Source organism: Flavobacterium psychroterrae (genome assembly GCF_018380615.1).
In the GTDB taxonomy this organism is placed as follows: Bacteria; Bacteroidota; Bacteroidia; order Flavobacteriales; family Flavobacteriaceae; genus Flavobacterium; species Flavobacterium psychroterrae.
The window spans coordinates 324,409-531,268 of the sequence record NZ_JAGYVZ010000001.1 but is presented as its reverse complement, the minus strand read 5'-3'; the positions used below and the strand labels follow the sequence as shown (position 1 = coordinate 531,268).

The 206,860-nt window shown below is 34.6% G+C and carries 135 protein-coding genes (1 of these 135 cut by a window edge); 81 read left to right on the top strand and 54 right to left on the bottom strand.

All coding sequences use genetic code 11. The features are described from left to right. Positions 1 to 315: 315 nt before the first annotated feature. The 5 genes from KHA90_RS01830 to KHA90_RS01810 form a co-directional block, all read right to left on the bottom strand. A complete protein-coding gene (locus tag KHA90_RS01830) occupies positions 316 to 1,734 on the bottom strand; it encodes a TolC family protein (protein WP_213294326.1) in 1,419 nt (472 codons plus the stop codon). Positions 1,735 to 1,864: 130 nt separating this feature from the next. After that, on the bottom strand, positions 1,865 to 5,029 hold the full coding sequence (locus KHA90_RS01825; RefSeq protein WP_213294324.1) for an efflux RND transporter permease subunit: 3,165 nt from the start codon (positions 5,027 to 5,029) through the stop codon (positions 1,865 to 1,867). 11 nt (positions 5,030 to 5,040) lie between these two features. After that, on the bottom strand, positions 5,041 to 6,261 hold the full coding sequence (locus tag KHA90_RS01820) for an efflux RND transporter periplasmic adaptor subunit (protein ID WP_213294322.1): 1,221 nt from the start codon (positions 6,259 to 6,261) through the stop codon (positions 5,041 to 5,043). Positions 6,262 to 6,508: 247 nt separating this feature from the next. Then, complete coding sequence (locus KHA90_RS01815; protein ID WP_213294320.1) at positions 6,509 to 7,102, bottom strand: TetR/AcrR family transcriptional regulator; 594 nt, start codon at positions 7,100 to 7,102, stop codon at positions 6,509 to 6,511. A gap of 346 nt (positions 7,103 to 7,448) precedes the next feature. Further along, positions 7,449 to 8,378 carry a ketopantoate reductase family protein gene (locus tag KHA90_RS01810; protein ID WP_213294317.1) on the bottom strand — a complete coding sequence of 310 codons (930 nt, stop codon included), beginning with the start codon at positions 8,376 to 8,378 and terminating at the stop codon, positions 7,449 to 7,451. A gap of 101 nt (positions 8,379 to 8,479) precedes the next feature. Between KHA90_RS01810 and KHA90_RS01805 the strand changes: the two genes are divergently transcribed. Then, a complete protein-coding gene (locus tag KHA90_RS01805) occupies positions 8,480 to 9,310 on the top strand; it encodes an AraC family transcriptional regulator (RefSeq protein WP_213294315.1) in 831 nt (276 codons plus the stop codon). Positions 9,311 to 9,482: 172 nt separating this feature from the next. On the opposite strand, the gene KHA90_RS01800 is transcribed toward KHA90_RS01805, so the two are convergent. Then, entirely contained in the window at positions 9,483 to 9,935 is a 453-nt protein-coding gene (locus tag KHA90_RS01800; protein WP_213294312.1) for a GNAT family N-acetyltransferase, read from the bottom strand. Between the two features lie 184 nt (positions 9,936 to 10,119). Between KHA90_RS01800 and KHA90_RS01795 the strand changes: the two genes are divergently transcribed. Next, positions 10,120 to 10,560 carry a cupin domain-containing protein gene (locus KHA90_RS01795; protein WP_213294302.1) on the top strand — a complete coding sequence of 147 codons (441 nt, stop codon included), beginning with the start codon at positions 10,120 to 10,122 and terminating at the stop codon, positions 10,558 to 10,560. A gap of 59 nt (positions 10,561 to 10,619) precedes the next feature. Here KHA90_RS01795 and KHA90_RS01790 read toward each other — a convergent pair whose 3' ends face one another. From KHA90_RS01790 to KHA90_RS01765, 6 genes are all read right to left on the bottom strand, one after another. After that, positions 10,620 to 13,724, bottom strand: a complete 3,105-nt coding sequence (locus KHA90_RS01790) for an efflux RND transporter permease subunit (RefSeq protein ID WP_213294299.1) — start codon at positions 13,722 to 13,724, stop codon at positions 10,620 to 10,622. A gap of 31 nt (positions 13,725 to 13,755) precedes the next feature. Then, positions 13,756 to 14,844, bottom strand: a complete 1,089-nt coding sequence (locus KHA90_RS01785; RefSeq protein WP_213294296.1) for an efflux RND transporter periplasmic adaptor subunit — start codon at positions 14,842 to 14,844, stop codon at positions 13,756 to 13,758. Between the two features lie 43 nt (positions 14,845 to 14,887). Continuing rightward, complete coding sequence (locus KHA90_RS01780) at positions 14,888 to 16,174, bottom strand: TolC family protein (protein ID WP_213294294.1); 1,287 nt, start codon at positions 16,172 to 16,174, stop codon at positions 14,888 to 14,890. A 108-nt stretch (positions 16,175 to 16,282) separates the two neighbouring features. Beyond that, positions 16,283 to 17,641 carry a sensor histidine kinase gene (locus KHA90_RS01775; RefSeq protein ID WP_213294291.1) on the bottom strand — a complete coding sequence of 453 codons (1,359 nt, stop codon included), beginning with the start codon at positions 17,639 to 17,641 and terminating at the stop codon, positions 16,283 to 16,285. 2 nt (positions 17,642 to 17,643) lie between these two features. After that, positions 17,644 to 18,315 (bottom strand): response regulator transcription factor, encoded by a 672-nt coding sequence (locus tag KHA90_RS01770; protein WP_213294289.1) that lies wholly within the window; start codon positions 18,313 to 18,315, stop codon positions 17,644 to 17,646. Positions 18,316 to 18,419: 104 nt separating this feature from the next. Beyond that, positions 18,420 to 18,575, bottom strand: coding sequence for a hypothetical protein (locus KHA90_RS01765; RefSeq protein WP_213294287.1), 156 nt, complete (start codon positions 18,573 to 18,575; stop codon positions 18,420 to 18,422). A gap of 418 nt (positions 18,576 to 18,993) precedes the next feature. On the opposite strand from KHA90_RS01765, the gene KHA90_RS01760 reads away from it, so the two are divergent. Continuing rightward, positions 18,994 to 19,542 (top strand): type 1 glutamine amidotransferase domain-containing protein, encoded by a 549-nt coding sequence (locus KHA90_RS01760; RefSeq protein ID WP_213294279.1) that lies wholly within the window; start codon positions 18,994 to 18,996, stop codon positions 19,540 to 19,542. Between the two features lie 394 nt (positions 19,543 to 19,936). Next, positions 19,937 to 20,170, top strand: a complete 234-nt coding sequence (locus tag KHA90_RS01755; RefSeq protein ID WP_213294277.1) for a hypothetical protein — start codon at positions 19,937 to 19,939, stop codon at positions 20,168 to 20,170. 55 nt (positions 20,171 to 20,225) lie between these two features. Here KHA90_RS01755 and KHA90_RS01750 read toward each other — a convergent pair whose 3' ends face one another. The 7 genes from KHA90_RS01750 to KHA90_RS01720 all read right to left on the bottom strand — a co-directional run bounded on the left by KHA90_RS01750 (position 20,226) and on the right by KHA90_RS01720 (position 32,621). Further along, complete coding sequence (locus KHA90_RS01750; protein ID WP_213294275.1) at positions 20,226 to 21,341, bottom strand: response regulator; 1,116 nt, start codon at positions 21,339 to 21,341, stop codon at positions 20,226 to 20,228. Continuing rightward, positions 21,338 to 21,784 carry a response regulator gene (locus KHA90_RS01745; protein WP_213294258.1) on the bottom strand — a complete coding sequence of 149 codons (447 nt, stop codon included), beginning with the start codon at positions 21,782 to 21,784 and terminating at the stop codon, positions 21,338 to 21,340. Before KHA90_RS01745 ends, KHA90_RS01750 begins: the two co-directional genes overlap by 4 nt. A 2-nt stretch (positions 21,785 to 21,786) precedes the next feature. Next, positions 21,787 to 25,188: a hypothetical protein gene (locus KHA90_RS01740; protein ID WP_213294255.1), complete on the bottom strand. Its 3,402-nt coding sequence runs from the start codon at positions 25,186 to 25,188 to the stop codon at positions 21,787 to 21,789. A 439-nt stretch (positions 25,189 to 25,627) separates the two neighbouring features. Further along, positions 25,628 to 26,182 (bottom strand): REP-associated tyrosine transposase, encoded by a 555-nt coding sequence (locus tag KHA90_RS01735; protein WP_213294251.1) that lies wholly within the window; start codon positions 26,180 to 26,182, stop codon positions 25,628 to 25,630. Between the two features lie 566 nt (positions 26,183 to 26,748). Beyond that, a complete protein-coding gene (locus KHA90_RS01730) occupies positions 26,749 to 27,837 on the bottom strand; it encodes an efflux RND transporter periplasmic adaptor subunit (protein WP_213294248.1) in 1,089 nt (362 codons plus the stop codon). A gap of 106 nt (positions 27,838 to 27,943) precedes the next feature. Further along, on the bottom strand, positions 27,944 to 31,225 hold the full coding sequence (locus KHA90_RS01725) for an efflux RND transporter permease subunit (protein ID WP_213294245.1): 3,282 nt from the start codon (positions 31,223 to 31,225) through the stop codon (positions 27,944 to 27,946). Between the two features lie 10 nt (positions 31,226 to 31,235). Further along, a complete protein-coding gene (locus KHA90_RS01720; protein WP_213294242.1) occupies positions 31,236 to 32,621 on the bottom strand; it encodes a TolC family protein in 1,386 nt (461 codons plus the stop codon). A 164-nt stretch (positions 32,622 to 32,785) separates the two neighbouring features. On the opposite strand from KHA90_RS01720, the gene KHA90_RS01715 reads away from it, so the two are divergent. Both KHA90_RS01715 and KHA90_RS01710 read left to right on the top strand, forming a co-directional pair. Continuing rightward, positions 32,786 to 33,826: a sensor histidine kinase gene (locus KHA90_RS01715; RefSeq protein ID WP_213294240.1), complete on the top strand. Its 1,041-nt coding sequence runs from the start codon at positions 32,786 to 32,788 to the stop codon at positions 33,824 to 33,826. Further along, complete coding sequence (locus KHA90_RS01710) at positions 33,823 to 34,524, top strand: LytR/AlgR family response regulator transcription factor (RefSeq protein WP_213294237.1); 702 nt, start codon at positions 33,823 to 33,825, stop codon at positions 34,522 to 34,524. Before KHA90_RS01715 ends, KHA90_RS01710 begins: the two co-directional genes overlap by 4 nt. A 93-nt stretch (positions 34,525 to 34,617) precedes the next feature. Here KHA90_RS01710 and KHA90_RS01705 read toward each other — a convergent pair whose 3' ends face one another. Continuing rightward, positions 34,618 to 35,349: a DUF4386 domain-containing protein gene (locus tag KHA90_RS01705; RefSeq protein ID WP_213294235.1), complete on the bottom strand. Its 732-nt coding sequence runs from the start codon at positions 35,347 to 35,349 to the stop codon at positions 34,618 to 34,620. Positions 35,350 to 35,481: 132 nt separating this feature from the next. Here KHA90_RS01705 and KHA90_RS01700 point away from each other — a divergent pair, with 132 nt between their 5' ends. Next, positions 35,482 to 35,949: a hypothetical protein gene (locus KHA90_RS01700; RefSeq protein ID WP_213294233.1), complete on the top strand. Its 468-nt coding sequence runs from the start codon at positions 35,482 to 35,484 to the stop codon at positions 35,947 to 35,949. A 155-nt stretch (positions 35,950 to 36,104) separates the two neighbouring features. Here KHA90_RS01700 and KHA90_RS01695 read toward each other — a convergent pair whose 3' ends face one another. From KHA90_RS01695 to KHA90_RS01655, 9 genes are all read right to left on the bottom strand, one after another. Beyond that, positions 36,105 to 36,869: an SDR family oxidoreductase gene (locus tag KHA90_RS01695; protein ID WP_213294231.1), complete on the bottom strand. Its 765-nt coding sequence runs from the start codon at positions 36,867 to 36,869 to the stop codon at positions 36,105 to 36,107. Between the two features lie 240 nt (positions 36,870 to 37,109). After that, the gene (locus KHA90_RS01690) at positions 37,110 to 37,835 is read right to left on the bottom strand and encodes an SDR family oxidoreductase (RefSeq protein WP_213294229.1); all 726 of its coding nucleotides are present in this window, start codon (positions 37,833 to 37,835) and stop codon (positions 37,110 to 37,112) included. A gap of 359 nt (positions 37,836 to 38,194) precedes the next feature. Further along, positions 38,195 to 39,118 (bottom strand): helix-turn-helix domain-containing protein, encoded by a 924-nt coding sequence (locus tag KHA90_RS01685; protein ID WP_213294227.1) that lies wholly within the window; start codon positions 39,116 to 39,118, stop codon positions 38,195 to 38,197. 252 nt (positions 39,119 to 39,370) lie between these two features. Continuing rightward, a complete protein-coding gene (locus KHA90_RS01680; RefSeq protein ID WP_213294225.1) occupies positions 39,371 to 39,931 on the bottom strand; it encodes a 2'-5' RNA ligase family protein in 561 nt (186 codons plus the stop codon). Positions 39,932 to 40,375: 444 nt separating this feature from the next. After that, positions 40,376 to 41,743 (bottom strand): alginate export family protein, encoded by a 1,368-nt coding sequence (locus KHA90_RS01675; RefSeq protein ID WP_213294223.1) that lies wholly within the window; start codon positions 41,741 to 41,743, stop codon positions 40,376 to 40,378. A 4-nt stretch (positions 41,744 to 41,747) separates the two neighbouring features. Continuing rightward, positions 41,748 to 43,532: an amidohydrolase gene (locus KHA90_RS01670; protein WP_213294221.1), complete on the bottom strand. Its 1,785-nt coding sequence runs from the start codon at positions 43,530 to 43,532 to the stop codon at positions 41,748 to 41,750. Positions 43,533 to 43,617: 85 nt separating this feature from the next. After that, positions 43,618 to 44,307: a hydrolase gene (locus KHA90_RS01665; protein ID WP_213294219.1), complete on the bottom strand. Its 690-nt coding sequence runs from the start codon at positions 44,305 to 44,307 to the stop codon at positions 43,618 to 43,620. 228 nt (positions 44,308 to 44,535) lie between these two features. Next, positions 44,536 to 44,850, bottom strand: coding sequence for a response regulator (locus tag KHA90_RS01660; protein WP_213294217.1), 315 nt, complete (start codon positions 44,848 to 44,850; stop codon positions 44,536 to 44,538). Positions 44,851 to 46,093: 1,243 nt separating this feature from the next. Next, positions 46,094 to 47,125: a helix-turn-helix domain-containing protein gene (locus tag KHA90_RS01655; protein WP_213294215.1), complete on the bottom strand. Its 1,032-nt coding sequence runs from the start codon at positions 47,123 to 47,125 to the stop codon at positions 46,094 to 46,096. A 107-nt stretch (positions 47,126 to 47,232) separates the two neighbouring features. Here KHA90_RS01655 and KHA90_RS01650 point away from each other — a divergent pair, with 107 nt between their 5' ends. The 3 genes from KHA90_RS01650 to KHA90_RS01640 all read left to right on the top strand — a co-directional run bounded on the left by KHA90_RS01650 (position 47,233) and on the right by KHA90_RS01640 (position 52,402). Next, positions 47,233 to 49,629, top strand: coding sequence for a TonB-dependent receptor (locus tag KHA90_RS01650; RefSeq protein WP_213294213.1), 2,397 nt, complete (start codon positions 47,233 to 47,235; stop codon positions 49,627 to 49,629). A gap of 23 nt (positions 49,630 to 49,652) precedes the next feature. Next, a complete protein-coding gene (locus KHA90_RS01645) occupies positions 49,653 to 50,885 on the top strand; it encodes a DUF4374 domain-containing protein (protein WP_213294211.1) in 1,233 nt (410 codons plus the stop codon). Positions 50,886 to 50,959: 74 nt separating this feature from the next. Next, a complete protein-coding gene (locus KHA90_RS01640) occupies positions 50,960 to 52,402 on the top strand; it encodes a PepSY-associated TM helix domain-containing protein (RefSeq protein ID WP_213294209.1) in 1,443 nt (480 codons plus the stop codon). A 275-nt stretch (positions 52,403 to 52,677) separates the two neighbouring features. Here KHA90_RS01640 and KHA90_RS01635 read toward each other — a convergent pair whose 3' ends face one another. After that, the gene (locus tag KHA90_RS01635) at positions 52,678 to 53,622 is read right to left on the bottom strand and encodes an alpha/beta hydrolase (protein WP_213294206.1); all 945 of its coding nucleotides are present in this window, start codon (positions 53,620 to 53,622) and stop codon (positions 52,678 to 52,680) included. Positions 53,623 to 54,070: 448 nt separating this feature from the next. On the opposite strand from KHA90_RS01635, the gene KHA90_RS01630 reads away from it, so the two are divergent. The 9 genes from KHA90_RS01630 (at position 54,071) to KHA90_RS01590 (ending at position 65,254) form a co-directional block, all read left to right on the top strand. Then, on the top strand, positions 54,071 to 55,540 hold the full coding sequence (locus KHA90_RS01630) for an MFS transporter (RefSeq protein ID WP_213294204.1): 1,470 nt from the start codon (positions 54,071 to 54,073) through the stop codon (positions 55,538 to 55,540). A 59-nt stretch (positions 55,541 to 55,599) separates the two neighbouring features. After that, a complete protein-coding gene (locus tag KHA90_RS01625; RefSeq protein ID WP_213294202.1) occupies positions 55,600 to 56,916 on the top strand; it encodes an MFS transporter in 1,317 nt (438 codons plus the stop codon). Positions 56,917 to 57,014: 98 nt separating this feature from the next. Further along, complete coding sequence (gene kduI, locus KHA90_RS01620; protein ID WP_213294200.1) at positions 57,015 to 57,854, top strand: 5-dehydro-4-deoxy-D-glucuronate isomerase; 840 nt, start codon at positions 57,015 to 57,017, stop codon at positions 57,852 to 57,854. Positions 57,855 to 57,856: 2 nt separating this feature from the next. Then, positions 57,857 to 58,648, top strand: coding sequence for a gluconate 5-dehydrogenase (locus tag KHA90_RS01615; protein WP_213294198.1), 792 nt, complete (start codon positions 57,857 to 57,859; stop codon positions 58,646 to 58,648). A gap of 22 nt (positions 58,649 to 58,670) precedes the next feature. Further along, positions 58,671 to 60,077 (top strand): glucuronate isomerase, encoded by a 1,407-nt coding sequence (gene uxaC / locus KHA90_RS01610; protein ID WP_213294196.1) that lies wholly within the window; start codon positions 58,671 to 58,673, stop codon positions 60,075 to 60,077. A 101-nt stretch (positions 60,078 to 60,178) separates the two neighbouring features. After that, positions 60,179 to 61,201 carry a sugar kinase gene (locus tag KHA90_RS01605; RefSeq protein WP_213294194.1) on the top strand — a complete coding sequence of 341 codons (1,023 nt, stop codon included), beginning with the start codon at positions 60,179 to 60,181 and terminating at the stop codon, positions 61,199 to 61,201. A gap of 10 nt (positions 61,202 to 61,211) precedes the next feature. Continuing rightward, positions 61,212 to 61,880 carry a bifunctional 4-hydroxy-2-oxoglutarate aldolase/2-dehydro-3-deoxy-phosphogluconate aldolase gene (locus KHA90_RS01600; protein WP_213294192.1) on the top strand — a complete coding sequence of 223 codons (669 nt, stop codon included), beginning with the start codon at positions 61,212 to 61,214 and terminating at the stop codon, positions 61,878 to 61,880. A 211-nt stretch (positions 61,881 to 62,091) separates the two neighbouring features. Continuing rightward, positions 62,092 to 63,534 (top strand): tagaturonate reductase, encoded by a 1,443-nt coding sequence (locus KHA90_RS01595; protein ID WP_213294190.1) that lies wholly within the window; start codon positions 62,092 to 62,094, stop codon positions 63,532 to 63,534. Between the two features lie 103 nt (positions 63,535 to 63,637). Then, on the top strand, positions 63,638 to 65,254 hold the full coding sequence (locus KHA90_RS01590) for a UxaA family hydrolase (RefSeq protein WP_213294188.1): 1,617 nt from the start codon (positions 63,638 to 63,640) through the stop codon (positions 65,252 to 65,254). 524 nt (positions 65,255 to 65,778) lie between these two features. On the opposite strand, the gene KHA90_RS01585 is transcribed toward KHA90_RS01590, so the two are convergent. Continuing rightward, positions 65,779 to 66,807 (bottom strand): LacI family DNA-binding transcriptional regulator, encoded by a 1,029-nt coding sequence (locus KHA90_RS01585; protein WP_213294186.1) that lies wholly within the window; start codon positions 66,805 to 66,807, stop codon positions 65,779 to 65,781. A 284-nt stretch (positions 66,808 to 67,091) separates the two neighbouring features. Here KHA90_RS01585 and KHA90_RS01580 point away from each other — a divergent pair, with 284 nt between their 5' ends. The 14 genes from KHA90_RS01580 (at position 67,092) to KHA90_RS01515 (ending at position 89,323) form a co-directional block, all read left to right on the top strand. Continuing rightward, positions 67,092 to 68,525 carry a glycoside hydrolase family 28 protein gene (locus KHA90_RS01580; protein WP_213294184.1) on the top strand — a complete coding sequence of 478 codons (1,434 nt, stop codon included), beginning with the start codon at positions 67,092 to 67,094 and terminating at the stop codon, positions 68,523 to 68,525. A gap of 40 nt (positions 68,526 to 68,565) precedes the next feature. After that, positions 68,566 to 71,685: a SusC/RagA family TonB-linked outer membrane protein gene (locus KHA90_RS01575; RefSeq protein WP_213294181.1), complete on the top strand. Its 3,120-nt coding sequence runs from the start codon at positions 68,566 to 68,568 to the stop codon at positions 71,683 to 71,685. Between the two features lie 11 nt (positions 71,686 to 71,696). After that, on the top strand, positions 71,697 to 73,346 hold the full coding sequence (locus KHA90_RS01570; protein ID WP_213294178.1) for a RagB/SusD family nutrient uptake outer membrane protein: 1,650 nt from the start codon (positions 71,697 to 71,699) through the stop codon (positions 73,344 to 73,346). Between the two features lie 100 nt (positions 73,347 to 73,446). Beyond that, positions 73,447 to 74,382 carry an alpha/beta hydrolase gene (locus tag KHA90_RS01565; RefSeq protein ID WP_213294175.1) on the top strand — a complete coding sequence of 312 codons (936 nt, stop codon included), beginning with the start codon at positions 73,447 to 73,449 and terminating at the stop codon, positions 74,380 to 74,382. 11 nt (positions 74,383 to 74,393) lie between these two features. After that, positions 74,394 to 75,359, top strand: coding sequence for a DUF4861 family protein (locus tag KHA90_RS01560; protein WP_213294172.1), 966 nt, complete (start codon positions 74,394 to 74,396; stop codon positions 75,357 to 75,359). A gap of 230 nt (positions 75,360 to 75,589) precedes the next feature. Next, positions 75,590 to 76,792, top strand: a complete 1,203-nt coding sequence (locus tag KHA90_RS01555; protein WP_213294169.1) for a glycoside hydrolase family 88/105 protein — start codon at positions 75,590 to 75,592, stop codon at positions 76,790 to 76,792. An 18-nt stretch (positions 76,793 to 76,810) separates the two neighbouring features. Beyond that, positions 76,811 to 78,028 carry a glycoside hydrolase family 88/105 protein gene (locus KHA90_RS01550; protein ID WP_213294166.1) on the top strand — a complete coding sequence of 406 codons (1,218 nt, stop codon included), beginning with the start codon at positions 76,811 to 76,813 and terminating at the stop codon, positions 78,026 to 78,028. A gap of 22 nt (positions 78,029 to 78,050) precedes the next feature. Further along, the gene (locus KHA90_RS01545; RefSeq protein WP_213294163.1) at positions 78,051 to 79,274 is read left to right on the top strand and encodes a glycoside hydrolase family 88/105 protein; all 1,224 of its coding nucleotides are present in this window, start codon (positions 78,051 to 78,053) and stop codon (positions 79,272 to 79,274) included. Positions 79,275 to 79,504: 230 nt separating this feature from the next. Further along, positions 79,505 to 81,106, top strand: a complete 1,602-nt coding sequence (locus tag KHA90_RS01540) for a glycoside hydrolase family 43 protein (RefSeq protein WP_213294160.1) — start codon at positions 79,505 to 79,507, stop codon at positions 81,104 to 81,106. 341 nt (positions 81,107 to 81,447) lie between these two features. Then, positions 81,448 to 83,457 (top strand): pectate lyase, encoded by a 2,010-nt coding sequence (pelA, locus tag KHA90_RS01535; RefSeq protein ID WP_213294157.1) that lies wholly within the window; start codon positions 81,448 to 81,450, stop codon positions 83,455 to 83,457. A 403-nt stretch (positions 83,458 to 83,860) separates the two neighbouring features. Next, positions 83,861 to 85,210: a glycoside hydrolase family 28 protein gene (locus tag KHA90_RS01530; protein WP_213294154.1), complete on the top strand. Its 1,350-nt coding sequence runs from the start codon at positions 83,861 to 83,863 to the stop codon at positions 85,208 to 85,210. A gap of 772 nt (positions 85,211 to 85,982) precedes the next feature. Beyond that, positions 85,983 to 86,726 carry a rhamnogalacturonan acetylesterase gene (locus KHA90_RS01525; RefSeq protein ID WP_213294152.1) on the top strand — a complete coding sequence of 248 codons (744 nt, stop codon included), beginning with the start codon at positions 85,983 to 85,985 and terminating at the stop codon, positions 86,724 to 86,726. 1,647 nt (positions 86,727 to 88,373) lie between these two features. After that, the gene (locus KHA90_RS01520) at positions 88,374 to 88,925 is read left to right on the top strand and encodes a hypothetical protein (protein ID WP_213294150.1); all 552 of its coding nucleotides are present in this window, start codon (positions 88,374 to 88,376) and stop codon (positions 88,923 to 88,925) included. A gap of 2 nt (positions 88,926 to 88,927) precedes the next feature. Next, entirely contained in the window at positions 88,928 to 89,323 is a 396-nt protein-coding gene (locus tag KHA90_RS01515; protein WP_213294148.1) for a hypothetical protein, read from the top strand. A 93-nt stretch (positions 89,324 to 89,416) separates the two neighbouring features. On the opposite strand, the gene KHA90_RS01510 is transcribed toward KHA90_RS01515, so the two are convergent. Together KHA90_RS01510 and KHA90_RS01505 are read right to left on the bottom strand one after the other, a co-directional pair. Further along, positions 89,417 to 90,541: a glycoside hydrolase family 88/105 protein gene (locus KHA90_RS01510; RefSeq protein WP_213294146.1), complete on the bottom strand. Its 1,125-nt coding sequence runs from the start codon at positions 90,539 to 90,541 to the stop codon at positions 89,417 to 89,419. Between the two features lie 23 nt (positions 90,542 to 90,564). Then, on the bottom strand, positions 90,565 to 93,360 hold the full coding sequence (locus tag KHA90_RS01505; protein WP_213294144.1) for a glycosyl hydrolase: 2,796 nt from the start codon (positions 93,358 to 93,360) through the stop codon (positions 90,565 to 90,567). A 605-nt stretch (positions 93,361 to 93,965) separates the two neighbouring features. Between KHA90_RS01505 and KHA90_RS01500 the strand changes: the two genes are divergently transcribed. From KHA90_RS01500 to KHA90_RS01470, 7 genes are all read left to right on the top strand, one after another. Next, entirely contained in the window at positions 93,966 to 97,109 is a 3,144-nt protein-coding gene (locus tag KHA90_RS01500; RefSeq protein ID WP_213294142.1) for a SusC/RagA family TonB-linked outer membrane protein, read from the top strand. Positions 97,110 to 97,115: 6 nt separating this feature from the next. Beyond that, positions 97,116 to 98,642, top strand: a complete 1,527-nt coding sequence (locus KHA90_RS01495; protein ID WP_213294139.1) for a RagB/SusD family nutrient uptake outer membrane protein — start codon at positions 97,116 to 97,118, stop codon at positions 98,640 to 98,642. A gap of 360 nt (positions 98,643 to 99,002) precedes the next feature. Beyond that, the gene (locus KHA90_RS01490) at positions 99,003 to 100,535 is read left to right on the top strand and encodes a sialate O-acetylesterase (RefSeq protein ID WP_213294136.1); all 1,533 of its coding nucleotides are present in this window, start codon (positions 99,003 to 99,005) and stop codon (positions 100,533 to 100,535) included. Positions 100,536 to 100,760: 225 nt separating this feature from the next. Continuing rightward, a complete protein-coding gene (locus tag KHA90_RS01485; protein WP_213294134.1) occupies positions 100,761 to 101,831 on the top strand; it encodes a glycoside hydrolase family protein in 1,071 nt (356 codons plus the stop codon). Between the two features lie 165 nt (positions 101,832 to 101,996). Then, positions 101,997 to 102,326, top strand: a complete 330-nt coding sequence (gene rhaM / locus KHA90_RS01480) for an L-rhamnose mutarotase (RefSeq protein WP_244860225.1) — start codon at positions 101,997 to 101,999, stop codon at positions 102,324 to 102,326. A 164-nt stretch (positions 102,327 to 102,490) separates the two neighbouring features. Next, complete coding sequence (locus KHA90_RS01475; protein WP_213294131.1) at positions 102,491 to 103,819, top strand: rhamnogalacturonidase; 1,329 nt, start codon at positions 102,491 to 102,493, stop codon at positions 103,817 to 103,819. Between the two features lie 317 nt (positions 103,820 to 104,136). Then, positions 104,137 to 104,313, top strand: coding sequence for a histone H1 (locus KHA90_RS01470; protein WP_213294129.1), 177 nt, complete (start codon positions 104,137 to 104,139; stop codon positions 104,311 to 104,313). A gap of 360 nt (positions 104,314 to 104,673) precedes the next feature. Here the strand turns inward: KHA90_RS01470 and KHA90_RS01465 are convergent, their stop codons facing one another. Together KHA90_RS01465 and KHA90_RS01460 are read right to left on the bottom strand one after the other, a co-directional pair. Continuing rightward, positions 104,674 to 106,170, bottom strand: a complete 1,497-nt coding sequence (locus tag KHA90_RS01465) for a rhamnogalacturonan acetylesterase (protein ID WP_213294127.1) — start codon at positions 106,168 to 106,170, stop codon at positions 104,674 to 104,676. Between the two features lie 114 nt (positions 106,171 to 106,284). Then, entirely contained in the window at positions 106,285 to 109,143 is a 2,859-nt protein-coding gene (locus KHA90_RS01460) for a glycoside hydrolase family 2 protein (RefSeq protein WP_213294125.1), read from the bottom strand. A 428-nt stretch (positions 109,144 to 109,571) separates the two neighbouring features. Between KHA90_RS01460 and KHA90_RS01455 the strand changes: the two genes are divergently transcribed. The 6 genes from KHA90_RS01455 (at position 109,572) to KHA90_RS01430 (ending at position 119,984) form a co-directional block, all read left to right on the top strand. Further along, a complete protein-coding gene (locus KHA90_RS01455) occupies positions 109,572 to 112,937 on the top strand; it encodes a DUF4450 domain-containing protein (RefSeq protein WP_244860224.1) in 3,366 nt (1,121 codons plus the stop codon). A 458-nt stretch (positions 112,938 to 113,395) separates the two neighbouring features. Beyond that, positions 113,396 to 115,525 carry a hypothetical protein gene (locus KHA90_RS01450; protein ID WP_213294121.1) on the top strand — a complete coding sequence of 710 codons (2,130 nt, stop codon included), beginning with the start codon at positions 113,396 to 113,398 and terminating at the stop codon, positions 115,523 to 115,525. 432 nt (positions 115,526 to 115,957) lie between these two features. Beyond that, on the top strand, positions 115,958 to 117,811 hold the full coding sequence (locus KHA90_RS01445) for a rhamnogalacturonan lyase (RefSeq protein ID WP_213294119.1): 1,854 nt from the start codon (positions 115,958 to 115,960) through the stop codon (positions 117,809 to 117,811). Between the two features lie 279 nt (positions 117,812 to 118,090). Further along, positions 118,091 to 118,552 (top strand): hypothetical protein, encoded by a 462-nt coding sequence (locus tag KHA90_RS01440; protein WP_213294116.1) that lies wholly within the window; start codon positions 118,091 to 118,093, stop codon positions 118,550 to 118,552. Positions 118,553 to 118,566: 14 nt separating this feature from the next. Further along, on the top strand, positions 118,567 to 119,265 hold the full coding sequence (locus KHA90_RS01435) for a hypothetical protein (RefSeq protein ID WP_213294114.1): 699 nt from the start codon (positions 118,567 to 118,569) through the stop codon (positions 119,263 to 119,265). 5 nt (positions 119,266 to 119,270) lie between these two features. Further along, a complete protein-coding gene (locus tag KHA90_RS01430) occupies positions 119,271 to 119,984 on the top strand; it encodes a DUF1266 domain-containing protein (RefSeq protein WP_213294111.1) in 714 nt (237 codons plus the stop codon). A gap of 232 nt (positions 119,985 to 120,216) precedes the next feature. Here KHA90_RS01430 and KHA90_RS01425 read toward each other — a convergent pair whose 3' ends face one another. Further along, positions 120,217 to 121,257, bottom strand: a complete 1,041-nt coding sequence (locus KHA90_RS01425) for a GntR family transcriptional regulator (RefSeq protein ID WP_213294109.1) — start codon at positions 121,255 to 121,257, stop codon at positions 120,217 to 120,219. A 387-nt stretch (positions 121,258 to 121,644) separates the two neighbouring features. Between KHA90_RS01425 and rhaT the strand changes: the two genes are divergently transcribed. From rhaT to KHA90_RS01375, 10 genes are all read left to right on the top strand, one after another. Beyond that, positions 121,645 to 122,694 carry an L-rhamnose/proton symporter RhaT gene (rhaT, locus tag KHA90_RS01420; protein WP_213294107.1) on the top strand — a complete coding sequence of 350 codons (1,050 nt, stop codon included), beginning with the start codon at positions 121,645 to 121,647 and terminating at the stop codon, positions 122,692 to 122,694. A gap of 24 nt (positions 122,695 to 122,718) precedes the next feature. Then, complete coding sequence (locus KHA90_RS01415; RefSeq protein ID WP_213294105.1) at positions 122,719 to 124,860, top strand: bifunctional aldolase/short-chain dehydrogenase; 2,142 nt, start codon at positions 122,719 to 122,721, stop codon at positions 124,858 to 124,860. Positions 124,861 to 125,056: 196 nt separating this feature from the next. Then, positions 125,057 to 126,331 (top strand): TIM barrel protein, encoded by a 1,275-nt coding sequence (locus KHA90_RS01410; RefSeq protein ID WP_213294103.1) that lies wholly within the window; start codon positions 125,057 to 125,059, stop codon positions 126,329 to 126,331. 138 nt (positions 126,332 to 126,469) lie between these two features. Further along, positions 126,470 to 127,831, top strand: coding sequence for an FGGY-family carbohydrate kinase (locus KHA90_RS01405; RefSeq protein ID WP_213294101.1), 1,362 nt, complete (start codon positions 126,470 to 126,472; stop codon positions 127,829 to 127,831). Positions 127,832 to 128,065: 234 nt separating this feature from the next. Next, on the top strand, positions 128,066 to 128,806 hold the full coding sequence (locus KHA90_RS01400; RefSeq protein ID WP_213294099.1) for a (Fe-S)-binding protein: 741 nt from the start codon (positions 128,066 to 128,068) through the stop codon (positions 128,804 to 128,806). Between the two features lie 109 nt (positions 128,807 to 128,915). Next, positions 128,916 to 130,316, top strand: a complete 1,401-nt coding sequence (locus tag KHA90_RS01395) for a lactate utilization protein B (protein ID WP_213294096.1) — start codon at positions 128,916 to 128,918, stop codon at positions 130,314 to 130,316. Next, positions 130,309 to 130,896 carry a LutC/YkgG family protein gene (locus KHA90_RS01390; protein ID WP_213294094.1) on the top strand — a complete coding sequence of 196 codons (588 nt, stop codon included), beginning with the start codon at positions 130,309 to 130,311 and terminating at the stop codon, positions 130,894 to 130,896. Before KHA90_RS01395 ends, KHA90_RS01390 begins: the two co-directional genes overlap by 8 nt. Positions 130,897 to 131,237: 341 nt before the next feature. Next, the gene (locus KHA90_RS01385; RefSeq protein WP_317197360.1) at positions 131,238 to 132,017 is read left to right on the top strand and encodes a carbohydrate kinase family protein; all 780 of its coding nucleotides are present in this window, start codon (positions 131,238 to 131,240) and stop codon (positions 132,015 to 132,017) included. A gap of 440 nt (positions 132,018 to 132,457) precedes the next feature. Then, positions 132,458 to 132,910 carry a hypothetical protein gene (locus KHA90_RS01380; protein WP_213294092.1) on the top strand — a complete coding sequence of 151 codons (453 nt, stop codon included), beginning with the start codon at positions 132,458 to 132,460 and terminating at the stop codon, positions 132,908 to 132,910. A 179-nt stretch (positions 132,911 to 133,089) separates the two neighbouring features. After that, positions 133,090 to 133,476, top strand: a complete 387-nt coding sequence (locus KHA90_RS01375) for a helix-turn-helix transcriptional regulator (protein ID WP_213294089.1) — start codon at positions 133,090 to 133,092, stop codon at positions 133,474 to 133,476. 64 nt (positions 133,477 to 133,540) lie between these two features. On the opposite strand, the gene KHA90_RS01370 is transcribed toward KHA90_RS01375, so the two are convergent. Further along, a complete protein-coding gene (locus KHA90_RS01370) occupies positions 133,541 to 133,873 on the bottom strand; it encodes a YegP family protein (RefSeq protein ID WP_213294086.1) in 333 nt (110 codons plus the stop codon). A 219-nt stretch (positions 133,874 to 134,092) separates the two neighbouring features. Here KHA90_RS01370 and KHA90_RS01365 point away from each other — a divergent pair, with 219 nt between their 5' ends. After that, positions 134,093 to 134,572: a copper resistance protein NlpE N-terminal domain-containing protein gene (locus KHA90_RS01365; protein ID WP_213294083.1), complete on the top strand. Its 480-nt coding sequence runs from the start codon at positions 134,093 to 134,095 to the stop codon at positions 134,570 to 134,572. A gap of 11 nt (positions 134,573 to 134,583) precedes the next feature. Here KHA90_RS01365 and KHA90_RS01360 read toward each other — a convergent pair whose 3' ends face one another. Further along, positions 134,584 to 135,462 (bottom strand): AraC family transcriptional regulator, encoded by an 879-nt coding sequence (locus KHA90_RS01360; RefSeq protein WP_213294080.1) that lies wholly within the window; start codon positions 135,460 to 135,462, stop codon positions 134,584 to 134,586. 182 nt (positions 135,463 to 135,644) lie between these two features. Between KHA90_RS01360 and KHA90_RS01355 the strand changes: the two genes are divergently transcribed. The 7 genes from KHA90_RS01355 to KHA90_RS01325 all read left to right on the top strand — a co-directional run bounded on the left by KHA90_RS01355 (position 135,645) and on the right by KHA90_RS01325 (position 143,354). Beyond that, positions 135,645 to 136,337: an RraA family protein gene (locus KHA90_RS01355; RefSeq protein ID WP_213294077.1), complete on the top strand. Its 693-nt coding sequence runs from the start codon at positions 135,645 to 135,647 to the stop codon at positions 136,335 to 136,337. Between the two features lie 75 nt (positions 136,338 to 136,412). Beyond that, complete coding sequence (locus KHA90_RS01350; protein WP_213294073.1) at positions 136,413 to 137,579, top strand: mandelate racemase/muconate lactonizing enzyme family protein; 1,167 nt, start codon at positions 136,413 to 136,415, stop codon at positions 137,577 to 137,579. Positions 137,580 to 137,685: 106 nt separating this feature from the next. After that, positions 137,686 to 138,459 (top strand): SDR family oxidoreductase, encoded by a 774-nt coding sequence (locus KHA90_RS01345; protein ID WP_213294070.1) that lies wholly within the window; start codon positions 137,686 to 137,688, stop codon positions 138,457 to 138,459. Further along, positions 138,460 to 139,350, top strand: coding sequence for an SMP-30/gluconolactonase/LRE family protein (locus tag KHA90_RS01340; protein WP_213294067.1), 891 nt, complete (start codon positions 138,460 to 138,462; stop codon positions 139,348 to 139,350). A gap of 181 nt (positions 139,351 to 139,531) precedes the next feature. Further along, positions 139,532 to 141,184, top strand: a complete 1,653-nt coding sequence (locus KHA90_RS01335) for a sodium:solute symporter family protein (RefSeq protein WP_213294064.1) — start codon at positions 139,532 to 139,534, stop codon at positions 141,182 to 141,184. 456 nt (positions 141,185 to 141,640) lie between these two features. After that, positions 141,641 to 142,762 carry an XdhC family protein gene (locus tag KHA90_RS01330; protein WP_213294061.1) on the top strand — a complete coding sequence of 374 codons (1,122 nt, stop codon included), beginning with the start codon at positions 141,641 to 141,643 and terminating at the stop codon, positions 142,760 to 142,762. Position 142,763: 1 nt separating this feature from the next. Next, positions 142,764 to 143,354 (top strand): nucleotidyltransferase family protein, encoded by a 591-nt coding sequence (locus tag KHA90_RS01325; protein ID WP_213294058.1) that lies wholly within the window; start codon positions 142,764 to 142,766, stop codon positions 143,352 to 143,354. Positions 143,355 to 143,850: 496 nt separating this feature from the next. Here KHA90_RS01325 and KHA90_RS01320 read toward each other — a convergent pair whose 3' ends face one another. Next, entirely contained in the window at positions 143,851 to 145,047 is a 1,197-nt protein-coding gene (locus KHA90_RS01320) for a cysteine desulfurase family protein (protein ID WP_244860223.1), read from the bottom strand. 112 nt (positions 145,048 to 145,159) lie between these two features. Here KHA90_RS01320 and KHA90_RS01315 point away from each other — a divergent pair, with 112 nt between their 5' ends. The 3 genes from KHA90_RS01315 to KHA90_RS01305 are packed head-to-tail and all read left to right on the top strand — an operon-like array spanning position 145,160 to position 148,997. Continuing rightward, complete coding sequence (locus tag KHA90_RS01315) at positions 145,160 to 145,801, top strand: (2Fe-2S)-binding protein (protein WP_213294055.1); 642 nt, start codon at positions 145,160 to 145,162, stop codon at positions 145,799 to 145,801. Further along, positions 145,798 to 146,778 (top strand): FAD binding domain-containing protein, encoded by a 981-nt coding sequence (locus KHA90_RS01310; protein WP_213294052.1) that lies wholly within the window; start codon positions 145,798 to 145,800, stop codon positions 146,776 to 146,778. The genes KHA90_RS01315 and KHA90_RS01310 overlap by 4 nt, the downstream gene beginning before the upstream one ends. Before the next feature lie 8 nt (positions 146,779 to 146,786). Continuing rightward, positions 146,787 to 148,997: a xanthine dehydrogenase family protein molybdopterin-binding subunit gene (locus KHA90_RS01305; protein ID WP_213294050.1), complete on the top strand. Its 2,211-nt coding sequence runs from the start codon at positions 146,787 to 146,789 to the stop codon at positions 148,995 to 148,997. A gap of 541 nt (positions 148,998 to 149,538) precedes the next feature. Here KHA90_RS01305 and KHA90_RS01300 read toward each other — a convergent pair. The 13 genes from KHA90_RS01300 to KHA90_RS01240 all read right to left on the bottom strand — a co-directional run bounded on the left by KHA90_RS01300 (position 149,539) and on the right by KHA90_RS01240 (position 173,401). Further along, the gene (locus KHA90_RS01300) at positions 149,539 to 150,102 is read right to left on the bottom strand and encodes a DUF2911 domain-containing protein (protein WP_213294048.1); all 564 of its coding nucleotides are present in this window, start codon (positions 150,100 to 150,102) and stop codon (positions 149,539 to 149,541) included. Positions 150,103 to 150,537: 435 nt separating this feature from the next. Beyond that, on the bottom strand, positions 150,538 to 152,355 hold the full coding sequence (locus KHA90_RS01295) for a glycoside hydrolase family 2 protein (protein WP_213294046.1): 1,818 nt from the start codon (positions 152,353 to 152,355) through the stop codon (positions 150,538 to 150,540). A gap of 24 nt (positions 152,356 to 152,379) precedes the next feature. Further along, positions 152,380 to 153,264 carry a fibronectin type III gene (locus KHA90_RS01290; protein ID WP_213294044.1) on the bottom strand — a complete coding sequence of 295 codons (885 nt, stop codon included), beginning with the start codon at positions 153,262 to 153,264 and terminating at the stop codon, positions 152,380 to 152,382. 552 nt (positions 153,265 to 153,816) lie between these two features. After that, complete coding sequence (locus tag KHA90_RS01285) at positions 153,817 to 156,231, bottom strand: glycoside hydrolase family 2 protein (RefSeq protein ID WP_213294042.1); 2,415 nt, start codon at positions 156,229 to 156,231, stop codon at positions 153,817 to 153,819. A gap of 131 nt (positions 156,232 to 156,362) precedes the next feature. Next, on the bottom strand, positions 156,363 to 157,556 hold the full coding sequence (locus KHA90_RS01280) for a glycoside hydrolase family 88 protein (protein WP_213294040.1): 1,194 nt from the start codon (positions 157,554 to 157,556) through the stop codon (positions 156,363 to 156,365). 959 nt (positions 157,557 to 158,515) lie between these two features. After that, positions 158,516 to 160,030, bottom strand: coding sequence for a RagB/SusD family nutrient uptake outer membrane protein (locus tag KHA90_RS01275; RefSeq protein ID WP_213294038.1), 1,515 nt, complete (start codon positions 160,028 to 160,030; stop codon positions 158,516 to 158,518). A 182-nt stretch (positions 160,031 to 160,212) separates the two neighbouring features. Continuing rightward, positions 160,213 to 163,215 carry a SusC/RagA family TonB-linked outer membrane protein gene (locus tag KHA90_RS01270; RefSeq protein WP_213294035.1) on the bottom strand — a complete coding sequence of 1,001 codons (3,003 nt, stop codon included), beginning with the start codon at positions 163,213 to 163,215 and terminating at the stop codon, positions 160,213 to 160,215. Between the two features lie 213 nt (positions 163,216 to 163,428). After that, complete coding sequence (locus KHA90_RS01265; protein WP_213294032.1) at positions 163,429 to 167,520, bottom strand: two-component regulator propeller domain-containing protein; 4,092 nt, start codon at positions 167,518 to 167,520, stop codon at positions 163,429 to 163,431. A gap of 330 nt (positions 167,521 to 167,850) precedes the next feature. Continuing rightward, positions 167,851 to 169,431 (bottom strand): DUF4955 domain-containing protein, encoded by a 1,581-nt coding sequence (locus KHA90_RS01260; RefSeq protein ID WP_244860222.1) that lies wholly within the window; start codon positions 169,429 to 169,431, stop codon positions 167,851 to 167,853. 280 nt (positions 169,432 to 169,711) lie between these two features. After that, a complete protein-coding gene (uxuA, locus tag KHA90_RS01255; RefSeq protein ID WP_213294028.1) occupies positions 169,712 to 170,896 on the bottom strand; it encodes a mannonate dehydratase in 1,185 nt (394 codons plus the stop codon). A gap of 393 nt (positions 170,897 to 171,289) precedes the next feature. Then, positions 171,290 to 172,102 (bottom strand): SDR family oxidoreductase, encoded by an 813-nt coding sequence (locus tag KHA90_RS01250; protein ID WP_213294026.1) that lies wholly within the window; start codon positions 172,100 to 172,102, stop codon positions 171,290 to 171,292. A 182-nt stretch (positions 172,103 to 172,284) separates the two neighbouring features. Further along, positions 172,285 to 172,947, bottom strand: a complete 663-nt coding sequence (locus KHA90_RS01245) for a bifunctional 4-hydroxy-2-oxoglutarate aldolase/2-dehydro-3-deoxy-phosphogluconate aldolase (RefSeq protein ID WP_213294024.1) — start codon at positions 172,945 to 172,947, stop codon at positions 172,285 to 172,287. Between the two features lie 4 nt (positions 172,948 to 172,951). Then, a complete protein-coding gene (locus tag KHA90_RS01240; protein WP_213294022.1) occupies positions 172,952 to 173,401 on the bottom strand; it encodes a YhcH/YjgK/YiaL family protein in 450 nt (149 codons plus the stop codon). A 362-nt stretch (positions 173,402 to 173,763) separates the two neighbouring features. Here KHA90_RS01240 and KHA90_RS01235 point away from each other — a divergent pair, with 362 nt between their 5' ends. Continuing rightward, a complete protein-coding gene (locus KHA90_RS01235; protein WP_317197365.1) occupies positions 173,764 to 174,801 on the top strand; it encodes a LacI family DNA-binding transcriptional regulator in 1,038 nt (345 codons plus the stop codon). A 214-nt stretch (positions 174,802 to 175,015) separates the two neighbouring features. Here the strand turns inward: KHA90_RS01235 and KHA90_RS01230 are convergent, their stop codons facing one another. Further along, positions 175,016 to 176,209 (bottom strand): DUF4861 family protein, encoded by a 1,194-nt coding sequence (locus tag KHA90_RS01230; RefSeq protein WP_244860221.1) that lies wholly within the window; start codon positions 176,207 to 176,209, stop codon positions 175,016 to 175,018. 176 nt (positions 176,210 to 176,385) lie between these two features. On the opposite strand from KHA90_RS01230, the gene KHA90_RS01225 reads away from it, so the two are divergent. From KHA90_RS01225 to KHA90_RS01185, 9 genes are all read left to right on the top strand, one after another. Further along, positions 176,386 to 176,862: an NUDIX domain-containing protein gene (locus tag KHA90_RS01225; RefSeq protein WP_213294020.1), complete on the top strand. Its 477-nt coding sequence runs from the start codon at positions 176,386 to 176,388 to the stop codon at positions 176,860 to 176,862. A 79-nt stretch (positions 176,863 to 176,941) separates the two neighbouring features. Next, positions 176,942 to 177,574, top strand: a complete 633-nt coding sequence (locus KHA90_RS01220) for an HAD family hydrolase (RefSeq protein WP_213294018.1) — start codon at positions 176,942 to 176,944, stop codon at positions 177,572 to 177,574. Between the two features lie 503 nt (positions 177,575 to 178,077). Beyond that, entirely contained in the window at positions 178,078 to 181,008 is a 2,931-nt protein-coding gene (locus KHA90_RS01215) for a triple tyrosine motif-containing protein (RefSeq protein WP_213294015.1), read from the top strand. A 1,104-nt stretch (positions 181,009 to 182,112) separates the two neighbouring features. Next, positions 182,113 to 186,078, top strand: a complete 3,966-nt coding sequence (locus KHA90_RS01210) for a family 16 glycosylhydrolase (protein ID WP_213294012.1) — start codon at positions 182,113 to 182,115, stop codon at positions 186,076 to 186,078. Positions 186,079 to 186,204: 126 nt separating this feature from the next. Next, complete coding sequence (locus KHA90_RS01205; protein ID WP_213294010.1) at positions 186,205 to 188,877, top strand: beta-1,3-glucanase family protein; 2,673 nt, start codon at positions 186,205 to 186,207, stop codon at positions 188,875 to 188,877. Between the two features lie 204 nt (positions 188,878 to 189,081). Continuing rightward, entirely contained in the window at positions 189,082 to 190,707 is a 1,626-nt protein-coding gene (locus KHA90_RS01200) for a glycosyl hydrolase family 18 protein (RefSeq protein WP_213294006.1), read from the top strand. A gap of 401 nt (positions 190,708 to 191,108) precedes the next feature. After that, positions 191,109 to 192,977, top strand: a complete 1,869-nt coding sequence (locus KHA90_RS01195) for a carbohydrate-binding protein (RefSeq protein WP_213294003.1) — start codon at positions 191,109 to 191,111, stop codon at positions 192,975 to 192,977. A gap of 277 nt (positions 192,978 to 193,254) precedes the next feature. Continuing rightward, positions 193,255 to 196,128, top strand: coding sequence for an RICIN domain-containing protein (locus tag KHA90_RS01190; RefSeq protein WP_244860220.1), 2,874 nt, complete (start codon positions 193,255 to 193,257; stop codon positions 196,126 to 196,128). 1,003 nt (positions 196,129 to 197,131) lie between these two features. Beyond that, complete coding sequence (locus KHA90_RS01185) at positions 197,132 to 199,075, top strand: metallophosphoesterase family protein (RefSeq protein WP_213294000.1); 1,944 nt, start codon at positions 197,132 to 197,134, stop codon at positions 199,073 to 199,075. A gap of 292 nt (positions 199,076 to 199,367) precedes the next feature. Here KHA90_RS01185 and KHA90_RS01180 read toward each other — a convergent pair whose 3' ends face one another. Continuing rightward, positions 199,368 to 200,429 carry a phosphatidylinositol-specific phospholipase C1-like protein gene (locus KHA90_RS01180; RefSeq protein ID WP_213293997.1) on the bottom strand — a complete coding sequence of 354 codons (1,062 nt, stop codon included), beginning with the start codon at positions 200,427 to 200,429 and terminating at the stop codon, positions 199,368 to 199,370. Positions 200,430 to 200,861: 432 nt separating this feature from the next. On the opposite strand from KHA90_RS01180, the gene KHA90_RS01175 reads away from it, so the two are divergent. From KHA90_RS01175 to KHA90_RS01160, 4 genes are all read left to right on the top strand, one after another. Next, positions 200,862 to 201,386 (top strand): RNA polymerase sigma-70 factor, encoded by a 525-nt coding sequence (locus tag KHA90_RS01175; protein ID WP_213293994.1) that lies wholly within the window; start codon positions 200,862 to 200,864, stop codon positions 201,384 to 201,386. Positions 201,387 to 201,667: 281 nt separating this feature from the next. Beyond that, positions 201,668 to 202,591, top strand: coding sequence for a FecR family protein (locus KHA90_RS01170; RefSeq protein WP_213293991.1), 924 nt, complete (start codon positions 201,668 to 201,670; stop codon positions 202,589 to 202,591). Between the two features lie 77 nt (positions 202,592 to 202,668). Continuing rightward, the gene (locus KHA90_RS01165; RefSeq protein WP_213293988.1) at positions 202,669 to 205,971 is read left to right on the top strand and encodes a SusC/RagA family TonB-linked outer membrane protein; all 3,303 of its coding nucleotides are present in this window, start codon (positions 202,669 to 202,671) and stop codon (positions 205,969 to 205,971) included. A 5-nt stretch (positions 205,972 to 205,976) separates the two neighbouring features. Further along, positions 205,977 to 206,860, top strand: partial view of a RagB/SusD family nutrient uptake outer membrane protein gene (locus tag KHA90_RS01160; protein ID WP_213293985.1) — the beginning only. The gene runs 886 nt beyond the window's last position; only the first 884 of its 1,770 coding nucleotides appear in the window; the start codon lies at positions 205,977 to 205,979; its stop codon lies off the right edge, out of view.

Here is a 206,860-nt window from a genome sequence, read left to right as displayed (position 1 = left end):
AAATTTCTAGAAAATCCAGAAAAAGATTGGATAATTGACAAGGCTGAATCAGAACAACTATCATTTATTTTATAACCTGTTTTTAAAAAAATACAATAATAAAAAATTAAAACACTGACAATGAGACATATAAGAAATAAATTCTTTTGGTTTTATTTTTTATCGGACATTAATGATTATAAATATAAAAAGATGCAAAAAAGTTATCTTACTTTTTACCAGGCGTAGTAAATTGCTCCAATTAAAAAACGCTGTAAAACCGAAGTCTTACAGCGTTTTCGCCTCAAAAAATAAATAATTAACGGGTAATAGGTATTATTTCCAACCGCCGCCCAATGCGCGATATAACTCGACATTGGCAGAAAGTTGCTCTCTTTTTATGTTAGCAAGTTCTAATTCACTTTGCAATAAATTAGCTTGTGCTGATAAAACTTCTAAATATTCAGCCATACCATTTTTGAATAATAAATTGGCATTTTTAATGGCTTGTTGCAAGGTTTTTACTCTTTCTTTAAGAAAAGATTCTTGCTGTTGTAATTTCTCTACTTTGACCAAAGCATCAGAAACTTCACTTACAGCAACCAAAACGGATTGCCTGAAAACTAAGACTGCTTTTTCTCTTTCGACAACAGCAATATTGTATTGTGTTCTTACTTTTTTGTTGTTCAGTAAAGGTTGAGTCAAGCCTCCGGCAACAGTTCCAAACAATGAAGCCGGAATGTTGAACCAATTGCTGGTTTCAAATGAGTTTACTCCGCCTTGAGCGGTAATTTTAAGAGACGGATACAAATCTGCTTTTGTGATTCCTACGTTGGCATTGGCAACTTTAAGTGCTAATTCGGCACTTTTTACATCTGGTCTGCGAGCTACTAATGAAGACGGAATTCCGATTGCGTTATTGTTTTTCACTTCAAGTGCACTCAAACGCGTAGTTCTGGTTTTTGAATTAGGAAATGATCCTGTCAAAACACTTAAAGCATTTTCCTGAATGGCAATGTTTTGTTCTAATTGCGGAATCAATTGTGCAGCAACTAATTTCTGCGCTTCTGATTGCTGAATCGCTAATGTAGTTACTTGTCCTGCGTCGTATTTTAATTTAATGATGGTTGTTGTGCTATCATTTAATTTAAAATTTTGTTTCGCGATTTCTAATTGTGCATCTAACATCAAAAGATTGTAATATCCTTTAGATACATTGGCTACAATATTTGTCTGCAATGCTTTTTTAACTTCTTCTGACTGAAGATATCCTGCATAGGCACCTTTTTTCTGATTACGGATTTTACCCCAAATATCAGCTTCCCATGAAAGTGAAGCTCCGGCAGAATAATCATCAATGTGATTTTGGCCTAAAGCCTGACTTAAATTCTTTCCTGTAAAACTATTATCAGATGGATTACTGGTACTTGCACTTACATTCAAATTAACCTGAGGAACATTTCCCCATTTTGATTGTGTGAATCTGTATTGTGCAATTTCAATGTTTTTTATAGCGATTTGCAAGTCATTATTTTTTGCAACTGCGCTGTCAATTAACTGAACAATATCTTTTTCTGTAAAGAAATTTTTCCACTCCACATCTGCAATACTCGTTGTATCTTTTGAAACCGATGCATTCCTGAAATTTTCAGGAAATGCATCTTTTGGAGTTTCAATATCCTTCGAAACTTTACAGGATATTATAGTCGTGATCAAAATGGCGATTATCACGATTTTGGTTATATAATTTTTCATTTTATATGATGTCATTAAATTTCTGTACAAGTATCTTTTCTGGTTTCAAGATCTCTTGAGATTTTATAGGATATGTATCCAATGCCAATTATGATGGCTACAAGGATTGTCGTTATATAATTTTCCATTTTTATTTTTCTTCGTTATGAATTACGGCTACTGGTTTTCCAGAAACCTTTTCTTGTAAATATTGGAATATGATGAATAATACAGGGATGATAAACAACCCTAATACTACTCCTGAAATCATACCTCCGGCGGCACCAATACTAATAGAGTGGTTACCTTGTGCTGACGGTCCTGTGGCGCTCATCATCGGGATCAATCCCACAATAAAGGCTAGTGATGTCATGATAATTGGTCGCAAACGTAGTTTCGCTGCATCAATCGCTGCTTTGACTAATGCCTGACCTGATTTTCTTTTCTGGACGGCGAATTCTATAATCAGAATCGCATTCTTGGCGAGCAGTCCAATTAACATTACTAATGCAACTTGTACATAAATGTTGTTTTCAATTCCTGTTAATCCAATGGCAACAAATACTCCAAAAATACCTGCAGGGATTGATAAGATTACGGCCAATGGCAAAATGTAACTCTCATACTGTGCAGCAAGTAAGAAATAGATGAATATCAAACACAGTAAGAAAATCGTTGCTGACTGACCTCCGGACGAAATCTCTTCACGAGTTTGTCCTGAAAATTCAAAACCATAACCTGCAGGCAATTGTTGTGCTGCTACTTCCTGAATTGCTTTAATGGCATCTCCGGAACTAAATCCTGGTTTTGGGATTGCATTAATCGAAATCGAATTAAACAAGTTGTATCTCGAAGCCGTTTCTGAACCATAAATACGGGTTAGTTTTACTAATGTATTTATTGGCACCATTTCGCCTGTTTTGTTTTTTACAAAAACTCGGTCAATTGATGACGGATCAGCTCTGTCAGCAATATCTGCCTGAACAACAACTCGGTAATATTTACCAAATCTATTAAAGTCAGATGCTTGTGCACTACCAAAATAGGTTTGCATGGTTTGTAAAATGTCTTTTACGTTCACACCCAATTGGTTTGCTTTTTCATCGTTGATATCCAATTGCAATTGAGGATAATCGGCTTTGAAAGAAGTAAAGGCAACGGCAATCTCAGGACGTTTCATCAATTCTCCAATGAAGTTTTGAGAGATTCCACTAAACTTATCCAGTTTTCCTCCGGTTTTATCCTGAAGTACTAAATCTAAAGCTTCGACATTACTAAATCCGGGAACAGTTGGGAAACTGAATACGAAGAAACTTCCGCCTGAAATGGCACCTAGTTTTCCACGAACCTGATTCATGATTTCGTCGATGTTTTTGATATCTCCACGATCTTCATTTGGTTTAAGCAATACAAATACAACCGCCGAAGATGGACTGGTAGAATTTGTCAATAAGTTAAAACCTGAAATTGCTGTAACATCTCTTGAAGCATCTAATTTGCTAAGAATGTTCTCGGCTTCGGTCATTAGTTTTTGAGTTCCGTCAAGAGATGTTCCTGAAGGCGTATTTACTGCAATCGCAATAAATCCTTGATCTTCCGTTGGGATAAATCCTGCAGGAGTAGTTTTTACCATTATTACTGTTGCAATAGTAATTAAAGCCAAACCTCCTAAACTCAACCATTTTCTTCTGATTAAAAATTTCAAACCTCCAACGTAACGGTTGGTTAATGAGTCAAAACTTTTGTTGAATCCGTTAAAGAATTTCTCTTTAAATCCTTTTTTCTCGTATGGAGTATCTCCGTGTTCCCCTGCGTGATTGTCTTTTAAGAATAATGCAGCAAGTGCAGGACTTAAAGTTAAAGCGTTTACTGCCGAAATTACAATTGCAATTGCCATCGTAAAGGCAAACTGACGATAGAAAACTCCTGTTGAGCCTTCCATAAAACCAACCGGCAGGAATACAGCAGCCATTACCAGCGTAATCGAGATAATAGCACCCGTTATTTCGTGCATTGCTTCATGTGTGGCTACTTTTGGAGACAAATGTTTGTGCTCCATTTTGGCATGCACGGCTTCGACGACGACAATCGCATCATCTACCACAATACCAATCGCCAGAATTAAAGCGAATAATGTCAATAAGTTAATCGAAAATCCGAATAACTGCATGAAGAAGAACGTTCCTAAAATTGCTACAGGTACAGCAATAGCCGGGATTAATGTTGATCTAAAATCCTGTAAGAATATAAATACTACAATAAATACCAGAATAAAAGCTTCTAATAAAGTATGCTCAACTTGTTCGATCGATTGATCTAGAGCCACTTTTGTACTATAGAAAATATTGTGTTTAATTCCTTTAGGGAAATCTTTAGCTGATTTTACCATCAACTTATTGATCGCAACCTGAATATCATTTGAGTTAGAACCTGCTAACTGAATAATACCAATTACAACTCCTTTTTTACCGTTTAAACGAGTTAAACTGTTGTATGAATATGCACCAAGTTCAACTCTGGCTACATCTTTAAGATGAAGTACTGAACCATCAGCATTAGAACGTATAGCAATATTTTCATATTCTTCGGGTTTGGTTAATTTACCTTTGTATTTAATAACGTATTCAAAAACTTCTTTACTTCTTTCTCCAAATTTACCCGGAGCAGCTTCCAAACTTTTATCCTGAATCGCACTCATGATTTCGTTTGGAGTCACTTTGTAAGTAGACATTTGCGTTGGATTCAACCAAACACGCATTGAGTAATCTTTAACACCTCCAAAAATACTTGCAGAACCAACTCCCGGAATACGTTTAATCTCCGGTATAATATTGATCTGTGCATAATTGGCAACAAAAGTCTGATCGTATTTTGTTTCGTCATCGGTATACATACCAATCGCCATGATAAAACTGTTTTGTTGTTTCGCAGTGGTTACACCTTGTTGAACAACCTCTGCAGGTAATTGACTTGTTGCCTGAGCAACTCTGTTTTGAACGTTTACCGCAGCCTGATCTGCATTAGTCCCTAATTTAAAGAAAACTGTAATCGCAAGAGATCCGTCATTACTGGCTGTAGAACTCATGTAAGTCATGTTTTCAACACCATTGATAGACTCTTCAAGTGATGGTGCCACAGAACGTAAAACCGTTTCTGCATTCGCTCCCGGATAAACCGCCGTTACTAAAACCGATGGTGGCGCAATATCAGGAAACTGTTGTAAGGGCAACTTCGTAAGACCAAGTATACCTAATATGACCAATAAAATGGAAATAACGGTTGCCAGTACAGGTCTTTGTATAAATATTTTGAACATTTTCGTAAAAATTATTTTTTATTAATTATTTGGGCAACTTTAGCAGGAGATGATTTCTCAGGCTGAATTGCCTGACCGTCCTGAAGTTTATCGATTCCGCTTAATACGATTTGGTCACCGGATTTTACACCATCCTTGATAATGTAATTCGTTCCGCTTTTACCAGAAACCGTTATAGGCATTTTAGTAACCTTGTTTTCTTTATTTACAGTGAAAACAAACACTTTATCCTGCATTTCTACCGTAGCCGATTGTGGTACTAAAACTGCATCATCATGTTGAAGACCTAAACGAATTCTTCCTGTATTTCCAGAACGTAAAGTTCCGCCAGCATTAGGGAAAGTAGCTCTTAAAGTAATCGCACCTGTAGTTTTATCAAACTGACCGTCAACCATATCGATTTTTCCGGTTTGAGGATAAGAATTATTATCTGCTAAGATTAAAGTAACAGGAGGTAATTTTTTTAATTTATCGCCAAGGCTGTTTCCAGCGTATTGCGCTTTGAAGTTGATGAAATCTGTTTCACCTAATGAGAAATAAGCAAACACTTCGTGGACATCAGATAAGTTAGTTAAAGGCTCAACATCAGTTGCAGAAACTAAACTTCCTTGTTTTTTAGGTAATCTTCCAATGTAACCACTTACTGGGGCTGTCACATTAGTATAGCCTAAATTAATTCTGGCAGATCCTACCATTGCTTTTGCTTGTTCGATATTTGCAGCAGCAATTTTTTGAGAAGCTTTAGCCGTTTTCAACTGATAATCAGAAACTACTTTATTTTGAACTAAAGGAGTTAATTTATCAACTTCTAACTGAGCGTTTATTAAAGCGGCTTCATATGCGTGAAGACTTGCCAAAGCATTGTTTAATTGCTCACGAAACGGACGTTCGTTTATTTTGAATAAAGTTTGACCTTTATTTACATAAGCACCTTCGTCTACAAAAACTCTTTCAAGGTTTCCGCTAACCTGAGGGCGAATTTCTACATCAACTGTTCCCTGAATCGAAGCAGGATATTCAGCATCTGTAGTCGTGTTCTCGCTTGTGATCGCTAAAACGGGCAATAATGGTGGAGCAGGAGCTGCCGGAGCCTGCGACTTATCAGCACAACTGCTTAGCACTAGTGCCAGAATAAAACTGGTTATAATTACATTTTTCATTTTCGTATTGGTTTTAATTTGTTGGACATTCTTGTTGTTTAATTGTGGTATTACGGCATTCTGGGAATTCATATCTAATTATATTAAATTATCTAACGTTGTTAAGTAAATTGGTACAGAAATCCATATAATGATGCCTCCCAATTGTATTTCATAATCGGTATTAAATTATTTATCACTGTTAAGTAAAAAGAGAAAAAAAAGCTCAGTATTACTTAATTAAATTTTCTAACGGTGTTAAGTGAAGTAGTAAAAAAATAGTTTTGCTAAATTACTCTATTAAATCATTTATCACTGTTAAGTTAAGATAAAATTTTTTTTATTGAATTGATTTTATAATGCCGCCAATCGCATCTTTTAAGATCTGATTGTTGATAGTTTCCATTATTTCACTTCTGTTAATAATATTAATGGCTATTAAACCATGAATTACCGAAAAGAAAGTAAAATACTTTTGTTTGATTACTTCGTCACTAGGATTACTGTTTTTCATTATCTCAGCAATTACCGAAGTGAATAATTTATAAGGTCTTTCCTGAGCTGAACATTGTTGAGAACAACAGTTCATTTGAACTCCAAACATTACCTGATACATTTCGGTATCTGTAAATGCAAAATCCCAATATGCCATCCACATGGCTTCTAATTGTTCTTCCGGTTTTGGAAACTTAGCTTTTGCTTTTTCAAGTTCTTTTGCCAGTTTAATGAAACCTTTACCGGTTAATTCCTGTAAAATCGCATCTTTATTAGAAAAGTATTCGTAAATTATAGGAGCCGTATATTCAATTTTGTCAGCAATCTTTCTCATACTCAGACCTTGCCATCCTTCTTCTTTGACGATAGCATAAGCAGCATCAAGAATGTTAGTTCTTGTTTCTTCTTTTTGTCTTAAAATTCGATCTTTACTTGCCATTTTGATTGAGTATTAAATTGTTTAACACCGTTAGGCAAATGTATGGCGGTTTTTCTGATTATGAAATAATATTGTCATAATATTTTCTTATTGTTGTATAGACAAGTATTAAAAACGATGAAAGCCCTTAAAAATAAGGACTTTTTAATCTCCTTTTTTAAGGAAGCAGTTCGTTTTTCTTGTTTTAATACCATATTTTCCGCTGGACTTAAGTCCAGCTCTACAAAATAAGCTGAGCTGATGACTCTTTTTTAAATCATTTTAAATGATTATTCGCCTAGATTTTAAAATTCCGGAGGAATGATTCATATTGTAGGGCTGGACTTTAGTCCAGTTTAAAATGAGATTAAGAAACATTATAAGACGTTTTTATTTTTTCATTTACATCATTATAATAAGGAGTTCCAATTCCGTATTTTTTAGCATTTTCAATCACGTAATCTACTAAGAAACGTTTCTCGGTTTGATTATTGTTTTCAAAATCCAATTGCAATGATGATTTCGATTCAAACGGAAATTTAGTCAATAAATCTTTAGAAGTTTCGATGTCTTCTTTTGTAAGCATGATATTATTTTTACTGGCAAGCGATTGAATTTCGATCATCATATTGTCCAGAATGTGCATTAGATTTTCATCTTCTAAAAGTTGACCAAACGTAACTTTATAGGCAGAAGTGATTCCTGCAACGGGAGCAACAAATAAATACTTCTTCCATAATATCTCATTGATATTGGGAACATAGGTAATGTCTAAACCTCCAGATACTAGTAAATCAATTAATTGTTTATTCTCTTTTCCTCCAACGAAAATTTTTCCAGGTCCGCCAATATGCTGAACATGTCCCGGTTGCTTTACGTTTGAAGCGACATAAATACAACCTTCCATAATCTGACCAGCTTCGGGTAAAGTCTCACGAATTATTTCATTGGCATTGACCACATTTTGCAAAGTGATTATGATTGTTTGAGGACTTATACAATCTTTGTAAGTTGATAATATATCTTTTATGGAATAAGATTTAGAAGTAAGGATCAAAACATCCAGAATTCCTATTTCTGTTGGATTATCAGATACTACATCTGGAAATATAGTTTCTTTAATTCCTTTCGATTCGAATTGTAAACCTTTGTTTTGTATGGCATTTTTGGTTTCGCCTCTGCAAATAAATATAATTTTGGTAGCACTGTTTTTATATTTTTTGGCCAGGGGAGCACCTACAAATCCACCGATGCCTCCAATGCCAAGAATTCCTATTTTTATTGTATTTGAGTTCATATCGTAGTATTTAGGTTTTAAAATTATCAATGCAAAGTAAATAGGTTTGCCATGATTGATTGATGTAAAAATATCGGTTATATTTGTAAAAATTAAGGATTATGAAAGACACGTTTTTTATATACAAAGATTTCGAAATTTATTCTGTCGAAGAACTCACCTGGAAGAAGGAAGTACACCGACATAATTTTTTCGAGCTATTATATATAGAGTACGGAACAGGAAATCATATCTTAAATTCGATTCCACATCTTTATAAACAGCATGATATTTATTTGCTTACACCAAAGGATTATCATTCCTTTAAAACATTGGAGCCTACGAAATTTCATTGTCTGCGTTTCCTGCCTAATTTTTTTTCAAATAAAAAAGAAATTGAAGAGATAGAGAAGTTGTTTTATTATCACAATCAAACGAATGGAAATTTAATTTTCCTTGAAGATGACAAAGCCTTTTGTGAAATGGTTATTTTAAAAATATTGAATGAAGTAGCAAAACCAAAAGGACAAAACGAAATCATCATCAAAAGTTTGATGATGTCATTAATTCAAATAATCCGAAGAAACGCCACTGTAGACGAAAGCAATTTAAATTTCCAAACCAATGAAGTTTTAAAAATTGATACTATTTTAAGTTATATCCGCTCGAATATTGCCAACCCGCATTTATTGAAGAAAAAAGAAATGGCGAATCATTTTAATGTTTCGATCCATTATATCGGGGAGTATTTTAAAACCCATCTCAATATTACTTTAAGAGATTACATCGAGCAGACAAAACTGAAAGTTGTCACAGAAAAATTGAGCAAAAGCAATCTGACTTTCTCAGAAATCAGTAATGACTTGGGGTTTATCGATAGCAGTCATTTTAATAAATTCATCATGCGTAGTACTGGAATCTCTCCATCAGAATTTAAAAAATCATTGAGTTAAGAGGAAATCTATAAAATTGCTTAACAATTTAATTAGTAAAGTAATTAGAAAATCCGTTTTTATCAGCGTTTTCGCTTTAGCGAATCAGGAAAATCAGCGTTTAATTTTGACGCGGATAAAACAGATTTACTTTGTAAAAACGCGGATAAAAACGGATTGATTTGGAATCATTTTATTTTATAAAATCCATTTCAACGTGTTCAATTCCGGCATCCAGGAAATAATTATCCGTTTGTCTGAAACCGTTTTTAATATAGAATTGTGTTGCATTTACCTGAGCATAAAGATAAATTTTCTCTTCTTCTTTTAAATCTTCTAATATTTTTAGTAGAATTGCTTCACCAATTCGCTGTCCTCTGAAAATATTTAAAACAGCAATTCGTTCAATTTTTGCTCCTTTTTCCATTTTTCTATATCGCGCTGCTCCGGCTGGTACACCATTTACAGTTGCCAGATAATGTACTGCATCTTGATCATCCATCGATTCGCGTTCCGGCGATACATTCTGTTCTTCTACAAATACTTTTTTTCTAATCAAGAATGCGGTTTCTATTAATTTTTGATCTTCAACTTTTTCTACTACAATTGTATTTTCTGTATAAGTCTGAGTTTTATTATTGCTCATTTGTTTTAGTGTTTGATTAAATTCGTTTAGAATAAAATATTTTTTTACAAAGATATGTAGTTAACTACATATATTCAAAATGAAATTTATAATTTAAGTTTTATTTTTAATCAACACTGGACTTTAAAGGATTATTATAATTTAAATAAGAATTATATTTTTTTGTATTATTACAAAAAAAAGAATGAAAACATCCGCTGTCAAAATTGTAATTGTTACGTTAATGATGCAACAATCTATACAATCTCAGGAAACAAAAAAAGAAACTGTTTCTGCCGAAAATAAATACACTATTGAAAATTGTGTCAATCATTTTGAATTACAAAAAGCTACAAAAACAAAAGTAGGGTACCAATATTGGTTTGCTGATAAAGACTTCACTCAGGAAAACACTCTTAAAATGAGTATTGTAGAACCTGGGAAATCAACCCATGCGCCACATCATCATATAGAAGAAGAACTTTTTTATATACTGGAAGGAAAGGCACAATTTTACCTTGACGGAAAAACCGTAATCGCCGGACCCAATACCAGTTTTTATTGTCCATCAAATGTAGAACACGGCATTAGTAATGTGGGGGATACAAATTTGAAGTATTTAGTTATTAAGAAGGATTTGAAATAAAAAAACACCTCTAAACATAACGTCTAGAGGTGCTTTCAAATTTAATTTATAGTAGGATATTATAAATCTGTGTTACTGGTATCTTTTTTACGATAAACCAGATAAAAAACTTGTGGTAATACCGTTAAGGATAAAAACATACAGGTTATCAATCCGCCAACGATCATAATGGCTAATGGTTTTTGAACCTCAGAACCCATTCCGGTTGACAATGCTGCGGGCAATAATCCCAGAGATCCCATAAGAGCAATCATCACAATAGGACGAATTCTGCTGTAGATTCCGTTTGAGATAGCATCTTTGAGATGCATTCCAGCTCGCATATTTTCCCGAATCATACCTATGAGGACAATACTGTCAATCGCGCTGACTCCAAACAGAATAATAAATCCAATTCCTGCCGAGATCCCGAATACGGTTCCTGTTACCCAAAGCGATAAGAATCCACCAATAAAGGCGTAAGGCATCGCGCTCACAGCAACTAATGTATCTTTGAAATTACCAAAATTGAAATACAACAAACATAAAATCAGAATCAAAACAACCGGAACAATCATTGCTAATTGTTTAGAAGCTCTTTCTTTACTTTCAAATTCTCCTGCCCATTTCATTATATTTTCTTTAGGTAGTTTTACTTCTGCAGCTACTTTTTTCTGAGCTTCGTCGATTGTGCTTCCTAAATCTCGTCCTTCGATACTAAATCCTACAGCAATATATCGACTGTTTCCTTCACGATAGATAAAAGTGGGTCCTGTTTTGTATTCTACAGTTGCAATCTCTTTTAATGGAACTTTTTTACCATTCATTGTTGGAATAAGAATATCTTCGATTTTTTCTTTCGAATCACGGTATTCTTTTTCAAAACGTAAAGTGATATCAAATACCTTTTCGTCATCATAGAACTTGGTTGCGGCCTGACCTCCAATTGTCATTCGGATAACGGCTTGTGCATCGGCAGTTGTAACTGCATAACGTGCCATTTTTTCATCGTCAAGCTGAATTCTTAATTCCGGTAAACCAATGTTTTTATAGACATTGATGTCTTCAATTCCTTTTACATCTTTTATGGATTTGGCTACTTTTTTAGCCATTTCTTCCAATTGAAAAAGGTCATTCCCGAAAATCTTAATTACCAAAGGACTTTTTACTCCGGCAACATATTCTTCAACATTATCCTGAATTGGCTGGCTAAAACCAAATCCGATTCCGGGATAAACATCGAGTTCTTTTTTGATTTTGGCAATCAGTTCTTCTTTACTTATATCGCGTTTCCATTCGTCCTGATGTTTTAATTCGATATGCAATTCGATATTAAAAAATCCGGTTGGATCTGTTCCGTCATTTGGTCTTCCGGTTTGGGTAAGAACAAATTTTACTTCTTCGAATTTCCTTATTTTACCTTTCATTTCTTTGGTAAGCCTTACCGCTTCATCCAGGTTGATACTGTTAGGCAAGGTTGCTCTTACATAAATTGCTCCTTCATTTAGTTTCGGAATAAATTCTGAACCATAAAACGCAAACTTGGCACAACAAACTGCAAGTAAAGCAAGGAATGCATATATTGTCGCTTTACGATGTCTGGTACTCCATTGAAAAAGCTTGAAAAGGTTTTCTCTAAAGAAACGCGAAATCATATTTTCTTTCTCGACAATATTTTTCGTCAACATTACTTTACACATTGCAGGAACATAAGTAAGCGATAAAATCAGAGATCCTAAAAGTGCATAACTTAATGTAAAGGCTAGGGGAGAGAACATTTTTCCTTCCACTTTAGTGAAAGAGAAAATTGGCATTAATGCAACAATCAAAATAATCAGGGCAAAGAAAATATAAGTAGCCACACTACCAACACTTTTCTTGATAAGCCCCATTTTGCTCATGCTATTAAAGCGTTCCATTCCCACTTTATGGGCTTTCTTTTCAAGGGATACAAAAACCTGTTCCACGATAACCAAAGTTCCTTCAAGTAATAATCCGAAATCAAGCGCTCCCATCGAAATCAAATTCACAGGCAATCCCTGGATTCTCAACATTATAATGGCAAACAAAAACGAAAGCGGAATTACTGAAGCCACAATCAATGATGTTCTCCAGTTATAAAGGAAAATAAACACAATTAACGATACCAATAAAATCCCTTCAACAAGGTTTTTGGTAACCGTTTTTACGGTTGTATCTACCAATTTGGTACGGTCGATAAAGGGAACAATTTTTACATTATCCGGAAGCACTCTTTCATTAAGTTCGGTCAGACGATCTTTAAGTCTCTTAATCACTTCGCCCGGATTTTCGCCACGAAGCATCACTACAATACCTTCTACAACATCATCGTCACCATCTAAACCTACTTGTCCTAATCTTGGTTTGGCAGATATTGAAACTTCGGCAACGTGTTTTACTAATATGGGTGATGAACCTTTGGTTTCGATTAGAATATTACCAATATCTTCGACTTTATTAATCAAACCAACACCTCTTACTACATACGCCTGATCGCCACGCTGAATAACATCCCCACCAACATTGACATTACTTTTCGAAACTGCTTCGTAAACATCTAAGGCAGATAAATTGTAATTCTCCAATTGTGTTGGATTGATCTTGATTTCGAAGTTCTTTTCTTCTCCACCAAAACTCACTACATCGGCAACACCAGGAACCGAAATTAATTCTCTTTCGATTACCCAATCCTGAATGGCTTTGATTTCCTTAATAGGTAAATCACTTTTGATTATATATCTGAAAATTTCGCCTGTTGCTCCGGATGGCGGTTCAATTTCTACATCGGCACCTTCGGGAAGATCTAATCCGTTAAGGCGATTTGAGGCATATTGCTGGGCATAGAAATCCTCGACATCGTCATCCAATAATACGGTTACAACCGATAATCCGAAAAGCGAAATAGAACGTACTTCGACTTTTTTCGGGATTGTGTTCATTTGTTTTGAAATAGGAAGTGTGATAAATTTCTCTACTTCTTCGGCACTTCTTCCCGGCCATTGTGTAATAATTCTTGCCCTTGTATTGGTTACATCGGGAAAAGCTTCGATGGGGGTATGAATATAGCTCACTATACCCGCGACTAGTAATACGGCTGTCAGGAAAAAAACAATTAGGGAGTTTTTTAGCGAGAAAGCCACCAGACCTTGTACAAATTTTTTCATGTCTTGTATGGTGTTTATCCGTTACAGATAATTAATTTTTTAATCGTTCGTGAATCAAAAGCTGATTTTTGGTAATCACCATTTCGCCTTCATTAACTCCTTTATCAAAATAAATCCAGTTGTTGTTTTTTATAATCGGATTAACTTCTCTGGTTTCAATCGTGCAATCATCTTTATAAATTAAGATATGATCGCGATTGTTATCAAAAATGACTGCTTTTGCCGGAACAGCAACTAATATTTCGCCGCCTTTGCTTTTATCGATTACGATATCTGCCGTCATTCCCGGTTTAAGTTTTAAGTTTTTGTTTTCCATCACGATTCTGGCTTTCAAAACATGTTCATCGGCATCAAAAACTTTTGCAAGCGATGTGATTTTTCCTTTAAAAACTTCACCCGGATACGCTGGTGTTGTAACATCAACCAACATATTCTCGGTTACGTTTTTTAAGTTACTCGTGTAAACATTGACCAAAACCCAAATTTCTTTTAAGTCCGAAATGGTGAAAAGAGGTTCACTTCCTTCGGTAATCTGCATTCCCGGACTAATGTTTTTGGCTACGATATAACCTTCTGTTGGTGCTTTTATCTGAAAAACCGATCTTTCGCTGCTCGCGCTAAACATGGCAAGATTGGCACGTACATTCTCAAGAGAAGATTTCAAAACATCGAGTTCACTTTGTGCCTGCATTAAATCTTTTTGAGACGAAATTCCATCTTCAAACATTGATTTAGTCGATTGTAAATTACGTTGTGCAACCGCTATTTGCGATTGAAACGATTTACTTTCAGATTGCATGCTGTTCAGTTCTGTACTTTTAATTTCTGCCAGAACTTGTCCTTTTTTTACATAATCACCTAACGAGAAAGTAGTTTTAGTAATAATCCCTTCAACAAGACTATTAAACTGAACTACGTGATCAGCATTATAAGTAATATTTCCGGTAAGATTGATAGATTCTGTAACCGCACGTTTTTGTACCGGTTCAATTGTTATTTTTTCTTTTAAGTCTTTATCGATACAAAATTTTTCTTCTTTTTTTTCTTTGATTTCTTCTTTTTTGCCACATCCGTAAACAAGCATTAACCCAAGAATTGGGAGTAAAATATATTTTTTCATTATTTTTATTTTTAGATATTATTGCAGTTTCTTTTTTCGGGAATTAATTAATTTCCTCACCAGAGATATAGCGCAGTTCTTCCAGGTTTTTATTCAGGTCTTTTTTAGAATTCAGCAGGATTGATTTGTTGTCTAAATAAGCGTCAACAAAATCCAGGTATTCTAACATACTTGTGTTTCGCTGCAGGAAGTTTTTGCGGTAGCTTTCCAGAAGTTTATCTAAATCTGCTTCATAATTTGCATCAATACTTTCATACAATTTTTTAGTCACAAGTAAATCTTCATAAGCTTGTAAAACTTCTGCTTGTATAGTTATTGTTTTTTCATCGGTCAGTAATTTACCCTGGTCGATAGCTATTTTTGCAGCTTTTATATTTCCTTGATTTCTACTAAAAAAAGGAAGATCCAGAGAAAAACCGATCCCAACAAAATCGTTCATCAAACTGGCGCCACGGTCATAGCTAACCCCAAGAGTAACGTCAGGCGTTCGCATTGCCTTTTCGTATTTATACTTATTATCGTTGTAATCATTGCCAAGTTTAATGACTTTCATATCAGGTCTGTTCTCTACAGCCGAAGCCATCAGATTACCTAAATTAAGATTTTCGATATTTTTATTATTGGGAACAAAACCTTCACCGGTAAGTTTGATAAAGCTTGTTGCAGGAAGATTCATCAGGACTTTTAATTCCTTTTGTAATGAATTATTTTCTTTTCGTAAATCAGCAATTTCTTTTAAGAATTGAAGCTCAGATGCTTTTAGTCTGATATATTCGCCTTTGCCAATATTTCCTTGTGCAACTTGATTACCGTAACCTTTTAGCATGATCTGCATTGACGAAAGCTGTTTTTTGTAGATTGCTTCCTGCTCCTGAGTATATTGCAGCTCGGTCAGATTACCGCGAAACTCAATTTTCAGGTTACGTAAAAAAGTTTTAAAATATTCCCTTGCAATATCAACGCTCACTTTTTCCATGGCGATCATCTTTTTTCGTTTTCCGGCAGTCTGAATCAATTGTTCCAGTTCTGCGGTAACTTGAGAAGTCTTTCCGAAATTTCCCCATAAAGGAGGCAATTCCTGAGCGGTGGCATTGTTCCAAAGATTGATCTCGCCAATGGTAAGCGTAGGATTGGGCCATAATTTTGCCTGAATAACCTGCGCATCGGCAATGTCGATGTTTAGTTTTTCAGAAATAAGAGAAATATTCTTATCCAGAAACAAAGCCTCAGCCTGAGTTCTGGAAAGAACAATTGTATCGTTTATTGCAGCAGATTGTGCCACACTTTTATGCGATACAATAACGAGAAGGGTTAAGATTATACGTTTCAAATTAAGTTGTTTTAATATGTTGCAAAGCTAAAGCCGACATATTAAGCAGTAATTTGAGGTATGTTATAAAGCGGTTAGAGCAACATTAGAAAACGATTAGAAAACATATTAAAGCGGCGGAAATAATAACGTTACCGTTGTGCCTTCGCCCTTTTTTGAAGTAATATTAAAATCGATATTATTTTGTTTAAAAATAATATTGGCAAGCGAAAGTCCAACGCCGCTTCCTTTTATATCATTGACATTTTTGCCGCGGTAAAAGGTTTGTTTGATAAATTTTAAATCTTCTTCGCTAATTCCGGTTCCGTGATCTTCGATAACAATTTTAAGCTGATTGTCCTGTTGCAACAGACTTATTTTGATAGGATTTCCGTTCGAATATTTCACGGCATTTTCTATAATATTGTATAAGGCGATTTTAATTTCGTTACTGTTTCCTTTTATCGAAAGCAGTTTATCATTGACAATTTCGAGCGCAATTTGTATTTGCGCGTCCTTTAATTGGTGAACATTTGGCAATTGATCGTTAATATCCCAAACCAGTTCATCAACTCTGAAAATTTCGTTGAGTTCTGTATTATCGCGCAATCCCGAAAGCATCATCAAAGTATTCATTGTATCTTCGATCTGATAGACATTTTCTAATACTTTTTCAGACATTTCTTTGTATTCAGCACTTGATCTGTCTTTTTGCGCGAATACTTCAAGGTTTCCTGATATGGCGGTTAAAGGCGTTTTGAATTCATGCGAAACGTAATTGATAAAATTCTTCTGGATAATAAAAGTATCCGAAAGCCGCTTGAACAAATTATTATACGTTTCAATCAATTCCTGAATATCATCTTTTGTATTTGGAGAGGTAATATGACGATCCAGCGACGAAGCTTCGATTTCATTCACCTGATTGATAATATTTTTTATCGGACTATATGCCAAATTCGAAAGCAAACGGCTCACAATATATATGATGATCAATCCGCTAATTAAAACCAGAATCATAATGATCAATAAACGATTCGTAATAGTTTTGAATTCCTGATCATTTTTCTTGACAAAAACCACAAAATCTCCCTGATTGTCGTGATAAAAACTTCCGAAATAAAAATGATGATTCGATTTAAAATTCAGCTTTCTGTTTTTCCTTATGTAATCAAGTTTTTCACGATTTATATTTTCATCAGCCGTTTTGTCGCCATAAACAATCTGATTTTTAGCGTTGTAAACACGCGTAATAATTTCAAGCGAATTTTCCCTGAATTGCTGACCAATAATTAAATGCTGATTCTCCGGCAATTCATCTTTTTCAAGATAGAAAATCCCAGTCAGCAAACACGTTTTTTGAAGTTCGTTGTAAATGATTTTTTCCGAATAACTATAAAACGAAAAATACGTAATAACCGAAGCAATGACAAAGACAATGCTAAAAGTAAACGACGATATTAAGGTAAACCTGTTGCGTATTTTCATAACTATTCCTTCAGCATATATCCCGTTCCTTTTATGGTATGGATAAATTTATGGTTTTGCTCAATTTTGTTTCTCAAATACGAAATATAAACATCGACAACATTCGTATTATTGTCATAATTAATGCCCCAAACTGCGTTTAAAATCTGCGTTCTTGACATTACTTTATTTCGGTTTTCTAATAAAAATAATAGCAATTTATATTCTCTTGGCGATAAATCGATCAAAGCATCATTTTCTGTAACCTTATGTTCTTCAGGATTTATGGTTAAACTTCCTAATGTGTATAAGGTTTCTTCATTGTCATAATTAAATTTAGTTCTTCGGGTCAAGGCATTTACTCTCGAAATCAATTCCTTAAAATGAAACGGTTTAACCAAATAATCATCGGCACCGGAATCCAGCGCATTTACTTTATCATCAGTATCGCTAAGAGCGCTTAACATTAAAATAGGCGTATGAATTTTCTTGAAACGCATTAATTTCGTAAGCTGAATCCCATCAATTCCCGGAAGCATAATATCCATCAGGATAATATCCCAAGTATCATTTTGCACAAGATCCCGGGCAATTTCGCCGGTTTCAGCCAGATGCACCGTAAAGTTATTTTCTTCTAAACCTTTTATAATAAATTCGCTAATGCGTTTATCATCCTCAATGAGTAGAACATTCATACTTTAAAATCTAATATTATAATAGTTGTTTTTTGCATTTGCTAGAAAGTGATAATAACTTAAAGCGAAATTACCTGATGAATCGTTTTTATAAAGTATTTATTTTATAAATTATATTTCTTTATTAAATAAGTATAAAGCAATTCAGCATCTGTATATAGATTTTTATCCAGCTGAACTTGGCTATCTAAAATCTCTTGTTCTCTATTAGACAATTCATAAGGTTTGACTTTATATATTGTGATGTTTATCTCTTGCATGATATTAATTTAGAAAAGCGAATTATCAAAAATAACATTTAATTCTCGCAATCGCTGTTAAAATTGAATCTTGTAGGAAAAGAAGATGTTTAGGAATTTAATTATTGGGATTTTTAGAAGCTATTCCGGCAGTTGGTGTCATCAGATGGATTTTATTTTTTCAAACAAAAAGACTCGCTTTTCTTTTTATTTCTTAATAACTAATTTATAGAACATTCTTTTAGTTTTCATCCTATAAAATAGTAAACTAAATTGACATGAATTTTATATAATTTCAATTTTATTTTTAATAAAATGTTGATATATAATTAATTAACTTTTATTAAAGAAAGGTTTAACATCGTCTGTTTTACCTCGTTGTCTGAAATTACTAATTTTAATAAAAATCAATATTAATAACGTTTTAATACTTAAAATTATGAAAAAGAATATAGCCATATTAGCCACAGACGGTTTCGAAGAATTAGAATTATCCTCGCCTAAAGCCTATCTTGAAGAGCAAGGTTGGAATGCAGATATTATCAGTTTGAAATCAGGAACTATTAAAGCTTGGAAAGACGGTAATTGGAGCAAGGAATATAATGTTGATGTAGTATTAGATCAGGCAAATGAAGCAGATTACGACGCTTTGGTTCTTCCGGGAGGAGTGATAAATCCTGATTTATTGAGAAGAGAAGAGGTTGCAGTAAATTTTGTACGTTCCTTTTTTGAAAGTAAAAAACCAGTAGCGGCTATTTGTCATGGTCCTCAGATTCTGGTAGATGCAGATGTTCTAAAAGGTCGAAAAGTAACTTCGTTCTTCTCGGTTAAAAACGATTTAAAAAATGCCGGAGCACAATGGGAAGACTCAGAAGTAGTCGTAGACAATGGATTAGTAACCAGCCGAAACCCGAATGATTTGCCCGCTTTTAATAAAAAAATGGTGGAAGAAATTAAAGAAGGAAAACACGAGCGCCAAACTGTGTAAAAAGATATTTTAATTTAGATTTATCAAGTTGCAAAAAATGCAAGATCAATTTTGGTCTTGCATTTTTTTTTAGTTGAATTTAATTTTTAATTAGGAGCTATTTCCCGCTGTACGTTCCAATCTTTTGTGCCGAACCCCGGCACAAAAGGATTTCCGCTTCCATCGGGGCTAGGGGAGTTGGTTTCATAATAAATTTATTTAATTGAAAGAAAAATATTATATTTTGTAGTGTGTTTTTACTATATTTGCTTTTCCTAAAATTACGGACATGAAGTATAACTATTTTAAAACTTATCTTGCATTATGTGAGCGGTATCGGAAACGACCGTAAATGCCCTTATTGGCATTAAAATCACTAAAATACAGGATTACAAATTCTTTAATTTTAGAGATTATGAGTACAAAAACTCTTTCAACAGAAGCCGAAACTAGGCTTATGAATTTTTTCAACAACACAATCGACCCAAAAGGTATGGCAAAAGCAATCAGGCAAGTAAATTATGTTCTTGCTTTAGGAGCTTTAAGGCAACATGAAACCCTTCAAAACGAAATCGACAATTTGCAAAACAGCTTTTATTGGCTCAATGAATTAGCTGAGGTTTTGAATCCTTATTTGAGTAAGGAGTAAGGTTTATAAAATGGAAAAACCTCGATTTTTTAAAGGATCGAGGTTCTCGGTACTTTTAAGTAATTAGATCTATTTTTAATTTTTTAAAAGCATCTTCTAGTAGATACTTTATTGATAGAAGGTTTTCTTTGTCAAGTGTACATACCATATTTGAAAATTGTTTCTTGTAATCATCATTTACCTTATTTATGGTAAGTAAAATTTCATCTTCAGTAAAATTGCTTTCTCTTAACGTTTTTTCAGATATTTCTAAATTTTTTAATTTTAGTATTGAAGAATCAATCTTAGTTTTTTTTAAATCTCTTGATATTAACCAGCCATTTGCATTTGCTGCTTTCCAACAATCAATTGATATTAAATCTTCAATAGTGGTTTGAAAAGTAATACCTTTTGATTTAATTGATTTAAGTAAAACGGAATATTTATAACTGTTCTTTAAAATGGAAAAGGTCTTTTTTTCAGCAGAATTTGGCTCAATTTGGCTAATCAAATTATCAATTGCTATCTTTCCAGCTTCATCATCATCAAAGATTCCAACTGCTTTTAAATATTTTTCCTCTTTTGTTTTTATGGTTAATGACTTTGCCCAAATAAAAAGTTGCCTTTGTACCCATGAGGCACCTCCACCATAATTTATCGTTTCTAAATAAACTTTATCTATTTCGTTTTCAAAAAAATGTTTTAAACATGATTCGATAATATTCTTATCTGTTGGACCCTCTAAAAAAATTGTTTCAATTTTATTTGCTTTGACACGTGATTTAACTAAACTAATATGAAATATTAGATCCCTTAAATTATTTTTCCAGATTTCGGAACTAGGTTCAAAGTGCCAAATTTTCCAAATACCTTCAAAGTTATTCTTTAGCTCTTCAAATTGTGTAAGACCAACGATATACATAGGAACATTTACTTTGCTTTTATTTCTATACAATTGTTTAATAAGTACTTGACCGCCATTGTCATTTGGCTGGTCATCATATTTTAGAGGCATTTGTAAATCAGTAATCAATAAGTGATATTCCTTATTTTGTAGATTTTCAATAGCTTCTTGTACACATGAAGCTTGATTTATAGATAAAGTCTCGTCGAAAACTTCTTTAATTGTTCGTATTATAGATGAAATTTTATTAAAATCATCGTCAACTAGAAGAATACTAATATGATTCATGTTTTTAATTCTGATATTAAAGTAGACATATCTATTTGCCAGTTATCTTCATTAGCATTATAAAAGACTGCTCCAATATAAAAACTATCAAATTGGTTTTTAAAGATTGTATTTATTTCGTCGAAAGTTAAATTTCCTTCTTTGGTTGGAAAGACATCAAACATCGTAAATAAGATTGTTGGCAATAATATTTTCCTGCGGTTCATCTCTCTTAGAATTTTTTCTCCACCGAATTGTTCATAATTTCCTCCTAAATCATTCAAACCTTTCTCCCATAGTGGAATTGTCATATCCAGAATTAATAGATCATAAACTTGATAATTACTTTTTAATTCTAACATCCCACTTTGAAAAGATTCTTTGATTACAATTTTTTGAGATTCTAAAAAACTACTTAGCCTTTCAATTTTTATTTTATCATCTTCTATTATTAAAATTTTCATAATTAAGCGATTGGTTTTTTGTAAGGAAAATAAAGAGTAATTGAAATTGAGTTTTTATTTAACTCGTAATCAAATCTGTGTGTTTTGGCTAATGCTTCGTATAAAAGTATTCTTTTTATTTTATCATAACCACTTTCTCCCTCTTTATTAGATCGTTCTATATTTTCATGGTTATTCCAATTTTCTTTTATTGCCTCTAGTTTAATTCTATTAGCAGAATAATCGAAATTAGGGTTCAGATTATTTGTGAATTTTATTAATACAAATTCATCCTTCTCAATTGATGAATCTATTCGTAATTTAATTTTATTTGTGTCTAATTTTGAATGTTCTATAACATTTTTGAACATAATATTGAAAACAAAAATTAAATTACTATATCCTGCAAAAATATTTTTTACATTTATTTCTGGCTTTAAATTAAAAAGAGGATTTATTCTGTTCGTTAAATTTAAACTAGCATCAATAATTGTTTCAATGTTTAATAACGAGGAAGAACTAGTTGTATTTAAATAGAACCATTCTGATAAATATTGTAATTCGTTTTGTATTTCTGTACTAGATTTAGTGAGATTAGATATTAGTTCGCACTCATTTGGTAAATTAAGATTTCTTAACTCCCCAATAGTATTTTCTATTATTAATTGAAATTTCTTTGGAATTGTTGATGAAAATGCGTGAACAATATCCTCTTGAAGATTTATCAAAGTGTAATTGACAAAATTTGTTAATATCATTTCAATTGTTGATTCGACAGAATCGAAGTACTCTTTAGCCTCATTATAAAAAGAATATAAAAGTTCATCATTTGTGTAGTATTGAAATAATCCTTCAGCCTTATCCGAATTTTTTTCTGTTTGTATCTGAATTAATTTTTCTACAATAAAGGTAGTGTTATCATCTATTTCTTTAGAGAAATTTTTTAAGATAAGTTGAACTGGAATATTTAATTCTGGAGTACTCACTAATTGTGCTCTCCAAATATTATTGTCTTTATATTGATTATTTATTTTTGAAGTTATAAGATTTAATTTTTCAAATACGCTTCTAATATGATTTTTCAAAGCACCATGTCTGATTCTTGTGCTCAGACAGCTATCTAGTCCATATTCTTTACTAAAAAGAAAATTTTCGCGGGATTCTAAATAAATACTTTTAAAAGCTAGGTAGTTAGCACTGTTATATTCTTCAATGTTATCGTTTTTCTCAGTCAATGCTTTTTCCCAGTTTTTGGTATTTGAAGTATTAAAACCAATTAAATTTTGAGTTGAAGATGAAGCTTCAATTTCTTTAAATCTTTGAAATTGATCGCTAAAATTTTTAATTTGAATTTCTTTCAAACTGCTGACGTCAATGTATAATCTTCCTTCATCAACTTCTTTTAAGACTTTTCTTACTGAGTTTATTTTATAAATTTCATTTATTTCTTTTTCATAAATTAATTTATTTGATAAATCTACGGAAATTAATATTTCTAATATTTTTACCCTGTCTTCTTCCACATCACTAATGGAGTTATATTCTGTGGAATATTTTAATGTATCTATTGTAATAACATTACTTAAAAAATATACAACTTTTTCTAAAGTGTATTTTTCAATAAAAGAATAGACATCTATTTCTTCGATACTGAAGATATTAATTGAACACATAAAATCATCATAAGCTTCATATAAGTCATATTCTTTAACAATTAACGAATAAAGAATAGGATATTCTATTGAATCGATAATAAAATCTTTATTTCGTGTTTCTTTAATTTCTTCATATAAATCAATGTAGCTAAGTTTTCTTGTGAGAGTAGTTTTATTGAAAAATATTTCTCCAAATAAATTTAATGCCTCTTTCAATAATCCTAGATTTAGAAATGAATAAAAAAGTAAGCTTACTTTTCTTTCATAATAGTATGGTAAATTATCTAAATCAGATGCTTCTGCTAATATTTCAATAACCTTGTTAAAGTCTTCTTTTTGATAACTTCTAATTGCTTCAAATGTACTTTCTTGTAATTTTGATTTTGAAATAGAATTAAGGAATTTCACATCATTTCCTTGCTTAAAATATTGTACTTTAAAACTATGATTCGAAAAAAGGTCTTTAAAATTTTCGACAATTAAGTTTCTGTTACCTATTAGTGCTAAATTTTTATGCGAATTAAAAGATGATGATAAAAATCCTATAATATGATTTTTTTCAATTTTCCCTTCAATTTCTGCCATTAACCCAGTTATTTGTTTTCCAAAATTTGTATTCATTAAAAACAAAGTAGATTTAAGTAAATCTTTCCAGCTTTTTTCTTTATCATTTTTAAAGGTTAATAAATCGTAAGTATTTTTTAATATTTCATCAATTGTTTTACTTAAGCCTGTTTGAACAAAATCAATTTCTAGGTTTATAAGAGATTTACAATATGTTTTGTAGTATTCATATTCTAGAGGATGTGTCTTTATTCCTATACGTGATATTTCTAATGCTCCTTCAAAATCTCCGGAGTAATATAAGTTTAAGCATTGCAGAATGTCATTGTTGTTTTCAAAAATTAGTAATTCTTTTTTTTCATTAATTACATTGTAAATGTTCCAAATTCTATAATCATTGGGAACATTGTCTTTTAATAAATTTATAAAAGGGAAAAATAATTTATCATTTTCAACCGATGTGGCTAAATTGTAAAGAATAACATCAATAAGTATTAGATATTGATCTATTATTGAAAATATATTTGAAACATAAATTACACTTTCAAGATTTTTATATTTGTAATCATAATTAACAATGTTAAAATTTTTGAATACTAAAAAATCTTTAATCAAACCCTCTGCATTAATTGTATCAATTTCATTTTGAAACTGATTTAGAAATGTTTCAAATGAAAATTTAGATTCAATCCTTTTACTACTTGAATTTATTGTAAATTCATAAATTGGTTTTTTTATTTCCTTTAAATAGTAAGAGAGTTTATTCCAATTCGATTCAGAATTATTAACCCTTTCCTCTATTATTAAATTTGCTTCAATACTCCATAAGCTAATTCCAAATAAATTTTCTATATCTTTTAATATATCACTGGCATTTTCAAAATTATCTAGAATTATACATTCTTCAAATTTGTTTTTTAAAACTATAAAAGAATCTATTTCATTTAAGTAGTTTTCAAGAATATTTGTTATCCATTTGAATTCTTTTTTAAAATTTTCTGTGAATGAATAAGGCTCTTTTAAAAAAATATTTTCTATTGATTTAAAAAAAGGATCTTTATTTAAACTTTTATTAAAAATTGGGTGTGATTTTAATGCCTGTTTGTATTCACCAGCATTGATCAATATTTTTATTTGGTTAATCTGATTAACAACGGTTAATTTTCTATTACCTAAAATTAATCGGATTGTCTTTTTATATTCCATTTTTAGTTGTAATGATTATATTTTGTAATAAGAGTTACAGGATTTCTCCTTTATAGTTTTGGAAATAAATCTAGTAATTACCAAATGTATTTATTTTTTCTTATTAAAACTACCTGATAAATAAGATGTCAAATACTTTAATATAAAAATATGTTGGAAAATTATTTATCTATAGGAATGTACTAGCAAAATGCAGAAAGTAAAAAAAAGTCATTTTTGGAAATTATTTAAAGGTGGTTAATATTTTAAACAAAAAAACAGCCCTCCAAATAAATAAAGAGCTGTTTATAGGCAAATTTTTAAATTTGCAACCCGATCGCGCAGATTTACTTTCAATCGTTAGCGCGGATTTGCAATCCGTGCCCGCAAAGATTGGACGCAATGCAAATCAAAAAATTTCAATTGTCGCTGATCTTTTCTGGAACGCAATAGATTTTTTTCAAAACAGATCTAACAAAACAACATCTAAATCATTTTCTAAGCCTGAATAATTCCTTGCCGAACTAAAATAATAATCTTCAACCGAACTGACAGTTTTATCTTTTACGGGATTTTTATGGATGTAATCAATTTTTTGCTTAATAAATTTATTGCTGTAAATATGTTCTGCATGATAGCCATTTTGCCATACTTTATAAGTCTGGTTCCTTTTTAAATGTTCACATGACTTTTGAAAATATTCCGACATCCATTCTCTTCTGCTTTCAGGTTCATCTATTATAGTTTGTATTATTTTTTTTGATGTAAATTTTTTAAAATCTCTAATAATATCATATAATACAAAACCATTAGTTCCTTTGAAGAGCAAATGAATATGGCTGCTCATTATACAATAGGCATAAATTTCTAAACCTTTATTTTCCTGACAATACTTTAAAGCATTTATTAAGATGTTTTTCTGATTTAGTCTTGTAAATATATCTATCCATCCAACAGCAGTTATAGTTATAAAATATGCTTCCTCAGTTGTTGTTGCTTTGTATTTTGTTGACACGTTCTTTTTTCTTATAAAAATAAAAAGTATAGCGGGAATTTTAATCTTTTATTTATGTTTTGAAGAAATTACTTTGTGGGCACGGATTGCAAATCCGCGCTATCGTTGCGGAGCTAAATCTGCGCGATCGCATGCAAAATCGCCAATCTTTGTCGAGCTACTTGTGAGGATTTCTCCTGCGTCGAAATGACAAAATTGGGGTTACTTTGCGATTCAAGGGATTAAAATCGCTTGTTACAAAATGAATCATTAGTACGGAATTTTATAGAGAGTTCCGGAGGAACGTATTATATTGTAGGGATGGATTTTAATCCATTCTACGCATGCAAAATCGTCAATCTTTGTCGAGCTTCTCACGGAGATTTCTCCCTTTGCTCGAAATGACAAAAGAGAATAAAAACTTTGTGTCTTAGCGCCTTCGTGGCAAGAAAACAAAAAAGGACGATATTATATCAAGTATCGCCCTTTAAGGTAAATTGTAATCTACATTCTAAAATTAGATTTTAAAATGCTGCATTGAAGCGTACAGTTTTTGGTAATCACTAAAAATGAAGACTAAACGCAGGTTATTCGTTTATGATATCGCCTTCTTTAGTTTCTTCGCTGGCAATTTTTACCAGTTTATCTTTGAGGTTTAAATCTCCGAAGATTTCAATTTTATCGTCGATTTCCCTACCTTTTTTCACGGTAACTCTAGTTGCTTTTTTATTAACTACTTTAATCACATACAAACCTTCAGCAGAACTTACCAATGCCGATTTAGGAATTACAAATGTGCTGTCTTTTGCATTAAGCGGTAATAAAACTTCGGCAACCATTCCTGGTAATAAGTTGTTTTTTGTATTGTGAACGTCCATTTCTACACGTTCAGAACGTAATTTTAAATCTAAAGCTCCGGACATTCTTGTAATTGTTGCTTTAAAATTTTCCGGTAACGATTTTACATTAAAACTCATTTCATCGCCGTTGTGTAAATATCCTGTGTACAATTCTGGAACCGAAACCGCCAAACGCAATTTATCTTGTTGCTGAATGGTCAATAAAGGCAAATCAGACCCTTTTCCTGCCGGACCTACAAATGTTCCTAAATTCACGTTTCTTGCCGCGACAACTCCGTCAAAAGGAGCACGGATTTCAAGATATCCTCTCATAATCGACACTTCTTTGTGGGCTGCAACTGCGGCTTGATATTGTGCGTAATCAGAGTTTTTCTTTCCGTTTGCCATTTCTAAATCATTTTTAGAAATAGTTCCTTCGACTTTACTTGTTTCATATAAACGGTTGTACGTGCTTTTTGTAGTGGCATAAATCGCTTCCATTGATTTCAGTCTTGATTCGGCAGCAGCTAGTTGAGAACTGATTTCCGGTGCTTCAAGAACTATTAAAAGTTGCCCTTTTTTTACTTTGGTACCAATATCAACTTTTAGCAATTTTACAAAACTGCTTACTTTTGCGTACAAATCTACTTGTTGAAAACCGGTTAATTCGGCTGGTAAACGCAATTCTGTCGTTAGTTTTTCTTTTTCTAAAGAAATAGTTTCTGTTTTAGGTTCAATTTCTGCAACAGGCGCTTCTTCTTTTTTAGAATTACAACTGCTAAGGAAAAATAGTGCTATAAAAAATAGCGCGGTCGATTGTAGTATTTTATTTTTCATTTTCTGATTTTAATGATAGAATATAATGTCTTGTTTACTAAAGAAGCGAAAGAATAAAAGTGTATCAAAGTATTTTCACCACGTGGGACTTTCAGCTTTATGACTTTCAAACTTTAGACTTATTTAATGATGAGATATAATGGATGCTTTCTTCGTCCTCAGGATCTAAAGAAACAGATTGTGTTGTTGTTTTTTCTTGTGCCCAGGCAAAAATTAACGGCAAGATAAGCAATACTGCAAAAGTGGAGAATAATAATCCACCAATTACGGCTCTACCTAACGGAGAAACCTGATCGCCACCTTCGCCATGACCAATTGCCATTGGCAACATTCCCGCAATCATTGCAACAGATGTCATGATAATAGGACGAAGACGCAACGCCGCAGCTTCACGAGCCGATTCTAATGCATTACCATTCTTTTTACGCAATTGTTCAGCATTTGTAACCAGTAAAACGGCATTCGCGATCGAAACCCCAACCGACATAATGATTCCCATATACGATTGTAAGTTTAACGTAGAACCAGTAATAGTAAGCATTAATAAAGCTCCTAAAACTACTGCTGGAACGGTCGTTAAAATTACCAATGAAACCTTGAATGACTGGAAATTAGCGGCTAACATTAAGAAGATCACAAATATGGCAACCAATAATCCTACTTGTAAACTGCTTAATGTTTCTACCAATACTTTACTCATTCCGATTGGAGTGATGAATAACCCCCTAGGTAATTCTCCCAACGAACTGATGGTTGCATCCACATCTTTTACTGCCGTACCTAAATCAGTCTGGCTAATGTTTGCTGTAACGGTAATGTATGGCATAGCCCCTAAATTGTCATTTTCACCACTTACAAATCCGGGTGTAATTTTAGCAACGTCACTTAAAACAGGACGAAGCGAATTTTTTAATACCGGAATTTCTCCCATATCAGTTTTGCTTTTCATCTTATTCAGTGGTACCTGAACCTGAACATTGTATGATAATCCGGCTCTTTCATCAACCCATATATTTTTCTCTGTATATCTTGATGATGAGGTTGATGCTATAAGTGATCGTGATATATCGTTCATGTCAACGCCTAGTTCAGCTGCACGGGTTCTGTCAATATCAATATTCATGGCCGGATAATGAATTGGCTGACCAATTTGAACGTCTCTGAAATAAGAGAATTTCTTTAATTTCTCTACAATTTGGTTAGCGTATAATTCATTTCGTTTTTTATCTTTTCCGGCAATACGAACTTCGATAGGAGTAGGAGAACCCTGACTCAAAACTTTATCGGTCAATTCGATTGGTTCAAAAGAAAGTTTTACATCCGGAAGTACTTTTTTGATTCGGGCTCTAAAGTCGTCCTTAAAGTTGTCCATATCCGTATGATATTCCTTTAAACTCACCTGAAATACTGCTTCATGCGAACCTGCCATGAACAAGTAAATTGGGTTAATCGAGAATAGCGACGGGTGTTGTCCCACATATACAGACGATATTCCGATATGTTCTTTACCCACCATTTTTTGCAATTCTTTCAATACAATGATTGCTTTTTCTTCGGTACGTTCTAAACGGGTTCCATCAGGAGCGCGCATTCTTAACTGGAACTGACTTGAATTTACTTTCGGGAAAACATCTTTTCCAATGAAATTAAGAAAAGTAATTGCTAAAAGTGTAATTACAACCAGATATATTAATGCAGCTGCTCTTTTGTAAGGAAATAAACGATCTAAAGTTTTCATAAAACGGATTCTGAAACGCTCAAAAGCACCAATTTTCCCGTTATTATCGATATCTTCTTTTTCGACCATCGCTTTTTTCTGAGTAATCAGATCTTTTTCAGATTCAGGTGTTAACCCGCAGTCGTTAAACTCTGCTTCATCATCAGTAATATTAGGACCGTGATCATGTTTAGGATGTGCTTTCATCAACCAGTTTGCCATTACAGGCACAAATGTCTGAGATAATAAAAATGAAATTACCATCGAGAAACCAATTGCCAATGCCAATGGTAAAAACAACGCTCCCGGAATACCAACCATTGTAAATGCCGGCGCAAAAACTGCCAGAATACAAAGTAAAATTAATAATTTAGGCAACGCAATTTCCTGACACGCATCCCAAATGGCGAGCGCCTTAGGTTTTCCCATATCAAGATGCTGGTGAATATTTTCGATAGTTACGGTACTTTCATCCACTAAAATTCCAATTGCCAATGCCAATCCGCTTAATGACATTAAATTGATGGTTTGCCCGAATAATTTAAGGAACAAAACCCCGGATATAATCGAAATTGGGATCGTTAAGATTACAATCAAAGCCGCACGTTTATCGCCAAGGAAAAGTAAAACCATTAATCCGGTTAAAACTGCTCCAATAATTCCTTCTGTAATTAAACTTTTTACGGAGTTAATTACATAAACTGACTGGTCAAATTCATACGATAATTTTACATCTTCAGGAAGTGTACTTTGAATTTTAGGTAATTCTGATTTTAATTTCTGAACTACATCCCATGTCGAAGCATCTCCGGCTTTTGCAATACTAATATAAACCGAACGTTTTCCGTTTACCAAAGCATAACCAGCCGTAATATCTGCACCATCTTTTACAGTTGCCACATCGCCAAGAGTTAAGTTTTGAACGCTTCCTTTAAACAACGGAATTTTCTCGAAATCCTTAACTTCTTTAATGGTATTATTAGTTGGTGTAATATAATTGATATCACCCATTCTCACGTTTCCTGATGGAGCTGTCTGGTTGTTTACACGAATCGCTTCAACGATCTGATCCGGTGTCATATTGTGCGAACGCAATAAATCCGGATCAACGTTAACCTCAATAGTTCTTGGGCTTCCGCCAAAGGGTGCCGGAGATAATAAACCCGGAATCGAAGTAAACGAAGCACGCACATAAACGTTTGCCAAATCCTGTAATTCATTATTTGAGCGTATTTTACTGCTCAAAACCAATTGCCCAATTGGCAATGACGAAGCATCAAAACGAATGATAAACGGCGGTTGCGTTCCCGGAGGAAAAGCGGCCTGTATTCTGTTCGAAAGTGAACTCAATTCGGCAGCCGCCTGAGCCATATTCGTATTTTCATAATAGGTTAATTTCATGATCATTAACCCCTGAATATTTTTGGTTTCTACCGATTTTACACCATTGGCAAACGGTAAAATGTTGACATAAGTCTTAGCAAAATAAGCTTCCATCTGGTCTGGAGTATACCCTCCAAAAGGATGCGCAATATAAATAACCGGCAAGTTCATTTTTGGCAGGATATCTACCTTAATGTCCTTGATGGCACCAATTCCGAAGAAAAATAGACCCGCAACCAATACTAATATGGAGATGGGTTTGCGGAGTGCAAAACGTATTAAATTCATTAGGATCTAATTAAAATTCATTTATAAATAAGTCAAAATTGCCAGTTGCGGCTACTTTAAGCAAAAACGATTGCCATACATTATTGTTGACGATATCTCGGTCGATTTCGGCACGGTTCAGCGTATATAATGTTTGGGTTATATCTGTCAAATCGGTTAAGCCGTTTTTGTATAAAGTCGATTTTTGCAAATACGCTCTTTTTGCTGCATCAACCTGAATTGGCGCTTCGGCAAAATTGTCAATCGTGATTTGTATTTTGTCGTCGGCTAATTTTAATTGCGACTTTAATTCCCTGTCTGCCTGATTGTATTCTTCTTGTAAACCTTGCGAAACATATTTTTGAGCACTTACTTGTTTGCTCATTCTAAACGGAGTAGTCAAATTCCAGCTAATGCCAATTCCAACCAAATAATTAGTACGATCCGGATTTACGCCGTCCCAGTAATTTCTGCTAAACGCACTCTGATCTGTCGCGTACGCCGAATCAAATCCGGAAGCTCTGGTTTGTAAAACACCAAAAGCCGTCATCGTAGGGTAGTAAAAGCGTTTGTACAACTTAACTTGTTGATTGCTGTAATCGATTTTCGTTTTGTAGAATTGTAATAAAGGATGCAAACTGTCTGAAGTTGCAGTTCCTCTTAAAAGTTCTTTCGGGATTTCGTTTACAAATAAAGTATCGGTTACAAAATCCTGAGGGGCAACACCCATCAAATCAACCAATTTGCTGTTTTGTTCCTTGACGAAATTTTTAGCAAGATTCAAAGATATTTTAGCTTTCGAAACTTCGGCTGTAGCCAATGTAGAATCGACTCCTGCCAATAATCCGTTTTTAACTCTTGCAACGGCAGTTTTCTTGAAAACTTCGGCACGGCTTAAATTCTTTTGTTGCGAAATCAATAACCTTTGGCTTGCCAGTAAATTTAAGTAAGCAGCAGAAATTTTAATTTCCTGTTGGAATTCTTCCTGCTTTAAATCCTTCTCTTTTGCCTGAACATCAATTTTAGACAAGTTGATTTTTTCCTTTGTTTTTCCAAAAGTGAAAAAATCCCAGTTCATGTTGACCAAATAAAGTGCACCAAAAGCCGAATTCCAGTTTTGTTGTGGCAATGGTAATCCTGATGAAGCAACTCCTAAACCTCCAAAACCATAAAGAGGTCCGTTTTGTCCGTTTACGGTTCCGTAATCTTGTTGTGCCGATAAGTTAAGATTGGGCAAATAATCACGCTTGGATTGTTTTAGAGTCTCGCGTGACGCATTCGTGTAATTGCTTTTTGCTTTGATCGAACCGTAGTTTTCTAAACCTGTTTTTATAGCTTCTTTTAAAGACAAGGTTTGTGCATAACTACCACAGGCAAAAATCAAGAAAACTAATAAAGTAATTTTTCTGAAGTACATAAAATTAGTGGTATGAAATTATCTAACAAAATTATTTGTCTTCAGCTGATATTTGTCATCTTAAATGATGTACTGCGATAATAAATGACCAATTCAATTCGTCATTTTTTAAAAATATAAATTAAATTTTTGTTCGTACTTTGTAAACTATTTAAATTTTAAAAATGAATAAAAAATTCGATAACATATTGGATAACAAATGGTGGCAGGAAATTGCTGTTGTTATCTTTTCATTTACGATTTATACGTTAAAAAATGACTGGATGTTATTTAGTTCTTTCACTTCCATATTAATGGGCGTGTTTTTCTATTTTATTTTATACATGCACGCCCAATTCAATCGTTTTTTTCTTTTGCCAATCCTATTTAAAACACAACGTCCTTTAACTTATATATTTTTAACGCTTTTTGGAGTATTTGTCTTTTCTGTGATTTTATACGAAATTACAATGCTGGAGATGTTTGGTAATTGCCGTTTATATCAAAACTCACATCAAAGGAGTTATATGTATCAGTTAGCGAGTGTTTTAGGGACTTTGGTTTGTATTTTGAGCCCCATAATTGTATTTAAATTCTACAGAATTCATAGAAAGCAAACCGATGAAACTTTGTTGTTTAATGAGATGCAATTAAATTCATTAAAAGGACAGTTAAATCCTCATTTTTTATTCAATACCTTTAATACGCTTTACGGTATTAGTCTGGAATTTCCGGACAGAACGCCTGATTTGATTATGAAAGTGTCGCAATTAATGCGTTATCAGCTGGAAAGCAACAACAAAAAATGTGTTTCTCTTGAAGATGAACTAGAATTTATAAACAGTTACGTTCAGCTCGAAAAAGAAAGAGTAGGATACCGCTGTGAAATAACTTACGATTCTAAAATCGACAATGAAAACGCCTATAAAGTATCGCCAATGCTGTTGATTGCTTTTATCGAAAATGCCTTTAAACACGGAACTTGCGCGATAGAAAAATGCTTTGTAAGGATCATTATTACCGTAGAAAACGGATTGTTGCATTTGCATGTTGTAAACTCAATACCAACGAAAAAAACAGATGTAATTTCGACTAAAATCGGGTTAAAAAATACAATTGAACGTTTGAATTTGATTTACGGAAAAGACTATAAACTGAATATTCAGGACGATAAGAACACGTATATCGTAGATTTGAAATTGCAATTGAAAAAGTTTGTAGAATGAGAGAACCCAAAAAATGTATAATTGTAGATGATGAACCGGCGGCGCATTATGTTTTGGCGAATTATATCAAACAAAATCCGCAATTAGAGTTGGTTTTTCAAGGTTATAATGGCATCGAAGCAATGGATTATCTTCGTGAAAATCCTGTTGATTTGATGTTTCTGGATATCAATATGCCGGAGATTTCAGGAATGGAATTATTAAAGATTATCCCAACGCATCCTAAAACTATTTTAACCACAGCTTATTCTGAATATGCTCTTGAAAGTTACGATTATGGGGTTATAGATTATCTCTTAAAGCCTATTTATTTTCCGAGGTTTTTAAAAGCGATTGATCGTTTTTTTGCTGTCGAAACGGCAAAAGTAAAAACAGAAGAAGCAGCAATTGTAAATTCTGTGAGTGTAAAAGTCGATGGTTATTTTATGGATATCGAATTAGATCAGCTTTTGTTTGCCCAGAGTTTTGGTAATTATGTGAAGTTGCACACTATAAAAAGAACCTATCTGGCATCGATTACAACAACTGAATTTGAGAAATGTTTACCTGAGAAAAATTTCATGCGTATTCATAAATCATACATTGTAGCGCTGGATAAAATAGAAACAACAGATAAGGATTTTGTGGTCATTAAAAATGAAAAATTACCGGTCGGGATCACTTACAAAAGAGAATTATCCGACCGGATAAAAAAATAAAACTCGAAATAAGATTGCTTACTAATTCAAATTATTTCAAACTAAAGCCTGTAATAATATTTTATTGCAGGTTTTTTTAGATTCAGGGGAGTTTTATTTTTGGGCAATACTATATAAATTTTTTTTCCACTCGGGAAGATTTACTCCTTTGAAAATCAGCCATAAACTAAGTGATAATTCTGCTATTAAACAAGGTATTAATAAAATAATACTCGAAAGCTCCGGAATAAGAATTAAGGAAAAACTATTAAACAAATAACAAACTCCTGCAATAGCCATCAAAACCCCAATTGTTTTAGGAAAATATCCGGATTTAAAAATCAAATATCCTTCAATAAGACATACAAATCCGAAGAAGATTAATCCTACTCCAAAACCAAAGTCATGTAGTTTGATTGATAAATAAGATAAAGTATGCAATTGTTCCGGACTAAAAGATTTTAGATATTCAGCATCTCCAAGGAAAAATAACGCTGCTAAAAGATTTAATTTATTCGTTGCTAAAACTGCAGTTTGTATCAAATTGAAAGACAAATTTAATAATGCAAGTTTCCTGCTGACAGGTTTTAAAAGGTAGTACAGAATAATCATTACGGGAAGATCGCAAATTTGCATAATCAGATCTGCCGTGATTCCAATCTTCCATAAAAATTCTGAATGCAGAATGTTGTTTGCAGTTGCGTTTGCATCTCCGGAAACAAATAATTTATTCCTGACAAATGTCTCTGCAAAAAAGCCGGCAATTATAATAATAAGATATAATAATCCGGCAATACGTGCAGAAAGTTGTGGGGAAGTTTCAAAATTTTTAAAGCTGAATTTCATTGCCTTTTGGTTTGGTTAAAAATAAGACGTGTGAGATTAAAAAATGTTACGGCTATTTTAACATTTTTTTATAATTTGATAAATGGTTTAAAATAAAGTAGTACTTTTAATACGTTATTTAAAATTGGAATTATGAAAAACCTTTTCTTTTATATTGCTTTTTTATACAGTAGTTTTTTGATGGCACAGATTATGCCGACAGGGATAATAACTCCGCCTGAAAAGGTAGTCTACACTTTTCAAAAAGAATATCCTGGCAAAGTTCCTGAATGGACGATTAAATATGTTGGTGATGACGATGATGAAATTCGCTACGAAGCAAAATTCAAAGCGAATCCAAACAGTGAAGCATTAGCAGTTTATGATAATTTGGGAGTTTTAAAAGCTTTTGAATCTCAGATTCCGTTAAGTAAGCTTCCGCCGAAAGCGCAGTCCTATTTAAAGAAAAATTATTCTGCAAAAGCAATTAAAGAAATCGCAGTTGTTATCGATGATAAAAATAAAACAACCTATGAAGTAGGAATACAAAAAGACTCGAAATTTTATGATGTTGTTTTCGATAAAAACGGAGGTTTTGATGTAATCGTCGAAAAAGATTAAAAAGAATACTTACTAAATTCAATATATTTCAAATGAAAACCCGATAGATCCAAAATCTACCGGGTTTAGTTTTTTAGAATATTAAGCACTATGAAAAAGCCCACAGGTTTACTCTATGATTAATCAACAATTAATAATTAACAATCAACAATTAATTAAAGCATCATTCCGCCTGAAACTTCAATGCGTTGTGCATTTACCCAACGCGCTTCTTCGGTACATAAAAAAGCAACAACTCCGCCAATATCGTCAGGTAAACCAACTCTTCCTAAAGCTGTTACTGAGGCAATTTGTTGATTCATTTGTTCATTGTCACGAACTACTCCGCCACCAAAATCAGTTTCTATCGCACCCGGGGCAACTACATTTACTCTGATTTTTCTTGTTCCTAATTCTTTTGCCTCATATTTAGTCAAAGTTTCAATCGCACCTTTCATAGCCGCATATGCTGCATAACCAGGAAATGAAAAACGAGCCAAACCTGTAGAAATATTTACAATTCCACCACCATCATTCATTACGTTTAACCCTTTTTGAGTTAGAAAAAACGGACCTTTAAATTGAATATTAGTCAATTGATCAAATTCAGCTTCAGTTGTTCCAATGAATGAATTATGAATTCCGATTCCCGCATTGTTTACTAAAAAATCAAATTTATCAGCATGAAAAGTACTTTTTAAAACTTCAGAAACATTACTGAAAAACCCGTCAAAAGTACTAGAATCTGCAACGTTCAATTGTAGTGAAACTGCTTTTTGTCCTAAGCCTTCTATTTCTTTTACAACTGCATCAGCTTCGTCTTTTTTGCTCTTATAAGTAACGATTACGTCGATTCCTTTTTTTGCAATTGCAATTGCCATATTTTTTCCTAAACCTCTGCTACCACCTGTAACAAGAGCTATTTTTGTATTTACTGCCATTTTATGTTTGTTTATTAAATTAAAAATTAAAAATCTGCTAGATCTGCTAAATCTGCGAGAAAAAAATTAACACATAGTCCCGATAGCCATCGGGACATAGATTATAACGCTTGAAAAAAGAATATAAAAAGAAAACACATTTCTTACACATAGCTATGTGTGTTTAAACAAATGAAATGCCTTTTTTGAGTTTTCTAAAAGCTATGTTCCTATGTGTTTAATTAATTATGTTCAATGAAATTAATTAGAATGTAAAGCATTAAACGATGCTTTTAATTCCGGAATACTTGCATTTATTCTCGTTGCGCTGGTTCCAAAAGTAAGCTCGTCTTTTCCTTCTTTTAATTGTTCAAAAATTGATAGAATGAAATCACTTACACTTGGGTGTATATCATGTAAACCAACACCGCCAAGATCTGTGTTTAATGCCGGTGGAATAATTTCAATTACTTCAATATTTTTTGATTTTAATATATGACGAAGCGAAATTGTAAACGAGCGGAAAAATGCTTTTGTAGCCGAATAGACCGGAACTTTTGCAAAAGGAGAAAGTGCCAATCCAGAAGTTACATTCATTACAGTTGTCAATGATTTTAACTGAATAAAAAGAGAAGTTAAATGTAACGGAGCTTCGATATTAGTGGCAAGTTCGGTTTTAGCACTTTCAAAAAAGTCAGCATCTGTAGGCGAAACCCATTTTTGAATTCCTGCATTATTCACTAAAACATTCAAATCGCTGTGATTTTCTGTAATCCATTTGTAAAGCGCTACTCGTTCAGCTTCAAGTGCTAAGTCGCAAACTTTAGTAATTACGTTTGGAAATTTTTCTTTTACTTCATTTAAAACAGATTCACGTCGACCGCAGATAATTACGGTGTTGTTTTCCTGAATAAATCTTTCGGTTAAGCCAAGTCCAATTCCGCTTGCGCCACCTGTTATTAGAATTTTGTTGTTTGATAAGTTCATCTTTTCGATCTTTTAAATTGATAGGACAAAGGTAGGAGCGAAGTAGGGTTGGGGTATTGTAAATATCAAATCGATGTTTGCGAAATTCAAATCAGGAAGGTTTTAAATTACAATTTTTTAAAATTCCAAATTCCAAAATCTGCAATGCAAAATTTTAATTTTATGTATTCCTGGGCGAAGTCGAAGGATTTGCTAAAGTTTACGGGCGTGTAATTGAACGCGGATGACGCTGATTCGCTTTGCGAAGACACGGATTATCGCGGATTTTTTACGAACGAATCTATATAATGTAATTTTCAATTTTCAAAATCTATAATCTAAAATCTATAATCTATAATCTAAAATCTGCAATCTACAATCTACATTCTAAAAGCTAAGGGCGTGTAAGTTGTTTGTTTTTTAAAGAAGTTTGAGAAATGCGCTAACTCTTCAAAACCCAATGAAAATGCGATTTCAGAGATGTTCCAATCCGTTTGTTTTAAAAGGATTTTAGCTTCATTAGTTAATCTGTTTGTGATTAATTCTGTTGTGGTTTTTCCTGTGTTTTCTTTTAAAACTTTGTTTAAATGATTCACATGAACTGATAATCGTTCCGCGAAATCTTTGGCTGTTCTGAGTTCTAATCTTTGGTTTGGGGATTCAATTGGGAATTGTCTTTCCAGTAATTCGGCAAATAATGATGAAACTCTCGCAGCCGAATTATGCTTTGAATATAAAGCGGTTATAGGTTGTAATTTTTGTCCAAAGTGAATTAGCTCCGCAACATAATTTCTGATTAAATCATATTTATAGATATAATCAGAATTGATTTCTTTTTGTATTTTATTGAAAATCAATTCTACTTCACTAACTTCTTCATCTGTAAGCTGAAAAATAGGATATCCGTCTGAAGCAAAAATAGGAAGTTCGTCCAAGTCAATTCCGCTTTTGTTTTTCGATAAAAATTCACTTGTAAATACACAAAATTGCCCGGATTGATTCGTGTCTTGCGGAAGATAATTGTATGGAATTTTTGGCGTAGCAAATAAAAGTCCTTGTTTGTCAATTTCGATTATTTTATCAGCATATTCGGCGCGGTTTTTCCCTTTAATCAAACTTATTTTGTAATAAGCTCTTCTGTCATAAGGCATACCGGGTTTTCCCTGCATTCTTTCCAGAAGTTCTTTAATGTCAAAAACATTAAAATGTCCAATTTCTTTTTTAATGTCGTTTGGTAGTAAGGAACTTGGTTCGACAGTAGAACCTTTAGTTATATCCTGGTAAAATGAATCTAGTGATTTCATGAGAGTGAATTGTAAAATTCAAATATACGAAAATTAGAAGGATTGTTTTTTTGTTTCAGGTTTTCTTTGTTTCAGGTTGTTAGACTTTATGTTAATTTTACCGCAAAGAGCGCAAGGTTTTACGCAAAGTTCACTATGCTTATTTCTTATCTCTCGCAAAGACGCAAGGGCGCAAAGAATATAAACTTTGCGCCTTTGCGCCTTTGCGTGAAAAAACTAGTATTATACTTTTGCGAACTATGCTGTTAAACTTTAAAACAAACTCCCCTGAATTAATTCCGGTTGAGGATTACTGCCAAAAGGAAATGTTTCTAACACAAAAAACTGTTTTTTAATTGGATCTAATTCTCTTAATATAATAGTGTCGCATAAAAAATGCATATCGATTGTAGTAAATAAATCGTTAGCAATTTTGATACTTTCGGGAGATAATTTACGCCCAATAGAAATATGGGGATCGCTGCTCTTTGTCAAGTTTGAAAGTTGCATTGAATTCTGAGTTTTTTTCATAATTGGTTTCAGATTTGCTTTTGAATCTTCATCAGGACCAATGAAAAAGGCACCGCTATCATAAGCACCGAAATGATTTAAATGTACATTAAAAGGTGTAAACGTATCAGTGATTTTAAATAGTTTTTGTTTGAATTTACCTATTTGGGATTCATCAATTTTGAATTCACAAATTGTAATATGCGCAACTGAATTTTTGCTGTTAAACCAACCAATTTTGGAAGCCAAATCTTCTTTCATTGTTTTGATCGAATCAATTATTTCTTTTGAAGGATGAATGACAACTGAATATTTCTTTTCCATTTTAGATTTGGTTTTATGCAAATTTAAAATTTAAATCGTAAAGTTTAGTTTTGAATTGCCTCCAGCTTTAGTTGGAGTTTATATAAAAATGAATCTTAATGGCTTTAGCTCAATGTCATTAAGTTAAGCTTTTTTGATAATTATGAAAGAGTTGAAACGTGCCGTTAGGCACTAAATATTGGTAGTTAATATAGATTAGAAATGCCATGGCGTGCCGTAGGTACGCAACAAAATGATAAATATTGCGTACCTACGGCACACTATATTTATTCCAATTCATATTAACTACCAATATTTAGTGCCTAACGGCACAAATTGTTTGAGGCTAGTCAATAAATGAATACTTATAAACTTGACGATTCTTGCGCGATTTTTTAAAATAAGCTTAATTTATTGACATCGAACTTAGGGATTTCAATTTGTTGAATATTTTAATATTGTTTTTTAAAATTTAAATTGTGCTGTTAAAGCTGCATAAAAATAATCTTTTCCTGTACCAACTTCTTTTAAGAATGCACCAGAATTAAACCAGCCGGTTTCTAATGTAAAGGATAGGAAATCATTTGCTGCATAATCTAAATTTGTAATTAACTGGGAACCTATAAAACGTTCTGTTATATCTTTTCCTGAATATAATAATTGCATATTTGGAGCGTATATTCCGTCACTTAAAGTTTGTCTCCAGAAAATATCGTAATCAAATCCCAGAGCTAATTTTTGGGTTAAAGTAAAATTAATCGAAGGGTGTATATCAATTAAATTGGATGGACCAATTAAGGCTACTAATCCAAAATAAGCGCCTCTAGGATATAACGGATTAAAGGTTTCCAAATGATTATCGCCTGAGCTTTTATCACCCGAAATGATCTCTGTTTTTAAACCAATTTCAGGTCTAAATTTTATGTTTTCAAATGTATAACAGGCAAAAGAGGAAAGTGTCCATGCAGAAACTGATTTTTGATTCAGGTTTCCGAATTGATAAAGTCCTTCGAAATCATATTTCCAGTTTCCTTTGTTTTTCCAGATTCGGGTTCCAACAGACTGACGGTTTTCTTCTCCGACTGCATCATCAAAAACGGCTCTTTTTTTCCATAATCCTAAATAATAAAAATCAATATTCTGAATAAAAGGTACTTTATGAATAACGGTGTAACTTCCCCAGAATCTTGCATTTTCATTAAAAGCATCATTAAAAGTTCCCGGCTGATTGGCGATGGGATGCGTGTAAAAGGCATCGGTTTGCCAATTATCTTTTTTATAAAATAATTTTACTGCATCAAAAGCAAGTCGGCTGTTTGGACCTTCGCGAACTGCGACTAAACGTTGTGATCCATATGATAATTCCTGTCTTCCGGTTCGCAATGTTAGCTGCTCGTTTTCATTTTGAATAAAATCGATATCTAAAAATGCCTGATGAAAATCCAGCTTATTTTCGTCAACCGGACTAGGATCAGTTTTGCTGTTGGCAAGACTGCTTTGCAATTCTACAAAAGTTCTGAAAATTCCCAAATGAACATCCGCATGAAGCAGATAACGGGAAAGCAAATAACTGTCGCCTTTATCAGAATCATCACCCCATTTATCATTTAAGGTATATGTATATTGCCATCTTGCCTCACCGCCAATGGTTGCGTAATATTTGCCGTTTTGACTTAGCGGAATGTATTTGATTTTTTCATACCAATTTCTGGCAGAATCTTTTAGATAAGTTAAATCATCGTCATATCGCAACTTTTGAAAAACTGGTCTTTGTTGCGCATTTGCAGTATAAATGAATCCCAAAAGCAACAATAATCGGAATATATTTTTCATGGGTTTAGTTTTTTTGGTAACCTCCAAAATAGTTTACAGGACTCCAATCCGGAATTGCTTTTAGGGTTGGTTGGGCAAATGTTCTAAAATCATTATCGGCATAAACCACTTTTCCGTTTACAACAGTAAGTTTCGATTCTATGTTTAAAATTTTTTCTTCGGTCGTGTTGAAATAATCATCAGAAAGTATGGCGAAATCAGCCAGATTGTTTGCTGTTAAAGTTCCGCGATCTTTTTCTAAATTGATTAATTGTGCGCTTCCGTAAGTGAATAATTTTAAAGCCGCAGTTCTGTCCTGAATATTTTCGTCAAGCATATATTTGGTTCCGCCTAAAGTTTTTCCGGTTGTCAGCCAATATAAACCTACCCATGGATTGTAGCTGGCAACACGGGTTCCATCGGTCCCCATTCCGACTTTGATTCCCATTTCGAGTATCTTTTTAAGCGGAACCGTGTTTGCAGCAGCTGTTTTTCCGTATCTTTTTATAAAACTTTCTCCCTGATACGCCATTCTGTGCTGAATTGCCAATCCTCCGTTTAGAGCTTTAATGCGTTTTAAATTTTCTACCGAAACTGTTTCTCCGTGATCAAAAAACCATAAAAGTCCGTTTAGTGGCGTTTCTTTATTAACGTCTTCAATAACATTTAAAAATCTTGTAATGCTTTCGTTGTAAGTAGCATGAATTCTAAAAGGCCACCTTTTTTTAACTAATAATGCTATGACTTCTTTTAATTGTGATTCCATTGCAGGGCTTAATTCCGGTCTAGGTTTGTCGAAATTTTCAAAATCTCCGGCACTCATTACCAGATTTTCTCCTGCACCTTGCGCATGATATTCTACTTTATTATCATCGTGATCGTCACAACCTTCGCCAATTTCTACCGTACTTACCCATCTAGTATAATCGTTAAGTTCGCTTCCCGCTTTTTGGGCAAATAAATAATAAGGCATTCTAATCGTTAAATCGCTGTCTTTACACAAACCATTTGTTACACCATAATCATCAGGAAAGTTTTGAAATCCTCCTCCGGCATCTATAATCGCGGTAACTCCAAGACGATTCATTTCGGTCATGAATTGTTTTGTTGAGTTTACTTTTTCTTCAGGTGATAATTCCGGAAGTTTAGAAAGTGTTGAATATAAAATAAAGGCATTTGGTTCTGCAACTAATAAACCCGTTGGGTTTCCGCTGGCATCTTTTTCTACAAGTCCGCCATTTGGGTTTGGAGTGTTAGCATCAATTTTTAAAGCTGTAATTCCGGCTTTATTTAAATAGGCGTGACCATATAAATGAAGTACAAATGCCGGAACATCGCCTGTAGCTTCGTTAATTTCTTCTAAAGTTGGTAATCTTTTTTCTTCAAATTGATACGCATTCCAACCGCCTACAACGCGAACCCATTGTCCTTTTGGTGTTCTTTGTGCTTGTTCCTTGAGCATTGCCAGAGCTTTTTTAAGAGAACGAACGCCATCCCAGCGTAATTCGGTATTAAAGAATCTTCCTCCGCGGATAATGTGCATGTGTGAATCGAATATTCCGGGAATAATTACTTTTCCTTTGGCATCAATTACGGTTGTTTTTTTGTTTTTTAATTTTAAAATCTCACTGTTTTTTCCCGTTTTCAGGATTTTTCCATCGGCAACAGCCATCGCTTCCACAATTGTATTTTTATCGTCTAGTGTGTGAATTATTGCATGATGAACGATAAGTGTGGCACTTTTGCCTTGAGCGAAAATAGGTAAGTAAAGAATTAAAAGTAAAGCTGATAGTATGTTTTTAAGTTTCATAATAGTGGTTTTATTTGGGTTTTGGAGAAAAAAAAGACTGTGCGGTAACACAGCCTTTTTGGGGTAGATTTAAATTTAAAAAGAATTAATGTTTCAACATTTCGTGAGCATATTGAACACCAACACCGTAAGCACCACCATATTTTTTAACTAAATCTGTAACGGCTACATAAGTTCCCTGACGCGCCCAGTCACGTTGTAATTCTAATAAATATTGTAATGAAGTTATTGGGTGAGCGCCTGCCTGAACCATACGTGTGATGGCCATTTCGTGTGCTTCTTTAGATACATCTGCGCTTGCATCTGTAATTATATAAACATCGTAACCTTCGCTAATAGCTGATAATGTTGGTCCTACGATACAAACGCTTGTCCATAATCCTCCAAAAACTAATTTCTTTTTCCCTTTTTCTGTAATTGCTTTATGAGCAGGAACATCTTCCCAGGTATTCATTGAAGTACGATCAATATAATTGGATGTTTTTTGAGGGTAGAATTCTTCGATTTCACGAAAAACAGGTCCGCTAAATGATTTTTCGGCAACTGTTGTTACAATTGTTGGTACTTTGAAGATTTTTGATGCTCCGGCAACCAAAGCTGTATTGTTTCGAAGCTGATCAATTGGTGTGCTTCCTACTGCAAATGCCATTTGACTTTCATAATCAATAAGGACTAAAGTATGGTTTGTAGGATCTAATAAACCCGGACTTGGTTTTTGTGCAAAGCCAATAAAAGTTACGAATAATAGTGCTGCTGTTAAGATTAATTTTTTCATGATAATTTAAATTTGTTGTGAATAAAAGGGTTTTTTAATATTTGTATTTGTTTTGATATTCAATCTATTGCATTCAAAATGAGTGCCTTGTTGCTAAGGCGTTGATTTTAAAAGGTTTTTCGGAAAAGGCAATAAGGGTTCTAACGATATATCGTCAATTTATCATTGGATATTCGTGAAATGAAATGTTTATAAGACTTAATGTGATTTTAAAAGGGGAGATTTGACCTAATTTTTTCCTTTTAAATATAATCGGTGTTCTATTTCTGATTTTAATAATCCGCTTCCTCCGCCAAAATGTTCTATGACTTCAACGTCGGGCTGGTTTTTTAAACAGAAAGAGGTAAACTCTTTTTCGATATGATCTTCGATTCCGGAACTCAAGAGAACAATATCTATTTTGTGATTTTGAAAATATTTCTGAGCTTCATTTTCGTCGTTGAAACCAACTGCATTCCAGTTTTCGTAAGCATTAACCAGTCTTAATAAAATGGTTAAGATCGCTTCGTTTTTTCCGAGTATTAAGAATTCAAATGTTTTCATTTTTTTAAGGTTCTAAGGTTCTAAGGTTCTGAGTTACTAAGTTTCTAAGTTTTTTTAGGTTCTTATAATTTTTATTAATTCAGTTGTTGGTTGAACTTGTAATTTGTTTTACAAATGTATTTGTTAAATCATTGTTTTTAACTTAATCTAGGATAAGAAAGGTTCTTAGTTTCTAAGCTGCTAAGTCGCTAAGTTTTTCTCTTTAGATTTAAATTTTCAGCTTTGACAGAACTTGTAATTTGTTTTACAAATGTATTTGTTAAATCATTGTTTTTAACTTAATCTAGGATAAGAAAGGTTCTAAGTTTCTAAGCTGCTAAGTCGCTAAGTTTTTCTCTTTAGATTTAAATTTTCAGCTTTTGACAGAACTTGTAATTTGTTTTACAAATGTATTTGTTAAATCATTGTTTTTAACTTAATCTAGGATAAGAAAGGTTCTTAGTTTCTAAGCTGCTAAGTTTCTAAGTCTTCTTTAGATTCAATTTCAGTTTTTGACAGAACTTGTAATTTGTTTGACAAAAGTAGGATAGTAATTTAAGGTGATTGCTTAATCTAGGACAAGAAGTTTTTTGATTAAAAATATCCTATTCCAAAACTTCGATAGTACCTTTATTTTTAAGAAAAAACTTAGTAACTAAAAAACTTAGCAACTTAGTGCCTTTATGAAAAAATCGCTAAGTTGATTAAATACAATAAATTAAAGTAGAATGATTGTAAATAATTGAAAAAATCTTGTCGTAATGAGGAAACCCGTAATGTTTTCTGTAAAGTAGAGTGTAGTTTTGTCTTTAGAAATCGATGTAGGTGATGTTATTTACCTTTTAATCATCATTTTTTGATTTCTATTAAAATTACTGTTTTTGGAGAAACAATTTTTTTTTTACAATGAAAATTTGACATTTTCACTTTAGTGGATAATTTGTAAAGTTTGCAAGACATACAATTAGTCTGATTTTTTTAGGGTTTTTAGATTCGGTTATTTTTGACTGATTCTAAAAGCCCTTTTTTATTTAATGGATATTGCTGTTTATTTTTAACGCAAAGTGCGCAAAGTTTTTTTATAGTGGAGTGTGTTGAAAAACACAAAGTTCACAAAGCTTTGTATTGATTTAGCTTTGTGAACTTTGTGTTTATATCCATTCTGCTTAATAAAAATCTTTGTGTGATCTGCGGTAATTTTTTTCTCCACAGGTTTTGAGATTGAACTTAATATATTTTCCTATTTTTTTAAAGAATTCAATGGTTAGCTAAAAAATAAAAGTCCGGTGATCCAAACCTGAATAATGTCCCAATTGATTTTAAATTTTTGAGGTGAAAAACCATAGAAACTTTTAAAAGCTGCCGAAAAATGCGATACATCTTTATAGCCACATTTGTACGCTGCTTCACTTACTGTTATGGCTTTGTTTTGAAACAATTCTTTTGCACGTTCCATTCTAAGTTTAATAATATAGCTTTTTACAGTTGTTCCAAAACAAGATTTGAAACCCTTTTTCAGTTTAAATTCATTTAATGAAATCAGTCTTGAAAGTTCTGCTAATGAGGGTGCATGAACAAAGTCATTGTCGAGAATTTGTTTTGCTTCTTGTAATTTATTGTAATCTTCCTGATCTATTTGCTCCGTTTGCGATGGAATACTAATAATTGTTTCCAACTGATGTATCAATAATTCCTTGATTTTTGCTTCGAGATACATTTTTTTTAAAGCTCCTTTGCGATTACAATTTTTAATTTCATGCAATACCCATTGAATCGCCGGCGTAAACGGAAGATACTTTGAAGTTAAATAGCTCGGTTTTTTTAGCAGAATATTATTGGAGAATTTTTTATGAAGTTCCCAATCTTCATTAATAATCTTATAATAAAATGCTTTTGAAAGAATTATCGAAAAATAATTAAGATGTTCAAATGCGGGAATTTTAAATGTTGCCTTAAAATTATTGGTATAGAAAATATTGTGTGTATTTTCTTTTGAATATTTTGCGGATTCCAGTTGATCGATCTGAGTTTCAACGTTATTGCAGCAAATGAAATTCATAACAACAGATTCTTCATCAATTTCAAATTCAACAGTTTGCGGAGTAGAAAAGTGCATTTGTGTATCTAACAAAACCATTCCTTCGGTAATTAAATGATGGCTTTTAATTTCTTCCAGGTCAGCATTTTTTATATTCACATTTTCTTCCGTCAGATGATTTTTCGGGTAATGCGTATCGCCAATTTCAATTTTAATAATTGAGTTTTCGTGTCCTAAAATTTTCGATTTAATTTTCAAAATATAATCCGTTTTTACAAAATAATAATCCGTTTTTCCCTATCTTTTTTGGAGTTGTTGATGGTACTTTTGCGGCAAAGTTATTTATAATTAGTCTAATTAAAGATATGACAACTCACAAATTTTTATTTTTTAGTATATTTTTTCTCTTTTCATTCTTGTCATTTTCCCAGCAAAATCAAGGAGTTTCAGTTTCTGGACAAGTCACTGAAAATTCTGGTCAAACAATTCCATACGCAACAATTCACATAGAAAAAACTGACTTAAGTATTATTTCAGATGAAAACGGAAAGTTTATTTTTAACAATGTTAAGCCTGGAAAACATATTTTAAAAATCTCTGCCATTGGTTTTTCAACTCAAAAAAAACATATCGAAGTTTCGGGAAATAATGATGTAAATTTTTCGATTCAGTTAGAAAGTGAATTGAACGAATTAGAATCTGTAACCGTATTAGGTCGTTCACAAACCGATAAGATAAATAAGCAGGCGTACAGCGTTACGGCAATCGATGCTAAAAAATTGCATAATTCTACTCTTGATCTGGCACATGCTTTAGACAGAGTTTCCGGAGTTCGTGTACGTGAAGCGGGCGGAGTAGGTTCAAGATCAGAACTTTCGATCAATGGTTTTCAGGGAAATCAGGTAAAGGTTTTTATTGATGGAGTTCCTATGGATAATTTTGGTTCTTCTTTTCAAATGAATAATATTCCCATAAATCTTGCTGATCGTGTAGAAGTCTATAAAGGTGTTGTACCCATTTGGCTGGGCGGAGACGCTTTAGGAGGAGCAGTAAATATTGTTACCAATAGCAAACCGAGAACATATCTGGATGCTTCTTATTCCTTTGGTTCTTTCAATACACATCGGTCGAGCTTAAATGCTGGTTATACATCAAAAAGTGGTTTTACTGCAGAAATTAATGCTTTTCAGAATTATTCAGATAATAATTATTGGGTAAATGTTGATGTAGCTGATTTGAATACGGGTGCTTATTTTCCTAATCAGCGCGTGAGAAGATTTCACGATAAATACCGTAACGAAACTGTGATTTTGAATGTCGGTTTAACCGGAAAAAAATATGCAGATAAATTATTATTTGGTTTTACGGCGGGAGAAAATAAAGCAGATATTCAAACCGGAGCCAGAATGGTTAGTGTATTTGGGCAGGTTTACAGAAAAGGAAATATTTTGATGCCTACTTTAAAATATCAGGTGAAGGATTTATTTACGAAAGGACTTAATTTCAATTTGACCGGAAATTACAATTTTGGAGAAGAGCAAAATGTCGATACGGTTTTCAGACGATACAACTGGTTTGGAGAATATAGAGAATATGCAGGTTTGGGCGGGGAAAGAAGCCGAACGCTGCGAAAGTTTAAAAACAATAATGGTGTGGCAACGGCAAATGCAACTTATGCTTTGGGAGAACGACACTCTTTTATGCTGAACAATACTTTTACCACTTTTGACCGTAAGGAAAGTGATGAATTAGTTCCGGAATCGTTGGTTTATAAACAGCCTAAAAAAACGCAGAAGAATGTTTTAGGGTTGGGATATAAATTTGATTTTAATGAAAAATGGAGTACATCGGTATTTTTAAAAGATTATTCACTCAAAACTACGTATTCCAGAAGTTACAATCCGTCAGGGAATGCGGGCGATATTGCGTATCAACAATATGTAGACAATACTTCGACAACAGGATATGGCGGTGCAACAAGTTATTATTTAAAACCGAATTTGCAATTAAAGGCTTCGTTTGAAAAAAGTTACCGATTACCAACTCCTGAGGAAATTTTTGGAAATGTGAATGATAATCTGGAAGGAAATCTGGCTTTAAAACCAGAAACCAGTAACAACTTTAACGTTGGGGCAAGTTATCAAACGAGCTTTAATAAAGTAAATGCGTTGTCATTTGATGTGAATCTTTTACATAGAAATGCGACTGATTTTATTCGCCCAACGCTGAATAACAATCAAACCATGACTACAAATGTCAATCAGGGCAAAGTGACGAATTATGGTATTGATGGTGAGATTCGATATTCATACCGCAGCCGATTTACGGCGGGTGTAAATGCAACGTATCAAAATATTCGTAATAAGACGGAATATGAACCGAATCAGAATTATGTTTCTCCTTTTTATGAAGACAGAATTCCAAATATGCCGTTCCTTTTTGGAAATGCAGATGCAACGATATTCTTTAATGATCTTATCAAAAAAGGAAATAATTTATCTGTAGGATATAATCTATTATTTGTACACACGTACTATTTGTCGTGGCCAAGTATGGGAAGCAAGGATAGTAAACTGGAAATTCCGCAACAATTCAGCCATGATTTAAATGCTGTTTACACACTCGCAAACGGAAAATATAATATCGCTTTAGAATGTAAAAATCTACTGGATAATAAGCTTTATGATAATTTTTCATTGCAAAAACCAAGCAGGGCTTTCTACATCAAATTCAGATATTTTTTCACAAAATCAAGTAAATAATTTTTAATAAAAACCATAATAAAATGAAAAATACTAGCAAATTAGCTTTATTGGCGCTTTTGGCATTTACAACTTTCTCTTGCAGCAGTGACTCTGATAAGTCTGGCGAAGAAGTGATTGGCGGTGATACCGGAAAAACAAAATATATTATTACTGCTACAACAGGAGCACAAGGAATTGCCGATTATTTGTTAACCACGGATGATATTTCGACAGGATCGATTACTACAACGGGTAACGGAATAGAACAAGACGGTTCATACCGATATTATATTACAGCTCAAAATAACTTTTTCAGTCTGCTTTACGGACAAGGAAATCCGGGTGCTGTAACTACTTATAATTTGAATACTGAAGGAAAATTGGTTAAAAAATCTAATTTTCAGGCAGAAACTGTACACGTTTTTGCAGCCATTAACAAAGATATTTTAACCATTAAAGTACCAAGAAGCGGTGCTGCTTCAATAGCTTCAATGTATAAAATTGATGCCGAAAAATCACTTATTATTGGTGAAGCACAACAAGACACTAAAAAGTTAGCCGGAAACGGAGAAAGAGCCTTTTTTACCTGGGCAACGCAAGTTGGCGATAAAGTATTCATGCCTTATATGAGTATAAAAGGGGATGGGCTTGATAATTTTGGAACTGTAAATCCTGACAGTACTTGGGTTGCAGTTTATAATTATCCTGAACTTAAATTAGAAAAAGTAATCAAAGATAACCGTACAAGTTATTTAGGTGCTTATTACACAAACGGATTGTATCAGGATGAAAATGGTGATGCTTATGGGTTTTCTAGTGCAGCGGCAACAAGTAATGCAGTTGTAACTTCGACTAAACCATCTGCGGTTGTAAAAATTAAAAAAGGAACTACAGAATTTGATAAAACGTATTTCTTTAATGTACAGGAAAAATCAGGAGGATATAAAATTGCTTCTTCAAGTTATATCTCTAAAGGTAAAGTTTTATTAGAAATGTATGGTACTCCCGGAACAAATAAAGGTGCTGTAAAACTAGCTGTTGTAGATGTATATACGCAATCATTTACATGGGTTACGAATGCCCCGGCGGTAATTAGTTTTAGTACTGTAAACAGATATAATATTGTAAGCCAAGATGGTAACTCTGCGGTTGTAGGGATTAATACACCTGAAGGAAACTGGATTTACACCATAAACGGTTCAACTGGTGTTGCTACAAAAGGTATCAAAGTTGAAGGTGGAGAAATTACTGCAATTGCAAAATTGAAATATTAAGAATTGGTTTCTTTTGAGCCGTAGGCCTTTCGGGGCTTGCGGTTTTTTTATTTATCTTATATACTCTTTTAAATATGTTTTCTTTTTCAAAATCAAAATCAAATCCAAATAAGAAAAAAAGTAAAAAATCGCTTTTCAAGCGCGTTATGGCGTGGCTGCATTTATGGCTGGGATTAGCGTCTGGAATAATTGTAGTTATTGTAAGTTTAACAGGTTGTATTTATGTTTTTGAAAATGAAATTAAAGATTTTATTGAAGACTGGCGTTTTGTAGAACCTCAGGAAAAAGCCTTTTTATTGCCTTCGCAATTAGTTACAATTGCAGACAAAACCATGAAAGGCAAACATGCAACAAGCGTTACTTTTGGCGCAAAAGATGATGCCGCTATTGTGGGTTACTTTACTCAGAAAAAAGAAGGTGGCAAAGATAAAGAAGGCAAAAATGCCGGTAAAAGAAGCGAAGGAAATAGAAGAAATCAAGATCTTGCCAAAACCGATATTGAGAAAGGAAAATCTCAACTAAAAGCGCAAGGTAAAGGTAAGGAAAAAGGAAAAGACGAGAAACCAAAAAGAAGAAGAGGAGGGATTTTTACCAGCGTTTACATGAACCCTTATACAGGCGAAGTGTTAAATGTAAAATCGGTTTCAAGAAGTGACTCTCCGGATTTTTTCAGGTTTATTTTAAACGGGCACCGTGCTTTATGGCTTCCGTATGACATTGGGCGACCAATTGTGGGTATTGCTGTTTTAATTTTTGTTTTTCTATTAATTTCAGGTATAGTGCTTTGGTGGCCAACCAAATGGATTAAGTCAATTATTAATAAAAGTTTTAAAATAAAAACAGATGCCAGTTTTAAACGTGTTAATTATGATTTGCATAATGTACTTGGTTTTTACAGTTGTATTTTTCTGTTCTTTATTTCTGCAACAGGTTTAGTGTGGAGTTTTGGATGGTGGAGTAAATCATTATATTGGGTAACTTCTGGCGGAAAACCTTTAGTTGAAAGCAGGGAATCTCCAAAATCTGATACAACTCATGTTAAAACATTTCAATTGGCAACAGTTGATAAAGTTTTGCTTAATATTTCAAAACAAAATCCTCAGGCATCTGGAATTTTAGTTACAATTCCTGAAAAACCTGCGGATATTATTGGTGCATTTGTTTACAAACAAAAAAATACATTCTATAATATGGATCGTTATAGTTTTGATCAGCAAACGCTGAAAGAAATTTCGATACAATCCCCTTTTTCAGGTAAATATATAGAAGCTAATATTCCGGATAAAATCCGAAGGATGAATTATGATATTCATGTTGGTGCCGTACTTGGACTTACGGGAAAAATTTTAGCTTTTTTAGCCAGTTTAATTTCCGCAAGTTTGCCTATTACCGGATTTATAATTTGGTGGGGAAAACAAAAGTTTGGCAAAAAACCGGCTTCATCTCGAAAGGTTTCGGCAAAGGGAATTCCTGTTGTAAAACCTAAAGTAATTCCTCAAAAGGAATTATCTGTTTAAGTATCGTTATCACATACCATTTTAATTTTTTGTTGCTACTAGTTAAAAAGGCGAAACCTGATCCGTTTCGCCTTTTGTTGTTTTAATGATTTTATGTGGATATTTTTTAAACACATATAAACATAGATCTTGTAGTTATAAATTAAAGAAAATAGAATAAAAAGAAACTAGTTTCCCACATATAGCTATGTGCTTTTATGCAAAGTGAAACGACTTTTTAAGCTATGAATACTATGTCTCTATGTGTTAAAGTATTTAATCACAAAAACTTAATTTTAATTGCTGTATCCATTTACTTTAAGCCATTCTTCACAATCTCTAGTCCAAAATTTACTTGTATCCTGAACGCCTAAACCAAAACCGTGTCCGCCTTTTTCATAAATATGTAACTCAGCTTTAACAGCATTTTTCTTCAATGCTAAATAATAATTAATGCTGTTTTCCGGCAATACAACAGTATCATCTGTAGCATGCACTAAATAAGTTGGCGGAGTTTGTGGTGTAATTCTTTTTTCGTTTGAAAACGAATCAATCAAAGTTTGTGATGCATCCTTACCTAATAAACTTTCTTGAGATCCTTTATGCGTAATATCATTTTGCATGGATATTACAGGATAAATCAAAAGCGCAAAATCTGGTCTGGCGCTTATTTTAGAGGTTGGTTCATATGTTTTTTCGTCATAATGAGTTGCAAGGGTTGAAGCCAAATGTCCTCCGGCAGAAAATCCCATGATTCCAATTTTATTTGGATCAATATTATATTTTGCAACATTTTCTCTAATAAAACGCATCGCTTCCTGAGCATCTTGTAAAGGTCCAATATTTTTGTTTTTCATTATTTTATCGTTCGGTAAACGATATTTTACAACAATACCCACAATTCCTAAACTGTTGAACCATTGCGCAACTTTTGTTCCTTCCTTATCAATTGCCAGATGCTGATATCCTCCGCCCGGAAAAATCAAAACTGCGGCTTGATTGGGTTTGCTTTCCTTTGGTAAAAAAATGCTCAAAGTAGGAACTGTAACTAAACTTGTGCTTTGTACTTTTCCGTCAGTAATACTTTCATTTTCCTTATAATCCGGAGCTTTAATTTCGTCAGGTATTTTTTTCCAAAGTGGAATTATTTCATTTTTAGTTTGCGCCTGATTGGTAATTCCTGTAAATAAAGTCAGGATTAATACAGCTTTTTTCCAGTAATGTATTTTTGAATTTTTCAATTTATAAAAGTGATTTAGTTGAATATTAATTTATAGACCAGAATTTCAAAAATAGAACTTTTCCAGTCATTTCTTTGTTTAAGGAAGGTTAAAAAAGTTTTTTTCTCTCCAAATAAGATACTTCGTAAGAAAAGTTTCGAAAGTGTTGTTTTTAGTACAATTTTACCCCTTAAAAAGGACAAATTTCACATGCTGGCTTTTAACAAATATATTGTTTAATGTGTAATTTTGGATGTGAATTTTTATTCTATATGTTTATTTAACCACATAAAATAATTTTTTATACAATTTATTTGGAATATAAAGATTTAAAACTATATTTGTGCAATCGATTACATTAATTTGTTTTATTAGATTTAATGTATTGGTTTTGCTGTCTTTGTGTTGGCTTTGAGAAGCGAATTAAATTACCCCAAAAAAAATATCAATTTATAATAAACCCATTACCATGAATCAAAAAGAGGAAGTTATTATCAGCCAAACCAAAAAAACTACAGGCAGCTACCGCTGGAGTATCTGCGCATTATTATTTTTTGCCACAACAATAAATTATCTTGACAGACAAGTACTTTCTTTGACATGGAGCGATTTTATTGCGCCAGAATTTCATTGGACAAATAATGATTACGGAAACATTACGGCTCTATTCTCTATATTTTACGCTGTTTCTTTATTATTTGCCGGAAGATTTGTGGATTGGTTAGATACTAAAAAAGGCTTTCTTTGGGCAATCGGGATTTGGTCTTTTGGAGCTTGTCTTCACGCATTTTGTGGTATTGCAACGGCAGGAATTATTACAGGAAACTGGTTTGTAGGTTTTGAAGGCGCGAAACAAGCCATTGATTTAGTACAAGATACAGGATTAGTAATTAATGTAAGTGTTACATTATTCATTTTTGCGCGTTTTGTTTTAGCAGTTGGTGAAGCGGGAAATTTCCCTGCAGCGATTAAAACCACAGCCGAATATTTTCCTAAAAAAGACAGAGCATTTTCTACCAGTATATTTAACGCAGGTGCGACGGTTGGGGCATTAGCGGCTCCGATATCGATTCCGTTCATTGCGAAATCTTTTGGTTGGGAAATGGCTTTTATCATCATTGGAGCTTTAGGCTTTGTATGGATGGGATTCTGGGTGTTTATGTACGACAAACCGGAAAGACATAAAAGAGTTACTGCCGAAGAATTAGAATATATTCAGCAAGATGATATTGCCGATGCTAAGATTGCAGGTTATATACCTGAAACTACAACGAAAGTATCTTTTGTTGAGTGCTTTAAATACAGACAAACCTGGGCTTTTGCCTTTGGAAAATTCATGACAGATGGTGTTTGGTGGTTCTTTTTATTCTGGACTCCTGCGTACTTAAGTTCGGTTTACGGAATGGATTCTACACAAGCAGCCTTGCCATTGTTTGTATTATACATGATTACATTACTTTCAATTATTGGAGGTTGGCTGCCAACTTATTTTGTCGAGAAAAAAGGAATGAACCCTTATGAAGGTAGAATGAGAGCGATGTTAATTTTTGCATTCTTTCCATTATTAGCTCTAATTGCTCAGCCTTTAGGATATATAAGTTATTGGATTCCGGTAATTATCATCGGTATTGCAGGAGCGGCTCACCAATCCTGGTCGGCTAATATTTTTACAACAGTTGGAGACATGTTTCCTAAAAAAGCAATCGCAACCATTACAGGAATTGGCGGTTTAGCGGGAGGAGTTGGTTCAACTATAATCAACAAAGGTTCAGGATTATTGTTCGATCACGCTAAAGAAACTAACATGGCATTTATGGGCTTTAAGGGTATTGAAGCCGGATATTTTATCATTTTTTCAATATGTGCCGTTTGTTATTTAACAGGATGGATCGTGATGAAAACATTAGTGCCAAAATACAGTCCTATTACTAATCTTTAATACTATAATCCTATTATAATTATCAGCTAACTAACCACTCAACCAAACCAACCACTATTATGAATCAAGCTAATGTAGCAATAGGTAGATACCGCTGGACTATTTGTAGTTTAGTTTTTTTTGCAACGACTGTGAATTATCTGGATAGAAATGTAATAAGTTACCTGCGTCCTTTTTTAGCAGAAGCTTTTCACTGGACACCGGAACAGGAAGTAATAGATTATTCGAATATTGAGTTGGCGTTTAAAATTGCATACGCAATGGGAATGCTGGTTGCAGGTGGAATCATCGATAAATTAGGAACAAAAATAGGCTATGCAATTGCAACCGGATTGTGGAGTTTAGCCGCAATTGGGCATGCATTTGCCACAGGAACAGGAGGTTTTTTAATTGCACGTGTGTTTTTAGGAATTACCGAAGCAGGAAATTTTCCTGCTGCAATAAAAGCAACAGCCGAATGGTTTCCGCAAAAAGAAAGAGCTTTAGCAACCGGAATTTTTAATTCGGGAAGTAATATCGGAGCTATCATAGTGCCATTGTCAGTTCCTTTTATAGCAGAGAATTTCGGCTGGCAATGGGCGTTTATTTTAACCGGAATTGTTGGTTTTATCTGGTTAGGATTATGGTTTCTTTTTTATGAAGTACCACAAAAACAAAAACGTTTGTCTCAGGCAGAATTTGAATATATAACTTCTGATAAGGCAGAAACTGTTGAGGTTGAAGATACTGAAAAAGTTTCGTGGTTAAAATTGCTTTCTTTTCGTCAGACCTGGGCTTTTGCAATAGGTAAATTGTTGACAGATCCCGTTTGGTGGTTTTATTTATTTTGGCTGCCGGATTTCCTGATGAAACAATATAAACTAACGGCTACAGAAATTATCTGGCCCTGCGCTTTGGTGTATGTAATTGGAAGCATAGGAAGTATTGGCGGCGGATGGTTGCCGTTAAAATTAATCAATAACAATTGGCCGGCTTATAAAGCACGTAAAACCAGTATGCTGATTTATGCATTTGCAGTTTTACCGGTATTGTTTTCTCAATATTTAGGATCTATAAATATGTGGTGGGCAATTTTGGTTATTGGTTGTGCGGTTTCTGCGCATCAGGCATGGAGCGCAAATATCTTTACCACGGTTTCTGATATGTTTCCTAAAAAAGCAACCGCTTCCGTAACTGGAATAGGTGGAATGTTTGGAGCATTTGGAGGGATTTTATTGACACTTGTAGTTCAAAAAAATATGTTTGTTTATTATACCAGACTCGGAAAAATTGAAACGGGATATTTTATCATGTTTTGCATTTGCGGAGCCGCTTATTTACTGGCATGGTTGATAATGCATATTTTAGTTCCAAGAATGAAAAAGGTAGAATTGTAAATTTTATATCTTAAAAATAAAATAAATTTTGGTTTCAATTATGGTTTTTAAAGATAAAAATCTAATTTTGTGCAATCGATTACATTAAATTAAAAATTATGACAAAATATAGTTCAAGATACGCGTCAAGCCCGGAAGCAGTTAAAAAATATGATACTCAGGAATTACGAAATGAGTTCCTGATTGATGACTTAATGCAGGAAGATGAGATCGTATTAACGTATTCTCATTATGACAGATACATTGCAGGTTCTGCAGTTCCTGTAAAAGGAGATTTGAAATTAGAAAGTATCGATCCGCTTAAGGCAAGTTATTTTTTAGAAAGAAGAGAAATTGGGATTATAAATGTTGGAGGATGTGGTTCTGTTCTCGTTGAAGGCAAATCGTATGAATTAGGTTTTAAGGATGCTTTGTATATCGGAAGCGGTAATAAAGAAGTGATCTTTAAAAGTAACGACAGCGATAATCCGGCTAAATATTATATCAATTCGGCTCCGGCACATACTACTTACCCAACAGTAAAAGTAAGTCTGGCAGAAGCAAATAAATTAGAATTGGGTACAGTAGAAACTGCAAATCACCGTACGGTTAACCAAATGATTATTGGCAGCGTTGTAACAACTTGCCAGTTACAAATGGGAATGACAGAATTAAAAACAGGAAGTGTCTGGAATACAATGCCGGCACATGTACACGATCGCAGAATGGAAGTTTATTTCTACTTAGATATTCCGGAAAATCAGGCGGTTTGCCATTTTATGGGGCAGCCACAGGAAACAAGACACATCTGGATGAACAATCATCAGGCAGTTATTTCTCCGCCGTGGTCAATTCACTCAGGATCAGGAACCAGTAATTATACTTTTATTTGGGGAATGGCGGGTGAAAACTTAGATTACGGAGATATGGATGTTTGTAAAATAACTGAATTAAGATAATTATGACAGATTTATTTGATATAAAAGGAAAAATTGCCCTTATCACAGGAAGTACACACGGACTGGGAATGGCAATGGCAAAAGGATTAGGACTAGCCGGAGCAACGATTGTTGTAAACGGAAATTCTTCTCAACAAAAAATTGATGATGCTGTTAAGGAGCTTAAAAGCGAAGGAATAAATGCCGTAGGTTATAAATTTAATGTAACCGATGAAAAGGAAGTTATTGAAGCAGTTAAGAAAATTGAAAGTGAAGTTGGACCAATTGCTATTTTGATTAATAATGCCGGAATCATTAAAAGAATCCCGTTAATCGAAATGGAAGTTGCTGATTTTAAAGAAGTAATTGATATTGATTTAGTTTCTCCTTTTATCGTTTCTAAGCACGTTGCAAGAGGAATGATCGAAAGAAGACAAGGAAAAATAATCAACATTTGCTCGATGATGAGCGAATTAGGCCGTAATACGGTTGGTGCTTATGCTGCTGCAAAAGGTGGATTGAAAATGCTGACTAAAAATATGGCTACAGAATGGGCAAAATACAATGTTCAAATCAACGGAATTGGACCGGGTTATTTTGCTACTGAACAAACAAAACCTATCAGAGTTGACGGACATCCGTTTAACGATTTTATCATAAGCCGTACTCCGGCTGCAAAATGGGGAGATCCGGGAGATCTTGCCGGTGCAGCAATATTTTTATCTTCAAAAGCGAGCGATTTTGTAAACGGTCATATTTTATATGTCGATGGCGGAATCCTGGCTACAATTGGTAAACCATCAAACGAAGATTAATTCTCTATTACATTAAAAAGACATGAGCGCAAATCAGACATTCATAAACGATAACTTTTTACTTGAAAATAAATTCGCGGAAGAGTTATATCACAATTACTCAAAAAATCAACCTATAATTGATTATCACAATCATTTGAATCCTCAGTTTATTGCAGAGGATAAAATTTTTGACAACATAACACAGGTTTGGATTAGCGGAGATCATTACAAATGGCGTGCAATGCGTACATTAGGGATCAACGAGCAATTTGTAACGGGAAACGGTTCAGATAAAGATAAGTTTATCAACTGGGCAAAAACAGTTCCGTACACCATGCGTAATCCTTTGTACCACTGGACGCATTTAGAATTAGCCCGTTATTTTGATATTTATGATTTGCTGAATGAAAAATCAGCAGAGAAAATCTATCTTGAAACTACAGAGAAAATTAATTCTCAGGCGTACAGTACACAAAACCTGCTTAAAAAAGTAAACGCTGAATTGGTTTGTACTACCGAAGATCCGATTGATAATTTAGAGTTTCACCAGAAACTGACAAAAAATCCTATTGGAACTAAAATGAGTACAGCTTTCAGACCTGATAAAGCCATCCTGATTTCTAACGATGGTTATAATGCATATCTGGACACATTAGGGGATGTGTCCGGAGTTGCAATTACAACTTACTCGGATTTATGCAGCGCACTAAAAAACAGAATTGAATTTTTTAATGCAAACGGCTGTAAACTTAGTGATCACGGTTTAGATCAGATCTATTTTGAAGAATTTACTGAAAGTGAAGTAAATGCAATCTTCAAAAAGAAAAGAGAAAACAGAATTATTACTCCTGAAGAAGGATTGAAATTTCAAAGTGCAATACTATTGTTCTTGTCTGAAACGTATCATCAATTTGGTTGGGTACAGCAATTTCATTTAGGTGCTTTAAGAAATAATAATGCGCGTATGCACAGAATTTTAGGACCTGATACAGGTTGGGATTCTATTGGAGATTATCCGCAGGCGCAAAAATTATCAAGCTTTTTAAATGCTTTGGACAGTAAAGATAAATTGACTAAAACAATCATTTATAACTTAAATCCTGCTGATAACGAAGTGATGGCAACCATGATTGGAAATTTCAATGACGGAAGCGTTCGTGGTAAAGTTCAGTTTGGTTCCGGGTGGTGGTTTTTAGATCAAAAAGACGGAATGACCAAACAATTAAATGCCCTTTCAAACATGGGATTAATTAGTTGTTTCGTAGGAATGCTGACAGATTCAAGAAGCTTTTTATCTTTCCCGAGACACGAATATTTCAGACGTATTTTATGTAATCTTTTAGGAGACGAAATCAAACGCGGAGAATTGCCAAACGATATGGAATGGATAGGGAAGTTGGTGGCTGATATTTCATACAACAACGCAAAAGAATATTTTAAGTTTTAATTAAAATAGCTTAAACAGTGAGGTATTATGTTAAGCTAAGTTTAGCTTTTTAATCCCTTAATGGTAAAAGAAAATTTTTACTGGTAAAACAATACAACAATATGAGTAAAGTAGTTGCATTTGGAGAAATTATGTTGCGTCTTTCGACAGAGAGGCATTTGCGTTTTTCGCAGGCAAAAGAATTTGGCGCTTCTTACGGCGGCGGCGAATTTAATGTTTGCGTTTCGTTAGCAAATTATGGTGTAAATGCAGAATTTGTAACAAGATTGCCTGAAAATGAAATTGGAGGTTCCGCATTAAAGGAAATGCGAAAAATGAACGTCGAATCTAAAAATATCATTTATGGAGGAGAACGTTTAGGGATTTATTTTCTTGAAACCGGAGCAGGAACACGTGGCAGTAATGTAGTTTATGATCGTGCGCACAGTTCAATGGCAACTATCCAGAAAGGCTTAATTGACTGGGAAAAAGTATTAGAAGGTGCAAACTGGTTTCATTGGAGCGGAATTACTCCGGCAATTTCACAAAGTGCTGCCGAAGCTTGTTTAGAAGCTATTAAAGTAGCGCATAAACTGGGAATTACGATTTCATGCGATTTAAATTACAGATCAAAATTGTGGCAATACGGCAAAACGCCAAGTGATGTTATGCCCGAAATGTTAAAGTATAGCAACGTTATTTTAGGAGATATTGATACGGCATATTTCATGTTGGGAATCCCAAAAGCAAACCCTAATTATCAGGATGAAAAATCACTTCCTGCTTTATACACAAAGTTGTTTGATTTGATTCCGAATTTAAAAACTTTTGCGACAACTTTACGTTATTCTGTAAGTGCTTCACATCAGAGAATTGGCGGGATTTTATTCGACGGAAAAGCAATTTATCAGGCAGCCGTAAAAGAGGTTACTCCGGTGGTTGACAGAGTAGGTAGCGGAGACGCTTTTATGGGAGGATTGATCTACGGATTACAAAAATATCAAAATAATAATCAGAGAGCTTTAGATTTTGCAGTAGCAGCTTGTTGTTTGAAACACACAATTGCAGGAGATTATAATTTGGTTACTTTAAAAGAAGTTGAAAATATGATTGATGGTGATGGTTCTGCATTAGTATCAAGATAATTAATATAAAATGGCAAAATATTCAAGAATTGAAGTCGCTTTAACAATGAAGGAAAACGGAATGGTTCCGTTGTTTTTTCATTCAGATTTAGAAATTAGTAAAAAGGTATTAAAAGCCTGTTACGATGGTGGTTCCAGATTAATGGAATTCACGAGCAGAGGAGATTTTGCCCATGAAGTTTTTGGAGCATTAAACAAATATGCTTTAGCAGAATTACCGGGAATGATGTTGGGCGTAGGTTCGATTACAGATGCTGCTGCGGCTTCATTATACATGAGTTTGGGTGCTAATTTTATTGTAACTCCGGTTTTTAGAGAAGATATCGCAATTGCCTGTAACCGACGTAAAGTGTTATGGTCGCCAGGTTGCGGAACTTTAACGGAAATTGCCAGAGCAGAAGAACTAGGCTGTGAAATCGTAAAATTATTCCCTGCGGATATTTACGGACCGGAATTTATAAAAGCCATAAAAGGACCTTGCCCGTGGACGAACATTATGCCAACAGGAGGAGTTTATCCAACCGTAGAGAGCTTGTCTTCATGGTTAAATGCAGGTGCAACCTGTGTTGGTTTAGGATCACAATTGATTTCAAAAGAAATACTTGATAATAAAGATTATGACGGACTAAAAACAAAAGTAAGTCAGGTGCTGGATATCATCAAAAATATTAGAAAATAATAAGGAGTAATCACGCCAATCCTTATTTAACATGCGTTTTTTTTAGATTTTAGAGATTGTAATAGAGCATTACGCTTGGTAAAATAAATTTTGTCATTCCTCACTTCAAAATTTGTTTTTCTCACACAAGTGTAATGTTTCTTTTACAGTTTAATAAAGAAAAAAAACAGTAAGGATTTAGTGGTTATTTGTAACACTTTAATGATTTAAAATGAAACAGTTAAACAGAAAAAATACAGGATTAGAAAAATTACAGCCAATTAAAGTAGTTCAGTTTGGAGAAGGGAATTTCTTGAGAGCTTTTGTTGATTACGCTTTTCACAAACTAAATAAAGAGGTTGACTTTAATGCCGGTATTGCAGTGGTTCAACCTTTGAAAGACGGTATGGTAAGCATGATTAATGATCAGGACGGTCTTTATACGTTGTTTATGAACGGGATTAAAAAAGGTGAAAAAATACAAGATATTGAATTAATCACTAATATTGTAAAAGCAATAAATCCATATACTGAATTTGCGGATTATTTAGCTTTAGCTAAAGAAGAAGAGCTTCAATTTATTGTTTCAAATACTACTGAAGCCGGAATTGAATTCATTGAAAGTGATACTCCGGATATGCAGCCGCCAGTTTCATTTCCAGCAAAGTTGACTGTTTTATTATATGAAAGATTCAAACATTTCAATGGAGATCCTTCTAAAGCAGTTACTATCATTCCTTGTGAATTGATTGATTATAATTCAGAGACGCTGAAAAAATATATTTTGCAATATTGCGATACATGGAAGTTAGAGGAAGCATTTAAAAACTGGGTATCTGATGCTTGTACGTATCACAGTACTTTGGTTGATAGAATTGTTCCGGGATATCCAAGAGCTGAAATTGAAGAATACAATAATAAATTAGATTATCAGGACAATTTAATTGTTGCTGCTGAACCATTCTTCCTTTGGGCAATTGAAGGCGGCGATGATTTAAAAGCAAAATTACCTTTTCATAAAACAGATTTGAATGTAAAAATCGTTGATGATATTCGTCCTTTTAAAATGATTAAAGTTCGTATTCTAAACGGTGCACATACGGCAATGGTTCCTTTTTCACTTTTATACGGTAACAAATTAGTAATGGAAACGGTTGACGGAGATTTTACCGGAAAATTCGTAAACAGTGTTATCGGCGAAATTAGCGAAACTCTTGATATGGATAAAAATGAAATTACAGCCTATTCTGAAGAGGTAATGGACCGATTTAAAAATCCATTTATCAAACATGCACTTGCTGATATCGCATTAAATTCTATTTCAAAATTCAAAGTAAGAGTTTTGCCTAGTTTATTAGGATATTATAATGCTAACAAAAAATTGCCTGTTAATTTGACTTTTTCATTAGCTAGTTTAATCCAATTCTACAAAGGAACCTGGAATAACGAAGCATTACCTGTAAAAGATTCTCCAGAAATAGTTGAAGCATTTAAAAACGCCTGGGAATTAGGATCTGCAGATTTAGTTGTAGCTAAGATATTAGCAAACACAGAATTCTGGGGTGAAGATTTAACTAAAATCAATGGTTTATCTGAAGCTTTAGTATTGGCCTTGAATGAAATTGAAGAAAACGGAATAGAAAAAGGATTTGCTAATTTCAGCAAACAATATTAATTGAAATAGTTCTAAGATTCTAAGTTCCTAAGTTCCTAAGTTTTTGGAACAGATCTTAGCAACTTAGTATCTTAGAGACTTAGCAACTTAAAAAAAAACAATCATGCAAAAAAAATTAATAAAAGTAAACCCTTCAGATAATGTTGCAGTAGCATTAGTGAATCTTACCGCCGGCGAAGTGATTAACTTTGAAGGACAAGATGTTATTGTTGAGTCTGATGTGAAGATGAAACATAAAATCGCAATGGTTCCTTTTAATGTAGGAGACAGGATTATTATGTATGGTGTTTTAGTGGGGAAAGCGAGTGCCAGAATCGAAAGAGGAGGATTGCTTTCTACATCAAACGTAAAACATGAAAGTGATAAAGTGACCGGTAAAACGGAAACTATTGGCTGGAATGCGCCAAATATTGACAAATGGAAAGACAGAACGTGGCAGGGATATCACAGAGAAGACGGACAAGTTGGAACTGAGAATGTTTGGTTATTTTTTCCATTGGTATTCTGTGAAAACAGAAATATCGAAATCTTAAAAGATATTTTTGAGAAGGAATTAATGAAGCCAAAAGAAAATGATTATCAATTATTACTTCGTTCTTTAGTTAAAACCGAAACTGGCGGTGCAGGAAATGAAGCGGCTTCAAATGATGCTAATTTATTCAATAATATCGAAGTAAAATTCATCACGCATCAGGGTGGTTGTGGCGGAATTCGTCAGGATTCACATAGTCTTGCTAAGTTATTGGCTGGTTATGTAAACAATCCTAATGTCGCTGGAGCAACGGTTTTGAGTTTAGGTTGTCAGAACTTACAGATTCAGATTTTCAAAGATGCAATGGATGCAATCAATCCAAACAGTAAAAAACCTGTTTTGATTTACGATCAGCAACAAATAGGAACAATCGAATCAATGCTTAGCAGTGTTGTAAAAGATACTTTTGAAGCGATTAAAATAGCAAACGACATAAAAAGAGAACCTGCACCTTTATCTAAATTAAGAATTGGTTTAGAATGTGGCGGATCAGATGGATTTTCAGGAATTTCTGCTAACCCGACTTTAGGTGTACTATCTGATCATTTAGTTGCCTTAGGAGGAACTACAATTCTTTCTGAATTCCCTGAATTATGTGGAGTAGAACAGGAATTGGTAAACCGTTGTGTAGATGATAAGGACGGAAAACGTTTCTTGGATTTAATGCAATGGTATGAAAAAACAGTTGTAGATGCAGGTTCTGGATTTGATATGAATCCGTCTCCGGGTAATATCAAAGATGGTTTAATTACAGATGCAATGAAATCGGCTGGTGCTGCTAAAAAAGGAGGGACTTCACCAATTGTAGGGGTTTACGATTATGGAGAATATATTAATGAAGCAGGCTTTACATTGTTATGTACGCCAGGAAATGATGTTGAATGTACGACTGCAATGGTAGGTTCAGGAGCAAATATGGTATTATTTACAACAGGTTTGGGAACGCCAACAGGAAACCCGATTGCGCCTGTAGTTAAGATTTCATCAAACACTCAGTTAGCAAACAAAATGTCCGATATTATCGATATCGATACTGGTGGAATTATCACGGGAGAAAAATCGATTGATGAAATGGCAGATGAAATGTTAGAATTTATAATAGAAGTTGCAAGTGGTACAATTAAAACCAAAGCAGCAATCTTAAACCAAAACGATTTTATTCCTTGGAAAAGAGGAGTTTCGCTTTAAGATTTTTAACATGATATACTTGTAGAGACGCACAGCAGTGCGTCTTTTTTTATGTCATATAAGTGATATAAGAAAATATAAGTTGTATGTTTTTTTTGCCACAGATTATTTTGATTAAAATGATTAAGAAAAAGTTTGCCTCGAATTTCTCAAATTCCCACTAATTATGATATGGAAAATTGAATAAAAAAATTCGTGAAAATTCGTGTAATTCGTGGCAAAAAATCTGTTTTAATCTGTGGTAAAAAAAGACGTACAACAGTAATGAGTCAATTTTTATGTTTGTTTTAACCATATAAGTGATATAAGAAAATATAAGCCACAGATTATTTTGATTAAAATGATTAAGAAAAAGTTTGCCACGAATTCCTCGAATTCCCACTAATTATGACATGGAAAATTGAATAAAAAAATTCGTGAAAATTCGTGTAATTCGTGGCGAAAAACTGTTTTAATCTTTTAAATCTGCGGCAAAAAAAAGACGCACAACTGTGCGTCCCTATGTATATGGATTGAAGGAAAGATTAAATAGTACTTCTTGAAGATGATTTACGAATATGTAATTCAGGAGCGAGAACTACCTTTTTTTCTATTTTGATTGTATCGGTTTTGTCAACTTGTTCAAGGAAAACACGTGCAGCCATTTTTCCCATTTCAAGCGGAGACTGATCTACAGAAGTAATTGATAATTCCATAAATTTAGTAAAAGGTTCATTACTGAAACCCGCTACACAAAACTCTTTTGGAATACTGATATTTCGTTCTTTTAGTTCCTGAATGGCACCTAAAGCAGCGAAGTCACTCGAAGAAAATATAGCGTCTGGCGGAGTCTCTAATTGTAACAAAATATCAACTGCTTCTTTTCCTGCGTCAACGCTACTTTTTACAGGAATAACATATTCCTCTTTAAAAATCATTCCGTTATCCAGTAAAGCTTGTTTGTAACCTAAAAACCTGTTCTTGAAAATCTCAAGAGATTGATCTCCTGATAAATGCGCAATACATCTGCAGCCTTCGTTAATTAAATGTTTGGTAGTTAGATATCCGCCTTTGAAATCATTGATGGTTACTGAGCTTACACCATCAATATGTTTACTTCTGTCAAAAAATATAAGCGGAACATTTTTTTCTAATACATTACGGAAAGCGCCGTCATTTTCGGTAGTTACATCGGTTACCGACATTAAAATTCCGTCGACCTGAGCATCTATTAAGGTATATAAATTTTCGTTTTCTCTTTTTGGGCTTTCATGAGTCTGGCAAATAATTACCTGATAACCATGAGGATGCAATTCTTCTTCGATTCCTCTAATGACAGAGGCAAAAAAGTTACTGTCGATACGAGGAACAATAACTCCTATATTATTACTGCGTCCGCTTTTTAAAGCTAAGGCAAGTTTGTTTTGCTTGTAGTTCATTGCAGCAGCCGTTTTAATAACCAACTCGCGCGTACTTTCTTTAATCTTCGGATTGTTGTTTAACGCCCGTGAAACCGTTGCAGCGGTGATATTCAATTTCTCAGCAATATCGTAAATGGTTATTTTTTCGCTCATTAATGTGGTTTTTTCAAATTAGTTACAGACAAAAATACATTTTTTTTTATAACGTTACACAAATTGTTATCGATTACCATAAATTATAATTACATCGTTTTCGATTCTACAATGATAATAAATTATATGTTTTTTTACATTAAGTGTAATTATAATTAGTAATAAAAATTAAATATATAATTTATTTCCAAATAAATTTGGTGCAATGGAACTTATTTTATATTTTCGTGTAATCGATTACATATTTACTTTGTTTTGATTCTGAAACAATAAATACTACACAAATGATTGTAAATAAGTTTATAGCACTTAAGTCAGTTTTAATTTTCAGTGTAATTGCTGTATTAGTATTGTCATGCGCGAAACAGACTTCAAAAATTTCCGATTCTGATCCGTGGAAAAAAATGGAATTAATCGTTAAAAGTATTCCTGTAACTCAATTTCCTGATAAAACATTCAATATAAATGATTTTGGTGCTGTAGCCGATGGAAAAACATCCAATACCATCGCTTTTGAAAAAGCAATTAAGGCATGTGTTCAAAATGGTGGCGGAAAAGTGCTTGTTCCTAACGGAAAATATTTAACCGGTCCAATACATTTAGAAAGTAATGTGAATTTACATTTAGAAGATAATGCAGAAATTCTTTTCAGCATAGATCCTAAAGATTATCCAATTGTTCATACTTCCTGGGAAGGAACAGAGTTGATGAATTATTCTCCTCTTATATATGCTAAAAATAAAACGAATGTTGCCATAACAGGAAAAGGAACTCTTAATGGTCAGGCCAATGCTACAAACTGGTGGATTTGGTCCGGTGGTAAAGATTATGGCTGGAAAAAAGGAATTGCTTCTCAAAATGATCCTAAAAACCGTGAAGTTTTGGTTGATATGGCAGAGAGAAATGTTCCGGTATCTGAAAGAGTTTTTGGTGAAGGACGTTATTTGCGCCCCAATTTCGTCGAGTTTTTTGAGTGTAATACAGTTTTAGTAAAAGATATCACGGTTATAAATGCTCCGTTTTGGATTTTACATCCTATAAAAACAAATAATATCATAATTGATGGTGTTACGGTAAACAGCCACGGACCTAATAATGACGGTTGTGATCCTGAATATTCACAAAATGTAATCATTAAAAACTGCACATTTAATACAGGCGATGATTGTATTGCCATAAAAGCAGGCCGTGATGCTGATGGTAGAAATGTAGCGATTCCGAGTAAAAATATTATTGTTCAAAACTGTAAAATGATCGATGGTCATGGCGGAGTTGTAATTGGCAGTGAAATATCGGCTGGAGTAAATAATGTTTTTGTTGAGAATTGTGTCATGGATAGTCCAAACCTTGATCGCGCTATTCGAATCAAAACAAATTCAAAAAGAGGCGGCGTTATTGAAGATGTCTTTGTTCGCAATCTTGAAGTAGGAACCGTTAAGGAATGTGTATTGCTTGTAACAATGTTCTATAATGTTTACGGTTCGCAAACCGGAAATTTTATACCAACAGTAAGAAACATAAGTCTTGAAAATGTTACGGTAAAAAACGGAGGAAAATATGCCGTTTGGGCAGAAGGTTATGAGCAATCTCCAGTAGAAAATATTATCCTAAAGGATGTTGTTATACATAAAGTAGACAAAGTGTCTTTGTTGAAAAATGTAAAAAATATCAATTTTATAAATACAATTGTAAATGAAAAAAAAGTAGAAAACCACTAAAAATTAAGAACTATCAATTAACCAAACTTTAAAACAAACTATGAACATTAAACAATTATCAAAGAAAAAAATAAAATACAATCTTGTATTTTTATTTTTCCTGAATTTTCTGTTGAGCTCCACAATTTACGCTCAATCGACTACAATTGAAGGAAAAATCACTGATGCTGCGGGATTATCACTACCAGGTGTAAATGTCCAGGAAAAAGGAACTAAAAATGGTACCTCTACAGATTTTGAGGGAAGTTTTAAAATGAATGTAACAAATAATAAAGCAATCTTAATCATTAGTTATTTAGGATTTCAGACACAAGAAGTTAGTATTGCAGGAAAATCTAAAGTAAATGTTAGTCTTGCTGAGCAATCAAACTCTTTAAATGAAGTTGTTGTGGTGGGATACGGATCTGTTAAAAAAACAGATTTAACAGGATCTGTAAGTACTATTAGTGCTGCAACTATTACTGAAAGAAATACAACAAGTGCATTAGAAGCTATTCAGGGAAGTACTCCGGGAGTTCAGATTACGTCAAGTACAGGACGAGCTTCTGATGGATTTAATGTTGTAATTAGAGGTAACAATTCCTTAATTGCGGGTTCAACTCCTTTATATGTTGTGGATGGCGTTCCAACTGACGGAATTGACTTTTTAAATCCTCAGGATATTGCCAGAATGGATGTCTTGAAAGATGCCTCTTCTGCGGCTATCTATGGTTCAAGAGGAGCTTCGGGGGTTATCATCGTTACTACAAAAAGCGGTTTAAGTGCTAAATCCGGAATCACGGTTACTTTTGATTCTTCATACGGTACAAAAACGGCTGCAAGATTACCTCAAATGATGAATGGTGAAGAATGGTGGAAATTTCACCAAACAGCTTATATGAGCGCAACGCCAACTACACAAACTCCGGCACAACTTGCTGCATTAGCAGGAAATCAAAGTCCGTTGTTAGTTTCAAGAGCAAATAGTGGTTACAATTTTGACTGGTACGATGCAGTATTGAAATCAGGAATGACCGAAAATAATTATGTGAATATTTCAGGACGTTCTGATTCTGGCTTAAGCTATAACTTAGGTTTTGGAGTTCAGGGCGACAGAGGTTTAATTGATAAAGATTCAATGGATAAATACTCGTTTAAATTAGGATTAAATCACAAAATAAACGATAAATTTTCTACAGGTGCAAATGTAACAATCGCAAATGTTGACTCACAATTAGGGAGCGATTTAGCGATGCAGGAAGCGTTTAGATTAAGCCCGTTGATGTCTCCTTATGCAGTTGATGCAGCAGGAAACGAAAAAGTAGGTGAGTTGTTTTTCTTACCTGGAAAATTGACTTATCCTGATGGTTCATGGGCAATTAACAAAACGAGTTCTGTGAATCCTTTAGTAGAAATTGCGAATTCATCTCAAACAGAAAAAACATGGCAAACTGTTGGAAATATTTATTTTCAATACCAACCTATAAAATGGCTGTCTTTCAAAACCACTTTTTCAGCAGGAATATTGAGTGCTAAAAATGGTAAAGCTTATGGCGCTCAAACAAATGCAGGTGTACTTTTGAACAACAAAAACTCTTCATCTCTTGAAAATGTAAACAACTTTAATTATACATGGGATAATCAAATTGATTTGAAACATACTTTTAATGAAGTTCATGATTTTAGCGTTTTATTGCTTCAAAGTATCTATTCTAATAAAGACGAAAGTTCATTTTTATCATCCAATACACAACCTTTTGATACTGGTGTAGATAATATTGGCTCAGGAGTTCAATCGAGCTATGTTGTAAAATCATCTTATGCAAAAAATACTTTGAACTCTTATGCGGTACGTTTAAACTACGCATTTAGAGACAAATATTTATTGACAGCCTCTAACAGATGGGATGGTTCATCTGTATTGGCAGAAGGCGTAAAATGGGAAAGTTTCCCATCATTAGCTTTGGGTTGGAAAATTAGTAAAGAAGAATTTTTAGCTGGAAATAATACGGTTTCTGACTTAAAATTAAGAGCAAGTGTTGGTTATACAGGTAATGATAATGTCGCACCATATACTTCACAAGCCTTATTGAACCAACAAACATTTTATGCAAACGGTTCAAATGTGGTTTCCGGATGGCAATCAGAAAACTTAGCAAACCCGCAATTAACGTGGGAAAAAACGAGAGAATTTAACTTTGGTCTTGATTTTGGTTTCTTAAAAAACAGAATTACAGGTAGCGTTGATGTCTATGACAGATTATCTGATGATTTGATTTACAAACAAAAATTACCATTAGAGTCAGGGTATAATAATACTTTTTCTAATGTAGGATCTGTTAGTAATAAAGGTGTTGAGGTTTTATTGACGACTAAAAATATCAAATCAAGACTGGTTACCTGGGAAACTACTTTTACATTCACTAAAAACGTAAATAAATTAGAGTCTATATACAATCAGGATAAAGTAAGTGATGTTGGTAATGCTTTGATACTTGGTTCTCCACTTCCTAATCCGGCTTTTAACTCTTATAATTATGTTTATGATGGTGTTTGGCAGGAAAGTGAAGCAGCTCAGGCAGCTTCTTATGGACAAGCTCCGGGTCAGGCAAGACCTAAGGATTTAAATGGTGACGGTAAATTCAATCAGGATGACAGAACGGTAATTGGTAATCCAAATCCGGAATGGCAGGGAAGTTTTTATTCTAAATTAAATGTAGGTCAGTTTGACTTTAGTTTTTCTGTAATCACAAGTCAGGGACAAACTGTTTTGAGCAGCTTTCATCAAAACTTTACAGATGTAAGTGACAGAGGTCGCCAAAAATTAGCGATGGATTATTTTATCCCTACAAATGGTACAGGTATTCCTGCTAATGCAAATAACGAAAATCCAAGACCGGGACCTGTAGCAACAGGTGCAGGAGCATATTGGTCATCAGGTTTTGCTTATTACAGAGATGCATCATACACAAAAATTAAAAATATATCTCTAGGATATACATTTGAGCCAGATTTACTTAAAAAACTGAAAATGAGTAATTTTAGAATTTATGTAAATGTTTTAGATCCGTTTGTTTTTACAAATTTCGATGGATACGATCCGGAATGGGCAGGTTCAGCTTTTGGAGTTAACCGTCCGGCATCTGTTACAACGCAATTGGGTTTAAGTGTTAAATTTTAATAAGATACAAAATGAAAAAGATAATATTAATTTTAGGAATAATCGTAACTACTTTCACTTCATGCAGTGATTATATCGAAGAAGAATCACTTTCAAATGTTCCGGCAGATGCAACATATAAAACAGCATCAGGATTTCAGTTGTTAGTAAACTCAGACTATGCAAGGCTAAAAGCAATTTATGGAGGTGATCCGTGGTTGTTTGAAGCAGGGACAGATATGTATGCCGAAGGCAGAACGGCAGAACCGGCCGGATTAAGCCAATATACATTATTGATTCCGTCCTCAACAGGAGTAGAGCAATTGTATAATACCTGTTATTTAGCAATACAGTCTGTTAATAAAACGGTGTATTACTCTACTGTTACAGAACAAAATCCAAATGTGAGTGTTCTTGTTGGTGAAGCAAAATTTATCAGAGCACAAGCTTACTTTTTATTGGTGCAAACCTACGGAGGAGTTGCAATTGTAGATGAAAACATTGTCAATCCGGTTTTATCCTTTACAAGAAATTCTGCTGAAGAAGTGTATGCGCACATTATAGCAGACTTAGACAGCGCACTTGCAACTGTGGGTACAGGAGCTTATGCTGCATCTGGAAAAGTAAACAAAAGAGCCGTAAATGATTTATTGGCAAAAGTGTACTTAACAAGAGGTTACGAAGCTTTTGGTAAAGCAGATGACTTTACAAAAGCAGCTGCTTATGCTGATGCAGCAATTGCAGGACAAGCTTTAAACATCCCTTATAATCAATTGTTTACTGCTACTGCGACTACTAATAATGATTTGAATACAGAAACAATTTTCTCTGTTCAATATGATAAAACTTCAACTAGTACAGATCCTACTAAATTAGGAAACAATCAGTTTTACTACTTTAGTTCTTATTTAGGAGGAAGTGAAACTAAAGGCGGTGCGCCATTAAGAAGCTATAATTTACTTCCAACAGGTTATACGTTAGGATTGTTTACTAAAGATGATAAAAGATGGACAGGTACTTTCATGAATGAAGTATATGAAAACTATTACGACTTTTTTAGAGTTGCGGATAAAACAACTTTGAAAGTGAAACATTTTTATGCTCCTAAATGGTTTACACCAGCGGATAAAACGGCTTATTTAGCAACAGCAAAATTAGCAACAGGATTTGTTTATCATTCATGGGGAGAATATTCTGCGGAATATACATTGACTAAAAATATCGATTACCAAACTATTCCGGTAAAGAAATTTGATGATCCGGATCCAACAACACCTGCAAGTACAGGAGGTGTAAGTACCAGAGATATTATCGTGGCAAGACTTGGAGAAACGTATTTAGTGGCTGCCGAAGCGTATTTAAAAGCTGGAAATCCTGCAACTGGTTTAGACCGTTTAAACGAAGTGAGAAGAAGAGCGGGAGTTGCAAATGCGACTGCACCTGAATTCAATATAGATTATATCTTAGATGAAAGAGCGAGAGAATTGGTAGGTGAGTACAAACGCTGGTTCGATTTAAAACGTACAGGAACTTTAGTTGCAAGAGCGTCTGCATATAATTACAGAATCAAAGCAGCTAATTTTGTTGGAGTTGACGGACAGCTTAAAATTTTAAGACCAATACCACAAACAGCATTGGATTTAAATCAAAATAAGGATTTCCCTCAGAATCCTGGATATTAGTAATTTTAAAATTTTTGAGGTTTAGTTTTTTTGAAGAAGTTAAAAAGGAGTTCGGTCCTGAATCGGGCTCCTTTCTTAACTAAAAATTAGTTCGCTGGAAATGAAAAGAATACTATTTATTTTATTACTTGTTTCTCAAATTAGTATAGCGCAAAGTCACTATACTATTGACACGTCATATACCGTAAAAAGTACGTATGCGAAACTAATTAAGAAATATCCTTTTATAAAAATTGCCGAAGCGAATAAAGGAATAAATGATACTCAGATTGAAAATGTGATGTATTATAAAGATCAAAACCGAGCGTTACATTTAGACGCTTACTTTAATAAAAAACAAAAAAGAAATCCGGGTGTAATCATGATTCATGGCGGCGGATGGAGATCAGGAAATAAAAATCAAATGCAGGTTATGGCGCAGGAAATCACCTCAAAAGGGTATTCTTGTTTTGCAATTGAATACAGATTATCGCTTGAAGCGAAATATCCTCAGGCAATTTATGATGTAAAAAATGCGATTAAGTTTATAAAAGATAATGCAAAAAAATTCAATGTTGATCCAGACAAAATTGCGGTTTTAGGATGCTCTTCAGGAGGCCAAATGGCAGCTTTGATTGGTACAACAAATGAAAATTTAGCTTTTGAAGACAAAGAATACAAAAGTAAATCCTCTTCAAAGGTTCAGGCAATTATCGATGTAGACGGAGTATTGGCTTTTAAACATCCTGAATCTAGCGAAGGAGAAATGGCATCGTTTTGGCTTGGAGGTTCTTATGAAGAAAGTTCGGAAAACTGGAAACAGGCATCGGCTTTAAGCCATACAAATAAAAATACACCGCCAACACTGTTTATAAACAGCAGTTTTGACCGGTTTCATGCAGGAAGAGACGATATGATTGCAATTTTAAATCAGAATAAGATTTATAATGAAGTAAAAACAATTCAGGATTCGCCTCATTCCTTTTGGTTTTTTCAGCCTTGGTTTGACGAAACAATACCTTATGCCACAAAATTTTTAGACAGAATATTTAAATAATTACAATAAAAATGAAAACAAAAATCACATTCGCAACCTTACTTTTAGTTGGTATTACGGCAGTTAACGCTCAGAAATACGATATAAAAACAGCTAAAACGTATGCCGAAATATCTGCAAAAACAGACGGAAAATGGGAAGGTCGTAAATACAAAGGCGGAACTGTTTTTAAAAATGTTGACAGATTAAAATTAGCTCCGGAACATACAGATCATTCCTTTGATATTCGTTACGAAGGTCCGGGATGGGAAAGCAACCGAATAGGATATCGTTTGTATTTAGACTGGAGAAATGCGATTGATATTTTCGGAAAGAAAACTTCGGCGAATATTTTGCCACTAGTAGGACAGGATAATTTTGATTCTTACCACGAAATGAGCGATTGGGGAGCGGATATCCTGAAAGCTGGAAAAGGAATCGGGATTGGTTCTATTGACCGTTATTTAAACAATGAAAAATTACACTTTCGTGAAGTTGATTCAACAATTGCAACTGTAGTAAATAAAACGAATGAATCTGGCGTAAAAGTAAATTATTACGGATGGAAAACAGCAGGTGATAAAATCAATTTTACATCTGAGTTAACCATCAAGCCGGATCAGCTTTATACACAACATACGATTCAGGCATCTAAAGAAATCAAAGGAATTTGCACCGGAATTGTAAAGCAAAAAAATACAGAACTGCTTAAAAAAGAAAGCAAAAATAAAAAATGGGCTTATTTAGCGACTTACGGTGACCAATCGCTTGTTCCGGACAAATTAGGAATGGCTATTTTTTATGAAGTTAAATCAATTGAAAATATTGCTGATACTGATTTAGATTATCTCTTAGTTTTTAAACCAACTACAAAAGCAACTTCTTTTTACTTTTTAGGCGCTTGGGAACAAGAACCAAACGGTATTAAAACAAAAGATGAATTTGTAAAATATTTAGATGAAAAACTTGAAGTCCTGAACAAAAAAGGAAAAATCTAAAAATAAATTAAAAATCTGCTTAATCTGCCAAATCTGCGGGAGAAATTATTTTTAACAAGAAACATATATTTTGCTCACAATTTTAAAAAAATAGCCACAGATTAAATGATTAAAAAGATTAAAAAATCTACTCACCAGAGCGATAGTGAACAGGCGAAGCAATCTGCCAAATATCAATCTTTTTAATCATTTAATCTGTGGCAAAAAAGCAACATACAATTTTAAAACATATGTCCATACAGGCTTTTAAAAATATAAGTTTATTCGTTTTGCTACTAATTTTTAGCAGTAAAACAATCGCGCAGACAAGAGAAAATACCGTTCTTCCTGATAACTTAAAATGGTCAGAAAGGACAGCGATTACCATTTTGAACAAATACCCAAAAGCATATCAAATCGACGGCAGCGAAAAACCGAAATGGGATTATAAAATGGGATTGGTATTATCTGCTTTTGAAAAATTATATCAAAAAACAAACGATAAAAAGTATTTGAATTACATCAGGGAATATGCTGATGAAATGATTGATACTGATGGAAATATCAAAAAGTACGATATAAACGAATACAATATCGATTGTGCAAATCCAGGGAAATTGCTTTTTAATTTATACGATGAGACGAAAGATAACAGGTATTTAAAAGTGATTCAGCAATTGAGAACCCAGCTTGAAAGTCAGCCCAGAACGGCAAGCGGAGGTTTTTGGCACAAGCAAATTTATCCCAACCAAATGTGGATTGACGGCTTGTATATGGCAGAACCTTTTTATACGGAATACACCGTAAAATATGAAAAAGGAAAAGCTTTAGATGATATTGCCAAACAGTTTGAATTGGTTCAAAATCATTTAGTGGATAAAAAAACAGGATTGGTGTATCAGGCTTGGGATGAAAGCAAGGAAATTGCGTGGGCGAATCCGGAAACGGGAACATCTCCAACAATCTGGGGTCGAGGAAATGGCTGGTACATGATGGCTTTAGTAGAAACATTGGAATATTATCCTAAAACGCATCCAAAATATAAAACACTTATAGAATATCTAAATCAAATTGCAAAAAGTGTTGTTGAACATAAAAGTGCATCAGGTTTATGGTATCAGGTAGCAGATAAGCCGGATTTAAAAGGGAATTATTTAGAATCTTCTGCTTCGGGAATGATTATTTATTCTTTGGCGAAAGCTGCAGATAAAGGATATTTAAGTGCTAGTTATAAAAAAGTAGCTCAAAAATCATTTGATTCCTATTTGAAAGAATTTGTAAAAGAAGACGAAAAAGGACAGATAATAATCTCAAATGTTTCATCGAATGTTGGTCTTGGAGGAAAGCCTTTCCGTGACGGAACAAATGATTATTACATCAACAGTAAAACAAAAGACAATAGTTCGCCGGCTTTAGCAGCGTTTTTGTTAAGCGCAATCGAATTAAATAAATAACTTTTAAGCGTGAAAAAAATGATACATACAAAGAAAGTTTGTTCTGCTTGGATTATGCTAATGGGTTTGATTGTGTTTTCCGCTGGTAATATGACGGCTCAGGAATCTGTAAAGAAAGAAATTGTAATTTCTCCATCTTTAAAATGGTCAGAACGAATGGCACTTTCTATTATCAAACGCGATCCAAAATTGTGGCAAGTTGATAATAACGAAAAACCAAAATGGGATTATAAACTAGGTTTAGTCGCGATGTCTTTTAAACAATTGTATAAAAAGACCAATAATTCTGTTTATGAAAATTACGTAAAAGAATACGGCGAAACGGTTATCAATAGTTCAGGAGAAATTATGAACTACAAACTGGAAGATTATAATATTGATTATGTAAACGCCGGAAAAATACTTTTTGACCTTTATAAAAACACAAAAGACAATCGTTATCTGGTTGCAATGCAAACGCTGAGAAAGCAATTAGAAACGCATCCAAGAACAAATTCTGGCGGATTTTGGCATAAAAAAATATATCCAAATCAAATGTGGCTTGACGGCTTGTATATGGGAACACCATTTTACGCCCGTTATACCGCAGAATTTGATAAAGGAAAAGATTTCGATGATATCGCAAAACAATTCGAACAAATTCATTTGCATACAATTGACAAAAAAACAGGTTTGCTTTTTCATGCCTGGGATGAAAGTAAACAAATGCCGTGGGCGAATAGAGAAACAGGAACTTCGCCCAATTTCTGGTCGCGTTCTATAGGCTGGTACATGATGGCGTTAGTCGATGTTCTGGATTATATGCCAAAAGATCATCCGAAGAGAAAAGAATTAGTTCAGTATTTAAGTGAGATTTCTACCGCGGTTGCAAAATATCAGGATATTTCAGGATTATGGTTTCAGGTCACAGATTCAGCAACAAAAGAAGGGAATTATCTGGAAGCATCAGGATCTGAAATGTTTATTTATGCTTTTGCAAAAGGAGCAAAAAAAGGATATTTACCTTCAAGTTATAAAAAGCTTGCAGAAAAGGGTTTTGACGGTTTAATTAATAAATTAGTAACGGTTGATCCTGACGGAGAAATTCATATCACACAAGTTTGTGCCAGTGCAGGATTAGGAGGAAATCCTTATCGTGATGGATCTTATGAATATTACATTAAAGAAAAAATAAAAATTGATAACTCGCACGGGTTAGGGCCATTTATTCTGGCAGCAATTGAATTAGATAAATAGTAGAATTTAAATATATTTTAAAATGAAAAATAAAAGACAAGGTTATTTCGCATCGGTTGCTTTAGTTTGTTTGATGGCTTTTACAAGCTGCAAAGTGACTTCGCAAGAACCGGCAAAGAAAGAAATTGTAATTTCTAAGGATTTAAAATGGTCTGATAAAATGGCTTTAACCTTAATGAAACGCCATCCTGAAGCCTATATGATCGACGATTCTAAAAAACCAAAATGGGATTATGTTCATGCTTTGGTTTTACATTCCATCGAAGAATTGGACAAGAAAAATCCGGATCCACAATACAAAGCTTATATAAGAGGTTATGTAGATGAACTGGTACAAAATGACGGAACAATTAAAACCTATGAGTTCGACAAATATAATATTGATTTAGTAGTTCCGGGACGATTGCTTTTTGATATTTATGCGACTTCAAAAGAAGAAAAATACCTGAAAGCGATGCAATTAGTACGCAAACAACTTTCAGAACAGCCACGTACACAAAGCGGAGGATTCTGGCACAAACAAATTTATCCAAATCAAATGTGGCTGGACGGTTTGTACATGGGAGAACCTTTTTATGCACAATATACCCTTACGTTTGAAGGCGGAAAAAGTTTTGATGATATCGCAAAACAATTCGAATTGATTCAATTGCACGCTACCGATCCAAAAACAGGATTATTGTACCATGCATGGGACGAAAGCAAACAAATGCCGTGGGCAAATAAACAAACCGGAAACTCGCCAAATTTCTGGTCAAGAGCTTTAGGCTGGTATGTTATGGCACTTGTTGATGTATTGGATTATATGCCAAAAGAGCATCCAAAACAAAAAGAATTAGTAAAGTATTTGAATAATGCTTGTACTGCTCTGGCTAAATTCCAGGATCCTAAAACAGGATTATGGTATCAGGTTACGGATAAAATGGGGAAAGACGGAAACTACCTGGAAGCATCAGGATCATCAATGTTTGCTTATGCTTTTGCAAAAGGAGCAAACAAAGGATATTTGCCTGCAAAATATAAAAAGTTAGCCAATAATGCTTTTGATGGCTTGACTAAAGTTTTAATTAAAAAGGTAGATGAAGACGGAGGTATTACCTTAACGAACTGCTGCCAGGTTGCAGGTTTAGGCGGAACTCCATATCGTGATGGAACATATGAATATTATGTAAACGAAAGAAAAAAAGACAACGATCCTAAAGCAACCGGACCTTTTATTTTAGCTGCTTTAGAATTGAACAGATAGTTTTTTAACAAACCCGACAGGTTTTAAAAACCTGTTGGGTTTAAACGCAAAAAGTTACCCAGTTTGTCATTTCGACGAAGGAGAAATCACATTTAGAGACTCCGTAAAGAATATCGCCAATCTTTGTCGATCAACTAGTGTGATTTCTCCTCTGTCGAAATGACAAGACACGAAAACCCGACAGGTTTTTAAAACCTGTCGGGTTTAACCAAAAGTAATCATTACAAAAAATGAAAAATTTAAAAGCCCTGATTCTTCTATTATCAATATTCGCCCTACAAGAGAATTTTGCTCAGGTTTGGGTACCTGATAATGGAGACGGAACCTATACAAATCCTATTATTCACGCCGATTATTCAGATCCTGATGCAGTGCGTGTGGGAGATGATTTTTACATGACGGCATCGTCTTTTAATTGCATTCCGGGATTGCCTATTTTGCATTCTAAAGATCTTGTAAACTGGAAGATTATTGGTTATGCATTAGCAAAACAGCCTCCGTTTGAGACTTTTAACAAAGTACAGCACGGTAATGGCGTTTGGGCGCCATGTATTACCTATCATAACAATGAATTTTATATTTATTATCCGGATCCTGATTTTGGAATCTACATGATAAAAGCCAAAAAGGCAGAAGGACCGTGGTCAGAACCACTTTTAGTAAAAGCTGGAATTGGGTTGATAGATCCAAGTCCGTTATGGGATGATGATGGCAAAGTGTATCTCGTTCATGCCTTTGCCGGAAGCCGTGCACAAATAAAAAGTCTGATCGTAGTTTGCAGCATGAATGCCGAAGGAACTGTTGTGAATAATGACGCAGTTATGGTAATTGACGGACACGAAAGTGAAGGTACAATCGAAGGTCCTAAATTCTATAAACGAAATAATTATTATTACATTTTTGCTCCGGCAGGCGGCGTTGCGACTGGCTGGCAAACGATTTTAAGGTCTAAAAATGTGTTTGGACCTTATGAAACCAAGAAAGTTCTCGAACAAGGAAAAACTACTATAAACGGACCACATCAGGGAGCCTGGGTTCATACTCAAACCGGAGAAGACTGGTTCATACATTTTCAGGACAAAGGTGCATATGGAAGGATTCTACATCTTCAGCCAATAAAATGGGAAAAAGACTGGCCGGTTATGGGACAAGATTTCGACAAAAACGGAATTGGCGAACCTGTTACAACATTTAAAAAACCAAATGTAGGCAAGAAATATCCAATTGAAACTCCAGCAGAATCAGATGAATTTAATGAACCAAAATTAGGTTTACAATGGCAATGGCAGGCAAATTCTCAAATCAATTGGGGATTCCCAACGAGTTTAGGATTTTTAAATCTATTCTGTCAAACCACTTTAAAAGACAATCAGAAAATATTTGATGCACCAAATTTATTGTTACAAAAATTCCCTGCCGAAGAATTTACAGTAACTACAAAAATGACTTTTAACACAAGGTTAAACGGAGAATCAACCGGATTGATAATTATGGGATTGGATTATAGTTATTTGAACTTTAAAAACGATAACGGAAAATTATATCTAAACCAGAAAACAGGAACTTTTGATAAAAAAGTTTCAGAGTCAGAAACAACACCGGTTTTAATACCAAACAACACAATTTATCTTAGAGTAAAAGTAAAAAAAGGCGGTATTTGCAGTTTCTTTTATAGTGTAGATGATAAAAAATACCAGCCAATAGGATCTGATTTTATTTCGAAAGAAGGAAAATGGATTGGTGCCAAAGTAGGTCTTTTTGCATTAAGCCAAAAAGTAACAAATGATTCAGGAAATGTCGCCGTTGATTGGTTTAGAGTTACAAAATTGTAGAGGAACAAAGGTTCAAAGTGGCAGAGGGACAAAGGGACAAAGTTTTACTATGATTACTGTTGTACGTTTTTTTTGCCACGAATTTCACGAATTTGCACTAATTCTATCGTGATAATTTTAATCCGTGATAAAAAAACTATTCGTGATAATTTGTGAAATTCGTGGCGATAAAAAAATAAAAAAAATCTGCCAAATCTGCGAAATCTGCGTGAGAAATAAACACATAGCACTATGAAATTTATTTTAAGTAAAACGACTTTAAATGTTTACAAAGCCTATGTCCCGATAGCTATCGGGACTATGTGTTAAAAAACATGCGCAACAACAATAAAAAATACAAAATGATTCCATCTAAAAAGTACATACTATTCCTTTTCTTCAGTATTAATTTTGGGATAAATGCTCAAAATACATACAAAAACTGGTCGGATATTATTCGTAAAAATGAGGCGAACTGGTTTGGCACGGACGAAGCTAAAAAAATAGCAGAGAATGTTTTATTGTACCAAAGAGACATTGGCGGATGGCCAAAAAATATCCAGATGCAGCAGGAATTGACCCCTGCTCAAAAAAAGGAACTAATTGCAATAAAAAATTCAACAAAAGAAGTTACTACAGATAATGGAGCAACGAGTCAGGAAATGCTTTTCATGTCTAAAATGTATGCTCAGGTAAAAGACGATCGTTATAAAGAATCTTACCTGAAAGGACTCAATTATTTGTTTGAAGCACAATATGACAATGGTGGATGGCCACAGTTTTATCCATTAAAAAAAGGATATTACACACACATTACATACAATGATGATTCGATGGTAAATATCCTGAACATCATAAAACAAGTCAGTGAACAAACTGATTTTTATAGCATAAAACCATCAAAGGAAATTGTCGAAAAAGCAAAGAAATCTTTCGATAAAGGAATTGATTGTATTATAAAAACGCAATACAAACAAAACGGAGTTCTAACAGCCTGGTGTGCGCAACACGACGAGTTTACTTTGGCTCCAGCCAACGCAAGAGCTTTTGAACTGGCATCTCTAAGCGGATATGAATCGGCTAAAATTGTTTTGTTATTGATGACAATTGAAAAACCTTCGGCAGAAATAATTCTTGCAGTTAAAAGTGCTGAGGTTTGGTTCGAAAAAACAAAAATCACCAATCTTGAAGAAAAACGAGTTTTAAATGAAGCCGGAAAAATCATTGACAAAAAAATGATTCCAACCCAAAACGCTGCGCCAATATGGGCAAGATTTATGGAATTGGATAACAACGAACCCTTCTTTTGTGACCGCGACGGAATCAAGAAAAAATCAATTGATGAAATTGGTCCTGAAAGACGAAATGGATATTCCTGGTATTCTGATGCACCAAAAGAAGTACTGAAAAAATATGCTGCCTGGGCGATCAAAAACGGAGTAAAGGTTTCGGAAGCAGCAGCTTCGGATAAAAAAAAAGTTAACTTTATTACAGTAGCTTTAGATGGTTCCGGTGACTTTATGAAGATTCAGGACGCCATAAATGCAAGCCCGTCATTTCCTTATGAAAAAGTTACGGTTTTCGTTAAAAACGGAATTTACAATGAAAAAGTCCGAATTCCGGAATGGAACACGCGATTAGCTTTAATTGGCGAAAGCAAGGAAAAGACAATTATTACTTTTGATGATAATTTTTCTAAAATCAATTTAGGACGAAACAGTACTTTTTATACGGCAACAGTTTTGGTAGAAGGCGATGATTTTTCCGTATCAAATTTAACCATAAAAAATGCTTCGGGAGATAATGGTCAGGCAATTGCATTGTCTGTGGTGGCGAATCGTGCTCAAATTTCAAATTGTAATATCTTAGGAAATCAGGATACTTTGTACTTGTCAGGGAAAGATGCTAAACAATATTTTAAGGATTGTTATATTGAAGGAACCACCGATTTCATTTTTGGAGGTGCAACGGCTTTGTTTGAAAACTGTGAGATTCACAGCATAAAAAGCTCTTATATTACGGCGGCTTCAACTCCGGAAGGAACAGCTTTTGGTTTTGTTTTCAAAAACTGTAAACTTACAGCAGAATCCTCTGCAACAGCGGTTTATTTAGGCAGACCGTGGCGTATTTATGCTAAATCTGTTTACCTCAATTGCGATATGGGAAAACATATCAAGCCGGAAGGCTGGGAAAACTGGTCAAAACCCGATGCGGAAAAAAATGCTTTGTATGCCGAATACAATTGCAGAGGCGAAGGATTTCAACCAACTAAAAGAGTTGCATGGTCGAAACAACTTAAAAAGAAAGATGCTGAAAAATATACAATAGAGAATATTCTAAAAGATACTATATTGAATTGGTATTCAAAATAAAACCATTGCCCACGGATTTTACGGATTGAACTGGTTTACACGGATTTTTATATTGCCACAGCTTAAAATGGATTAAACGGATTTACGCAGATTTTTTTATTTAAATCGTGGGCTAAATCTCTCGCAGATTAAATAGATTAAACAGATTTTGAAGAATAAAAATAAAAACCAGTGACAACCAGTTGAGCCCGTTAAAACCCGTGGGCTAAATCTCTCGCAGATTAAACAGATTAAACAGATTTTTAAAGTATAAAATAAACCAGCGGCAACCAGTTTAATCCGTTAAACCCGTGGGCTAAAATCTCTCACAGATTAAACAGATTTTTAAATTATAAAATAAGCCAGTGACAACCAGTCTAACCCGTTAAAACCAGTGGGCAAAAAAACATTAAAAACATAAATTATGAATTTTAAGTATTTCATTTTTCTATTAATTTCATGGACTTCTTTTGCTCAGAACAATGAATTCCCATCAGCAAAAGTAGATTCAATCGTTAATAGAATTCAGCTTCCTGTATTTCCATCATATCAGATAAATGTATTGAAATTAGGCGCAAAAGGAGATTCAATTACCAACAATAAGGTTGCATTTGACAAAGCAATGGCGTTGTGTAAAAAAAATAACGGCGGAACTATAATTGTACCTAAAGGAATTTATAAAATCAATGGCCCAATTCATTTTGTAAGTAACGTCAATCTTAAACTGGAAAAAGGTGCAAAAATTAAATTCAGCGATAAACCCAAAGATTATTTGCCAATGGTTTTGACAAGTTGGGAAGGAACAATGTTGTATAATTACAGTCCGTTAATTTACGCTTATGAATGCTCAAATATTGCCATAACAGGCGAAGGAACAATTGACGGAGAAGGAGGGAAGACCTGGAAAAGCTTTAAAGCCAAAGAAGGACAAGGCAAAGAATTAAGCCGCGACATGAACCACAATAACGTTCCGGTGAAAGACAGGAAATTGGGAGACGGTTATTTTTTACGTCCGCAAATGATTCAGTTTTTTAATTGCAGGAATATTTTAGTCGAAAATATCCGTATAGAAAATTCACCTTTCTGGTGTTTGCATTTATTGAAATCACAAAGTATTACAGTGAGGGGAATAAGTTATAAATCATTAAATTATAACAACGACGGTATCGATCCGGAATATGCAAAAGATGTTTTAATCGAAAATGTAACTTTTAATAACGGAGATGATAACGTGGCAATCAAAGCAGGAAGGGATCATGAAGGAAGAGCAAATTCAGCTACGCCAAGTGAAAATATTGTCATAAGAAATTGTAATTTTAAAGGACTTCACGGTGTTGTAATAGGAAGTGAAATGTCTGCCGGAGTTCAGAATGTGTATGTCGAAAATTGCAAAACGGTGGGTTTTTTAAAACGCGGAATTTATTTAAAGACAAATGCCGACCGTGGTGGTTTTATCAGGAATATTTTTGTCCGAAATATTACCCTCGATGAGGTAGAAGATTGTTTGTACATCACGGCAAATTATCACGGAGAAGGAAAAGGTTTTCAGTCGGATATATCAAATGTTTCCTTTTCAAATATTACTTGTAACAAAGCGACCGCATCAGGAATTGTAATTCAGGGATTTGCAGATAAAAAAGTACGTAATATTTCCCTGTCTAACATAGATATTAAATCGGCTAAAAATGCAATTTCAAGCACAAACGCTGAAAACGTTCTTTTAAACGAAGTTTTTATAGGAGAAAAAGCAACAGTACCAACGGCAGCTAAGTAGGTTTTTTGAGGAAGTGTTAAAGGGTTCAAAGGTTCAAAGGGTCAAAGGTTCAAAGGTTCAAAGGTTCATAGGAACAAAGAATACGGGGAGCATTGAAAACCCGTTTAATCCGTAAATCCGTGTGCCATTGACCACAAAGTTACCACAATCTTTCTCATCCTGAGCGAAGTCGAAGGACACAAAGTAATTCGACAAAGAAAATAACACCAGTGAAAACCCGTTTAAATCCGTAAAATCCGTGTGCCATTGACCACAAATTACCACAATCTTTGTCATTCTGAGCGAAGTCGAAGGACACAAAGTAATTCGACAAAGAAAATAACACCAGTGAAAACCCGTTTAAATCCGTAAAATCCGTGTGCCATTCACCACAAAATTACCACAATCTTTGTCATCCTGAGCGAAGTCGAAGGACACAAAGTAATTCGACAAATAAAATAACACCAGTGAAAACCCATTTAAATCCGTAAAATCCGTGTGCCATTGACCACAAAGTTACCACAATCTTTGTCATCCTGAGCGAAGTCGAAGGACACAAAGTAGTTCGACAAAGAAAATAACACCAGTGAAAACCCGTTTAAATCGTAAATCCGTGTTCCATTGACCACAAAGTTACCACAATTTTTGTCATCCTGAGCGAAGTCGAAGGACACAAAGTAATTCGACAAATAAAATAACACCAGTGAAAACCCTTTTAAATCCGTAAAATCCGTGTGCCATTAACCACAAGGCAACCACAATCTAAAACTCCAAAAATCTAATAATCTACAATATGAAATACTACCTATTAATTATCTGCATAATTTCCGCAACTTGTTTTGCACAAAAAACAACCATTTATACAATAGGCGATTCAACAATGGCAAATAAAAAAGATCCGGATAAAAATCCTGAACACGGTTGGGCTCAGGTTTTACAGCCATTTTTTAAAGATAATTTTGTTGTTGAAAATAAAGCGGTAAATGGTCGAAGCACCAAAAGTTTTATCAATGAAAAACGATGGGATTCTATTTATAAAAAATTAAAAAAAGGCGATTACGTTTTTATTGAATTTGGACATAATGATGAAAAAATAGAAGATTCAGCACGATATACAAATCCACATACAAGTTATAGATACAACCTTATCAAATTTATAAACGAAAGCCGTGAAAAAGGAGCAACTCCAATAATACTAACTTCTATTGCAAGACGCAATTTTAACGAAAAAGGAGTGCTTGTTCCTACACATGGCGATTATCCTTTAGAAACCAGATTAACAGCACAAGAATATAAAGTTCCATTTATTGATTTAGAATATTACACAGAAATATTAGAACAATCATATGGACCAGAAAAATCTAAACAATTGCATTTACATTTTAAAGCCGGAGAAAACCCTTATTATGATAAAGATAAAGCAGATGACACCCATTTATCATTAAAAGGAGCAACTGAAATTGCACAGATTGCTGTAAATCAAATTAAAATATCAGAAGACCCTTCATTGGTGAAACTTAAAAAGGGAATTAAGTGATATCTATTGTTCTAAAGATGTCTTAAACTGTCATTTTAAAACCTTATAGAGGTAATAATTTTTTATAGTGATTGCTATTTTTGTAATAGATATTAAGAGCCTTTTGTTAGTAGGGAATTGTTTTTGTATATTCTTAGTATTCTATTTTAAGTATTTTGATGATTATTTTAAAAAGAGAGAACTTAGGTTTTCTCTTTTTTTTGTTTTTAAAAATGTAAAAGCAAAAACAGTTTTAGAATAAATTATTTTAAAAATTTAAAGACTATTTATATCAATAATAAAGCCGATGCAGAAAACACTGTATCGGCTTTGTTTTTGTTAAGTTATTTTTTGAATTTTTAAATTTTACTTGAGTTGCACTTAAAATTTTAAGTTAAAAAATGTCTTAAAGTGTTATTTAAAAAACTTTTAGGAGACATTTAGGCGGTGATTATAAAATATATTTGACTTGTTGATTTGAAGGAGTTAATTATGTGTTTAGAGAGTATAAAGCTTACTCAAATCAATTTTTTAGAGTTATTATTTTTTGTTGGTTGAGGCGGCGATGTAATTTGTTTTAATTTATAGTAGGATAGAAATTTTAAGCAACATTACGTGAAATTTGGGAACTTTCCCGCTGCCTTACCAACAAATTAAAACTTAAAATTTTAATTATGAAAGAAGATGATAATACGATTTGGCACGGTACAAGATTAATGTTGTATGGTTTGATTATAATTTTACTAATTCTTAATGTGATCCAATTTTTTTCCAAATAATTCCTGAAAATTAAATTTCAAATACTTTATCTATTAATATCCATTTTGACTTAAGAAAAATCTTTGGAGCTTTATTAATCTTAGCAGCAAAGTCTGTTAATTTTACTTAAGTAGAAAAAACACAAAGAATGCAAAGCTAGATCAACACATCCTGAAGCTTCGGGACTGCGAACGTTGTGTTTTTTAATCTTACATATAAAAAATCTTAGCAGACTTTGCAGTTAAATTCTATTAGCCAATACAAAATATTTTATGTTTTCACAGGTTTTTGCGTTGATACCAAAAAGGGTAGCCATAAAAGGATTTGGATATAGAATGTTAGTGCTAATATTTTTACTGCATTTAATTTTTGTAAATAATTATATAGATATACGAGGAAACTTTAGTTTCCTCCTTTTTATTTTAAAAATACTAATCATGTATTATACCCCAATACATGTAAACCTATAGTATCATATCAGTACACCACAGATTAACTTGATTCTGTATTGTGCTAAATAGTCAAATCACTCTATTGTAATTCATGATACTTTAATCATAAATATCAAAATCTTATTCTTTACAGTTATTCCTATCAAAGGATTGTCCTATTCTGTAAGTATAAAAACTTTTGCTGGTAAAATTAGGATTTATTTAGGGAGACCTTTGCAACTTCAAACAGAGATGTTTATGTATTAAAAGTGGTTAGCAGTAACAAACCTCTTAATAATCAAATTAAAAATATTAATCATATCGCGGTATTTCATTGAAAGAGCCATTTTCGAGAATTATGGTTTTTTATCAAAGAAATAAAAGTTGTAAAAATTAATCCTTTGTATTTGAATAATTCAATTTCTGATTTAGAATAATTTAAAAAATAAATAATAATAATCCATAATGATTGAATCTTATGAAGAATAAATTACTCCCATTACTTGTAGTATTAGGTAGCTATTCGGCTTATTCACAAGTAGGTATAGGTACTTTAAATCCTAACGGGTCAGCCCAGTTACAAATTAAGTCTGAGAATAGAGGTCTTTTAATACCAAATGTTAAGTTAGCAGGTCTTACAGATGCTAGTCCTATTATAGGTCTTAAAGACGACTCGAAAGATGAAGCTAAAAGTTTATTAGTTTTTAATACTGAAACTGTACCTGGTATGACTCCCGGGTTTTATTATTGGCTTGACAAGAAATGGCACAGACTAGCTGCTGCGGATGAAATTTCAGGAGGTACAGCTGGTGCAGCAACTGGTACTGGAGTTCCTAAAAAAAGAGGAGAAGTTGATTACCCTGGTGACAATGTCCTTTTATATACAGATACAGTAACAAATACTGTTTACATACAAAATCCTGACGGAACATGGCTTCCAATTAACGGAGCAGCCGGGAACAACGGAAAAGACGGAATGATTGGCGGCGACGGAGCACCTGGAACAGTGATAATAATGGATCATTTTTAAAAATGTTTAAAAGAAATTTCAAAGAGGAATTTGATTTTTTTGAGAGCTCATTTTTATATGAAAATGAAAGTGAATCAAAAGAGTTTGATCGTTCTATATTTGTTATTTATGATAAGTTTGAATTAATGGAGTTTTTAGCATTAGATAAAAAAGGATCGAATGTTTTAATTTGCTTATTTAACAAACAATTATACGATAGTTTATTTTTTTTAGAAGAAGCTAAAAATTTAAATTTATTAGACTGTAATCAAACGAGAATAGAGATGATTAAGGAATTAAAGTTATATTTTAACTGGAAATGCAGTTTTGTCGAAGAAACGCCGCCAGTAAAGTTTCCAATTTCAAAACTATCAACTAAATACAATAGTTTTTATAAAGCTTTATTTTCTATAATGTAATTAATTCAAATCTTATTTTATACAAGAAAGCAGCATACACAAGTAATTGCGTTTGCTGCTTTTGTTTTTAAGGATATTAAGAATAATAAACTCTTATTTTATTTTATAGATCTCTGAACCAGCCAGTAAAAAACAACCTAATCCGTAATCTTCAAAATCAGGAATTTTATCGTAAGATAAAGGCTGACCATCTTTAGGTTCTTTTCCCGTTGATTGCAGGTAACCTAAAAAGCCATTATTATGTAAACTCTCTGTAGTTATGGCATTCCACGCTTTTTGAATAACAGGTAAATACGTTTCTTTTTTCAGGATTCCGCTATTGATTCCGTAGGCTATTCCGTAAATAAATAAAGCAGTTCCGGAAGTTTCCTTTTCGCCAAAATTCGTCGGATCATGCAAACTGACATTCCAGAAACCATCAGTTCTTTGAATAGGAACTAAAGCGGCTGCCATAGCTTTTAAATCTTTTACATATTGTGCTCTGTGAGGCACATTTTGAGGGACAATAGTCAGCACTTTTGCGAGAGCAGCAATTACCCAGCCATTGCCACGGCTCCAGTAACAATTCTCGCCATTTGGTTCTTTATAAGGCGGATCAAAATCAGCATCGCGCCACCACAAACCATCTTTAGGATTAAAAAGGCCATGATCGCCATGATTATTTCTCGAATACATATACATTTGATACATTTTCTCGAAATAGCGGTTGTCTTTTTCTAAAACACCTAATTTGGCAAAAACAGGCATTCCCATTTGTATCGCGTCAATCCAGGACCAGTCGTCCAGTTGCGGCGTATTCAAAAGCATATTGATAGTAGCCTTTGTGTTTTTTAATTTTTTAGGATCCGGTTCTAAATTATACAAATCAATATAGGTTTGGGCAGCACAATAATTATCGGCATTTCTAGTGGTGTTGCCGCTATTGAATCCCCATTTATGAAATTCTGACCATGAATAAGCATATTCATAATAAGCATCTTTAGGGAAAATTTCGTGCAAAGCCATTAATCCTTCATAATAAACGCCACGTGTCCATATATTACTGGGACGTTCCTTATTTGTAATGATAGTTTTACCGGTTTCAGGCCATTTTTGCATGAAATAATCATTAGCAAGAATCATTTGTTTCAGCACCAATTTCCTGTCAAAAGCCTGTTGCGCATTTGCTGAATAATTATATAATAAGCATATAGCCAAAAATAAAAGTATTTTTTTCATTTTTAATATTCGTTGTTTGGTAGTTAGTTTTGTTTTAATGGCGTGAGTGTAACCGGACCTAATAATCCTGAGGGAGTAAGTTTCCATTTTGTGGCATCGAATTTTTTATAATCTTTATCGACCATATTGATTTCGTAAAAAATCTTCCATTCTTCGCCTTTTATTTCTTTGTCTCGAATTCGGTTTGCCGAAAGATTAGTCACCTGAACTTTCAGGATATTCTTTCCTGATTTTAGTTTTCCAATGTTTAATTGATAAGGAACAGACCATGCAGTGCCAATAAACGCATCATTTAGCCATACTTTTGCGCTTTCGCGGACGTCACCCAGATTCAGGCTCCAGTATTCTGTTGTCGCATTTGGTTTCTCAAATTCTAATATATAAGTTGCAGTTCCTGAAAAAGCGGCTGCTTCAGGACTTAATTTTGTCCAGGATTCAAGACTAGAAATTATATCACTTTTAGGCAATTCCGGACCGCCTTTATCAAAAGTAATATTCCATTTTCCTTTTAAAGGAATAGCTTCAGCAAGAGGTTCATAATACTTCCATTTTTTTTGTGAAGCCGAATTTTCTGTTTTTAAAAAGTAAGATTGTCCCGGTTCTATTTTCAGTTTAACTGATGTTGTATTGGCATTTTTAGTCACAATTGCATTGCCGAATTCTCTGGTTAACGGATCAAAAATCACGACTTCCTTATTGCCAATTTGCAACGGAACAAATGCATCAATTGTTTTGGGTGTATGATTCACCAGATAATATATTTTTTCACCGTCAATAGCTCTTCGGGTGAATTTTAAACCTGTAGCAACAAGAGTTTCAGGAAATATTTGAGCATTTTCAAGAGCTTTAAAAATATCAGAAGACGGTTTGACCAAATCTTTATTTTGTGCCAATATCGATTGCAGTTTTTGTTCCTGCTTTTTATAATCCTTATAACCGGGAACAGATTCCGGCAAACCTTCAAAAATAATTGAACCGCCTGCTTTTTGCAATTCGATTAATTTTTGTAAAGTAGCCAGTGGCATTTTTTTACAAGACGGAATAATCAGCGATTTAAAACTGCCGCCCGGTAAAATGATTTTTCCGTTTACGACTTTTGCTTCGGCAATAAAATTATCCGATATAAAATCTACGCCATAACCTTTATTCATTAAACTTTTGGTCGTATCATAAAATGAAGTTCCATATAGCCAGTCTGATAAAGAGTGAATTTTAAACTGTACAAACAAATTCCCTTTTAAGTATTTATCCCACGCGTCATAAACTGGCCAGTAAAGCAGGATTTCATTATCAGATTTGCCTTGTTGCAACAACGACTGGCAGTTAGCGATATAGGAGAAAAGGGCAGGAGCATCTTCCCAAATACTGTTATTGCTATTGAAATTTACAGCCGCATAAAATTGCCATCCCGGCCAGGCAGCTCTTGTAGGCGAATACGTAGAACCATGCAAAAAAACATGATTGACACCGTTTAACATTAAATCCTCCACCTCAGGTTTACATTGTGATAATGCAGTTTTAAAATGTTCCCTCAGCCATGTAAAAGTCTCAGATGAAACCAGATTTTTGCCTGAAATATGTGCCGCAGACGACGAGAATTTCAGCATTACAGGATCAGCATCTCCTTCGCGAATATCTTCTTTCTCACGTCGGAATCCCGGAATATCAAAGGGCATCGAACCAAAAGTTTCACATTCAGGAATATCTGCCGAAGCGTACAAATCAATCAGGTTCCCCGGTGATCCGTGCGCCTGAAGTTTGGTTTTAAAGTTTTTGAAATTTGCCCATTTTGTCCACGATTTATCAAATTTATTCAGTAATAAATCCGCGATTGTTTCCCGGTAATCACTTCGTATTCGGTTTCCAGCTTCATTATCGGTTTCATTCAGTAAAAGCGGTAATTCTTTTTTAAGATCGTAACCTCGTAAAATCTTGAATTCCTCAAAAAAGTCGGGCGTAAAATCAGTTCCGTAAACCTCAAAACTATCATTAAAAACAGCCCGAATTTTTCCTTCACGTCCTTTAAAAGCAGTGTTAAACGGGACGACATAAGCATTTAAAGCTTCTTCAGAATAATGGTCTAATGTATAGCCTTTTCCTCCCGGAGCCGCGCGTTTTACTTGTTGTCCTGTTTTTCCGCTAAATACCGCATAAATCGTATAATCGGTTTTTTGGGCTTTCCAGTTCAGTTTGTTGGGTTCAGCTATATTGGGTAATTTGACATGATTTCCTTCAATTCCTTTATCCTTAGAATTTATCTTATTTTTTTTTAATTGATTTGTTAAATTCACATAAGATCCATCGCTTCCGTACGCTACTACATATAAAAGTTCAGCAGGAGTTTTTTCTTTAGTGCTATCAGGAACAATATTTTTATTGAATGTTTCATTTTTTTTAAGCGGATATTTTTCAACAATTAGTTTTGTAGCAGCATTTTGTAACGTAACATGAGAACCTCCGTAAGGCCAGCCGGTTCCTAAAACCATGTCGACCTGCATGTTTAAACTATCCGCAACATGAATTGTATAATCCAGCATTTCCATCCATTTTGGTGACAAATAATCGATAAAATTATTCTCTTCGCCTTTCACGCCATAAATGGGCGTTATTTCAACACCGCCAATTCCGGCTTTATGAAAATCAATCAGGCTTTTTTTAAGATTGGGTTTATCAACAGCGCTTCCCATCCACCACCAGCGCGTCCAGGGCTGATTGATGTTAGTAGATTTTGGCCATGGCGAAATTGCTTCCTGCGCAAATGAACTAAAAACACAGCAAAAAAATAAGGAAATAAAAAGGATCGATGTGGTTTGTTTCATTATTGTATTCAAAGGTTTAGTTGTTTCTGCTTATTGATTGTAACCGAAAAAAAAAGATCTAACACATAGTCCCGATAGCCATCGGGACAAAGATTCAGTTTTACAAAATATTGCAAAAAACTCATTTCTTTCACATAGCAAACTATGTATAATTAATACCAAGTGAAACGCCTTTTTTAAGCAATACAAAATCTATCCCGATGGCTATCGGGACTATGTGTTAAAAAAAAGCACAAAGTTTTTTTTCAATAAAGTAAAAGTATAAGTAGTGCATCAAAATGCTATCCTGTAGCATCCTGTTTTTTAAAATTATATTCAAAAGCGAAATAGTTAGTAAAAACTTACAGTTGATTATAAATTCATATTTTTTTATATAAATAGATATGAAATGCTAAAAAATATTTTAGTAAAATTTTTAATATCATATTTATTGATTTCTCAATGAATTAGCGATTGTAAATCAGCTAGTTGTGCTGGTCTAGTGTTAATATAAATATAAAAAAAATCATAAACTATTGAAATCTAACAGGATACTACAGGATACTAGCGCAACTACTTCTGGATAAATTTGGATTAACTATTAAACTAACCAAAATTTAACTTTTATGAAAAACAAACTTAATCTTCTGCTGATTATGGCCTTTTTTGCATTTGCACATGCAACAGGTTATGCACAAGAAAAAACGGTTACAGGAACAGTTACTGATCCGGCGAAACTCTCTATACCGGGAGTCAACGTAATTGTTAAAGGAACAAATAGAGGAGCCAGTACAGATTTTGACGGAAAATTTACGATCAAAGCTTCTGAAGGAGAAACATTAGTATTTTCGTTCGTAGGATTTATAAAAAAAGAAATAAAAATAGGTGCCACAAACACCTATAATGTTTCTTTAGATGCTGAAAGTGCCAGCTTAAATGAAGTGGTCGTTATTGGTTACGGAACTCAAAAGAAAAAATTAACCACAGGGGCAATTTCCGGAATCAAAACAGAAAATTTTACCGAAAGACCAATTTCAAGAATCGATCAGGGTTTAATTGGTCAAGTTGCCGGAGTTCGTGTAAAACAAACTACAGGATTACCGGGACAGCCTTTTAGTATCGAAATCAGGGGAGCGGGATCGATAACGGCAGGAAATGAACCGCTTTATGTTGTAGATGGTTTCCCTATTTATACTGAAGGATCAAACAGCAACGGTGCATTTTCAAGCGGAAGCCCGTTAGACAATATGAACCCAAATGATGTTGCTTCGATCGAAGTTTTGAAAGATGCCGCAGCAGCTTCAATTTACGGTTCAAGAGCATCAAACGGAGTAGTTTTGATCACAACCAAAAAAGGTAAAAAAGGAAAACCAAAATTCACTTTTAATACCTACGGCGGAGTCAATAAAGAAGCCAACAGAGTCGATATGTTATCATCACAAGGATGGATCGACAGAGCGAAAACCATGATAGATTCACAATGGGTAGGATCAGGAATTGCAGGAGCATCTGCAAGTCAGAATACTGCGGAAAGAATTGCTGCTTATAATGCAAAAAATCCAACTGCACCGCTTACCACCGCAAACACCAGATATTATACATATTTGTATGATGACAGATGGGATATGCCAGGACATCCGGGATTGGATTATATTGACTGGCAGGATAAAGTTTTCCGTACTGGAGAATTTAATAACTATCAATTATCGGCTTCAGGAGCTACAGATGTGGTGAATTATTACGTGTCTGCTAATTATCAAAAAAACACGGGATACATCATTGGAACTGATTATACTTTGTTTTCGGCACGTGCAAATGTTGATGTGAAATTATCCGAAAGTTTTAAAATGGGAATTAATATTGCGCCTTCTTATTCGATTAAAAATGATCCGGGAGTGGAAGGAAAAGACAATACATTATTCAAAGCCCTTACGGCAACACCGGTTTTTGAAAGCGCATCAAACGCAGCCGGAGAAAAATACACCACAAGATATGCATGGGGAAGCAGCACAACAAACATGTTAAACGCATTAGCAAGAACCGGAAAAAACTCGATGTACAGAACTTTGATTTCGACTTATGCCAGTTATCAGTTTGCTACGGGATTTACCTGGAAAAGTACCTTAAACTTTGATAACTCAGACAATACAAACGAAAGTTATACGCCAAACGATGTTCAGGCAAGTATTAGAGGAGCGTATAATACCTACAGAAGACAAAATTTAGTAAACGAAAATACCTTAAACTGGGATAAATCATTTGGAAATCATAATATCAATGTGCTTTTAGGGCAATCCTTCAGTTCATACGAAATTATGAGATCAACCTTATCTTCGGGTGCACTTTACAACAGTTCAACAGTAGAAACATTGCCAACAGGATCTCTTGGTTCAACCAATGCTGAAAAAAGTACATTACTTTCCTATTTTGCCAGATTACAATACAATTACAAAGAAAAATACATATTCTCAGCAAGTGTGAGACGTGACGGTTCTTCAAAATTTGGATCAGATAAACAATGGGGAGTTTTCCCATCACTTTCATTAGGATGGAGAATTAAACAAGAAGAATTCCTGAAAAATGTCGATTGGCTTACGGAATTAAAACTAAGAGCGAGCGGCGGACTTAACGGAAGCAATAATATTGGCAGTTATGCATCTTACGCAACTCTTGCCACTTACAATTATTCTATTGGCGGAGCAGCAGCAATTGGGCAAGGCGCATCATCAATTGCAAATCCTTCCTTACACTGGGAAGAATCCCGAAGCGTTGATTTAGGTTTGGATTTCGGAATCATCAAAAACAGACTTTCAGGAACATTTGAAGTCTACAGAAAAAACAACAGCGAATTACTTTTAAGAGTTCCCATTGTAGGCGCAACCGGATTTACAAGCTATTTAACGAATGTGGGAGAAGTACAAAATCAGGGTTGGGAATTTGAATTGAGTTCCTTAAATGTGAAAACACCAAGTTTTGAGTGGAGAACATCAGCAAATATAAGTCATAACGAAAATAAAGTTTTGGCATTAGGACCGGATCAGTCAAAAATTGAAATCAGTAATGCGTATGACGGAGGAGTTCCATTTATAAAATTAGAAGTAGGAAAACCAATGTATACCATCTTTGGACTTAAACAAAATGGTGTAGTCAGCCAGGCAGATATTGACACAGGCGGAACAACCATTGGTGGAAATAAACTGGTTTTAGGCGATCCGAGATATATCGATCAAAACGGCGATAAAAAAATTAACTCAGATGATCGTGTTGATTTAGGGAATCCAACTCCAAAATATACTTGGGGAATTACCAACACTTTTAAATACAAAGACATTGATTTGAACATATTAGTTCAGGGACAAAATGGCGGAACGGTTTACGGATTAACCGGAAGAGCAATTGACCGTACCGGAATGGGATCTGTAGAAAATTCTCTAAACGTAGATCCAGCCGTAAGAGGAAATTGGAGAACATCATTTGGCTATCAGGCAAATTCAGACTGGTTGTACAAATCAGATTATGTAAGTGTCAGAAATATTACAATAGGATATAATCTAAGACAAGCGATTAAAGGCTTAAGCCGAATTGACAATATGAGATTGTACGTTACGGGTGAAAACTGGTTCTATTGGAACAAATATAAAGTAGGTTTTAATCCCGAAGCAGTAAATACATCAGCAAGTTCAAACAGCGATTTTTCTGTGCCGGTAGATTATGGAGGAGCACCTCTTGCAAAATCTTTAGTGATAGGACTTAACATTAATTTTAATTAAAATAAAATGAAAAAATATATTTATTTACTCGCAGTATTATTTGCATTTACTTCATGCAATGATGAGTTAGAACAATTGCCTTTGTCACAAGGAACAATTGAAAATTTCTATGCCACTCCGGGAGATTTCGTTCAGGCAAGAAACGCAACTTATTCAGTAGCTTTTCACGGAATGGGAACTTACGGTTATGCAAACAGAGTCTTGAATTTAAGCGAAGTTCGATCAGATAATTTGCTAGCAACAACAGAAGCTTCAAGAGACTGGGAAGGAATTAATAGTTTCTACACCAATATAAGTTCAAATACATTTGTAAAAGAAGCTTATATCAGTAATTATAACGCCATTAATAAAGCCAATCAATTACTGGAAAAAATAGCCGAAAAAGGAGATCAGATTTTTACCAATCCTGCTGATAAAGCAGCAATGACAGCCGAAGCGCGTTTTTTAAGAGCGTTTTGTTATTTTGATTTAGTAAGATGGTTTGGACGAGTGCCGTTAATTGATAAAACAATGACAGCAACAGAAGCTGCGGCAATAAAAAGAACTCCCGTTGTTGATGTTTATAAACTAATTATCTCAGACCTTGAACTGGCAATTCCGGATCTTTTGCCATCCTACGATACCGCAAATTTCGGACGAGTTTCTAAATACGGAGCAAAAGCATTATTAGGACTGGTATACATGACGCGCTCAAGCCCAACTTACGGAATCGACGGCGCAACTCTTGGTTTAAACGAATGGGATAAAGCGTACCAACAATTAAACGATATCAAACTAAGCGGATTATATAAAGTTGGAACAGATTACGACGCTATTTTCAAAGTAGAAGGAAATGCAAACCTTGAAAATGTACTAACAATTCCCTACACGCAAAGTTTACCATTAGCAGTTGGCGGAAACTTCATGGTAGAATTAGGTTACGAACCTTATTTTGCATCCGTAAATTTATCAGCACAAGGAGCCTTAGAAGCAAAACCAATTTCAACTGGATTTTTAAACCTGTTTGCTGCCACAGATAAAAGAAAAATCTTTGGTATTGCCACAAGTTACACCGTTGCAACCGGAACCTATAAAGGAAGTTACACCTTGCCGGTTTTTAAAAAATACATAGATGCCACAAGATACGGAAACGGACGTGAAGACTGGGGAGTAGATTTCATGGTAACACGTTATACTGATGTATTAATGATGATGGCAGAATGTACGCTTCACGGTGGTGGAGGCTCTCAGGCTGAAGTAGATGCAATTGTAAACCAAGTACGAACAAGAGCAGGAGTTCCCGCAAATGCAGCGAACATAAACTTAGATCAGTTGTTTGAAGAACGAAGAAAAGAATTTTTCTCAGAAGGAACAAGATGGTTTGATTTAATCAGATCAGGAAAAGCCGTAACCATCATGAATGCATGGAAAGCAGCAGAAGATACCGGAGGAAAAATCAGAGCAATTGAAAATAATTCATTGTTATATCCAATTCCGCTATCAGAAATTTTAGCCGTTCCCGGACTTTACGATCAAAACCCGGGTTACGATTAATTATTGGTAATTTTATTTTTTGTTTTTTAGAAGAAGCTGTCTTTTCAGACAGCTTTTTTTAGTTTTTAAAATTCAGAATAAACAGGAAAGCACAGGATGCTTTTATGGTTTAACTCTTTTAAATTTAAAGTTTTAGTAAACCGTTTGGTGTAATAATAAAGTTCAATCAACACATAGTCCGGAAGCTTCGGGATAGATTTTAAATTTAAAAAGATGCAAAAAGAAATTTATTTCTTTCACCTAACAAACTATGTATAATTAATACCAAGTGAAACGCCTTTTTTAAGCAGTATAAAATCTATGTCTCTATGTGTTAAAAAATTTCACCCAACCGGATTTTATTATTTAAAAATATTCACAATGACAGACCTAAAAAAACTTCTTTTATTTTTATTTGTTTTAGGAAGAATAACTTCCATAGCTGCACAAGTAAAATTGCCCGCATTAGTTGCGGATAATATGGTTTTACAGCAAAATGCAAAAGTAAATTTATGGGGATGGGCATCTCCAAACGAAAAAATAAGTATCACTTTAGGATGGGAAAATTTGCCTGTTGAAGTTATGGCCGATGCCAATGGAAACTGGAAAACAGCCGTAAACACACCAAACGGAAGTGATAAAGCCTACGAGATTTCAATTAATGCGTCAAACAATATCACTTTAAGAAATATCTTAATAGGCGAAGTCTGGATTTGTTCCGGTCAGTCGAATATGTTTTTTCCCGTGGGAAGAGAAGATAAAACCTGGAAAACCGGCGTTAAAAATTGTGAGGAAGAAGTAAAAAACGCCTCTTTCCCCAATATTAGATTATTCACAGTTGCACTAAACGCATCACCAACTCTACTTGAAGATGTTACCGGAAACTGGAAAGTATGTACGCCGGAAAGTATTCAGACATTTTCTGCCGTTGCTTACTTTTTTGGAAGAGATTTGTATCAGAAATTAAATGTACCAATCGGCTTAATATCAACTTCATGGGGAGGAACAAAAGCTGAAGCGTGGACAGCACAAACCGTTTTAGAAGAAGATATTGCTTTTTTACCAATTTTACAGGAAGATGCAAAAAATGAAAAATTGCATCAGGAAAAATTAGAAGCGTATTATCTAGATCTCGCAAACGAGCGAATTGCAAGTACCGAAAATGCGCCAAAAGCACCATTAAAAAAGCCAAAAAAAGAACCCAACAAAACGTCGTATGTTTTGTACAACGCCATGTTGCACCCAATAGTAAATTACACCATAAAAGGCGCAATCTGGTATCAGGGCGAAAGCAATTCAGGAAAAGCCTTTTTATACCGAACCTTATTTCCTGCAATGGTAAAAAGCTGGAGAAAAGAATGGAAGCAAGGTGATTTTCCTTTTTACTACGTTCAGATTACGCCACATAAAGGACAAAATCCTGATATTCGTGAAGCACAATTAATGTCGCTAAAAACAATCCCAAACACCGGAATGGTTGTAACAACAGATGTTGGTGATACACAAAACATTCACCCAATTGACAAACAAACCGTAGGCTACAGATTAGCTTTGATTGCACTCGCTAAAACCTATGGAGAAAATAAACTGGTCTATTCAGGACCAATTTTTAATCATATGAAAGTCAAAAAACAGAAAGCTCAATTGTTTTTCGATTACGCCGATTCTGGTTTACAGAAAAAAGGAGAAACCCTAAAAGAATTTGAAATTGCAGGAAACGACCAGATATTCTATCCCGCCGAAGCCAAAATTGACCGAAAAACAATCGTAGTTTCCTCATCAAAAGTAAAAGAACCAGTTGCGGTTCGGTTTGCATGGAAAGCCGTTCCCGAGCCTAATTTATTCAACAACGACAATTTACCTGCTTCGCCTTTTAGAACCGATGACTGGGTCGCGAATCCGGAGAAAAAATAAGTTTTAAATACGTTGCGATTTATTTTTTTTACGCACAGTTTATGCACAATCTTGTCATTTCGACGAAGGAGAAATCACACTCGGGATTGGCGATTTTGATTGCGGAGTTACTGGATGAGATTTCTCCTTCGTCGAAATGACAAAACCTTTGGAGTTTTTAATCTTTTTTAATTCTTTTAATCAGTGGCAAAAAAAAGGCATGCAAGAAAATTAATTAAACTTAAAATGAACAGAAGACAATTTATAATCGGAAATTCGCTTGCAGCTCTGGCATTGTGTCTTCCTTTTTCCGTTAAGGGAAATATTTTTATGGACGATCCAAAGTTATCTGATTTCGAAAAAAGACTTCGACCAGTGGGACGCGCATTAGAATTTGAAGATTATTACGTGTGGTGCAACAGCCCAATAGAAGGTCCGGACGGAAAAATTCACGTCTTTTTTTCAAGATGGCCAAAAGCAAAAGGAATGAGCGGATGGATCAACAGCTCAGAAATTGCCCACGCCGTCGCCAATAATCCCGAAGGACCGTATGAATATATCAGCACAATTTTAGCACCAAGAGGCGAGGGTTTCTGGGATGCAACAACCTGCCATAATCCCAGTATTCATTTTGTAGACGGAAAATACGCCCTGTTTTTCATGGGAAATTCAAACGGAAAAATGAACACAAAACGAATTGGTTTAGCGACTTCAGATTCCCTTTACGGACCCTGGGAACGACCGGATCAACCGTTATTATTGCCCGGAAAGCAAGGTTCGTGGGATGATCTTTTAACCACAAATCCGTCTTTTTTGAAACATCCAAACGGCGAATATTGGCTGTACTATAAATCATTGGATACAGAAAATTATGAGCATCCAAAATTCCCCGTAAAAGGCAACAGGAAATACGGACTGGCAATTGCAAAATCACTTCACGGACCTTATGAAAAATACGAACACAATCCCGTAATTGATTTCTCGAAACTAGGAGATAACAAACAATGTGAAGACGCTTTTGTATGGTACGAAAATAAAAAATTCAAAATGCTGGCAAGGGATATGGGCGTTTTCGGGATCGATTATGGCTTGTATATGGATTCTGACGACGGCAAACATTGGAGTAATCCTCAAATCGCATATCAGCCGTTAAGCAAATACATCAATCAGCCCGAAGCACCAAAACATTTAAACAGATACGGACGAGTCGAACGTCCGCAATTATTGTTTCAAAACGGAAAACCAACCTATTTGTTTACCGCTTCACAAGGAGGGAAATATGAAACAGCTTCGGCATTTATTTTTAAGATAGTTTAGAAGAAAGGAGGGGCAAAGGTGCAGAGGAACAAAGGTGCAGAGGTTCAAAGAAACAAAGGGGCAAAGCTATGTGAATTCAAACAAGTGAAACGCCTTTTTTAGACAATTCAAAAGCTATGTCTCTATGTGTTAAAAAAATGCGTGTAACAAAAAAACATTTAAAAGATGAAAGATAATAGCACAATTAGAAATGCTTTTACAATGAAATTAAAACCAGGTTTTGAAACCGAATACAAAATTCGGCACGATCAAATCTGGGCAGAATTGCAAATATTACTTTCAGAAAGCGGCATACAGGATTACAGTATTTTTTTAGATGAAGAAACTTTGACGCTTTTCGCAATCCAGAAATTAAGCAAAGATTTTGATATTAATCTTTTGCCCAATCATCCCATTGTGAAAAAATGGTGGAGTTACATGGCAGATATTATGGAAACAAATCCGGATAATTCGCCCGTAACAATTCCGCTAAAAGAAGTTTTTCACTTGGATTAAATAACTAAATTGTTTTAAAATAGAAAAGAAAAACAAAATGATTTCCCGAGGAACAACGGAACTTGAAAGACATTTCAACTACATTCTAATACAATCCTTCGTCCGTCAGAATTGGCAACATCGTGATAAAACAAAACAACAACTATACTAACACAAACCAAAAAATGAAAAACACCATAAAATTTTTAATCTGCGTCTTCGTTTTTTCGCAATCTTCATATTCGCAGGATTACAAAAACGACAAATTCCCTGATGGAACCGAAATCAGCAATTGGTTCAAAGATTATTCTAAAATTCAATTGAAAGATCTCGGAAAAAAATACACCATAACAGATTTTGGAATAGGGAAAGACAGTACTAAAATCCAAACCGTTGCCATTCAGAAAGTGATTGATAAAGCCGCTGCAAACGGAGGAGGAGTAATTGTGATTCCAAAAGGAGTTTTCCTGAGTGGCGCTTTATTTTTTAAACCCAAAACCACTTTATACGTTTCTGAAGGTGGAGTTTTAAAAGGTTCAGATAATATTGCCGATTTCCCAATCATGCCGTCTAGAATGGAAGGGCAGAATCTGGATTATTTTCCCGCACTAGTAAACGCATACGGAGTTGATAATTTTTCGATTTCGGGAAAAGGAACGATCAACGGAAACGGAAAAAAATATTGGGAAGCTTTCTGGGAACGCCGCAAAGAAAATCCAAAATGTACCAATCTCGAAGTTTCAAGGCCAAGATTAATTTTTGTATGGAACTCTAATAATGTGCAGCTTCAGGACGTAAAACTGATTAATTCAGGCTTCTGGACCAATCATTTTTATAAATGCAATAATGTAAAACTGCTGGATCTTTATATTTTCTCGCCACATATAGGTGTAAAAGCGCCAAGTACAGATGCTATTGATATTGATATTTGCACCAACTTTTTAGTAAAAGGTTGTTATATGTCCGTGAACGATGATGCAATTGCCTTAAAAGGAGGAAAAGGGCCTTACGCAGATCAGGATCCAAACAACGGACCAAACGCCAATATCATTATAGAAGATTGCAATTTTGGATTCTGTCATTCTGCACTAACAAACGGAAGCGAATCTATCCACAACAGAAACGTAATTATGCGTAATTGTAAAATCGATGGCGCGTCGAGATTATTATGGTTGAAAATGCGACCTGATACACCACAACGATACGAATATATAAGAGTAGAAGATATTAAAGGAGAAGCAAAAACCTGTCTGGCAATTTTTGCATGGAAACAATTTTTTGATATGAAAGGTCGTCCTGATGTACCATTATCTTATGGAGACAATGTTACCTTAAAAAATATCGATCTAAAATGCGACACTTTTTACGGAGTAGAAAACGATCCAAATGTGCGCTTATCAAATTTTACATTTGAGAATTTAAATATTCAAGCCGTAAAAACAAATATTGATAATAGCTTAATAACAAATGTAAATTTTAAAAATGTGTACGTAAATAAGCAAAAAGTTGACTGATTTTTTAGCCTATTTTCAGTCAGTCTCTTGGTTTCTCCCGTTCAAAGTGTAAAATTTCTGACTGTTTTTAATGATTTAGAAAAATATAACAAATTATTTTTCCATATCTGTCAGCACGTTGTAAAGCCAACTATTTCATAAATTAAAAAATAAGTAGTTGATTAGTAGTTGGTTGGTTCTTTTATTAAATGAAAAAAAAAGTGAGGTAAATTTAATGTTAAATCAAACGTTAAAAAACGCTGATAATTTTAACGTCAAATATGTTGTAACTATCATTCAAACTTTTATTTTTGCGCCTTAATTTAATAATTATAAGCATGAAAGATCTATTAGTAAAAATCAACGCCGAAATTGAAACATTTAAAACAGAAGCTGACTCTTTAACAGAAAAAGGTGTTAAAGCTGCTGGAGCAAGAGCTCGTAAAGCTACTTTAGAAATTGAAAAACTTTTGAAAGAGTTTAGAAAAGTTTCTATCGAAGAATCAAAAAAATAATATTTTTAGTCAAAATAAAACCTCGTTTAATTCATTTTAAACGAGGTTTTTTTATTTATAAGAGTTTAGAGGGAAGATGTTAGAAGAAAGAGTATAGAAGCAACATTGGAGAAGAAAGAGCCACGAAGAAAGAAGCAAGAGCCAAGAAGAAAGAGGCAAGATGCAAGATTAAAGAGGTACTTTACAATCTAATATCTTGCATCTTGCTTCTAACATCTTGCGTCTAAAATCTTGCATCTAACATCTTGTCTCTTGCTTCTAACATCTTGTCTCTTGCTTCTAACATCTTGCATCTAACATCTTGCATCTAACATCTTGCCTCTAAAATCTTGCATCTTGCTTCTTGGCTCTAAGACCTACTCATAATTCAAAACTCTTAAGCCCACAATCTTTCAGTTTCTTAATACTTTCCGCTACAGTTTTTGCATTAAAATCAGCACCTTCTGAGCCCGTATGCGTATGATCTTTTGGGAAAAACGCCTTTACTTTTTCTTTGCCTAATTTTTCATATTCAAGCGCAACGATTTCATTAAGATCAATATAAAATGCATTTTCTTTCTCAGCGGCTTCTTTTGACCATTTTCCGTACGTATCGCTTCGTCGTTCTACTTTGTCGTTTGGCCATTCATTTCTTGGCGTCTGACTTAAAACAATCGGGATTGCGCCTTTTTCTTTCGCTTGACAAATAAACTTTTCCATATACCAGCCAAAAGTATGCACCGTTTCTTTAGAGCCATCAGCCAGCGTTACTTCCTGAGTTTCGTTACCATTTCCTTTAATCGAGCCCCTGAATTTTTCCTTGTCAATTGCTCCCGCATCATTATGCCCAAACTGAATCAATATAAAATCTCCCGGTTGCAATTGATTTTTGACTTCATCCCAAAGACCTTCGTGGTCAAAAGTTCTGGAGCTTCGACCACCTCGGGCTTTATTAATTACCTCAATGCGCGTTGTGTCACAATAAGCAGGAAATGCAACTCCCCAACCCACAGCATTTACATCATTGTTATTCGCCATAGTCGAATCGCCAATTAAATAAACCTTTTTCTTTTTAGGAAGTACAATTTCAGGATCTTTTAAAATGTAATTTTTCAACGAATTTTTACTCTCTTTCAATTGATTGATAATTACCGAAGCCGAAAGTACAGCACCTTTTGCAGATGTATGCGTATGATCTTTTTTATAGAAATACGTTCCAGTTACTTTTTTTTCACCCCACTTTTCCATTTCAAGGCTCATTTTATCATTCAAATCTATAAATGTCACCTTCTCTTTATCTGCAATTTGTTTCGCCCATAACCCGTATGATTTGTCGTTACGAGGTACTTTTCTATCTTTCCAGTCGTTTCTGGGAATTGGGGAACAAACAATAGCAATCGCGCCTTTTGATTTCGCCTCGCGAATTATTTTCTGAATATACCAGCCGTAACTATGAACCGTTTCGTGTTTTTTAGTTAAGATATTATCTATTTCCTGAGTTTCTTCGCCAATACCTTTAATCGTTCCGCGTGCGCGAAGACTATCGTTTAAAGGTCCGTCGTCATTATGCCCAAACTGAATCAAAACATAATCACCTTTTTTAAGTTTATTCAAAACAACATTCCACAAACCTTTATCCTGAAAAGTCCTACTGCTCGTTCCGCCCAAAGCATGATTTTCAATACTAACTTTTGTAGTGTCTAAAAACTGACCAATAAAATCTCCCCAACCCCAAAGTCCGCCAGCGCCATCACCTTTACCATTTTTTACTGTAGAATCACCAACCATAAAAACTGTTGGCTTATTGTCTTGTTTTGAAGTAAAGTTGAAAAATAATAAGCCTAATAAAAGCGCTGAAAATATTTTAATTGATTTCATATGTTTTGATGTGAAAATTTGAAAAGACAATGTTCAGGCTTTGGCCAAAAAAATCTGTCAGGTATAAATAACATTAGATATGAACGTTAGCCTGAAACAAAATAAAACTTAAAACTAAATTGCATCCCTAAAATCAAACCACAAATTCATCTTAATCCCGTCGTCACCGCTTTTGATCCTGATATTTGTTGGCTGACTTTGCGGACCTTGTTGTTCAAGAGGTTTAAAATCCCTCATTGCCGGAATTTCATACATAAACGAAATATCTCCTTCCGGAAATTCCGGTTGCGGATAACTTCCCGGGAAAGCATTTTTAGGCAAATCAGGTGTGAATAATCTCAGTAATAAATTATCATTTTCGCTAAAAACCTTAAACGATGAGGTTCCGGCTTTTAAATTCGCGCCCAATAAATTTGCGTGATATCCTTTGAATTCCGGATAAATCAAATTCTCAAAACTTTCACCCGTGATTGTGTTATTATAATCCTTCTCCCATAAGCCGTAAGTAGTTCCTTTAATTCGGTTTTTCCAGACATGATAAGGACCTCTTCCAAACCATTTAATACCCGTAACTTCCTTTTCAGGAAAACTAAAAGTGATTCCGAAAGCGTTGATTTTATCTTCAAAAAAAGCACCGTCAAAACCCTCGCCGCCAGAAGCATTTTTCAGCGCCAGCAATTCCATTTTAAAACGTCCGTCCGGTTCCATAATCCATTTTATAGAAGATAATCCGCCCGAATAATTAACTTGACAAACCGCTTTTTCACCTTCTTGCGAAATCTGAATATCCTTTAATTTGGCTTTCATTCCAATAGGTCTTGGACCATTTGTAAGCGGAATTATCGAAGTTGTATTTTTAACAGATAAAATTTCTCCAGTTGTAACGTCTAAAGTTACCGTGACATTATCTCCTTTTAAAATGATTTCATTAGCCGTTTTTGCAACCGAAGCTTTTACTTTAATGTCCTGAACCTTTAAAAATTTAGCGGCATAATATTTAGCTTTATGAATTGGCCACGTCCACGTATAAATTTCCTTATCGAACTGATCAAAAGCTGAAATCGATAAAATATCCCCTTCAGCAAAATTACTCGGAACATCAAATTTAATTTTGCGGGTTTCCCCAGGATCAATACTCGGAATCTCAATTTTTCCTGAACTTATCGCTGTAGAATTTCCATTTGTATAAAGAACATTATTGTCAGCTTTTAAAACTTTAAAATCCATTTTACAGGAATTCAAATTACTAAAAAGGTATTCATTGGTAATTAAAAACGATCCGTCAAAATCCTCAGTAACTTGCTTTGGTTGAAACTGAATTGGCGACCAAACCTCTTTTACAGTATAATAACTTCCTTCCCTTTCACGATGAGGCCCCAGTATTCCATCCGCGGCAAGCGAACCTTTCGAATCAAATTTCACATCACCCGTCCAGTCTGATCGTTTTACAGCTTCGTCAAGCATTGCCCACATAAATCCTCCGGCGAATAGCGGACTTTCCTTATACCGATTCCAGAAATCTTCTAATGCCGCGCCGTGCCCGTTATCATACGTTCCGTGCATAAATTCAGTGGGAAAAAATACATTTTCACCCGAATTAAATCGATGCATTCCCGTTAAATAAGTCGGATAATGATGCGTGTCCCAACCGTTAAAATCCGCCCACGGATGAATCACAATCCTTTTTTGCGGATCATTCTCGCCAAAAATCTTATCGACATTATAATTCCAGCCGCCCTCATTACCATTATCCCAAATTATTACAGATGGATGATTAACGTCACGTTTTACCATTTCGGTCACTAATTTCGTTCCCGTTTCAGTATCATACGAGTTTTGCCAGCCCGCCAGTTCATTCAAAACAAAAAGCCCCAAAGAATCACAAACATCCAGAAAATGATCGTCAGGCGGATAATGCCCGCGAACCGCATTCATATTCATATCCTTCAATAATTTTCCGTCTAATTCACTGATGCGCTTGCTTGTACTTCGTCCGCCTTCCGGCCAAAACGAATGGCGATTAATTCCTTTCATGATAATTTTAGTACCATTTACATAAATTCCGTCCTGTTTTTTAAATTCCAAAGTTCTAAAGCCAATTCGCTTATGATATTGATGCACAACAATCCCATTTTGTTTTAAAATTAATTCTAATTCATACAAATTAGGCGTTTCAGGATTCCACGGTTTTACGTTTTTCCATTTTGCAGCAATTGATTGTTTTATAGTTTTCGCTTTAAGCGGAAAAGTAAAAGTTTCAAAATTTTCTCCATTCAAACCTTTAAGTTTTGCTTCGACACTAGTATTTTTTGAAATATTGTTAAGTTGCAAATCAACCGTAATCGAACCGTCCATTTTAGGATTTACGGCAATATTTTCAATGTGAGTTTTAGGCGAAACCTCCAGCCAAACCGGACGATAAATGCCACCAAACAACCACCAATCTGCCCGACGTTCAGCTGCATTTACAGATTTATTAGCAGAATGTTTCCAGACATGAACTTCAAGAATATTTTTGGCACCCAACTTCAATAAAGAAGTGATGTCATATTTAAATTCATAAAAACCACCCTGATGAATCGCTCCCGCTAACTTTCCGTTGACTTTAACTTCCGTATCCGTCATCGCACCGCCAAACGCAATCAGAACATCTTTATTTTTATAATCCGCCGGAATTTCAAATTCATATTTGTACAAACCTTCTTCCTTGCTCGGTTCTTTTTGGTTCAGTTCCTTGTACCATCTTCCATAAGTATATTCGCCAAAACCCTCTAATTCCCATTGCGATGGAACATTAATTTTAGACCAGACTTTGCTGTTATTTCCGCCCGTACAATAAAAATCCCATTGTACAGGATGTTCAAAATCTTTTCCGGACAAATAGACTTTTTCAGTTTGTTGCGCGTTGCTTTTTTGTAAAAACAAAGCGAACACAACAATAATGAATTTTTGAATAATGTTTTTGAATGTCATAGTTAATTTGATGTTATTTCAAAACTAGTAGTTCTGTTTTTATATAGTATCCTGTACTATGATGTTAAAATATTGAAGGATTATAAATTATCATTTTGATAAAATCAGGTAGGTACAGGATACTATACCACTAAAAAACAAAGAAATTGCATCTGTATTTAGGAATTAATAAATAATTATAGTTTTCTAAAATTAACTAAAGACATAGAAATATTTGTTACATAGCTATCTCTGTGTGTTTTGAATAAGTGAAACGCCTTTTTATAAGAGCTAAAAATCTATGTCCCGATAGCTATCGGGACTATATATTAAAATATTTACAACCAATTAGTTGTCTTTTAAAATTTTAGAATAAACCATGTCACATTAATATGAAAATTAAAAAACAATCTATTCAAATCCTCATCGGCTTATTTTTAATTTGTTCAATGGCAACATTTGGACAGGAGAATAAAGCTATGCGTAAAATTCATTATGCGCCCGAAGGAAATAGTTTTGTTTTGAAAAATGGCACCCGAAAATTCAACAGAGCCTTATATGGTTCTAACACAGAATTTAGGGTTGAAACTGGTGATTTACCTGAATTTGCAATGTATATGCCCGGAATGGGAGGGAATTTCAAGCTAGGTTTAGTAAACGGAAATGAAAGCAAATGGATTACCGAAGCCACCAAAATCGATACAAGATATGTTTCAGGAACAATGCGTTATACAATCGAAGACGCAATTTTAGGAAACGGAAAACTATTTGTTGATGTGGTAGCTTTAAAAGAAACTGAAGGTTTCATTGTAAAATTGTACGGAAAAAATAGCTCTAAAAACACCAGTTTAATTTGGGCTTTTGGCGGAGCAACAGGAAAAAAGTTCAGTCGGGACGGAGACATTGGCGCAGATCCTGAATCGGTGTTTTATTTACAGCCGGAATATTGTACTAATAACAAATACACCATAAAAAAGGGATCATTTTTATTAGAATATGGTTCAGAAAGTAACAAACAAAAAACAGGAAATAATAGAAATATTACTGGATTTTTCCCCGAATCAGCTCCACATTTAGCTAATGCTAAAATGCAAAACAAACCATTGGAACTTTTCAATTCAAATCCGGAATCACTGACTTTAATTACCGGAAAAATAAAAGCTATTACGGAAAAAGCATCTTATTGGTTGTTCCTTTCTGAAGATTCTAAAACAAATTACAACCAAAAAAACATAGCACAACTGTATGAAAAATCAGTTCAGGAAACAGCACTTTTAGCGAATCGTGTTAAAGTTTCAACTCCTGATCCGTATATCAATACCTTAGGATCTGCACTTTCAATCGCAGCCGATGGAATTTGGGAAAGTCCCGCTTATCTTCACGGAGCAATTGCCTGGAGAATGTATCTAAATGCCTGGCGCGGTGCCTATACCGTAGATCCTTTAGGATGGCATGATCGCGCAAAAACTCATTTTACGAGTTACAGTAATTCCCAGGTTACAAGTCCGGAATCGGGTCCGATTGTATTGGATCAAGAACGAAATTTAGCACGCCAAAAAGAGGAAATAGGAACCTCAATGTTCAGCAGCGGATACATTAGCCGAAGTCCCAACAAAAATAATGTCGCACATCATTATGATATGAATTTGGTTTTCATCGATCAAATGTTAAGACATTTTAAATGGACGGGCGATACTTCATTCATAAAAGAAATGTGGCCCACAATTCAAAGACATTTAAATTGGGAAAAAAGAAATTTTGATCCTGATGGCGACGGATTATATGATGCTTATGCGTCAATCTGGGCGAGCGATGCTTTGCAATATAGCGGTGGCGGAGTAATTCATTCATCGGCTTATAATTATTATGCGAATAAAACCGTGGCACAAATTGCGAAGAAAATTAATGAAGATCAAAATCCGTTTACAAAAGAAGCAGATAAAATCCTGAAAGCCACAAATAACCAACTTTGGATTGCCAATAAAGGAATTTTTGCCGAATATAAAGATGCTTTAGGAAATAAATTATTGCACGATACACCCGGAATCTGGAGCATTTATCACACAATAGATTCAGAATTATCGACTCCTTTTGAGAGTTATCAAATGCTGGATTACGTGAACAATCAGATTCCGCATATCCCAATTTCTGCCGAAGGACTGGATAAAAAAGACCTTTATGTGATTAGTACAACAAACTGGCAGCCTTATACATGGTCAACAAATAATGTGGCTTTAGCCGAACAATTGCATACTTCACTGGCTTTCTGGCAGGGCGGACAATCTGAAAATGCGTTTAAAATGTGGGAAAGTGCTTTGGTCGAAAGTATGTATTTAGGCGCTTCGCCCGGCGGTTTTGAGCAGCTTTTGTATCAGGATGCGATGCGAGGTGAATTGTATCGCGATTTTGCCGACCCAATAGGAATGGCTTCCAGAACTTTAGTCGAAGGACTTTTTGGGATTCAGCCCGATGCTTTGGCAGAAGTTTTAACCATTAAACCGGGTTTTCCTGAAAAATGGAATCAGGCTTCTTTAGAAATTCCCGATATTTCAATTGATTTTAAAAGAGAAAATAAAGAAGAAAAATATGTGATCAAAAATCAGTTTTCGGCTAAGATGAATTTGAAATTAGTTCTGAATTCTTCTTTTGAAACTGTAGAAAATATTACTGCAAACGGAAAATCAGTTGCTTGGAAAATTGTTTCGGAAAACATCGGAAAACCAAAAATAAGTATCGAAGTTCCTTACAATGCTATTTATGAAATTACGATTAAATGGAAAGGAAATCCTGTTGAAAAAATAGAATCAAAAGAGAATTATACATTAAATGAAATTTTGGATTTGAAAACTCTTAAAGCTAAAATAATTTCGCTTTACGATCCGCAATTGGTTTTAAGTGAAATTTCAAAAACAGGTAATTCGCTCAAGGCGAAAGTGAATTCGGTTGGCAACAAACTGTTTTTTATCGAATTAAAACAAGGCGAATTATCCTGGTGGGAACCCATTCATTTAAATGTAAAATCCGAAAATAAATCAAATGAAGCAGTTACAAATTGGGATCTTCCGCTGGATAAATCAAAAAGTGCAGAAACAATTCAGCTTTCGTCATTTTTTAATTCAAAAGTAACCGATATTTTTAATTATGAATATCTTTCTCCAAGACCGCAAACAGTGACTTTGCAACTTCCTAAACAAGGAATTGGGAATTGGTGTTATCCAAATATTTCGGTAAAAATTGATGATTCTGGCTTACGCCAAAAAGCAAAAGCAAACGGACAGATCACAACGCCAAACGGGGTTCCGTTCCAAACACCTTCTGATGCAAATCATAAGAATATTATTTTTACATCAATGTGGGATAATTTTCCGGAAAGCATCAATATTCCGTTAAACGGAAAAGCTTCACACGCTTATTTTATGCTCGCCGGAACTACAAACCCAATGCAAAGCCGAATCATAAACGGAGAAATAATAGTAAATTACACTGATGGAACATCTGATATTCTGCCTCTGAAAAATCCGGAAAACTGGTGGCCAATCGAACAGGATTATTTTATTGACGGACTTGCCTTTACAACCAACGCGCCAAAACCGCCAAGAATCTATTTTAAAACAGGAGAAATTTCAAGAGATTTTAAGGATTTCAAAACCATAAAAGGATTCACCAGTTATGGAGTTGATGGAGGTGCAGGAACTATTTTGGATTTGCCGTTGAATAAAAATAAAGCGTTGAAAAGTTTGACGCTGAGGACTATTGCAAATGATGTTGTGATTGGGTTGATGAGTGTGACGTTGGTGAGAGAAGCAAGAGAATAGAAGCAAGAAGCAAGAGAATAGAAGATAGAGAATAGAAGATAGAAGCAAGAATAAAGAAGCAAGAAGCAAGAGAATAGAAGATAGAGAATAGAAGAAAGAAGCAAGAGAATAGAAAAAAAGTGATATGATGCTCCGTTAGGAGCTAAATATTGGTAGCAAAAAAAAAAAATCAATTTCCCACATTTCAGAGTTCCGTAGGGACGATATATAAATCGAAGCAATGATAAAATTAGATAACCTATTAAAATAAAAACATTAAACCGCTTAAAATTTTACAGCAAAGCACGCAAAGTTTTTTATGCTTGCGTGATTTGTGACAAAGCAAAGTCCGCAAAGCTTTGTATTGATAAAGCTTTGTGAACTTATGTTTTACAAATAATATTGATAAAAAAACTTGCTTGCTTTGCGGTTAATTTTTATCATCTCAACCAGAACCTATCAAAACCAACTTTTATACTATGAAAAAATATCACTTAATTACCGCATTCCTCTTTTCGATATTCATTTTTGCACAGCAAAAAATAGATCGAAAAGCATTAGTAACCAGACATAACGTTAAAATCACGGCTATAGATACTTTAGCTTCTTTAACTGTTGGGAACGGTGCTTTTGCTTTTACAGTTGATGCTACGGGATTGCAGACATTTCCTAAAAAGTATGAAAACGGAATTCCGTTGGGAACGCAGTCGGAATGGGGTTGGGACAGTTATAAAAACACCAATAATTATAAGTTTTCGGAAACCTTAAGAGATTATAAACAGTTTGGCAGAGACATTTCATATACGGTTCAGATCAAAGAACCTGCGAGAAGAGTTGAAGCGGTGAACTGGTTTCGTCAGAATCCGCATTTATTGCAATTGGGAAATTTGGGTTTTGAAATTACCAAGAAAGACGGAAGCATCGCAAAACCGGAAGACATAAAAGAGATTGCTCAAAAATTGAATCTTTGGACAGGAGAAATCGAAAGTTATTTTGAAGTCGAAGGAATTCCAGTTACAGTTTTAACCGTTTCACATCAGGAAAAAGACGCGATTGGCGTAAAAGTCAAATCGGATTTATTGCAGCAAAAACGGTTGAAAATCAGTTTAAGAATTCCGTTTCCAACAGGCGATTGGGCAGATATGGGAACAAAATGGGAAGGCAAACAAGATTATAAAAGCACATTGGCTGAAAAGTCAAAAACAGAAGCGGTAGTAACGCATGTAATGGATAGTATTTCGTATAATGTCAATTTGAATTGGAAAGGAAATGCACAAATAAAAAAGGTTTCAGATCATTATTTTGTAGTTGAAGCATCGAATACCAATACATTAGAATTGAGTTGTCTTTTTGCTTTAGCAAATAAAAAATCAGCAACAAATTCATCATTTACAGATATTGAAAACAGCAGTGTAAAAGGCTGGGAACAATTCTGGAAAAGCGGTGCAGCGGTAGATTTTTCAGGAAGTACAGATCCTCGCGGCAAAGAATTGGAACGACGAGTTATTCTGTCACAATATTTAACCAAAGTGCAATGTACAGGAAAAGTTCCGCCACAGGAAACAGGTTTAACCTATAATAGCTGGTACGGAAAACCGCATCTGGAAATGCATTGGTGGCACGGCGTTCATTTTGCACTTTGGAACCGACCTGAATTATTGGAAAAAAGTTTACCATGGTATCAAAAGGTTTTTGAGAAAGCCAAAAATATCGCCAAAAGACAAGGTTTTGAAGGCGCAAGATGGCAAAAAATGACAGATCCGGATGGTAATGAAAGTCCGTCATCTGTAGGTTCATTTTTGCTTTGGCAACAGCCACATTTTATCACTTACGCAGAATTAATTTATCGTGCAAAACCAACCACAGCAACTTTAGATTTATACAGCGAGCGTGTTTTTGAAACCGCTAATTTCATGGCTTCGTTTGCAAATTACGACGCTAAAAGTGATCGTTATGTTTTAGGACCTGGCGTTATTCCGGCGCAGGAACGCTTTAAAGCAATGGAAACTTTTAACCCAACCTATGAATTGGCATATTGGAACTGGGCTTTGAAAACGGCAATTGCCTGGAAGAAAAAATTAAACCAGAAAGTTCCTGAAAAATGGGAAACCGTTTTGGCTAAATTATCTCCGTTACCAATTGCAGATCAGGTTTATCTGGCGACAGAAAGCGCAAAGGATTCATACACAAATCCTGAATTCAAAACAGATCATCCGTCGGTTTTAGGAACATTTGGTATGCTTCCTGAAACGTCACTTTTAGATAAAAAAATCATGAAAAATACGTTTGATCTGGTTTGGAAAACATGGTCATGGGATAAAACCTGGGGATGGGATTTCCCGATGACAGCGATGTCCGCAGCACGTTTGAATATGCCCGAAAAAGCCGTTGATGCCTTATTTATGAATGTCACAACAAACACATATTTAAAAAACGGACATAATTATCAGTCAGACAGATTAACGCTTTATCTTCCCGGAAACGGGGGATTATTAACCGCCGTTGCCATGATGTGTGCAGGTTGGGACGGAACCACAGAACAAAATCCGGGTTTTCCAAAAGATGGGACTTGGAAAGTGAAAAGTGAGGGATTTGCGAAGATGTTTTGATGCAATATTGCCCACGGATGATACGGGTTTAACGGGTTAAAACAGATTTCTTTTTTTTTGTCATTTCGATCAAAGGGAGAAATCACACAAGAAAAGATTGCCCACGGATGATGCGGGTTTTGACGGGTCTATGCGGATTTTTTTTATTTCGCGCAAAGACGCGAAGTCGCAAATTTTTATTGAAGTTAGTTTGTCCTCCTGAGCGAAGTCGAAGGACACTAGAAACTCCATAACGAATGTCGCCAATCTTTGTCGAGTTACTTGTGTGATTTCTCCTTTCGGTCCAAATGACAAGCTTGTCTTAAAACAAAACAAAACAAAGAAAAAAAACTTTGCGCCTGTGCGTCTTTGCGCGAAAAAAAAAAAATCCGCATAGACCCGTCAAAACCCGTGTCATCTGCGTGCCATGACAATCCATAAAAAATACCAATTATGAAAAATACAATTCTATTCTTGCTTTTATTTTCAGGTACTTCCAGTTTCGCACAAAGACAAATGGAAAATCTTGACCGAGGCGTTATTGCAGTAAAAAACAACAATCAGTTTTTTATTGGTTGGCGTGTTTTAGGAACAGATTCTGATGATTTGGGTTTTAATTTATATAGAAAAAGCGGTACTAAACAACCAGTTAAACTAAACGATAAACCCATTTTTGGCGCAACAAATTTTATTGATGCAAAAGCCAATATTCAGGAAGAAAATACATGGTTTGTAAAAACAGTTTTTAAAGGAAAAGAAACCGATGCAAGGGGAAGTTTTACAATTCCTGCACAAAGTCCTGATAAAGATTATCTGGCAATAAAACTAAAACCAGTTGCAGGATATATCCCGAATGATCTTTCGGTTGGGGATTTAGACGGCGATGGGCGATATGATCTGATTGTTCATATGACAGGAAAAAGTCTTGATAATTCTTTTAAAGGAATCACAGATCCGCCCATATTTCAGGCGTATACATTAGATGGAAAATTTTTATGGCAGATTAATCTCGGAAAAAACATCCGCGAAGGCGCACATTATACCCAATTTATGGTGTATGATTTAGATGGCGATGGCATTTCGGAATTTGTCTGTAAAACTGCCGATGGAACAACAGATAGTGAGAATAATGTTGTTGGAAATTCTACGAAAGATTGGGTTGACAGAGATGAAAATTCTCCAACTTATGGAAAGATTTTAAAAGGTCCGGAATATCTTTCTGTCTTTAACGGAAGAACCGGAAAACTAATTACGATTACTGAATATATCCCGGAACGAGGCGATCTTGCAGGCTGGGGCGGAAGAGGCGGAAGCGGAGGGAATGATACTAAAGGAAATAGAATTGATCGTTTTACGGCTTGTATTGCCTATTTAGACGGGATTCATCCGAGTGTTGTAATGTGTCGGGGATATTATGGAAGAACGGTTTTGGCGGCTTGGGATTTTAAAAATGACAAACTAACTTCGAGATGGGTTTTTGATAGTAAAAATGCCGAAAATCCATATTCAGGAATGGGAAATCACGGACTCACGGTTGCAGACGTGGACAACGACGGGAAAGATGAAATTATTTACGGATCAATGTGCGTCGATGATGACGGAAAAGGATTGTACACAACTGGTTTCAGGCACGGCGATGCTTTGCATGTTTCTGATCTTGATCTGGATATTCCGGGTTTGGAAGTTTTTGGAATCCATGAAATAGAAAACGGAACAACGGGTCCGGGAGTTACTTTATTTTCTGCATCTGACGGAAAAGTTTTATTTACGGATTCGCTTAACGAAGATGTTGGTCGCGGTGTTGCAGATAATATCGATCCAACCCGAAAGGGCGCACAATGCTGGTGGTCAGGATCGCCGTATTTGCATGACATGAAGGGAAATGAAATAGGAAAAGCACCAACTTCAACCAATTTTTTAATTTATTGGGATGGAGATTCTTCGAGAGAATTGCTGAATTCTAATTATATTGATAAATACAATGCAGGCAGATTGTTTACTGCAACAGGAGCAGCTTCAAATAATGGCACTAAATCCACGCCGGCACTTTCGGCAGATATTCTGGGAGACTGGCGTGAGGAATTAATTTTAAGGTCTGAAGATAATACTGAATTACGAATTTATTCTACCACAATTCCAACCGAAATCAGGCAATATACTTTAATGCACGACCCGCAATATCGATTAAGTGTTGCGTGGCAAAATGTAGGTTATAATCAGCCCCCACATACGAGTTTTTATATGGGAATGGGGATGAAACCAGCGCCTAAACCAAATATTGTACTGGTTAAATTTCAGGATAATTAAGCGCTAATATTCATTGATATTAATTTTTTGTAACGATAACTTTATCATTTAAAGCAAAAGAGAATAAACATTTGAGAAATTAGATTTTGTATTTTATTAAAATGCAAAATCTAATTTTTTTATTGTCTATTGTAAGAAAAATTAAATAGATTTGAACAAAAATGTTAAGGAAGTTTTCAGTACGGGCTTTTTTTGGATGTATTAACACATCTATTTTTTTGTGTTATCAATTAAATAGTACCCCAAAATAAGCCAAAATTAAACTGAGGCGATACCATTATGACCTACATAAAGAAACTTTTCTTAACAACGACCATTGCTTTCTGCTCTTACAATTTGGCTTTAGCCAAAGCAAGAATACCAATTGGTAAAATTGACAAATTAGAGATTGTTGCAGATTTACCCAATACTGATGAATATCTTTCAAAAGAAGAATCAAATACCCATTTAGATCTTGCCAGATTACATCAGGAGTATAGTATCGCATGGATACCAGTTTGGATCACTCAGGAGCCAAAGCTAATATTGGCAAAAGAGCATTCTGACAGATATTACGAACTCTCGAATGAAGAGATTGAAAAAATAATAAGCGCAAATAAATTAAAGAAAGAGCAACTGTTGAAATTAGGATTTTATACCCAATATGGCGGAAAAATACTCCTGTTTTTACTAGTCTGTTTAATTCTATATGGCCTTTTTGGAAAAGACAAAAAAAAAGACGTAAAACCAATTAACCTTTAATAAAAAATTAAATTATGAATCCACTTTTTTTAATTCCCGTTGTATTAGTAATTGCCGGTATCGGTTTTATGGTATACATGAATAAAAAACACGCAGCAGCAAAAACAGAAATTGACTTAGATCTTGAAAGAACCAAATACGATCTTCATAAAGAAGAAGTTTTAAAACAGGATTTCCCCCAATTAACACAATGGATGAAAGGAAAATCAATAGATGCTTACACCTCTGGATCAGTTCCTCAGACCAAAGCCAATAAAGTTCAGGAAGTTGTAACTGACGGAATAAAAAACGTTGCCATTTCTGCTGTAGGTGTAAAACTTCAGCGCGTAGAAACCGAATGTTTCTGGGTATTGAGCGGTAATGATTTGCATTTTTTCAGTACCGATGCTGTAGGAGAATTAGACGAGCATGTTGTTTTTGATAATTTCCGTATTGAAGAGGCAAGACTTGAATATGGAGGTATTTTAAAATCACAGTTAGGAGTATATTCAAAATCTTCTGAAGAATATTTGCCAAAAACTCATATCATTACATTCAATATAGATGGTAATCCTTTGGCGCTTGAAATTCACGACAGATTGCATTATGTTCCGGATCCAACAGATCTTTTAAATTTGAACAAACAAGTATTAACCAGAGCAAAATATCAGGTAGTAGGCGAAAACTTTGTAAAAGTATTGCAAGACAAATTTCCAAATCTGCAAGTAGCATAAGGGCAATGAGTGTATTTTCGAAAATTTTCAATGCGTTTAAAAGCATAAGATTAAACGATAAAAATAAAGTAGTTGGTCAGCAATTAGATTATTTATTAATTAGTTCCATGTATGCTGAACAGCAATCAGCCTACCTTAATTCGTACGAAACAGGGCTAAGTAAATCGACAATCAAGACGATTTTAGAAGATTATTGGAGCGTGTTTGATAAAGAAACAGCCATAGCAATACTTTTAGATTTGCAGGAAAGAAACCAGGATCAATATATAAATGTAGTTTATAGTGCTTTTGAAAATAAAGAAAACTATGTTGCTATTTTAAAATCAGATTTACCCAACGAAGAAGAAATTTTTCAAGAATATTTACAAATATATCGAAGTTTAAACAACGTTATACCTGAGCTTTTAGAGCAAAATGTAATCAAGAATTTTGCTCAGATAAAAAAAATAAAAGATTCAGCCTGGAATTACGGCAGAGGATCATTTTTATCACGTTGTTGCTATGAAGCAGGTTATCTTTCTGAAACAGAGATGAAAGAATATTTAAGAAATTCGTATGTAGGTATAAAAAATTATTGCCTTACTTGGGAAGAATATACTATTAGCTACATCTTTGGAAGAGCACTTTGGGGAGGTTCAAACAACAGCGGAATGATACAAATTGCTGATGATTTGCTCCATAATGCAAAGAGCCCACTTAAAGATAAAAAGTATCTTTAAAGGCAAAGAGTAAACCTGTTTTCCTTTAAAATAAGAAATCGAAAATTAAATAAACAAGCAGAGTTGGAAAAGAAGTGTCTACACTTTAATTTTTGACTCTGTTTTTTTTATATAAAGAAAAAAATTGTGCCCGTACTGACTTTGAAGCAAAAAAACTACTAAAACTAAAAAAGCTCAATTGATCTGGAGCTTTTTTAGTTTTGATCTTAATTATATAAAAAAACATTAAAATCTATATCGAATTTCGATCAATAAAATTAAACGGCACTTTTACCTGTCCTTTTTCTTTATTCAAAATCATTCTTGCAGCAGTTTCCCCCATCACATTAAAATCAGTCGACATTACTGTGATCCCAAGAAGCTCTTTTAAAGGAGTATCATTATAAGAGATTATGCCAATATCTTTCCCTAAAACATATTCTTCATCACGAATTTGTTTCATTAAATTCACCAGGTCAGATTCTTCTATAGTAATAAATAAATCGCCTTTTTTAAGAATCATATCGTCATAGACTTCGCTTAAAATCTCAAAATTGATTTCGTGCTCGACGCAAAACTTTTTAAATCCATGTAAAATTCTGCGTGGATAAGGATAAACGGCCTTGTCCGGATAAACTAAAATTAACTTTTTATATTTACTTATTTTCGAAAGACCTTCTTTTAACGCATTATAAATATCATTTTCAAAATCCTGATAAATCTTGATGATTTCACCGTCCATTCCCAGTTTAATATTATCCATTAAAACCAGCTTTTCATCCGGAATTCTCTGGATTGCCTTTGCCACTTCATCCGTAAAACTAAGGTGTTTTAATTCATCGGTTTTAAAATGTGTGGTAATTACATAATAATCATAAGCGCCTTCAAACTTGTCTAATAAGTTGAGAAACAAGGTTTCATCACAATGATAAATATGAAGATCAACGTGAGCATTTGCGCCAACAGTATTAATAAAAGAGTTGTAAGTTTTCATTTTATAGGCACTCAGTTTATTAAGCACAAACAAAATATTTACTTTAGATTCAAGTTTCGTTCGGGTGATATAATATCCTTTTCCTCTGATGGATGATATTATTTTTCGCTCTTTTAAAATATTATATGCCTTTTCTACTGTATCTCTCGACATATAAAATTCTTCACTAAAGCTATTTATGGAGGGTATTTTTTGATTTATTTTTAAATTTCCGTTCGCAATATTCTGCAGGATCGAGTCTACAATTTGTTTGTATTTAGGAACCCTGGAATCTTCATCTATTTTAATAAGTTTAATCATTTTTTTGGCTTGTAAATTAGGCGACAGCTGGTTACGACATCCTCTTAAATCATAATTTATATCAAAAGTTGATCTGAAATCTTTAAAACGAACCTGCTTGTTACTTTTCTCACAAAAGCTTCAAAATTAAATAAGGCTTATTTTATATTTTTTGCTGATTTGTTTATTTCTGGCAAATTGAGGATATAATAATTACGAAATCGATTGCTAAAATAGAAATTTTAAATTTATATTTCTAATATTTGAGGGTTGTTCTTTGCAATAATTCTCAGTTTTAACATAAATGGCAAAACTATAAAGGATAGTACAGGACAGTTTTCTTTTTTACATTCTATTATTTTACAAAACAAAATTAACTATCACAATAACCACAAAACAAAATCATTAATGGAATCATTATTAGGAATTATTTTTCATTCTATCGGAGGATTTTCTTCAGGTAGTTTTTATATGCCTTTTAAAAAAGTAAAAGATTGGGCTTGGGAAAGCTACTGGATCATAGGAGGTTTTTTCTCCTGGTTAATAGTGCCGCCAATCGCAGCTTATTTAACGATTCCAAATTTTGTTGAAATTATTGCAACTGCCTCACCATCAATAAAAGCATTCACATTTTCAATGGGACTGATTTGGGGAATTGGAGGATTAACATACGGTTTAGGCGTTCGTTACTTAGGAATGTCGTTAGGAAACTCCATCATCTTAGGATTCTGTTCTGCTTTTGGCGCATTAGTTCCTTCAATTTATTACGATATCTATCCTACAGCGGGTAAAATTTCATTCAGTCATATGCTTTCAAATCCAGGCGGACAACTGGTTTTAGCAGGAGTTGCAGTTTGCCTTTTGGGAATTGCAATTTCAGGAAAAGCAGGGATTTTGAAAGAAAGAGATTTCGCATCCGGACATCAAGACAGAGATAAAGATTTCAGTTTAGTAAAAGGGTTGATTATCGCGGTGATTTCAGGGATTTTGAGTTCGTTTTTTAACTACGGAATCGAAGCCGGAAAACCAATGGCAGAAACTGCAGTAAGCTACGGTTGTAATCCGCTTTTTCAAAACAACGTTACTTATATCGTTTTGATGTGGGGAGGTTTAACCACCAATTTTATCTGGTGCATGTACCTGAATTTCAAAAACAGAACCTTTTCAGATTATACCAATAAAAACACACCAATTTCAAAAAACATTCTTTTCTCGGCAATTGCAGGAACAATGTGGTTTTTACAATTTTTCTTTTACGGAATGGGAGAAAGCAAATTAGGAAACGGTGCAAGTTCATGGATTTTACACATGGCAACCATTATCCTGACAGCCAATTTTTGGGGATTTTATTTGAAAGAATGGGCGGGAGTTTCTAAAAGAACACTTAGAACATTTGCCTGGGGAATTGCATTAATCATGCTGTCAATTGTTTTAGTTGGAATTGGAAATTCATTATAAACATACAGAAATAACGTAACAACAATGTCGAATATAAATATAAATAATATGACTTTTAAGCATGTAAGCTATCTTTGGGATGAGGCTCAGGCAGCAGCATTGGCAGGAGATGAAGTGGGGCTTTTCATTTATCGTTCTAATTTATTAGGAGCTGATTTAAGATTGACTAACTATGGCGGTGGAAACACATCGGTAAAAATTACTGATAAAGATCCGCTAACCGGAGCGAGCTCTGAGGTGATGTGGATCAAAGGCTCTGGTGGAGACATTGGTACGCTAACAAAATCAGGTTGTGCGGCGCTTTATCTGGACCGACTTCGCAATCTTGAAAATGTGTACAGAGGAATTGAGTTTGAAGATGAAATGGTCGAATTATTCAATCACTGTATTTTCGATTTAGCTTCAAAAGCACCTTCTATCGATACGCCTTTACATGGTTTTTTACCCTTTAAACATATTGATCACTTACATCCTGATGCGGCAATTGCAATTGCAGCAGCAAAAGACGGAGCTAAAATTACCGACGAATTATTCAACGGTGAAATTGGCTGGGTAGGATGGCAGCGTCCGGGTTTTGATCTCGGACTTCAGTTAAGAACTTGTCTGGAAGAAGCAGAAAAAAAAGGTAAAAAATTACGCGGAATCATGTTAGGTTCCCACGGATTATTTACCTGGGGAGATACTGCTTATGAAAGTTATATCAACACGCTTGAAGTAATCGAAAAATGTGCAGAATATTTAGAAAATAACTTCGGAAAAAAACGTCCTGTTTTTGGAGGTAAAAAAATAGAAAGTCTTCCTGCTGAAGATCGTAAATTAAAAGCAGCAAAAGTAGCCCCAATTTTAAGAGGTTTCTGTTCATCAGAGCGTCAAATGATTGGACATTATACAGATGATGCAAGAGTTTTGGAATTCATAAATTCAAATGATTTATCAAAATTAGCTCCGCTAGGAACTTCTTGTCCGGATCACTTTTTACGTACCAAAATCAGTCCTTTGGTTTTAACCTTAGAACCCAACGAAGATTTATCAGATGTTGCTGCAATCAAAGCAAAATTAACACCAGCTTTTGAGTCATATCGCGCCATGTACAAAGACTATTACAACACTTGTAAAAAGTCAAATTCGCCGGCAATGCGTGACCCTAATCCGGTGGTGATTTTATATCCGGGAGTTGGAATGTTCACTTTTGCCAAAGATAAAACAATGGCACGATTGGCATCAGAATATTATATCAATGCAGTAAACGTGATGAAAGGTGCTGAAGCAGTTTCAGAATATACTTCGTTACCGCGTCAGGAAGCTTTTGATATTGAATATTGGTTGCTTGAAGAAGCAAAATTACAGCGTATGCCTAAACCAAAAGCATTGTCAGGAAGAATTGCTGTAATTACAGGTTCTGCTGGCGGAATTGGTAAAGCAATTGCGAAAAAATTTGCTCAGGAAGGTGCTTGTGTCGTGATCAACGACATTAACGAAGAACGTTTAGAAACCGCTACAGCTGAGTTTATAAAATTATTTGGTAAAGATGCTGTTTCAAGTACTTTACTAAATGTGACCGATGAAAAAAGTACAGAAAAAGCATTAGACGAAGCTTGTTTATCTTGTGGAGGTGCAGATATTATAGTGAATAATGCAGGAATTAGTATTTCTAAATCTATTGCAGAACACACTCTGGAAGAATGGGACAGATTGTATGACATTTTGGTAAAAGGACAATTTATTGTTTCAAAAGCCGGAATCGAAGTAATGCGCAAACAGGGATTTGGTGGAGATATTGTGAATATTGTTTCTAAAAATGCAGTTGTAGCAGGACCAAATAATCCTGGTTACGGTTCAGCAAAAGCAGCTCAGGCGCATTTGACACGTTTAATGGCTGCTGAACTAGGTGCCGATAAAATTCGTGTAAACACAGTAAATCCTGATGCAGTAATCTCAGACTCTAATATTTGGTCCGGAGGCTGGGCAGAAGGTCGTGCAAAAGCATACGGTATCACGGTTGAAGAGTTGCCGGCTTATTATGCAAAACGTACGTTATTGAATGAAATTATATTGCCGGATGATATTGCAAACGCTTGTTTTGCCTTTGTTGGTGGTTTACTGGGTAAATCAACAGGAAACGCATTAAACGTAGATGGCGGCGTATCAATGGGCTTTTACAGATAGATTGTTAAGTTTTTAAGTTTGTTTAAAGCAAAAGTGGTTTTTTGTGGTCTAGCGTTCGATATCATTCGGACGTTAGATTTTTTTAGACATTCCACATCGCATAAAAGTCGCATAATAGCATAAAATAGTAAAGTTAAACCAGAGTTCAGTTTATATAAATTATATATATTGTAGTCTCTATTAAAATATAAATAATATGTTAATCGGATCAAACAATATCGCATCTCACAACGAAGATTTATTAAAAAAACATCAAAATAAATTTGCTTTTACAGTATCAGAAATTGGTGATACAGAAGCAATTATTCAAAAACTAATCGATTTTCAAATCGCAATTCCATCCTGGGCATTAGGAACGGGTGGAACAAGATTCGGACGTTTTCCCGGAGGTGGAGAACCACGTTCAATCGAAGAAAAAATAGAAGATGTAGGTTTGCTTCATGCCTTAAACAATGCTTCGGGTGCCATTTCATTGCACATTCCGTGGGATATTCCACAGGATTATAAAGCAATTAAAATCCTTGCTGCACAACACAATTTAAGATTTGATGCCATGAATTCGAATACTTTTCAAGATCAGTCAGGTCAGGAAAATTCATATAAATTCGGATCATTACAAAACGTAAACAAAGCAGTTCGCAAACAGGCAATTGCTCATAATATAGAAGTAATTCAACACGGAATCGAATTAGGATCAGAATCATTAACGATCTGGTTGGCCGATGGTTCTTCTTTTCCGGGACAATTAAACTTTAGAAAAGCATACCAAAATACATTAGAAAGTCTGGAAGAAATCTATGATGCATTACCTTCAAACTGGAAATTATTTTTAGAATATAAATGTGCTGAGCCAAACTTTTATTCAACTACAGTGGCTGATTGGGGACAATCATATTCATATGTAAAAAAATTAGGTGACAAAGCGCAAACTCTTGTTGATTTAGGACATCATTTACCAAATGCCAATATTGAACAAATCGTTTCCTTATTGTTGATGGAAGAAAAACTGGGTGGTTTTCACTTTAATGATTCAAAATACGGAGACGACGATTTAACCGCCGGAGCTTTAAAACCATACCAATTATTCTTGATTTTTAATGAATTAGTCGAAGGAATGGACGCTCGCGGAATGAACCACGCCAAAGATTTAGGCTGGATGATCGACGCTTCGCACAACATCAAAGATCCTTTAGAAGATTTATTGCAATCTGTAGAAGCCATTATGATCGCTTATGCTCAGGCACTTTTGGTAGATAGAAAAGCTTTAGAAATTGCACAGCAGGAAAACGACGTAGTTAAAGCACAGGAAATTTTGCAGGATGCTTTCCGTACAGATGTTCGTGCCTTAGTTGCCGAAGCTCGTTTGCGTTCCGGCGCGGCATTAAATCCGGTAGAATTGTATCGCAGTCTGGGTATCAGAAAAAATCTAATAGGCGAAAGAGGTTTAAAAACAATGGCTACAGGCTTATAAATAGAGTTATGAATTATGAGTTAAACGTTCATAAACTATTTTGTTTATACCAATCGTTTGATGTAAAAACAAAAAGGCGGAGCAAAAATCATAATTCTGTAACTCATAATTAATAACTTATAATTCATAATTAATTAAATGAATGTAGTTGCAATTTTTGACATTGGTAAAACAAACAAGAAAGTGTTTTTATTTGATGAAAACTATAAAATTGTTTGGGAGAAATCAGTAAATCTGGACGAAACCGTCGATGAAGATGGTTTTCCCTGCGAAGATATAGAAGTGCTTAAAAACTGGATTTTTGAACGATTATCAGAAATAAAAAACAAGACAGATTACGTTTTAAAAGCCATCAATTTTAGTACTTATGGTGCCAGTTTTGTCTACATTGATGAAAAAGGAAAAGTTTTAACTCCTCTTTACAATTATTTAAAAGAATATCCGGAGGAGTTAAAAAACGATTTTTATAATAAATACAAAGGGCAAGAAGCTTTTGCAGTCAAAACCGCTTCACCCGTTTTAGGAAGTCTGAATTCAGGAATGCAAATTTACAGACTGAAAGAAGAAAAGCCGGAATTATTCAATCAGGTAAAATACTGTTTACATTTACCGCAATATTTGAGTTTTCTATTAACAAATGAAGCTTTTTCGGATATTACAAGTATTGGATGCCATACCAATCTTTGGAATTTCAAAAAGATGAAGTATCATAAATGGCTCAAAAAGGAAAATATTTCGGCTAAAATTCCACCGCTTCATTACGGAAAAGACATCATCAAACAACAAGACGGATTAGCCATTGGCGTTGGTTTACACGACAGTTCATCGGCAATAATTCCGTACACGATAAATTTTACAGAACCATTTGTTTTATTGTCAACAGGAACATGGAGCATTTCTTTAAATCCTTTTAACAATAAACAATTGACTTTTGACGAATTGCAACACGATTGTTTGTGTTACATGCAATACACAGAAAAGCCTGTAAAAGCAGCCCGATTATTTTCAGGCAACGAACATGAAATACAAACCAAAAGATTAGCAGAATATTTTAATGTTCCCGTGGATACGTATAAGGAAGTGTATTTTGACAAAAAGATAGTTTCAAATCTAAGAGCGTTAAATTTTCAAATTATTTATCCAAAAAAATATGATTTTGATATCTTAAAAGAATGTCCATTTCAAAAAAGAGATCTCAATAATTTTAAAAGTTACGAAATCGCCTATCATCAATTGATGCTCGATATCGTAGAACAACAGTTTTTTTCGACTAATTTAGTGGTTCATAATAGTCCTGTAAAGAAAATTTTTGTAGATGGTGGTTTTAGTAAAAATTCTATTTTCATGAATTTATTAGCCGAAGCCTTTCCGGACATAGAAGTTTACGCCGCATCAATGGCACAAGCAAGTGCATTAGGCGCAGCACTAGCAATTCATCAAAACTGGAATCCTAAACCGATCCAGAATGATTTGATCGATTTAAAGTTTTATAAGCACTAGAATTAAAATTAAAAATTAAAAATTAAAAATCTGCTTAATCTCCAAAATCTGCGAGCGAAATAATAGCCACAGATTAAAGGATTAAAAAGATTTTTGTTTCACGCAGATTCTGCAGATGTCAGCAGATTTAAATTTGATTAATGATCTGTGTACATCTGCTTAAATCTTTTGAAATCTTTTGAAATCTGCGTGAAAAAAAATTAACGCATATTTATGTTGAAAAAATATTAGAATATGAAAATCGGATTATTTATACCGTGTTATGTCGATCAGTTTTACCCAAAAGTAGCCATCGCCACCTATGAACTTTTACAGAAATTAGGGTGCGAGGTTCATTTCCCAATGGGGCAAACCTGTTGCGGACAACCTATGGCTAATAGCGGATATCAATATTTAACTAAAGGCTGTGACGCCAATTTTATCGCCAATTTTACTGGATTCGATTATATCGTTTGTCCGTCCGGAAGTTGCGTTTTGCATGTAAAAGAACATTTACATGACGAAAAACAAGAAGAACTTGCAGCAGCAATGCGCAAGAAAGTATTTGAATTAACAGAGTTTATTACCGATATTTTAAAAGTAGAATCCATAGAAGGAAATTTTCCTTACAGAGTAGGAATGCACGTAAGTTGTCACGGTCAGCGTGGATTAAAGCTTTCGCAGATGACAGAATTAAACGCACCATTTTTCTCAAAACCGGAACAATTACTTCATAATATAAAAGGATTAGATTTGGTTTCATTAACCAGAAAAGACGAATGCTGTGGTTTTGGAGGAACATTTTGTGTTACCGAGGAAGCCGTTTCGGTAAAAATGGGACAAGACCGAATCAAAGATCATGAAAACCATCACGTTGATTATATCACAGGTGGTGATATGTCGTGTTTAATGCATTTAGAAGGAATTTTAAAAAGACAAAAAAGCCCGATAAAAACCATTCATATCGCCGAAATTTTAAATTCTCTCGGAAATTAAGTGATTTTAAAATGGAACTTAATTTTCTTTTTACCATTAAGAGATTAAGTTCATAAGCTTTGTTTAAAATTACTTAATGTATTGATGGTGAAATAAATAAGATAAAAAGATGTCTTCAGAAAAAATAATAGAACATAGCGAAGCAGCTGCACGTTTTAATAAAGATGTAGAACGCGTCAACTGGCACGACGAAACACTTTGGTTCGTTCGTGAAAAGCGAGACAGATCAGCACATCAAATCGCCGATTGGGAATTGCTTCGTGAAACCGCTTCACAAATCAAAAATAATGTGTTGTCAAATATTCACGATTATTTAATTGAATTTGAAGCCAATGCACAAAAAAACGGTATAAAAGTACATTGGGCAGCCGATGCAAAAGAACACAATGAAATCGTGCATTCGATAATGGCAAAACACGATGTAAAGCAAATGGTGAAATCAAAATCAATGCTTACAGAAGAATGCCATTTAAACGATTATTTAGCTGAAAAAGGCATTGAAGTCATCGATTCAGATTTAGGTGAATATATAGTTCAGCTTCGTAAAGAACCGCCAAGTCATATTGTTTTACCCGCAATTCACCTAAAAAAAGAAGATGTAAGCGAAACTTTCCATGAACATCTTGGAACAGAAAAAGGAAACATCGATCCTCAATATTTAACAGAATCTGCACGTTTAACCTTAAGAGATACATTCCTAACCCGAAAAGTCGCTTTAACCGGAGTCAATTTTGCTATTGCAGAAACGGGCGAAATTGTAGTTTGTACCAATGAAGGAAACGCAGATATGGGCGCACATTTAGCCGATGTTCATATTGCGTGTATGGGATTTGAAAAGTTAATTCCGCAAAGGAAACATTTAGGCGTTTTCCTGAGATTATTGGCACGAAGCGCAACGGGACAGCCTATAACTACTTTTTCAAGTCATTTTAAGAAGCCAAGAGACGGAAAAGAAATCCATATTGTCATTGTAGATAACGGCAGAAGCACACAATTAGGAAGAGAAGATTTTAGAAATTCCCTAAAATGCATTCGTTGTGGCGCGTGTATGAATACGTGTCCGGTTTACAGACGAAGCGGCGGTCATAGTTATCACAATGCCGTTGCAGGACCCATTGGAGCGATTTTAGCGCCCAATTTAGACATGAGCAAAAATGCCGACTTACCATTTGCAAGTACACTTTGTGGTTCTTGTACCAATGTTTGTCCGGTAAAAATTGATATCCACGACCAATTGTATAAATGGCGTCAGGTTTTAGTAAAAGAAGGACATACGCCAACATCAAAAACAATTGCTATGAATACGATGGCAAAAGTTTTGGCGAATCCGACTATTTTTAATATTGCCGGAAAATCAGGTCGTTTTGTAATGAAAAATATTCCCGGATTAGTCAATAATAAAATGAACAAATGGTACGATCAACGCGAAATGCCGGACGTTCCTGAAGAATCTTTTAGAGAATGGTACAAGAAAAATTCAAGAGAATCAAAAGCAAAAAACAATGAGTAGTAAAGCGGATATTTTAAAGAAAATAAAGCAAAACCAACCTGCTTTTGTTACTGAATTACCAAACCTGAATTTGCTAGGTTCAGAGCAATTTGATATTCTTGAAACGTATAAAACCGTACTTAAAAATATTGGCGGAGATCCTGTTGAAGTTACAAACTACAGCGATATTTTAGAATACATCAAAACAAATTATGCGATTGAAAAACGCATCATAACCACAATTACTGAACTTTCTGGAATTGCAACTTTGGACTGGACAAATGATGATCCGCATTCACTTCAGGATGTGGAATTAAATATTATAAAAGCGCATTTTGGTGTTGCCGAAAATAGTGCGCTTTGGGTTACAGATGAACTTTTAGGACAACGTATTTCACCTTTTATCGCACAATATCTGGCAATCATAGTTCATAAAAAAGATATCGTAGCCACAATGCATCAGGCATACGAAAGGATTGGAAATGAGGAATATGGTTTTGCAACTTTTATTGCAGGACCATCAAAAACTGCTGATATCGAGCAATCTTTAGTTCTGGGAGCTCACGGCGCAAGAGGATTAATCGTTTTTTTATTAGATTAAAATGCGCAATATTTAGAGCATAAATTATACTTTTTTTTCAAAAGCTCCATCGGAGCGATATATTATCACGTTATTAAATAGATTTCTATTTTGTCATCTTGACGAAGTAGAACACATCCCAATATTAGACAAAGATTAGCGACATTCTTTACGGAATTTCTAATGTGATTTCTCTCCCAAGGCTTCGGGATTGAAATGGCGAAATTACGCTTTCTTTAAGCCTAAATTTCCTCTTTAAAACTGCTTTTTTTATTCAAATGGATTCCCAATTTTATAGTTCGGCAAAAAATAAAAGTCTAACTTTATAGTTAGAACCTAAATTAAATATAAAAAAGTTGAGCATGAATCTAAGAAAAAGCCTTAAAGCAGTAGCGTACGGAGAAGTACTCTGGGATGTTTTTGATAAAGAAAAAAAAATTGGCGGCGCACCATTAAACGTAGCTTTACGAATGAAAACATTAGGTTGTGATGTTGCCATCATCAGTTGTGTGGGAAATGATCAAGACGGCGAAGATATTATCAATCACGTGAAAAAATTAGGACTTGAAACTGAATTTATCATGAAGACAAACGATTATCCAACCGGATTAGTCGAAGTGACTTTAGATGAGACAGGATCCGCAAGTTATATCATAAATTATCCATCGGCATGGGATAAAATTGTACTGAATGATCAGGCTAAAAATATAGTGAAAGAGGCAGATGTATTAATTTACGGAAGTCTGGTTTGCAGAGACCAAGTGTCTAGAAAATCTCTTGAAGATTTATTAGAAACAAAAGCCTGCAAAGTTTTTGATGTCAATTTAAGAAAGCCACATTATACTTATGAAATCCTTGAAAAATTAATGCAATCTGCAGATTTTATAAAGTTTAATGATGATGAATTATTAGAAATTGCTTCGGCTTTAAAATCGCCTTTTACAACTATAGAAGATAATATCAATTTTATAGTTGAACACACAAATGCAAGCGGAATCTGTGTTACAAAAGGCAAACATGGTGCGTTATTATTATGGAAAGGTAAATTGTATGAAAATAAAGGATATCAAATTAAAGTTGCCGATACAGTAGGAGCAGGTGATTCCTTTTTAGCTGCGCTGACAACTTCATTACTTACCTGAAGAGATCCGCAGACAGCAATAGATTTCGCCTGTGCAATAGGAGCTTTAGTTGCTGAATCTCCAGGCGCAAATCCCGAAATTTCAGATGCTAAAATTCACGAATTGATGTCGAAATAAATGTAATCCTGCCGATTTTAATTTTTAAACAAAAAGGGGTATTCAAAAAACACCACTAAAATCTTTTTTAAATCCACAGAATGAGCCTTTAATTCGATAGCACAAACTTTAAAAGTTACTAAATCGTTTTTGTAGATTTTTGATAAGAAATATTGTCCAAGCTAAATTCTGACGCAAAAGAGTAAAAAAATAAGTAAAAATTGATGTTTTTAGATTTAATTACAACTTATAGTTATATTCTATAAGAGGGTTTGTAAGAAAAAAAAATGAGATAATCGTAATATTGCTCTACCAGTAATGTTTTATATTAATCCCAAATTATTATGTTCCTTACCCTAACACAAGACCAGGTCAACTTTCAGTACGGATCAAATCGATGGCGATACAGTTTTAATGAAATTTTAGAACTTGGTTTACTTAAAAAAAAGAAAACTTACTTTCTTGAAAATTCCGCTTTTATTTTAGTTACAGCGTTGGCATATTACTGCATGGTTTTCTCCAATTTGATGGAGTTGTATTACATAGGTCCAACCTTATTGATGTATACAATTCTCATTATTTTGAGATTTTACAATGGTATCGAATTTGAGTATTATGTCATAGTGAGAGACATTTATAAAAAAGAAACCAAAGTTAAAATCAAAAATGCAGATCGGTCCATAATAGGCAAACAGATTGATCAGTATCTGGAACGCAACTTTGACCGACTTTTAAAACACACAACTAACCTACAAAATAAACAATGCTATTACAAGCAATCTCCAAATATGATTTAGTTATGATAGCAGCTGCTATTTTATATGGTTATTTTATTACGACTAAAAAAAAATGAACAAATACTACACAAACCTACCATTGAAGTAGTACGGATATTACACATTAAAAAATTATAGCTGTAATACTAAAAGTTTAATACCGGTCAGTTTTAGCTATAAAAAGACCCCCAAATAAAATTATGACCTCTTCAATAAAAAACAAAATCAAAAGCATAAAAGAATTAAAAAATTACACCCAGGAATATATGGCGGATCAATTAGGAGTTACACAGGCAGGTTATAGTAAAATTGAAAAAGGAAAAACGATTCTGTCCTATATAAAATTGGTCGAAATTGCCCGTATTCTAGAAGTTAGTGTAGAAGATGTTATTAGTTTTGACAGTCAGAGATATTTCAATAGTTTCAACAAAGTAAGAGGAAATAATAACGGCAGCATCCAGATTAACTCTGATAATACAGCTACTTTAAAGGCTCTTTATGAAGATAAAATAAACCTGTTAGAAAAATTATTAAGCAAAACAGAAGAAGAATTATCACGTTACAAAGATAAATACGGACAACTTTGAAGTGAACTTTTAAAAACAAAAAACGGGGTTTTAAAGCCCCGTTTTTTTATACTATAAAATAAATTTATACAGTTTGATCATCTGTAACAGCGTCAGGCGCATTTGTTTTTACAGATTCAATTCCGTTATCTCTTCCGCTTACACTTTCATACATTTCGCTCGAACCAATAATCTGACCGTTAGTAGCTTTTAAATTGAAATACCATTTTCCGCTTTTAGATTCCAGTTTGTCAAATTTACTATCATCCTGCGAGTTTTTTTGAACAGATTCAATTCCGCCAGTACAACCTGCTTTTGTACTATAGCCTTCACTGGAAAGGATTGTTTGTCCATTATTTGCTTTTAAATTAAATTGGAATTCACCGTTGGTTCTTTTAGTAATTACAAATTTGCCCATAAGGTTTTTGTTTTTAGTTATGTATGATTTATTTTGCTGAAATAAAAATACAAAACTTTACTTACAAAATAGATTTTTGAATAATAATATTGAATACATTTTAAAAATAAATGAATCTGATTTCTTATTTTAATCAAGTAAAAGAATGAAATAAATTATCAGTATACCTATATTATATATAAGAATATTCTTTATTTTTGAATTATTAAATATAGACCCATGAGAAATTTTTTAATGATATTATTTATTGCTTTTCAATTTATGTCTTGCAATGCAAAAAGAGACGAGACTTTTAAAACCTCTTCCAAAAATTCAGAAAATATGATAGATGATATCAACACTGTAGGAGAAGTAAGGACTTATAAAGGAATTTTGCCTTGCGCAGATTGTACCGGAATTGAAACGGTATTGAAAATTTATCAGGGAGATGGCACAATCGAAAGTCACGGCTTTGAACTCACAAGTTGGTACAAAGGAAAATCACAGGATACTATTGAACAGGATGGTAATTATAATTTGGAAAGAGGCTTAGGCGAAGATCCGGACGGAACAATTTATGTGCTTAATTGGGATAAACCAGAAGAAGAACAAATATATTACGGTTACACAAATGCTGCTCCTGACAAATTATATTTACTGAACAGCAAGCGTGAAATCATTAAATCAAAAAATAATGCGCTGATATTAACACGGAATTAAACAACGGCGTATTAGAAATTATTAATCATTAAAAATTCTTTTCTATACGTACTTGGAGTCTTTCCGATTAACTGCTTGAAGTATTTATTAAAGTTGACAAAATTTTGATAACCACTTTCATAGCATACATCAGATATAGACAATTTTTCATTTTGTAAAAGCTTACAGGCATGTCCGGTTCTTAATTCATTTAAAAAACGCGTAAACGACTTTTGGGCCCTTTTTTTAAAAAAAGTGCAAAAAGCAGGAGGAGTCATGTGAGCTATGGAAGCAATAGTTTCTAATGAAATAGGTTTCGTAAAATTCATCATGATGTACTTATAAACTTTATTCATTCTCTCGGTATCTTTTTCATTATAGGAATAGCTGTAACCCAAACCTGCCAGTAGCTCATATTCATCTGTATGCAGCATAATATTCACAATTTTAAAAAACTCAATAACCTGAGGAAGTCCTTCAATAATTGTCATTTTTTCTAAATGTTTTGTTATTTTTTTTTTGGTTTTTCCACTAAAACGCATTCCTCTGTTTGCTTTTTCAAAAAGAGTTCTTTTTTTAGATAAATCCCCAAGATCAGTACATACTTTTTCAAAAAAATTAAGAGGAAAGTAGATTACAATCGCCTCAACAGATTTATTCTTTTGAGGATGATTACCTGATACATCTTCATACCACATATGAGGAAGATTTGGACTCATAAGTACTAAATCTCCATCATGAAAACTCGTAATACTATCCCCAATAATCCTTTTTCCGTTGCTTTTTTGAACAAAACTTAATTCACAGAAATCATGAAAGTGAAAAGTAGCATCAAAATCATGCTTCTTTACTTTTTTAACCGTAAGCAGAGAAGATTGATGACTGGGTAATTCAATTAATATGGCTTTCATGAGATAGTGAATAAAGGTTGATGTGGTAAACTTAAACAATATTAAAGATAATTATCACACGAAAAGACTTAGTGATTAATATAGTTTAAGTATCAGTTAACTTAGTGTAAATAGGCAAATTGGTTTATGACATACTTTTGAAAAAGAAATTAAGAGCAATCAATTAATAAAATTTGAAAGTAATGGAAACTATATTTTGGAAAAATGACGAGGAACTTTTTGATATTGTACGTAAAGAACTTTATACAGCAGTGGTTGGGGATATTATGGATAAAATGAAATTGCTGAACCAATTTCTTCCTCCGCAAATACAACCTTTACGTGATGACATGTTTATTATTGGCCGCGCAATGACAGTACTCGAAGCAGATGTTGTTTCAGATTTCAGTAATAATAATCCTGTTTTGAACAGGCCGTTCGGGTTAATGCTGGAAGCACTCGATGATTTAAAAAAAAATGAAGTATATATATGTACAGGTTCATCACCATCATATGCATTATGGGGAGAATTGATGGCGACCCGCGCTCAAATATTAGGAGCAGCAGGCGCTGTAGTCGATGGTTATTCAAGAGATACAAAAGGCATCTTAGACCTTGGGTTTCCTTCTTTTTCTTACGGACGTTATTCGCAAGATCAGGCGCCACGTGGTAAAGTAATTGACTTTAGAGTACCAATAGAAATAAAAGGCGTAAAAATTAATTCAGGAGATATTATCCTTGGAGATATGGACGGAGTTTGTGTGATACCAAAAGAAATTGAAGTAGAAGTTTTTCGTTTAGCAATCGAAAAAGCAAGAGGAGAAAAAGTAGTACAGCAAAAAATTCAGGAAGGCATGAGTACCAGAGAAGCTTTTGATAAGTACGGTATCATGTAATAAAATTTCAGATTGTATTTAAACTTTTTTAAAAGAAGAAACCATTCAGATTATTAATAGAAAACAGACACAAAAATGAAAATTATAGATGTAAAAGTATGGCTCGTAGAAGGTGTTAAATACAACTGGACACTTTTAAAAATTTATACAGATACCGGACATACGGGAGTTGGAGAAGCAACAAACTGGCCCGGAAGCCCAATAGTTTATAATGCAGCAAAACATATAGGAGAAAGAATCATTGGGCTTGATCCCATGAAAACTGATTTTATCTGGACAAAACTATATCGCGATCTCAACTGGGTTGGACCTTATGGAGCAAGTTTGTGTGCCATCAGCGGAATTGATATGGCATTGCTTGATTTAAAAGGAAAAGTATTAGGTACGCCATGTTATGAATTATTAGGAGGTTCTTTTAGAAAAGATATTTTATTATATGCCAATTATTGGTTTACAGGAGGAGGACATAATGCTCAGGATTATGCTGCTCAGGCCTTGAAAGTCAAAGAAGCAGGTTTTACAGGATTAAAATTTGATCCATTTGCACACACTAATTATTTGTACGGTGAAGATCTCTCGTCAAACCTTACCCTTACAGCTGCACAACAAGATTTAGCGTTTAATGTTAGCAAAGCAGTTCGTGATGCGGTAGGACCGGATTTTGACATTATGATCGAAACCCATGCTATGCTAAATTACAGAGTAGCAGTAAAAATGGCACAGCGATTATCAGAATTGGATATCACATGGTACGAAGAACCGGCAGGTCCTGAAAGTGCAGATACATTACGGGCCATGAGAGAAAGAATACCATCAAATATTTCTATTTGTGTGGGAGAAAGACATTACACAAGACATGGAATTCGTCCCGTATTAGAAAAAAACATTTGCGATATCATGATGCCAGACATCACCCGTTGCGGAGGACCATCAGAAATGAAGAGAATGGCAACAATGATGGAAGCTTACAATGTTTTATTGGCACCACATAACCCAAACGGACCATTATCTACCTTAGCATCTGCTCATGTTTGCGCCTCGGTTCCTAACTTTTTCCGTCAGGAATTTATGTTTAATGATGTGCCTTGGAGAGATACCGTAATTACACATCCTATAAAAGATATGATTCACAATGGGCATTTACGCTTAAGCGAAAGACCAGGTTTAGGAGTAGATTTGGTAGAAGAAGAAATGGAAAAACATCCCGGTATATTAATTCCCCGCCCTGGTTTTTATGTATAAGTTTTATCCTGATTTATATTACTATACAGAATAATAGTTAGCAACGGAGACCAAATCTTAACTCTGAAAAAGCTCAGTATAAATTTGATTTTATTAAAAAAGAAATATGTTTCAAATAGATCTTACAGGAAAAACAGTTTTAATAACTGTCGTTACAACCGGAATTGGGGCAGGCATTGCAAAAATGTTTGCCAAAGCAGGAGCAAATATTTCCGGTTGCGCCACATCTCAAAAAAGTGGCGAATTTGTGCAAACCACAACCGAAGATACTGCACAGTCAATATACACTCAATGTGATGTAACTAAAGAAGAAGATTTACAAAAGCTGATTCAGAATACGATTCAAAAATTTGGGAGAATCGACATACTTGTTTCCAATTCCGGACAAAATGTTTTTGAAGGAGCAACTAATTGTGACGAAGATCACTGGAATAAAAATATAGAGCTTAATCTGGCCTCACATTGGCGATTGGCAAAATTAAGTAAACCATATCTCGAAAAAAATAATGGCGTAATTATCGTCATGACTTCGAATCACGCTTTTTCTACAATTCCGGGTTGTTTCCCTTATAATGTTGCAAAAACCGCATTGACAGGATTAGTACGAAGTTTAGCAGTAGAATGGGGACCAAATATAAGAACGATAGGCATTGCACCGGGTTTTATTGACACTCCGGGAAATCAAAAATGGTTTGATTCCTTTCCTGATCCTGCAATAGAAAGACAAAGAACAATAGATTTGCATCCCGTTAAAAAAATGGGATCGCCGGATGAAATAGGAGCATGGTGCGTTTTTCTGGCAAGTGATTATGCCTCATTTGCCAGCGGAGTAACCTATTTAATCGATGGAGGAAGAAACGCATTAATGCAGGATCATTAAATGCAGATCTGGAAAGCCAGTTCACTAAATAATCCAAAATCAATTCTGGGAGAAGGAGCAATCTGGAGTACATTTCATAATGCATTTTTCTATATAGATATAGAAGGAAAAAAAGTGTGTAAAATTGATCTTATTTCTAAAATTACGAAGGAACAACAACTTCACGAAAAAATAGGAACTCTAGTTCTCACAGAAGATGGCAGACTTATTTTGGGCCTGGAAAACTCAATTTCGATATTTGATTTTGATACAAATGAACTACAGGAACTAGTAAAACTGGAACCGGAAATACCAACAAATCGTTCAAATGATGGAAAATGTGACGCCTCCGGAAAACTTTGGATAGGCACAATGAACCAAGAAGCAAAAGGCAAAGCAGGAACATTATATCGTTTTGACGGTACAGAAATTATAGAAAAGATTAAAAATCGAAAAGTATCTAACGGAATTTGCTGGAGTATTGATAACACTAAAATGTATTACATCGACTCCTATGATTACAACATAAAAAAGTATGATTTTGATTTAGATTCCGGAACAATTACAAACGAAAGTATTATTGTTGAAATGAACAATCCAGCCTTTACACCAGATGGTATGACAATAGATTGTCAGGGAATGTTGTGGGTTGCTATGTGGGGAGAAGGATGTGTAAACAGATATGACCCAAACTCAGGAGAATTGCTTGGAAAGGTAATAGTAGATGCTCCAAATGTAAGTTCTTGCGCGTTTGGAGGAACTAATATGACACAATTATTAATAACCACTGCAAGTACAGGATTAACTCCGTTACAGTTTACTAAGTTTCCTGAAAGTGGAACTTTATTTTTAGTTGATCTTGAAATTAAAGGAATGGAAATGTACCCGTTTAAATTCCGGAGTAAAATATAATCCATACAATTTTAGAAACTATTATTAACTCAAATACAATAGTTTAATACCGTCTTTAAGGTATAATTCAGTAGCATGAAATTAAACCGGTAAGAAATTAATTTACCAGTATTTAAAGCCACTTAAATCAGGGAGAATAAATCAATGTGTTTATTAAACTATCATCAAAGAAACTATTACTATGAAATTAGAATTGATTGATTACCTCATTATTGCCATTTATTTTGTCTTTGTAATTGGTATTGGATTTTTGCTCAAAAGACAAGTTAAATCAGCCAATGATTTTTTAATGAGCAATCGCAGCATTCCTTTATGGATCACAAGTCTTGCTTTTATTTCTGCTAATTTAGGTGCACAGGAAGTATTAGGAATGGCGGCGAACGGAGCAAAATATGGTTTGTATACAGCACATTATTATTGGTTGGGCGCCGCTTTAGCAATGATTTTTCTTGGCGTTTTTATGATGCCTTTTTATTATGGAAGCAAAGCCAGAAGCGTTCCTGAATATCTTAAACTTCGTTTTGATGAAAAAACAAGAACTTTCAATGCCCTGAGTTTCGCCGCAATGACAGTTTTTTCATCCGGAGTTTCATTATATGCATTAGCCATGTTGATGGATGTAATTTTAGGCTGGAATTTTGATCTTTCAATTTGGGTTGCAGCAGCGGTAGTATTTGTATATATTTTTATGGGAGGTTTAACAAGTGCCGTTTATAATGAAGTGCTTCAATTTTTTCTTATTGTTTTAGGAATTGCACCACTGGTTTTTATTGGTCTTTACAAAATAGGAGGTTGGGAAGGGATAGTAGCAAATGTAGCAGATTATAAACTGCACATGTGGAAAGGATTAGACGATCCATCTCATAACCCAATGGGAATTGATGCATTCAGTATGGTTTTTGGGCTTGGGTTTGTTTTAGCTTTTGGATATTGGTGTACCGATTTTCTTGTAGTTCAGAGAGCAATGATCAGCAAGAATTTAACAGATGCACAAAGAACCCCAATTATAGCAGCTATTCCTAAAATACTTATGCCGGCAATTGTAATTTTACCCGGAATAATAATTCTCGCATTACAAAATAAATTCCCCGGATATGATCTTCCGGTAAATGCAAACGGAGATACCAATTATAATATGGTATTGCCTATTTTGTTACAAAAATTATATCCTAACGGAATTTTGGGAGTTGGTATTACAGCATTAATTGCTTCGTTTATGAGCGGAATGGCCGGAAATGTTACAGCATTTAATACCGTATGGACCTTTGATATATATCAATCCCATATTAAGAAAAATGCCTCCGAAAAGCATTATTACTACGTTGGAAAAATTGCCACGATAGCAGGAATTTTAATTTCAATTATGACTGCTTATGTAGCCCGTGGTTTCAATAACATCATGGATTTACTGCAATTAGTATTCAGTTTTGTCAATGCACCGCTTTTTGCCACATTCTTTTTAGGTATGTTTTGGAAAAGAACAACCGGACATGGCGCTTTCTGGGGATTACTTGCCGGAACAGCGACAGCAACAATTACGCACGGACTCACCGTAGCCGAAGGAAAAGGAGGATGGATTGCCAATACGCACGAATATTTTTCAGGTACAAGTCAAGCTTTTAATATCGCATGGATTTCTTTTCTGGTATGTGTTGCCGTAACTATTTTGATTAGTTTATTTACCAAGCCAAAACCTGATGAAGAACTTGTAGGATTAGTTTATAGCCTAACCCCAAAACAAACCGACTCTAACAAAATATGGTATAAAAATCCGCTATGGATGGGAGTTGCAGTATTGATAGTTACACTTATGTTTAATATTATTTTCTTTTAATAAAACGATTATGAATAAATTATATGACTTGCGATTTGTAATTGGGGTTTTCTTTCTTATTGTTGGTGTCCTACTAATAGGTTATGCATTTATAGGCGAAGATTTTTTTTCATATAAAATGAAAATTAATCTTAGCTGTGGACTACTATTTTCTTGTTTCGGATTAATGATGTTTGCATTAAAAAAGAAAAAGTAATCTCATTTAAGTTAAATATTTTAAGTAATGCTGAAAATCATCAGCGCTACTTATTTACGAATGGTTTGTAATTGGTTTTTTTAGTTAAAGCACTGTCTTATATTAAATAAGGCAGTGCTTTTTAATTATAACACAAACTTGTTTTTATATTTCGTTCCCCTTATTAATATACTTTTTTAGAAAGCAGAACCATGCAATCTTTGAAAAAGACCTAATAAAAATTAAAAAATTCTCTATTTTTGTTAGGAACGACTATTACTATGAAGGAAATAAGCGAAATTCTAAAAGCATATTCAGCAGCAAAAGCAGCGGGAAAAAAGACAGCACTTGCGACAGTAGTCAAAGTCGAAGGTTCTTCGTACCGCCAGCCTGGAGCGCGTATGCTTGTAACCGAAGATGGTTTGCTTACAGGTGCCATTAGCGGAGGCTGTTTAGAAGGAGATGCATTACGAAAAGCACTTCTTTCCATTAATCAGCAACAAAATAAACTCATTACCTATAATACAAGTAATGAAGATGACAGCGAAGTTGGTTTGCAATTAGGTTGTAACGGAATTGTACATATCCTTTTTGAATATATTAATGATGAGGTTCAAAATAATCCTATTCAGCTTTTACAGCAATTAGAACTCAAACGTAAAGAAGCCGTAGTTGCTACTGTTTTTTCATTAGAAAGACAAGCTGCACAAATAGGAACCATATTATTTTATAGAGAAGATATTGAGGTAATTTACAGTAATACAATCGCATTGAGTATTTTGGAAGATGTAAAAAATGTGATCCAAAATAAAACTACAATTGTAAAAAAAATCGAAGATAATAATCACAACGAAGCCCTTTTGGCGTACATAAATCCTCCTGTTTCCCTTGTGATTGCAGGAGCAGGAAATGATGTTCAGCCACTGGTAAAAATCGCATCATTATTAGGATGGGAAATTACAATTGGCGAAGGCCGTGCAACTCACGCGACAAAAAAGAGATTTCCCGAAGCTAAAAACATATTTGTTGTAAAACCGGAACAATTATTAGAAAATATAACGATAGACGAGCAGACGTATTTTGTACTCATCACACACAATTACAAATACGATTTAGCAGTTTTAAAACTTCTTTTAGAAACCAATTGCCAATATATTGGAGTTCTTGGACCAAAAACAAAACTCAACCGGATGCTTGATGATTTGCAAAATGAAGGAATCCATCTTAGCGAAGAAAAACGGAAAACTATTTATGGCCCAATCGGACTTGATTTAGGTGCAGAAACATCAGAAGAAATTGCCTTGTCGATTGTATCTGAAATCAAAGCAGTTATGAGCGGAAAAAAGGGTAGTTCGTTAAAATTCAAAACCGAGAAAATTCACGATACAAATAATCTCGTATAATATGAAAGACATAACCGGAATCGTCATTTTAGCAGCAGGAAACTCATCACGATTGGGACAGCCCAAACAATTGCTTTCGTATAAAAACAGTTCTCTTATACAAAACACAATTTCAGAAGCTTCTTTAATACAAAATTCTGCAATTATAGTAGTTACAGGAGCAAATCATGAATTGGTAGAGAAAGAAATCACAGCTTCAAAAACTACAATAATCTTTAATCCTGATTGGGAATCCGGAATGTCATCTTCAATTTCAAAAGGCTTATCCCAATTATTACATCTTTATCCTGAAGTCGAAAAATGCATTTTTACCGTTTGCGATCAGCCGTTTGTAACAACTTCTATTTTTGAGAATTTAATCAGCGAACACAGTACAACCAATATTGGAATCGTAGCATCATCATATTCAGATACTTTAGGAACTCCGGTTCTTTTTCATAAAAAATATTTTAATGAATTACTGAAATTAAAAGGTCAGGAAGGTGCAAAAAAAATTATCAATAAATTTCTTGATGATACTGCTTCAATTTCGTTCGAAAAAGGAAATATAGATATTGATACACAAGAAGATTATTTGAAGCTTATTTCTTGAAAGAGGTTCAAAGGTTCAGAGGGACAAAGGTTGAGAGGCTTTTTGAAGCAATCTTGTCATTTCGACGGAGGAGAAATCGCACTATTGAATCGACAAACAGTGGCGATATTCTTTGCGGAATTACTTGCGGAGATTCTTCGTTCCTCAGAATGACAAAGCGAGTGTGTAAAGGTACAAAGGCAACACAAAGCAATCCCAATATTTGTCATTCTGAGGAACGAAGAATCTCCACGAGAAGCTCGACAAAGATTGACGATATTCTTTGCGAAGTTAGTTGCAAAGATTCTTCGTTCCTCAGAATGACAAATCGGGCGCGTAAAAGATATAAACACAACACAAAGCAATCCCAATATTGTCATTCTGAGGAACGAAGAATCTTCACGAGAAGCTCGACAAAGATTGACGATACTCTGTGCGAAGTTACTTGCGGAGATTCTTCGTTCCTCAGAATGACAAATCGGGTTTATAAATCTGACGTAATTCTAAACAAAAACTATTATCTCACCTGCTTTACCAAACTCAAAACCCTCTCCACAACCTCCAAAATCTCCTTTTCAGTTGTGAATTTCCCTAAACTAAAACGAATCGAACTCAGCGCATTTTCATCAGATAAACCCAAAGCTTTTAATACATGCGAAGGTTCAGAAGTAACAGAGGAACAAGACGCACCATTTGAAACCGAAATATGCTGCAAAGCAAGGATCAGCGTTTCAGAATTAACTCCCGGAAAGCAAATGTTTGTAGTATTATAAATTCGGTTTAAAGGATTTCCGTTTACAAAAGATCCTTCAATTTGCAATAAACCTTCTTCAAGATCATCTCTAAGTTTTGTGAGTCTTTTTTGATCATTTTCCATTTCCGCCTGAGCGATTTCACAAGCTTTTCCAAGTCCAATAATTCCCGGGACATTCAGGGTACCGCTGCGTAATTTGCGTTGTTGACCTCCGCCATGTATTTGCGGAATCAGTTTTATTTTCGCTTTAGCGGAAATATATAAAGCACCAATTCCTTTTGGACCATAAAATTTATGAGCCGAAAGCGTTAAAAGATCGATTCCCAGTTTTTCGACATCAACAGGAATTCTTCCAACAGCCTGAGTTGCATCGCACATAAACAGTGCGTTTTTAGCATGAACAATTTCTGATATTGCATTAATATCCTGAATGACCCCAATCTCATTATTCACCATCATGACCATCACCATCAAAGTTTGATCAGTAATAGATTCATTTAATAGATTTAAATCTAAAATTCCGTCAGATTCAACAGGTAAATACGTAATCTCAAAACCCAAAGTTTCCATAAACAGGCAAGTATCAAGAACTGCTTTATGTTCTGTAGCAACCGTAACGATATGTTTCTTGTTTTGATTTGCTAATCCTTTAATCGCTAAATTTATCGATTCTGTAGCGCTGGAGGTAAAGATGATTTCCTCTGCTTTTGCACCAATTAAATTTGCAGTTTGCCACGCAGCATTTTCAACCGCTTCATGAACCGTTAATCCAGCCAAATGATTACTGCTTGCATTTGCATACAAATTAGTAAAATAAGGCAGCATAATGTCAAGTACCCGTTTATCAAGTTGGGTAGTAGCATTATTATCGAGATAAATGATGGGCTTTTGAGACATGTTTTTCATTCTTAATAAAGTAAAAATACAATTTAGGAATTTAATTTTTGCTTTTTTAATCATTCTAAATACGCATTTTAAATAGAGTTTATGTCAATTATGTAACTTTTTGTCACATTTGATTCTTAAATTTGTTAGGTAACATTTAGACTTTTACTAATTTAAAACAGTATTCATGGCTGCCAAAAGAACAATTAGAAATAAAGCGATCGAGGAAGAATCCGGTTCTTCACGACGCGATTTTATAAAAAAGTCAGGTTTATTGACTGCACTTGCTTTGGCTCCGCCTTCATTGGTCATGGCTTCTGAAAATAAATGGGATGAAAAAATTGCCGAATATTTAGAAACAGTTCCGCTTTCACTTGAAGTAAATGGCGTAAAACACACTTTAAATATAGAACCCAGAACCACGCTGTTAGATTTATTAAGAGAACAATTATTACTTACCGGAACTAAAAAAGGCTGTGATCATGGGCAATGCGGCGCGTGTACGGTTCATGTAAACGGAACCCGAATATTATCGTGTTTGTCATTAGCATCAATGCAGCAAAATGCGCAAGTAACCACAATCGAAGGACTTTCTCAAGGAAAAAAACTCCACCCAATGCAGGAAGCTTTCATTAAAAATGACGGTTTTCAATGCGGATATTGCACGCCTGGGCAAATCATGTCGGGTATTGCCTGTATTAAAGAAGGTCACGCGAACAGCAGAGAAGAAATTAGAGAATATATGAGCGGAAATATCTGTAGATGTGGTGCTTATCATAATATAGTCGATGCAATTACAGAAGTTAAGGAAGGAGGAAAGGCATTATGAAAAACTTTCAAATAATAAGAGCATTATCATCTAAATCTGCCGTATCAAGTATTGCAAAAGAAAACTCAGCTATGTTTATCGCAGGCGGAACCAATCTTGTCGATTTGATGAAGAAAAATGTTGTCGCGCCGGATAAACTCATAGACATTAATGGAGTAGATTTAAAAAAAATAGAATTCCTGACAGGAAAAGTTTCCATAGGCGCATTAGCTAAAAACAGTCAGGTTGCCGAAGATAAAGTAATCAAAGAAAAATATCCTTTACTGGCATTGGCATTAGCCGCCGGAGCCTCACAGCAAATCAGGCATATGGCAAGCGTAGGAGGAAATATGCTACAGCGCACGCGTTGTTCTTATTTTTATAATACAGATATGCCCTGCAACAAACGTGTTCCTAAAAGTGGTTGCGGAGCAATTGGCGGATCAAATAGAATGCATGCTATTTTTGGCGCTTCGGATAGTTGCATCGCCGTTCATCCAAGTGATATGTGCATTGCGCTTGCTGCTTTAGAGGCTACAGTTCTTGTTGAAGGTCCGAAAGGAAAAAGAGAAATTAAATTCACGGATTTTCATCGTCTTCCGGGAAATACGCCCGAAAAAGACAATACACTTCTAGAGAAAGAAATCATTACTTCGATCGAAATTCCGACTAATAATTTTACCAAAAATATTCATTATTTAAAAGTTCGTGACCGAAGCAGTTATGCTTTTGCCTTAGTATCTGTAGCAGTTGGTTTAGATATTCAGAATAATACCATTCAGGATGCACGACTTGCAATGGGTGGAGTGGCGCACAAACCGTGGCGACTTACCGAAGCTGAGGAATTTTTGAAAGGAAAAACAGTTTCTGAAGCTACATTCAAAAAAGCGGCCGATTTAGCCATGAAAGGCGCCAGAAGTTATGGCGATAATGATTTTAAACTGACGCTTGGACCAAATGCAATCACAGAAGCTTTGACAATAGCAGCATCTAAATAATTCGAATTATGAGCAAGACAAGTAATATAAACAGAGTTGACGGATTTGCTAAAGTAACAGGTTCAGCGACTTATTCAGCCGAATATAAAACCCCAGGCATTACCTATGCATGTTTGGTAGGAAGTACGATTGCCAAAGGAACAATTAAATCCATAGATACTAAAAAAGCCGAATGGGCGCCGGGAGTTTTGGCGGTAATTACGCATTTAAATGTGGACAAACCCGCAGGATATGAACAACCCAAAAAGCGAGAAAATTTAGGTCAGCCTTTACAAATATTCAAAGATAATACCGTTCGATATTATGATCAGCCAATTGCGCTTGTAATTGCCGATACTTTTGAACGTATGCAATATGCGGCGAGCCTTATTAAAGCCGAATATCTCAAAGAAGAACATTCAACCGAACTTGAAAAAGTAAAAGATAAAGGAAAATTACCGGGCGGAGAACGCGCAAAAGATTATAATCGCGGAATTCTGGACGGTTATAAAAATGCAGAAGTTGTTCTGGAAGAAGAATATACGATTCCTACCGAAGTTCATAACCCGATGGAATTAGCAAATATTATTGCGAAATGGGATGGAAACAAACCTATTTTATATACAAAAAGCCAAGGTGTTGAAGGAACCCGAAAAAGCGTAGGAAATGTATTTGGAATTCCTGCCGAAGATGTTGAGGTACATTCTGAATATTTAGGAGGTGCTTTTGGAATGGGATTGCATACCTGGCCTTATGAAATCGCAGCACTTATTGGATCAAAAAAAATAGGAAAACCGGTAAAATTGGTTTTGCACCGTGAACAAATGTTTACCAACGTAGGTTTTCGTCCTTACACAATTCAAAAAATGGGATTGGGAGCAACAAAAGACGGTAAACTTACAGGATTAACACACGAAGCTCTGGCAATGACTTCTAATTATGAAGATTTTACAGAAGCAACCGTAAACATGTCGCGCTTTATGTACGATTGTGCGAATGTTTCGACCAAATATCGCATTGCTGAACTGGATACCTGTACACCAATCTGGATGCGTGGTCCGGGAGAAGCAACAGGTTCATTTGCATTAGAAAGTGCGATTGACGAATTAGCGCATAAACTGGATTTAGATCCAATTGAATTTCGAAAACGCAATCACGCCGAAAAAGATTTGGAACAAAATAAACCCTGGAGCAGTAAATACCTTTTAGAATGTTACGAAGGCGGTATGGAGCGCATTGGCTGGAAAAACCGAAAAAATAAACCCGGATCTGTTCGTGAAGGCGAATGGCTTGTAGGTTACGGAATGGGAACGGGAACTTTTGGTTCTTTCAGAAACCCAACCACCGTAAAAGCAAAATTTCTGGCAAATGGTTCTTTGGTTTTACAATGCAGCGTAAACGATATGGGACCGGGAACGGCAACAATGATGACGGCAATTGGAGCCGAAATTACCGGAATCCCAACAGAAAATGTAATTATTGAAATGGGACGAAGCGGTTTACCAAAAGGACCAACTCAGGGAGGATCTGCCACAACATCATCCGTAGGTTCTGCGGTTCATGATACCTGTAATTTATTGGTAAGCAAAACGCTAGGATTAGCAACTGAAAATGAAACGTTCAAAAATATCCCAATAACCGATTTAAGTTTTGCAAATGGTGCAATATCTTCTAAAAAAGATACTAAAAAATCAGTCAGTTTAGTTTCATTACTGAACAATAATAAGCTTGAAGAATTATCTGTAGAAAATGAATCTAAAGGTTCTGAAGAAGCTAAGAAATATTCTATTTATTCGTTTTCGGTACATTTTGTAAAAGTATTGGTGAACCCGAATTTAGGAAAAATCAGAATTGCCCATGTGGTTTCCTGTGCTGATATTGGAACCGTTATCAACCAAAAAACTTCGGCAGGACAAATGTATGGCGGAGCAGTTGGAGGAATCGGAATGGGATTAATGGAATCTCTTGAAATTGATCATAGATTTGGTCGTGCCATCAATAATAATTTTGCCGATTATCATGTTCCCGTAAACGCCGATATTGAAAAACAAGAAGTGTTTTTTGTCAATAAAAAAGATCCAATAAGCAACCCAATGGGAACTAAAGGACTTGGAGAAACCGCTTTAGTAGGGATGGCTCCGGCAATTGCAAACGCCGTTTTTAACGCAACCGGAAAACGAGTTAGAGATTTACCAATAACACTCGATAAAATATTAGAACCATCTGTAGCAAAAGCATGATAGTTATAGTTTTAAATAAATAAAATCCATTTAGGAAATCAATTTCTAAAGGGATTTTTTAATTAAATAAAATGAGCCGTATTTTCAAATTAGTTAATCAACTTCTCAATAAAAAATGATGCAAAATATCATAAAGCAAAACGTCATGGATTTTAAGGCAAAAATTAAAAAAACAAACTATCCTGTTATTGGCTAAAATCAGAAATAATAGTTTTTTTTTAATTGCTGTCTTTAAATATTAAGCTTAATATTCGTTTATGACAAATGCATCATTTTTCTCTTAAATTGGATTTGGTTACATAGATTTTATGATTGAATAACTAATTAAGTTTTTAAAAAAGTTGTGGAACATTTCTTAATAATTATTTGTCCATGCCTTTCAAATATATAGTTGTTGAAAATCTGTTTTTTATATAATTTTGGATAAAAGTTATATAATTCCCATGTTAAGTCTTGATAAATTGTTGATTATTAAGTTGTAAACAAAAAAAAGAGACACTATTTTCACTTAGTGTCTCTTTGTATTTTGTTTTAATGATAATTATTTGATTGTAATAGGAACTTCAACTGTGGTTTTATCCCATCCAATTACCAGGTTTGCAACAGATCCCTGAGTTGTAAAAGCAATTGATAAAGCTTCAATAGGAGTTGAAACCGGTTTTACAGGAACAGAAACTCTGGCAATATCTTTGCTTTCATCGTAGGCATAATTTCCCCACATATCAAGCTCTTTATTGATAATAATTGTCCATTTATCTTTTTCAGGAATAGCAAATAAACTGTACGTCCCAGCCGGAATATTTTTTCCGTCAATTGTAACCGCTTTGTAGAATTTGATCTCTGTGTTTTCGTTAGCACCAACTCTCCACATCTCACCAAATTTAAGCACTTCACCAAAAACAACACGTCCTTTAGCAGAAGGTCTTGCATAAGTCACCTTAATTACCGGTGAAGGATTATCAGTTTTTTTGAATTTAACCGATTTATTTGGGAAATAAGAAATATCAACCGGACTTGCGTCAAGCGGAGCAAATTTCACTACATCCTGAGCTTGAACTGTAAAGGCAGCAAATAGAGTAACTACCAGTAAACTTAATTTTTTCATAGGATTACAATTTTTAGAATAAGTACAAAGTAAGTTAATAATGAAGAAAAATCATATAATTACTCTTTGTTTTTTGTTAATGAATTGATAATAATAAGGTTTTATTTCATAGGGAAAAAGGTTCAGAGGGACAAAGGTCAAAGGTTTATATGTAAAAGTATCTCATGTTCAACATAAATTAACCTCGATATTTGTCATTCCGATTTATATGATAAACCAAATATTTTTTTCAGGAGCTAATCCCGCTTCCCGATAGCTATCGGGACGTTTCAATCTTTTGTGGCGAACACCGCCACAAAAGGATTTCCACTTCTATCGGGGCTAGGACAATCATTTTCATAACACTATTTTCGTATAGTTTGTCAATTCCGAGGAACGAGGAAACTCCACAAGAAGCTCGCTAAATATTGCATAAACCAATTGTCATGGAGTTACTTACGAAGATTTTTCTTTTTTCTTTTTTGCATACCAATCCTGCATGATATAAAAAGCTTTCTTTTTATTGCCATCGTTCGAGATTAATCCTTTACGATTATAACCATCCTGAATTCCCGGAAGTAACCTTTTTGGTGATCTGAAATCAACCAATATCCACGGACTCAAACCACTTAGATGAGGTATTTTTTCTATCATTTTCAAATTCTGAATGTATAAATATTCCTGATATTCCTCTGTCCAGCGCTCGTTTTTTTCACCGTGTAAACCTGCTTTTGCATCGCCGCCAAATTCAGAAACAATCACAGGTTTGTTGTATTTTGTTTTCCAAAGAATTTTTTCAGCATCTTCAAGATTTCCACCATACCAACCTAAATATTGATTAAAAGAAATAATATCCAGATATTGACCAATTTCGTCATTTATAGTTCCAAAACCGTTGCCGCTTTGCGTTAATAAAGCCGCGCTGATTAATCGTGTATTGTCCAGCGATTTTGTGTGATCGACCAGACTTTTGATAAAAGTATTTCTCGCATCAGAAATTGGCGTTTCATTTGCCATTGACCAGATAATAATACAAGCACGGTTTTTATCTCTTGTAATTGTAGTTGTCAATTGATCTTCGGCATTTTTATAAGTATCTTTATTAGTAAATTCAACCGTCCAATACACCGGAATTTCCTCCCAAACCATTAGCCCTAATTTATCTGCCTGTCTGATAATGTTTTCGTTATGCGGATAATGCGCCAGACGAACATAATTACAGCCCAGTTCCTTCGCCCAGTTTAACAAACGCAAAGCATCTTCTTCAGAATTTGCTCTTCTGCCTTTTGAATTTTCTTCATGAATAGAAATGCCGCGTAAAAAGATTTGTTTTCCGTTTAATAAAATTTTGTCTTCCTGAGTTTCAATAGTTCTAAAACCAATATTATCCTTTAGTTTTTGTCCGTTAAAATCAATTGTTACTTCATATAATTTAGGATTTTCCGGTGACCAAAACGAGATTTTTTTCGCAGGAATTTCAAAGTTAACAATTCCGTCAGTTCCAACTTTTCCTTTATAATTGATTTTTAATTCCGGAATCGAAATCGTTACTTGGTTTTGTTCCGAAGTAAAATTATTCACCTTTATAAATCCTGAAATCAAAGCCGAATTTCCTTTTTTAAGCTGAATATTATAATCTTCAATAAAAGCTTCATTTTCTTCAATTAAAGTCACGTCACGCGTGATTCCGCCATAATTCCACCAATCCGTATTTGTTGTAGGAACATCTTCTTTATGTCGCGTATTATCCACTTTAACAACAATATAATTGTCTTTTGGTTTTACAATCGAAGTTATTTCGAAATTAAAAGGCGTAAATCCACCTTCATGCGTTCCCAGTTTTTTGCCATTCAAATAAATATCCGACTTATAATTAATCGCTCCAAAATAAACAAAAAGACGTTTTTTATCCTTTAAATCATAATCGAAAGATTTTTTAAACCACACATTTCCTTCATAATATTTAAGTTCAGGAATTTGCGAATTCCAATCACTCGGAATCGTTATTTTTTCCGATTTATCGAAATCATATTCAACCAATTCCTGCTTGTTTACCGCATGATAATTATTAAAAAATGCCGCATTTGATGGTTTCGTTTGTTTATCATATTGATCGTGATGAAAGCTGTAAAAACCAGTTTCGTAAGGATCAACAATATAATTCCAGACACCGTTTAATGAAGTTACAGCTCGATTGGGAACGTTCGAAATCAGATTTTGAGCCTGCCCGATCAAAACAGTTGCTAGTAGTAGTAAAGTGATTCGTTTTTTCATTCGTATTTTTTTTATAATTAATATCTAATTAACTGTTGGTAAGGAGTTTATTTCTGTGATGCTAAAGTCTGAAAACCGAATCGCTTCATCTCTCATATTTGCAATATCTTTCAAACTGCGATAAATTCCCCATTTAGGTCTGATAAAAGCGTTTGAAGTATAAACTTTTCCGGTTTTCGAGGTATAAGCAGAACGAATCGTTTGAATAGTAGGATTGCTGTAATCCATTAACGTTTTTCCGTCACTTACTTTTTTTATATTTATTGCGTACGATCCTTGCACACCAACTTTAATTGTTTCTGTAGCTTCAACCCAGGTTCCTTCAAAAAGGGACATATTTACTGATTGATATTTGTTCATTTTTGAAGCTTTATCTTTTACATAAATGAGTTCTAATTTGTCGACACCATCTGACATTTTTCTCAAAGTCAATGTAAATATTGGAAGATTATCATCGCCATCAACAGCTTTTATCTGATGAATATGCGTAAAACTCGTAGTTGGTTTAAAGCCAACAGGAATTTTAAAACACCATTTGTATTGCACCGTTTCGCCCGTATTTCCTTTTAAATTTTCCGGAGACGGACCATAAGTTTTGATTTCAACACGCTGCCTGTCCGTTTTTCCCTTCACCGGTTCATTATCAGGCGGACTATTGGTAACGTGAGCATAAAATTCAAATACATTTTTATTCAAATCCTTATCAAAAACTTCAGTAATATGACGCCCAAAACTTGGGTGAATAGCATCAGGAGCTTCTACCGCACCGTTTTTTGTTCCGGGTGCAAAAGCATTTGTAATCAATTCATAAGTTCCAATTTCGCCGGGACCATCTGCATTTAATGTGACTTGAGCATTGGTTGTAAAACTTGTTACTATTAAAGCAATTCCGTAGGTTATGTTTTTCATAGTTTGCTATTTTTTATATTTCTCGCAAAGTTTATACACAATTTTGTCATCCTGAGGAACGAAGGATCACACATGCAAATCGACAAAGATTATGACTTTCTGTGCGGAGTTTCGAGTGTGATCCTTCCTCCGTCAGGATGACAAAAAACTTCGCGCCTTCGCGTTTTTGCGCGATTATTTTAATCGGTATTAATTTTTTCACGCAGATTTTAAAAAGATTTAAGCAGATACGCGCAGATTTTTAAATAATCTCCAAAATCTGCTTAAATCTGTAATATCTGCGTGAAATAAAATCATTTTAATCCTGATAATCTCTGGTTAAAAAAAACTTTGCGTCTTTGCGACTTTGCGCGATTATTTTAATCGTTATTAATTTTTTCACGCAGATTTTAAAAAGATTTAAGCAGATACGCGCAGATTTTTTAAATAATCTCCAAAATCTGCTTAATGTGTAATATTGAGTGAAATAAAATCATTTTAATCCTTATAATCTGTGGCTAAAAAAAACTTTGCGACTCTTCGACTTTGCGAGATTAATTTTAACTTATTCCATCAATTCGCAATCTTCAAATATTCCCCTTTAAAACTCTGATTCAAAGCTGTCATCTCGATCGGAATTCCTAATCCATCAGGAACCACTTCAATCGAAGCTTTTCCGTTTGCCATTTTTATTGATTCACTTCCGGTTGGAGTTCCTTGACTTTTCATGGTTTTTCCGCCTTTTATGCACTGAAAATAAACACTTTCCTCATAATCTAAACAACGCAAATTGTTGTTATCAATTGCAATTGCGGTAATTAGATAATTGCCATTTTTTAATTTTTCAGAAGACAATTGTAAAGAAGTTGCCGTATCATTTTTATTGAAACGATAATTTACCTTAATAGTATCCGAAACCTTTTTTCCGTTTTTTGTTTCACCAATCGCAATCAGAATATTTTCGCCTTTCAGGAAATTCACATCCCAAGTTAAGCCATTTGCAGGATAAATCGAAAGATTTCGTTGCTTTTCTCCGAGTGATTTCCCCTGATGAAAAAGGATAACCTTGTCACAATTACTAAAAACACTCAAAGTTCTTGGCGTATTTTCCGGTCCTTGACGTTCTGTCCAGGTATGCGATTCGATGTATGTAAAAGGCTCATCGCTCCAGTAACTTTTAAAAACATAATATGCATCTTTAGGATTTCCGTTTCTGTCTACAAGCCCTTTTTGATTCATATACGGAATATCATCTTCGGGACGTAACGGCGTTGCAAAATCCTTAAAAGCCCATTGAATGTTACCTACAAACATTGGATCATTCTCAGAAATATGCAAATGCCAGTCAAATAAATCAACGATATAATTCTCGCTCCAATCGCCAATTTGCGCAATATTTGCCACTTTAGTTTGCACAATGGCTTCTTCCCAACCTTCAGCTTTTATGATGTTTTCGCCCGTAATTGGGTTTTCGCTGTGACGGCCTACGTGGCTGTCACCGCCATATTCAGCATGAATAAAATGTTTGTATTCTTTTTTATAAACATCAATTGCTTTTTGATAACTTTTATAACTTCCTGAATACCAACCCGACCAGATAGAAGGCGAGAAGACATCCACAATTTGAGAACCTTCGTAATATTTTCTAATCGCTGTTTTTCGCGTTGGATCCATTTTATGGGCGATGTCGTTTAATTCGGTTAAGAATACATTCATTCGATCCGTATTATCTCCGTCAGGAAAATCAGGCAGCCAATTCATCTCATTTCCAAGTGACCATATAATAATACTTGGGTGATTGTAGTTTTGATTGATGATTTCCGCCAGTATATTTTTAGTATTCGTTTGCCAAAGTTCATCACCAATTCCGCCACGGCACCACGGCAATTCATCCCAAACCAATAGACCCAATTCATCGCAGGCTTTATAAATTTCAGGATCTTGCGGATAATGCGCGAGACGAACAAAATTAGCGCCCATTTTTTTAATCGATTCCATATCAGCGCGATGTTGTGCATTGCTCATTGCAGCGCCAACTCCGGCTTGTTCTTCATGACGATGTGTACCTCGAATCAATAATCGTTTTCCGTTAAGAAAAAAAGGACCATGATCTTTAAATTCAAACCATTTGAAACCTACTTTTTCGTTTACGCTGTCTTTTATTTGGTTTTTTTCAGATAAAAAAGCGGTTACTTTATATAAATTTGGTTTTTGAGTATCCCATAATTCAGGATTTTTCAGGTTTTCAAATTTGATTGTTGTTGTTTTATCCAGAACCTGAATCGTTTTACTCGCAATCTTTTTCCCCTTTGGATTTTTAAGAATCACGGTTAACGATAAATCTTTTGCATTATCAGGATTGATAGTTGAAGCAATAATATTCAAAGAAGCTTTTTTAGCCGAAACTTCAGGAGTTGTAATTTTTAGATTCTCAATATGATTTTTGTATTTAGACAATAACCAGACATCGCGGGTTATTCCGCCATAAATAAAGAAATCGCTTTTTTGAGACGGAATGATTTCAATATCATAATTATTATCAACCCGAACAAAAATTTCGTTGTCTCCTTCTTTAATAAAATGGGTAATATCAATTGTAAAACCAATGTAACCGCCAATATGTCCGCCGGCTTCTTTACCGTTTACGTACACTTTTGTCGTTACATTTGATCCTTCAAAATATAAAAAATAACGCTGATTTTTATCTATAGAAGCTATGTTCAGCTTTTTTTGATACCAGCTTGCATCACGTCTGTAACCCGGATTTAAGTCTGTTGCATCTTCGGCATTCCAGGTATGAGGTAAATTAATTTCGCTCCAATTATTTGCTTTTTTTGCCTGATCAATATTTGGAGTACTATTTTCCAGATAGAGCCAGTTTTTATTGATATTAGTTTTTGTCTGAGCAAAAGAATTATTTAGAGAAACAAAAAAAACAAGGAAAGCAAAAATCGAAAACGGTTTATAATGGTACGGTAGTTTTTTCATAAAATATAAAGGTTTTTTTTAGGTTCAAAGGAGCAAAGGCTCAAAGGCTTACAGGCTCAAAGGCTCACAGGTTCAAAGGTTCAGAGACTGAAAATCTTTGTCACTTTTACTTCTAAACCTTTGTACCTTTGTCACTTTGCCCCTTTGTTACTTTTCTTTAACAATGCTTCCAGAAAATAATAGTCGGCATAGATAATAGGTTCGTCGATTTCGTCGTGTTTTGGCCAGTTTCCTGTGCTGTGATCCAATATAAAAGGCGCGTTTATTTTGGAATTTAAAATATATTTATCAGAATGTAAAGTCGCAATTATTTTATCGGCGAAAGCCAGATAAGTTTTGTTTTTGGTATAACCGAATAATTCATACAAAGCTGAAGCCATAACGGTTGCAGCAGAAACATCACGCGGTGAATTTGGAATAGCAGGATCTTTAAAATCCCAATACGGAATCCCGTCTTCGGGTAAATTTTTATTATTTATGAAAAAATTTGCGGTTGCTGCGGCTTGTTTTAAATACGCAGGATCTTTTGTATATCGATACGACATTGTAAAGCCATAAACTGCCCAGCCTTGCCCGCGTGCCCAAACCGAATCATCATTATATCCCTGAAGCGTTGTTTTCTTTCTGACGGCGCCAGAAATCGGGTTATAATCAATAACATGATAACAGCTATTGTCGTCTCTAAATTGGTTTTTCAGCGTTGTATTGGCGTGTTGAATCGCGATATCCTGATACTTTTTATTGCCGGATAGTTTCGTGGCTTCAAAAAGCAATTCGAGATTCATCATGTTATCGATAATTACAGGATAATCCCAAATTTCCTTATTGAAATCCCAAGATCTTATCGCACCAACTTTTGCGTCAAAACGAGAGCATAAAGTTTCGGCTCCTTTGATAATGACAGCTGCGTATTCTTGCTTGTTTTCGACTTTTAAAGCCTCGCCATAACTGCAATAAACTTTGAAACCTACGTCGTGGGAATTTCGGTTTACGCTTTCTTTTTTACTGAAAGATGTCCATTTTTCAGCTTGTTTTTTATAATCCTCATTTCCTGTTAATCGGTACAATTGCCAAAGATTTCCGGCAAAAAATCCGCTTGTCCAGTCTCTTGAAGGAACTTTTTTGGTTTCATTTGTTTTAATCGTCATACTTCGTGGCATCGACATAGAATCAACCGGATAATCGAGTAACATTTTGTATCTCGTTTCAAGAAGATTTTCTGTTGTTGCCGCAGTATTTTTGGTTGTAGAATTAATCCCGGATTTGCAAGCTGTCGCCAGCAATGCAAACCCAAGAATTAAAGCAAAAAAACTAACTTTATTCATACTAATTATTGTTTTTAACGGAATCTAATTTCGTTGGGTTTAATTTAAACACATAGTCCCGATAGCTATCGTGACTATGTGTTTAAATTTTTCATGCAGATTTTGCAGATTGAGCAGATTTTTTATTTTCGTGACTTAAATATTTTGTTCTAATGTGTTATTTTATTTCACGCAGATTTTAAAAATATTTCTGCAGATTCACGCAGATAATTATTTCAATTAAATCTGCTCAATCTGCAGAATCTGCATGAAACAATATCATTTTAAAAATATGGAATCTCTGTTCATTTATATTTTATTGGAAAATTCAATCTTGAATTGCCTCCAGCTTTAGCTGCAGAAATAAAGTTGCATCTTTAAAGCTTTAGCCAAATGTAAGTTTGGCTAAAGCCTCTATATGATTACTTAAGATAACATCCGGCTAAAGCCGGACCCTATTCATTTATTATTTTTTATTTCAAGCAGATTTCAAAATATTTAAGCACATTCACGCATATAATATTTAAATTAAATCTGCTCAATCTGCTCAATCTGCTCAATCTGCGAGAGAAAAATATCATTTTAAAAATATGCAATCGTTTTATGATCCTTCCTTCGTCAGGATGACAAAAATGTCGATATAATTTGCATGAAAACACAATAATTGTGTGTAAGAAACTAGTTTCTTTTTATTCTCTTTTTTTTTAATTTCTAAATATGAATCTATGTCCCGATAGCTATCGGGACTATGTGTTTAAAATTTTTTCACGCAGATTTGGCAGATTGAGCAGATTTTTTATTTTCATGACTTAAATATTTAGTACTATAGGATAATTTTTATTTCATGCAGATAATATTTAAATTAAATCTGCTCAATCTGCAAAATCTGCGAGAGAAAAATATCATTCTATAAGTTTAAATTTTTCACGCAGATTTAGCAGATTTTTGAGTCTAATAATCCAACAATCTAATAATCTGTTTTAATACCCTGGATTATTCGGTTTTAAATTAGGATTAATCGCTAACTCAGTTCCCGGTAATGGAAATAAATAATCCTTGTTTGGATCAAAAGTATGAGGCTCAAAACCATTTGGACCAAAAACTTCAGGACCGTTTTTCAATCTTTTGATATCGTACCATCTGATATATTCAAAAGCCAGTTCTAATCTTCTTTCGTTGATAACCATTTTTCTAAAATCAGCCTGAGAAGAACCCGGCGTTACATTTGCAGGAAACGAAACCAGTTTTCCGGCTTTATTTCTTGCTCTTGCGCGCACTCGGTTGACATAACCATCAGCTTCTGTAGTTCCCGGAGTAATTTCGTTTAAGGCTTCAGCGGCAGTTAACAAAACTTCGGCAAAACGCATCGTGATATAATTGTGTTGAGAAGTTCTTCCATTCGCTCCGGCTTTCCCGGGAAAACGGTAATATTTTGCAATATGCGGACGTGGCGATTTCTCATTATCACTTGAAGGGAAAATTTGCAAAGCTCCTCCCGGACCCGTTTTTTTTCTGATAATAGTATCAAAACTAACCGCTCTTCTATAATCTCTTTTGTCCCAATCGTTAAAAACTTTTAAAGAAGGAACAGCAACCGAAAATCCTTGTCCGTAACTGTAACTGTCATCTTTTAATGAACCCGTAAAAAATGCTGTATAATCCTGACCGTAATTTCCTGAAACCAGATTGTTAAAGTCAATTGTAAACAAAGGTTCTTTTAAAGCTGCGGTTTTATTAGCATTGAACAAATCCTGAAAATCAGCATCTAAACCTAAACCAAATTTAGCTTCGTTTGTAATCACATATTTCGATTCGTCATAAGCTTTTTGGTAATTTCCAAGAGTCAAATAAACCGATGCCAAATACCCCGCCGCAGTACCTTTTCCCGGAACCGCTTTTACTTTTGGTTTGTCTTCCAGCCATTGTTTTGCAAATTCTAAGTCGGCAATAATTTTTGGGTAAACATCTGCTTCCTTCATTCTGCTTAAAGAATTGACCTGCGAAACATCGCTCACAACAAAATCAACATACGGAATATCTCCAAAAATCCGAACCAAATGATAGTACGTAAAAGCTCTTGCAAAATATGCCTGAGCCACAATTGCATTTACTTTTGCAGGATCTCCGGGCGTTTTTTTAGCACCCTCAATTGCCTGATTTGCTGCTGTAATTATGATATACGATTGTGGCCAAAAGTTAGCAACAAGCGCATTTGTATCATTCATACTCATATCATTAACATCAATACGTGCAGCCTGAGTTGTTCTATCGCCAATATCAGCCATATCATCGCGCAGCATTAAGGCAATTGTAAATTCACGACCCCAATAATTATTGTGCGCAATGTTAGCAAAAGCGCCGTTTACAGCGGCTTGCAAATCATCTGTATTATTAAAGAAGTTATCAGGACGAATAATTCCCACCGGATGTTCTTCTAAATCGGAACATCCAAAAGCGAATATTCCCAAGAAAAGAAAAGCTATATATTTTTTCATGTTTAGTATTTTTAATGCGTTGAAATGATTTAACACATAGAAACATAGGTTGTATTCTTAAAAAAGGCGTTTCACTTATTTAAAATACACAGAGTTACTATGTGAAAGAAATATGTTTCTTTTTGTGTTCTGTTTTTTGCACATAAAATCTATTTTTCTATGTGTTAAGAATCTTTTTTAAACTAGAATTTTAAATTAAAACCAAAAGTGAAAGTTCTTACATTCGGGTAACTTCCATAATCCAAACCTAAATTTGTATTACTTCTGGCATTCGTATCATTCAGGTAATTTACCTCAGGATCAGAACCCGGATAATTGGTAATTGTCCATAAATTTTGCGCACTGATGTAGAAACGAACTTTATTCAAACCAATTTTCGAAACCACTTTTTCATCTAAACTATATCCTATCGAAATGTTTTTTAGACGAATATAACTGGCATCATAAACAAATCTTGAAGTAACTCTTTTAGTTCTTGCAGCATTTATTGGCACATTTGTATCCGTGTTCGTTGGTGTCCACGCATCCAGAACTTCAGTCGTTGCATTGTTGTTTCCGGACGCCAATTCCATTAAAGTATAATTCAGGATTTCATTTCCTTCAGAACCCTGAAAGAAGATATTCAGGTCAAGATTTTTATAAGTGAAATCATTATTCAAACCAAAAATAAAATTAGGATTTGGATTCCCGATAATCGTTTTATCATTAGAATCCAGTTTTCCGTCGCCATTGACATCTTTGAATTTTTCTCCACCCGCAATTGTTTCAAAATTTCCCGGAAGAACAGCTTCTCCCTGCTGAATTACACCATCATAAATAAACCCAAAGAACGAACCAACCGGCTGACCAACTCTCAAAATTTGGGAATCTGTTGCAAGGAAATGTCCAGGCGTAGAGTTAATTAACAGATCTTTATTGTCGGCAAATTTTAATACTTTGTTTTTATTTGAAGAAATATTAAAACTTGTTGACCACGTAAAATCTGCACCAATAAAGTTTTTAGTATTCAAGCCTAATTCCCAACCTTTATTTTCTAATTCTCCCACATTTTGAAGTTGAGAACCAATTCCCGAAACCCCCGGTAAAGGTCGGTTGAACAATAAATCCTTCGTAATTGTTTTATAATAATCGGCAGTAATGCTAATCCTGTTATCAAATAAACCCAGATCAATTCCGTAATCCTGTTGGTAGGATGTTTCCCATTTTAAATTTGGATTATCCAATGAAGTCAGCTGAACTGCATTTACGATAATATCACCGCTTACATCATAAATTTCAGAGAATCTGGATAAAGTAGAGTAGGCGCCAATCGATGGATTTCCTGTTGCTCCGTAACTCGCTCTTAATTTAAGATTAGAAACCGTTTTATTATCTTTCAAAAAGTTTTCCTTGCTGATATTCCATCCCACAGCTCCGGAAGGAAAAGTTCCATATTTATAGTTTTTGCTAAAGCTTGAAGAACCATCACGACGCGCTGTGAACGTAAACAAATATTTATCATCATAATCAAAATTCAACCTCCCGAAAGCCGAAATCAATTCAGTTTCAGATAAATTCGAATCCGGTTTTAAGAAAACAGTTCCCGCACCTAAATTGCGATAGGAATTTGTGTTTGTTAAAAAACCTCTTGAAGCCGCATACGAACTTTCGTTTTTATTTTTTTGATACGAATAACCACCAAGAACCGTCAGGATTCCTTTGTCGATAATTTCACGTTTGAAAGTCAGATAATTTTCAGTTAAAAAAGAAGAAAATCTCGTGTTGTTTACAGAAGCTTCTCCTTTGATATTTTTACCTGCAATCAAAGTTGAAGGAATAAATCTTCCGGTTTGCGAATTATTATCAGTTAATCCTAAAGTAGTTTTAAAGTCAAGATCTTTTGTGATTTTATATTGTGCAAAAAAGTTACTTCTGTTTACAATTGATACTGTTTCCAGAATATTTTCCATTGCTGTTGCATACGGATTATCGATATCGTCCCCAATTGGAGCCGTTGTTGTATAAGATCCGTCAGCATTATAAATTCCTTTATCCGGCATAAAACGGTACGCTGCAGCAATTACACCCGCAGCACCAGTTCCTCCCGCGCCAGTCTGGCTAATGATTCCTTCCTTATTTTGCTTGCTTTGAAATAAATTCAGGCCCACTTTAAAATTATCAGATAAATCAGCTTCAAGATTACTTACAATCGTGTATTTATCAATACCTGAGTTAATTACAACTCCGTTTTGATTGTAGTAATTTCCAGAAACATAATACCTCACTTTATCAGAACCTCCGGAAAATGACAATTGCGTATTCGAAATCATTCCTTCTCGATAAATAACATCCTGCCAGTCTGTATTTGCACCGCCATCAGTATTTGTTGTAAAACTTTTTCTATAGGCTACAAATTGTTCTCCGTTTAATAAATCCAGTTTATTGTTTACGGTTTGCACCGAAGTTGAATTACTAAATTCGATCACTGGTTTTCCCGGTTTACCTTTTTTAGTTGTCACCATAATAACCCCGTTTGAACCTCTGGAACCGTAAATTGCCGTTGCCGATGCATCTTTAAGAACCTCAATAGAAGCAATATCACTTGGGGCCGGCATTGCAACTCCCGCAAAACCATCAACCACAATAAGCGCATCACCGCTTGCATTGATCGAAGTTCCTCCACGAACCCTTATTTTTACAGGTGCTCCCGGTTCACCACCGTTATTTGATTGTACCGAAACCCCAGCTGCACGACCTTGTAAAGCCTGTTCAGCATTTAATGTTGGGTAAGCGTTCAGTTCTTTTGCCGTTACAGATGATACAGAACCTGTTATGTCGCTCTTTTTACGGGTTCCGTAACCTACAACAATTACTTCGTCAAGATTTTTAGTATCCGGTTTTAAGCTGATATTCACTACAGTTTTATTCCCAACCGGAATTTCCACCGTTTGATATCCTACATAGTTGAAAACTAATACAGCGTTTTTTTCAGAAACAAAAACACTGTAATTTCCATCCATATCTGTAGATCCGCCAACAGACGATCCTTTAATATAAACATTCGCACCAGTAAGCCCGAGTAAATCTTCGCTGGAAGTGACCTTTCCGGTGACTTTTTTTTCCTGTGCATTCATAACAATATTCGCCAGTAAAAAAGTTACCAGCAAATACCATTTAAGCGATTTGAAATTTTGGATTGTAAACATTCATTTTGGTTTTAGGTTAATGTTAGATAAAATAAAAAATCAATAAACTCATTCCTATTATGATAATTACAAATAGAATTTGCAGCAATATGAATTTCGTTTTCCTGGTTTTCATAATGGCAAATGTAGCAGGCGAAAACGATATAGAAATACAAAAAAGGGTATCTAAAAATACAGATACCCTTTTTTAATCCCTTTAAAATAACGAATTCCCTAAATTATAGCCGAAGGCTTAAAAAATTTGTCAGCGAACTGAGTGGGTGTTTCGCCGTACTTTTTCTGGAAGCATTTACTAAAGTATTTCGGATTATTAAAACCAACTTTATAACTTACTTCGGAGACATTTAATTTGTTTTGTTCTAATAATTGAGCCGCGCGTTTTAAACGTATTTCGTGAATGAATTCATTAGGTGTAAAATTCGTCCACGCTTTTACTTTCAAAAATAACATCGTGCGGCTAACACCTAATTCCGTACAGAAAAACGGAATATCAAATTGCTCGTTCGAAATATTTTCTTCGACAATTTTGAATGCTTTTTTCAATAATTCTTCGTCTAATGATGAAACCGTAATTTCCGATGGGATAAAATTATCCTCGCTTGAAAACTTATTTTTCAAACGTTCTGTAGAATTTAAAAGGTTTTTTACCCGAAGTTTAAATTCAATTAAATTAAAAGGTTTACTAATATAATCATCAGCGCCACTTTCCAATCCTTCAAATTTATAGACTAATGAAGTTCTTGAAGTCAGTAAAATTACCGGAATATGACTGGTTTTTAAATTCTCCTTAATCTTAGAGCAAAGCTCAGTTCCCACCATTTCAGGCATAATAACATCGCTTATAATAAGATTCGGGATCTGTTGTACTGCTTTTTCAAAAGCTACTTTTCCGTTTTCGGCTTCAATAATATTGTAATCTTCTTTCAGTAAATTTTTCATGAACGATCGTAAAACCTTGTGATCTTCAACAATCAAAATTGTTTGTTTTTCGTCGTTTACTACAAAATCATCAATATCATCTGGTTCTGCTATTTCCGATCTTTCTAATTGTACATTATACTGCGAAATATCATCACTAATTTTAAAATCGGTAATAATTTCATTGTCCAAGAGATGTTCGCGACCAAGCGGAAGCGTTACTGTAAAAACGGCACCTTCGGTTTGTTTATTTGTAACTTCAATGTTTCCTTTATGCAGTTTTACAATATTTTTCACGATCGAAAGTCCAATTCCGGTTCCTTTATTGTAGTTTTTTTTGACATTATTGTGCATAGGAACTTCAAAAAACAAATCAAAAATTTTGTCTTTATATTCTTCTGCAATTCCGGCTCCTGAATCTTCAACGGCTATAAAAAGATTCTCGTTATCGTGAGATATTTTCAAGTGAATATTTCCGCCTTTCGGAGTATATCGAAACGCATTTGAAATCAAATTATAAAAAACACGTTCCAGTTTATAACGATCAAAATACACCGGGATTTCTTCTTCAGATGATTCAAAAGTATACGTATAACCGCCGTCTTTAGCATATTCGATAAAAGATAAAAAGATTTCCTTAGTGAATTTGACGATATTTCCCTCAGCCGATTCCAGCATAACCTGATGATTTTCAAGTTTCCTGAAATCCATTAAACGATTAATAAGGCTTAAAAGATGATTCGCACTTCCTTCAATAACCAGCAACTTTTTATACATTTCATTCGTTCCGTTATAATTGGCAAGGATTTGTTGCAAAGGACCTAAAATCAACGTCAACGGCGTTCTGAATTCATGCGAAATATTGGTAAAGAAATCCAGTTTTGCCTGATTGTTTTCTTCAATGCGTTTAGTTTCCAGATATTCCAGTTCCAGTTTTTGTTTCAGTCTGGCTTTTGATTTCATAATCCATATTAAACCGTATAATCCTAAACCTATGATAATTGCATACAATAAAAACGCCCAGATACTGCGCCACGGAGCAGGATTTACAATAACGGTTAATGTAGTTGGAACTTTATTCCAAACGCCGTCATTGTTTGCGCCACGGACTTCAAAGGTGTACGTTCCGGGATTCTGGATTGCAAAAATAGCTTCGGTATTTTTAGTCGTTGTCCAGTTGTTTTCCAGTCCAACCAAGCGATAACTATATTCATTATTTTTGGATCGAATGTAATTTGGAATTGAAAAATCAATCGAGAAATTAGCTTTGTCATAATCCAGCGTAATTGTTTTGGTATAACCAATGCTTTTTTCTAAAACGCCAACCAAATCATTGGGATGAATCGTTTCGTTTTTGATTTTTAAATTGGTAATCAAAACCTGAGGCGCATATTGATTCAAAGAGATTTTCCCGGCATCAAAATACGTCGCACCGGACGGACTTCCGAAATAAAACTGATTCGAATCTAGTTTTAAAGCCGAATTATCATTAAATTCATTACTTGCCAGACCATCTTTTTGGTCATAAATAACAACCGTTTTTTGTGTTGTACTATATTTTATAATTCCCTGATTGGTACTAATCCATAAGTTTTTATCATCATCTTCTAATATCGAATGTATCGAAGTTATGACCGTATTTCCAACTCTTAAATTGATTTTGTTGAATTTTTTTCCGTCAAAATAATGCAGGCCTTTTGCTTTTGTTCCCACCCAGATTTTCTTTTGACTGTCCTGAAATAAAGTCAGAATATCATCGCCGGATAAAGATGAGGAGTCAAAAAAGAAATGTTTTATCGCATATTTATTTGAAGAAAAATTCTTAAACGGAATAAAATTCAGTCCGTTTTGAGTTCCTGCCCAAACGCCATTTTTTTGATCGACTAAAAGCGTTCGCACAATATTATTGGTCAGATAATTGGTTTTTGTAGTATCATTTTCGATAATTTCAAAGGTTTTAGCAACTGTATTGTACCGAATCAATCCTTTGCCAAAAGTCCCAATCCAAAGAATTTCATTTCCTTCAGCCTTAATCGAATAAACGCCGGATTCCTTTAATAAAGCATTCAAATTCGCAGCAATTCGATTATCTTCAATTCTTTTTGAAACCGTATTATAAGCCGATAATCCTTTTGAAAAAGTCCCAATCCATAAAATATCTCCCAAAAGGCACATCGATTTTATGTCATTTTTAACCGTTTGTCCGCTTTTGCTGTTGATGTAACTTGTAGCTTCGGTAGTTGGGGTATAAATGGTAATTCCGCCGCCTTCGGTTCCAAAATAAATATTGTGATTTTTATCGGCGATAATCGAACTCACAACATCAAAACTCATCGGAATTTTTTTAGAATTTTGATTGTAATTGGAGAAATTCACATTTGAAATGTCCCAAATATTCACGCCTTTGTAATAACAACCAATCCAAACCGAACCTTTTCGATCCATAAAAATCGATTTTACCTTGTCGATTCCGTTGCTGTTATTGCTATTGTTTATTTTTTGAATGCTTTTGTCTTTTCCTAAAATGTAGATTCCGTCGTACGCGCCAATCCATAAAGAACCTTGTTTGTCAATTGCCAGAGAACGAATGTCCGTATTGATTTCGCGGTAGTTGTAATCAGATAAAAAAGAAACAAAAGCGTTTGAAGTTTTGTCGAATTTCAAAAGGCCTTTATTTTTTGTCCCAACCCATAAATCACCCGAAGCATCTTCTGTAATTGCCTGAACATTTAATAGATCAACCGCATTTAACGGATAATTTCTGAACGCTAATTTTCCGTTTTTTCTGCTGATAAGCTGGCACAAACCTTTAGTAGTTCCAATCCAGATTTCGCCTTTTTTACTTTTTAAAATAGTAATAATATTATTACTCGGAACCGTCGAATTATCAGTATCTGAATGAAAAACCGAACTGAATTTATTGGTTTTCTTATTATAAATCGTCAATCCCTGTGAAGTTCCAAACCACATTTCGTCCCCAATTTCCCTAATCGACCAAATGGCGTTACTGCTTATGGTATGATTTGTTTTGGTATGTAAATATCGTGTAAAAGTATTGCTTACAGGATCATAGCAATTAAGCCCGTTATAAGTTCCAACCCAGATTTTACCCGTATTATCTTCTTCAATAGATAAAATATCATTGTTGCTTATTGAATGTTTATTGGTAACATCATTCCTGAAAATCGTGAATTTACTTCCGTCATATTTATTCAGACCATCACGCGTACCAAACCACATTTGCCCAAATTTATCCTGATGAATAGCAATAACAGAACTCTGCGAAAGCCCATCCGTAGTCGAGATATTTTTAAGACGATATTTATTTTGGGAAAAAATATTTCCTGAAATAAACAGTAAAACCAGAAAAGCTATTTTATATTTCATGGTGGTTTTTTTTGAGGTGCAAAGGGTCAAAGGGTCATTCAAAGGTTCAAAGGTTCAAAGGTTCAAAGGTTCAAAGGTGCAAAGGTGCAAAGGAGCAAAGGTGCAAAGGAGCAAAGGTGCAAAGAGGCAAAGGAGCAAAGTGACAGAGGTATTCCTTATTTTATGTCATTTCGACGAAGGAGAAATCACACGCGAAACTCCGCATAGAAATCGTCAATCTTTGTCGAATTACTAGTGTGATTTCTCCCTTCGGTCGAAATTACAAACACTACGCTTTATAGTTACTTAAAAAACTTTGCGACTTCGCGTCTTTGCGTGATTAAAAAAAAATTACTTCAACCGCTTTTTTAACTGATAATCATACAACGAAGGAATTTTATCCATAGACGTATTCAAAAACTCAGTATAAGCATCAGGTTCATATTTCACTTCGAATTTAGCATTCCCATTCACACCAATAATCCTTGCAAAAGGTCCATCTTTCATGCCGTAAAGTAAAACTGGCTTAGTAATTTCAGACGCATTTTCAACCTGAATATTCAAGTTCCAGAAAGTGCTGAAAGGTCCGTGCGAAGGTTTCCAATATTCTGCACCGCCACCGCCAAATAAATAGTAACCATTGTTTTTATCCGGCGTAATATGCACCGTAATATGATCAAATAAATTTTGATGATTCGCCCCCGAATGCTGATCTAAAAGTGCATCGGCAAAAATCTCACAATTTTGGTAAACATTTTTAGTAGCAAAAGTGTTGAAACTTAACGGATGAACCGCTTTATTATAAATCTTCAAATTCTTAACCAAAACATTATGAACGCCACCCAAAGTCACCGTATAATGAGACATATGCGGACCATCGGTCACAATATCCTGAATGGTAACATTCGATATTTCCTCGCATAAAATCCCGCTGTCGGCATTCGTAATCGTGACATCTTTCACCCAGCTATTAAAAACGCGCGTTAAGAATATCGCATTATTTCCCGGTTCAACGTGATGCGCCACTCTTGGAATATCAGGGAAAGTAAAACGAATATGTTCGATTCCTACTTCGTTTAAATGTTTCCATTCTACCAATTGCGCCTGATAACCTGGTTTTATCGCAATTGTCAAAGGTGTTTTAATCGTTATTTTTGAGTTCGAAATTTTAGTGATTTCAACTTGTTGTCTCACGATTGGCAGTTTTGGAAATTTCCAATGATGAGAGCCCGGTTTTACATTTGCGCCTTTGTATAAATCTTTGATGATTTCGCCGTTTTCACCATCTTTATTAAACAATTGCAACTCGACAATATCGCCAACTTTCAACCCTTTTACTTCCGAAACATTGATAACGTGTTCTCCCATATTTCCGGAACTCACTTTCGCAAGCGGATTTGGCGTAGGTTCGTATTTATCCAAATATGATTTTACACGTTCACCGGGAATTTGCGCCCAGATAAATCCACCCGACCATGCGTATTGCGAGAAAGGTAAATCGATATTATTCTCAGGTTCGCGCTGTCTTTTATCAAGCGTTGTAAGATATTCTCTAAGTTCGGCCAGAGATTCAGGGTCTTTAAGATACATCATTGGTCTGGGGCAATAAATTTCTGTTCCCTTTTCGCCAGATCCGGCGCCACGAAAAACGAAATTGCTTCTTTCGATATATACAATTTCACTTAAGATAATTGTTCCTGCCGGTAATTGCAAAATCACATCTCCATCGACAGCATTTGCGGCTTTTACAGCCTTCAATAAAGCTTTAGAATCGTCAAGACCGTCATTTGCTTTTACGCCAAAATCAGTCGCATTGATGATTTTTCCTTGCGATTCAGGAATTTGGCTTTCGCCGAAATGATAACCAGCGTAACTAAAATCAGGTAAATAATTTGTTTTTGATTGAATAATTTTAGGTAAATCCTGTGCCATTATATTCATACTACTGACGAAAAGGCTACAACAGATAATGAGGTTTTGGCGGGTCATGTTTTGTGGTTATTTTGTGGTTAGTTAGTGTTTCTCGCAAAGGCGCAAATATTTTTTGTTTCACGCAGATTTTGCAGATTTAGGCAGATTTCAGCAAATTTATAATAGTATTCTTTTAATTTAATCTGCTCCATCTGCTTAAATTTTTTTAAATCTGCGTGAAATATTTTTTTTAATTCTGGGATAGCCACAGTTAAAAAACTCTGCTACTTGCGAGAATAATTTATAAAGACTTCTTAATTCCGATTTCAAGCCCTCTTAATTCAGCCAAACCTCGTAAACGCCCAATAGCAGAATATCCCGGATTTGTTTTTTTATTCAAATCATCCAGCATTTGGTGACCATGATCCGGACGCATTGGCAATTGACTATTATTGCTGTTTTCGACTTCAATAATCGCTTTTACAACCTCGTACATATCAACATCGCCTTCAAGATGGTTCGCTTCGTAGAAACTTCCTTCAGCATCTCTTTCAGTGCTTCTTAGGTGAATAAAGTTCATTTTATCGCCGTGACGCCTTACTATTCCCGGTAAATCATTATCGGCACGAACACCGTAAGAACCCGTGCACATCGTGAATCCGTTTGATTTTGATTCGGCAGCAGCCATTAATTCTATCAAATCTTCCTCCGTACTTACCACTCTTGGCAAACCTAAAATCGGGTAGGGAGGATCATCCGGATGAATCGCCATTAAAACCCCTTTACTTTCGGCAACCGGAATAATTTCTTTTAAAAAATAGAATAAATTTTTCTTCAAAGCCGCTCTGTCAATATGATTGTAACCGCTTAAAGTAATTAGAAAATCTTCTACAGAATATGCTTCTTCCGCGCCGGGAAGTCCGGCAAGAATATTTTGCTGTAATTTTACTTTATCAGCAGCCGTCATCGCTTCAAAATATTTTGTCGCTTTTTCGATTTGTGCTGCCGAGTATTCATTTTCAGCTCCGGGTCTTTTCAAAATAAACAATTCAAAAGCCGCAAAAGCATTAATATCAAAACGCAACGCCTTTGATCCGTCTGCCGTTTCATAAGCTAAATCAGTTCTCGACCAGTCTAAAACCGGCATGAAATTGTAGCAAATACATTTTATCCCGCACAAAGCCAGATTCCGGATACTTTCCTTATAATTTTCAATGTATTCAGGATAATTTCCGGTTTGTTTTTTAATATCTTCATGCACCGGAATACTTTCTACAACCGACCATATTAACCCAGATGCACCTTTTTTAGGATCACCATTTTCGTGTTCAATTTCAACTTTTCTTTTAATAATTTCCTCAATATCCCAAACTTGCCCGTTCGGGATATGATGTAATGCGGTCACAATTCCGGTAGCTCCGGTTTGCTTAATATCTTGTAAAGAAACTGGGTCGTTTGGTCCGAACCATCTTAACGTTTGTTCCATTTTTAATTTATTTTTATTAATATTTAGGAGCTATTTCCCGCTTCCCGATAGCTATCGGGACGTTTCAAACGAAGTTCACTGAACTCCGATTAAAAATAAGAATTAAGTGAAGTAATCTTTTATTCTGAACCCCAGAATAAAAAGATTTCCACTACTCCCGATAGCTATCGGGACGGGGCTAGGGCACTCATTTTTATAAGAAATATTCTTAATTTTTAAAATGTCATTTCTACCAATGATATTTTAAAAATTAAAATAAAAAAATCCCTTTAAATCCGCGTCTTTGCAAAGCAAATCCGTGTCATCTGCGTGCCATGACAAAGATTCTAGACAAATATGTTGTGTTTTATACCTGCAAAGTTTTGAAAACCTTGCAGAAGCAAATGAAAAAAATTAAATACTTGTTGCCGCAAATCCACCATCGACTTTTAAGATCGTTCCCGTAACAAATTTTGACATATCGCTGCATAAATATAAAAGTGCGCCATCAATATCTTCCGGTTTCCCAAATCTTCCCATTGGCGTATGTTCGATAATTTTTTGACCTCTTGGCGTCAGTTCTCCTTCCGGAGTCAATAATAAAGCACGGTTTTGTTCTCCTATAAAAAATCCCGGAGAAATCGCATTTACACGAATTCCTTCGCCATATTTTGAAGCCAGTTCAACCGACATCCATTGCGTAAAATTATCAATTGCCGCTTTTGAAGCCGAATATCCAACCACTCTTGTCAAAGGTCTTTGTGCCGAAGCCGACGAAATATTTATGATATTTCCAGTTTTTTGTTTGGCAAAAAGTTCAGAAAATACCTGAGTTGGCAACATTGTACCAATAATATTAAGGTCCACTACTTTTTGTAAATCTTCGACTTTTAAATCATAAATCGCCTGATCCGGACTAATTGTTGCACCCGGCATATTTCCGCCAGCAGCATTAATTAAAATATCAAGTTTTTCGTATTTTTCAACGATAAAATCCCTTGCTTTTTCTAATTCTTCCTTGTTTAAAACATTCGCCTGAATTGCAAAAGCTTTTCCGCCATTGTTTTCTATTGTTTCAACTATTTTATTGGCTTTTTCAATCGATTGAGAAACAATCCCAACGATAACGCCTTGTTTTGCCAAAACGTTTGCAAAGTTGCTTCCCAAAACTCCGGCGCCACCCGTAATAAGTGCAATTTTTCCTTTAAGGTTAAATACTGAATCCATATTATTTTTTAAATTTTATATGTAATGTTTTTTCTAACACAGAGATATAGTTCGTTCCCAATTATCGGGTTTATTATTTTTTGCCACAGATTAAAAAGATTAGAAAAGATTTTCTTAAAAAATAATCTGTGTTAATCTGTAAAATCTGTGGCAAAATTATCTGTGTGCTTTTTTAAAGTTATTTATCTTCGTATTGTCTGGATGATTTCCAGCATTTTTTTAGTTTCATTTTCAATTACATCGTAATCTTGTTCTTCCATACGTTTTTTACTGATGAGTTTACTTCCTAAACCTACAGCAGAAGCTCCGGCAATAAACCAACTTTCAATACTTTCATGAGTAGTTTCAACTCCGCCAGTAGTCATAAATGTGAGAGATGGAAAAATGTCCTTTATACTGGTCAAAAATTCCGTTCCTAAAATATTTCCGGGAAAAAGTTTAACAAATTTGATTCCTGCATTTTCAGCGGCGATGATTTCTGTAGGCGTCATACAACCCGGAGTATATAAAAGTTGATTACTAATTAAGTAACTCGCAACTTCAGGGACAAAACCCGGACTGATAAAAAAATCTGCTCCGGCATTGTGAAAATCTTTAGCCTGTTCTACATTTTTAATAGTTCCAATACCTAATAACATTTCAGGCAATTCGGTATTTCGAACCGACACCATTTTTGTGAAGTTGGACAGCGCTTCAGGACCTCTGTTCGTGTATTCTACAGCTCTTATTCTTGCTTTGTAAAGTGCTCTCAGGACTTCAACACTAATAGTTTCGCTTGTTGCAAAATAGAGTGGGAGAATTCCCTGGTTCACAATAACCTCAATCGAGTTTTGAATGCTGCTCATAACTTTAGATTTTTACTTTAATAACTATTTTTTTAAGTGTTCCTTCGCCAATCATTGCTGCATGAACATCCTCGGGAAACAAAATAGCGAACTGTTTTTCCTGTAATTTAAAAAACATATCAGGTTTATCATGAAAGAAACGAACATCTCTTTCGTCGCTGTAATCTCCATTTGGACTAATACATTTTTCCCTTGGCTTCCATGCAAAAGTTTCAGGTCCTTTTATCGAAATCTGAATGTCAATATTTTTATCATGACATTCAAAACCCTTAATACTTTCTTCTTTCGTGGCACCTTCACCAACAATTACAATTACTTTTAATCCTTCGGCAATCTCAAAAGCGCCTTCTTCAAGAATGCTGATATCTGTTTGACTTACATAATCAAATGCTTTTTTAAAATTGGGATGAAGGCCGAAATATTTGGCAGCGTTTTGTAATGAATCTACAATCATTTTATTTGGTTTTATATTTTGCTAAATTGTTCTATATCATCTTAATTAATGTTTTACTTTAATTAAAGTATTACTTTATATAATGTGTATTAGATTATTGGTGTTTAAAGATCAATCATTATATTGTCAGTATTATATTAATATGTCATATGTTTTACTTTTAAGTTATTATCAATCTTCTATTTTGTAAAGATTTAAATAAAATTTTTATCAATAATACAGTTTTTATAAAACACATGTGTATATTTGCGTGTACGCACACGGTAATTACAAATGTATATAAAAAGTTAGGTTAAACAAGCTGCATTTAATAAAAAAATAATAATTTAGAATGATATCCAGAATCATTTAACTTAAAAACAATCAATATCATAACAATAAAAAAAATTGCCGAACTCGCCAACGTTTCACCCGGAACTGTTGACCGGATTATCCATAATCGTGGGCAGGTTGCTCAGGAAAATGTCGATAAAGTGAATGCTATTATAGAACAATATGGTTATAAACGAAATATTCTGGCGAGTAATCTTGCCTTGAATAAAAAGTTTCATTTTGCAGTATTTTTACCGCAGTATGAAAATTTAGAATATTGGAAAAGCCAAATTGCCGGAATAGAAAAGGCAGCTGTAGAATTTCATAAATTCGGGATTGTGCTTGATTATTTCTTTTATGATTTTAATGAAGTTTCGTTTAAAGAGTCTGTCAAAAAAGTATTAGAATTTGATTGTGACGGATTGTTATTTGCGCCCATTTTCTATGAAGAATCCGTTCGGTTTTTAAAGGAATACGAAAAGAAAAATATACCGATTGTCATGATCGATTCAAATATTGACAGCAATAACAAACATGCTTATGTTGGTCAGGATGCTTTTCAAAGTGGGTATCTCGCCGGAAGATTAAGTAGTTTTGCTGTAAAAAACGAAAGGCAAATCCTGATTTTTAAAATCACAAGAGAAATAGAAAGTACCTCAGTTTATTTACAAAGAATAGATGGTTTTTATTCCTTTTTTAAAGATCATGATGAACTTACGAACTTCAAATTTTCAGAAATTACCATAAAAGATTCCGGAATCGATCAATTAAATCTCGAAATGTTCTCAGGAATAAACAGTGTTTTTGTCCCAAATTCAAGAGCTTACATTGTCGCCAGATTTTTAGAACAAAACAGTATAAAAGGCGTTCGTATTATTGGTTACGATTTATTAAAGGAAAATATCGAATACCTAAACAAAGGCGTAATTGATTTTTTAATCAACCAAAGACCCGAAGAACAGGGTTATATGGGAATTGCTCATTTGTATAAAAAACTTGTTTTGCAGGAAGCTGTAGAAAACACCCATTATATTCCGTTAGAAATTATTCTAAAAGAAAATTATTTTCCTGCGAAGAAAACGGTTTAGGTTTTTTTGCCCGCGGATTTTACGGGTTTGAATTGGTTTTCGCTGGTTTATTTTAATCGCGCTTTTACCATTTACTAAGTCGTAAAGTTTATCGCAACCACCTTTGTCAAACTTTAAAACTTTGACAAAGTTTTTACGTACAACAAAATAAAAATCCGTGAAAACCGATTCTAACCCGTAAAATCCGTGGGCAAAACCCGCAAGCAATAAATTCCTACTTCTTAATCTTAACAACAAGCGGATTATTTACCTTCTCAGCAAACGAGCTCAAATACGTTTCCCAATCTTTTTGAGTTTGAAACGGACTTCCTTTTTTCCAACCAAAACCAACGTAATAGATTGCTTTATGGTTTTTAACAGCAATATTTCCGTATAAATTACTTAGATCTTTATCGTTTGTAATATGATTATCAAAACTTTTTAAAGTGTTTTTTGGTGCAACAATTCCTGTTCCAATTTCCGAATCATCGATTGGTTCCCAATGACTTAACCAACCTTCCTTAATATTGGTTCCAATAGTGCCTTTTTTATCATGAAGTGTTAATCCTGCCGCAATAGATTTTGTTCCCGTAATATTGATTTCAAAACGAGAAAGATAACTTCCGTAATCCAGGCTTATAAGTTTAGATTCGGTTATTTTTTTTCCATTTGCGTCCCAATTAGCGTACGTCAGGATAAAACTCGTTCTGATAGGACCAGTTGTAATAGTTTTCCAAGAGGTGAAATTCTTCGAAAAATAATATTTATCATCGACTTTAACGGCAATTCCGCCAACGCCACGACTATCGCCCACATGAAAATTATCCAAACCTTCGCCCGTATCTTTATGATACGTTCCCGTTCCGTTTGTTGCTTTTTCGTACCATTTATTAATTATTGGATAATCGACTCTTTTCAGCCACGCATCGATTCCGCTTGTCAAAGTTCCGCCGGCAACTTTATCTTCGACCATTTTTTGTGCAACAGGACCATAAGTTCTAAAAGCTACTTTGTTATTTTCCCACGCATAATCGTCCGTACGTTCCGGAACAAAGCGCGAATAACAATTGATGTTTTTAGTTGCCGAAGAATTATCCGATAATTTAATTTCAAATTCTTTAGATGATGAACCACTTATTTTTGGCTGAAACAACAAAACATCCATGATTCCATCGCCATCATTATCTACAGTTTGGGTTTCTAAAACCAAATTAGAACTTATTTCTTTTACCGTATAATCTTCCAATTTTACCGAAGAAGGCAGTTTGAGTGATTTTTTAGTTAATTCAACCGTTTCAAATTCCCGATCTATTGGCAGAGAATTGGTTACTGTAATAATTTTATTTTGAGAATGAACGGCAAAACTACTTGCCAGAATCGCGGTGAATATCAGATATTTTTTCAAAGCTGTATTGTTTTTAATTTTCAAAAGCGGAAAGCATTTTATGAATTATAAATTTACAAATCAATTATTACACAGAAATACAGAATTGGGGTAAAAATGTACATAAATCTTAAAATGAGATAATTATAGAGGAAATCTTTGTAATTATATAATTCAGGTTCAGCAAAGAATTTTATCTTTATAAAGTAAAATTAATCTCCATGAAAAAAAGCGCCGGCATATTACTCTACAAATTTATAGATAAAACAATTTATTTTTTATTGGTGCATCCTGGTGGTCCATTTTGGAAGAATAAAGATCTGGAAAGTTGGTCAATTCCTAAAGGAGAATTTACAGATGACGAAGATCCTTTGCTTGCTGCCCAACGCGAATTTCAGGAAGAAACCGGTTTTACATTAGAAAGTGAATCTGAAGATGATTTTATTGCGCTTCAATCGGTTAAGCTTAAGTCAGGCAAAACCGTTCTTGCATGGGCGTTGGAATTTGATATTGATGTGACTCTTGTAAAAAGCAATGAATTTGAAATGGAATGGCCGCCAAAATCCGGAAGTATGAAATGCTTTCCTGAAATTGACAGAGCCGAATGGTTTCAATCTGCAGAAGCGCTGAAAAAAATAAATCCCGCACAGGCTGATTTTATTGTTCAGATTATCTCAAAAATTTCTTCTTCGATCTAAAATATGCATTCGCTTAAATAATAATTTCGTAATTTACATTTTCGGTCAAGCCGAATAATTAAAAATGTAAATAGAGATTATGGAAGTTAAATGTATAATTTTCGATTGTGATGGAGTTCTTGTAGATACTGAAAAAATTGGTAACGGAATCATGCTTGAAATGGCAGCGGAATATGGATTTAAGATGAAACTGGAAGATGCGTATCGTGATTTTAACGGTCGTAAATTAAAGGAATGTTTCCTGTTTATTGAGAATGCTATAGGCAAAAAACTTCCGGATACTTTTGAAGCAGATTATCGCCAGAAAAGTTTTGAAGCCTTTAAAACACAGGTAAAACCCATGGAAGGCGTTCTTGAATTCATCAATAACTTAAAAATTCCGTATTGTGTGGCTTCGAGTGGTCCGGTTGATAAAATCAGACTCAATCTTGAAGTCGCAGGATTACTCAATAAATTCGAAAATAAAATATACAGTTCGTACGAGATTAATAGCTGGAAACCGGAACCTGGAATTTTTCTGCACGCCGCAAAAGAAATGGGTTTTGATGTAAAAGACTGCATCGTAATCGAAGACAGTAGAGCCGGAGTAATTTCGGGAATAACTGGCGGATTTAAAGTGTACGGTTTTGCAAACGGATTCAACAACCAAGATTTAGAAAAAGAAGGCGCAGTTCTTTTTAGTAGTTATGAGGAGTTAAGTGAGATTATTTAGTTTTTAGTCTCAGTTTTCGGTCTCAGTTTTCAGTTTTTCTTTGTTTGAATGAGCTTTTAAGTAATACGAGTAAACCCGACAGGTTTTTAAAACCTGTCGGGTTTGACATTTGTTTCAGATTCACGCTAACTCTGTCATTTCGACGGAAGGAGAAATCACACTAGAACCAATAAAACCAATAAGCTTTGTCAAAGTTTTAAAACTTTGACAAAGCTTTCGCATTTCAAACATTATCTAATTATCAAATTCCCTCATTATCAAATTTTATATTCCCTCATTATCAAATTATCTAATTTGAATGTAATTTGTTACATTAAAATAAATTTTTATATATTTGGATAAAGAGATTCGTTTTTTTTATCACAACAAATTATCAAATTATAATTTTAGTAGTATAAATATGAATGTCTATAGATCTTTAAAAATACCTTCTCCCAAAGAGGTTGTTTTTTTAAGATTGTGGTTGTAAAAAACCGTGAACTAACCTACAGACAGAAACAAAAATGACAAAATTTTTAATTAGAATTTTAGTTCTATCGATATCCCTTTTATATCCAATTTTGAATGCCCAAATTAAAAAAATTGGAGTTCCATTTATCACAAATTATAACCCGAAAACCTATAAAGCTGCCTCTGAAAATTGGGATGTTTTACAGGATTCTAAAGGAATGATGTTTTTTGCGAATCATTTTGGAATCATGCAATTTGATGGCGTGCGATGGAATATTGTCACGCAGCCGCAAAACAAAAGTATGGTTCGGTCCCTTGCAATTGATAAAAATGACAAAATTTATGTTGGCGCTCAGGGCGAATTTGGTTACGTCGTTCAGTTAGCAAACGGACAATACAAATACTCCTCTTTACTGAAATTATTATCGGCTTCAGACCAGAATTTTGGAGATGTTTTATATACCGTTGTGCTTCATGATGAAGTCGTTTTTTTCTCTAATGAAAAGATATTCATTTATAAAAACAACAAAATCAAGGTTATAAAGTCAGATTCTAATTTTGATGAGGTCTTTCATGTTACGTCAGATATTTATGTTTTAGACAATGTAAAAGGATTATTAAAACTCAAAAACGATGTTTTAATACCGGTTGAAAACGGGCAAAAGTTTGCCGGAATGAAAATCAGAAAAGCTTTTAAAACCAAAGAAGGTTTATTAATTCTCACTCAAAAAAACGGACTTTTTACATTTAAAAATAATCAGCTACAACCTTTTGTGACCAAAGTTGATAATCTGCTCAAACAAAGTCAGATCACAACCGGAATTTTACTTTCTGATGGTTATATCGGCATTGGAACGCGACAATCCGGGCTAATAGTTATTGATAGTACAGGAAATTTGATTCAGCATATCAACAAACAAATGGGTTTGCAGAATGATTATGTGACAAATCTTAAAATGGATGTCGCAGGTAATTTATGGGTTACCCTTAAAGAAGGAATCTCACTGATTCAGATTTCGTCGCCTTTATCAAAAATACTGGATGCATCAAATGCTGAAACCAAGATATATTGTAGTCAGATTTATCAAAACAAACTTTATATCGCCACAGATAATGGTGTTTTCTGGCTCGATTGGGAAGCGTATAAAAATGGTCAGCATGAAAATGTTCACTTTCAGCATATTTCAGGAATGTCAGAGAATGTGTGGAATGTGGGTATTTTTGGCAATTCGCTTTTGGCATTTGAAAAAAACGGAATCTATGAAATAAAAGGAAATTCGGCACAATTATTAGCCAAAACAGATGGCGCGTGGCAAGGGATTCTGATTCCGAATCATCCTGATTTATTGTTAGTTGGCGGATATAACGGATTGTATTTATTGAAGAAAATTAATAATTCATGGGTGTATCAGCACAAAATAAAGGGTTTTCAGGAAAGCAGCCGAATCATTGTAACCGATAAAGCAAACAATATCTGGATTGCACACGGATATAAGGGGATTTACAAAATCAATTTTAATGCAACATTTGATGCCGTTTCAAAAATTGAGTTTTTCAATCAGGCAGATGGTTTTCCGTCAAGTCTCTTTCTGAACACTTTCAAGATAAATAATAAGATTCTTTTTGGAACCACAAAAGGCGTTTACAAACAAGATCCTCATTCGAAGAAAATGATTCAGGATCGTATTTTTAAGAAATATCTTGGAACCGAAAACCATATTCGTTTGCTGAAACCGGACAATAAAAATAATATCTGGTACATATCAGGTGAAAATACCGGAAAGATTGTAGAAACCGAAAATCATAATTTTGCTGTTGAAGAACTCCCTTTTAGAAAACTAAGGTATTTGTATATTCCGGGTTTTGAGAATATTCAGACGACTGCAAACGGAGATGTATTTTTTGGAACTCAAGATGGTTTGATTCATTATAATACTACTAAAACCAAAAAATATCAAACGAAATATAAAGCTGTTATTTCTGAAGTGAAATGTATATTCCCTAAAGATAGTTTGTTGTTTTCCAGTCGATATGATGTTCTTCCTTATAATACATCATCGGCAAATAATGCACTTTCTCCCGTTTTGTCGTATTCTAATAACGCGTTGCATTTTTCGTTTGCGTCACTTTGTTATGATGAAGCCGATGCCACAAAATACGAATATTGGCTCGAAGGTTTTGAACCAAAATGGTCAGACTGGAATCTTCAGACGGAAAAAGAATACACGAATTTACCCGAGAACGAATACATTTTTCATGTACGAGCAAAAAATATATATGATGTTGAAAGTGAAGAAGCCGTTTTTAAATTTGAAATTCTGCCGCCGTGGTATAGAACAATTTGGGCTTATATTTTGTACCTGATACTTTTTGGCGTTTTACTTTATACGATTATTAAATACCAAAAAAATCTCGCAGAACGCGATCGGGAACAATTGATTCTGAGTCAGGAAAAAGAATTGCTCCGTAATCGTGCGGAATTAAACGAACAAAAATTGGCATTAGAACAGGAAAATATGGCAATTATGCGGGAAAATCTCGAAACGACGATTAATCTCAAAAATGCTAAAGTGGCTTCGAATACGGTGAATCTTATTCATTTAAATGAAATTTTACTTTCGATAAAAGAACTCATTGGTCAGATTGATAAGAAGAATGATTTTAATACCAATTTTGATTTATTGAAAAAAATCAACCGAATCATCGATCACGAATTACAGGGAGATCAGCATTGGAACGAGTTTGAAGAAATTTTTAATCAGCTTCATGATAACTTTATGCAGCGTTTAAAAACGAGTTTCCCGGAATTGACTCCGCGTGATATGCGTTTGTGTGCCTATTTGCGAATGAATTTCAATACGAAAGAAATTGCGCCGCTTTTGGGAATCTCTGTCCGTGGAGTTGAAGACACAAGATATCGTATTCGTAAAAAGTTACAGCTTTCATCTGAAGCAAATATCACGGAGTTTATATTGAATTTCTAGATTACTTGACGTGTGATTTTTTTTAACACATAGTCCCGATAGCTATCGGGAGGCAGATTGCTTCGCCTGTTCGCTATCGCTCGGGTGAGCAGATTTTAATCTGTGGCAAATATTTTCACGCAGATTTTAAAAAGATTTAAGCAGATTTAAGCAGATGATCATCTAAATTAAATCTGCTTAATCTGCGTGAAATAAAATCTTTTTAATCTTTTGTCGAATATTTTCACGCAGATTTAAAAAAGGATCTAAAAAAGATTTAAGCAGATGATTATCCAAAATTTAAATCTGCTAAAATCTGCTAAAATCTGCGAGAAATAATATTTTTTTAATCTTTTGTCGAATATTTTCACGCAGATTTAAAAAAGGATCTAAAAAAGATTTACGCAGATGATTATCTAAATTAAATCTGCTAAAATCTGCTCAATCTGCCTGAAATAAAATCTTTTTAATCTGTGGCGAATATTTCACGCAGATTTAAAAAAGGATCTAAAAAAGATTTACGCAGATGATTATCAAAAATTTAAATCTGCTAAAATCTGCTAAAATCTGCGTGAAATAAAATCTTTTTAATCTGTGGCGAATATTTTACGCAGATTTAAAAAGGATCTAAAAAAGATTTAAGCAGATGATTATCCAAAATTTAAATCTGCTAAAATCTGCATAATCTGCGTGAAATAAAATCTTTTTAATCTGTGGCGAATATTTTCACGCAGATTTAAAAAAGGATCTAAAAAAGATTTAAGCAGATGATTATCCAAAATTTAAATCTGCTAAAATCTGCCTAATCTGCGTGAAATAAAATCTTTTTAATCTGTGGCGAATATTTTATCACGAATTCTTATAAACAAAAACTCATGTAGATTGTCTTTAAAAATCAACCTTAAGCCACTTTGTACTATCAGTAAAATCCTAAGTAGTTTTACGCTTTTTGAAAGCTGATTATTACATTTTTTTACAAACACCGTAGTCAAACCGTATCTTAAAATGTAAGTCTTACCTCAATTATTTGTTAATATTGTCCCACTATTATTAAAATAACAATCTATTTTTTACAAAGTCGGTTTTTATTGCGGTAATAATCTTTACTAACAAAAAATTAAAAAAATGAAACAAAATGACTTCATTTTCGGCCGACCACCGAGAAGCAATTACAATTTATTTAAAAGGTGCCTCATTCTGATAATTATAGTATTGTCGCCCTTTTTAAAAATTCAGGCACAATGCAGTACTTTAATTTGGGCAGATGAATTTAACGGCACAACTGTAGATGCCACGAAATGGCAAAGTATTTCCGGAAACGGCTGTCCGTCACTTTGCGGATTCGGAAATGGTGAAGCACAACGCTACGATCCAAATCAGGCAACAATTGTCAAGGAAGGAACGAATAGCTATTTGAACATTCAGGCAAAATACGAGCCTAATGCATCATTTCCTGCACAACCGTATTCCTCAGCAAAATTAACTACCGAAGGCAAATACGCCATCAAGTACGGAAGAATCGAAGCCCGTATGAAATTATCATCGGGAATGGGCGCTTGGCCGGCATTCTGGATGTTACCTGCCGGAACTTCAAACTGGCCTTTTACAGGTGAAATTGATATTATGGAAGCCAAACACAGAAACCCAAAAAATGTAGACGGCACAATTCATTACGATGGTGGCGGATATCATTATACGGGCAGAAGCTACACTTCGCCAACTGATTTGTCGACAGAATTTCATATTTACGCGGTAGAATGGGGACCAAATATCATTAAATGGTTTATTGATGGCAATTTATTTCATACTGCTACACCACAAACCACTGTAAATGGTGGCTGGCCTTTTAACGATCAACAGTTTTATATCATTTTAAATCTTGCTGTTGGTAGCGTAGGAACGCCTTATACAAGTGTAAACGGAGCAGGAGTAGAGCCAATTCCGGGTGACTTTCCTGCAAAATTACAAGTAGATTATGTTCGCGTTTACAGCGGAAGTTTTACTTACGGAGTTTTGGGTGATGCAAAAGTTTATAATAACGAAGTTAATAAAACCTATTCTATAAATGCAATTGCGGGAGCAACTTACAACTGGACAGTTCCCGCCGGAGCAACAATTACTTCAGGACAAGGAACTAATACGATTACGGTAAACTGGGGAACTACTGGCGGAGATGTAGCAGTGGCTACAACAGTTTCTGGGTGTGCTTCAAATACTTATAAACTGGCTGTAATAACTGAGGTTCCTTTGCCGGTAGAAAAAATTCACGAAGATTTTCAATCGAATAGAAATATAGTTTACGGACTTAAAACGGGAGTTTTGACAGAAGCCGTGGCAAATCCTTCGGCTACTGGAATTAATACTTCTGCTTTGGTAGGGAAATATGTTCGTAATGCATCTGAATTGTATGATGTTATGAATATCAAAAACTTAGTAATTAGCAATGCGAACGATTATGTTTATGGCAGAAAAAAGATTTCTTTTGATATCTACACTTCGGCGCCTGTTGGAACTAAAATTTCGATGCAACTCGAAAATAGTCTAGTAACAACGGCAATTAATTTTCCGTCAGGAAGACACAGCGGTTACAAAGCTACAACAACAGTTCAAAACAAATGGGAAACTATTGAATTTGAATTCGAAAAAGTAATTGACCCAAATACAAGCGCATTGTCAATCAATACGGTGGTTTTTCTTTTTGAATCAAATTCGAATTCGGGAACGACTTATTATTTTGATAATCTGCTTACAAGAGCTGCTCCGGAGAAACCGATCATTTCTACTGATGTTCTGCAAAACTATGACGGAATCAATAAAATCATAAAAGGAACAACAACCGGAGTATATTCTGTAGTAGCAAATCCGGGTGCAAATGCCGTAAATAATTCTGCTAATGTGGCAAAATATGTTCGAAATGTAACGGAACAATATGATGTACTTTTCTTCAAGACACAAAACAATATTGAAGATGCAGGTTTACTAAAAAATCAGACGAAAAAAATCATGATTGATGTTTATACTACAGCGCCAATTGGTACTGTTGTGAGTCTGAATTTAGAGAATAGCGCAACATCGCTTCCGGCGAATTTTCCAACAGGAAGAAACAGTAATTATGTAGCGATCACGACAAAACAAAATCAATGGGAAACCCTGACTTTCTATTATAATTCAAGTCCGGATGAAGGAACTTCAAACTTGGCTGTAAACCAAATGGTGATTTTAGTCAATTCAGGTTCTTATACAAGCGATACTTATTATTTTGATAATATCAGAATTGGTTCAACAAAATTACCGGACACTTTTACACCGGGAGTAGTTTATGAGGATTATCAAACCGTTCACAATATTACTTTCAGAGACGCGATTGGAACTTATACGCCAAACACGGCAAACCCAAGCGCAAGCGGAATAAATACATCATCAAACGTTGGAAAATATGTTAGAAAATCAACTGAATTGTATGATAATTTTGCATTCAATACAACTTTAACAAATATTGGGGATTTCAAAACCGGGACTAAAAAGTTTGCTATGGATGTGTACACTTCGGCTCCTGTTGGATCAGTAATTTCCTGGCAGGCAGAAAGCAGCGCTTCGATTCCGTCCAATTATCCTGTGGGAAGACATAGTATTTACCAAGCCGTTGTAAAACAGACAAATACTTGGCATACACTTGTGTTTTCATACGCAAGCGCACCAGATGCTTCCACTTTAGACAGTGAAGTAAATCGTTTTGTTTTTTTATTAGAACCGGGAACAAACTCTGGAAATACGTATTATTTTGATAATATCAGAGCTGTGAATTTAGTTTCTACAGATGTTCCTCCGGCAACTTTACCATCGCCTTGGATTAGTCAGGATCTTGGGGCAGTTACGCCGGCAGGAGAAGCAACTCATGCAAACGGAACTTTCACAATCAAAGGATCCGGAACTGATATTTGGGAATCAAGCGATCAATTTCAGTTTGTAAATCAGTCTATTACTGGTGATGCTGAAATTATTGCCAAAGTAAATTCGCTTACAAACACAAATACTTACGCAAAAGCGGGAGTAATGTTTCGTGAAACGCTTACGCCAACATCAAAACACGCAATGACCAATATTACAGCTGCGGCAGGAGTTGAGTTTTTATCAAGAGATGCGGTTGCTGTACCAACAATTCAGCAGGGAGCAGCGGGAACAACGCCAAAATGGCTTCGTATTACAAGAGCTGGAAATGTTTTCACTTCCTATTCATCTGATAATGGAACGACGTGGACACAAATAGGAACGCCAAGAACGATTGCAATGGCCAATACAATTTATGTGGGAATGGCAGTTACATCTCATGCAAACGGAACTTTGGCAACGGGAGTTTTTAGCGATGTTACTGTTCGCAATATTACGCCGCCAAATAACAATGTCAATTTGGCTTTAGCCAAAACAGCAACTGCTTCTACAGAAGAAAACGCAACTTATTCTTCGGCGAAAGCCACAGATGGCGATGCAACTGTAACAAGATGGGCGAGTAGTTTTGCTAATGCATCAGAATGGATTTATGTTGATTTAGGAGCTAATTACAACATTAATCGTGTGGTTTTGAAATGGGAAGCCGCTTTTGCAACGCAATATAAAGTACAGATTTCTACAGATAATGTTTTCACCGAAAATGAAACTGTAAACACACAAACGGCAAGCGATGGCGGAACAGATGATTTAGCGGTAAGCGGAACCGGAAGATACATTCGTATTTTATGTACCGCAAAAGCTTTGGCTCCATACGGATATTCTTTATTCGAAATCGAAGCTTATGGATCTGCTTCATCGGCTAAAAAAGCGTCGGCTGTTATTGAAGAATCTGAAGTAACAAATACAGCTTTTGTAATGTATCCAAACCCTGCCAATAATACTGTTCAACTTTCATTGCCTGAAAATTTAGACAATAAAACGGTAACAATTTATGATAATTCAGGAACATTATTATTTGAGAAAAAAATCGATGCTGATGTCAATGAAAGTCAAATTGATATTAGCAGAATTAAAAAAGGAATCTACATTCTGAACTTTAAATCAGATCAAAAAAGCTGGTCTAAAAAATTGATTAAGCAATAATTATAAAATCTGTTGGGTGTATTGTCTTTGTTAGTTTTAGCAGTACGCCCGGCAGATTAATTATAGTTTTTTCAAAAGAGATTTAATTCGGAAATCTATTTACGTAACCCCAAAATTTATTGAGATATGAAAAAAAACAAACTTAGAAGATTTTCTCTTCTGACAACACTATTTCTGGTTTTGTCAAACTTTATGTACGGTCAGGGACCTATACCTTTTACGATAAGCAATACGTCAACATTTAACGACAACGAATTGTATGTAGCGATTGTGGGAATTGATTATAACACCGGAAATCACGTTTGGGTAAATGCCAAAACTAGTCAGGTTTTACCAATGAGTGCTTCTTATAATACCGTTACAGGACCTACGATTGGCGGAAATACGGGACCGGGGCAAAACTCAAAATATGCTAATTGTTTTACAAAATTGAGTGAGATTCCTAACAAAACTTTTACTCTTCCTCAAATTGCGGGTTGCAGGGTTTTTATCGCCAAAGGACAACAATTGTACTTCTACTTTTTTGGTGCAAGTGGAGCTCCGTCAGGATATACATCACCAAATCCGTTGAATGCAACAGATCCAAATCAGGGAATTTTATACGAAATAATCGAATTAACGAACAATCAATACGGTTTCTTTGGAAATCCATCGAGAGTAGATTCGTATAAATACCCAATGGGATTAGAATTATTTGGTGCCAATGGCTATCAAAAAAGAGTAGGGGAATTAAAAAAACACGCTGATATCGTGGCGGCTTTCAAAGCCAATGTTCCGTCAGAATTTCAGGGTTGTGTAAATAATACAACGGGCGAAATTACGGCACCGTCAAAAACTCCTGCTTTCGCAGATGGAACCGGAGGAACTTCTGTAGGACCTCAGGCAAATTACTTAAAATCTTATATTGATGCTATTTGGAACAAATACAAAAATGAAGATTTGATATTTTACGCCGGAGATGCCGGAGTTTTCAAAGGAAGAGTTATTGGCGAACAACTTGAAATGACGGGACAATCAGGCGGATTTGTTGGTCGTACAGGACGTGTTCAAAACCGACCTTCGACTCAGGAAGCACTTGAAGGAAAAGGTGTTCTGGACAGAAGATTGGTCGACGGAGATCTTGATCTTGTAATTCAGGCACAATTAACGGCGGCGATTAATCGTCATGTTGTCAATACAACAACCACAAATCCGGGTCAGCAAAACTGGTACGATGCATCGAAATTTTATCAGGTGAATCCAACCAATCATTACTCAAAATTCTGGCATTTACCGGGAATAAGCGTTGATAATCTTGCGTATGGTTTTGCTTATGATGATGTGGCTGATCAGTCGCCATCGCTTCATACGCCGCAACCTACAAAAGTTATTGCCACGTTTGGAGGATATGCAGGATCAGTTCCTTCGGTTCCTGCTACGACAGATGTAATTACGGTTTATAAAGATTGTAACTACACAGGATTTTCAGGCGGATTAACGATTGGAGATTATAATCTGGCTCGTTTAAATGCTTTAGGAATTTTAAACGACGATGTTTCTTCACTAAAAATAACTCAGGGATTTCAGGCGATTTTATATCAGGATGATAATTTTACAGGAACTTCAACCGTAATTAATTCTGATAATACTTGTTTGAATACCACCTGGAATGATAAAGTAACGTCTATTCGAGTAATCGCAAACGGAACTACAACTTTAGGAAACCAAACGTTCTTTTTGCAAAACAGAAACAGCGGTTTGAATATGGATGTTTGGAGTGCGAGCACAGCAAACGGAGCAAATATAGCGCAGGGAACTCCAAATTCAAATGCAAACCAAAAGTTTACTTTAACGCACTTAGGTGACGGATTGTACAAAATCATAGCAAATCATAGCGGACAATCTTTAGATGTAAATAATTTCAATAAAGCAAATGGAGCAAATGTGGAGCAATATCCATACAATGCCACAACAAATCAGCAATTTGTATTGGTTGCGACAGGCGACGGATTTTATAAAATCGTAGCAAGACACAGCGGTAGAATTGTTGAGGTTGCAGGCGCAAGTACTGCAAATGGTGCCAATGTACAACAATGGGACAACAACAACCAAACATGCGGACAATGGAAATTAGTTCCGGCAACATCTTCACAAACTTCTGTTTTAATTCAGGCCGAAGATTATTCTGCGATGAACGGAATTCAGGTTGAAGCAACTACAGATACGGGCGGAGGTTCAAATGTAGGATATACTGAAACTGGCGATTGGTTGGCGTATAACAATATCAATTTTCCAACAACTGGTTCTTATTTAATCGAATACAGAGTTGCAAGTGGCGTAACAGGCGGTAAATTATCATCTGATTTAAGCGGAGGAACTATTGTTTTAGGCAATGTTGATATTCCGAATACCGGAGGATGGCAAAACTGGCAAACGGTATCTCAGACTGTAAACGTAAATGCAGGAACGTACAATTTCGGAATCTACATTCAGAATACAGGAATGAACATTAACTGGATAAAAATTACAAAAGTTGGTGCTGGTTTAACGGCAAAAACGGCTCAGGCTCAAATTGTAGAAGAAGAAGCTGTTGCAACTGGTTTGAATATTTATCCAAGTCCGGTCGAAAACACACTTTATACCACAACAGATGTAAGCGGTGGAAATGTGAGCATTGTAGATTCTCAAACCGGAAATGTAGTTTCGGCACAAAAAATCAACAACAACAGCATCGATGTTTCGCGTTTAACGAGAGGTGTTTATCTGATAGTTTTTGAAAAAGACGGCCAAAAAACAGTAAAACGTTTCATTAAAAAATAAGATAAGTCAATAAAAATAAATTTTTAAACACATAAAAACATAGGTTTTATACTATAAAAACTGTTAAGGCGTTTCACTTTTTTTTGAAGGCACATAGCTATGAGAAAAAACTTGTTTTTAGAAACATTCTTGTCAAAGTTAAAAATCTATGTTTCTATGTGTTAAAAATTAGAATCAATAATTAACCTACTAAATATTTTCAACATGAAAAACAATTACAAAACAATGCCGCTAAAATGGACGATCATTTTAGTATTGGGAGTTTTCAATTTGTCAATCGCCCAGAAAAAAGTAATCGCTTATATCCCAAATTGGATAGACCTTAATTCATTTTCGAGCAGTGTTCAATACAGTAAACTGACCCACATTAATATTGCTTTCGAAAATCCTGACGCCAATGGGTATTTAACTTTTAATTCGGGATCAAATACCATTATCAATGCGGCGCACGCACAAAATGTAAAAGTCTTTGTATCTCTTGGAGGAGGATCAATATCTGAAGGCGGCGCCATTCGCGACAATTATTTCAATTTGATTACACCCGGAAACAGAACCGCTTTTATCCAGAAAATTTACGATTATGTTTTAGCACATAATTTTGACGGAGTCGACGTTGATCTTGAAGGTCCTGCAATTAACGGTGATTATGGCGGATTTGTAATTGCGTTAGCGAACAAATTACATTCAGGCGGAAAGCAAATTACAGCAGCACTTTCAGAAGGTTATGGCGGTGCAAATGTACCTTCGTCTACTTTTGCGGCATATGACTGGATCAATATTATGGCGTATGATGCAACAGGACCGTGGGCGCCTGGAACTCCGGGACAACATTCTCCTTATAGTATGGCAGTAAATCAGTTCAATTACTGGACTGGACGCGGATTGCCTGCAAGTAAAGCCATTATCGGACTTCCGTTTTACGGATATGGTTTTGGAGCATCTGCAAATCAGGGAATTTCTTTTGCTAATATCGTAGCACAATACCCGGGTTCAGAAAATCAGGATCAGGTTGGAAACACGATTTATTATAACGGAATTCCAACAATCAAAGCAAAAACAACATTCGCAATTCAAAATGCGGGCGGAGTTATGATTTGGGAATTATCACAAGATGCTACTGGTTCTAAATCATTATTGACAGCCGTAAATCAGGTAATTACAGGAAGCCAGCCACCAACAGGAACGGGAACTTTAATTCAGGCAGAAAGCTATTCGTCAATGAGTGGCGTTCAAACCGAATCTACTACGGATACTGGCGGAGGTTTAAATGTAGGTTACGCAGATACAGGAGACTGGATGGCATATTCGAATATTAATTTTCCAACTTCAGGGAATTATGTAATTGAATACAGAGTAGCAAGTGCCGTGAGTGGTGCAAAAATATCATCTGATCTAAATGCAGGAACTATTCAGTTAGGTGCTGTAAATATTCCGAATACGGGAGGATGGCAAAACTGGCAAACGGTTTCTCAAACCGTAAATGTAAACGCAGGAACGTATAATTTCGGAATTTATATTCAGAACACGGGTGTAAATTTAAACTGGTTCCGCATCACAAAATCCGGTGCAGCTTTAGCAGCAAAATCAGCTTCAACAGATAAAATTGAAAGTCTGACGGTTTATCCAAGTCCAACAGAAAATGAACTTTTCTTTTCTGCAGAAATTTCAGGAGCAAACATAAGTGTCATCAATTCTCAGGACGGCGCTACAGTTTCATCACAAACAGCTAACAGCAACAGTATTGATGTTGCAGGTTTAAAATCAGGAATTTATTTGATTTTGGTTGAAAAAGATGGAATCAAAACTGTGAGACGTTTTATTAAAAAATAAGTTCTAACTCGTTGGGTGTAATTTATTTTAACACATAGAAACATAGAATTATTGAACTCAAAAAAGGCGTTTCACTTGCATTAACAAACATAGCTATGTGTGAGAAACGAGTTTCTTTTTGATTTACTTTTTTCAAAATCATAAAAATCTATGTTTCTATGTGTTTTAATTTTTATGTATTACACCTAACGGGTGTTTTAAGTTTTAACCGCAAAGTTCGCAAAGCTGTTTTTTAATCACGCAAAGACGCCAAGGCGCAAAGTTTCTTTTGGCTTTTTTACTTTGCGACTTTACGAGAAATAAGTTAGCGTGCTTTGCGTAAATCTTTGCGCACTTTGCGGTTAATATTTGATTTTGGAAATCAAAACTGTAAGACATTTTGTAAAAAAAAATAAACTACCATGAAGAAATATACAATAGCTTTAATTCAGTCAAAGCTACTCTTATTAACCTTTATTTTTGTTGGTTTAAGTGGACACGCGCAGGTCATAATGTTTGATGATTTTAATTATTCAGGCAATAATGATCCTCAATTGGCATCATTTAACAAATGGCAAATTGTTAACGGAGTAAGCGGACCTCCGGAAGGAGCGACATACAGTAGAAATAATGTGGCTTTTATCACAGACCCGAATGATTCGGCCAATAAGTTAATGACATTAAAAACCACTGTTAACGGTCAGACAAAAGCGGTAACCCATGCAAGAATAGAAAGTTCTTACGAATATTTTGAAGGAACATATGCGTCAAGAGTCTACTTATCAGATGAATCTTTTGCAAGTAAAGATGCCAATATACAGACCTTTTTTACCATTGTAAGTTCAAGTCTTGCTCAGGATGGTTCAAAATATAGTGAAATGGATATCATAGAATATATGGCTGCTGATAAATGGGGTGTTTCTCCGGATAACAGAGTTGGCTATACCACATCTTATCACAAATATATTGCAGATCCATGGAAACCGTGGAAAACCTATTCTACCCAGCAAAAATCATTAGCCGGGTGGCATACCTTTATTGCAACATGTACTGATGGCGTGAATATCAAATATTACATGGATAATACGCTTATTGCAACGCATTCTGTTACTGATAACGAAACTCAGGCAGGTCTTTCGGTTTATCCCCGAAGTAATATGCAGGTAGCATTCGCCAATTGGATTTGGAATAATGTTTTAGGCACCAGCAATACTAACAGAGAAAATACTTTCATGACAGATTGGGTTTTGTACTATAAGAATACAGCATTAGATCTCCCTCAGATTAATACTTTGGTTGCAAATTATAAGGCACAAGGATTGAAAAGAAGAAATCTGGCCGGACAAACATTTTATGAGACGCCGCAAAATGGTGTTGCCACAGCTTATAAGGATCGTAGTTATGGCGGACAAGCCGTTAGTTTACCAATTGGTAATTATACCTTAAGTCAACTGCAGGCAAAAGGAATTTTAGATAATGATATTTCTTCACTTAAAGTGCAAAATGGTTATGAAGTAGTGCTTTACGCCAATGATAATTTTTCCGGTTCTTCTGTAATTATTACTACAGATGATACTTGTTTGGTTGATAATAATTTCAACGATACGGCTACTTCTTTAAGAGTTAGAGCGGTAACTAATTCTTCTTCTTTATTAATTGAAGCGGAGAGTTATGCCAGCATGAGCGGAATTCAAACCGAAGCAACCACAGATGCCGGTGGCGGATTAAATGTGGGCTATGCCGATACAGGAGATTGGTTGTCTTACAATACCATTAATTTTCCAACATCCGGTTCTTATTTGATTGAGTACAGAGTGGCTAGTGGTGTAACCGGAGCGATTATTTCTTCTGATTTAAGTGCGGGAACTATTCAGTTAGGTGCTGTTACTATTCCGAATACGGGAGGATGGCAAAACTGGCAAACGGTATCTCAAACGGTGAATGTGAACGCGGGAACGTATAATTTCGGAATTTATATTCAGAATACGGGTGTCAATATCAATTGGTTCAGAATCACGAAATCGGCTTCGGCTTTGGCAGCAAAATCGGCTTTAACAGATAAAATTGAAAGTCTGATGGTTTATCCAAATCCAACAGAAAATGAACTTTTCTTTTCTGCAGAAATTTCAGGAGCAAACATAAGTATTATCAATTCTCAGGACGGCGCTACAGTTTCATCACAAAAAGCCAGCAGTAACAGTATTGATGTTGCAGGTTTAAAATCAGGAATTTATTTGATTTTGGTCGAAAAAGACGGAATCAAAACTGTGAGACGTTTTGTGAAAAAATAATATTTCTAAAATCACTATTCTTTCTTTTATAGTAAGAAGGAATATTGCTTTTTATTAGCCACCAGATGGATAGAAAAATATTTCACGCAGATTCTACAGATTTAAGCAGATTTAAATTTGATAATAATCTGCAGTATCAGCTTAAATCTTTTTAAAATCTGCGTGAAAAATAGCACAGCTATATGAATTTAGAATAAGCCAAACGCTAATACCAAAAACTCATAATTAATAATTAACAATTTATAATTAGAAAATAACCCCAAATCTCAAATATAATATGAAAAACAATTACAAGTTTCGATTAAGCCTGCTCGTATTTCTGGCTTTCGGAGGTTTTGCCATCGCGCAAACTTCTTTAGGTTCTAGTAAAACCTTTATGAACAATTTAAAAAGCGGACTCGCAAATGCAACTTCAAAAAGTACCGAGAAAACCGTTTTGCTTCAGGCAGAAAATAAAAATTTCAACGGAAAAATCAATTACAAACAATCAAATGCTTCACTTGAGTTTTTGATTGGAGAAATTGCGAATGTTCCTGAATCTTCTTTTTACATCAAGGTGATGGACAAATCGCTGGAAGGGCACATTATTTTAAAGAAAACAAAAGAAGCCTATAAATATTATTCTGATGCAAATGGAAATGCTTTTGTATCAAAAGTAGATATCAATACGCTGATTTGCGTGAATTATGAAAATGTTCCTGAAAAAGACAAAATAACAAGTAAAGCAGCAGCGGCACAAATTGCTCCGGCATTGCTGAATTTGCAAAGCTTACCTGGCGCGGCAGGTTGTGTTATGCTGGATTTTGATGGGTATAATATGCCCGCAGGAAATCTCTGGAACAATGGTAACGCCATCAATGCAGCACCATCCGGAATGAGCGATGCTGACGTTCAGCAACATTGGGAAGTAGTTTCTGAAGATTACCGACCTTTCAACTTAAATGTTACAACAAGTGAAGCCGTTTTTAACTCGTATCCAAGAAACAGAAGAATGCGTGTGGTGGTAACCCCAACCAATACTGCAGCCCCGGGGGCGGGAGGTGTAGCATATATTGGTTCCTTTAATTGGGACAATGATGTACCTTGCTGGGTATTTATTACTTCAGGTAAATCTGGTGGAGATGCCTCTGCGCATGAAGTTGGTCATACTTTTGATCTTGGTCATGACGGACGTACAAATCCTGCCGAAGATTATTTCGTTGGGATCAACAATACTTCGTGGGCGCCAATTATGGGAGCAGGATATTACAGACCTGTGGTTCAATGGAGCAAAGGCGAATACGATTATGCCAATAACAAACAAGATGATGTGGCAACTATTTCAGGTTCTAAATTTGGCGTAGGTTACAGAGGTGATGATTACGGAAATACAACCGGATCTGCTGCAACTTTAGACTATAATGGAAACGGAACTATCAACCAGAAAAATGGAATCATTTCAAGCGAAGCCGATTATGATTTTTTCACATTTACCACAGGCGGAGGAAATGTTTCGATCAACGCCAATACCGTTGGAAGAGATGGAAATCTACATCTTTTATTACGATTGTATAATTCGGCTGGAGCCGAAATGGGAACGTACTGGAACTCTGATCCTTTTGCTTTGAATGCTGCTATGAATGTAAATTTGCCAGCCGGTAAATATTTTGTTGGCGTTGACGGTAACGGAGCAGGAAGTGCAGGTTATGGCGGATATTCGGCATATGGTTCTATTGGTAGTTATTCCATTACAGGAACGATTCCGCCAGGAGGAAATATCGCAGCTTCGACAGATGTGATTACCGTTTATAAAGATTGTAATTACACAGGATTTTCAGGTGGTTTAGCCATTGGAGATTATAATATGGCACGTTTAAATGCATTAGGCGTATTAAATGACGATGTTTCTTCGCTTAGAATTACGCAGGGATTTCAGGCAATTTTGTATCAGGATGATAATTTTACAGGAGCTTCAACCGTAATTAATGCTGATAATTCTTGTTTGAATGGAACCTGGAATGATAAAGTAACTTCAATCCGAATTATCGCCAATGGAGTTACCAATTTAGGAAATCAAACCTTTTTTGTACAAAACAGAAACAGTGGTTTGAATATGGATGTCTGGAATGCCAGCACCGCAAATGGAGCTAATGTTGCGCAAGGAGCTGTGAATACAGGAGCCAACCAAAAATATACATTCACGCATTTAGGTGACGGTTTGTATAAAATTATCGCCAATCATAGCGGACAATCATTAGACGTTAATAATTTTAATAAAGCCAATGGCGCCAATGTAGAGCAATATCCGTATAACGGAACGACAAATCAGCAATTTGTTCTTGTTGCAACAGGTGATGGATTCTACAAAATTATTGCCAGACATAGCGGAAAAGTGGTTGAGGTTGCCGGAGCAAGTACGGTAAATGGTGCAAACGTGCAACAATGGGACAATAACAACCAGACTTGCGGACAATGGAAATTGATTTCGACCACTACAGCCCAAACTTCGACCTTAATTCAGGCAGAAGATTATGCTTCAATGAACGGAATTCAAACTGAAGCCACGACAGATGCTGGGGGAGGATCAAATGTTGCCTACACAGACACAGGAGATTGGCTGGCGTATAACAATATCAATTTCCCAACTTCGGGTTCTTATTTAATCGAATACAGAATTGCAAGTGCTGTAGCCGGAGCAAAAATATCATCAGACTTAAACGGAGGAACTATTATTTTAGGTAATGTTGATATCCCAAATACAGGAGGATGGCAAAACTGGCAAACGGTGACACAAACCGTAAATGTAAATGCGGGAACTTACAGTTTTGGAATTTATATTCAAACTAGCGCCGTTAATATCAACTGGTTCAGAATTACCAAAATTGGTGCTGCAGCAACTATTGTCCCTGAATCTTCCTCAATTACAGCCGAAGAAGAGTTTAAAGACGTAGCATTAAATGTATATCCAAATCCGGTTTCAGACGTACTTTTCTTTACTAAAGATGTAGCAGGACAAACTGCAAATATCTTCGATTCCCAAACAGGAACTTTAGTGAAAACTCAGGGAATAAAAGATAATAATATCAATGTTTCCGGTTTAAACCGAGGTATATATTTTATTGTTTTTGATGTAGACGGTAAACAGATTGTGAAACGTTTTATAAAGAAATAAAATTTTTACCACAGAGAGAACAATTTTTTTTCTCTCATATTGTGGTTACTTTGTGTTCAAGGGATTGAAATCCCCAGCTACAAAATAAATCATTCCTCCGGAATTTTCGTAAAGAGTTCCGGAGTAACAAAACATATTGTAGGGATGGATTTTAATCCATTTTACCTTGCAAGATCGACAAAGATTGTTTTGTTTCTATTGTGGTTCAAGGGATTAAAATCCCTAGCTACAAAATAAATCATTCCTCCGGAATTTTAGTAAAGAGTTCCGGAGGAACAAAACATATTGTAGGCATGGATTTTAATCCATTTTACGTTGCAGATCGACAAAAATTGTTTTGTTTCTATTGTGGTTCAAGGGATTAAAATCCCTAGCTACAAAATAAATCATTCCTACGGAATTTTCGTAAAGAGTTCCGGAGGAACAAAATATATTGTAGGGATGGATTTTAATCCATTTTACGTTGCAGATCGACAAAGATTGTTTTGTTTCTATTGTGGTTCAAGGGATTAAAATCCCTGGCTACAAAATAAATCATTCCTCCGGAATTTTCGTAAAGAGTTCCGGAGTAACAAAACATATTGTAGGGATGGATTTTAATCCATTTTAGGTTGCAGATCGACAAAAATTGTTTTGTTTCTATTGGGTTTACTTTGTGTTCAAGGGATTAAAATCCCTAGCTACAAAATAAATCATTCCTCCGGAATTTTCGTAAAGAGTTCCGGAGGAACAAAACATATTGTAGGGATGGATTTTAATCCATTTTACGTTGCAGATCGATAAAAATTGTTTTGTTTGTTTGTTTTCTTGCTTCTCTTTTTGGAAATTCATAGTTCCTCAGGATGAAAAAAAATGATAAATGGTCTGAATTTAATATAATATTGAATTCAGACCATTTTCTTTTTTAAAACATTATCATTCCATAACACTATCATAAAGGCATTTCAGGTTATAATCCATAAAATTGCAACTTCTGTAAATCCCCACTTGAAAAGATTAACCCATGACTTTAAAAATTATCTCTCTACATAAAAACACCTTAATCTTTTTATTTTTCATTTTGTTTAGTGCCAATATTTCAGCACAAAAGCAAAAAAAACTGGAAGGCACACAAGTCGCATTTTTATCAGATGTTCATCTGCAGGATTTATTCGGAACATTTTCTGATAATGATTATAAAGGCATTTTGAATACGAAAACCGGAAAATATACGTTAATGAGAACAATGGCGTCTCAGTTACATTCGACCAGAATTTTCAATGAAAACTATTTTGCTTTCATAGCGGCTTTAGAAGATATCGCAAAAAGAAAGATAAAATACGTCGCACTTCCGGGAGATTACACAGATGATGGTCAGCCGATTCACGTAAAAGGCTTAGAAAAAATTTTAAACGAATATAGAAAAAAATACGATATCGAGTTTTTCATTACCACAGGAAATCACGATCCCGTTGGACCTTTTGCACAAGAATCCGGTAAAGAAGATTTTTTAGGAAAAGACGGAAAAAGTCAACCCATTTATAGCAAAGAAGGCCTGTATAAGCCAAACTTAACAATTGAACAGCCCGTAATTATTACCGCCGATATTGCTAAAATGGGTTATTTAGGAATTACTGACAACCTGAAAAATTTTGGTTTTTATCCCAATAAAAAATACAAATTCTGGGCAACTCCGTTTTCAACTTATACAAGTCAGAATTATAGTTTCGAGAAAGCTGCCGAAGCTGCTCAATTACCAAATCGCGTATATAATGTTGCACCCGGATTTGAAGTTCCGGATGTTAGTTATGTCGTAGAACCTGTTGATGGACTTTGGTTAATGGCGATTGACGGCAACGTTTATATTCCGAAGAAAAATGACGGAGATCCAAAAGATTCTAAAAGTTATGCCGAAGCCAGTACGGGTTATAACAATGTGCTTTCGAATAAAAAACATCTGATAAAATGGGTTGAGGAAATTTCGGCGCAAGCCAAACTACAAGGCAAAACCTTAATCGCTTTCAGTCATTTCCCGATGATTGATTTTAATGATGACGCTTCCGCGGAAATAAAAGAATTACTGGGTCCGAATAAATGGCAATTGAACCGTGTTCCGGTAGAAGAAGTAGCGCAGGTTTTTGCCGATGCCGGATTGAAGATTCATTTTGGCGGACATATGCATATTAATGACACAGGAACAAGAACAACTGCAAAAGGAAATACGTTGGTGAATATTCAAACGCCATCTTTGGCGGCTTATATTCCGGCGTACAAATTATTGACGATTCAAAAAGATAATCTTGTCGATATCCAAACCATTACAATCGATGAGGTTCCTCGCTACAACGAACTTTTTGATTTGTACAAAATGGAATATCAATTTTTAGAAAGTCAAAACGCAAAAGATATTTGGAATATCGATATTTTGAAAACTAAAAATTATCACGATTTTACCGATTTTCATCTAAAAGAATTGGTTCGCCTCAGATTTCTTGCGGATGACTGGCCAGCAGGTTTCAAGAATTTTATCTTGAATGTTTCCGGAGAAGATTTATTGATTTTAGCCAATCTAAAATCTGATAAAGATTTTGATGTTATCTTGAAAAATAAAGAAAATTTCAAAAAAGAATGGTCAGAAGCTGAAAGTAAAACTGATAAATTGCTAACTGAAAATAATCTCAAAAAACAAGATTTTAACTGGACGGGTTATGATTTATTAGTCGATTTTTACCGTTTCAGAAGCGCTGATGAATTGGCTTTAGTAGATGTGGGAACTGCGAGAGCGAAACAATATAAGATATTATCTCAATTGTTTTTTGAGAATCATAAAGATGATAATTCAAAAGAAAAACCATTGCAAAACCAAATGCGATTGTTTCTGATTATCTTCAATAAGTTTATGCATGAAGTTCCTGCTGATCATTTTAGTGTCGATTTGAAAACGGGGGAGATTAAGAGTGTGAAATAAGAATTGGCACGCGGATAACGCGGATTTAAACGGATTAATGCTGATTTTATAATGCAGTAGTCGCAATATTGTCAATTTTGACGGAGAAGAAATCACACACGAAACTCCGTTACATAATCGCCAATCTTTGTCGAGCTACTTTATGTGATTTCTCCTTCGTCGAAATGACAAAAAAATACGGCTAAAACAAAAAAATCCGCGACAATCCATTTAAATCCGCGTCATCCGTGTGCCATAATTAAGTCCCAATTTTCAATCTCATTTTACTGAAAACTGGGACCGAGACTGAAAACTACTCAACTCCATTCACAGGATCAACTCTCACATAAGTTCCATCATCGTATTTTATTTGATATGGAGAACTAAAAAGTGTACTTGGCAAATAATAATCTGTAGTAATGACCTGAGCGCCTGATTTTTTTGCAGCTTCAAAATGTGTATAATTATTTGCTCTGGCTTCTTTTGTGTCAGAATCTGCTCTTGTACGGATTATGTATCCTTTTTTAACTAAGCTGGCAATTTCAGGATCTTCGGAGTTGTTGCGGAATAGGGTTGCAGCTTCAGGTTTTCCGGGATCAGCGTTGATAAAAACGGCGCGTCCTTTTAATGAAGGATGATTTTGAGCGTATAAATCTCTTTTGGCTCCATTATTATCTAAAATAAATAAAAATTTACCTTTTGCTTTTTTCAATGTTGGCCAATTGTTGTGCAAAACAGCTTCTTCTAAAGTTTTGTATTTTCCACGAACCATATCCGGCGTGATTAGTTTATTTCCTAAACCTTTACGAAGTTCAGCATCTAAAGCATCGAATAATTCAGGCGTAAACTTCTCGGCTTTTGTACCTAAAAAACTATCGTCATCTTTGGGTTCCAGCGTAATAAAAACCGGAATATGATCAGGATTTGCTTCAGACCATTTTTTTAATTCGGCGAGACAGCTTTGTAAAGTATAACACGAAGTTCTAAAATCAATATCGATCATATGAAAAACTTTAAAACCCGGTTTTTTCATTTCACCATTTGGATCGTAAACTTGTTCGGATTTTGCAAGATCCAAACCTTTTGGATGCGCATATCTTCCGCCTTTGGCATCGGCCTGAACATCAATTTCCAGATTTCGTAAACCTTTATTTAATTGATCTGTAATGGGAATATGCGTGTATTGCAATCCTTTTAAGGAACGCGAAGTATCTTTTGCCTGAATAAGATTGTATAAATCCGGTTCAATATTCTGGAGGTAACTGTTATGTGATCCAATTACCTGTATTTGATTGATTTTTAGATTGTCGTTTTGCGCTTGAACGCTATTATGCATTGCGCCGGCAAGAAATAATGTAAACAGAATTTGTTTCATGATTTTGAAAGTGTAATTTTTATTAATACTGAGGACGCAGCATAAGAAAATTACCGTTTTAGTTATCGTGTGAACATAAATATTATAAATCATTTAGAACACGAATTGCACGAATTTGCACAAATTTTAATACGTTGATCTTGTTTGTGAAATTAATTTCACGAGCGAATTAGTGACAATTAGTGTAATTCGTGTTATCTTTTTATTACTGTATCTAAACAGTATTTCAGCGGGAACTAAATTAGGAACTGAGTTTGGTTTTTATGTTATTTAAAAAAAAAGAAATCGCAACCTGATTGTCATCATTGCCCGAAAATAGTAGTATTTCTACATCAAAATAATTCTTTATTTAATTTAAAGATAACGTTCAGGCAAAAAACTTTGGTATAACATTTTATTATTTTACATCACCAAACAGTCCCAAAATAAGTTATGAAAAACCCTGAAATTTTTGAAAAAACGTATACTCATTACTGGAAAAAGCTCAACGCGTTTTCGTATACGATGACTCAGGATAAAGACTTGGCGCAGAACATTGTTCAGGATGTTTTTATTGATTTATGGGAACGAAAAGATGATTTGAATATCAATGCAATTGAACCTTATTTGTTCAGGGCAGTAAAAAATCAGGTTTTCAAACATTATCAAAACAACAGGTTTGACAAGACGATTCTGGAAGATAAATTTGAAGATTATATTATTGATAATTTCACTACGATTGATCCGGAATTAACGGATTTACTTTATTCCTTATTAGATCAACTTCCGGAGAAACGAAAAGAGGTTTTATTAATGTATAAATTTCAGGATATGTCGATTGATCAAATTGCTGATGAATTGGGAATTTCGAAACAAACGGTGAAAAACCAAATTTCATCGGCATTAAAACAATTGCGCGAAGGCTTGAAAGACCTTGCCTGGCTTGCTCCATTCATTATTTTGAATCAAAAGTTTTAAGATAACTTTCTGTTAATGGTTTCATAATATTTACGGATAGTACGATTTTACATTTCTGGTACTTATAGATAACAAGCCTGTTAAACACAATTGGTGAGTTTATAAACACATAGAAACATAGATTTTTCCTTTTAAAAGGGAATCTCAAAAAAACTAGTTTTTACACATAGCTAAACGTAAAGCGCTATGATTATTAATGCAAATGAAATGCCTTTAATAAGTACAAACAACTATGTCTCTATGTGTTTAAAGAATAATGCCAGCAGGTAACAATAAGTATTATGATAAAAAGAATCAAGCATAGTTTAGAATATCTTGTCGATAAAAGCAGTCGAAATAAAACATCTGAAGCAGAAGAAAATTTACTGAATGATTTTGCTTTAAACGAATATCAAAACTCAAAGTGGGAGGAATCTTCGATGGGAAATTCTAATGAAGTTTCTCAAAATATATATGAAAATATTCAACTTAGAATAGGGAAGAAGAAAACTTTTCATCCTTATTTAAAATATATGGCAGCTGCCAGTATTCTTTTTCTTGCAGGTTTAGGATTTTTCTTAAAACCAAAAATTGCTGTCGAAAAGCAATTAACATTTAAAACATCAGATGCCCCCAAATCTATCAAATTAAGTGATGGCTCGAAAATTTATCTGGCAGCAAATTCATTATTTCAATATCCTGAAAAATTTGAGGGAGATGAAAGAAAGGTTTCATTATTAAACGGAAATGCATTTTTTGAAATTGCCAAAGACAAAACGCATCCTTTTATTATTACTTCGGGCGAAATCAAAACAAGAGTTGTGGGAACTTCATTTCACATTCAACTATCAAAATCAAAATGCGAAGTTATAGTCGTAACCGGAAAAGTAAATGTTTCAGGAAAAGGGCAAAGCGTTGATTTGGTTCCTAATGAAGAAGCTTTGTTTGCTTTTCAAAAATTGACCAAACAAATTGCAGATAAATCATTTTTGGTCAACTGGTATAATACTGATATCACGCTGAATCAAACTACACTTAAACAAGTAATTACAATTTTACAATATAAATACGGAGTTTCATTTCAGTATGAAAACAAGCTCGTATTAGCAACGCCGTTAACGGTATTCATCAAGAAGGACGCATCATTAGAGAATGTTTTAGAACAAATTAATTACATCACAAACCTAAAATTTAAAGTTTATGGCGAAATAGTAAAAGTAGATTAAAAACAAAAAAAAAAGCAGTTGCTGAGAACAACTGCAATTTATAATTAAGTATCGTAAAAAAACCAATAACTTAAATCATGTATTTTAAACTTATCTATTTAAATCTAAAGAGAATTGCCTTTTTAGTACTAGCGTTACTGGCCGTGCAAAGTGGTTACAGTAAAACTAATTTCCCAAAAGAATCGAAAGAATCGAAAGAATCAAAATTAAAAAATAAAATAGAAAAAGCTACCCTTGTTTCTATCTTTTCAAAATTAAGTGCGCAAACGGACTATAAATTTAGTTACGGACAAGCTATTATCGCTGACAATACTACTTATACAGTTAATTACACCAATGAATCTATCGCTTTAATTTTAAGTGATTTATCTAAAAAAGCTAATTTCAATTACAATATAAACGGCAAATTAGTTTTAATTCAAAAAACAATTGCGCCTAAAACAGTTACTAATAATGTAATTGACAGAGTTAAGGTAAAAGGAAAAATTGTTGACGAAAACAAAGTGCCAATTCCTGGTGCGAGCGTTAAGGAAACAAGTTCTTCAAACACAACAGTTTCTGATTTTGACGGAGTTTTTGAAATTACTGTTGGCGAAGGAAAAACTATTGAAGTTTCGTATGTGGGTTATAAAACCAAAACCGTTTCGGCACAAAATGGTTTTATGACCATTCAGTTAGAGCCTGATACTGCTGAACTAAATGAAGTTTTGGTTGTAGGTTACGGTAAACAAGCTAAAAAAGATGTTACCGGAGCAGTTACACAGCTTGAAGCGGCAAATTTTAAACAAGGAATTACAATTTCACCAGACAATTTATTGCAGGGAAAAGTGGCGGGAGTTCGTGTTGTAAGCACAAGTGGAGAACCGGGGGCTGGTGTAAACGTTACTATTCGTGGAGTTGGATCGATCAGAAGCGGTAGTACGCCTTTGTTTGTTGTTGATGGAGTTCCGTTAGCAAATGACGATGTGAGCCCTTCAGGAACTAATGTTGGTTTTGGAGCTTCGGCAGCAAAAAATCCATTGAACTTTTTGAACAGCAGTGATATCGAATCGATTACTGTTTTAAAAGATGCCTCTGCAGCAGCAATTTACGGTGCAAGAGGATCTAACGGTGTTGTTTTGGTTACAACCAAAAAAGGATCAAAAGGCGAGGGAACTTTAACTTTTGATACTTATACGGGACTTTCGACTGTGGCGAATAAACTGGATGTGTTAAGTGCATCGCAATATAGAAGTGCAATTAAAGAACCTGCTTTTGATCACGGTGCAAACACAGATTGGCAAGATGTAATTTACAGAACGGCGGTTACAAAAAACAATTCATTGTCTTTTTCTAAACAAACAGAATCTGGAAATTATTATGCTTCTGTGGCGCAAATGGATCAGGAAGGTATTATTAGAAACAGTAATTTCAAACGTATGTCAGGTAGAATTAACGCTGCCGAATCATTTTTAGACAACAAACGTTTAAAGGTAAAATTGAATCTTACGGCAAGTGAAACGAAAGATGACGGAGTTCCTACAAGTGATGACGGAGGTTCAAACGGTCAGTTGATTGTGCATACTTTAATGGCAAACCCAACAAGATCGGTTTTTGATGCTAACGGAAATTACACGAATTTCAACATGAATGCGCATTACAATCCTGCTTATTTATTGAGTATTTATGAGGATCGAACGCGTACTTTGAGAGTTTTAGGAAATCTTGAAGCGTCTTTAAGAATTTTTAACGGATTAGAATATAAACTAAATATAGGTGTTGATCGTTCTACGGCTGAAAGAAATACGACGATTTACCCGAACGTTACAGATTTAAATCCAAAAGGGAAATATGTTCAAAACAATTTAGACTCAAAAAACTCTTTGGTAGAACATTATTTGACTTATAATTTATTATTGGATAAACATAAATTAGAGGTTTTAGGTGGTTTCTCGTATCAAAAATTCGAAAGATCAGGAACAAGTTTCAGTATCGACGGAATTTCAAATCAGGGCGTTGGTGTAAAACCTTCAATCAATCCAGGTTTTGCAGGAACACAATCCGGAACTACGGGTTATGCTCAGGAAAATGAGTTGCAGTCTTATTTTGGAAGAGTAAATTATACTTTCAACAATAAATATCTTTTAACGGCTTCGATGAGAGCTGACGGTTCGACTCGTTTTGGAGATAATAATAAATACGGTTACTTTCCTTCGGCTGCATTAGGATGGAATATTTCTAAAGAAAGTTTCCTTGAAAATGTATCGGCAATAAGCAATTTAAAATTAAGATTGAGCTGGGGACAAACAGGAAATCAGGAAGTTGAAAATAAAATTACACAAGCAAGTTATTCACTTTCTGGTGCTGATGGATATTATTTATACAATGATTTGAATCTTGTAAACGGAATCGCTGTAAACAGAACGCCAAATCCGGATTTAAAATGGGAAGTGGTTACACAATACAATGCTGGTTTAGATTTCAGTTTTTGGAGTGACAAATTATACGGAACGTTAGATTATTTCAATAAAACGACTACAGATGCAATTTTGAATGTTCCATCACAGGCTTTGAGTCCAACAAATACAATCTGGACCAATATCGACGGTGAAATTATCAATAAAGGTTTTGAGTTTATGGTAGGTTCAAAAATTGTTGATACTAAAAACTTTACGTGGAATATCGACATGAACGGAGCGACTTTAAAAAATAAAATCGAGGATTTGCCGGTTTCAGAAATCTTAACGGGAACTATTTCAGGTCCGGGACAATCAGGAGTAAATGCTAATATTTACAAAAGCGGATATGCTGCGGGTTCATTCTATTTACTAGAGCACACTGGTTTTGATGCCAACGGAGCTAACGTTTTTAAAGATCAAAACGGTGACGGAAAAATCGACAATAGCGACAGAATCATTATCGAAGGTGCATTGCCAACTTTCTATTATGGATTCAATAGTGATATGAGATACAAAAACTTCACATTTTCATTTTCTATCATTGGGCAAACGGGAGGTTATTTGTTGAACAACACAGGTTTGAATGCTTTAAACATAAACAACTTAGCATCTGACAGAAACGTTGCTACAGGATATTATGAGTCAGGCGCAAATGCCACCAACTCACCAATTTTATCGACTTTATTTTTAGAGAAATCAGACTTTATCAGATTAAATACAGCTCGCATTGGTTACAATTTTGATCTTAAAGGTGTGAACTGGTTAAACGGATTGACGCTTTATGTTACAGGTCAAAACTTAATTACAATTACCAATTATACGGGTTATGATCCTTTAATCAACAGTCCAAAATCAAACGGAGGAAATCAATCTATAGGTATTGATTATGCAAGTTACCCAACTTCCAGGACTTTTAGTTTTGGAGCAACTTTAAAATTATAATTATTATGAAGACAAAAGCAATTTTTACTATAAAAACATTCACTGTATTCTCTTTAATCTGGCTGTTTGCCAGCTGTACAAACCTTAACGAAGTTGTTCTGGATGAAGTTTTGGGAGACAATGCATCTAATCCTGCGGGAGCTCTTGCCGCAGCGTATGACAGGTTAGGAGACGGAACATTTGTAGATCACGGAGGAGTTTTTTCTTTACAGGAATACACTACAGATGAGGCAATTTTACCTACTCGCGGAAGTGACTGGGGAGATGGCGGAAAATGGAGAGACATGCATGAATTCACATGGAAATCTGATAACGCAATTGTAGGCGATAACTGGAACAAATTAACGAACGGAATCACGCGTTCACTAACAGCGATTCAGTCGATTGAGGAAAGTACGATTCCGCAAAAGAAATTATTTTTGGCCGAAGCCAAAGTATTACTGGCATATTATACGTACACGACTTTGGATTTATACGGACAAGCTCCTTTTAGAGACCCGATGAATCCTGCTGCGCCTTTACAAATTTTAAAAGCCGATACTCAAATCGATAAATTAATTACTGATGTTGAAGCTTTATTACCGGATTTAGCCGAGTTTGGAGAACAACAAACCCACCATGGACGTTTTACAAAACAAGCAGCTTATGCTTTTTTAAGCACAATGTATTTGAATCGTGCGGTGTTTAAAGATCGTTTCAACGCAAGTTCAAACTTTAATTATAGTGAAGCTGCCGTAAGCGGAACAGGAACTGATATGGATCGTGTAATTTATTATACGTCATTGTTAATCAACTCAGGAAAATTTTCTTTAGAAAGTGATTATTTCAAAAACTTTGCAAGAGACAACGAAAACGGAAAAGAACTTATTTTTGCCATTACTCAAAAAAT

Excerpts from the sequence above, each read along its gene's own strand:
- KHA90_RS01830 (WP_213294326.1), bottom strand. The coding sequence starts at position 1,734 with ATGAAAAATTATATAACCAAAATCGTGATAATCGCCATTTTGATCACG.
- KHA90_RS01825 (WP_213294324.1), bottom strand. The coding sequence starts at position 5,029 with ATGTTCAAAATATTTATACAAAGACCTGTACTGGCAACCGTTATTTCC.
- KHA90_RS01820 (WP_213294322.1), bottom strand. The coding sequence starts at position 6,261 with ATGAATTCCCAGAATGCCGTAATACCACAATTAAACAACAAGAATGTC.
- KHA90_RS01815 (WP_213294320.1), bottom strand. The coding sequence starts at position 7,102 with ATGGCAAGTAAAGATCGAATTTTAAGACAAAAAGAAGAAACAAGAACT.
- KHA90_RS01810 (WP_213294317.1), bottom strand. The coding sequence starts at position 8,378 with ATGAACTCAAATACAATAAAAATAGGAATTCTTGGCATTGGAGGCATC.
- KHA90_RS01805 (WP_213294315.1), top strand. The coding sequence starts at position 8,480 with ATGAAAGACACGTTTTTTATATACAAAGATTTCGAAATTTATTCTGTC.
- KHA90_RS01800 (WP_213294312.1), bottom strand. The coding sequence starts at position 9,935 with ATGAGCAATAATAAAACTCAGACTTATACAGAAAATACAATTGTAGTA.
- KHA90_RS01795 (WP_213294302.1), top strand. The coding sequence starts at position 10,120 with ATGAAAACATCCGCTGTCAAAATTGTAATTGTTACGTTAATGATGCAA.
- KHA90_RS01790 (WP_213294299.1), bottom strand. The coding sequence starts at position 13,724 with ATGAAAAAATTTGTACAAGGTCTGGTGGCTTTCTCGCTAAAAAACTCC.
- KHA90_RS01785 (WP_213294296.1), bottom strand. The coding sequence starts at position 14,844 with ATGAAAAAATATATTTTACTCCCAATTCTTGGGTTAATGCTTGTTTAC.
- KHA90_RS01775 (WP_213294291.1), bottom strand. The coding sequence starts at position 17,641 with ATGAAAATACGCAACAGGTTTACCTTAATATCGTCGTTTACTTTTAGC.
- KHA90_RS01770 (WP_213294289.1), bottom strand. The coding sequence starts at position 18,315 with ATGAATGTTCTACTCATTGAGGATGATAAACGCATTAGCGAATTTATT.
- KHA90_RS01765 (WP_213294287.1), bottom strand. The coding sequence starts at position 18,575 with ATGCAAGAGATAAACATCACAATATATAAAGTCAAACCTTATGAATTG.
- KHA90_RS01760 (WP_213294279.1), top strand. The coding sequence starts at position 18,994 with ATGAAAAAGAATATAGCCATATTAGCCACAGACGGTTTCGAAGAATTA.
- KHA90_RS01755 (WP_213294277.1), top strand. The coding sequence starts at position 19,937 with ATGAGTACAAAAACTCTTTCAACAGAAGCCGAAACTAGGCTTATGAAT.
- KHA90_RS01750 (WP_213294275.1), bottom strand. The coding sequence starts at position 21,341 with ATGAATCATATTAGTATTCTTCTAGTTGACGATGATTTTAATAAAATT.
- KHA90_RS01745 (WP_213294258.1), bottom strand. The coding sequence starts at position 21,784 with ATGAAAATTTTAATAATAGAAGATGATAAAATAAAAATTGAAAGGCTA.
- KHA90_RS01740 (WP_213294255.1), bottom strand. The coding sequence starts at position 25,188 with ATGGAATATAAAAAGACAATCCGATTAATTTTAGGTAATAGAAAATTA.
- KHA90_RS01730 (WP_213294248.1), bottom strand. The coding sequence starts at position 27,837 with ATGAAAAATAAAATACTACAATCGACCGCGCTATTTTTTATAGCACTA.
- KHA90_RS01725 (WP_213294245.1), bottom strand. The coding sequence starts at position 31,225 with ATGAATTTAATACGTTTTGCACTCCGCAAACCCATCTCCATATTAGTA.
- KHA90_RS01720 (WP_213294242.1), bottom strand. The coding sequence starts at position 32,621 with ATGTACTTCAGAAAAATTACTTTATTAGTTTTCTTGATTTTTGCCTGT.
- KHA90_RS01715 (WP_213294240.1), top strand. The coding sequence starts at position 32,786 with ATGAATAAAAAATTCGATAACATATTGGATAACAAATGGTGGCAGGAA.
- KHA90_RS01710 (WP_213294237.1), top strand. The coding sequence starts at position 33,823 with ATGAGAGAACCCAAAAAATGTATAATTGTAGATGATGAACCGGCGGCG.
- KHA90_RS01705 (WP_213294235.1), bottom strand. The coding sequence starts at position 35,349 with ATGAAATTCAGCTTTAAAAATTTTGAAACTTCCCCACAACTTTCTGCA.
- KHA90_RS01700 (WP_213294233.1), top strand. The coding sequence starts at position 35,482 with ATGAAAAACCTTTTCTTTTATATTGCTTTTTTATACAGTAGTTTTTTG.
- KHA90_RS01695 (WP_213294231.1), bottom strand. The coding sequence starts at position 36,869 with ATGGCAGTAAATACAAAAATAGCTCTTGTTACAGGTGGTAGCAGAGGT.
- KHA90_RS01690 (WP_213294229.1), bottom strand. The coding sequence starts at position 37,835 with ATGAACTTATCAAACAACAAAATTCTAATAACAGGTGGCGCAAGCGGA.
- KHA90_RS01685 (WP_213294227.1), bottom strand. The coding sequence starts at position 39,118 with ATGAAATCACTAGATTCATTTTACCAGGATATAACTAAAGGTTCTACT.
- KHA90_RS01680 (WP_213294225.1), bottom strand. The coding sequence starts at position 39,931 with ATGGAAAAGAAATATTCAGTTGTCATTCATCCTTCAAAAGAAATAATT.
- KHA90_RS01675 (WP_213294223.1), bottom strand. The coding sequence starts at position 41,743 with ATGAAAAATATATTCCGATTATTGTTGCTTTTGGGATTCATTTATACT.
- KHA90_RS01670 (WP_213294221.1), bottom strand. The coding sequence starts at position 43,532 with ATGAAACTTAAAAACATACTATCAGCTTTACTTTTAATTCTTTACTTA.
- KHA90_RS01665 (WP_213294219.1), bottom strand. The coding sequence starts at position 44,307 with ATGAAAAAATTAATCTTAACAGCAGCACTATTATTCGTAACTTTTATT.
- KHA90_RS01660 (WP_213294217.1), bottom strand. The coding sequence starts at position 44,850 with ATGAAAACATTTGAATTCTTAATACTCGGAAAAAACGAAGCGATCTTA.
- KHA90_RS01650 (WP_213294213.1), top strand. The coding sequence starts at position 47,233 with ATGACAACTCACAAATTTTTATTTTTTAGTATATTTTTTCTCTTTTCA.
- KHA90_RS01645 (WP_213294211.1), top strand. The coding sequence starts at position 49,653 with ATGAAAAATACTAGCAAATTAGCTTTATTGGCGCTTTTGGCATTTACA.
- KHA90_RS01640 (WP_213294209.1), top strand. The coding sequence starts at position 50,960 with ATGTTTTCTTTTTCAAAATCAAAATCAAATCCAAATAAGAAAAAAAGT.
- KHA90_RS01630 (WP_213294204.1), top strand. The coding sequence starts at position 54,071 with ATGAATCAAAAAGAGGAAGTTATTATCAGCCAAACCAAAAAAACTACA.
- KHA90_RS01625 (WP_213294202.1), top strand. The coding sequence starts at position 55,600 with ATGAATCAAGCTAATGTAGCAATAGGTAGATACCGCTGGACTATTTGT.
- kduI (WP_213294200.1), top strand. The coding sequence starts at position 57,015 with ATGACAAAATATAGTTCAAGATACGCGTCAAGCCCGGAAGCAGTTAAA.
- KHA90_RS01615 (WP_213294198.1), top strand. The coding sequence starts at position 57,857 with ATGACAGATTTATTTGATATAAAAGGAAAAATTGCCCTTATCACAGGA.
- uxaC (WP_213294196.1), top strand. The coding sequence starts at position 58,671 with ATGAGCGCAAATCAGACATTCATAAACGATAACTTTTTACTTGAAAAT.
- KHA90_RS01605 (WP_213294194.1), top strand. The coding sequence starts at position 60,179 with ATGAGTAAAGTAGTTGCATTTGGAGAAATTATGTTGCGTCTTTCGACA.
- KHA90_RS01600 (WP_213294192.1), top strand. The coding sequence starts at position 61,212 with ATGGCAAAATATTCAAGAATTGAAGTCGCTTTAACAATGAAGGAAAAC.
- KHA90_RS01595 (WP_213294190.1), top strand. The coding sequence starts at position 62,092 with ATGAAACAGTTAAACAGAAAAAATACAGGATTAGAAAAATTACAGCCA.
- KHA90_RS01590 (WP_213294188.1), top strand. The coding sequence starts at position 63,638 with ATGCAAAAAAAATTAATAAAAGTAAACCCTTCAGATAATGTTGCAGTA.
- KHA90_RS01585 (WP_213294186.1), bottom strand. The coding sequence starts at position 66,807 with ATGAGCGAAAAAATAACCATTTACGATATTGCTGAGAAATTGAATATC.
- KHA90_RS01580 (WP_213294184.1), top strand. The coding sequence starts at position 67,092 with ATGATTGTAAATAAGTTTATAGCACTTAAGTCAGTTTTAATTTTCAGT.
- KHA90_RS01575 (WP_213294181.1), top strand. The coding sequence starts at position 68,566 with ATGAACATTAAACAATTATCAAAGAAAAAAATAAAATACAATCTTGTA.
- KHA90_RS01570 (WP_213294178.1), top strand. The coding sequence starts at position 71,697 with ATGAAAAAGATAATATTAATTTTAGGAATAATCGTAACTACTTTCACT.
- KHA90_RS01565 (WP_213294175.1), top strand. The coding sequence starts at position 73,447 with ATGAAAAGAATACTATTTATTTTATTACTTGTTTCTCAAATTAGTATA.
- KHA90_RS01560 (WP_213294172.1), top strand. The coding sequence starts at position 74,394 with ATGAAAACAAAAATCACATTCGCAACCTTACTTTTAGTTGGTATTACG.
- KHA90_RS01555 (WP_213294169.1), top strand. The coding sequence starts at position 75,590 with ATGTCCATACAGGCTTTTAAAAATATAAGTTTATTCGTTTTGCTACTA.
- KHA90_RS01550 (WP_213294166.1), top strand. The coding sequence starts at position 76,811 with ATGATACATACAAAGAAAGTTTGTTCTGCTTGGATTATGCTAATGGGT.
- KHA90_RS01545 (WP_213294163.1), top strand. The coding sequence starts at position 78,051 with ATGAAAAATAAAAGACAAGGTTATTTCGCATCGGTTGCTTTAGTTTGT.
- KHA90_RS01540 (WP_213294160.1), top strand. The coding sequence starts at position 79,505 with ATGAAAAATTTAAAAGCCCTGATTCTTCTATTATCAATATTCGCCCTA.
- pelA (WP_213294157.1), top strand. The coding sequence starts at position 81,448 with ATGATTCCATCTAAAAAGTACATACTATTCCTTTTCTTCAGTATTAAT.
- KHA90_RS01530 (WP_213294154.1), top strand. The coding sequence starts at position 83,861 with ATGAATTTTAAGTATTTCATTTTTCTATTAATTTCATGGACTTCTTTT.
- KHA90_RS01525 (WP_213294152.1), top strand. The coding sequence starts at position 85,983 with ATGAAATACTACCTATTAATTATCTGCATAATTTCCGCAACTTGTTTT.
- KHA90_RS01520 (WP_213294150.1), top strand. The coding sequence starts at position 88,374 with ATGAAGAATAAATTACTCCCATTACTTGTAGTATTAGGTAGCTATTCG.
- KHA90_RS01515 (WP_213294148.1), top strand. The coding sequence starts at position 88,928 with ATGTTTAAAAGAAATTTCAAAGAGGAATTTGATTTTTTTGAGAGCTCA.
- KHA90_RS01510 (WP_213294146.1), bottom strand. The coding sequence starts at position 90,541 with ATGAAAAAAATACTTTTATTTTTGGCTATATGCTTATTATATAATTAT.
- KHA90_RS01505 (WP_213294144.1), bottom strand. The coding sequence starts at position 93,360 with ATGAAACAAACCACATCGATCCTTTTTATTTCCTTATTTTTTTGCTGT.
- KHA90_RS01500 (WP_213294142.1), top strand. The coding sequence starts at position 93,966 with ATGAAAAACAAACTTAATCTTCTGCTGATTATGGCCTTTTTTGCATTT.
- KHA90_RS01495 (WP_213294139.1), top strand. The coding sequence starts at position 97,116 with ATGAAAAAATATATTTATTTACTCGCAGTATTATTTGCATTTACTTCA.
- KHA90_RS01490 (WP_213294136.1), top strand. The coding sequence starts at position 99,003 with ATGACAGACCTAAAAAAACTTCTTTTATTTTTATTTGTTTTAGGAAGA.
- KHA90_RS01485 (WP_213294134.1), top strand. The coding sequence starts at position 100,761 with ATGAACAGAAGACAATTTATAATCGGAAATTCGCTTGCAGCTCTGGCA.
- rhaM (WP_244860225.1), top strand. The coding sequence starts at position 101,997 with ATGAAAGATAATAGCACAATTAGAAATGCTTTTACAATGAAATTAAAA.
- KHA90_RS01475 (WP_213294131.1), top strand. The coding sequence starts at position 102,491 with ATGAAAAACACCATAAAATTTTTAATCTGCGTCTTCGTTTTTTCGCAA.
- KHA90_RS01470 (WP_213294129.1), top strand. The coding sequence starts at position 104,137 with ATGAAAGATCTATTAGTAAAAATCAACGCCGAAATTGAAACATTTAAA.
- KHA90_RS01465 (WP_213294127.1), bottom strand. The coding sequence starts at position 106,170 with ATGAAATCAATTAAAATATTTTCAGCGCTTTTATTAGGCTTATTATTT.
- KHA90_RS01460 (WP_213294125.1), bottom strand. The coding sequence starts at position 109,143 with ATGACATTCAAAAACATTATTCAAAAATTCATTATTGTTGTGTTCGCT.
- KHA90_RS01455 (WP_244860224.1), top strand. The coding sequence starts at position 109,572 with ATGGCAACATTTGGACAGGAGAATAAAGCTATGCGTAAAATTCATTAT.
- KHA90_RS01450 (WP_213294121.1), top strand. The coding sequence starts at position 113,396 with ATGAAAAAATATCACTTAATTACCGCATTCCTCTTTTCGATATTCATT.
- KHA90_RS01445 (WP_213294119.1), top strand. The coding sequence starts at position 115,958 with ATGAAAAATACAATTCTATTCTTGCTTTTATTTTCAGGTACTTCCAGT.
- KHA90_RS01440 (WP_213294116.1), top strand. The coding sequence starts at position 118,091 with ATGACCTACATAAAGAAACTTTTCTTAACAACGACCATTGCTTTCTGC.
- KHA90_RS01435 (WP_213294114.1), top strand. The coding sequence starts at position 118,567 with ATGAATCCACTTTTTTTAATTCCCGTTGTATTAGTAATTGCCGGTATC.
- KHA90_RS01430 (WP_213294111.1), top strand. The coding sequence starts at position 119,271 with ATGAGTGTATTTTCGAAAATTTTCAATGCGTTTAAAAGCATAAGATTA.
- KHA90_RS01425 (WP_213294109.1), bottom strand. The coding sequence starts at position 121,257 with ATGATTAAACTTATTAAAATAGATGAAGATTCCAGGGTTCCTAAATAC.
- rhaT (WP_213294107.1), top strand. The coding sequence starts at position 121,645 with ATGGAATCATTATTAGGAATTATTTTTCATTCTATCGGAGGATTTTCT.
- KHA90_RS01415 (WP_213294105.1), top strand. The coding sequence starts at position 122,719 with ATGTCGAATATAAATATAAATAATATGACTTTTAAGCATGTAAGCTAT.
- KHA90_RS01410 (WP_213294103.1), top strand. The coding sequence starts at position 125,057 with ATGTTAATCGGATCAAACAATATCGCATCTCACAACGAAGATTTATTA.
- KHA90_RS01405 (WP_213294101.1), top strand. The coding sequence starts at position 126,470 with ATGAATGTAGTTGCAATTTTTGACATTGGTAAAACAAACAAGAAAGTG.
- KHA90_RS01400 (WP_213294099.1), top strand. The coding sequence starts at position 128,066 with ATGAAAATCGGATTATTTATACCGTGTTATGTCGATCAGTTTTACCCA.
- KHA90_RS01395 (WP_213294096.1), top strand. The coding sequence starts at position 128,916 with ATGTCTTCAGAAAAAATAATAGAACATAGCGAAGCAGCTGCACGTTTT.
- KHA90_RS01390 (WP_213294094.1), top strand. The coding sequence starts at position 130,309 with ATGAGTAGTAAAGCGGATATTTTAAAGAAAATAAAGCAAAACCAACCT.
- KHA90_RS01385 (WP_317197360.1), top strand. The coding sequence starts at position 131,238 with ATGAATCTAAGAAAAAGCCTTAAAGCAGTAGCGTACGGAGAAGTACTC.
- KHA90_RS01380 (WP_213294092.1), top strand. The coding sequence starts at position 132,458 with ATGTTCCTTACCCTAACACAAGACCAGGTCAACTTTCAGTACGGATCA.
- KHA90_RS01375 (WP_213294089.1), top strand. The coding sequence starts at position 133,090 with ATGACCTCTTCAATAAAAAACAAAATCAAAAGCATAAAAGAATTAAAA.
- KHA90_RS01370 (WP_213294086.1), bottom strand. The coding sequence starts at position 133,873 with ATGGGCAAATTTGTAATTACTAAAAGAACCAACGGTGAATTCCAATTT.
- KHA90_RS01365 (WP_213294083.1), top strand. The coding sequence starts at position 134,093 with ATGAGAAATTTTTTAATGATATTATTTATTGCTTTTCAATTTATGTCT.
- KHA90_RS01360 (WP_213294080.1), bottom strand. The coding sequence starts at position 135,462 with ATGAAAGCCATATTAATTGAATTACCCAGTCATCAATCTTCTCTGCTT.
- KHA90_RS01355 (WP_213294077.1), top strand. The coding sequence starts at position 135,645 with ATGGAAACTATATTTTGGAAAAATGACGAGGAACTTTTTGATATTGTA.
- KHA90_RS01350 (WP_213294073.1), top strand. The coding sequence starts at position 136,413 with ATGAAAATTATAGATGTAAAAGTATGGCTCGTAGAAGGTGTTAAATAC.
- KHA90_RS01345 (WP_213294070.1), top strand. The coding sequence starts at position 137,686 with ATGTTTCAAATAGATCTTACAGGAAAAACAGTTTTAATAACTGTCGTT.
- KHA90_RS01340 (WP_213294067.1), top strand. The coding sequence starts at position 138,460 with ATGCAGATCTGGAAAGCCAGTTCACTAAATAATCCAAAATCAATTCTG.
- KHA90_RS01335 (WP_213294064.1), top strand. The coding sequence starts at position 139,532 with ATGAAATTAGAATTGATTGATTACCTCATTATTGCCATTTATTTTGTC.
- KHA90_RS01330 (WP_213294061.1), top strand. The coding sequence starts at position 141,641 with ATGAAGGAAATAAGCGAAATTCTAAAAGCATATTCAGCAGCAAAAGCA.
- KHA90_RS01325 (WP_213294058.1), top strand. The coding sequence starts at position 142,764 with ATGAAAGACATAACCGGAATCGTCATTTTAGCAGCAGGAAACTCATCA.
- KHA90_RS01320 (WP_244860223.1), bottom strand. The coding sequence starts at position 145,047 with ATGATTAAAAAAGCAAAAATTAAATTCCTAAATTGTATTTTTACTTTA.
- KHA90_RS01315 (WP_213294055.1), top strand. The coding sequence starts at position 145,160 with ATGGCTGCCAAAAGAACAATTAGAAATAAAGCGATCGAGGAAGAATCC.
- KHA90_RS01310 (WP_213294052.1), top strand. The coding sequence starts at position 145,798 with ATGAAAAACTTTCAAATAATAAGAGCATTATCATCTAAATCTGCCGTA.
- KHA90_RS01305 (WP_213294050.1), top strand. The coding sequence starts at position 146,787 with ATGAGCAAGACAAGTAATATAAACAGAGTTGACGGATTTGCTAAAGTA.
- KHA90_RS01300 (WP_213294048.1), bottom strand. The coding sequence starts at position 150,102 with ATGAAAAAATTAAGTTTACTGGTAGTTACTCTATTTGCTGCCTTTACA.
- KHA90_RS01295 (WP_213294046.1), bottom strand. The coding sequence starts at position 152,355 with ATGAAAAAACGAATCACTTTACTACTACTAGCAACTGTTTTGATCGGG.
- KHA90_RS01290 (WP_213294044.1), bottom strand. The coding sequence starts at position 153,264 with ATGAAAAACATAACCTACGGAATTGCTTTAATAGTAACAAGTTTTACA.
- KHA90_RS01285 (WP_213294042.1), bottom strand. The coding sequence starts at position 156,231 with ATGAAAAAACTACCGTACCATTATAAACCGTTTTCGATTTTTGCTTTC.
- KHA90_RS01280 (WP_213294040.1), bottom strand. The coding sequence starts at position 157,556 with ATGAATAAAGTTAGTTTTTTTGCTTTAATTCTTGGGTTTGCATTGCTG.
- KHA90_RS01275 (WP_213294038.1), bottom strand. The coding sequence starts at position 160,030 with ATGAAAAAATATATAGCTTTTCTTTTCTTGGGAATATTCGCTTTTGGA.
- KHA90_RS01270 (WP_213294035.1), bottom strand. The coding sequence starts at position 163,215 with ATGTTTACAATCCAAAATTTCAAATCGCTTAAATGGTATTTGCTGGTA.
- KHA90_RS01265 (WP_213294032.1), bottom strand. The coding sequence starts at position 167,520 with ATGAAATATAAAATAGCTTTTCTGGTTTTACTGTTTATTTCAGGAAAT.
- KHA90_RS01260 (WP_244860222.1), bottom strand. The coding sequence starts at position 169,431 with ATGGCACAGGATTTACCTAAAATTATTCAATCAAAAACAAATTATTTA.
- uxuA (WP_213294028.1), bottom strand. The coding sequence starts at position 170,896 with ATGGAACAAACGTTAAGATGGTTCGGACCAAACGACCCAGTTTCTTTA.
- KHA90_RS01250 (WP_213294026.1), bottom strand. The coding sequence starts at position 172,102 with ATGGATTCAGTATTTAACCTTAAAGGAAAAATTGCACTTATTACGGGT.
- KHA90_RS01245 (WP_213294024.1), bottom strand. The coding sequence starts at position 172,947 with ATGAGCAGCATTCAAAACTCGATTGAGGTTATTGTGAACCAGGGAATT.
- KHA90_RS01240 (WP_213294022.1), bottom strand. The coding sequence starts at position 173,401 with ATGATTGTAGATTCATTACAAAACGCTGCCAAATATTTCGGCCTTCAT.
- KHA90_RS01225 (WP_213294020.1), top strand. The coding sequence starts at position 176,386 with ATGAAAAAAAGCGCCGGCATATTACTCTACAAATTTATAGATAAAACA.
- KHA90_RS01220 (WP_213294018.1), top strand. The coding sequence starts at position 176,942 with ATGGAAGTTAAATGTATAATTTTCGATTGTGATGGAGTTCTTGTAGAT.
- KHA90_RS01215 (WP_213294015.1), top strand. The coding sequence starts at position 178,078 with ATGACAAAATTTTTAATTAGAATTTTAGTTCTATCGATATCCCTTTTA.
- KHA90_RS01210 (WP_213294012.1), top strand. The coding sequence starts at position 182,113 with ATGAAACAAAATGACTTCATTTTCGGCCGACCACCGAGAAGCAATTAC.
- KHA90_RS01205 (WP_213294010.1), top strand. The coding sequence starts at position 186,205 with ATGAAAAAAAACAAACTTAGAAGATTTTCTCTTCTGACAACACTATTT.
- KHA90_RS01200 (WP_213294006.1), top strand. The coding sequence starts at position 189,082 with ATGAAAAACAATTACAAAACAATGCCGCTAAAATGGACGATCATTTTA.
- KHA90_RS01195 (WP_213294003.1), top strand. The coding sequence starts at position 191,109 with ATGAAGAAATATACAATAGCTTTAATTCAGTCAAAGCTACTCTTATTA.
- KHA90_RS01190 (WP_244860220.1), top strand. The coding sequence starts at position 193,255 with ATGAAAAACAATTACAAGTTTCGATTAAGCCTGCTCGTATTTCTGGCT.
- KHA90_RS01185 (WP_213294000.1), top strand. The coding sequence starts at position 197,132 with ATGACTTTAAAAATTATCTCTCTACATAAAAACACCTTAATCTTTTTA.
- KHA90_RS01180 (WP_213293997.1), bottom strand. The coding sequence starts at position 200,429 with ATGAAACAAATTCTGTTTACATTATTTCTTGCCGGCGCAATGCATAAT.
- KHA90_RS01175 (WP_213293994.1), top strand. The coding sequence starts at position 200,862 with ATGAAAAACCCTGAAATTTTTGAAAAAACGTATACTCATTACTGGAAA.
- KHA90_RS01170 (WP_213293991.1), top strand. The coding sequence starts at position 201,668 with ATGATAAAAAGAATCAAGCATAGTTTAGAATATCTTGTCGATAAAAGC.
- KHA90_RS01165 (WP_213293988.1), top strand. The coding sequence starts at position 202,669 with ATGTATTTTAAACTTATCTATTTAAATCTAAAGAGAATTGCCTTTTTA.